Source organism: Glycomyces lechevalierae, assembly GCF_027622945.1.
In the GTDB taxonomy this organism is placed as follows: domain Bacteria; phylum Actinomycetota; class Actinomycetes; order Mycobacteriales; family Micromonosporaceae; genus Glycomyces; species Glycomyces rutgersensis.
This window is the reverse complement of record NZ_JAPZVQ010000001.1, coordinates 338,597-504,926: the sequence shown is the minus strand read 5'-3', so window position 1 is coordinate 504,926 and position 166,330 is coordinate 338,597. Positions and strand designations below refer to the sequence as shown.

The window sequence follows — 166,330 nt, the reverse complement described above, 5'->3', positions numbered from 1 at the left end:
CCCCCCCCCCCGCCCCCCCCGCGCCCCCCCCCGGCCGCCCCCCCCCCCCCCCCCACCCCCCCCCCGCCGCCGCCGCCGCGCACCCCGACGCCCTCCTCGGCGGCGTCGAAGGCCTCACGCTCATGATCGCCGAAGCCATGCCGCAGTGGCTCGTCGCCTCCTACTCCGCCGTCTACGCCGGGGTCGCCCGCGCCGCCGTCGACGCCGCCGCCGAGCACCTTCGCAAGCGCGGCCTCGGCCGCCTCCCCGCCGCCCGCGCCCGCCTCGGCCGCGCCGACAACGCCGTGGCCGCCGCCGAACTCGTCGTCGCCGAGACCGCCGCGCGCATCGACCGCGCCCCCGGCGACCCCGAGACCAACCGGTGGGTCTGGCGCGCCAAGCTCACCGCCGGCGACACCGCCGCCCAGGTCGCCGCCTCAATGCTCGAAGCCGCCGGGGCCTCCGCGTCCCGCCGCGGCCACCCCCTCGAACGCCTCTACCGCGACGCCCGCTGCGGCGCACTGCAACCGGCCACCTCGGACGTGTGCGCCGACTGGCTCGGCGTCGCCGCCCTCGGCGAGGACCCCGACCACGACGCGGAGGTACCGCGATGGTGACCGCCCGCCTCGCCGGCATCGGCGCCGCCCTCCCGCCCGCCTACGAGCAGGACCGGCTCTGGGAGGACGTGTTCCGCTGGCACTTCTCCCGCAGCCGCGTCGCCCAGCGCATCTTCACCGGCTCCGACGTGCGCCGCCGCCACTCCGCCACGGACCCGGCCGAGTTCAAGGCCGTCGCCGACTGGTCCACCGCCGAACGCATGCGCCGCTACAGCGAGATCGCGCCGCCGCTCGGCCTCGAAGCCGTCCGGAACGCGCTCGAAGACGCCGGCACCGACCCCGACGAGATCGGCCTGCTCGCCGTCGCCACCTGCACCGGCTACCGCACGCCCGGCCTCGACATCGAGATCGCGCGGATGCTCCCGCTGCCCGCGGACACCCGCAGGCTCCTCATCGGACACACCGGCTGCCACGCGGCGCTCCCGGCCCTCGCCACGGTCGCCGACTACGTGGCCGCCCACGACCGCCCGGCCGCCCTGCTCTGCCTCGAACTCACGTCGCTGCACCTGCAGCCCGCCACGATCGACCCCGAGCAGATGGTCTCCCACGCGCTCTTCGCGGACGCCGCCGCCGCGGTCGTCCTGCGCCCGGAGACCGCCGCGGGCCTGCGCGTCATCGACGTGGACGCCCGCACCGACACCGCCCGCCGCCACCAGATGACCTGGGACGTCACCGATCTCGGCTTCCGCATGGGGCTCTCGCCGGAGGTCCCGGACTCGCTCGCCGAACACGTCGGCCCGCTCGTCAAGGACCTCCTCGGCCGCCACGGCCACGACGTGCAGGACGTCGCGGCCTGGGCCGTCCACCCGGGCGGCCCGCGCATCCTCGACGCCATCGAGGACGGCCTCGGCCTCGACCCGTCCGCGCTCGCGACCTCCCGCAAGGTCCTCGCCGAGCACGGCAACTGCTCGTCGGCCACGGTCCTCCTCGTCCTGCAGGAGATCCTGGCGGCCGGGCCGCCGCCCGGACCGGTCGTGGCGCTCGCCTTCGGGCCGGGCCTCACCCTCTACGGGGCCCTCCTCGAGTAACGCGGTGCGGGTCGCGAGGGCGTCCCATTCCCGGTCGGGCAGTTCGCGGCGCAGCTCCAGGAGCTTGTCCGCGAGGTGCCCGACCGCGTAGCGGGTGCGCGGCAGCTCGGCCTCGATCGCCTCGCGCACGACCGCGGCGACCACAGCCGGGTCGGAGCCGTCCGTGAGGCCCTCTTCCGCCTTGCGCGCCATGCCTTCGGCCATCGCCCGGTAGGGGCCGTCGCCGGAGTACTCGCGGAGCTGCGCGGCCGTCTGGTCCTCGAACCCGGTCTCGATGATGCCGGGCTGGACCACGACCACGTCGATCCCGAACTGGTCGACCTCCATGCGCAGCGTGTCCGAGAACGCCTCCAGGGCGTGCTTGGACGCGTAGTACCAGGCGCCGAGCGGCAGGGCGATCACGCCGCCGACCGAGGAGACGTTCACGATCGTGCCCCCGCCCTGCTTTCTCATGTGCGGCAGGACGAGCTGCACGAGCCGGGCCGGGGCGATCACGTTCACCTCGAACAGGTCGCGGGCCTCGGTCAGCGGCACCTCCTCGACCGAGCCGTGGATCACCGTGCCCGCGTTGTTGACCAGCACGTCGATGCGCCCCTGCTCTTCGACGACGGTGGCGACGGCGCGGTCGAGCCGGTCGCCGTCCCGGGCGTCCATCGCGAGCGCGTGCCCGCCGGCGGCGACGAGGCCGCCCATCTTGTGCACGCGCCGCGCGGCGCCGTAGACGACGTGCCCGGCGCGCAGCAGGTCGAGGGCGACGGCGTGGCCGATGCCGGTCGAGGCGCCCGTGACGAGGCAGACCTTCGCGTCCATATCGCTCACTCCTTCCAGGCGACGGGCAGTGCGTGCACGCCGTAGACGACCATGTCCGTGCGCATCGCGATGTCCTCCGGCGCGGCGGCGAGCCGCAGTCCGGGGAACCGCTCGAACAGCGCGGGAATCGCGACCTGCAGTTCGACGCGCGCGAGCTGCTGGCCGAGGCACTGGTGGATGCCGTGGCCGAGTCCCATGTGCCCTGTCGCGGGGCGCAGGAGGTCGAGCACGTCGGGGTCGGCGAACTTCATCGGATCGTGGTTGGCGGCGGGCAGGGAGAGCGTGACGGTCTCCCCGGCCCTGACCGTCTCGCCTTCGATCTCGGCGTCCTCCAAGGCGGTGCGCACCAGGAACGGCACCACGCTCAGATACCTGAACAGCTCTTCGACAGCACGCTCGGCCAGCCCCGGGTCCGCGCGGAGGGCCGCGAGCTGCGCGGGGTGGCTCAGCAGCGCGTACACGCCGGTGGCCAGCATGTTCGAGGTCGTGTCGAGCCCGGCGGCGAGCAGCAGGAACGCGATGTTGACCAGTTCCTCGTCGGTGAGGTCGCTCGAGACCAGGTCGCTGAGGAGGTCGTCGGTGGGCGCGGACCGCTTGGCCGCCACCAGTTCCGCGAGGTAGCCGAGGATCGCCGCGAACGCCGCGCCCAGCTCTTCGGGCGTGGCGTCGAGCCGCGACATCGAGAGCGCCTGCTCCTGGAAACGCGCCCGCGCCTCGTACGGGATGCCGAGCAGTTCGCAGATCATCTGCGCCGGGAGCGGCGCGGCGAACGCCGCCACCAGGTCGACCGGGCCGCCGTCGCGCTCCATCGCGTCGAGGTGCTCGTCGGTGATCTCGCGGACCCGCTCGGCCAGCAGCCGCATCCGCCGCACCGTGAACTGACCGGTGAGCAGCCGCCGGTACCGGCCGTGCTCGGGCGCGTCCATCGCGATGAACATGCCCGGCTCGGGCGCGCGGCCGAGGGTCCCGCCCGGGATCGGCATGTGCTGCAACTCGGTCCGGGCGCTGAACCGGGCGTCGCCCAGGACGGCCCGCACGGTCGCGTGGCCGGTCGCGAGCCACCCCTCGTGCCCGTCCGGGTAGGTCATGCGGCTCAGCGGCCGCTCCTCGCGGAGCGCCGCGAGGCCCTCGGGCGGATCGAACGGTCGGCCGGCCGGACGCTCCGTCGGCATCGTCGGATGCATGTCGGTCTCCTTGCAGTGGTTCAGGTGTCGATGAGCGGAATGCTAAGTTCGAGTTTCGAACCGAAGCAACACGAGAACGCCGCGATTGCAGGTCAGAGGCCTCGAATCTTTGCAATGACCTTGCAGCTGAACGCACAGGGAGGCGCCATGCCGGGAGGCCGGCTCACCTACGAGGAACGCGGGCGCATCGCCGCGGGCCTGGCCCAGGGTCTCGGCCACGCCGAGATCGCCCGCCGCCTCGGCCGCCCCGCGTCCACCGTCAGCCGCGAGGTCGCCCGCAACGGCGGCGACCGCCGCTACCGCGCCAACCTCGCCCAGCAGGCCGCCCAGTGGCGCTCACGCCGCCGCCCTGCGCCGCCCCGGCCCGAGACCCCGGCCGACGACCTGCCCGAGCTCCACGAGTTCGAGGAGCGCTTCACGCGGACGATGATCGCCACCGGCGTCCCCGCCATGCCCGCCCGCGTCCTCACCTGCCTCTACACGAGCGCGGCCGGCAGCCTCACCCCGACCGACCTCGTCGCCGCCCTCCACGTCAGCCCCGCCTCGGTCTCCAAGGCCGCCGCGTGGCTCGCTGACCGGGGCTTCCTCTGGCGCGAGACCGAAGGCCGCCGCCTCCGCTACCGCCTCGACGACCAGGCGTTCTACCACGCTTGGCGGGCCAGCATCGCGGGCATGGACGCCTGGGCCGACCTCACCCGCCAGGGCGCCGACCTCCTCGGCGACGACACCCCCGCCGGGGCCCGCCTGCGCGACTCCAGCCGCTTCTTCGCCTACCTTCGCCGCGACATGGCCGACGCCGCCGAACACTGGCGCCGCATCACCGGATCAGGCGGGGCCCAAGACGCTCCCCGGGAAACATGAGCCCGAGGCACGCCGAAAGGGGGCCCACAGGCCCCCGGACTCACCGGGACCGGCGCGTCCAGCCCGGCCACACCCGTTCGGCGTCCGACCGCTTCAGCCGCCCGCCCAGGTGCATCGACCGCCACACGCCCCGGTACCCGGGCAGCACTCCGGAGGCGATCACGATGTGGCCCAACAGGAGCGGGGTGATCAAGTACGTCGACCAGCGGTGGATCATGACGCACCAGACGAACACCGGCCCGCCCGAGACGACCGCCAGCCCGACCCCGCTCGCGATCAGCAGCGCCAGCAGCACCAGGATCGCGAGGTTCGCGATCCGCTGCCCCGGGTCGTACCGCCCCTCGTGATGCGCGAACCGGCCAGTGAACACCGCCGCGGGCCAGCGCCGGAACCACGCCGCGTCGCTCTTCGCGAACCGCAGCGAATCCGCCACCAGGGCCCCCAGGCCGTGCCTGCCGATCACCGCGCCGACGACCGCGACGGCCGCGAGCGCCCAGCCCGCGGCCGTGTGGATCTCGGCGTCGGACCAGCCGGTCGCCGCGGACAGCGGGCTCGGCCGGCCCTCCTGGCCCAGCGTCAGCCACCACCCGGTCGCGAGCAGCACCAGCGTCGTCGCGTAGACGCCCGCGTGGAGCCACCGGGCCCGGGCGCTGTGGCGCCGGACCCGCTCAGTAGCCACCGCCGCCGCCGTTGTCGGAGCCGCCGCCCGAGCCGTCGCCGATGGTCACGGTGACCTCGTCTTCAGCTCCGGCCGCAGAGTGGTCGGCGTTGCGCAGCGAGACGTGCAGTGTGTGCTCGCCGGGGTCGATCCCGTCGAGCGCGGGCGAATCGGCGGCGACCTCGAAGGCCTCGCCGTTCCCTGAATCGATCACCGCGTACGCGCTGTCGTTGTCGTCGAAGTACAGGTGCACGTGGTCGTTCCCCGAATCGGTGGGCCCCAGGTCCTCGCTCGAATCGACGACGACCTTGAACGGCGTGTCGAGCGTGTCGCCGTCGGACGGCGTCTCGATCGTCACGGTCGGTCCGTCTCCCGAACCGCCGCCTGAACCGCCCCCGTCGCCGTACCCGCCCCCGCCGCAGGCGGCAAGGAACAGCGCGCCCAACGCGAACGGCACCATCAGTCCCTTCGACATCAGCCTCTTCAACATGATCCCGACTCCCTCCCATGCGTGGTGCAGAGGTAATACGGGCCGCCGCGCCGAAAGGATGGGGACTTTCCGCAATCCCCTCGCCCGCGGTGGTCGTATATACGGTGTGGAACTGTCCGACGAGGCGCTGCTGGCCGGTGTGGCCGGAGGGGACGCCGACGCCATGGCCGCCTTCGTGCGCCGCCACCAGGCGCGCGTGTTCGGCCTCGCCCTCTCGATCGTCGGGGTGCGCGCCGTGGCCGAGGAGGTCGCCCAGGAGGCGTTCGTGCGCGTCTGGCGCCACGCGGGCGGTTTCGACGCCCGCCGCGCGGCCGCCTCGACCTGGCTGCTGACGATCACCCGGAACGTCGCGATCGACGTGCTCCGCGTCCGCCGCGACCTCGCCACCGACCCCATCGCGATGGCCCAGTGGCTCATCGCCCCGAGCAACGACGGCGACCGCGTCCCCGACAGCATCGGCATCACCGAGGCCCTGCGGGAACTGCCCGCCGAGCAGGCCGTCGCCGTCGTCCTCTCCGTGCACTTCGGTCTCACGGCCCGTGAGATCGCCGAACGCGAGGGCATCCCGCTCGGGACCGCCAAGACCCGCGTTCGCACCGGCCTGCTGCGCCTGCGCGCACTCCTGGAGGTGAACCGTGACTGAGCACGACGCACACGACGAGCTGTCGGACGCGCTGGCGGAGTTCGCCACCGGTGCCGCCAGCGGCGCCGACCGCGCCCGGGTGCTGCGGCAGGTGGGCGGGTGCGCCGACTGCCGCGAGGAGCTGGCGTCGCTGTCCGCGGTCGCGGACGAGGTGCTGCTCATCGCGCCCGAGCGCCAGCCGGCCGCGGGGTTCGAGAGCGCGGTGCTCGACCGCATCGCCGCCCTCGAGCCCGCGAAGCCCGCGCCCGCGCGCCGGCCGAAGCGCCGCCGGGTCTACCGGGCGCTCGCGGCCGCGACCGCCGCCGTGCTCATCGCCGCCGGTGCGGCCCTTGGCGTCTGGTGGGCGACCGCCCCCGACCGCGAGCTCGCGGCCTCGTACCGCGAGACCCTCGGGGTCGCCGACGGCCGCTACTTCACGGCCGCTCCCGTGGTCGACGCCGAGGGCGGCCAGGTCGGGCACGTCTTCGCCTACCAGGGCGACCCGTCGTGGGTCTTCGCCGTCCTGGACGGCGCCCCCGAGGACGGCACCTGGGACGTCGTGGCGGTGACCGGTGAAGGGACCGACGCCATCGCCACCTGCGAGGTCGCCGACGCCTCCTGCGGCGCGGGCGCGACCGTCGACGCGGACATCTACGACCTCCATGAGGTCGAGCTCGTCGCGCCTGACGGCACGGTCCTGACTGCGACCTTCACGCACTGAAGACACGAACGAGGGGCCGAAGGCGAACTCGCCTTCGGCCCCTGACCCGCTACGCGGGCAACGGTTTCGACTCCTAGTCGGCCTTGACCCCCGCCGCTTCCGCGCCCGCGGTCTGGCGGGTGCGGACCTTGCGGAGGAGCGGCACGATGACGACCGTGAGGACGAGGATCGCGACGAGCGTCCCGGAGACGGGCTGCTTGACGTACTCGGTGACGTCGCCGCCGAAGATCCGCATCGAGCGGCGGAACGAGGCCTCCAGGAGCGAGCCGAGCACGAACGCGAGCACGAACGGCCCCGGCTCGAACCCGAGCTTGCGCATCCCGTAGCCGAGCAGGCCCAGCCCGATCACGAGCAGCATGTCGAAGGCGTTGTTGCGGATCGAGTAGGTGCCGATCATCGTGATCACCACGGTGATCGGCGCCAGGATCCCCGGCCGCACCTTCAGCATCCGCACGAACAGGCCGATGAGCGGGATGCTCAGGATCAGCAGCAGGATGTTGCCCAGGTACATCGAGTTGACGACGCCCCAGAACACGTCCGGGTGGTCGCTCATGAGCTGCGGGCCAGGTGTGATGCCCTGCAGCATGAGCGCGCCGAACAGCACCGCCATGGTCGCGTTCGCCGGGATGCCCAGCGTCAGCAGCGGGATGAACGACGAGGTCGCCGCCGCGTTGTTCGCCGACTCGGGCCCGGCGACGCCTTCGATGGCGCCCTTGCCGAACCGGGACGGGTCCTTCGCGGTGCGCTTCTCGACCGCGTACGCCACGAGCGAGGACATGGTCGCGCCGCCGCCCGGCAGGATGCCGAGGATGAAGCCGGTGACCGAGCCGCGCAGGATCGCCAGCCGCGACTGCAGCCAGTGCAGGCGGCTCGGGATGGCCCGCCCGAACGACGGGACCCCCGTCTGCGGCCGGTCGCGGTGCTCGAGGTTGTACAGGATCTCGCCGACACCGAAGAGCCCCATGGCGACGATGGTGAAGTCGATGCCGTCGGCGAGCTGGTCGGTGCCGAACGTGAACCGGGGCGTGCCCAGCAGTGGGTCGAGGCCCACGGTCGCGAGCAGCAGACCCGCCGCCGCGGCGGCGGCGCTCTTGATGACCGACCCGTTCCCGAGCGTGCCGACCAGGAAGATGCCGATGAGCGCCAGGACCGTGTACTCGGCCGGGCCGAACGCGAGCGCGACGCCGGCCAGGGCCGGGGCGATGAACGTGAGCAGGATGATCGAGGCGGTGCCGCCGATGAAGGAGGCGATCGCGGCGATCCCGAGGGCCGGCCCGGCCTGGCCGCGCCGGGCGAGCGCGTGCCCGTCGAGCGCGGTGACCACTGTGGACGCTTCGCCGGGCAGCTTCAGCAGCACCGAGGTGATGGTGCCGCCGTACTGCGCGCCGTAGAAGATCCCGGCGAGCATGATGACGGCGGCCGTCGGTTCCAGGTTGTAGGTGACGGGCAGCAGGATCGCGATCGTCGCGGCCGGGCCGAGGCCCGGCAGCACGCCGATGAGCATCCCGACGGTGACGCCGAGCAGGCAGAACAGGATGTTCTGCCACTCGAACGCCACCGTGAACCCGGAGAGCACTGAGGAGAAGTCCACGATGAGTACTCCAGTGGGGACGGACTAGAAGACGATGACGTGCGGCAGCGGCACGTTGAGCCCGATGATGAACAGGGCGTAGGCGGCCGCAGTCACGGCGACCGCCAGGATCGCGCTCATGAGCCACGACTCGCGGCTCAGGAACCGCAGCCACGCGAACATCAGGAGCACGGTCGGCACCTCGAAGCCCACGATCTCGTACAGCGACGCGTACACCGCCAGGCCGCCCGCGGCGGCCAGCACCGCGATCGTCCCGCGCGTGAACGCCTCAGTGTCCCGGCGGGACCTGGCGGTCACGGCGATGATCCCGATCCCGGAGGCGACGAGCAGCCCGGCCACGATCAGCGGCCAGAGCCCGGGCCCCGGTTCGGTCAGGCTCCCGATGTTCAATCCGAAGCTCAACCAGGCCGCGACGCCGCCGAGCACCACGGGCACGGCGCCCGCGGCGATCGACTGGACGCGCCCGCCCGCGCGCGGCTCGTCCGCTTCCTCTTGGGCCGCCTCGAGTTCGGTATCGGCCATGACCGCCTCGCTCACTCCGCGGTGCCCAGCTCGACGCCGGATTCGGCGATCTGCGCGGCGAACTGCTCGGTGGCCTCGGCCAGGTGCAGCTGCGCCTCGATGCCGTCGACCTCCCAGCGCTCCATGTAGTTGTCCTGGAGGAACTGGCCGTACTCGCCGCCCTCGCGGGCGTCCTCGAACGCCAGGGTCAGCACGCCCACCACGTCGTCCGGGGTGTCCGCCGGGACGACGATGAACCGGCGCTGGTCGACGAGAATGTTGAGGTCCTTCTCGAGCGCGGTCGGCACCTCGTTGAGGTACACGCTGCGCTCCTCGGAGAACACGCACAGGGCCCGCATGTCGCCGGCCTGGATGTGCGGCATGGTCTCCGCGAGCGAGAGCGACGCCGCGTCGATGTCCTTGCCCAGCAGTGCGGTGACGGTGGGGCCGCCGCCGTCGAACGGGACGTCCGTGGCCTCGACGCCGGCGATGCCGAACAGCAGGCCCGCCGAGAGCTGCGAGCCGGTGCCCACGCCCGTCGTACCGTAGTTCACGTGGGTGGCCGCGAGCAGGTCCTCGAGCGTCTGATAGGGAGAGTCGGCGTGCACGACGAGCACGTAGCCCTCGTTGGTCAGTGTGGTGATGATCCGGAGCTGGTCGATGGTGACCGCGTCGGGGTCGTCGACCACGAGCGGGCCGATGGCGAAGAGCGACTTCACCGCCAGGCAGATCGTGTAACCGTCGGCCTTGCCGGCCAGTAGCTCCTTGAGGCCGACGGCGCCGTTGGCGCCGGGCTTGTTCGTGACGGGCAGGGATTCGCCCAGCGGCTCCTCGGCGGCCTTGGCCACCGCGCGGCTGATGAGGTCGCCGGACCCGCCGGCGTCGAAGGGGACCCAGAAGTCGACCGCGCGGGTCGGGAAGGACGCGTTCGCCTCGTCAGCGCCGCCCTGGACCTGGCAGGCCGACAGTGCGGCGAGCGGGGGCAATGCGGCGAGACCGGCGAGCAGTCCGCGTCGGGGGAGGGGGTGTTGCATTTTGTTCGGCTCCTCTAAGTGATCGAATAGCCACGAGATTCACCCCAGGGAGGGGCGTTTCGGGTTGAACATCCATCCGGGGACAAGGTATTGCATAGCGGCCGCGTCATCGCGCGCGCCCAGGCTGTTTCTCGAATACCGCTCATATGCAGCGTCCACTTGCGCCATATCCAGTTCCACGCCGAGGCCCGGCGCGGTGGGCACCGCGATCGCGCCGTTCTCGATGCGGGGCGGGGCGACCGTGAGGCGCTGGCCGTCCTGCCAGATCCAGTGCGTGTCGATTGCCGTGATCTCGCCGGGCGCGGCGGCGGCCACATGCGTGAACATCGCCAGCGACACGTCGAAGTGGTTGTTGGAGTGGGAACCCCAGGTGAGGCCGAAGGCCTCGCAGGCCTGCGCGACGCGCACAGAGCCGGCCATCGTCCAGAAATGCGGGTCCGCCAGGGGGATGTCGACGGCGTCGGTGCGCACCGCGTGCGCGAACTCCCGCCAGTCGCAGGCGATCATGTTCGTCGCCGTGCGCATCCCGGTGGCGCGCTTGAACTCCGCGAGCACTTCGCGCCCGGAGTAGCCGTTCTCGGCCCCGCACGGGTCCTCGGCGTAGGCGAGCACCCCGTCCAGGCCCCGGCACAGCTCGACCGCCTCCTTGAGCGACCAGGCCCCGTTGGGGTCCAAGGTGATCCGCGCGTCGGGGAACCGCTCGGCCAGCGCCGTCACGGCCTTGGCCTCCTCGGGCCCGGGCAGCACGCCGCCCTTGAGCTTGAAGTCCCGGAACCCGTACCGCGCCTCGGCCGCCTCCGCCAGGGCCACGACGGCCTCCGGCGTCAGCGCCTCCTGGTCGCGCAGCCGCAGCCACGCGTCGTCCTCATCGGACCCGTCGCGGTACGGCAGGTCCGTGCGGTTCCGGTCGCCCACGAAGAACAGGTAGCCCAGGACCGGCACGCTCGAGCGCTGCGGCCCGTCCCCGAGGAGTTCCGCCACGGGCACGCCGAGGTGCTTGCCCAGCAGGTCGAGCAGGGCCGCTTCGAGAGCGGTCCGGACGTGGACGGTGACCCTCTGGTCGAAGGTCTGCCGTCCACGCCCGGCCGCGTCCCGGTCCGCGAAGCGATGGCGCACCGCCTCGAGGACCGTCCGGTACGCGCCGATCGACGACCCCAGTACGAGATCGGCGGCGTCCCGGAGCGTCTGCGCGATGGCCTCGCCGCCGGGCACTTCGCCCACGCCGGTGTTCCCGGCTTCGTCGGTGAGGATCACGAGGTTGCGGGTGAAGTACGGCCCGTGGGCCCCGGACAGGTTGAGCAGCATCGAGTCCTGCCCGGCGACGGGCACGACCCGCATTGCGGTCACGGTGGGGGTGGTCGCCTGTTCCGCCTTGCCGGCGGCCGGTTCGAGAGCGGTCATGAGGCCGACGTCTCGATCAATGCCTTGAGCGCGGCCAGCTCGGCTCCGCTCAGATCGGTGAGCGGCGGGCGCACGGGCCCGGCCGGGCGGCCCACGGCCGTCATCCCGGCCTTGACGATCGACACCGCGTATCCCTTGCCCGCGTTGCGGATGTCGAGGTACGGCAGCACGAACTCGCGCAGCCGCCGGTACACCTCGTCGCGGTCCCCGGCGCGCACGGCGTCGTAGAACGCGAGCGCGAACTCGGGCACGAAGTTGAAGATCGCGGACGAGTAGGTGGTCACGCCGAGCTGCAGGTAGGGGAGTGCGAACGTCTCGGCGGTCGGCAGGCCCCCGATGTACAGCAGCCGCTCGCCGAGAGTCGCGTACAGGCGGGTCATGAACTCGATGTCGCCCACGCCGTCCTTGAACCCCACGAAGTTCGGGCAATCCGCCGCGAGCTTCTCCACCGTGCCGACGCCGTACTCCGCATTGGACCGGTGGTAGACGATCACGCCGAGCGAGGTCGCCTCGCACACCGCGCGCACATGCGCGGCCAGGCCGTCCTGCCCGGCCTCGGTGAGGTACGGCGGGAACAGCAGCACCGCGTCGGCCCCGGCCGCCTCGGCGTCCCGCGCGAACGCGACCGCCTGCGCCGTGCCCTGGCCCGCGGGCGCGATGATCGGGACCGCGCCGGCCGACTCCTCGACGGCCACGCGCACGACCCGGCCGACCTCCTCGGCGGTCAGCGAGAAGAACTCGCCCGTACCGCCCGCCGCGAACAGGCCCGCCGCAGGGAAGGAAGCCAAGTGCCCCAAGTGCTCCCGGTACCCGGCCTCATCGAAGGCGAGATCGCTCCGGAAGTGGGTGACGGGGAAGGACAGCAGCCCCTCGCCCAGCGCACGCTGGATCTCTGCGGGGGTGTATCGCGACATATGCGGAAGTCTCCTGTTCCGTGGGATTCGGCCCGTACCGTAACCCCCACCCCTCATACCGGTCCAACACTCATTGGACATCGACTGATACCTTCAGGGCATGGCCACAGGCGACATCGGGTACACACTCGACCAACTCAGAGGATTCGTGGCGGTAGCCGAGGAATCGCACTTCGGCCGCGCCGCCGAACGGCTCCGCATGACCCAGCCGCCGCTCAGCCGCCAGATCCAGCGCCTCGAACGCGCCGTCGGCTTCGACCTGTTCCTGCGCACCCAGCGCGGCGCCGAAGTCACCCCCGCCGGCCGCATCTTCCTCGAAGAGGCCCGCCGCCTGCTCTCCTCCGCGGACACCGCCCCGCTCCGCGCCCGCCGCGTCGCCGCCGGCACCGCGGGCACCATCCGCATCGGCTTCACCGCCGTCTCGGCCCTCACCGTCCTGGGCCGTTGGATCGCCGTCGCCGCAACAGCACTCCCCGGCGTCGACCTCGTCCTCAACGAGATGGTCACCCACGCCCAGCTCGACGCCCTCCTCGCCGGAGAGATCGAGATCGGCCTCGTCCGCTCGGTCCCTCGCTCCGACCTGCTCGACTCCCGGCTGGTGGCGACGGACTCGCTCATCCTCGCCGCGCCCCGCGACCACCCGCTGACCCGCCTGCCGCGAACGCCCACAATGGAGGACATCGCGGAGCACGACGTCGTCACGTACTCGCCCTCAGAGGCCTGGTACTTCTACGAACTCGTCGTCGCCGCATTCCAGCAGGCGCACCTGAAACCCCGGTACGTGCAGCACATCAGCCAGGTCCACACCGTGCTGTCCGTCGTCAACGCCGGCCTCGGGGTCGCGCTCGTGCCCTCCTCGGCCAGCGCGTTCAACCTCTCGAACCTGGTCTTCCTCGACATCGAGGACCTGCCCCGCGACATCGTCGAGCTCCACGGCGTCTGGCGCCACCGCCACGGGAACCCCGCGCTCGACGCCCTCCTGCGCAGCGTCTAGGCGGCGCCGCTAGACGCCGACCGGCCCGATCGACTCGCGGCCCACGAACTTCGTCGGCAGCGCCGCGTCGTCCTCCGAAGCGCCGCCGTCGATCTCGGCCAGCAGCCGCCGGATCCCGTTCTCCCCGAGTGCGGCCAGCGGCATCCGGATCGTGCTCAGCGCGGGCGTCGGCAGATCGGCCCCGAAGATGTCGTCGAACCCGACGATGCTCAACTGCCCCGGCACGTCGAGGCCGTGGTCGCGGCACTCCCGCAGCAGGCCCAAGGCGACCAGGTCGTTGTACGCGAGCACCGCGCTCACGTCCGCGGCCTTCACGCGCCCGAACGCCTCAGCGCCGCCCTCGCGGGTCGGCGCGTTCGACTTGATCTCCACAATGGACATGTCCCATTCCACCGCGATCTCGAACGCGTGCTGCCAGCGCTGGCCGTTCATCCACGAGGCCTCGGGCCCGGCGAGGTAGGCGATCCGGCGGTGCCCGGCCTCGCGCAGCAGCTCCAGGGCGGTGGTGATGCCCGGGCGCACGTCGGGGAAGACGGCCGGGATGCCGTCGACGAGGCGGTTGACGATCACGAGCGGCTTGACCGAGGACAGCTCCTGGATCTGCTGGTCCTCCAGGCGCGAGCCCACGAGCAGCAGTCCGTCCACCGAGGTCTGGAGCCGTTCGGCCGTGGACCGCTCGAGCTCGGGGGACTCCTGCGAGTCCGCGAAGACGATGGTCATGCCGGTCTCGGAGGCCACCCGCTCCGCGCCGCGCACGAGGTCGAAGTACGCGGGGTTCGTGATGTCCGAGACGAGCAGGCCGAGCGTGCCGGTCTTGCCGGTCGGCAGGGCCCGGGCCATGGGGTTGATGCGGTAGCCGAGCTCGGAGGCGGCGTCGCGGATGCGCCGCTCGGTTTGGGCGTTGAGGCGGCCGGGCTTGTTGAGCGCGCGGGACACGGTCGACGGACTCACGCCGGTCAACCGGGCGATGTCGTAGATCGTCGGGGGCGCCTTGCGATCGCCGTTGCGGGTTCGGGTGGCGGCGTCGGACTGGTCCATGCCTCCCCTTTCGCGCTTGTTGCCGGGGGTTGTCATCCGGCAATCGATTGGTGCCGCTCTGCCGGTTTCCGCGACAGGGCTTTCCGAGCATACCGGAGGCCCGCTACAGTCGACGAGCCGAGGGTTTCTCGAAAAATCGCTCGGCAACCGATTGTCGAATGTCGGTTCCATCGATCTGCACAGGCTTGACGCCGGGATGAATGCCGTGTTCACTCGCGAACGCAAGCCCGAGTCGGCGGCCTTCCCCCTGGAGCGCTGCCGTCCCTCGGTCAACCGTCTTAGGAGCGTCACGTGATCATCGACCGCGCTGAAGTCATCGTCACCAGCCCCGACCGGAACTTCGTCACCCTCAAACTCACCACCGACGACGGCCTCACCGGCCTGGGGGACGCGACGTTGAACGGCCGTGAAATGGCCGTCGTCGCCTACCTCGCCGAGCATGTCGTCCCGCTCCTGCTGGGCCGCGACGCCCACCGCATCGAGGACACCTGGCAGTTCCTCTACCGCTCCGCCTACTGGCGCCGCGGACCGGTCACCATGGCCGCGATCGCCGCGGTCGACATGGCCCTGTGGGACATCAAGGGCAAAGCCGCCGGCATGCCCGTCTACCAGCTCCTCGGCGGCGCCTCGCGGACCGGGCTCCTCGCCTACGGGCACGCCTCGGGCAAGGACACCGAGGAACTGTTCGATTCGATTCGCGCCCACCAGGAGCAGGGCTACCGGGCCATCCGGGTCCAGACCGGCGTCCCGGGCCTGAAGTCGATCTACGGCATCGCCTCCAACGCCACCTTCGAAGCGATGGAGGGTGTCCGCTACGACCACGAGCCGGCCCAGCGCGGTGCGCTGCCGAACGAGGAGGACTGGGACACCCGCTCCTACCTGCGTCACGTCCCCACGGTGTTCGAAGCCGTCCGCAGCGAGTTCGGCCCCGAGCTGCCGCTGCTGCACGACGCCCACCACCGGCTCACCCCGATCCAGGCCGCCCGACTCGGCAAGTCCCTCGAGCCCTTTGACCTGTTCTGGCTCGAGGACGTCACCCCCGCCGAGAACCAGGAGGCGCTGCGGCTCGTCCGCCAGCACACGACGACACCCCTGGCGATCGGGGAGATCTTCAATACCGTGTGGGACTACCAGCAGATCATCCGCGAGCAGCTCATCGACTACGTCCGCTCCGCCGTCACCCACACCGGCGGCATCACGCATTTGAAGAAGGTCCTGGACTACGCCGCGCAGTACCAGATCAAGTCCGGCATGCACGGCCCCACGGACATCTCCCCGGTCGGCATGGCCGCCGCCATGCACCTGGGATTGTCGATCCACAACTTCGGGATCCAGGAGTACATGCGGCACGGCGCGAAGACCGACCAGGTCTTCCAGCAGTCCTTCACCTGGACCGACGGGCTCCTCCACCCCGGCGACCAACCCGGCCTCGGCGTCGAGCTGGACACCGACGAGGCCGGGAAGTACCCGTACGTCCAGGCCTACCTGCCTTACAACCGCCTCGCCGACGGCACCGTCCACGACTGGTGACCCGCGCTCCGCAGGGCCGGCGCGGCGACCCTCGCCGGCCCTGCGGCCGGACCGCTTAAGGTGGCGGGGTGAGCAGCCTCCACGACCGCGCCGTCGACTACCTGAACCCCGCCAAGCCGACCGGGCCGATGCCGGAGATCGAGGCGGTGCTCTTCGACTTCAGCAACACCCTGTTCCGCCTGATCGACCTCGAGGACTGGCTGCGCCGATTCGCAACGGCCGCAGGCCGAACCGGCGAACTCGAAGCCGCCGGGACCGAGGCGACCGCTCGGAATCTGACCGAGACGTACCGGCTCCCGGAGGTCAAGGCCGCGCAGGAGGGCCGTGACCTGTCCGCCGAGCAGCACCGGGCGGCGATGTACGCGTGGTGGCGGCACGTCGAACTGATCCGGGGCGCCGAGGACACGGCCTACGCGACCTTGCAGGCCCCGGACTCGTGGGTCCCGTTCCCCGACACCGAGCCTGTGCTGAAGGCATTGCGCGGCAAGGGAGTCCGAGTCGGCATCGTCAGCGACTTCGCCTGGGACCTGAAGATCCACCTCGACCGTCACGGCCTGGGCGACCTGGTCGACGCCTATGTCATCTCCTACCGACTGGGCAAGGAGAAGCCCGCTGCGGAGCTGTTCCAGACCGCCTGCGAGCAGTTGGGTGCCGACCCGAAGGCCACGCTCATGGTGGGCGACAATGCAACGAGAGACGGCGGCGCGGCGGCGATCGGTCTGCGCGCCTACGTCGTCCCGGCCAGGCCGGGCACCGGAGAACGCGGGCTCGCCCACGTCCTCGACTTCCTGCCCTAAGGGGGATGCCATGCCGCGCTTCACCGGAGCCGACGACCTGCGCGGGGCGGAGTTCGTCCGCGCCGACCTGCGGGGCGCCCGGTTCGTCGCCGCGGACCTGTCCGGGGTCGTGATGCGCGGGGTGGAGATCCCGGGGGCGGACATCGACTCGCCGTGGTTGTTCGACGGGGAGGCGCTGCACGTCAACGGGGTCGACGTGGTCCCGTTCGTCGAAGCCGAACTGAACCGCCGCTTCCCCGGCCGCGCGGAGCGGCGTGCCACGGACCCGGACGGCCTGCGTTCGGCCTGGGCCGCCATCGAACGCACCTGGGAGGCCACGCTCGAACGGGTCGCGGGGATGCCGCCCGGCGCGGTCGACGTGTCCGTGGGCGGCGAGTGGTCGTTCGCGAAGACGCTGCGGCACTTGGTCTTCGCCACGGACATGTGGTTGGGTCGGGCGATCCTCCAAGCCGAGCAGCCCTTCCACCCGATCGGACCGCTCGACAATCCCTTCGACAGCGTTCCCGACAGCGTTCCCGACAGCGCCCCCAGCAGTGCTCCCGCCGGCGACACCGAACGCGACGGCCCCGACCAGTCGGCCGCTTCGGCAGCCGCGCCGTCGTACGACGAAGTGCTTGAGGTGCGGGCCGGCCGCATCGCGATGGTCCGCGACTTCCTCGCGACCGTGACTCCCGAACTCCTGGCGTCGCCCCGCCCGAACCCGCATGACGCCGAGCACCAGGAGACCGTGCTTTCCTGTCTGCACACCATCCTCGACGAGGAATGGGAGCACCACCGCTACGCCGTCCGCGACCTCGAAGCCGTCACCGGTTCGCCCTCGGAATAACCCGCCCGCGAGCATCCGCCCCAGCGCAGCGGCGTCTTCCGCGAGCCGGTCAGCCGGCATCTCGTGCAACGGCCCGTTCGGCAGCGGCCCGCCCGGGGCGGGGTCGTCCAGGTAGCGGGCGGTCACGTGCGTGTGGAGGTGCGGGGTGCCATTGCCGAGGGTCATGTAGTTGACCTTGAGCGGCCGGAAGTAGCGCTCGACGGCGGCGCCGACCCGCAGGACTTCGCCGTTGTACTGGGCCGCTTCGGCTTCGGTGAGATGGTGCGGCTCGATCACGTGGCGGCCGCGCCAGACGACCACCGCGTACCCGCGCACCAGAGCGCGCCGGGCCAGGTACGCGTCGGAGACGGTCCCGGCCTGGATGCGAAGCCCGATGCGATTCTCAACGGGCCGCCCCTCATCGCAGAAGCGGCAGACAGCGCCGGCCACGCGCTCTCGCCAGTTCTCCGGCCAGGTCACGATGCCTTGAGCGCCTTCCGGAGGCGTTCAGATTCCGCCGCGTTCGTGTTCGGGTCGGCGAAGCGGTAGGCGACGGCGGTCTCCAGCGCCGGGGGAGCGGCCCGCTCGCGGAACGCGGCCAGCAGTTCGGCGCGGGCCGTTTCGAACCAGGCCAGCTGTGACGCGAGTTCGGGGCCGAGTTCGCCCGGGTCCACCCCGGCGATGATCGCCCACGAGACGGCGAAGTCGTACTCCGGCGCGCCCGCGATCGCGTTGGTCCAGTCGATGAGGAACGCCCCGGCATCCGTGACCACCACGTTCTCCGGGTGGAGATCGAGGTGGAGCACCTTCCGGATCCCGTTCGCGTCCATGGCAAGGCCGCGCGTCGAACCCCGCAGTTCCGCGGGGGCGTCGATCTCGTGGAGGCGGTCATGGAGGTCGAGGAGGATCTCGGCCGCCTCGGGGACGCCGATCGCCCCGGCATTGACCTCGGCCCCGAGGGTGCGGCCGTGCAGGCGCTCCATGGTCATGTCCGCGCCCTCGGCGGCGAACACCTCCGGGACCGGGAAGCCGAGGCCGTGCAGGTACCGCATCAAGCGCGCCTCCGCCGCGGCGTCGAAGGCACCGCGCCGCAGGACCCGCCGGTCGTCGAGCGCGAACACCTGGGAGGCGCGTCCCCCGCCGATCTGTTCCATGAGCGGAAGCCTATCGGCGCTGCGGTTCGGGATCCCCGACCCCGGACCCGTCGAACGAACCCGCAGCGGGAGGCGGGCGTGTTCGATGAATTACGGCGGTCGCCAGCGCAGGCGCGCGGCGGCGTGCGAGGCTCGTTCAGCGGCGGAGGTGGTCCTCCGCGGACGGGAGTATCGGGATGGGGGAGTCCGGAGCGGACCTCACTGCGCCGAGCGGCGCCGAGGCGCTGTACCGCTGGTCGCCCGGGTACGCGGGGGAGGCCGCGCCGGTCGTGCTGCTGCTCGGCGCCACCGGGTACATCGGCGGCCGCCTGCTTCCGCGCCTGCTGAACGCCGGCTACCGGGTGCGGGTCCTCACGCGGCGGCCGGACCGGGCGCGCGGGTTCGCCGCGTCCGACGCCGTGGAGATCGTCAAGGGCGACGCCATGGACGCCGCCGCCGTGCGCCGGGCGATGGACGGCGTCCGGTACGTCTACCACCTGGTCCACTCCATGACCGGCAACCGCGACTTCCGGCGGTTCGACCGCGTCATCGCGCGCAACGTCGCCGCCGGCGCGGCGGCGGCCGGGGTGCGGCGCCTGGTGTACCTCGGCGGTCTCGCACCGCGCTCGGGCCGGCTCTCGGCGCATTTGGCGTCGCGCCGTGAAGTGGGCGCGATCCTCCAGCGATCCGGGGTACCGGTGCTGGTGCTGCAGGCGGGCGTGGTCATCGGGTCGGGGTCGGCGTCGTTCGAGATGATCCGGCATCTGACCGAGGTGCTGCCGGTCATGCCCGCGCCTCGCTGGGTCCGCAACCGCATCCAGCCCATAGCGATCCGCGACGTGCTGCACTACCTGCTGCGGGCGCTGCAGCTCGGCGACGACGCGGTGGGCGTCTTCGACGTCGGCGGTCCCGACGTGCTGCGCTACGACCAGATGATGAACGGCTACGCGCGGCTCGCGCGGCTGCCGCGCCGCCGCATCTGGGCGCTGCCGGTACTCACGCCCCGCCTCGCCTCGCACTGGGTCGGTCTCGTGACCCCGGTGCCGAGCAGTCTCGCGCGGCCGCTCGTCGAATCCCTCCAGCACGACTGCGTCATGCGCGACCACCGCATCGACGGGATCATCCCGCCGCCGCCCGGCGGCCTCACCTCCTACGACGAGGCGCTGGCCCTCGCCTTGGGCCGCATCGAGATCGACCGGGTCGAGACGAGCTGGGTCGACGCCACGGTGGCTCGCGCGCCGAGCGACCCGCTGCCCAGCGATCCACAGTGGGCCGGACGGGTGGTCTACACCGACGTGCGCACGGTCGAGACCACCGCGAGCCGGGAGGACCTGTGGCGGGTCATCACCGGCATCGGGGGCGAGAACGGCTGGTACTCGACGCCTCTGCTGTGGGCGCTGCGAGGCTGGGGCGACCGCCTGTACGGCGGCGTGGGCCTCCAGCGCGGCCGCCGGAGCCGAACGGTGCTGCGGGTGGGCGACGCGATCGACTTCTGGCGCGTCGAGGTCTGCGAGCCCGAACGGCTGCTGCGGCTCCGCGCGGAGATGCGCCTGCCCGGCCTCGCGTGGCTCGACCTGGCATGTGAGAACGGGGCCCGCACCCGGTACCGCCAGCGCGCCGTCTTCTTTCCGCGCGGCCTCTCCGGACGCCTCTACTGGCTCGCGGTCACGCCCTTTCACGGCCTGGTCTTCTCCGGCATGGCCCGCCGCATCGTGGCGCTGGCCGAGGGGGAGCAAGGCCGTTCAGCGGCTCGGACGCGCCGCAGTGGCCGATAGCCCATGCCGTTGCGCAGCAAGGGCATCCGCTACAGCCGGACGATGGTCAGTGAGATGTCGTCGTTCGTGCCGCCCGCCACGCCGAGGTCGTCCAGGACCGCGTCCGCGATCTGCCGCGGACTCTCGGTGGAGTGGCGTGCCAGGCTCTCGCGCAGGCGATGCAGGCCCGCGTCGATGTCCTCGCCCCGCCGCTCGATCAGCCCGTCCGTGTAGAGCACCAGCGTGTCACCTGACTGGTAGGGATGCCCGGCCTGCGAGCAGGGGACGTGCTGCGGGCGGGCGCCCAGCGGCGGGTCGAGGGCCTGGTCCAGCAGTTCGGAACTGCCGTGGCGGTCGACCAGGACCGGCGGCGGGTGTCCGGAGTTGCTGTAGATGATCAATCCGCTGCTGGGGTCCACCATGGCCTGGGCGGCGGTGGTGTTCAGCGCGCCCTCCATCGAGCGCGCGTAGAGTCCCAGGACCTCGAGGGCGTGGGAGGGCCGCTCCAAGGCCCTGATGGCGGCGTTCAGGACGCTGCGGAGCATGCCCATCACCGCCGCGGCCTCCAGGCCGTGCCCGACGACGTCGCCGACGCCCACGGTGAACCGGTCGCCCGACAGGTCGATCACGTCGTACCAGTCGCCGCAGACGTTCATGTCCTCGATGGCGGGCAGGTACCGCACCGCGATGTCGGAGTGCTTCTCCAGGTCCGGCGTCAGCAGCATGGCCCGCTGCAGGGCGACGGCGATCTCGCGTTCGCGAGTGTTGGCCTCTGACAGTTCCACGTTGAGCCGCTGCAGCTCGCGGGCGCGTTCGAAGACCTCCGCCTCCAGCGCCTGCGCCGCGATGGGCTCCTCGTCCGAGGGGCGGCCGCCGTCGCCGTAGCGTCGGACGAACTCGGTCACATCCGCGGCTCGGATGAGCACCCACTCGATCTCGCCGCCCGGACCGGAGATCGGCGAGTTGATCAGCGCCCACCAGCGTTCTTCGAATGAACCGGGTTCGTCGTCGAGCGGAACGTCGTACCGCTGGAGCGCCATGGTGTGCGGCTGCCCGGTCTCGAAGACCCGGCGCAGTGAGGCGCTGACGTTCTTCTCCCCGTGGACGTCGGGATCTTGATCCGGGAAGACTTCGAAGAGCTGCTTCCCGATCAGGTCGTCGGGCTGCTTTCCGGTGGCCTCCGAGTAAGCGGGATTGACCGCGACGATCTCGAAGTCCTTTGAGACCACGACGCACGGGTTCGGCATCGCCACGAACACCGCTGCGTAATCCGGTTCGTCCATTGCCCCCGGTCCCTTAGCTCCTCGGGATGGTCGTTTCGCCTGCTCAAACCATCGTTTCATGCTCCAGCGCGGTGCGGAGGCGAACGGTGGTGCGCGTGTGCCGGGCGGGAAGCGCGGCGCACGTCGAGGCGAGAGACCTTCGCGTCGCGGGACGACCGAGACCTATCGATCGAAACCCGGCTCGGTGTCGTTCAGGGGATGATCGAGTCGACATACCCGCCGTCCACCCGGACGGCCGCGCCGGTCGTGGCCGAGGCCAGCGGGGAACTCAAGTAGGCGACCAGGTTGGCGATTTCCTCGGGTTCGATGAGCCGGTGCAGGAGCGACTGGGGCCGGTGGCGGCGCATGAACTCGCGCTGCGCCTCGTCCCACGGCAGGTCCTTGTCGACGAGCTGGTAGACGAAGTCCTCGACGCCGCCGGTGTGCGTCGGCCCGGCGATCACCGCGTTCACCGTGACCCCGGTCCCGGCCGAGGCCTTGGCGAAGCCGCGCGAGACGGCGAGGAGCGCGGTCTTGGTGGTGCCGTAGTGGATCATCTCCTCCGGGATGACGACGGCCGAATCGCTCGCGATGTTCAGCACGCGGCCCCAGCGCTGCGCCGTCATGCCCGGCAGGTACGCGCGGATGAGGCGCACCGCCGAGAGGACGTTCACCTCGAAGTAGCGGCGCCACTCGTCGTCCTCGATCGCCAGGGCCGGTTCGGCGCCGAAGATGCCGAGGTTGTTGACGAGGATGTCGACCTGGGGCAGGGCCTCGACGAGGGCGGTGGCGCCGTCCCCTGTGGCGAGGTCGCCCGGGGCGGCGAAGCAGCGGTCGGTGAAGGTCGACTCGTTGAGGCGGGCGACGGTGGCGTCGACGGTCTCGGGTTTGCGGCCGTTGACGCCGACGCGCGCGCCGGCGAGGGCGAGTTTCGCGGCGACGGCCTCGCCGATGCCCTGGGTGGAGCCGGTGACGAGCGCGGTCCTGCCTTCGAGGTCGATCGAGATCATGGGGCCCACCCTAGCGCCGGCCGCGGCGGGGCCGCGCCGGTTCGCCTGGGCCGGGCCGAAGGTCCGACCGTCCAGAATCGCCGTTGCGAAGCGCTTGCCAGCGGGACGAGAGGTTATGTAAATTGATGAAAATAAATGTGAGGGTCATCGATATCCCGACCGTCGCCCCCTCCGAACGAAAGGCACCGCCATGTCCACCACTCCGCCCGCGAGCGCCCCGCCGCGGGCACCCGCGGCCCGCGCGAAGCGCCTGGCGCCGGCCCTCGCGGTCCTCGTCAGCGCCGTGCTCGCCGCGACCGGCATCAGCGTCTGGCACACCCCGAAGGCCGAGGCCTTCGAGGTCGGCACCTGGTACAACCTCCAGTCCCGGCACTCCGGCCTCGTCCTCGGCATCCGCGCGGCCTCGCCCGACAACGGCGCCGAAGCCGTCCAATGGGCCTCCAACGGCTCCTACGACCAGCAGTTCCGCTTCGTCGACTCCGGCAGCGGCTACTACCGTATTCAAGCCCGGCACTCGAATAAGGTCCTCGACGTCGAGAGCGGCTCCACCGCAGACGGCGCGAAAGTGCAGCAGTGGGGCGACGCGAACTCCGCGAACCAGCAGTGGAAGATCACCGAGAGCGGCGGCTACGCCACCTTCGTGAACCGCGCCTCCGGCAAGGCACTCGACGTCTGGGAGTGGTCGACCGCCCAGGGCGGCAGGGTCTCCCAGTACACGGCGACCGGCGCGGTCAACCAGCAGTGGAAGCTCGTCCCGGCCGACGGCTCGGGCCGCCCCGCGCACGTCGACGACCTCGAGGGATTCGGCAACGGCACCACCGGCGGCCAGGGCGGCACCACGGTCACCGTTACGACCCAGGCCGAGTTGGAGCAGTACGCGGCGGCCTCCGGCTCGCACATCATCAAGGTCGCGGGCACGATCGACATCAGCCCCAAAGGCAAGGAGATCAAGGTCGGCTCGAACAAGACGATCATCGGCGTCGGCACCGCCGGCCAGATCGTGGGCGGCGGGTTCTTCCTCGGCACCGGCGTGAACAACGTGATCATCCGGAACCTGACGATCCGCGACACGCTCATGGCCGACGACGACCCCGACGACAAGCTCTACGACTACGACGGCATCCAGATGGACACCGCCTCGAACGTCTGGATCGACCACAACCGCATATACAACATGAACGACGGGATCATCGACTCCCGCAAGGACACCACGAACCTCACGGTCTCCTGGAACGATCTCGGCCCGGGCAACAAGGCCTTCGGCATCGGCTGGACCGAGAACGTCACCGCCCGGATGACCATCCACCACAACTGGATCCACGGCACCAACCAGCGCAACCCCAGCACCGACAACGTCGCCTACGCGCACCTGTACAACAACTACCTGCAGGACGTCACCGGCTACGGCAATTACGCCCGCGGCGCCACGAAGATGGTCCTCGAGAACTCCTACTTCGACAACGTCGACAACCCGTTCTACCCCGACTCGACGGCGCAGCTCCGCCAGAGCGGCAGCATCCTCGTCGACTGCACGGGCGACCGCATCACCAACGGCGCGGCCTTCGATCCGTCTGGTTTCTACAGCTACACCCTCGACGCCGCGAGCGCGGTGCCGGGCCTTCTCGACACCTATGCCGGACCCCAGTCCTGGCTCGGGGTCTAGCAAAAAAGAGCGCCCCTGGCGGCGCCGGGATCCCGGCCGCCAGGGGCGCACCGCTCAGCGGGGGACGAGCCGCCGCAACTGGGTCACATGCCCCGGCTCCAGCTCCTCGAGGGACGCGACGCCGAGGAGCCGCATCGTCCGCTCGACCTCCTCCTTGAGGATCGCGATCGTGCGGTCCACCCCGTCGCGGCCGCCCGCCATGAGCCCGTACAGGTACGCCCGGCCGATCATCGTGAACCGCGCGCCCAGCGCGATCGACGCGACGACGTCCGCGCCGGACATGATGCCCGTGTCCACGTGCACCTCGGTGTCCTTGCCGACCTCCCGCACGACCTCCGGCAGCAGGTGGAACGGGATCGGGGCCCGGTCGAGCTGGCGACCGCCGTGGTTCGAGAGCGTGATGCCGTCGACGCCCATGTCCGCCAAGCGCTTCGCGTCCGCGACGGTCTGGACGCCCTTGACCACGAGCTTCCCGGACCACTGCTCCTTGATCCAGGCCAGGTCCTCGTAGTCCACCGTGGGGTCGAACATCGTGTTGAGCAGGTCGGCCACCGTCCCCGACCAGCGGCTCAACGACGCGAACGACAGCGGCTCGGTCGTGAGCATGTCGAACCACCAGTTCGGGTGCCGCGCCATGTCGAAGAACGTCTTCGCGGTGAGCTCCGGCGGGATCGCGAACCCGTTCCGCTTGTCCCGCAGCCGCGCGCCCGCCACCGGCACGTCCACTGTGACCAGCAGCGTGTCGAACCCGGCCGCGGCCGCCCGGTCGACCAGGGCCATCGACCGGTCCCGGTCCTTCCACATGTACAGCTGGAACCAGTTGCGGCCGTTCGCACCCCCGGCCTCGGCCACGTCCTCGATCGGCGTGGTGCCCATCGTGGACAGCGCGAACGGAATCCCCGCGGCGGCCGCCGCGCCGGCGCCCGCGCGCTCGCCCTCGGTGTGCATCATCCGCGTGAACCCGGTGGGCGCGATGCCGAACGGCAGCTCGGAGCGGCGTCCGAGCACGTCCCAGCCCGTGTCGAGCTGCGAGACGTCGCGCAGGATCGCCGGATGGAACTCGATGTCCTTGAACGCCTGCCGCGCCCGCGCCAAGGACAGCTCGGCCTCGGCCGCGCCCTCCGTGTAGTCGAACGCGGCGCGCGGCGTGCGACGCTTCGCGATGAGGCGCAGGTCCTCGATCGTGAGCGCGGCGCGCAACCGCCGCCGCTTCGCGTTGAAGTCGGGCTTCTTGAACCGCACCAGCGGAAGGAGATCCTTGGGGCGCGGGAACTGTCGCTTGGTCATATTCGGGCCTATCGAATCGTTGAATCGATTCATTACGATGATCGAGCGTGAGCGTACCCCACCGACCGCCCCGGCGCCAGGCCTCGCCTCCGGCGCGCGGAGCCCGCGCGCCGGAGGCGGTCATGGTCAGTTCCGGAGCCAGACCGTGGTCTCGCCCGGCAGCTCGCCGTTCAGCGGACCGCTCGACAGCAGCACCTCCCCGGCAGGCAGCGGCACGGCATTCGGGCCGAAGTTCGCCACGGCCTCCCAGCCGTTCGCCCGCCGCAGGTGCAGCACCTGCGGTTCCGAAGGCACCCATGTCAGGGTCTCCTCGGTCTGGAGCGTGCGGCGCAGCGCGAGGGCCTCGCGGTACAGGTTGAGCGTCGAGCCCGGGTCGTCCGACTGCGCCTCGACCGAGGCCGCGCCGAACCACTCCGGTTGCGGCAGATGCGCTCCGGCGTCGCCGAAGCCGTACGAGCCGCCGTCCTCGGTCCACGGGATCGGCACGCGGCAGCCGTCGCGGCCCACGTCCACGCCGGGGCTGCGGAAGAACGTCGGGTCCTGCCGCGCCTCGTCCGGGATCGCCGCGACCTCGCCCAGGCCGAGTTCCTCGCCCTGGTAGAGGTACGCGCTGCCCGGCAGCGCGAGCATGAGCAGCGTCGCCGCCCGCGCCCGGCGCAGCCCGGCCGCCGTGTCCACCACCGGGTCGGTCCCGCCCGAGAGCAGCCACTTGCGGTTGTAGTGGCGCGGCCGGTCCCCGTTGGGCGGCAAGCCGTACCGGGTCGCGTGGCGCACCACGTCATGGTTGGAGAACACCCAGGTCGTCGAGGAGCCCGAGGCCCCGGCCTGGTCGAGGTTGTCGACGATGATCCGGCGGTACGCCTCGGGGTCGAAGTCCGCTTCGAGCAGGTCGAAGTTGAACGCCTGCCCGAGCCCGGCGGCGCTGGCGTAGCGGGCGCGGCGCGAGGGCGGGTTGACCCAGGCCTCGGCGACGGCGATGCGCGGCGGGTCGTATTCGTTGAAGACCTCGCGCCAGCCGGCGTAGATGTCGTGCACCTCGTCGCGGTCCCACAGCAGGTGGGTGCCCGTGGCGGTGTCCATCGCGGCGAGCTCGGCCTCCGAGGGCAGGTCCTCGGGGAGGTGCTTGGCGAGGGCGTGCGCGACGTCGACGCGGAAGCCGTCCACGCCCCGATCGGACCAGAACCGCAGCGTCTTCAGGAAGTCGGCGCGCACTTCCTCGTTGTGCCAGTTGAAGTCCGGCTGTTCGGGCGCGAACAGGTGGAGGTACCACTGGCCGTCGCCCACCGGGTCCCAGGCGGGCCCGCCGAACATGCACTTCCAGTCGGCGGGCGGCAGTTCGCCGTTCTCGCCGAGGCCGTCGCGGAAGACGTACCGGTCGCGTTCAGGCGAGCCCTTCGGGGAGGCGAGCGCCTGCTTGAACCACTCGTGCTGGTCGGAGGAGTGGTTGGGGACGATGTCGACGATGAGCTTGATGCCGGCCTCGTGGAGGGCGGCGACCATGGCGTCGAAGTCCGCGAGGGTCCCGAGGCGCGGGTCGACGTCGCGGTAGTCGGCGACGTCGTAGCCGCCGTCGGCCAGCTCGGACGGGTAGAACGGGCTGAGCCACACGGCGTCCACACCGAGGCGCGCGAGGTAGTCGACGCGGGAGGTGATGCCGGGGAGGTCGCCGATGCCGTCGCCGTTCGCGTCGGCGAAGCTGCGCGGGTAGATCTGGTAGACGGTGGCCTGGCGCCACCAGTCGGCGTCGAGACGCTGGGGCGGCGTGGAGCCGGTCGTGCTGGTGAGCAGTTCGGTCATTGAACTGGAGCCCTTCGAACTTTGATACGGTGATTAAATCTAATTTCAAAATCTAATCGCTCCTGCCATACTGGGGCACCGAGAGCCGAGGTGTCAAGAGCATTGCCCGAACCAGACGAGAAGACCGCGTTCTCGCAGAAGCGCGCGAACGCCGCCGCCGTGCTCGACTACGCCTGGGGCACAACGGCGTTCACCGCCAGCGACGCCATCGCCGCGACCGGCCTGACCCGCTCCACCGTCATCGCCCTGTGCGACGAGCTGGTCGAGCGCGGCTGGCTCCGTGAGCTCCCCAACGCCCGCGCCGCGGGGGAGTACCGCAAGGGCCGCCCCGCCCGCCGCTACGAGCTGCGCGCGAGCGCCGGCGCGGTCGTGGGCGTGGACGCCGGCCAGCACTGCATCACCGCCACCGTCGCCGACCTTCGCGGCAATGCCTTGGGCCGCACCTACACCGAGATCGACCCGGACGGCCGCGCCGACGCGGAGCGCGTCCAGACCGCCGACGCGACGATCGCCAAGGCCCTCGAACTCGCGGGCGTCCCCAAGGACTCGGTCCTGTGCGTCGCCGTCGGCGTGCCCGCCCCCACCGACCTCGACGGCAACTCGCCCGAAGGCGAGTACGAGTACTGGAGCCGCATGAACCCCGGCTACGCGGCCCATTTCCGCGAGCACGGGCTCCTCACCGAGATCGAGAACGACGCCAATCTCGCGGCCCTCGCCGAAGGCGCCCTCGGCGCGGGCGTCGGCGTCTCCTCCTACATCGCGCTCATGGCCGGCGAGCGGTTCGGCGCCGGCTACGTCGTGGACGGCCACCTCGTGCGCGGCAAACGCGGCGCCGCAGGCGAACTGCGGCTCCTCTCGCTCGTCGAGGGCGTCGGCTCCACCCACGGCATCGGCGCCCTCCTGCGTCAATGGGCGCTCGAACTCCGCGCCTCCGGCACAGTAGACACTGAGAGTCCGATCATGAAGGCCCCCAAAGCGAGGCTCGGGGCCGAAGTCGTCCTCAACGCCGCCGCCGACGGCGATCGGGCCGCGCTGGCCCTCGTCGACCGCATGGCCGAACGCCTCGCCCGCATCTGCGCGGTCCTCGCCGGCCTCCTCGACGTCGAGCGCATCATCGTCTCCGGCGCCGTCGCCCCCTCCCTCGACCTGCTGCTGCCGCGCACCGCCGCCCGCCTCGACGACCTCACCCACCCGCCCGCCCCCGAACTCGTGGCCTCCCCCTTCGACGGCGGCGTGGTCAGCATCGGCGCGGTCGTCCGGGCCCTCGAGATCGTGCGCACCAACGCGAGCACCCTCGGACCCGCCCCAATACGGGAACAAACTATTCCGTTCTGATATGCTGGACTCGCATCGCCCACGAGACGAAAGCGAGACCGCCATGACCGCCACACCCGCACCGATCCCCGAGGGCTACGGCACGGTCACCCCGTGGATCATCACGAGCGACACCGCCCGCGTCATCGCGTTCATCGAGGACGCCTTCGACGGCGAAGAGCTCGGCCGCGTCGAAGGCCCCGTGCCCGGCAGGATCGGCCACGCCGAAGTCCGCATCGGCACCTCGATCGTGATGCTCTTCGACAGCCCGTTCACCGTCGACACCCCGGCGATGCTGCGCCTCTACACCGAGGACGCCGAGGCGCAGCTCGAACGCGCCGTCAAGGCCGGCGCCACCGTGGTGACCCCCGTGACCGACGTCCAGGCCTGGGGTGACCGCGTGGCACGCCTCCGCGACCCGCTCGGCAACCTCTGGTGGCTCCAGGAGCGCGTGGAGGACCCGAGCCCCGAGGAGGCCATGCGCCGCATGGGAGAACCGCGGTACCTCAAGGCCATGGAGCAGACCCAGATCATGGACGCGCCCGGCCTGGTCTTACCGGCGGCTCCGCCTGGCCGGACCGAGGCCGGAGGGCGCCCCTCCGGCCTCGGCCCCTCGCTCACTCCGCCCGGATGTCGTCCACGTACACCGTGCCCGTCGCTGTCGTCCCGCCGTAGCCGAGGTACAGGTTGAACGCCGAGACCTCGGCGAGGTGCGCCGCGTCGAGCAGCTCGCCCGCGTGGCCCGTGTCCCAAGGCGCGGGCTTGAACTCGCTGAACGGGGCCGCCACTTCGGCTCCGGCCGTGTTCGACAGGCCGGTGTTGTACTCGAAGTACGCGCCCTTCGCCACGACCTGGATCGTCGCGCCGTTCGTGGAGCCGTCGCCCTTGAGCCACAGCTTCAACGCGCTGAACGCCGTCCAGTCCGCTCCCACCGACTTCCCGATCCCCGTGTACCCGGCGCCCGCGAAGTCGTACGAGTACGCCAGACCGTAAGCGCCCGAAGTCCTGTGCTCCGCCGAGAGCGTCGTGGTGTTGGCGTTGACGTGGCTGTACGCCTCGCTCAGCGTCAGGTCGTCCCCGGCGTACCCCTCGAAGTCGTCGATCCACCCGGCCGGCAGCGGCTCGACCTCGCCGAGGAACACCAGCGCCGAGTCCGTGTACGTCTTCGTGCCCGCCTTGGCGCTCACCGCCACCGTCACCGTCCGGTTGTCCAACCAGGACGGGTCGATGGCCCACGTGCCCGAGTAGAACCCGGCCGAGTCCCGCGTCAGCGTCACGGGCGCGCCGCCGTTGATCGAGTACGTCGCCTTCCGCGAGGTCGCGCCGGTGAGGCGCATCCGGATCGTCGTCTCGGCGGTCGTGATGCGCTGGCGGTCGGTGGGGGTCACGAGGTGCAGGAAGGGCGCGCTCGGCACGGCGGCGGTGCTCGCGTCGAGCACGCCGTCGAGGTCGGAGGCGAAGAGCGAGTACGGGTCCTCGTAGTAGGCCACGAAGTCCGGTTCCATCGCGTGGCCGGGGAACGGCACGTACGCGCGGTTGTTCCCGCCGAAGTTCGCCCAGGTCAGCATGTGCGAGACGCGGCTCGCGGCGGGATCGGCCTTGAGCGCGCCGAGCAGGTCGCTGAACCAGTTCAGGTTCCGGCCCTCGTCCCCGGACTCGCCGAACTCGGTGAACGCGGGCACCTTGCCGCGCTCGTCGGCGAGGCCGACGACCATCGCGAGGTCCTTCATCGTGCCGGACAGCCACTCCGCCGAGCCGGCCGAGTTGTCGTAGGCGTCGTAGCCGAGGATGTCCACGAACTCGTCGCCCGGGTAGGTCTTCATGTAGTTCGTGGGGTCGCCGCCGAAGCCCGAGTTGGGGGAGTACGAGTACAGGAGGTTGTGCACCTTCTTGGTGTCCCGCAAGTACTCCACGGTGTAGCGGAAGATCTCGATGAACTCCGCGGAGGTGCAGTGCCCGGCGCCCCACCAGAACCAGCCGCCGGTGTTCTCGTGGAAGGGGCGGAACACGACCGGGACGAGGCTGCCGTCGGATCGCTTGGCGCCCTTGACGGCCGCCGCGATCCGGTCGAGGAATCCGTTGAAGTCGGCGTGCTTCGGGCCGCCGGGGAGGATCTGGCCGACGACGCGACCGGCCGTGTCCCAGAAGTTCCCGCCGGTCACGAAGTTGTACATGTGCGCGCTGAGCACGTTGATCCCGCCGAGCGCGTCGGACTTCTCCAAGGCCCAGGTGAGCGCTTCGATGTTCTCCTCGACGGTGCCGCCGTACACGCCGGGCTTCTGGAACCCGTCGAGGATCAGTGTGTCCCAGCCGAACACGGCCGGGTAGTCGCCGGTGACGGCCTCCACATCCGAGGTCGTCTCGGTGAACTCGGTGAAGGTGAAGCCGTCGGTGAGGGTGTGCTCGTGGCCGAAGAGGATGCCCCGGCCCTGCTGGTCGCGCATGTACTGGAACAGCGCGCGTGTCTCGCGGGTGGCGCAGTCGTCGACGATCTTGACGCGGGTGCGCGCGGTCGTCGCGGCGCCGGCGGCGAGCGGCATGCTGGCGGCCGCGACGGCGGCGGCGCCCAGGGTGATCACGGCGCGGCGGGGCGCGCGGAATGCGGAGAAAGGCACTTGCGTCTCCTTTGGAACGAAGGGCCCTCGCGGGAGGGGGTTGGATCCGGTGTATGGCTTGACCTGGGGTTTCGGATGCTGAATCGGTTAAGCCGACCACAGGATATCCATTGGGGTTCATCGATGTCAACGGCTCGGACGCGGCTGCATCGGTTCGGGCGGAGGGCGTCCGAGGACTGAAGCGGCGCCGCACGGTTTCCCGTGCGGCGCCCGGTCCCTCACGACAGGAAGCTCCCGTAAGGGCCGTTGCGGATGCCGTTCTTCTGCTGGGTGTTGAAGTGGCAGTTCGGGTACGAGTAGAACGACGCCGACATCGGGGTGCCGTCCGTGAAGGTGGAGTCGGGCAGGCCGAGCGCGTGGCCCATCTCGTGGACCATGCCGCCGTACCAGCGGTTCATGTCCCCGCCGAGCTCGGCCGCGCCGTCCGCGTCGTGGCCGGACAGGATCGCCCAGCCGCCGCCACCGCCCCCGCCGGAGACGCCCTCCTTCTCGGCGCTGATCTCGCCGATGTTGATCCAGCGGCTGTCGGGCGCGTTCAGGCCGAGGCGGCGCATCAGCTCCTGCTGCATGTTGAACACCACCCACCAGTACTCCTCGCCTCCGTTGGGGGTGTTCTCGTACCAGGCGGCGTCGTGTTCGCCCGCAACGACTTCCACGACCGGGTCGTTGAGTCTGAAGGTGACGCCCAGCTCCTGCCGGTAGTAGCGCTGGGTCTCGCGCATGACGTTCGCGATCCCGTCCGGGTACCGCTGGTCGAACGGCACGTCCGTGGGGCGCAGCCAGTAGACGCGGACGGTCCCGGTGGGCGGCGCGGCGCTCGCGCCCTCGGCGAACGCGAGGGAGCCGAGCGCCCCGACCGCCGGTGCGGCGACGGCGCCGAGCAGCGCGGCGCGGCGTGAGAACCGCGAGTTCGGTTGCTGGTCTTGCATTGCATACCTCCGGTGTCGCAGGTAAGGCCGGTCATCGCCCGAAACATTCCGAAAAGGTTTTCGGGCGACTTTTCGTCATACTATGGCGCACACCGAATCCGGTCAATGCATAGATAGCCGTCTATGGTTTCTGAAACCTCAGAGGCCGGGCCTCCGGCTCGGGAACCCGTGCGCCCGCGCGCCGACGATCACGATCAGCACCGGCACCATCAATGCCAGTACGCCCCAAGGGAACGAGCCCGCCCCGAACGCGCCCAGCATGATCCCGCCGAGCGCCCCGCCTCCGGCCATCGACGTGTTCCAGGTGGTCACGAGGAGCGCCTGCGCGCGATCGCCGCCCGCGTCGTTGCCCGCCGTCTGCATCACCGTGGGCACCCCGCCCCAGCCGAGCCCCCACAGGACGACCGCCAGGAACAGCATGACCGGGTTCGACGCGAACACCGTCAGCATCCCGGCCGCGACCAGGAACAGGACCGCACCGCCGATCGTGAGCACCCGCAGCCGCCGGTCCACCAGCGCCCCGGTGACCACGATGCTCACCACCGAGGCGATCCCGAACACCAGCAGCACCGCCTCGCGCCGCCCGTCCATCCCGTTGGCGTTCAGGAACGGCGCGATGTACGTGTACAGGATGTTGTGCGCGAGGATGTACGCGGCCACACTGAACAGCACCGCGATCACGCCCGGCAGCCGCAGCGCCCCGAGGATCGACTCCCGCTCGCCGCGGGCCTGGCCGGGGAACTCCGGCACCGCCGCGCGGATCCAGACCATGAGCAGCGCCGAGACGCCCGCCATGAGCCCGAACGTCATCCGCCACCCGAACAGGTCGCCTAGGAAGGCGCCCAACGGGATCCCGAGCGAGAGCGCGAGCGGCACGCCCGCCATCGTCAGGGCGATCGCCCGCCCCTGCAGGCGCGGCGGCGCGAGCCTGCGGGCGTACCCGACCAGCTCGGCCCACACGACCGCCGCCGCCACGCCCGCCGCGAGCCGGAAGCCCATCGTCAGCAGGTACGAGGACGAGAGGGCGGTGACCGCGTTCGCGACCGCGAACAGCGCGACCGCGGCGAGCATGAGCCGCCGCCGGGGCCAGGCCGCGGTGGCCATCACGACCGGGATCGCGGAGAGGCCGGTCGCGAGCGCGTACACGGTGAGGGTCTGCCCGGCGGCGGACTCGCTCACGGACATCCCGGCCGCCATCTCGGGCAGGACCCCGGCGGGCAGCGCCTCGGTCAGGATCGCCATGAACGCGGCCGTGGTCAGCGCCAGCAGCGGCCAGAGCGGGAGTCGTTCCCGCGCAACAGGTGTCGTCTGATCGGGAATACGATCGGCATGCGTTGTGGTCATACTCTGTACCCTCCGACCTTCACACCTATGTGAGGGTCAAGCCACGACTGAGTGAGGTGCGACATATGCGGATCGGCGAGCTGTCCGAGCGGACCGGGATCTCGCGGCGGATGCTGCGCTACTACGAGGAGACGGGGATGCTCATCCCCGACCGCTGCGCCAACGGCTACCGCAACTACGGCGAAGGCAGCGTCGACAAGGCCCTCCAGATCCGGGGCCTCCTCGAGACCGGCATGCCCACGCGGGTCGTCAAGCAGGTGCTGCCGTGCCTCAAGCAGCTCGGGGCCATCCACGACTTCGACGCCACCCCCGAGACCCTCCACCTCCTCGAACGCGAACTCGACGGCATGTCCGAGCGCATCGCGATCATGTCCCGCAACCGGGACGCCATCGCCCGCTACCTCGCCGCCGTGCACTCCGCGCAGGCGCGCGAGCCGCAGGGCGCGAACGCCTGAGGCCCGCTCCGCGCCTGACGGGGATCACTGGATCGGCCGACTCGGCGACCCGCCCGCGCGGCTTGTGTCAGGCTTCGCATGGGCGGGTACACCGCCCCACTGATCCCGACCGTGGAGGCACCAGCAGCATGAGCGTCGTCGTCATCGGAAGCGCGAACCTCGACCTCGTCTACGAGGTCGAGCGCATCCCCGTGCCGGGCGAGACGGTGCTCTCGCGCGGCCTCGCCTCCTTCCCCGGCGGCAAGGGCAACAACCAGGCGATCGCCGCCGCCCGCGCCGGGGCCGAGACCCGCTTCATCGCCGCGCTCGGCCGTGACGAGGCGGCGGACGCGCTGGCCGCGCAGGTCCGGGACGCGGGGATCACGCTGCTCGACCGCCGCGTGGACGACCCGACCGGGACGGCCCTGATCTTCGTGGACCGCAAGGGCGAGAACTCGATCGTGGTGAACTCGGGCGCGAACGCGGCGCTCGTGGACCTCACCGAGGCCGAGCTCGCCGAGATCGCCGAGGCCGACGTCATGGTGGTGCAGTTGGAGACGCCGCTGCCGACGGTCACGGCCGCGATCCGGGCCGCACGGGCCGCGGACACGGTCGTGGTGCTCAACGCCGCGCCGAGCGGGGCGTTCCCCGTGGAGCTGCTGGGCGAGGTGGACATCCTCATCGTGAACGAGCACGAGGCGGCGGAGCTCGCGGGCGAGCCGGCGGGGACGGGCGAGCGGTCGCTGATGTCGGTCCTCACCTCGCACGGCTGCGACGTGGTCATCACCCTCGGCTCCGACGGAGCGTTCGTGGGCGGCCACGGCACCCAGCCGGTGAAGGTCGCGGCGTTCCCGGTCGAGGTCAAGGACACCACCGGCGCGGGGGACGTGTTCGTGGGCGCGTTCGCGGCTTCACTGGACCGCACGCACGACGAGCGCTCGCTTGTGGAGGCGACCGAGTTCGCGACGGCCGCTTCGGCGATCGCGGTGCAGCGCAAGGGCGCAGGACCGTCGATTCCGACGCTCAAGGAGATCAAGCACCTCCTGGCATCCTGATTTCGGGCCGTTCGGCGGCGGCTTCGGCCATGATGGAAGGAGCAATCGGCATCGGAGGCTCACCATGATCGGATTCATCGTCGCAGGGCTCATCATCGGCGCGCTCGCGCGCCTCATCAAGCCCGGCAAGCAGAACCTCGGCATCTTCGCCACCCTCCTGCTCGGCCTGGTCGGTTCGGTGATCGGCGGGACGATCGCGAACCTGCTCGGCACGGGCGACATCTTCGAGCTGAACGTCATCGGCTTCATCGTGGCCGTGATCGTCTCGGTCCTCCTCGTCGGCGTGGCCGAGACCCTGGTGGGACGCAGGAAGTCCGCTTGACCCGCGCAGAGGGCCCCGCACGCGTCCGCGTGCGGGGCCTTTCGTTGTGCCGGGCGATGCGGCAATGTCGAGAGGTGACTTGAAATCGATTTCAGGATTGGGTTAGGGTTCGGACCGTTGACGACATCGCGGCTGCCTCGCCGCCGCGCTCCCGACGCACGGAAAAGGGTTATCGTGGCCGAACAGTTCTCCTGGGGCAGTGGACGTCTCGAGTTCGCATTCGCGTGGGACGCCGACTCGCCGGTGCGCGTCGTCGGCCTCACCCGCGGCGGGACCGCGATCCCGGTCCACGCCGTGCCCCTCGTCGAGATCACGACCGCCGGGACCGGCAACAGCCCTGGCGCGGACCGCATCTCGCACACCCAGCTCGGCCTGGCCCTCCGCTACGCCTCCCACACCGAGGCCCGCGACGGCGCCGTGCGCACGCTCGCGATCCGCCAGACCGCGCCCGGCGTCGAAGCCGTCATCACCCTGGAGCTCTTCGACGCCGCCGAATCAGCGGTCCGCTCCCGCGTCGAAGTGCGCGCCACCGAGGACCAGACCCTCGTCCTCCGCTCCGTCGCCTCCTGGAACGCCGGGTTCACCCGGCCCGGCACCGTCGACGAGGACAACCTCGCCGGCTGGCACCGCGTCCAAGGCGTGAGCGACTGGTTCGGCGAAGGCCGCTGGTCCCGCACTCCCTTGCGCGGCATCGACTTCCCGCGCCTCTCGACCCAGTTCGCCCACAGCACTCACGACCCGCGCGGCTACTACTCGATCACCTCGGACGGCACCTGGTCCACCGGCCGCCACCTGCCCGTGGCGGGCCTCGAGGCCGACGATCTCGCCTTCGCCTGGCAGATCGAGCACAACGGCGCCTGGCGCTGGGAGCTCGGCGAAGACCTCCACGGCGGCTACTTCGCCCTCTCCGGCCCGACCGACATGGACTCGTCCTGGACCCGCGTCCTGCGCCCCGGCGAGGCCTTCGCCAGCGTCCCCGCCACAGTTGCCCTGGGGCGCGACTTCACCGAGGCGATCGCGGCCCTCACCGACTTCCGCCGCGCCGCGCGCCGCCCCCACCCCGACAACGCCGCGATGCCCGTCGTCTTCAACGACTACATGAACACCCTCCTCGGCGACCCCACCACCGAGAAACTCCTGCCGCTCATCACGACCGCCGCCGAAGTGGGCGCCGAGATCTTCTGCATCGACGCCGGCTGGTACGACGACGGCGGCGACTGGTGGCCCAGCGTGGGGGAGTGGCAGCCCTCCACCACCCGCTTCCCCGGCGGCCTCGGTGAAGTCATCGACGCCATCCGCGACGCCGGCATGGTCCCCGGCCTCTGGGTCGAACCCGAGGTCGTCGGGGTCCTCAGCCCCATGGCCCACAAGCTCCCGGACGAGGCGTTCCTCCAGCGCCACGGCCAGCGCCTCGTCGAGCACCACCGCTACCACCTCGACCTGCGCCACCCGGCCGCGATCGCCCACCTCGACGGCGTCGTCGACCGCCTCGTGAACGACTTCGGCGTCGGCTTCTTCAAGTTCGACTACAACGTCAACCCCGGCCCGGGCACGGACCTTGACGCGGACAGCGTGGGCGACGGCCTCCTCGGCCACAACCGCGCCCACCTCGCCTGGCTCGACGGCGTCCTCGACCGCCACCCCGGCCTCGTGATCGAGAACTGCTCCTCCGGCGCGATGCGCATGGACTTCGCCGTCCTCTCCCGCCTCGCCATGCAGTCCACTTCGGACCAGCAGGAGTTCACGAAGTACCCGCCGATCGCCGCCGCCGCGCCGATCTCGCTCCTGCCCGAGCAGGCCGCGAGTTGGGCCTACCCCCAACCCGAGATGAACGCCGAGGAAGTCGCGTTCTGCCTCGTCACCGGCCTCCTCGGCCGCTTCTACGTCTCCGGCCACCTCAACCGCATGACGCCCGAGCAGCGCGCCACCGTCGCCGAAGCCGTCGCCACCGCCAAGACCCTCCGCGGCGACATCGCCTCCGGTCACCCCTACTGGCCCAACGGACTCCCCGACTGGACCCAGCCCTGGGTCGCCCTCGGCCTCCGCGGCCCGAGCGACGACCTCCTCTCCGTATGGCGCCGAGGCGAACCCGCCTCCACCGAACTCCGCCTCCCGCACCTCGCCGGCCGCGACCTCACCGTCACCACCGTCTTCCCGACCGGCCTCCCCGAATGGAAGACCGACTGGGACAAGCAGACCGGCACCCTCACCGTGCAGGCCGGGGACGCCGAGACCGCCGCCCGAACCCTGCGACTGCGGTACTGAGCCCTCACTCCGCAAGGGAGCGATGCGATGATGAGCGCGAGCAGCGCGGCCGAGTAGTTGAGGAGAGCGGTGGGCAAGGCGGGGAGGAACCCGACGATCTCGGACGTCGCCGAACTGGCGGGCGTCTCGGTCCCGACGGTCTCCCGCGTGCTCACCGGCGCCGTGAAGGTGAGCCCGGCGAAGCGCGCGCTCGTCGAGGCCGCCATCGCGGAGCTCAACTACCGGCCGAGCGCCGCCGCCCGCGTCCTCGTCTCGCGCAAGTCCCGGACGATCGCCGTCATCGCGGGCAACACCTCGCGGTACGGCTATGCGGAGACCATCCGCGGCATCGAGATCGCGGCCCGCGCCGAGGGCTACACCGTCATGATCGCCGTCGTCGAGAGCGCCGACGACGAGGAGGTGGACCGCGCGGTGTCCGCGGTCCAGACGCAGACCCTCGCCGGGATCGTCGTCCTCAAGTTCGACCCGCCCGGGGCCGCCGCGCTCCGCAAGCTGGGCGCGGACGTGCCCCGCGTCGCGCTCTCGGGCACCCGCGAAACCGGTGTGCCCCAAGCGGTCCTGGACGAGGCGGCCGCCGCCGAAGAGCTCACCGAATACCTCCTCGGCCTCGGCCACCGCACCGTCCACCACGTCCGCGTCCCGCCCTCGCGCCGCGTCGACGGCCGCACCAGCGGCTGGAGACGCGCGCTCCGCAAGGCCGACGCCCCGGTCCCGCCCGTCCACGACGCCACCTGGGAGCCGCTGAGCGGCGTCCCGATCGGCCGCGCGCTGGCCGCCGACCCCGAAGTGACGGCCGTGTTCTGCGGCAACGACGAGATCGCCATGGGCGTCATGCGCGGCATCGTCGAAGCGGGACGCCGCGTCCCCGAGGACATCTCGGTCGCCGGCTTCGACGACCACCCGTTGGCCGAACTCTGGAGCCCGCCGCTCACGACAGTCGCGCAGGACTTCGCCGCCCTCGGCACCCGCGGCTTCCAACTGCTCCTCGAGTCGATGAACGACGAAGGCGCCGGCCGCTACTCGTCGGAGCGCCCGAAGATCGTCTACCGCGCGAGCACCGCCGCACCCGGGCGCTGACCCTTCTTCAACCAATCGGTTGACAACGATCCGGCCGCGGTCTATCGTTGTATTCAACCAACTAGTTGAGGACGATTCGTGGGCGACACGCAACTGCTCGACCGGGCCTTCGCCGCACTCGCCGACCCGACCCGCCGCGACCTCGTCGCGCGCCTGGCCGTCGCGGACGCCACGGTGGGCGAACTCGCCGAGCCCTACGACGTGAGCTTCCAGGCGATCTCCAAGCACGTCAAAGTGCTCGAAGAAGCCGGACTCGTGACCCGCAGCAGAGACGCCCAGCGGCGGCCCGTCCACCTGAACGCGGAGGCATTGGACCTCATGACCGGATGGATCGAGCGGTACCGCCGCGAAGTCGAAGCACGCTACCGCCGCCTCGACGACCTCCTGGCCCGCGCGGCCGGGGACGACGAGGACCGGCGACCCGACAAGGAGCAGGCATCATGACCAAGCACGAAACCGAGATCGCCGCGGACGACAAGGTTCCGACGATCGAGATCGTCCGCGAGTTCGACGCGACGCCCGACCGGGTGTTCCAGGCCCACGTCGATCCCGACCTGTACGCCCAGTGGACCGGGCCGCGTTCCGCCGATACGAGGATCACCCGCTGGGACGCCCGCACGGGCGGCGAATGGGCCTTCACCGGCGAGAGCGACGGCGGCTCCTTCGCGTTCTTTGGGAGCTTCCATGAAGTCCGCGAGAACGAGCGGATCGTCTGGACCTTCACCTACGAGGGGGCGCCCGACGACGTCTACCTCGAGACGATGACCTTCGAACCGCTCGAAGGCGGCCGCACCCGGCTGCGATCGCTGAGCCTGGTCCAGGACTTCGAGACCCGCGACGACATGCTCAAGAGCATGGACATCGGTGTCGTCGAGGGCTACCAGAAACTGGACGAACTGCTCGCGACGCGGGAAGCGGCGTAACGCGATGGGGGAGAACGAAACGCACGTGCTTGACGACCCCGCCGGGCGGCACGCCCGCGACGCCGCCCGCTTCACCGCCCTGGTCGAGTCCGCGAGCGCGCGCGACTGGTCGCGGCCGAGCCCGGTCCCGGCCTGGACCGCGCTCGACGTCGTCAAGCACCTCATCGAATGGCCCCGCGACTTCCTCAAAGGCGCCGGCGTCGAACTCGACCCGCTCGACATCGACACCGACCCGGCCGCCGCCTGGAAACGCCACGTCGCCGACGTTCAAGCGATCGTGGATGATCCCGCCGGGCGCGTCCTCAGCAACCCCAACACCGGCGACAAGCCCGTGGACGAGGCGATCGACCAGTTCTACACCGTGGACATCTGGGCGCACTCCTGGGACCTCGCGAAGGCTCTCGGCCGCGTACCCGACCTCGGCGAGGAACGCTGCCGCGCCGCAGTTGAGGCGATGGCGCCGATCGAGCGGATACTCCGCGACAGCGGCCAGTTCGGCCCGGCCGTGCCGGTCGCCGCCGACGCCTCCGCACAGGACCGGTTCGCGGCCTTCATCGGCCGCGATCCCGCGTGGCGGCCCGAGGGCTGACCAGCAGGCGGGGAGCGACCGTGGCCGCTGCCGGCCGGGCGGCGGGGCCCGTCGGAGCGGTGGCGGTCAGGCGGGCGGGATCGCGTTGAGGCCCTTGCGGGTGAGGAAGTCGCGGATGAGCGCGGCGATCTCGTCGAGGTTCGTCTCCAGCGCCCAGTGGCCGCCGTCGAGGAGATGGAACTCGGCGTCGGGGAGGTCGCGGAGGTACGCACGCGCCGAGGCCTCGGGCATGTAGCCGTCCTGCGGGCCCCAGGCGATCAGCGTCGGCGGCCGGTGTTCGCGGAGGTAGGCCTGGTAACGCGGGAACCATTCGAGGTTGTCGCGCAGCCCTTCCATGAGGCCGACCATGATCGCCCGCCGCTCTGGAGTGCGCAGTTGCGTCCAGGCGAGGGTCCAGAGGTCGGGTGGTATCAGTTCCGTGAGTTCCTTCCGCACGTCGTTCAGGAACTCCTCCCGGAAGCCCGCCTCGCTCACCGCGTCTTCCAGCGCGGCGCGGCCCCCCGGCGTCGGGCGCTCCCAGTATTCGCGCAGCCCTTGGTATTTCGGCCCGAGCGCGTCCTCGTAGACGTCCCCGTTCTGGATGATGAGCGCGGCGACCCGCTGCGGCTCGGCGATCGCGGCGCGCAGCCCGATCTGGGAGCCGTAGTCGTGCAGGTAGAGCGCGTACCGATCGAGGCCGAGCCGATCCGCGAACCGCAGCAGGAACTCGGCGTAACCGTCGAAGGTGCACTGTTCGAGTGCCGGCGTGCCGCTGTAGCCGAACCCGGGGAAGTCGGGCGCGACCGTGCGCCACCGGTCGGCCAAGGCGGGCATCAGGTTGCGGTACTGGTACGAGGAGCACGGGTAGCCGTGGGGGAGGAGGACGACCGGGGCGTCCGGCGGCCCGGCCTCCCGGTAGAAGATCTCCAGGTCGCCCAGGTCGAGGCGCTGATGCCGCACACTGCTGTCCGCCAGCCCGTTCGGGGCGGTTCGTCCGGTTTCGATGGCCGTCTCCTTCACGTCTCGGCGGGCGCCGGCGGACCCGGCCCACCAGGGCTTACCGGGTCGGGGCCCGCCTAAACCCGTCGCGGTTGCGAGGCTCGGCCGGCCCCACTCTGCCGAAGCGGCCCTGACTCCGGTGATCTACCGCGCTGGCCCCGGTCAGCGAATCGCCTCCCCTGACTCGGCAAGCCTCTCAAGAACCTCTGCCACCGGCCCGAGGCTCACCATCCCGCTCCCCGCCCCGGCCAGCTCGCCCGCCGCCGGGCGGAGCGCCTCCTCGACCTTCGCCTGCATCGCTTTGTCGCCCAGCGCAACCGCGGCCCGGCCCGTGAGCGCCCACATCGCTTCCATCATCAAGTCACCCGGAGGCTCAGGCGCACCCCGCAACGCCGCCGCCGCTTCGGACACTCGACCGGTCTCCACAAACAGCACCGGCTGCACCCACGGCCGGTAAGGGCCCCAATCAATGTCGCCCTCGAACCGCACCGCCGCCCCGCGCTCCAACCGCAGACACAGCAACGCCAACGGCAGCAAGCCCCGCCGCACCCCGGGCATCCCCGCCCCCTCCAACCGCGCATCCGCAGCCACGTACGCCGCCTCCACCACCTCGATCGGCGTGCCGTGCACCGCCGACCGCATGGCCCGGTACCAGTCCGTGAACACCCCCGTCAGCGGCCGCTCATGCCGCTCGGCCAGCGCGTCCGCGGCCGCCGCGTGCTCGTCCGCACCCGCGAAGTCCCCCAACGCACTCCGTGCCTGCATTCGCACCAGATGCCCGAGAATCCCATACGCGGGCAAGCGATGCCGCGTCGCGACCTCCACCAGCTCGGCCCCGACCCGATCGCGTTCCGACGCGAGTCCCGCCCGCCCGAACGACTGCATGAAGACCCCGTTGAGCGCGAACGCCAGCAGCGCCGGATCGCCCAGCCCGCGCGCCAACCGCTCCGCCTCGGCCGCAGCCTCCGCCGGACGCGGACCCCTCGCGCCCCGCGATTCGACCGCGATCACCGACAGCAGCCGGGCCCGGTCGACCTCGTGCGCGTCGGCACCCAACCGCGCCAACGCATGTTCGGCCGCCGCCACGATCCGCGCCGACCGCGCCGGATCGTCCGAACGCGTCCAGATCGCGGGCACGTCGTACCCGCCGATCACCCGGGCAGCGAGCTCCGGGTCGTCCAGCCGCTCGGCCGCTGCCACGGTCGCAGCCCGCTGCTCCTGCGCCGTCCCGAGACCCGCGCCGCCCGTCAGCGCGAGGCTGCGCAGCAGCCCGACCGTCGACTCCAAGCGCTCCGCGGACTGCGGCCCCACGCTCTGGTCGTACGCCGCCGCCGTCGCGGCCCAAACCCGTTCGGCGCCTTCGACACCAGGATCGGCCTGACGCAGCAGGTCCGTCTCCAGCCGCCGCAATCGCACGTTCGGTTCCACGCCGTGCCGCTCGTCCAGCAGCGACCGCGCCCGCCGCAGCACCGCGAGCGCGTCGGCCTGCCGCCCGGACCGGTACAGGCCCAATGCGAGCAGCCGCCACGCCTCCTCCCGCCACGGATGCTCGGCCACCAGCGCGTCCAGGTCCGGCACCGCCTCACCCGGCCGCCCCAGCTCCAGCAGCGCCTCGGCCCGCCGCTCGACCGCGTCCAGCCGCAACTGCTCCAGCCGCGAACGCTCCGCGCCCGCCCAAGCCTCGTCGAAGTCCGCGAACGCCGGACCCCGCCACTCCCCAAGGGCCCCATCGAGAAGCGCCAGCGCCCGATGCGCCGACACCGAGGCCGCCTCGCCCACCGCGGCCTCGAACCGCCACGCGTCCACCGCCTCCGGCCCGACCCGCAGCGCATACCCCGGGCCCTCGGTCACCAGCACCCGCGCGGCCGAACGCGGCCGCCGTTCCGGCTCAAGCGCCCGCCGCAGGGCCGCCACGAACGTGCGCACCGCGCCCACCGCACCCGCGGGCGGCTCCGCCCACAGGTCGTCCACGAGCCGGTCCACCGGCACGACCCGCCCGCGCGCGACCACCAGCCGCGCCAGCACCGCCCGGTGCCGCGGCCCCCTGAGATCCAGCTCAGACCCGGCATCGTCCCAGGCCAGCACCGGTCCGAGCACCCCGATTCGCACGCGCAAGCGCACCTCCAATCCCGTGCCAAACTATCGCGCTCATCCAACGCTCATCGGCGACTCGCAGACTCGACGAGACCCACCGAACCAGAAGGAGCGGCCATGAACCTCGCGATACCGGGCTTCGACTACCAGCGGATCACCGTCGACGGCGACATCGCGCTCAACACCGCCGTCGGCGGCGAGGGCGACCCGATCGTCCTCCTGCACGGCTTCCCGCAGACCCACCTCATGTGGCGCCACGTCGCGGCCGACCTCGCCGCCGACCACACCGTGATCGTCCCGGACCTGCGCGGCTACGGCGCGAGCGACAAGCCCGCCGCGAGCGGACCCGACACGTACTCCAAGCGCACCATGGCCGCTGACATCGTGGCTCTCGCCGAACGCCTCGGCCACAGCCGCTTCGCGCTGGCCGGGCACGACCGCGGCGCGCTCGTCGGGGTCCGCGCGGGGCTCGACCACCCGGACAGGGTCTCGCATCTGGCGATCCTGGACGTGTTGCCGACGCTCGACACGTGGGCGGTCCTGCACGGGGCCGACGCGGCGGTGGCGTTCCACCTCTACCTGATGGCCCAGCCGCCCGGGCTGCCCGAGCGGATGATCGCTGCGAGCGCGGACGAGTTCTTCGGGTTCTTCCTCGACGCCTGGACGAAGGACGCGGCGGCCATCCCGGGCCCGGTGCGCGCGGAGTACCTGCGGGCCTCGCGCGAGGCCGTGGCCTCGATCGTCGCCGACTGCCGGGCAACGGCGGGCATCGACATCGAGCACGACAAGGCCGACCGGGCGAACGGCGTGCGGCTGCGGATGCCGGTCACGGTCGTTCAGCAGGACTGGGGTGCCGCCCTCGGCTACGACGCCGCCGCGGTCTGGCGGGCCTGGGCCCCCGACCTCGACCACCGGCTCACGAATGCGGGCCACTTCATGGCCGAGGAGGACCCGGCCATGGTCGGCAAGGCCCTGCGGGACCTCATAGTGCGCTAGCACGAGGAGGACCCGGCCATGATCGACACGCCCGGGGGCCCCCCCTCCGCCCCCCCCCAACCCGGGGGGGCCCCCCCCCCGGCCCCCCCCCCCCCTTCAGCGTCCCGCCGGGACCGGAACGGCAAGGCGCGCCGGAAGACCCGGTGCGCCCCTCCGTCTTGCAATGCAACGCTGTTCGAGGCACGCGCAGCACAAGCGGGCCGTGCCTTCTCCCGCCCGCTTCGGCGTGCCGGTCACCCGCGAACCGGACGCGCCTCTCGATCACGTTCTGAGACAACGGCATTACGTCATCGATATGCAACTGTGATGTTCCTCGGTCGCGTCTCCCAAGTCGAGTGGGTCATTCGATCCACGGCATGCGAGCCAAGAGGAGTCAAGATGCGGAAACGACACGCCATCGGGGCGGCGGTGACGGCGACTGCGGTCGCCGTCGCAGTCGTCACCGGCGGGCTGATCGCCAACGCCGAGACGAACACGACGCCCACGCCCAGCACCGCGGCCGATGAGGCCGGCATCACGACCCCGACCGTCGTGCTCCCCACTGGGGACGCCGTGACCGTCTTCGGCGACGGCACGATGGGCGTGAACCCGGCCCCCGGCCGCGAGGACATCGGGTTCGTCTCGATGTATGAGCCCGGAGCCGGCAATGAGCGGCTGGTCATCCCGCGCGACATGGTCGACGAGATCGAAGCGGGACAAGAGGACCCGCGCCGGTACAACATCACGGCGCTCGCCGCTGCGGGCCACCGCGACGCCGCCGCCGTCCCGGAGTCCGAACTCGACTCCTTCGCCGGCCTCCCCCCGGCCCCTGCCGCACCAGACGGCGCGCGGCAGGAGACGCAGACGCTCACCGTCACCCTCAAAGACCGCTCCGGCAAAGCACCGCAGAACGACTGGGTCATTTGGATCGACCTGAAGGACCCCGAGCACTGGGACCGACTCGAATTCGACGAGAACGGCGTCGGCACCGTCGAACTCGAGCCCGGGGAATACGCCCTGCAGCACTCGATGTGGAACGAGGCCACGGACACCGAACGCGGCGAGGTCGTCGCCGGACTCAGCACGGTGACCGTGGGCAAGGAACCCGCCGCGCTCGACATCGACGCCGCGGCGGCGATACCGCTGACCATCGAGGTCGAACAGGACGACGCCGCGTTCAACCGCGGCATCCTCTCCCTCAACGCCTCCGGCAAGGAGAACTCGATCGGCACCGGCGACTTCATCGGCGCGAACGACGACGTGTACGTGATGCCGGAACCGGACCTGCCGGGACACGAACTCGGGTTCATCTACCAGGCAGTGCTCACCAGTCCCGACGACGCCGCGGACCCGTACCAGTACAACCTCGTCTTCCACGAGAACGGCTCGTTCCCCGACGAAGGCGAGTTCAAGCCCTCCGAAGACGACCTGGCCGCCGAGGAGACGACGTTCAACTCGCTCGGCGTCGACCTCCAAGGCTTCACGTGCGACTACGGCGACACCGACCCGCAGCTCGGACCGGGCCTGTGCGCCATGATGCCGACGGCCTTCCCCTCGGCGCGGACGGTCTACTACACCGCCGACAACGCGATCGAGTGGACCGGCTTCCAGGAGGCCGGCGTGTACGTCGATGACGTCCAACTGGTCGACGGCTTCTACGACGCGAAGGACCTGGGCTCGCTGGAGCCCGGCGAGGCCGAGCGCACTGTCGCGCACGGCCCGTTCGCGGCCGGCCCCGCCCGCTCGATCCTCTACTCCTATGAGGGCACTCCGTACCTGTACGCGGCCACCAGGCCCGCCTACAGCGGCAATGCCGAAGACCTGACGCTCGTCGGCCACAGCGCCCGCGCCGTCCTGAGCACCGACGACCAGAAGGTCGGCGTGCTCGAGGGCATCGACCCGTGGGGCGGCTACGAGTTCGACTTCACCGGCTTCGATGAGGGCCGGTACACGCTCGAGGTCGACTCGACCAAGAGCACTGACACCGCGCTGGTCGGCACGGCCGCGACGCAGACCTGGAACTTCGACCTCGACCCCGCCGAAGCGGTCGAGGGCGGCGCGGCGCTGGCCCTTCCCGTCGTGCTCATGCGCGCCGAAGGCGTCGAAGGCGGTTTCGCCGAGTGCGGGGACGATCTGGACGTGACGCTCGACCTGGTGGTCGACGAGGACGCTCCGAAGGTCACCGCGGAGGAGATGACGTTGGAGGTCTCGTTCGACGACGGTAAGACCTGGGAGGCCGTCGCGATCGACCGTGAAGGCAACACCGCCACCGCCACGATCGAGCACCCGGACGACGCCGAGTACGTCTCGGTGCGCATGACCGCCGTGGACGACGCGGGCACAGAGGTCACCCACACGACGATCCGCTCCTACGGACTCCGGTAGGGACACAAGTCGAGCCGGGACTGCGCCGGTCCCGGCTCGCCTTCGGCCGCCAGGGCGACCAGTCGATCCGGTCGTTCGGGAACGCCGATACGGCCGCGTCGGCGGCGCTCCGCGATCAACGTTCCCGCCGTCCCTCACCGAGTCGCGCGCCGGTCTTGCACGGTCCGTATATCGTCACGCTCGTCCCCGAACGCCCTGAACCGGGAGCGACCGCATGTCGAATCCGCCTCCGCCCGCGCCGCAATCGATCCCCTTGTGGGCCAAGCTGCTCATCGGCCTCGTGGCCGTCACCAGCGCAGCCCTGCTCCTGTTCGCCGCCATCGAGTTCATCTGGATCCACAACCGGCTCAACGACTTCTTCACCGCGGGTGAGTCCGACGACGCCACGACCGGACCCCCGCCGGACGTCGCGGCCGACTTCTCGAAGCAGACCTGCGAGGACTTCGATCTCACCACGTTCGACGCCTTCGCGGGCGGCAGCGGGGAGCTCGCAAGCTCGAGCGCCTACCCCGACGAGGACACGAAGGCCCTGTACTGCCATTTCGAGACGCCGGCCGGGCAGAAACTGGACATCGGGATCGCCGCGGGCTCTGACGAGGGCTACGCCGCCGACGCCCTCGTACCCCGCCGCGAGCGGTTCGAAGAGGACCCCGCGTGGACCGTCGCGGACCTCAGCATGGGCAGCATGACCGGGTTCAGCTCGGTCTATCCAGGCGACGCTTGGGAGACCTATGGCGCCGAGGTCGGATACGAGCGCGTCATGATCAGCGTGTCCGTCGTCTACGCGCCCGGAGCCGGGCGGCGGGAGACGGCAGCCGCCATCGCCGACGCCGCCGCGAGCCGAGCGCTCGACCGGTTCATGGACTACGCGTAAGGTCTCGTTGCACGCGGCGAGGCGCGCCTCCCGAAGCGGAAGGCGCGCCTCGCCGTGGTCAGGCGGAGCAGGTGATCGGTGTCGGCACGGCGTTCGTGCCTGAAACCGTGCCCTGCACGCCGAAGGTGACGCTCTGTCCAGGTTGGAGGCTCCCGTTGGAGCTCGTGTTCACGGCGGTCACCGTCTTGGCGGACTGGGTGACCGTGGCGCTCCACGAGTTGAAGATCTTCTGGTCGCCCGCGTAGGTCCAGCCGGTCTTCCAACTGCTCATGGCCGTTGTGCCGGTGTTGGTCACCTTGACATCCGCTTGGAAGTTGCCGGGCCATCCGCCGGTGATCGTGTACGTCGCCGTGCACGCCCCCGGCGGATTCGTTGTGGGCGTTGAGGTCGGCGTGACCGGCGGCGTGGAGGACGGGGTGCCGTTCGAGCCGCCGCTCCCGTCGGGCGGGTTCAGGTGCGGCTCGAGGATGTTGTACTTCTCCTGTTCGACCGTCCACCAGTCGTTCTGCACGAGGCCGCCGGTGTCGCCCGAGTTCGGGTTCCACGCCCAGAAGGTGAACGACATCCCGTTGTCGGTCATGTAGTCCATCAGCGCTTCGAGCCACTGCTTGTCGAGGGGGTTCGCGAGGGTCGAGCCGAACTCGCCCACGAGTACCGGCGCGATGTTCTGCCGGTCGAGGTAGCCCCAGAAGTGGTCCCAGACCTCGGGGAGGTTCGCCGGGAAGTCGGGGTCTTTGAACCACTCCTGCCGGTCGTACACCGAGATCGCGTAGTCGTGCGCGGAGTAGACCAGCTTGTGCGGCACGTTCAGCCGCACCGGGTACTGGGCCGCGGCGCTGAGGTTGCCGCCCCACCAGGTGCCTTCGGTGTCGGTGGCCGGGTCGTTGTCCCACTGGTTCGTGAGGCCGCCGGGGATGGTGCTCACGCCTTCGACGAGGATCAGCCAGTCCGGGTTCGCCGCCAGCACCGCGTTGCCGATCCGCTCGGCCGCGAGTCGCCAGTCCCGGGCGAGAACGCCGCAGCCCCAGCAGGAACCGGTGGCGTTGGGCAGCGTGCCCTCGGCGTGGGGCTCGTTGAACAGGTCCGCGCCGATGACGGTGTCGTTGCCCGCGTAGCGTTCGGCCAGCATCACCCAGTCGTCGATCATGCTCTGCTCGGACACCTGCGGGGTGTACCAGAGCGCGGTCTGGCCCGCGGCGCTCGGACGGTGCCGGTCGAGGATGACCCGCATGCCCTTCTCGCCGGCGTGCTCGATCACCTTGTCGAGGATCTCCAACGGCGACAGGCCGGCCAGGTCCGGGTTCGAGTAGTCGTTGACGCTGGTGGCCTTGGCATCCGGGCGCAGCGAGTCCCCTGTGTACGGAATCCGGAGGGTGTTGAAGCCGAGCTCGGCCATCCGGTCGATCTGGCCCTTCCAGGTCGCGGGCGCGTTGGCCCACAGGCCGTGGAAGGTGTGGTTGTCGGTCTCCATGCCGAACCAGTTGATGCCGGTGAGCCGGACTTCGGCGCCGCTGGCGTCGACGATGCGGCTGCCGTCGGTGCTGAGGAAGCCGCTGCCGGTGCCCTGCGTCTCGGCGTTTGCCGGGGCCGCCGAGAGCGCGATGGAGAAGAGGCCACTGGCGACGACGAGGGCGACCGCGGCGGCGACCGCACCGATCGCCGCCCGCCGGGATCTCAGGGCCCCTTGGGGTCTTGGCACTGGGGACATGTCGAGCTCCTGACGATCGAGGGATTGGGACCGCTCCCAAAGATGTACCCCTACATATTGATCCCTCTAAATGTATTTGTCAATCGCGGACTGCGACGACCGGTCGAGATGATATCGAAGAGTGCAGATTGTCCTATTGACAAAGTTTGGTCGTCAAACTTACTCTTGTGGCGCACCAGGATCGACCCCCTTCCTGCGGCCAGTGCCGCGCCCTCTCGGAATTCACCTTCCCCCAAGGAGAGCCGTGAAGAGCACCATCCATAGAAGACGACTGCGCCTCGGCGTGATCGCAGCAGCAGCAGTCACCGCCCTCACCGCGGGACTGATCGGAGCAGTGAGTGCCCAAGCGGCCCAAGGCTGCGAGGTCGACTACAAGGTCACGGGCCAGTGGGCCGGCGGCTTCAACGCCAACGTCGAGGTCACCAACCTCGGCGAGCCCGTCAACAGCTGGGACCTCGAGTGGACCTGGGCGGGCGGTCAGCGCGTCACCCACATGTGGAACGCCGAGAACAAGAGCGAATCCGCATCCGCCAAGGCCTCCAGCCTGGGCTACAACGCCGCGCTCGCGACCGGTGGTGCGACCTCTTTCGGGTTCACCGGTTCCTGGTCCGGTGCGAACACCGATCCGACCGAGTTCCGCCTCAACGGCCGTCTCTGCGACGGCTCCGTGGGCGAGCCGACGACCCCGCCGCCAGGCCCGGCCAATGCCATGGAGCAGGTCGCCGCCATGCAGCCGGGCTGGAACGTCGGCAACACCCTTGACGCGCTGGGCGGTGAGACCGGCTGGGGCAACCCGCTGATCACCGAGGAGCTCCTCCAGACCGTCAAGGCCGAGGGCTACAACTCGCTTCGCCTGCCCGTCACCTGGGACGAGAACCTCGGCCCCGCACCGGACTACACGATCGACCCGACCTGGCTCGACCGCGTTGCCGAGGTCGCCGACATGGCCCTCGCGAACGACCTGCAGGTGCTGCTCAACATCCACCACGACTCGTGGATGTGGATGAGCGCCATGCCTACCGACCACGACGGCGTGCTCACCAAGTACGAGGCGATCTGGACCCAGATCGCCGAGCGGTTCAAGGACTACCCGGCCGAGCTGTCCTTCGAGAGCATCAACGAGCCGCAGTTCACCGACACCGAACCCGCAGCGGGGGACGTGCTGGTCGACGAGCTCAACGTCGCCTTCCATGAGATCGTTCGCGGTTCCGGCGGGAACAACGAGGACCGGCTCCTGGTGATGCCCACGCTGGTCACCAGCGCGGACCAGCCGCAACTGGACGCGCTCAAGGCCACCATCGACTCCCTTGAGGACCCGATGGTCGCCGCGACCGTCCACATGTACGGGCCCTGGCCGTTCAGTGTCAACATCGCCGGGGGCACCACCTACAGCGAGCAGGTCGAGCAGGAAATCACCTCCACCTTCGAGCGCGTGCACGACACCTTCGTCGCCGACGGCATCCCGGTCATCATCGGAGAGTGGGGCGTCCTCGGCTACGACTGGACACGCCCCATCGTCCCCTCGCAGCAGTACGGGGAGCTCCTGAAGTTCTTCGAGGGCATGACGTTCCAGGCCCGGGACAAGCAGATGACCTTGATGCTGTGGGACGCCGGCTCGTACCTCAACCGCGACACCCTCGAATGGCGCGACCCGCTCGTGCAGTCGTACATGGACACTGGCGTGACGACGCGTTCGGGCACGGCCTCGTTCGACTCGATCTACGTCGAGAAGGCCGGGACCATCGCGGACGAGTCGGTCACCCTGAACCGCAACGGCCTTGAGTTCGAGGGTCTGTGGCAGGGAGACACGGCTCTGGCCGAGGGCGCCGACTACACCGTCACCGGTGACACGCTGACCCTCACCGCCGCCGCGCTGACCCGTCTCGCGGGCGACCGGGAGTACGGGACCAACGCGACGATCGAGGCGCGCTTCTCGGACGGCCTGCCGTGGCGGATCCACATCATCAGCTACGACACGCCGGAGTTCTCGGACGCGTCCGGGGCCACGAGCTCCTTCGCGATCCCGACCGAGTTCAACGGCGACCAGATCGCCACGATGGAGGCCAAGTACGCCGACGGCACCTTTGCCGGGCCCCACGACTGGACGTCCTACAAGGAGTTCTGGGCGACCTACCGGCCCGACTATCCTGCGGGCTCGATCGGCCTGACCGCTGACTTCTTCAACGCGGTCAGGGAAGGCGAGGCGGTCATCCTCACGTTCCACTTCTGGGGCGGCGGGACGGTCGACTACACGGTCACCAAGACCGGTACGACTGTGACAGGCACTTCCGCTTAGGCGGCGAACTGAAAGGCGGCGGGGGGCCCGGGGGGCCCCCCCCCGGGGGGCGGGTGATAAGATCCCCCCCCCCGGGGGGCTGTTGTCGCCGGCCCCCCCGCGGCCCCTGCGGCCCAGCCCCCGGGGGTGGGGCCGCCCACCGCCGGGGGGGGGGGCCCCGGGGCCCCCCCCCCCCGCTTCAGCGGATGATCAGATCCCGCCCCCGGTGGCGATGATGACGCCGTCGCCCAGCTGGCGCTTCGCCGCGGCGAGGGCGAAGCGGAAGACGGCACCACGGCGTTGCATCTGGTCATCGCCGGTCGATACCGATCTCGACACGGGATTGCAGGCGAGCGAGCCGGATCCGGAGGACTGGGAGATCTTGACGACGCGACTCGCCGCCGCCGGCCACGAGTGGCCCCATGCGCTGCGGCGAGCCGCGGAGCCGTGGGGCGGCCGCCCAGATCAGTTGTGGTGGGCCAGGACTCGGTGGGCTTCGGGCTGGTCGGCCGGGTCGGTGTGGATGCTCGCTCGCACCAGGCGCGGGACCGCGTGGATGAGGCGATGTTCGGCATCGACCGCGATCGCGTGAGCTTCAATCACCGTCAACGACGGGTCCACCGCGATCTCGATTTCACCGTGGAGCTGGTGGCCGACCCAACGCAGTCGCAAGGTCCCGACGCTCTTCACACCGGTCGTCTCGGCCAAGACCGCCTCGACTTTGTCGACCGTCTCCGGGTCCACCGCGTCCATCAGGCGCCGGTAGATCTGGCGCGCGGCGTCCTTGAGCACCAACGCGATCGCGACCGTGATCGCCAGCCCCACGATCGGGTCCGCCCAGGTCCAGCCCAGCGCCACCCCGCCCGCGCCGAGCAGGACCGCCAGGGACGTGAAGCCGTCGGTGCGGGCATGGAGGCCGTCGGCCACCAGGGCCGCCGAGCCGATCCGCCGCCCGACCCGGATGCGGTACTGCGCGACGAGTTCGTTGCCGCAGAACCCGATCAGGCCCGCCGCCGCGACCGCCCAGAGGTGGTCCACATCGGCCGGATGGCGCAGCCGGTCGATCGCCGCCGCACCGGCGGCCACCGCCGAAGCGGCGATGACCAGCACGATCACGATCCCCGCCAGATCCTCGGCCCGCCCGAAGCCGTACGTGTAGCGGCGTGTCGCCGCCCGCCGCGCGAGCAGGAACGCGATGCCCAGCGGGATCGCCGTCAGCGCGTCGGCGACGTTGTGGAGCGTGTCGCCCAGCAGCGCGACCGAACCGGTGAACGCGACCACAACCGCCTGGGCCGCAGCGGTCGCACCCAAGGCCGCCAAGGAGATCCATAGCGCCCGAAGCCCGTCGCGGCTCGCCTCCAGGGCGCTGTCGACCTTGTCGGCGGTGTCGTGCGAGTGCGGCGCGAGCATGTGCTTCAGCCGATGAAGCAGGTCGCCGCCCCGGTGCTCGTGACCGTGGTCGTGCCCGTGGCCGTCGTGGTGATGGCCGTGGTCATGGCCTTCGTGCGGGCCGTGGACGTGCTCGTGACCGTGCTCATGGCCGTGTCCCTCGTGCGGGCCGTGGTCACGACCGTCATGCGAGAGGTGGCCTTCGTCCGAGCCGTGCTCGTGGCCGTGCTGGTGGTCGCCGCCGTGGGCGTGGTGGTGGCGGTCGTGACCGGCCATGCGAGTCTCCCTGGATTCAGAGGTGCAAACGCGAACCCCTTATTATATGCCGATCTACCAGGCAAAACGCTCGCAGATGCCTAACCTTGGCAACAGCCCGAACCTTTCGCCGGATCAGGTCGCGAAGGAGTCCGCGATCAGCCTACGATTCCGAACGGTCAATCTGCGGATCATGATCACGACCGCGAGTTGCGCGAGCCCCGACACGAGGAACGCGACCGGCACACTGGTCCAATCGGCGAGCGCACCCCCGGCCAGCGCCCCCAGCGGGATCCCACCCCACATCACGACCCGGTTGGCACTGAGCACCCGGCCGAGCAGATCCGCGGGGATCATCGCCTGCCGCAACGACATCGACAGCACATTCCACATGGTCACCCCCGCTGCGAGGCCGAAGAACCACACGCCGGCCGCCCACAGGTTCGTGACCGTGCCCAGCAGCACGCACATCACAGGCGCCACCGCAGCGGCGACGGTGAGCATCAGCGCCCTCCCGAAGCGCGCGGCCAGCGGCCCGACCACAGCCGACCCGGCGAGACCGCCGAGCCCCAGGACCGTGAACAGCAGCCCGTAGACCGACGGGCTGAGGTGCAGCGTGTCCACCGCGTAGAGGACGTTCAGCGAGGTCGCCATCGACAAGAACCCGGCGAACAGCCCGCTGAGGATCGTCAGGCCCCTCAGCAACGGGTGCCGCCACAGCCACCGCAGCCCCTCGCCGATGTCCGCCCGCAGCGTCGTGGGCTCGACCCGCTCGGCCCGGAACCGTCCCGGCACGGCGAGGACGAGCACAGCGGCGAGTGCGAAGCCGACCGCGCTGCCGATGAACGGCACGGCGCGGAACCAGCCGAACAGCGCCGCACCCAGCGTCGGCCCGACAAAGCCTTGTCCCACGGTTTCTTCGACGGTCAGCCAACTGTTGGCCTTGTCGAGGTTCCGGCGATCGACGACCTGCGGCAGGATGGCGCGGGCCGCCGAGTCGTACACGACCTGGCACAGGCCGAGCGCGAACGCGGCGGCATAGAGCACCGGCACGCTGCCGAGGCCGGTCGCGATGAGCAGCACGAGCACGCCGAGAAGGGCGGCCCGCAGGAGATTGGCCGACGACATGGCCCAGCGGCGGTCCACGCGGTCCACCAGAGCCCCGCCGGGAAGGCCGAACAGCAGCCACGGCAGGAACGAGAACGCGGTGAGACCTGAAATGAGGACGGGATCGCTGGTCAGCGACACGGCGAGCAACGGAAGGGCGACTTTGGTGATGCCGTCGGCGCTAGTGGCGGTGGCCGAGGCGGCGAAGAGTTTCCAGAACGAGCGGTCGAGCTTGGAGGACGGCATTTCGGCCGCAGTGGTCCCATGGGACAAGGTGGTTTCCTACCTGAGTTGAAGCGTCGCTTCCGCTCAGATGAGGGTCGTCCTCCTGATGGTGCGGAAGCGCAGGGCGAGAGTCATGTCCACTGGTACCGCCTCCAATCAGATGCTCGCGCGGGCAATGCCGGTGAGCGTAACAGCTCAGAACCGAGTGCGCCAGGCCGATCTTCCGGCCGCTACGGACGCGCGAGGTAGGCCGTCTTGGCGTCGGCGCTGAAGCCGCACGCCTTGTAGAACTCGTGCGTGGCTGGGTTTCGCGACCCGGTCAGCAGCATCGCCTTGTAGCAGCCCGCGTCCCAGGCGGCTTGAAGGGTGTCGGCCATGATCTGCTTCCCGAGCCCGGTGCCGCGCAGGTCCTCAGCGACGACGACGTTCTCGATGACGGCATACGGTGCGGCGGAACGGGTCAGGTTGGGAATCACGTTCAGATAGGTCGTCGCGATGATGTCGCCGTCGGCCTCGAGCACGAACAGGTGCAGGCCCGGCGTGTCGAGGATTCGCTTGAAGGCCAGTGCATCAGAGCCGTCCTGCAGCACGGGGTCCGTCGGGTTCAGTTGGCGGTAAAGGCGAAGGATCGCATCGAAGTCTTCGGGACCGGCTTCGCGGAACAGCGTCATGGGGCCGAGGCTAGCGGTGCCGGTGGGACTGAGGCAATGTCGATTTGACGCTGGACGCGCTGAGGGCCGGGAATCGCTCTGCGGTTCCCGGCCCTTGCTCGTACGTTTTGGGGTGTTCAGCCTGCGGCGTTGATCAGGGCACCGAAGTCCTTGGGGGACAGGTCGAACACGGGGGAGTCCGTGTCGAGCTTCGAGTCTCGGAGGTGGAAGCCATCGTCGCTGGAGCAGACGGCGACCTCGACGCAGTCGGAGTTGTTGCCGCTTCCGCTCCGAGAACTCTTGCGCCATGCACGGCGAATCTCGACGCAGCTCGAGTTGTTCCCAGAGCCGCTTCGCGTGCTCTTACGCCAAACGGAAACGCCTGTCGTCATCGTGGTAGACCTCGATCCGGATCGCCTTCTTCCAAAGCATCTTGCGGACCACATCGTAACTCGCGATGCGGGTGGGATCGTCGATGAGCCAGCTCGAGTCGAGCCCTTCGGTATAGACGAACATCGGACCGGCTAGCCTGCCGCCATCCTTGGAATAGATCTCGAAGCTGCTTCGCTGCGCGAGCACGGGACCTGGCAGGATGCGAATCTTCACCCCCGGTCGCCGGGCACACCGGCGCAGGTGAGTCATCTGATCCTGGTAAAGCTCTTCTGAAACCTGCCAGAGTTGAAGGAGCGCGGTCTCCCCGATGAGGAAGTGGATCTCGGGCCGGTCGATGCGGCTCTCGATGACGCGCTGGCGGCCCTCTTTGAAGTCCCAGCCGTTGTCGACCCACTGATCGGATGCCGGTTCCGCAAGCCGCGCAACAATGTAGTGGTACTCCTGAAGCTGGAGGATTCCCGGGATCATGAGCGCATCGAACTTGAAGAACGATCCGTAATGCTCCTCTGCGAGTGCTATGAACAGCGCATTGAAACGCTGGTCGGCCTCGAGGGCCTCTTCCTTCTTGCTGGCGACCTGCACCATGTACGCCGCGATTTCCGCGCCGATGCCACAGGCGGCCGCAAGTGCCTTGACATGCTTGGCCGGTGGCGTAGTACGGCCTGCTTCGTAAGCGCGATACGAGTCGACCGAAAGCAGGACTTCATCGGCGACCTCGCGCTGAGTTCGGCCCCGCGCACGCCGACCCTTGATGAGCATCATTCGGTTGAACCAAGCTGCGAGTTCCGTTGTCGCCATACCTGCCCCCCAGGCTTCTCGTTGCCGCATGTGATCACTCACTATTGCACAGTCCACGTCTCCGAGGTCGCTGTGAGAAACGCGGCGTGAGTGAAGGAGAGTGTGTGATTCACGGTCAGAGACTCACGGTTTGATTATCACGGTCTACTTGACACGCAGCGATTCTCATCTTGTGACCTGCGGTTTTGTCGCTTAGATTCGTGGATGTCGCGTGATCCGTCATGCGGTTCGCGATGCGGCGGGAAGCCCGGGGACGCTTTGCGCCTCCCGCGGCCAGCGGTTCCGGGCGCTCGCACTGTCGGAAATCCGATACTCAGAAGGGGGATAAGCGATGACCGCGAATCATGAAGGGGTTGAACGAGGTTCGTTCAGCGACGACTATCGGACCTACCGGGTCCGAGTCTCATGCGCTGATGCGCCGGACTCGTTCCAAGTTCTCACCGGCAACGGTGACGACATCGTGCTGATCGTCTCCGGACTCAACTCCGGTGACCTGAAAGAAACTTGGGGTCCGTTCTGGCGGTCCTTCAAGCCCCAGTGGAAGATCTGGGTAGAAGAATCCGCGTTCCGCGCCTTCTACCGTGGCCGCCAGCCCATCGCGTCCGCGCCCTCCTCGATCCGCTTCTGCAATGGCTAAGACCATGGCAGCCTCCGATGAAGGCCCTTACAACCTCCGCTCCGACGGAGAGCCCGGCATCCACGGCCACCTCGGCTGGTTCCGCAGGGGGCCAGCCGTATTCAGCGTCTACGAGATCCCGCCCGACCGTGGCCGCTACCCGAACGGGCCGACCATCTACCTGATCGACGTGAACGACGGAGCCGGCGCCCGCGAATGCTGCCGCTTCACCGACGACCCGGAAGACCCACCGATCTGGAACGGCGCGTGGAACAACGACGAGTGGTGCCCGTGGATTCTGAAGCGCACCCGCGCCCTCATCGCCAACCCTGACAAAGACTGAACACCAGGCCGCCCTGCGACCGGTCGACCTCCCAGGAGGTCGCAGGGCGCCACAAGGGCCGGTCGAGGCAGGTGGGGCCTCGACCGGCCCGCTCCCTGGAACTCCATCCGTCCAGGTGCGCCGCGAGGTCAGCACAGTCCGTAGGAGCGGATGGTGGTGTGGGTGACCTCGGTGCCCGCGCTGTCGGTGGCGGTCAGGCGGAGCGAGACGAACTCGGCTCCGGCTGGGTGTTCGAGCACGGCGGTGTCGCCTTCGAGTTCGGCTTCGGTCCAGGTCTCGCCGTCGTCGTAGGAGACCTCCAGACCCATGGACTCGACGGTGGTCTCCATGCTGTCGAGCGCCAGGCTGATCGTTTGCGGCTCGTCCCGCTCGGCCAGGCCGTGCTGCACGGCTTCGGATTCCACAAGGACCACCGGGAGGTCCAGTACCGCTTCCTCGGCGGTCGCGGAGTCGAACGACCACTCCATAATGGATTCAATGCCGTACAGTGCCGTCTCGGTGCCGCGGGTCGCCTCCACCGTCAGGGTGTATCGGCCCTGGTCGCCTTCGGGAAGGTCGATCGAGAAGTTCTCCGGGTTCTTCGCGGTGCCGAGCACCTCGCCGTCGCGGCTGACGGTGACGCCACCGCTCTCGTATCCGACCAGCCGCACGATGTCGCCGCTGTGGCTGGCGACCGGCCAGGTGAGGCCCGAGATCGTGTCCCCGTTGCGCACTACGTGCGGGCTGCCCGCGGCCAGCGGGCCGTCGCCGATGACCCGCTCGGCCGGGCCGGCCGGCATCGCGACGTCGGGCGCGAGGCTCGTGTAGCCGTCAGTGAGGTCCGAGTTCTCGTCGAAGACGCCCGCTTCGACCGTCTGGTCCCACAGGATCGGTGCGGCGCTGTAGAGGTTGGTCGCCTCAGACGGGAACGCGCGTTCCGCACACTGCCCGAACAGGAAGAACTGGCCCTTCCAGGCCCTCGGGTAGTCGCATTGGCGCCCTTGGAGTTCGACGCCGAGGTCCTGGTACTCGGTCTGCTCGACCGCGAGGTCGGCGTCAGCGACCTCGTAGAACGGATCGGCGGGGATCGGACCGGCTCCGCCGAACGCGAGCGTGTAGGTGTAGGGGTCGGCGGCGTCCGCCGGACCCGCCAGCACCGGTTGGTAGAGGAAGTTGAACGCGTAGCCGGACGCTTCGGGCTGCGGCAGCACGTACGCGTCGGTGCCGGCGTCCATGAACTCGAAGGTGGCGACGGAGTCGGACTCGGTGCCGGCTTCCACATAGAGCAGATGTTTTTCGAGTTCGGCGTCGTCGCGCTCGACCTCGACGCCGACGGGCGCGGCCGCCGCGGCGTCGACGACCAGTTCGGCGGGGCCCTTCCCGACGGTGACCGGGGTGAAGCCGTAGACGGCTTCGCCGCGTTCGGTTGCGGTGGTGGCGTTGACGGTGAGCGTGGAGATCAGGTACTCGCCGGGTTCGAGTGCGGTCGTGCCGGTGCCGTCTTCGCCGATCTCGATGCCACCGGTTTCGCCCTCCCTGATCCAGGAGACGACGGCCCCCTCCGGGGCGTCGCCCGAGCGGTCGAGGAGCCGGACCGTGAGCTGCTGCGCCGCATCGGAGGCCTCGGCCGGTTCGGGGGCCGGGACGAGCCCGGTGTAGGCGCGGTCGTCGAGTTCGGCTTCGGTGACGGCCGCCGCATCGGAGTGTCCGGCGGCGAGTAGCCGCGAGACGTTGTAGCGGCGCGGGTCCTCGGCTCCGGACCGGACGGCGTCGAGCATGTCGGCGGGGACGACGACCACATCGCCCGATCCGTCCTTCGCCGTCTGGCCGACGAAGCCGACATCCTCGCGGCCCGCGGCCGGCTCCACATCGATGCGGCCGCCCGGCGACAGCCGCACCACGTCGCCGGTGGGCAGCATGAGCGCCCCTTCGGAAGCGGCTTCGGTCGCAGTCTGGACGGGTTCGTACCGGGATTCGTTCTCGGCCGCGCCGGCGGTGAGGACGCCCGCGACGGAGGCCCCTCCCAACGCGGTGACCGCTAGAGCTGCACCGACAATGGTTCGATTTCGCATCATCTCTCCTTCACGGAAGCGCCCGGCCCGGGACGGACCGGACGGGGCATGACAATGCGAAGCATACTAGGTATCTACATATTGAGTATGCTTGCCTCTGCTGGTCGACGCACGTGCGGTTCGCGTTGCAGCGGAATGGCTCTCGACCTGGGCGGGCTTCTCGCGGCGCGTCGCAAGGTGGAGCGGCACGGGCCGCCGCCGCGGCGGCCCGTGCGGCGGTGCCTACATGGCGGGGGCCGGTGTCGCCGACGCGACATGGGGCCGGTTGCGGCGTCCGCCGCTCCGCTTGGTCATGGCGGAGGGGATGGGCGACTTGGAGCGGTAGAACTTGAAGGGGCTGGAGCTGACGGCCTCCTTGTAGGCGATGGCGGCTTTGCCTTTGAGGTACCAGCGGCTCGGGGTGTCGTCGGGGTTGGTGAACTGGATGACGGCGTCCTTGCGGCCGAGCGACACCGGCTGGTGGATGTACCCGAACCGGAACGCCTTGGGCTCCTTGCCGTGCAGGATGCGGGTGATCGACTCGGCGGCGTGCGCGGCCGTGGGGATGCCGCTCTGGCAGGTCCCGTGGATCACTCCGTACGCCTGGCGGACCGCCGCCGCGTCGCCGATCGCGAACACGTCGGGGTGCGAGACCGAGCGGAGCGCGGCGTCGACGGCGACGCGGCCGGCCTCGTCGACGGTGATCCCCGCTTCGGCGGCGAGGCGGGCGTGGGCGACACCCGTGGTCCACAGTGTCACATCGGTCGGGATGCGGTCGCCGCCTGCGAGTTCGACCGCCTCGGGGAGGACACGGGCCACGGTCGCCCCGGTGCGGACCTCGATGCGAAGCCGGTACAGGGCGTTCATGAGGTAGGCGCGGGCCGCCGGGCCCATCATCGAGCCGGGTTCGCCGCGGCTGAGCAGGCGCACTCGCATCTCGGGGTAGGTCTCGGCGGCTTCGGTGGCCGCCTCGATGCCGGTGAGGCCCGCGCCGCACACGGTCAGCGTGCCGTCGGCGTTGTCCCGCAGGGCTGCTGCGAATGCCGGGTCGTCGATGGTGAAGGCGTGCTCGACGCGGGGAGTGGCGCTGCCGATCGCGTAGACCAGGTGGTCGTACGCGAGGTCGCGGCCGTCGTCGAGGACGACGCTGCGGCGGTCGGTCGCGATGCGGGCCGCGCGGCCCTGGACGAAGGTGACGCCCGCGGGCCCGACGAGGTCGGGGATGCGGTGGGCGCCGAGGTCCTGCCCGACTGCGGCTTGGTGCTGGCGGAGACGCTCGTTGAAGACGTCGGTCGGGTTGACGAGGGTGACCTCGGCGGTCTTGTTGCGCAGGGCGAGGCCGTGGGCGGCCATCATGCCGGTGTAGCCGGCGCCGAGGATCAGGATGCGGTGCTTCATTGTTGTGTCCGTTCGTTCTTGCTGAGGATCAGGGGGATTCGGTCGATCTGCGCATCAGGCCCGAATGGAGGCGATGCCTTCACGGAATGTCGGCATCGACGGGGCCCAGCCGAGTTCGGCCCTGGCCTTGGCGTTCGACAGGCGGTAGGAGCCGGTCATGATGGCATGCATGATCGGGATCGGCCGGAGCATCCAGCCGGGCAGCGGTTTCGGCGCCGGGGCGCCGAGATGCGCAGCGGTGGTGCGGAAGAAGTCGCGCCACGGGGCGGGCTCGTCGTCGACGACGTTGTACGCCTCACCGCCGCGGCCGCGCTCGAGGGCCGCGACCGTGGCGGCGGCGACGTCTTCGACGTGGATGAAGGAGATGGGGCCGCCCTTCACTGCCGGCAGTTGTCCCCGCTTGAGCATCTCGACGACGGGGTCGCCCGGGGCGCCGTAGAAGGCGCCGTAGCGCAGCGCGATCCCTTCGACGCCTTCGGTGTTGAACGCCTGCTGCTCGGTCGAATGCAGCGCGGCGATGTGCTGGTCGAAGTGGCCGTACCCGCCCTTCCCGAACGCGTCCCGCTCGGTGTGGAAGTGCTCGCCGAGGTTCCCGTACCCGTAGCCGAAGAGGTTCGACTGGGTGACGAACCGCCGGGCGCCCACCGCGCGAGCGGCGGCGAGGAGGTTCGCGGTGCCCTCCGTGCGGAGGCGGTTGGTCGCCTCCAGGTCCCGGTGCCGCATCGGGGCCTTCTTCAAGGCGGTCAACTGGTGCATGACCGCGTCGGCTCGCAGGCCGCGGACGGCCGCCAAGAGGCCGTCGCGGTCGAGCGCGTCGCCCACCAGCTCGGTCGTGCCCGCGGGTGCGCCGCCGCGACGGCGGGTCAGGGCCACGACCTCGTGCCCGGAGGCGAGGAGCGCCCGGGTGATCGGGGCGCCGACGGCGCCGGAGGCGCCGGCCAGGAGGACTCTCATGCGCGCTTCCTTCGCATCAGGAGGACGACCGCGACGATGCCCAGCAGTGTCGTGGCGCCCAGCAGCGGCACGTCGGAGCCGTGCCCGCCGAGGTGGCGGTCGGCGAAGTGCGACCAGGTGTGCAGGCCGCTGCCGGCTACGAAGCCGATCAGTGCCGCGCCCAGCGCGTCGTTCCAGAGCAGCGCGGCGATCAGGCCGAAGCCGATGCCGACCTGGAAGGCGCCCGCGTCATGCGTCAGGTGCTCGTTGTAAGGCGCGTAGTTGACGTATTCGATGAAGCTGACGGGCGCGAAGAAGGCCCAGACGCCGAAGACCAGCACGCTGGCGGCGCACAGCAAGGTGATGACGACGACCGGGATCGACCTCGGCGGTCCCGTGTCGGTTCGCCCAGTGCTCAATGTGACTCCTCATGGGACGAGTGATGCCGATGGAAGCCGACCCGGCAGCCGCGGCTGCCGGGCAGGCGTGATCCACTGTGCGGCCCATGGAGAAGGGGAGACAACGGCGAAGCGTTCAACACACCTTCAGCGCGGATGAAGACCCTGATGGACAGCGCTGGGTCTTCAGCGGGGTTCAAGAGTCGTTTCGCAGGTCCGCAATACCGCTGCGGCCTGCGGGACTCCTAAGCGGTGGCCGGAGGCCAGTCGACGGCGACCGGCCCGTGGTCCTCGGCGAGCCGCGCGAAGTCCCGGATGAGCGCGGTCTCGCGCGCGGCCGACCAGGCCAGCGCCGAGGCGACAACGGGTCCGTTCTCGATCGGCACATAGGTGATGCCGGGATGCTGGTTGTACTGCGCGAACTGTGCGATGATCGGGCCGATGCCCTTGCCCGCCATGACGAGCGCGATGCCTGCCTGGAGGCTCTCGACGCGGTGCGTGCGCTCGATCGGTCGCCCCGACGGCGTCCGGGGCGGCACGAAGTAGTCGATCCAGTAGTCATCCGGGTCGCCCGAGGAGACGATGACCGGGTTGTCGGCGAGGTCTTCGAAGGTGGCGTGGCCCCGAATCGCGATCGGGTGCCCTTCGGGCACCGCCATCAGCAGGCGCTCGCGCAGGACCACCGGCCCGAGGGCGATGCCTTGCTCGCGGACGGGCAGGGGCACGGCCAGGAGGTCGACCCGGTCCTCCCGCAGCGGCCGCAGATGATCGCCGATCTCGGCCTCGAGCACGAGGCGCACGGTGGCGCCGGGCCGGTGGGCTTCGAACAGGCGGGCGAGCTCGACCAGGTGCCGGCCGTTCGCGGTGCCGAGGAAACCCAGCCGCAGTTCACCCTCGATCCCCTTCGCGGCCTGGATGGTGCGTAGGACGATCTCCTCGACGGCCTCGTGCGCGGGCGCGAGGTCGCGCTGGAACCTGCGTCCCAGGTCGGTGAGGGTCACCCCGCGCGTGTTCCGCTCGAACAGGGTCGCGCCGATCCGGCGCTCGACCTTCTGGACGAGCTGGGTGACGCGTGCCGGGGAGATGCGCAGGCGCTTGGCGGTACGGCCGAAGTGCAGCTCTTCGCACAGCACGAGGAACGTCTCGATCTCCTGGCGCTCCAAAGCAGCTCACCTCTATTGTTCAACCACACCGAACAATCGCTCAGCCTTCCTGAACACTGAGTATGAAGGATCTTCAGGCCGTCCGTCGAATCGGGGCCGCGCGCGCATGCACGAGAACGGCGGTATCACCTGGACCCGCGCAGCAGGCCGGCGCGCGAGGCAGTGTTCACGAACTGGGGTTTCCGGCCGAGGGCGAAGGCGCCTGCAACGGTCGCCTCGTCCGTCGACCGATCAGGACTGGGCTGCGGCGACCATCGCGAGCAGGTAGCTGATGTCGTGGTCGAAGGTGAGCTCCCGCAGGATCGTGGCGGGGCGTCCGTCGGCGAGCCGCCAGACGAACGCGTACTGGCTCGGCTCGTCGTTCTCGACCCGGCGCATGACGATGAGGGCGTGGTCGCCGAACACGTTGGAGGCCGGGAAGGTGGCGTCGTCGACCGATTCGCCGACGGTCTCGCCTTGGGCCTTGAGCGCCCGGAAGCGGGCCATGAACTGGTCCTTGCTCAAGGTGATCGAGCGCCCGGCCCGGTCGACGCGCAGGTTCTCGAACTCGTCGTCGTAGATCGCGTCGAGCCGGTCGAGGTCCATGGTCATGCCGGCGTCGAAGTAGTCGTGCATGGCGTCCACGAGTGCCTGGTGCATGTCGGCACCCCTTTCTCTATAACAACGTTACAGGAACTGTAGCACTGTTATAGAATGAGTGCCATGGACACCGAAACAGTCGTTGCCGAAGCGCTCAGCCTGCTGGAGGAAGGCGGTTTGGCGAACGTGACCATCCGCCGCCTCGCGACTCGTCTTGATGTGAAGGCGCCCTCGATCTACTGGCGGTTCGCGGACAAGCAGGCCCTTCTCGACGCGATGGCGGAGGCGATCATCGCGGAGCGCATCGGTGAGCCGGTGCCGCCGCTGCCCGAACACTCTTGGCGCCCTTGGTTGTTCGAACGTCTCCACACATTGCGGGCGGCGATGCTGGCGTACCCTGACGGCGCCAGGGTCGTCGCCGGCGCCAGGCCCACCGGGACCCCGACCCTCGCCGCGTTGACCGAGTCGAGCCTGCGCGCGCTCGAGGACCGGGGAATCGACCTCGCCGAAGCGGCGACCCTGGTGTTCACCGCCTTCCACTACACGTTCGGCCATGTCATCGAGGAGCAGGACTCCACCGGGCCCACCACTATGGACGAACCGGCGAAGGCGGCGTTCGCCGAGGCGTACCCGACCATCGCGCGGGCCATGGCATACGCGCAGGAGCACCGGCTCACGGGCGAAGACCTCTTCAATGCGGGCCTTGAGCTGATCATCGGCACCGACTGAGCTTGCGGCGCGGTGACTCGGCGCCGGGCCCGGCGATCGCACTCGCTGTCACGGGCGGTCGGGGGCCGGATCTACTGGATGAGGCCGCGCGCGAGGAGCCCCCGGACGAAGCCGAGTCGCTCAGGGTCGCGACCGCGACTTGCTAACGTACCGAAGACGTTTCGTAGAGGCGGTGCGCATATGGACGGACGATCCGCCGGAGCCGCGATCGGTCCCGATCGGACGAGTTTCCGGGTCCTCGGTCCGGTCGAGATCCTGCGCGACGGCGCCGTGCAGGGCCCCACCACCGCCCAGTCGCGGTGCGTCCTCGCCTTGCTGCTGCTCGACCTGGGCCGCACGGTCACGGCCGAACGCCTGATCGCCGCGCTCTGGCCCGCCGGGCCGCCCGCCTCCGCGCTGAACACCGTGCGCGTCTACGTGACGCGCCTGCGCCGACTCCTCGCCGGCGACCCCACGGTCACCCTCGCGACCGTGGGCCGAGGCTGGCGGCTTGACTGCGACCCCGACCGAGTGGACCTCTACCGCTTCCGCGACCTCGTCTCCCGTGCGCGCCACGACGGACCGGGCAAGGCCGCGCTTCTGGAAGAGGCGCTGCGGCTGTGGCGCGGCCCGGCGCTGGCCGACATCGCCGGAGACGAATGGCGCGAGAGCCTGCGAACCGGACTCGAAGAGGAACGGCTTGCGGCCCAAGAAGACCGGATCGAACAGGACATCCGCACCGGCGCGGCCCGGGACGTGATCCCCGAAGCGGCCGCCCTCGTCGCCGACCATCCCGTGCGCGAACGCCCCGCGCAACTCCTGATGGCGGCGCTCGACGCCTCCGGTCGCACCGGCGAGGCCCTGGCCGTGTACCGACGCACCCGGCGGTACCTCGTCGACGAACTCGGCGTCGAGCCCGGCCCCGGACTCCAACGGGAGCACCGCCGCCTCCTCGGCCGGGGACAGGACGCCGCGCCGTTCGATCGCCCTGTGCCGCAACAGCTCCCCGGCGACATCACGGGCTTCACCGGCCGCACCGAGGCGCTGGCGCGACTCGAGCAGACCGCGGGCAGTCCGGTCGCGGTCGTCACCGGCATTCCCGGTTCCGGAAAGACGACCCTCGCCGTCCACTGGGCCCACCGCGCTGCCGTCGCCTACCCCGACGGGCAGCTCTGGGCCGACCTGCGCGGCTTCGACCCGGCCGGACGCGCCATCGACCCCGGCGCGGTGCTCGGCGTCTTCCTCGACGCCCTCGGCGTCCCACCCGCCCAGGTCCCCGCCCCCACCGAGGCCCGCTCGGCCCTGTTCCGGACCCTGCTCGCCAAGCGGCGCATGCTGATCGTCCTCGACAACGCCCGCGACGAGGACCAGGTGCGCCCGCTCCTGCCGGGCACGAACGCCTGCCGCGTCCTCATCACCGCGCGCACCGTCCTCACCGGACTCGTCGCCCGGCACGGCGTCCAGATGATCTCCCTGGACGCGCTCGACCACGGCGAAGCCCGCGACCTGCTGGCCGAGCGGATCGGGGCGCACCGGGCCGACTCGGAGCCCGAAGCGGTGGCCCGCATCATCGACCGGTGCGCGCGGCTGCCGCTGGCGCTGGCCGTCGTGGCCGCAAGGGCCGCAGGCATTCCCGGTGCGCCGTTGGGCGCGCTCGCGGACGAGTTGGAGGCCGGGGCCGCGCCGCTCGACGGCTTCGCCTTCGCCGACGACGGCATGGATCTGCGGGCGGCGTTCGCCTGCTCGTTCCGGGCGTTGAGTCCCGCCGCGGCGCGGACCTTCCGGCTGCTCGGACTCCACTGGGGACCGGACTTCACCGCCGACGCCGTTGCGGCCCTGCTGGGCGAACCGCTCGCCGCGGCCCGCCGGTCCCTCAGCGAGCTCGTGCATCTCGGACTGGTGGGCGAGTTCCGGACCGGGCGGTACCGCCTCCACGACCTGTTGGCGGCGTACGCCGCCGAGCTGGCCGCGGCCGAGGAAGAGGCGACCGCCCGCCGCGACGCCGTGGCGCGGCTGCTCGACTGGCTGCTGCGCTCCGCCGACGCGGCGGCAGCGGCGATCACGCCGTTCTCGGTCGTCACGGACGATCAGATCCCCGGTGCCGCATTCGCCTCGCCCGAACAGCGTGAGCGGTCCGCGGCGTGGTTCGAATCCGAGCGCGCCGTGCTGCTCGGCGCGGTCGACGAGGCGTTCAGGCAGCGGTTCGACACGTACGCATGGCAACTGGCGCGCAGCCTGGAGGCCTATCTCCGCCGCCAGAATGCGGCCGCCGAGCGGGAGGTCATGCACCGCACCGCAGTGCGTGCCGCCGAGCGCGCGCACAGCGCTGAGGGCCTGGCCTCCGCGCACCTCCGACTCGGGATCGTCCAGTCCAACCACGGCGACAAAGACGAAGCCCGCGAACACCTGCAGGCGGCGCTGGAGCACTTCGAGGCGGCCGGAGACCGCAACGGCCAGGCCGACACCTGCCTGGTCCTCTGCATCCTGGACGCGGGCGCCGGCGACTTCGCCGCGACTTTGGCCCACGCCGTCCGCGCACTGGACCTGTATGTCCGCGCGGGGAACACCGCGGGCCGGGTGCGGGCGTTGAACAACATCGGGTTCTGCCACGCCCACCTCGGCGACCCCGCCCGCGCCCGCGAGCACTGCCTCGCCGCGCTGGACCTCGCGGCGGGCATCGGCGACACGATCGGCGAGGCGAACGTCCTGTCCAGCCTCGGAACCATCGAGGCCCAGTTCGGCGAGCACGCCCGCTCCGTGGAGTACCTCCGGCGCGCCGTCGCGCTCGGAGCGGAGTCCGGGGAGCGGAACTTCACGGCCGCGGCGCTGACCAGCCTCGGCGAGACGTACGCCGCCACCGGTCGGACGGCCGAGGCCCGGGACGCCTGGCAGCGGGCGGTGGCGATCCTCGACGAACTCGGCCGCCCCAACGCCGCCGCCGTGCGGGCTCGCATCGCCGCGCTCGTCGACTGAGGACGGTGTCCGCTCAAGTCGCATCGGCCCCGCCACCAGCCGATTAATCGACGGTCAAACCCGCGTTAAGGAGCCGGACCGAGACTGGGCGGACACTCAGCCCCAACCTCACCGGGGGAGTGCCCCAACCTCTAGGAGCACAGATGATCAAACGCATTGCAGCAGTTCTGGCGACGCTCGCGATGGCCTTCGGGCTCGTCGCGGCGGTCGTCTCGCCGGCCTCGGCGGAGGTCTCGGCGGCCGCGTTCGAGACGGACTACGCGGTCGACGCGGACTGGAGCGACAGCCTCTCGACGGACTGCGCCTGGGACGACCGCGGCGCCTGGTACATCGACGGCGACGCCTGCATCCAGCCCAACGGCGACGACATCTGGGTGCGGGACCAGAACAGGGACGGCTACGGCGTGGCGGTCTGGTGGTCCGACTCGGCCTCGGGCCGCGAGGGCATGTGCATCGACGCCCTCGGCGTCGACAAGGCCTGGGTCAGGTGCAACAAGGACTGGACCGACGGCCACACCATCTCCTGGTCCTTCATGTACGACACGGCCAACGGCTGGCAGTACGAGGCCGAGACCTTCAAGACCAAGATCTGACGGCACCACGACGACTACGAGAGGGAACCTTCTGATGCGCAACCGCATTGCGGCACTCCTCGCCGCGTTCGCCATCCCCCTGTTCGGCATGCTCGGCCTCGCCACCCCGGCCGCCGCCGCCGAGCTCGAGATCAACTATGTGAAGGACGTCGACTGGTACGCCGACAGCTCGAGAGAGTGCTGGAGCGCCCCCGCCGCCGCAGCCTGCATCCAGAGGAACGGCGACGACATCTGGATCAGGGACAACACCAACGAGGGAGCCTGGGTCCACGTCCATTGGTGGGATCTCGACGGCTCGCGCCACGGCACCTGCACCGACAACCTCGGCTCCTCCAAGGTCTGGACCATGTGCAACAAGGACTGGACCGACGGCCACGAGATCGCCTGGTACCTCGAGTACTACGACGACGGCCAATGGTGGTCCGGGTTCACCCAGACCACTGTGGTCTAGAACCGCACCGAACGCCTCTGGCGGTCCTTGCCGCGGCAAGGACCGCCAGAGGCGTTCGGCCGTCGGATAACGCGATCGGGCGGCGGCCGCGGGGCCGGAGCCGGCCTCCCGGGAGCGGGGGCGCGGGGATGCGCCGGCCGTCATGGCCTTCGACGTGTCCGAAGCGGGTCTGGTCCGGGGCCTCCCAGGCGTCGCGCGCGGCGACGATGTCCTCATGGGAGCGGCCGACGAAATTCCACCACATGACCAGCTCCTCGGCGAACGGCTCGCCGCCGAGGAGGAACACCGTGGCGCCCTCCTCCGAGGCCAGCGGGAGTTCGTCGCGGCCGGTGCCGAGGTACAGGAGCGGGCCGCGCTCGTGGGGCGTGCCGTCCACACGGAGTGCTCCGGCGAGGACGAGGACCGCGTGCTCGAAGTCGGGGCGCAGCGGCAGGACCGGGGACGCGCCGGGCGCGATCGTGATCTGGGCGCCGACGATCGGCGTGAAGACGGTCGCGGGCGAGGCCGCGCCGGCCAGCTCGCCGAGGGCCACGATGCCTTGCGCGCCTTCGATCGCGAACTCCGGGAGCTTGACGTGCTGCTCGAAGGACGGGGTGATGCCGTTGCCGCCGTCGGGGAGAGCGACCCACAACTGCAGGCCCTCGATGAGCGGCGCCTCGCCCAGGGAGAACTCGGAGTGCGCGATGCCGGGGCCGCTCGTCATGAGGTTGAGCTGGCCGGGCCGCAGCACGACGTCCGAGCCGAGGCTGTCGCGGTGGCGGATCTCGCCCCGGATCGGCCAGGTGACGGTCTGGAGGCCGGAGTGCGGGTGGGGGAGGACCTGCATGTCGGTGTGCTCGGGCCCGAACTGGTCGAGGAAGCACCAGGCGCCGACCGTGGGGATCTCGCGCTGCGGCAGGGTGCGGCTGACGTGCATCGCGCGGACGCCGCCGAGCGGCACGTCCCGCGCCTCGAGGAGTGTGGACTCCGGCCCTGCGGGGTCGGAGGACCGGCAGGGCGCTTCCGCGGGGCGGACCTCGAGATTGCTCACGCGGTCACCTTAGCGCGGGCGGCGGGCGCCGGGCCCGCTCCGCGCTCACGCTCGTGGCGAAGGAATATATATCGGCAACGAGGCATGCCGCCTCGGTCAGCCGGCGTCGCTCGGCGCCTTGGCGGGAACGGCGGCGACGCCGTTGAGGAACAGCTCCAGCCAGCGTTCGCGGGCCTTGGGCGGCTGGTCGACCGGGACGGTGGCGAAGAGCAGGAAGAAGTCCTCGACGTTCAGATCGTCCCGCAAAGCGCCGGACCGTTTGCCCGCCTTGATGATCCGCTCCATGGCGGCCGTGCCGCGCTCGATGGGGCGGGCGATGTCGTACTGCGCGCCGAGTGCCCGCGCGGCTGCTTTGGCGGCCTGGTCGCTGGCGCCGAGCTCGACGGTGCTGAGGAGGAAGTGCCGGAACTCGTGCAGGGCGTCCGCGCCGGCCTCCATGCGGTCGGCCGTGGCCTCGACCTCGGTCATGATCCACTCGACGTGCGCTTCGACGACCGCCGCGACCAGGGCGTCCTTGGTGGGGAAGTGGCGGTAGAGGGTGCCGACGGCGACCCCGGCCTCCTCGGCGATGGCCTCCATGCGGACCTCGGGGCCGTGGGCGATGATCTGCCGGTCCGCGGCCTCAAGGATCTTGGAGCGGTTGCGCGCGGCGTCGGCGCGCAGGGGGCGTTCCGCATACATCCCGTCTCCTCTCGTTCGGACCGCATCGTATGGCATCGCGGCCCGAGACGCGCGCCGAGAAGTTTGCAATAACCTGAATCATGGTTCATGATGAAGGTGAACCGGAATTCAGCTTATCTCGCGGACGGGCCCCTCGGCCCGGCGCGGAACAGGAGACACCGATGAGCAGCAGGCAGTGGACCGTCGCCGACATCCCTGACCAGACCGGCCGCACCGTCGTCGTCACCGGCGCCAACAGCGGCCTCGGCATCGAGACCGCCCGCGCGCTGGCCGGGAAGGGCGCGCACGTGATCATGACCTCCCGCTCGGAGGCCAAGGGCCGCAAGGCGATAGAGGACATCAAGGCCGGCTTCCCGCGCGCCGGTCTGGAGCTGCGGACGCTGGATCTGGAGGACCTCGACTCGGTGACCGAGTTCGCGGACCGGCTCATCGCCGACCGCGACCGGCTCGACCTGCTGATCAACAATGCCGGCGTCATGGCCCCGCCGCGCTCGCTGAGCCCGCAGGGCCACGAGCGCCAGTTCGCCACGAACCACCTCGGGCACTTCGCCCTCACCGGGCGGCTCCTGGGCCTGCTCGAGGCCGGGCGCGACCCGCGCGTCGTCACCGTCTCCTCGCTGGCCCACCGGACAGGGAAGATCTATTTCGACGACCTGGACGGCGCCAAGAACTACCGAGCGGTCTACTTCTACTCCCAGTCGAAGTTCGCCAACGCGCTCTTCGGCATCGAGCTCGACCGGCGCCTCCGCGCGGCCGGCAGCCCGGTCCGGAGTCTGCTGGCGCACCCGGGCTTCTCCGCGACCCGGCTCGTGGCGAACGGCATGAACGCCCCGCTGCGGCTCGTCACGAACCTGATCATGCCGTTCGTGACCCAGTCGCAGGCGGACGGCGCGCTGCCGCAGCTCCGCGCGGCCACGGACCCGAACGCCCAGAGCGGCGAGTACTACGGCCCCGCCGGGAAGCGCGAGCGCAAGGGCCCGCCGGTCGTCGTGGACACGATCCCCGAAGCGAAGGACCCGGCCCTCGCGGCCCGGCTCTGGACACTCTCGGAGGAGCTGACCGGAGTGAAGTTCGCCCTCGCGGCGGCGTAGCGGCTTAAGGGGCGGTCTCGTCGAGGTGCTTGATGATGCGCTCGGCGAGGTCGCCGAGGGTGTCGAACTCCTCGGGGGAGACCGCGTCGAGGACGAGGCGGCGGACGGCGGCCACGTGCTTGGGGGCGGCCGCCTCGATCGTCTCGCGGCCCTGGGCGGTGATCGTGACGAAGGCGCCGCGGCCGTCCTCGGCGCACTCCTCGCGGGCGACGAGGCCGCGCTTGATCATGCGGCCGATCTGGTGCGAGAGGCGGCTCTGCTCGAACTCGATGGCCTTGGCCAGCTCCTGGAAGCGCAGGCGGCCGGCGGGCTCGTCGGTGAGGGCCACGAGGATCGCGAAGTCGGGGCCGGAAAGCTTCGCGTTCGATTGCAGCTCGCTGCCGAGGCGGGCGGTGAGCTTCTGGTTCAGCCGGATGAAGGCGCGCCAGGAACGCTGCTCGCGCGGGCTCAGCCACTGGGTCTCGTCGTTCATGATGCCTTCATCCTACCTGGTCCTTGACACATCATCTATCATGTGCCGCGGACTCGGGTCCTCACGAGGCGAGGGCCCGGAAGTGCCATCCGGGCACAATCAGACCACTATGGACGACCGGGAGCGAGTCTGATCCCGGCGCTCAGGGGTGCTTGAGCGAACGGCCCTCGACGACCAGATCCTGGTACTCGGGGTGCCGCTCGATCCAGCCCGCGTAGAACGGGCAGAGCGGCCGCACCCGCTCGCCGCGCGCCCGCGCCTCGTCCAGCGAGTGCCGCGCCAGCACCGAGGCCGCGCCAGTGCCCTTCGCCGCGTGGAACACCTCGGTGTGGGTGAAGGTGATGATCCCCTCGCGGCGCACGTAATCGGCGAAGCCGATGAGCACCCCGTCCCGGTGGACCTCGTAGCGGCTCCGGTCCGGTGCGTCGGTCACGTCCACGTCCCTGCCTCCTTCTGCCTCCCGCCAAGCATGGCCCGCCCGGCCGCCAGCGTCCACCGAACCTGGAGTCTTAGCGGTGCCGCCGGAATCGTGGAATCCTGGGGCGAAACGGGATCGAGAGCGGGAGGCCCCCACGATGGCGAACGAGCAGTACCGGATCCGCGCCCTGCCGGTGGGCACCGGCGCGACCGGGACGCGGATCGAGACCGACTCGATGGGCTCCGTCGAAGTCCCCGCCGAGCACTACTGGGGCGCGCAGACCCAACGCTCCCTCCACCACTTCGCGATCGGCGAGGACCGGATGCCGACGGCCGTGTACCGGGCGTTCGGCCGGGTCAAGGAGGCGGCGGCGCTCGTGAACGCCTCGCACGGCCTGCTCGACCCGTCGCTGGCCGAGGCGATCGTCGTCGCGGCGGGCGAGGTCGTCTCGGGCGACCTCGACGCGGAGTTCCCGCTCTCGGTGTGGCAGACCGGGTCCGGCACGCAGACGAACATGAACGTCAACGAGGTCATCGCCAACCGCGCCAACCAGCTCCTCGGCGGCGAGATCGGCTCGAAGGCCCCGGTGCACCCCAACGACCACGTGAACCTCAGCCAGTCCTCCAACGACACCTTCCCCACGGCGATGCACCTCGCGACGCTGCTGGCCCTGCGCGACCGCACGCTGCCGCAGCTCGACGCCCTGACCGCCGCGATCCGCTTCAAGGCCGAGCAGTGGGTCGACGTGGTGAAGATCGGCCGCACCCACCTCCAGGACGCCACGCCGCTGACGGTGGGCCAGGAATGGTCCGGCTGGGCCGCGCAGCTCCGCGATGCCCGTGTGCGCCTTGAGGACTCGCTCTCGAGCATCTGCGGCCTCGCCGCGGGCGGCACCGCGGTCGGCACGGGCATCAACGCCCCGGAGGACTTCGGCGAGGCCATCGCGGCGAAGCTCGCGGAACTGACCGGCCTGCCGCTGGTGACCGCGCCGAACAAGTTCGCGGCCCAGGCGTCGCTGGACGGGATGGTCGCGGTGAGCGCGGGCCTGCGCGGCGTCGCGGTCGCATTGATGAAGGTGGCCAACGACATGCGCTGGCTGGCCTCTGGCCCGCGCGCGGGCCTCGCGGAGCTGCGCCTGCCCGCGAACGAGCCGGGCTCCTCGATCATGCCGGGCAAGGTGAACCCGACGCAGCAGGAGGCGACGCTCATGGTGTGCCTGCAGGTGATCGGCGAGGACTCCATTGTGGCCGCCGCCGGGGCGCAGGGGCATTTCGAGCTGAACACCATGCGGCCGGTCGTGATCGCGAACGTCCTCCACTCCGCCCGCATCCTCGGCGACGCCGCCGAGAAGCTCAAGGACTTCAGTGTCGAAGGGACGCAACTCGATCGGGCGAAGATCGCCGAGCACGTGGACCGCTCGCTCATGCTGGTGACCGCTCTGAGCCCGCACATCGGCTACGACAAGGCGACCGCGATCGCCCACAAGGCCGACGAGGAGGGCTCCACCTTGCGTGAGGCCGCGCTGGCCCTGGGCGTGAGCGCGGCGGACTTCGACCGCATCGTCGACCCCGCGACGATGGTCGGCGACCCGCGGAAGGACCTCGGCCTCGAACCGGGCCGGTGAGACCGGGCACGATCGGCGCGGATCGTGAAACATCCGCGGCCGCGCGGGCGTTGCGCGGCATATGAGGACTCCGCACCGCCTCCGGCTCTCGCTGCTCGACCGCGCCGTCATCGCCGAGGGCGAGACGCCGGCCGAGACGCTGCGTGACGTCGTGGGCAACGCCAAGCAGGCCGAGGACCTGGGCTTCCACCGCTACTGGGTGGCCGAGCACCACAGCGTGCCCGGCATCGCCGGTTCGGCGCCCACCGTCCTGGCGGCGGCGGTCGCGGCGGCGACCTCGCGGATCAGGGTCGGCACGGGGGGCGTGATGCTCCCCAACCACCGGCCGCTCGTGGTCGCCGAGCAGTTCGGGGTCCTGGAGTCGCTGTTCGAAGGCCGCATCGACATGGGCCTGGGGCGCACCCTCGGGTTCGTCCCGGCCGTCCGGGAAGCGCTGGGCCACGACCTGGACGAGGCCGACGACTTCGACGCGCTCCTGACCGAACTCCTCGGCTACTTCACCGGCGAGCAGCGGACCCACCCCGGCGTGCACGCGCGGCCCGGCGAAGGCCTGCGGCCCGAGCCGTTCGTCCTGGCGGTCGGCTCCGGCGGCGAGTACGCCGCCAAGCACGGCGTCGGCCTGGTCATCGCCCCGTCCAAGGGGCTCAAGGCGACACGCGCCAAGATCGACGACTACCGGCGCGACTTCCGGCCTTCGGCGTGGCGGTCCGAACCGTACGTCGTCGTGGCCCAGACCGTCGCGGTCGCCGAGACCCGCGAAGCGGCCGAGGACCTGCTGCTCCCCGAATTCTGGTCGACGGCGTTGTCCCGCACCAGAGGCGAATTCCGCCCCCTGCGGCCCCCGGCCGAGATCAGGGCGGCCGCGAAGACCAGCCGCGAATCCAAGCACCTCGAACAAGGGCTCACGGGCGCGATCTACGGCACTGCGGACGAGGTGGCCCCGCGTCTGGCCGACCTCGTCGAGGCCACCGGCGCGGACGAACTCCTCATCGGCACCTCGTCCTACGACCGCAGGGCCCTCTTCGACTCCCAACGCCGCCTCGCCGACCTCGCCGGCCTCTGACAGCGCCGAGGGTCCTACCTGGGCCCGCTTGGCAGAATGAGCGCCATGGACATAACTGAAGCAACGGCTCAGGCGAATCGGCTTGCGGACCTCTTCGACCAGCTCAACGAGGCGGACGGCCAGCGGCCCTGGTCGGGCCTGGACATCGCGCTCGGGTTCGTCGGCGACGTAGGCGATCTCATGCGGCAAGTCCAGGTCGCCGAGGGCATCCGCTCCTACCCCGGCGGGCGGGCAGCGCTCGAGCACGAGCTCGCCGACTGCCTATGGTCGGTGCTGATGCTCGCCGACCGCTACGGCGTCGACCTCGAGTCGGCGTTCGCGAACACCATGGCCCAGATGGAGACTCGGATCGTGGCTCGAATCGCCGCGAAGACCGAAGCGGCGTAAGCGCAAGAGCGGTCCGAGTCGGATCGACTCGGGCCTGCTCCGGCTCCCTGCGCTCAGACGCTGCCGCAGGTCCGGCATTCGCCTTGCCTGCGTTGGTGGTAGGCCATCGCCGCGACGAACAGGGCCGCGCCCCACACCACCCACAGCGTCTCCGGCAGCTCCAGCGGCCAGGTCTCGGCCGTCACGCCGCCTCGCGCCAGCACCACCCGGATGTACATCCCGCCCGCCGAGGCGACCAGGACCGAGACCAGCGTCGCGGGGACGACCGCGAGCATCGGCGGGACCCGCTTGCCGCGCAGGCCGATCATCCACCTGGGGAAGACTTCGCCCCACCGCTGGATCAGCCCCAGCGTGAGCACCGCCCCGATCCCGCCCAGCGTCGCCAGCGCCGCCCCGGCCAGCCATAGCCCTTCTTCCTTGCCCTCGGCGTAGAACTCGGGGTCGATGCCGAGGCTCAGTCCGAGCGCCCAGGCCCAGCGGGTGACGGCGTAGACGAACGGGATCGCGAAGGCCGTCCACGTGGCCGGGCGGGCCCAGCGCTGGAGCGCCGAGGGGCGCTCGTCCTCGGTGCGGCCGCAGTCGCCGCAGGCGCCGGTCGTCTTGCGGCGGTAGGCGGTCGCGGTGAGGCCCCAGACGATTCCGGCGAGCAGGAGCAGCAGCAGGTTCAGGCGTTCGGGGTGGTAGAGGTCGCCGAACCCGGCGTTCTCGGGCCATCCGAAGAACGTCTTGGCGATGAGGAAGACCGGCGTGTACGCGACGACCACGAGGGTCCGGTAGTCCTGGACGACGACCGCCAGGCCGACGGCCGTCGTCCAGGCGAAGGCCGGGAGGAGCCACCGGGCGATCCCCGCGCGGTAGGCGCGGGCCATGAGGGCGCCCGCCGCCGCGCCGAGCGCGCTCAGTGCGGCGATGATCGGGCCCGCGACGGCCGGGGTCGCGTGGGCCAGCAGTGAGACCTTGAAGGCGAAGTCGGGCTCGGCCATGAGTTCTTCGTCGCCGACGCCGAACGGGAAGCCCGCGCCGCCGAGGGCCCAGAAGAGTCCGAGCGCACCGTACAGGAGCGAGAAGGCGGCGGCCGCGTAGCCGATCCAGTGGTGCCAGTTCCGCTGGCGCCGTTGCGTTCGCATGAGTTCCGTGGTCATGCCCTCAATCGTCGGGGCGGGGCGGCGCCGCGCCCATGTGCCGAATCGGCCTTTCCCGCGGGATCCGCGGGCGCGAATGTGCCGAATGGCCTATCGGCCGCACGGAGGCGGCCCGCTGCGCGGAATAATGGGCGGCGGACATGACGGACCGAGAGGGAGGAGCACCGGAGATGATTCGCAGGTTGCAGGCGGTCGCGTTGGACTGCCCGGACCCGGTACGGCTCGCCGAGTTCTACGCGGCACTGCTCGGCGGGAAGGTCGAGACGGACCCGGACGACCTGGAGTGGGTGGAGGTGAAGGGGTTCGAGGGGACGCCGCTGGCCTTCCAGCGGGTGGAGGACTACCGGCCGCCGGAGTGGCCCGGGCAGCGTTCGCCGCAGCAGGTGCACCTGGACTTCGACGTGGACGATCTGGAGGCGGACGAGCAGCGGGTGCTGGAGCTCGGCGCGACCGTGCTGGAGCGCACCGACCAGTTGCGCCCGGGGGCGAACTGGCGCGTCTACGCCGACCCGGCCGGGCACCCCTTCTGTCTCTGCCTCCACTGAGGCACCCGGCGTGAGCGACTCCGCCGCGGGCGGCGCATAGGCTTTCGTTCATGAACAGCGTGCGCGTCCCCGTGGCGGTGCTCGGTGCGCTCGCGCTCGGGTACGGGCTGCTGTGGCTGCGTCCTTCGCCTGCGGCCCAAGCCATCGGGGTGGGCACCGCCTGCCTGCTGCTCGTGGCGCTCGCCTGCTGGTGGCCGGTGCTGCGCCGCTTCGTGCCCGCCGTCGCACTGCTCGCGGCGGCCGGGTCGCTCGCCTCCACGGTGCTCGTGCGGTTCGAGTTCCCGGGCGGTCAGCCCGAACCCGTTGGGGCGACCGGGGTCTGGATGCTCGTCGAGTCGGCGGCGCTGACGCTCTTGGTCTACGTGACGGTGCGCTGGTCGGAGCGGACGGCCGGCACGTTCGCCGCGTTCGCTCCCGCGCTCGCGACCGCCCTGGTGTGGCAGCGGTTCGCACTGGAGGGCTCGCCGATCGGCGTCGCCGCGGTGAGCGGGGCCTGGCTGCTCCCCGCTGCGGGTGCGGCATTCGTTGCGGCGTATCTGCGTCGGCTCGCGTCCGGACGTCGCCGCGCGGTCCAGGACGCCCGGCGCGAGCAGCGCCTGGACCTGGCGAACGACCTCCACGACTTCGTCGCGCACGACATCAGCGAGATCGTCGCCCAGGCCCAGGCGGGCCGTATCGTGTTCGGTGCGGACCGGCCGGAGCTCGCGAAGCTGCTGGAGCGCATCGAGACCGCCGGAGTGCGCGCCCTCGGCTCGATGGACCGGACACTCGCGCTCCTGCGCGACCCCGGGGAGGCGGCCCGCACTCCCGTGGGCGGCGTGGACGACCTCGCGGCGCTCGTGGAGCGGTTCAACGAGGGCGGCGGTCCGCGGGCCGTGCTCGACCTGCGTTGCGCCGCAGCGGTGCCGCGCGAGACCGGTGCGGTCGCGCACCGGGCGGTGACCGAAGCGCTCACGAACGTGCGCCGCCATGCGCCCACGGCCGCAACGGTGTCGATCGAACTCACCGAAGTGGACGGATCGCTGCTCCTGCGCATCGAGGACGACGGCCGAGGCGCTCCGAAGCCTTCCTCCCGCGACTCCTCGGGCCTCGGCCTCGCCGGGATGGCCGAGCGGGCCGAAAGCCTCGGCGGGCACTTCGAGGCCGGCCCCCGCGAACCCGAAGGCTGGCGCATCACGCTGCGACTGCCGTTGCACGACAATCAGATCGAAGGAGCGTCGCCGTGACCATCCGGGTCCTCGTCGCCGACGACCAGGAGGGCATCCGCGAGGCCTTCCGCATGGTGATCGACGCGCAGCCCGACATGCGCGTGGTCGCCGAGGCCGCCGACGGCAAGAGCGCCCTCGCGCAGGCAGAGCTGCTGCGCCCGGACGTGGTCCTCGCCGACATCCGCATGCCCGTGATGGACGGCCTCGAACTGACCCGCCGCCTCGCCGGGCCGGCGGCCGCCGACCCGCTGAAGGTGGTCGTCGTGACCACGTTCGACCTCGACGAGTACGTGTACCCCGCCCTGCGCGACGGCGCGTGCGGCTACCTCCTCAAGCGCTCAGGCCCGAACCTCGTCATCGAGGCGATCCGCGCGGCCGTCTCCGGCGAGACCCTGATCAGCCCGCAGATCACGGTCAAGCTGCTGCGCAAGATGATCCCGCCCCAGGCCCCGACCGGGACGGGGGAGGCGCTGAGCGAGCGGGAGCTCGAGCTCGTGCGCCTCGTCGCCCGCGGGCGCACCAACGCCGAGATCGCGGAGGAGCTGTTCATCAGCGCGGGCACCGTCAAGAACCACCTCGCGAACGTGCAGCGGCGCCTCGGCGTGCGCAACCGGGTCGAGATCGCCGCGTGGGCCTGGTCGACCGGGCAGGTCTCGGCCTGAGACCGGTGCGGGCGCACTCCTCAAAACCGCGACCTCGTTCCCCACTGGATCCCGAATTGGCTTACGCTGTCGGCATTTACCCGGAGGAGGGCCGATGGCGCGAGCGTCACGGACGCAAGAAGTGGTCGAACAGGTCCTCGACGCCATCATCGACGGCAAGCTGCGGCCCGGCGAACCGCTGCCGCCAGAGGGGGTGCTCGCCGAGGAGCTCCACGTCTCGCGGCTCACCCTGCGCGAGGCCGTGCGGCTGCTGCAGGCGCAGGGCGTCATCGTCCAGGTGCCCGGCCGCCGCCACCGGGTCGCACCCGTCGCGCAGTGGACCGGCCTCGAGGCCGTCGTGCGGCACGCCCGGAGCGCGGGGGAGCGGAAACGGTCCTCGCTCGAACTGCTCGAAGTGCGCATGATGATCGAGACCGGCGCCGCCCAGCTCGCCGCCGAGCGCCGCACCGAAACCGACCTCGACGCGATGCGCGACCTGATCGAGCGCATGAAGACCGCCCACGCGAAGACCGACGTGGCCGCGTTCGTGGCCGCCGACCTCGAGTTCCACGACGTGATCCTCCGCGCCGCCGACAACCGCATCCTCGTGGCGGCCCTCCTGCCGCTCACCGCGATGCTCGCCGAGACCCGCAGCGAGACCAGCGCGGTGTCCGAGATCCGCGAGCACGCCATCGCCGAGCACACCGCGATCGTGGCCGCGCTGGCCTCCGGCGACCGCCTCGCCGCCCGGGACGCCATGGCCAGCCACATGGACCAGACCCGCGGTGACCTGCTGGAATACGTGCACTCCCGCCGTTAGCGGCCCGCTCCCGAACACCGCGATTTGACGATCGCGAATTTCCGAGGCAGGATATCTGATATCTGATACCTCGGGTTTCCGAGAGCGAACGAAGGAGTTCACGTGGACGTCGAGACGCTGCTCGCCTCCGTGCCGGCACCCGCCGCGGCCACCGCCGCCGACGTGCGCGCCGCCTACGATCACGCCTCCGTCCTCGTGGTCCTCGACGACGACCCCACCGGCACCCAGTCCGTCGCCGGCCTCCCGGTCCTCACCCGCTGGGAACCCGCCGACCTCGACTGGGCTCTTGCCACCGGCGCCGCGGCCGTCTACGTCCTCACCAACACCCGCTCCCTCGACCCCGACACCGCCGCGCAGCGCAACCGCGAGGTCGCCGCCGCCGCGCTGGCCGCCGCCGAGCGCGCGGGCAAGCGCCTCACCTTCGTCTCCCGCTCCGACTCGACCCTCCGCGGGCACTTCCCGCTGGAGACCGACGTCCTCGCCGAGGCCATCGCCGCCCACGGCGGCACCCGCCCCGCGCTCACCCTCCTAATCCCCGCCTTCCCCGACGCCGGGCGCATCACCCTCGACTCGGTCCACTACTGGGTCGTCGACGGCGAGGCCACCCCCGTCGGCGTGACCCCGTTCGCGCAGGACGCCACCTTCGGCTTCACCTCCTCCGACCTGCGCGGCTGGGTCGAGGAGAAGACCGGCGGCACGATCCCCGCGAGCGAGGTCGCCGCGCTGACCGTGTCGATCATCCGCCGCGGCGCCGCCGCCGTCACTGATTTCCTTCGCGCCCTTGGCAAAGGCACCGTCGTCGCCGTCGACGTCCTGGACGAGACCGACATGCGCATCGTCGCCCTCGCCCTCCACCGCCTCGAACGCGAAGGCGTCCAGGCCCTCCTGCGCGTCGGCCCGCCCTACGTGCGCGCCCACATCGGACAGGACATCGCCGCCCCGGTCACCAAGGACCGCATCGACTTCGCCAACGAACGCGGCGGCCTCGTCGTCGTCGGCAGCCACGTGCCGCTCACGACCGCGCAACTCGCCGCACTCCGCGAAGCCAGGCCCGGCACCGCCACGATCGAACTCGACGTGCGGCAGCTGATCGACGACCGCCGCGACGCCCACCTCGCGGCCCAGGCCGCCGCCGTCGCCGCGGCCCTCGCGGACGGCACCGTCATCGTCCACACCACCCGCGAACTCGTGACCGGCCGCGACGGCGACGAAAGCCTCGCCATCGCCCGCCAGGTCTCCAGCGGCGTCGTCGAACTCGTCGCCCGCGTCCTCGAACTCGCCCCGCCCCGCTTCGTGATCGCCAAGGGCGGCATCACCTCCAGCGACACCGCCTCCGAAGCGCTCCGCATCCGGCGCGCCCGCGTCATCGGCCCCATGCTCCCGGGCATCGTCTCCCTGTGGCAGCCCGAGGACGGCCCGGCGCGCGGCATCCCCTACATCGTCTTCGCGGGGAACGTCGGGTCCACCGACTCCCTCGCGCAAGTGGTCGACGTGCTCGGCGAGGCTTCCGAGCCGAGCCTGCACGACTGACCAACCGTCCCCGATCGATTGGAACAACAATGAACAGCAACGTCGCTGTCATCGGCCTCGGCGCGATGGGCCTGCCCATGGCCGCGCGCCTGGCCGAGCGCTTCGAAGTCCGCGGCTTCGACATCGCGGCCGAACGCCTCGCGCTCGCCGCCGACCAAGGGGTCGCGCCCGCCGTCACGGCCGCCGAGGCCGTGACCGGCGCCGGGACCGTGCTCGTCGCCGTCCGCACCGGCGAGCAGCTCGACACCCTCCTCTACGGCTCCGGCAACGGCCTCAACGACAGCGCCCTCAACGACAGCGCCCTGAACGACACCGGCATCGCCGTCCACCTCGAACCCGGCGCCGTCGTCGTCCTCACCAGCACCGTCGGCACCGACGGTATCGCCGAGACCGCCGAACGCCTCGCCGAGCAGGACGTCCACCTCGTCGACGCCCCGCTCTCCGGCGGGCCCGTGCGCGCCCGCGAAGGCGACCTCCTCATCGTCGTCGGCGCCGCACCCGCCGCCGTCGAGAAGGTCAAGCCGGTCCTCACACAGCTGTCCTCCACACTGTCCATCGTGGGCGACCGCCCCGGGGACGGCCAGGCGCTCAAGACCGTCAACCAGCTCCTGTGCGGCGTCCACATCGCCGCAGCCGCCGAAGCGCTCGCCCTCGCCGACGCCCTCGGGCTCGACCGCGAACGTACCCTCGGAGCGCTCACCGCCGGAGCCGCGAACTCGTTCATGCTCGGCAACCGCGGCCCCCGCGCGCTCCAGGCCTACGACGAAGGCGGCGCCGAAGTCCTCAGCCGCCTCGACATCTTCGTCAAGGACCTCGGCATCGTCGGCAAGGCCGCCCGCAACGCGCACCTCGCCGCGCCCGTCGCGGCCGCCGCTGAGCAGCTGTTCCTCCTCGGCGAAGCCCAAGGCCTCGGCGCCCTCGACGACTCCGCGGTCATCCGCGTCGTCGCTCCGCAGCTCCGCGCCAAGGAGCAGTAACCATGGGATTCACACTGCCGCTCCCCGCCCTCATCCTCGTCGGACTCGCGGGCGTCGTGCTCCTGCTCGTACTCGTCATCAAATGCAAGATGCAGGCGTTCTACGCCCTCATCATCACCTCGATCGCCGTCGGCATCGGCGCGGGCCTCCCGCTCACCACGATCCCGGCGCAAGGCGACGAACCCGAGAAACTCGGCGTCATCCAGGCGATCATCGCCGGCGTCGGCGGCACCCTCGGATCCGTCGCCGTCCTCGTCGCCCTCGGCTCGATGCTCGGAAAGATCATCGAGATCTCCGGCGGCGCCGACGCGCTCGCCGGGAAGTTCACGAGCTGGCTGGGCCCCAAGCGGGTCGGCGTCGCGCTCACCGCGGCCGCCGCGATCCTCGCCATCCCCGTGTTCTTCGACGCCGGGTTCATCATCCTGATCCCGATCATCTACGCCTTCTCCAAGGCCGCCGGGCTCAACCCGATCAAGTTCGGGCTGCCCGTCGCCGGCGTCATGCTCGCCGTGCACGTGGCCGTGCCGCCGCACCCGGGCATCGTCGGCGGCGCGGCCGTCCTCGGCGCCGACGTCGGCTGGATCACGATCCTCTCGCTCGCCGTCTCGGTCCCGCTCGCGATCGCCGCGTACTTCCTCGGCAAGCTCTTCAACCGCCGCGAGTACTCGATGATCGCCGCCACCAAGGCCATGTTCGACGGCTTCGGCCAAGACGACGGCCCCAAGAACGGCACCCTCGGCGACGGCGAGAAGGCCCCCGGCGCCGGGACCATCATCGGGATCATCGTGCTCCCGCTGGCGCTCATCATGGTCGGCACCACCATCGCCCCCGAGTTCGCCGAAGGCACCTTCTGGAACGGCCTCCTCTCGATGATCGGCCAGCCGATCTTCGCGCTGGCCGTCGCCATCGGCGCCGCGATGTTCGCCCTCGGCGTGCGCCGCGGCTGGTCCGCCGCGAAGCTCGGCGAGGTCATGGAGTCCGCGCTGCCCGCGGCGGCCGTCATCATCCTGGTGACCGGTGCCGGCGGCGGTTTCGGCAAGGTGCTCACCGAATCCGGCATCGGCGCGGCGGTCGCCGAGAGCCTCGCGGACGCCGGGATCCCGGTCCTGCTCGCGGTCTTCCTCATCTCGCTGATCCTGCGCGCCGCGCAGGGCTCGGCGACGGTGGCGATCACGACCGCCGCCGGGCTCATGCTCCCGGCCGTGCAGGCGCTCGGCCTCGACGCCGTGCACCTCGCGCTCGTCGCGCTCGCGATCGGCTACGGCGCCTTGGGCCTCAGCCACGTGAACGACTCGGGATTCTGGATCGTGACCCGCTATCTCGGGCTCTCGGTCAAGGACGGCCTCAGGGTCTGGACGCCGCTGACCACGGCGCTCGGCCTCCTCGGGTTCCTGATCACGGCGGGTCTGTACGTGCTCATCCCGTCGGGCTGATCAGGCGCGAGCCTCCCGGCCCGATCGGGTCAAGACAGGGCCGGGAGGCTCGCGATCACCGCCGCGGTGACCTCGTCCGGGGTCGCCTTCCCGCCGACGTCGCGGGTCCGGATCCCTTGGGCCGCGGCCGCTTCGATCGCGGCCTCGTCCTCTGCCCCCGTATGCATCGCCTATGGACGAAGGACCGCCGGGCCCGGTGCGGGGCCCGGCGGTCCTTCCGCTCGCTACGACCAGACCGAGTAGCTGTTGGTGGTGAAGTTGTAGCCTCCGGCCGACGAGGTGATCTCGAAGCCGAACGCGATCTCGCCGATGGTGACGCGGGGCATGCGGCCCTGGGCGACCAGCCACTGGGCGTGCGCGGTGATGTCGACCCAGGAGTTGGTCGACTGCGAGCGGGCCAGGAAGCTGTAGACGGCGTTCGATCCGTTGCTGCCCTGGTAGAACGCCCAGTTCTGGCTGCCGAGGTTGACGTCGGTGACGTAGGAGCCGATCGGGCCCACGGCGCCGTAGTACTGCGTCCAGATCATGATCTCGTAGTCGTGATCGTTGCCCCACACGTCGTAGGTGGTGCAGTAGGCCAGGTTGTTGCCGCTGGGGACGGTGACGTTGGCGTTGCTGGAGACGTTGCCCATGTTCCACACGTCGCGGCCGAGCTGGTAGGCGACGTGGGGGTAGGACTTGACGCCGCCGGTGTTGGGGTGGTCGGCATAGACGCCCCAGTTGGAGTAGGAGTTCGCCCAGGCGGACTGGAAGCCGGCGCCGCTGCCCCAGACGTGGTTGTTGACGGTGTACGCGCCGTCGGTCCACTTGCCCCAGTCGTCTTCGGTGTACCAGGTGGCGGCCTGTGCAGGGGACTGGAGGGCGCCGACGGCGCCGGCGGTGGCGAGGGGTGCGGCCAGTGCCGCGGTGAGGAGCGATCTGCGTCGCATGGAGGTCTCGACTTTCCCGAAGGCCCGGCCGGGCGGCTCAGACATTCGTAGATTTACGAAGTTCTATGTTTGATTAGATCATGCAACAAACCCGAAGTCCATACCCCCTCATGTCCGGCAAATCTGCGACCCGTGGGGATCCGATGCCGTGTGCGAGTCGGTGGCGCGCGTCTCGTCTGGCGACCTGATGCCATGGCCGCGAACGGGATCGGGGCACAGCCGACCGGCCCGTGCTTGATTCCATCGGTGAACAAAGGGGGCGGCCCGGGGTGCGACGATCTTTAGAAACATCGAAGGAATTGACTACATCGATGGGGGTTGTTACCCTTCACATCAGCATTTCCACTGGAAGAACTCTTGGAGCGTCAATGTCGACACCACCCTCACGGCTCACCCGCCGCGGCCTCATCGCGGCCGCGGCGGCCCTCCCGGCCGCCGCGCTGCTCCCGGCATCGCCCGCGGCGGCCCAGACCGCCTACACCGGCTACCTCATGGCCCACTTCATCGGCGAGGGCACCGGCGGCGAGCAGATCTACCTCGCCCACTCCGACAACGGCCTCAACTGGACCGACCTCAACCGCGGCCAGATCGTGCTGCGCACCCCGATCGGCACCAAGGGCGTCCGCGACCCCGTCATCGTCCGCAACCCGGCGGGCAACCGCTACTGGATCGTCGCCACCGACCTCCACATCGGATCGGGCACGTCCTGGGCCGACGCCGCCAACAACGGCAGCCGCAACCTCGTCGTCTGGGAGTCCACCGACCTCGTCAACTGGTCGATCCCGTGGCTGCTGCCCGTCGCCGCGTCCATCGGCGACGCCGGGGACGCCTGGGCCCCCGAGGCCATCTGGGACGCCGCCGCCGGGAACTTCCTCGTCTACTGGGCCACCAACTCGACCCTCAACGGCGTCAAGAAGCACCGCATCTGGAGCGTCCGCACCACCGACTTCCGCAGCATCACCGCCCCGCAGACCTACATCAACCTCGCCGGCTCCGAAGGGCTCATCGACACCCAGATCATCGAGGCCAACACCGGCGGCTACCGCTACTACCGCGCCTCCAAGACCACCCAGATCGTCATCGAGGGCAGCAACTCCCTGACCGGCACCTGGACGCGCCTCGGCGACCTCTCGGGCCTCACCGGCGGCGGCGTCGAAGGCCCCATGTGGGCGAAGTTCAACGACCGCAGCGAATGGGCGCTGTGGCTCGACCAGTACGCCACCGGCCGCGGCTACATGCCCGTCCTCACCACCAACCCCGCCGCGGTCTCCGGCTACCGCACCACCTCGGGCTACAGCCTCGGCTCCAACCTGAAGCGGCACGGGTCGATCCTCAACCTCACCCAGGCCGAGGAGACGCGGGTCCTCGCCCGCTACCAGAACCCCGTGTTCAACCGGCTGCAGTCCTACAACTACCAGGACCGCTATGTGCGCCACTACAACTTCGACGTGCGCATCGACCCGGGCGTGAGCCCCGTCCAGGACTCCCAGTTCCGGCTCGTCCCCGGCCTGGCCTCCTCGAGCGCCGTCTCCTTCGAGTCCGTGAACTACCCCGGGCGCTTCCTGCGGCACGTCGACTACGACTTCGTGCTGGCCCCGAGGGAATCGGGCGGCACGTTCAACGCCGACGCCACCTTCAACCGCGTCGCCGGGCTCGCCGACTCCTCCTGGAGCTCGTTCACCTCCTACAACTACCCGACCCGCTACATCCGCCACTACGCGTACGCGCTGCGCCTCGACCCCGTCAGCACCACCCAGGAACGGGCCGACGCCACCTTCCGCGTCACCACCTGACCGATCCGCACTTGACCGAGCCGCCCGGCGCGGGCCCCACCCCCGCGCCGGGCCCCCTTCCCCTTTGGAGACCCGCATGTCCCTCGTCAGTCGCCGCCGCCTCATCCAAGCCGCGGGCGCCGCGGCCGTGGCCACCGCCGCCCCCGGCATCGGCGGTGCCCCCGCGCACGCGGCGCTCGCTCCCGCCCGGCCCGACATCGGCGCCGCCGCCAGCGAATTCGCCCTCGGCCAAGTCACCCTGAACGCGGGCCGCTGGCTCGACAACCAGAACCGCACCCTCGCCTACCTGCGCTTCATCGACGTCAACCGCCTGCTCTACAACTTCCGCGCCACCCACAAGCTCTCCACCGCCGGCGCGGCCCCGAACGGCGGCTGGGACGCCCCCGACTTCCCGTTCCGCACCCACATGCAGGGCCACTTCCTCACCGCCTGGGCCCAGGCCTGGGCCGTGCTCGGCGACACCGCCTGCCGCGACAAGGCCAACACCATGGTCGCCGAACTCGCCAAGTGCCAGAACAACAACGGCGCCGCCGGATTCGCCGCCGGATACCTCAGCGGCTTCCCCGAGTCCAACTTCGACGCTCTCGAGAACGGCACCAATGGAGACGTCCTCTACTACGTCATCCACAAGACCCTCGCCGGACTCCTCGACGTGTGGCGGCTCATGGGCTCCACGCAGGCCCGCGACGTGCTCCTCGGCCTCGCCGGATGGGTGGACGCCCGCACCGCGCGACTCTCCACCGCCCAGATGCAGAACGTGCTGCGCATCGAGTTCGGCGGTATGAACACCGTCCTCGCCGACCTCTACCAGCAGACGGGCACCGAGCGCTGGCTCACGGCGGCGAAGCGGTTCGACCACGCGGCGGTCTTCGACCCGCTCGCGAACAACCAGGACCAGTTGAACGGCCTGCATGCGAACACCCAGGTGCCCAAGATGATCGGCGCCGCCCGCGAGTACAAGGCCACCGGCACCACCCGCTACCGCGACATCGCCCGGAACTTCTGGAACATCGTGGTCGGCGCCCACACCTACGTGATCGGCGGCAACAGCGAAGCCGAGCACTTCCGTGCCCCGAACGCCATCGCCAGGTACCTGGACACCGACACGTGCGAGGGCTGCAACACCTACAACATGCTCCGCCTCACCCGCGAGCTGTGGCTCCTCGACCCGAACAACGCCGCCTACTTCGACTACTACGAGCGGGCCCTGCTCAACCACCTCATCGGCTGGCAGAACCCGGCTGATCCGCACGGGCACATCACCTACTTCACGTCGCTGAACCCCGGCGGCCGCCGCGGCGTCGGCCCGGCCTGGGGCGGCGGCACCTGGAGCACGGACTACAACTCGTTCTGGTGCTGCCAGGGCACGGGCCTCGAGACGTTCACGAAGCTCATGGACTCGGTGTACTTCCGGTCCGACACGACCCTGTACGTCAACCTGTTCACGCCCTCCCGCCTGGACTGGACCGAGCGCGGCATCACCGTCGTCCAGTCCACGTCGTACCCGGTGAGCGACACGACCACGCTCACCGTCACCGGCAGCGCGAGCGGTTCGTGGACGATGCGCATCCGCATCCCCGCATGGACCGAAGGGGCCGTGATCAGCGTCAACGGCCAAGCCCAGTCCATCGCCGCGACCCCTGGCACCTACGCGGTCCTGACCCGCTCGTGGACCTCGGGCGACACCGTCACCGTGAAACTCCCGATGAGCGTGCGGATGCGGGCGGCCAACGACGACGAGAACGTCGCCGCGGCGGTCTACGGGCCCACGGTCCTCTCCGGGAACTACGGCAACACGACCCTCGGCACCCTGCCCTCCCTCGACGTGGACTCGATCCAGCGGACCAGTGCCTCCGCGCTCGCGTTCACCGCCACCGCCGACGGCGCGACGGTGAACCTCGGCCCGTTCTACGACGCCCACGGCCACAACTACACCGTCTACTGGAACGCCGGCGGCGAAGGCGGATCGACCTCGGCACCCTCGTTCAAGCTCTACAACGCCAATTCGAACCTCGTGCTCGGCGTGCAGGACATGTCCACGGCGGCAGGCGGTTTCGCGCTGCAGTGGAACGACACGGGCACCGCCGACCACCAGTGGGAGATCGTGGCCTCAGGCTCGAACGTGAAGCTCCGCAACCGCAACTCGGGCCTGGTGCTCGGCGTGCAGGACATGTCGACCGCCGACAACGCCCGCGTGCTGCAATGGGGCGACAGCGGCACCGCCGACCACCTCTGGACCATCGTCGACAACGGCGACGGCCGGCACAGGATCCGCAACGCGCACACTGCGAAGCTCCTGGCGATCCTCAACGCCTCGACCGCCGCCGGGGGCCAGGCCGTGCAGGACTCCGACAACGGGACCGCCGACAACCTCTGGCGCTTCGTGCCCGACGGGGCCCGCCGCATCCAGAACGTCAACAGCGGCCTGGTCATCGGCGTACAGAACATGTCCACCGCCAACGGCGGCCTCGCCGTCCAGTGGGGGAGCACCGGCACGGCCGACCACTTCTGGACCGCGATCCGCGACGGCGACCACTTCAAACTGCGCAACGGCAACAGCGGCAAGGTCCTCGGCGTCGAGAACGCCTCCACCGCCGCGGGCGCCCGCGTCCTGCAGTGGGACGACAACGGCACGAACGATCACCGCTGGCGCCTGCGCTACGCCTCGAACGACGCCTTCCGCATCCAGTGCGCCAACGGGGGCAAGGTCCTCGGCGTGCAGAACGCCTCGAAGTCCCAAGGCGCCCAGATCGTGACCTGGGACGACAACGGCACCGCCGACCACCTCTGGAGGTTCGTCTAGGACGTCTTCGGCCTGCGGGCCGCGGGGGAGCACAGCAGCGCCACCGCGACGAGCACGAGCACGACGTAGAACGCGTTCCGCAGGCCCACGTTCTCGCCCAGCAGGCCGATGAGCGGCGGCCCGATCAGGAAGGCGCAGTAGCCGACCGTGGCGACCACGGCGACGTTCGCGGTGGCCTTCTCCGGGTCGTCCGCCGCGGCGGACATGCCCACCGGGAAGCCGAGCGACGCGCCCACGCCCCACAGGACCGTGCCGACGATCGCCACGGGCGCGGTCGGGCCGAGGATCACCAGCAGCAGGCCCACCAGGGCCAGCAGCGCCGACCCGGCCAGGACCGGCACGCGCCCGAACCGGTCGAGGAACACGCCGCCGGAGAAGCGGCCCACGGTCATCGCGGTGACGAATACGGCGAAGACCGCCGCGCCGCCCGGGTTGGTGAGGCCGTAGCCGTCGACCATGGCGAGGCCGAGCCAGTCGTTCGCGGTCCCCTCGGTGAACGCCATGCCCAGGATGATGAGGCCGATGAGCAGCACGCGAACATCGGTCCACGCCGCCAGGCGGGTGCGCCACCCGGCGCGCTCGCCCGGCACGGCCTCGCGCGGCTCCTCCGCCGGCTGCAGGAACCGCACCACGTACACCGAGGCGAGGAGGACCGCGACGCCCACCGCGGTCAAGTGCACCCCGGCGGCGACCCCGAGCTGCTCGGTGAGGGCACCCAGGCCAGCGCCGAGCATCGTGCCGACGCTGAAGCCCGCGTGGAACGCCGGCATCAGGGTCTTCCCGATGCGCCGCTCGTTGGCCGCGCCGGAGAGGTTCATCGCCACGTCGAGCACCGAGTTGCCCGCGCCGAGGACCATCAGGGCCGCGAACAGCGCCCAGTAGGACGGCGCGAACCCGGCGATGAGCCCGATCGCGACCAGCCCCACGGCCGTCAACCCGAGGAACCAGCGGATCGCCGCCGTCGCCCCCAGATGTGCGACCACATGCCCCGAGGCGATGAGCCCGAGCATCGCCCCGGCCGAGAGCCCGAGGATGAGCACGCCCATCTCCTGCGTGGTCGCGCCGAGGAGGTCGCGCATGTTCGGGACGCGCGCGGCCCAGTTGGCGAACACGAACCCGGAGAGCGCGAAGACCGCGAACACGGCGTTGCGCCAGTGCACGAGCGCGGGATCGGTGCGGGCGGGCAGGGCGGTGCTGGTCACGGCGTTCCAATCGGGCGACGGCGCGGACCCGCCTCCGGTGGCGGGCCCCGGCCACCAGTCTGCAGCGAGGTTTAGCGTTCGACAAACGAATTCGACGATCGCTCGCACAAGCCCGCCGCGCCGAGGTGCGGCCTACACCGACGACGGGTACGGCGTGAAGCCGCTGCGGTGGTCGCTCACGTCGAGCGGCCTGCCGATCGCCGGGAACGCCCGCTGCGGGCAGCCCGAGCGGTCGCACACCTTGCAGCCCGGCCCGATCGGCGTCAGCGCCGCCGGGTTCGCCAGGTCCAGCCCGTCGGCGTACACCAGGCGGTGCGCATGGTGCAGGTCGCAGCCGAGCCCGATCGCGAACGTCTTCGCCGGCGTCCCGTACCCGCCGTACCGGCGCGTCACCGTGCGCGCCACCCACAGGTACGCCCGCCCGTCCGGCATCTGCGCGAGCTGCGTGCGAATCTCCCCGGGGTGCGCGAACGCCTCGTACACATTCCACAGGGGACAACTGCCGCCCACCCGCGAGAAGTGGAAGTCCGTGGCCGACTGCCGCTTCGAGATGTTCCCCGCCCGGTCCACCCGCACGAAGAAGAACGGCACGCCCCGCGCCCCCGGCCGCTGCAGGGTGCTCAACCGGTGCGCCACCGTCTCGAACCCGACCCGGAACCGCCGCTGCAGCAGGTCCAGGTCGTACCGCAGTTCCTCTGCGGCGCTGCGGAACACGCCGTACGGCAGGATCACCGCGCCCGCGAAGTAGTTCGCCAGCCCGATCCGCGCCAGCGCCCGCGCCTCCGGCCCCGAGAGGTCCGCGGCGGCCACCAAGCCGTCGATGAGCTCGGCGTGCTCGACGAGCGCGAGGTGCGTGGCGAGCTGGAACGCGCGCTGGCCGGGCGTGAGCAGCGGCGAGACGCGCAGGATGCGCCCGTCCGGGTCGAAGCGGCGCTTGGCCCCCGCCTCCTCGTCGATGCCGAGCTGGGTCACCGTGGTGCGGTGGCGGCGGGCGAGGAGCCGGGTGAGCTCGGCGGCCAGGTCCGCGGGGTCGAGTTCGGCGGCGATCCGCTCGGCCGAGGAGTCGAGCTCGTAGACGTAGTTCCGCTTGGCGTAGAACAGGTCCCGCACCTCCTCGTACGCCGTCGGCGCGGTTCCGCTCCCGTGGAAGGCACTGTCGAGTTCGACGCTCATGGCGGTGTTCCGCTCGACGGCGTGGCGGTAGCGGCGGTGCAGGTCGACGACGTAGCGTGCGAGTTCGGGCATGCCCTCGGCGAGTTCGCGGGTCTGGCCGGGGGAGACCTGCTCGGCGTGCGCGGTGTCGGCGAGGGCGTCCCGCAGCTGCGCGTCGAGCCGGTCGCTTTCGGCGGCCGAGAAGCGCTGCACGTCCACATCGAAGACCTCGGCGAGGCGCAGCAGCACCGGCCCGGTGATGGGCCGCTGGTTGGACTCCATCTGGTTCACGTAGCTCGTGGAGATGCCGAGCGCGGTGGCGAGCGAGGCCTGCGTGAGGCCCTGCTCTTCACGGAAGCGGCGCAGCCGCAGGCCGACCTTGGCCGTCTTCAATGCCATGCCCTGGTCCTTTCACAAGATTCACAAAACGCGGCCGATATTTCCACAAGAAACCACATGTTCAGTGCTTTCAACGGGATCGGTGCCTGTACATACTGTGAAGATACCCAGAAGGAGCCGCCGTATGATCGAGCACCCCGTCCGCACCCACGCCTCCCGTGAGGACCTGCCGCGCGAGGAGCAGCTGGCCTGGCGACTCGCCGAGGTCGCCACGGACTCCGTCCCGGTCGAGCCCGAGGTGGCCGAGATGATCGGCAACCGGGTCATCGACAACGCCGCCGTCGCGGCCGCGTCGCTCGCCCGCCGCCCGGTCGCCAACGCCCGCGCCCAGGCCCTCGCGCACCCCTACCGGCCCGGCGCGGCCGTGTTCGGCGCCGGGCCCGAGGTGCGCAGCTCGCCCGAGTGGGCCGCGTGGGCCAACGGGGTCGCGGTGCGCGAACTCGACTTCCACGACACGTTCCTCGCCGCCGACTACTCCCACCCCGGCGACAACATCCCGCCGATCCTCGCCGTCGCCCAGCACCGCGGCCTGGACGGCGCGGCGCTCGTGCGCGGCATCGCCACCGGCTACGAGGTGCAGATCGACCTGGTGCGCGGGATCTGCCTGCACGAGCACCGCATCGACCACATCGCCCACCTCGGCCCCTCCGCCGCGGCCGGGATCGGCACCCTCATGGGCCTCGACACCGAGGTCATCTACCAGGCCATCGGCCAGGCGCTGCACACGACCACGGCCACAAGGCAGTCCCGCAAGGGCGCGATCTCCTCCTGGAAGGCGTACGCCCCCGCGTTCGCGGGCAAGGCCGCCGTCGAGGCCGTCGACCGGGCCATGCGCGGCGAGGGCGCGCCCTCCCCGATCTGGGAAGGCGAGGACGGCGTCATCGCCCGCCTCCTCAGCGGACCCCACGCGCGCTACACCGTGCCCCTGCCCGCGCCCGGCGAACCCAAGCGAGCCATCCTCGACTCCTACACGAAAGAGCACTCCGCGGAGTACCAGAGCCAGGCCCTCATCGACCTCGCCCGCCGCCTCGCCCCGCGCATCGGCGACCTCTCCCGCGTGGCCGAGATCGTGATCCGCACGAGCCACCACACCCACAACGTGATCGGCACCGGCGCGAACGACCCGCAGAAGACCGACCCGGACGCGAGCCGCGAGACCCTCGACCACTCCATCATGTACATCTTCGCCGTCGCCCTCGAAGACCGCGACTGGCACCACGAGCGCTCCTACACTCCCGAACGCGCCCACCGGGAGTCCACCGTGCGCTTGTGGCGCAAGGTCCGCACCCTCGAAGACCAGGAGTGGACCCGCCGCTACCACGACCCGGACCCCGACAAGCGCGCCTTCGGCGGGCACGTCACCGTCGTCTTCGACGACGGCACCCACATCGACGACGAGCTCGCCGTCGCCGACGCCCACCCCCGCGGGGCCCGGCCCTTCGCCCGCGAGCAGTACCTCGCGAAGTTCCGCACCCTCGCGGACGGCGTCATCGCACCGTCCGAACAGGACCGCTTCCTCGACCTCGCGTGCCGCCTCGACACCCTCGACGCCGCCGAGGTCCGCGCCCTCAACCTCACCGCCCCGCCCGGCGCGCTCGGCACACCGCGCGGTGCTTCTGAAAACCGTGGAGGACTCTTCCAGTGACGCACCGCATCTCGCCCAACCAGAAACGCAAGGCACTGCGCGCCGGACTCGCCTCCGGCCGGCTCCAGCGCCTCCCCGGCGCGTTCTCGCCGCTCGTCGCGCGCGCCGTCGCCGACCGCGGCTTCGAAGGCGTCTACGTCTCCGGCGCCGCGCTCGCCGCCGACCTCGCCCTCCCCGACATCGGCCTCACCACCCTCACCGAGGTCGCCGGGCGCGGCGGTCAGATCGCCCGCGCCACCGACCTCCCCACCCTCATCGACGCCGACACCGGCTTCGGCGAGGCCGCCAACGTCGCCCGCACCATCGCCGCCCTCGAAGACGCCGGACTCGCCGGCTGCCACCTCGAAGACCAGGTCAACCCCAAACGCTGCGGCCACCTCGACGGCAAAGAAGTCGTGCCCACTCCCGTTATGCTGCAACGGGTGCGCGCCGCCGTCCAGGCCCGCACCGACCCCGACTTCGTCATCTGCGCCCGCACCGACGCCCGCGCGATCGAAGGCCTCGACGCCGCGATCGACCGCGCCAAAGGCTATGTGGACGCCGGGGCCGACATGGTCTTCCCCGAGGCCCTGCGAACCGAAGCCGAGTTCGCCGCCTTCCGCCAAGCGGTCGACATGCCGCTCCTGGCCAACATGACCGAGTTCGGCACCTCGCCCGCCCTCACCGCCCGGCGGCTCGAAGACCTCGGCTACAACCTCGTCATCTGGCCCGTCTCCAGCCTCCGCGCCGCCATGGGCGCCGTCGAAGACCTCTTCGACACCCTCGAGACCGAGGGCACCCAGGCCTCCCACGTGGACCGCATGCAGACCCGCGCCCGCCTCTACGAACTCGTCGACTACGCCTCCTACACCGCGTTCGACAAGCAGCTCTTCGACTTCAAAATCCCCGGGAGGGACGCATGAGCACCGACATCCGCAAAGGCCTCGCCGGAGTCGTCGCCGACACCACCGCCATCAGCGAGGTCGTCCCCGAGACCAACTCCCTCACCTACCGCGGCTACCCCGTGCAGGAACTCGCCCGCAGCTGCTCCTTCGAAGCCGTCGCCCACCTCATCTGGTACGGCGACCTGCCCGCCGCCGACGCCCTCGCCGGCTTCATCGAACGCGAAGGCGCCCAACGCGAGGTCACCCGCTCCACCATCGCCGTCGTCGACCGCCTCCCCGACAACTGCCACCCGATGGACCTGCTGCGCACCGCCGTCTCCTGCCTCGGCGCCGAAGACCCCGCCGAGGACGACAACAGCCCGGCCGCCAACCGCGCCAAGGCCGAAGCCATGTTCGCCAAACTCCCCACGATCTGCGCCCACGACTTCCGCCGCCGCAGAGGCCTCGACCGCATCGCCCCCGACCCGTCCCTGGGCTTCGCCGAGAACTTCTTCCACATGTGCTTCGGCACCGTCCCGGCCCCGGAAGTGCTGCGCTGCTTCGAGATCTCGATGATCCTCTACGCCGAGCACTCCTTCAACGCCTCCACGTTCACCGCCCGCACCGTCGCCTCCACGCTCTCGGACATCTACTCAGCCGTCACCGCCGCCATCGGCGCGCTGAAGGGCCCGCTCCACGGCGGCGCCAACGAGGCCGTCATGCGCATGATGCTCGAGATCGAGGACCCCGCGCTGGCCCGGAGCTGGCTCCTGGAACGCCTGGCCTCCAAGCAGAAGGTGATGGGGTTCGGGCACCGCGTCTACAAGGACGCCGACTCGCGCGTGCCGACCATGAAGGCTGCATTCTGCGAGATGGCCGAGCTCACGGGCGGCCAGCGCTGGGTCGCGATGTACGAGGAGCTGGAGGCGGCCATGCTGGAGGCCAAGGGCATCCACCCGAACCTCGACTTCCCGGCCGGGCCCGCCTACTACCTCATGGGCTTCGACATCCCGATGTTCACGCCGCTGTTCGTCATGTCCCGCATCACCGGCTGGACCGCGCACGTGATCGAGCAACTGGAGTCGAACGCCCTGATCCGGCCCCTGAGCGCCTACACCGGCCCCGCCCAGCGGGCGATCCCGTTGGCGGCCTGAGGCTCACGGCGCCAGGGCGCCGTGCGATCCGGCGCCGGCCAGCAGCCGGTGCGTCCCGTCGCCCAGCTCGGTGGCGGTGTAGAGGCGGATCGACGCCTCGTTGTACCACCCGTAGGCCCCGACGCCGACGGTCGCGAAACCGACCGGGACCGCGGCGACCAGGACCGCGCCGAGCGCGGTCGAGAGCGGGATCGGCGCGCCCGCGTACTCCGAGACGAGCCCGATCGCGATGGCCAGCACCGTGACCGCCAGCCCCACGAGCGCCGTGATGAGCGACCGCTTGCGCATCAGCCGAGACAGGGCGATGCTGCGCACGCGCAGCAGGAGCTCCTTCTCGCAGGTGGCGCACTGGATCTCGATGACCGTCTCGCCCGAGGCGGGCCGGCGGACGAGGTGGGCGGCGGTCCGGTAGCGCGTCTCCGTGCCGATCCAGAGGAAGCCGAACGCGGGGCTGCTGTCGTACTGGTGGCCGACGTAGACGGTCGACTCGTCGCGCAGCGGCAGGGTGGGCATGGCGTGGCCTCCTCGTCTGATGCGTCCAGAGTAGGCGGCGCCTGCCGGGACCGGTCCCTCAGCGGGCCTTGCGGCGTCGCAGGGCCCGCTCGCTGAACTTGCGGGCCACGATCGAGGCCGATCCGGCGAGCGCGGTGATGTTGAACGCCATCTGGAAGCAGAGGACGATCCGCGCGGTCTGGCCCTGCGCCGAGACGTCCCCGAACCCGACCGTCAGGAGGGTGCTCACCGCGAAGTAGAGGGCGTCGACACGGGTGTGCAGGTCGTTGAACTCTCCGGGCTGGTGCACGGCGAGCCCGTAGTCGAGGAGCGCGAACAGCAGCAGCCCGGCGAGGATGCCCACGACGAGCGCGCCCAGGGGCGCGTCGGGCTCACGGAGCTGCCGCAGCGCCTGCCAGCGGATGACGGTCGCGAGTGCGATGAGCATGAGGACGGTGATGCCCCAGCGCAGGGCGAGGACGCCGTGGTCGGGTTCGCTGTCGATGGGCACGACCGCGTAGAGCGCCATGAGCGCGACGCAGGCGAGTATCCAGCGGATCGGGTGCGCGCGCGGTTCGGGGCGTTCGTTGTCATTGTCCTGCAAGGCGACTCCTCACTCCGCGGGGACGGGTTCGCGCCCGGCCCGATCGATGAGCTGTTCGGTCACGAACGCGATGACGACGGCGATGAGCACGATCGGCGTTATCCCGGTGGCGCCTGAGCCGAGGAGCAGCGTGATGAGCACGGCCGCCGATACCGGCAGCGGGAGGATCGCGGCGGTGGCGGCGGCCATGCCGGCGGCCATCGCCGGGACGATGCCGAAGCCGGGCAGGCCGCTGAGGAGGGCGCCCGCGGCCGCGCCGAGGAACAGGGCGGGGAAGATCGGCCCGCCGCGCAGCGTCGCGAGCGACACGGCGTAGGCCAGGCCCTTCAACGCCAGGAGCGCGATGAGCGCCCAGACGCCCGGCGCGTCGTGGCCGCTGGTGAGGACGCCGAGCTCGTCCTGTCCGGAGAGCAGCACTTCGACCGGGGACCGTCCCGTGAGGAGCGAGTAGGCCGCCGCGGCGATCGCGGTGACGGCGACGGCGGTCATCGCCATGAGCGCGGGTCGCCGGGTCGCGTGGGGGAGGAGGAGCCGCCCGAGGCCGTGGATCTGGCGGACGCCGAACGCGATGAGGAGCGCCAGCGGGATCGTCCACAGCAGATCGGCCAGGTCGGGGCGCTCGGGCGGGTCGAGCCCGGGCAGCCGGAGCGAGGCGACCGCCAGGCCGGTCCAGTCGCCGAGGCCGGTGAACACGAGCGCGCCGACGCCGGCCGAGAGCAGGCACGGCAGCACGACCTTGGTCGGGCGGAGCCCTGCCCGGCCCACGGATTCGAGGATGAACACGGCCGCGACGAGCGGGCTGCCGAAGATCACGGCGACGGCCGCCGCTGAACCGGACGCGCCGAGGAGCCCGGTCTCGGGCCCGCGCGCGACCCAGCGCGAGCTCAGGATGACCGCGACCGCGCCGCCGACGGCCATGAGCGGCGCTTCGGGGCCGAGGACGACGCCGAGCGGCAGGCCGCCGAGCGCGGCGAGCAGCACCCCGGGCAGGTGCGATGGCGGGACGAGGTCGGCGGAGAGGCCGTCGATCGGGACGTGCCCGCCGTGCCCAGGCAGCTTGGTGATCGCGAGGGCGACGAGCGCGCCGCCGAGGAGCAGCCACGGGGCGGGCCACCACCAGGGCACGGGGTCGAGGTTCCAGTGGTCGGGCAGGTCCTCCCAGACGAACGCGGTGAGCCAGTGGAGGAGGGCGAGGAACGCGAAGGCGGCCACGGAGACCGGGATGCCGATGAGTCCTGCGAGGGCGAGCAGCCGAAGGTACAGGCGGCCCTGCGCGCCCTGATCGGGGGCTCGACCGTCCGAAGTCGCCGCCATGCAGCCCCCTTCCGTTCCCTGCACAGTGGATCTTCCTACGGGTCGCGCGGCGGCGCAGGACATTGCCCATCCCGCAACGTGAACCTCACTTGCAACATACCCAGTGGGGGTATATGATCATCCGGCCGCGGCCGCCCCGGGCCGCCGAACCTCGAGGAGCACCCCAGTGGACCGCGCCCATGAACACCACACCGCCCACGAACACCACGACCACGAAGGACACGCAGGCCACGCCGGTCATGCAGAGCGCAACCCCAATGACCACGCCGCGCACGAAGGCCACGACCACGCCGCCCACGCGGGTCACGTCGCCACCGACCACAGCGCCCACGCCGGTCACGAGCACCACGCCGCACATGGCGCCCAGCCGAACCCCGCGAGCTGGGGCATGGCCGCCTCCGCGACCCTCCACTGCCTCACCGGCTGCGCCATCGGCGAAGTGCTCGGCGTCGTCATCGGCACCGCCCTCGGCTGGCACGGCGCGGCCACGATCGTCCTCGCGATCGCGCTGGCGTTCCTCTTCGGCTACGCCCTGACCATGCGTGGTGTCATGCGCGCCGGACTGTCCCTCAAGGACGCGTTCAAGGTCGCGCTCGCGGCCGACACCATCTCGATCGCGGTCATGGAGATCGTCGACAACGGCTTCATCCTCGCGATCCCCGGCGCGATGGAGATGGGCCTGGCCGACGTCTGGTTCTGGGTCACGCTCGCCGCCGCGCTCGCGATCGCCTTCGTCGTCACCGTCCCGATCAACCGCTGGCTGATCTCGCGCGGCAAGGGCCACGCGGTCGTGCACCGGCACCACCACTAAGCGGCGGCGGGGCGCATCGCCTCCATGGTCCGGTCGAGGCAGTGCCCGAAATCGTCCGGCCGGGCCACCGCGTGCACCATCGCCGCGTGCAGGCACGCGAACGCCCCGCCCACGACCGCGCGCAGCACCACCGTGTCCGGCGCGCCCCCGCACCGCCGCACCGCCCGCGCCAGCAGCAGCTCCGAGAGCTCGCGCTGCAAGCCGTCCAGCCGCCCGAGGTAGGCCGCGAACAGGCGCGGGCTCGCGTCCACGATCTTCTGCAGCGCAGCGTCGTGCTCGCGCATCTCCGGATCGGCCAGCCGCTCCACGACCGGCTCGAACGCGTGCCGCAGCGAGTCCCACTCGGACTCCTCCAGCGGCCGCGCCTCCAGCCGGGTCACCAGGTCCAGGCCCAGGCGCTCGAGGCTGTCGAGCACCACCTCGTCCTTCGAAGCGAAATACCGGAAGAAACTGCGCTGGGACATGCCGACGGCGGCGGCGATCTCATCGACCGTCGTCTCCTCGAATCCCTTTGCCACGAACAGTGATTCGGCGGTCCGCGCGATCCTCGACTGCACGGCCCTACGTGACACTTCTCGCAGACTCCCACCGGCGCCCATGAGCCGGATGTTAGCAACTGCAATGATTGACAGTCACTGACACTTTCCGGTGCGCGCGCTCCGTCACCCTCCGACACCCCGGAGGATGCAGGTGCGGGTCCGTAGGCACCGGGCAGGAACACCACCGAAGGAAACGTCCCCCATGACCGTTGACCAGCGACCGGCCGAAACACCAGAGGCCGATCCAGCCCCAGCACCAGCGCCTGAACCGGGCATGTCGAGCCAGATCAAGATCGTGCTGGGCGTGCTCCTCGTGGCCACGTTCGTCATGATCCTCAACGAGACCGTGATGGGCGTCGCCCTGCCGCGCCTCATGGAGGAGTTCGAGATCACCGCGGCCACCGTCCAGTGGCTGACCACGGGCTTCATGCTCACCATGGCCGTCGTGATCCCCATGACCGGCCTCATCCTGCAGCGCTTCACGACCCGCACGGTGTTCATCGCCGCGATCGGGCTCTTCACCGCCGGCACCGTGCTCGCCGCCTCCTCCACGGTCTTCCCGATGCTCGTGGCCGCCCGCGTCATCCAGGCCAGCGGCACCGCCGTCATGCTGCCGCTGCTCATGACCACCATCATGACCTTCGTCCCGGCCGAGCGCCGCGGCCGCACGATGGGCTTCATCACGATCGTCATCGCCGTCGCCCCCGCGATCGGCCCGACCTTCTCCGGGTTCATCCTCAACAACCTCACCTGGCGCTGGATGTTCATCGCCGTGGCGCCGATCGCCGTCCTGGCGCTCGTCCTCGGCGGTGTCCTCATCAAGAACCTCGGCGAGACTCGACCGGTCAAGCTCGACCTGCTCTCCGCGCTGCTCTCCGCGGTCGCCTTCGGCGGCCTCATCTACGGCCTCAGCAGCATCGGCGAGTCCGCCGCGGGCAACCACACGCCGCTGCCGCCGTACGTGCCGATCGCGATCGGCGCCGTCTCGCTCGGCCTGTTCGTCTTCCGCCAGCTCCGGCTCCAGCGCGAAGGCGCGGCCCTGATGGACCTGCGGCCCTTCAAGAACCGCCCGTTCACGGTCGGCATCATCATGCTGCTCATCTCGATGGCGACCCTGTTCGGCTCGCTCATCCTGCTGCCGATCTACCTGCAGAACGTGCTGGACCTCACCACGCTCCAGACCGGCCTGGTGGTCCTCCCCGGCGGCCTCGCGATGGGCCTCTCCGGCCCGTTCATCGGCCGCATCTTCGACCGCGTCGGCCCCCGGCCGCTCGTCATCCCCGGCTCGGCCGTCCTCGCGGGCGCCCTGGGCCTCATGACGATGCTGGACAAGGACAGTGCGGTCTGGTTCGTCGTGGTCATCCACGTCATGCTCAGCCTCGGACTGAGCAGCCTCATGACCCCGCTCATGACCTCCTCGCTCGGCGCCGTGCCCATGGAGCTGTACTCCCACGGCAGCGCCATCATGAGCACCCTCCAGCAGGTCGCGGGCGCGGTCGGCACCGCCGTGTTCATCACCCTGATGACCACCGGCGCCGCCGCGAGCCTCGAGTCCGGCTCGAACCCCGTGGTCGCCCAGGCCGACGGCATCCACCTCGCCTTCCTGTGCGGCACCGGCATGGCCATCGTGGCCGTCGCCGCCGCCTTCCTCGTGAAGAAGGTCGAGAGCCCGAACGGCGACGCCGTCCCGGCCCACTAGAACACCGCAGCGAAGGCCCGGTCCCTCATGGGGCCGGGCCTTTTCGCATCCCCGCGTCGGCACCGGATGCTACGGTCCGAAGATGCCGCGAACCGATCGAGCCAGCAGGGACATCCCCGCCTCCGCCGAACGCGTCTACGCCGCGCTCGTCGACCCCGAAGCCCTCGTCGCCTGGCTCCCGCCCGCCGGCATGACCGGCCGCTTCGAGCACTACGACCCGCGCCCCGGCGGCTCCTACCGCATGGTCCTCACCTACCACGACCCCGCCGGCTCGCCCGGCAAGACCACCGCCGACGCCGACGTCGTCGAAGCCCGCTTCATCGAACTCGTCCCCGACACCCGCATCGTCACCGAAGTGGACTTCGTCTCCGACGACCCCGCCTTCGCCGGCACCATGACCGGCGCCTGGACCCTCGAACCGATCCCCGAGGGCACCCGCGTGACCATCACCGCGAACAACGTCCCGGACGGCATCTCCGCCGAAGACCACGCCGAAGGCCTCGGCTCCTCGCTCCTCAACCTCGAGGCGTACCTCGAACGCTGAAGGCCGGACCCCGAAAGGGGGCCCGGCCTCGTTCACAACGTTCGAGCGGGGGGCGGCCCGCTACTCCGTGATCTCCTCGAAGACGCAGTCGTTCGCCTCAGGGTCGTTCGCGCCGTCGACGGAGCAGACCTCCATCACGTACTGCTGACCGGAGAGGACGTTCCACTCGAAGGTGGTGAACTCCCCGGAGCCGAGTCCGTTGTAGACGCTTTCGAGCAGCACCCGCTCGCCGTCCTCGACGAGGTAGAGGCTGCCGCGCACGCCGTGCCCGTCCCGGTACCAGTCGTGCACGGTGAAGACGTCGTCAGCGTCGTGGTGGATGATCTCCGCGATCAGGCGCCCGCCCGGGTCGGTGAGCTGAGCGCTGACGTCCGCGGCCTGCGCGGGGGCGGCGATGCCCGCGGCGAGGGCGATGCCGGCGCCGAGTGCCAGACCGGCGCGCGCAATCCAGGTCTTGTTCATTGTGGAGGCTCCAATTCGCTTGGGGCGCACCATTATCGGTGCTCCGTTACCCATCAAGACGTGAATCCGGGACGGCTTCCGTACCCCTGGTGACGCGCATCTCAACGGGCGCTTTCAACAGCGCCCTTTTCAGCCCTGGCTAACGGAAGTCCCGCGACGGCGCGCTCGGACCGTTCAGATCCAGCAGCGTCAGCTTGTCCGCCACGATCATCGGCATCGTCTCCGGCACCGCGTCGAGCGGCTTCTCCACCGCGCCCCTGATCACCAGCGCCCGCGCGACCGAGGCCACGCTCTGCCAGCGCTTCCAGAGCCCTTGGGAGCACACGATGTTCGCGATGCCCGTCTCGTCCTCCAGGCTCAGGAACGTGACGCCCTTCGCCGTCGACGGGCGCTGGCGGTGGGTGACGATCCCGGCGACCTCGATCCGCTCGCCGTCCTCCACGAACGGCAGCCGCGCGGCGGGCAGGATTCCGGCGGCGTCGAGCGAGGTGCGGACCAGCTCCATCGGGTGGGTCTGGACCGAGAGGCCCAGGCCGGTGTAGTCGGCGCGGGCGAGCTCGGCGCCGCTCATGCCGGGCAGGGTGGGCGGCGGCGCGGACGGGCCGGTGCCGGGGATCGTGCCGGGGCGCTCGTCCACGGTCCCGGCCGACCACAGCGCCTTGCGGCGGTCGGGTTCGAGGCTTTCGAGGGCGCCGGCGACGGCCAGCTTCTCCATGCGCTCCTTGCCGATGCCGGCCCGGCGGGCGAGGTCGGCGAGGCTCTGGAACGGGCCGTCCTGCTCGCGTTCGGCCACGATGCGCAGCGCGGCCGGCTCGCCGAGGCCCTTCACGTTGTCGAGCCCCAGGCGCAGGTCCGCCTCGCCGAGGATCGGCGCGCGGCGCTCGCGTTCGGAGGGGATGAGGGCGGCGACCTCGTTGCTGGCGTTCACGTCCGGGGCGAGCACGGTGAGGCCGTGGCGCTGGGCGTCGGCGATGAGCGAGGCGGGGGAGTAGAAGCCCATGGGCTGGCTGGCGAGGAGCCCGGCGTAGAACGCGGCCGGGTAGTGGCATTTGAGCCAGGCGGAGGAATAGACGAGGTGGGCGAAGGAGGCGGCGTGGGATTCGGGGAAGCCGAAGTCCGCGAAGGACTTCAACTGCTCGTAGACCTGGTCGGCCTGGGCGCCGGTGATCTCGTTCTCGGCCATGCCCCGGTAGAGGCGGTCCTTGAGCTCCTGCATGCGCTCGGCGGAGCGCTTGGCGCCCATGGCCCGGCGCAGCCGGTCGGCCTCGCCGCCGTCGAACCCGGCGGCGTCGATGGCGATCTGCATGAGCTGCTCCTGGAACAGCGGTACGCCGAGGGTCTTCTTCAACGCGGGCATGAGCTTCGCGGGCACCAGGTGCTCCCAGGGTTCGCCGTGCCGGCGGCGCAGGTAGGGGTGGACCGAGCCGCCCTGGATGGGGCCGGGCCGGATGAGGGCGACCTCGACGACGAGGTCGTAGAACACCCGGGGCTGCAGGCGGGGGAGGGTCGCCATCTGGGCGCGGGACTCGACCTGGAAGACGCCCACGGTGTCGGCGCGGCAGAGCATGTCGTAGACGACGGGCTCGTTGAGGTCGAGTTTGGCGAGGTCGATCGGGTCGTCGTGGAAGTCGGCGATGAGGTCGACCATGCGGTGCAGGGCCTCGAGCATGCCCAGGCCGAGGAGGTCGAACTTGACGAGGTGCGCGTCCGCGCAGTCCTCTTTGTCCCATTGCAGGACGGTGCGGTCCTTCATGCGGGCCGGTTCGACCGGCACGATCTCGCTGACGGGCTGCTCGGTGAGGACCATGCCGCCGGGGTGGATGCCCAGGTGCTGCGGCATGTTGACGAGGTCGGCGGCGAGCGCCTGGACGTCCGCGGGGATGCCCTCGGCCTCGGCGGGGTCCACCTTGCTCCAGCGGTGGAGGCGCTTGGACCAGGCCAGGGCCTGGTCGTGGCCGTATCCGAGGGCCTTGGCGGCGTCGCGGACGGCCGAGCGCGGGCGGTAGGTGACCACGTTGGCCACCAAGGCGGCCCGGTCGCGGCCGTACTTCTCGTAGACGTACTGGATGACCTCTTCGCGGCGGCCGGACTCGATGTCGAGGTCGATGTCCGGCGGGCCGTCGCGGTCGGAGGAGAGGAACCGCTCGAACAGCATCCCGTACGCCACGGCGTCCACATTGGTGATGCCGAGGGCGTAGCAGACGGCGCTGTTGGCGGCCGATCCCCTGCCCTGGCAGTAGATGTTGTTCGCGTTGCAGAACTCGACGATGTCCGCGACGATGAGGAAGTAGCCGCTGAACCCCAGCTCGCCGATGATCCGCAGTTCGCGTTCGATCTGCTTCCAGGCGCCCGGGACGCGGGGGTGCTCGGGCGGGCCGTACCGCCCGGTGCCGCCCTCGGCGGTGAGCGCCCGCAGGTAGGAGTGGTCGTCGTGGCCGTCCGGGACGGGGAAGTGCGGCAGCCTGGGGGCCAGCAGTTTGAGCTGGAACGCGCACTCGGCGGCGATCCGCACCGATTCGGCAAGTGCCTCAGGGAAATCGGCGAAGCGCTGCGCCATCTCAGCGCCGCTGCGCAGGTGCGCCCCGGCGTTCGCGGGCAGGTACGGGTCGGTCGCCTCGAGTGTGCTGCGGGCCCGGATCGCGGCGAGCGCGGCGGCGGTCCGGGCGCGGTGCGGGGCCGCGTAGTGGACGTTGTTGGTGGCCACCGTCGGCAGGCCGAAGCGGCGGGCCAGGTCCGCGAGCGCTTCGATCCGCTCGGTGTCGCCGGGCAGGTCGTGGCAGGTGAGTTCGACGGCGAGGTGTTCGGGGCCGAAGGCGTCGGCGAGTTCGCGCAGCGCGTCCTCGGCGGCCTCGGTGCCGCCGGAGTCCAAGGCCGCGTTGAGGAAGCCCTTGCGGCAGCCGGTGAGGACCTGCCAGCCGCCGTTCGCCTGGTCGGCGAGGTCGGCGAGGTGGTAGCGGGGGTGGTCCTTCTCGCCGCCGACGAGTTTCGCGGCGGTGATCGCGCGGGAGAGGGCGCGGTAGCCGTCGGGGTCGCGGGCGAGGACCACGAGGTGGCGTCCGGCGGGGTCGACCTGGCCGCGGCGGGCCCGGGGCAGGTCGAGGTTCAGCTCGGCCCCGAAGACCGTCGGGAGGCCGAGTTCGATGGCGGCCGAGTCGAACTGCGGGACGGCGTACAGGCCGTCGTGGTCGGTGATCGCGAGCCCTTTGAGGCCGAGCCGGTGGGCCTCGGCGGCGAGCGCGGCGGGGGTGTCCGCGCCGTCGGCGAAGGAGTAGTGCGAATGGCAGTGCAGCTCCGCGTAGTCAGTCATACCAGCCCACCGCCTTCCAGCGCCCGCCCTCGCAGACGAGGAGGGCCGCGCGGCCGTCGGCCAGCTCGACCTGGAGGCGCGCGTAGCGGCGGGCCGCCGGACTCCACCAGCGCTCGGACACCGGCCACGGCCCGGCCCAGGCGACGATCGGGATCTTCTTGCCGCCCAACGCGATCAGGGCCGGGGCGGCGGAGAGGTCGCCGCGGGCGAGGGCCTGGACCGGCGCGCCCGCGGCGTCGAGGACCGCGACGTGGTCGTCCGTGCCGATGAGGCTGGGCAGCGGATCGGGCAGCGTCCCGGGCCACGGCCCCGAGGGCGGCGGCGGGGCGTCCTCGACCTCCCATGCGGTGGAACCGAAACGCTCATCGAGGTCGCGGCCGTCGGTGGCGGCGGCGATCTGCACGGCGTCGGGGCCGTACCGGCTCTGGGCGTGCCGCAGGGCGGCCTCGGCCTTCACGTCCTGGGCGCCCTTGTCGCCCCACAGGCCGCGCCCGGCGGCGACGAGGCCGATGAGCCCGCCGGGGGCGAGTTCGAGCACGGTGATGGCGTGCGCTGTCTCATCGGTCGTTTCGCTTGCGGCGCTGGTGGAGAGCCAGCCTTCGAGCTGCCAGCGCACCCGTCGGGCGAGTTCGGCGGCGCCGATGGCGGGGTCGAGCTGCCAGGTGCGGCGGCGCTCCATGCCGCTGCCGGTGCGGGCGGTGACGGTGACGCGGGTGCAGGCGAGGTTGCGTTCGTCCAGTAGGGCCAGCAGGCGTTCGGCGAGGGGGCGGGCGGCGAAGACGGCCTGCTCGACCGTGGCGTACGGGGTCTCGGGCGTGTCGGTCACGGTCAGCTCGGGCGCGGCGGGGCGGGGGGCGAGCGGGCGGACGAGGTGCCCGGCGGCGAGCAGCTGGGCCCGCCGCGCGGCCGCGCCGAACCGCTCCGCGACGGCCTGGCCGGGCAGTTCCCGGAACGTGCCGAGGGTGGTGATGCCCAAGTGGCGCAGCGTCTCGCAGGTCTCGGCGTCGATCAGGCCGGTGGCCTGGAGGTCGTCGATGTCGCGCCCGGCGAGGAAGGCGGCGTCGCGCCCGGGGGGCACGATCCCGCCCTCGCGGGCGGCGAGCACGGCGGCGAACAGGCCGTCGGCGACCCCGGTCAGGCAGTCCTCGTCGACGAGCCCCGAGACGGTGTCGATGAGGGTCTCGCAGAACACGGCCTCGTCGCCGGCCCCGCGCCGCAGCGGCACGGCGACGACCCCGGGCTCGAGCACTTCGACGTAGGGCGTGAGCAGGTCGAGCGCGTCGAGCACCGGCTCGAACCCGGCCGAGTCCTCGGCGTCCCAGTCCACGAGTCGCATCACGAGCACCCGGCTCCCGGCCCGCCGCACCCGCACGCTCACTGCCGATCGCCCCCGCCCCGCCGCAGGCGGACCACCTCGCCGCTGGCATCCGCGTCGAGCTCGACGAAGCGATCCCGAACACCGCCCGCCCGAGAAGGCGCCTCGCCTTGGGCGGCGACACGGAGATTCGCAGGTTCGCGGGCATGCTGGGCATCGCTGCGGTCCGCGACTGCGCCGCGCTCGCCGAAGCGCCCGCGCGGAGTTCCGCTTCGATCGGCGGCCTGGCGATTCGCGGTCTCGCTGTGTTCAAGGCGGCCCGTTCGGCGCAGCGCGGTGTTCGGCTCGGCGGTTTCGAAACCCGCGAGTTCGCTCCGCTCGCCGAAGCGCCCGCGCTGGGCGCTGTCGGGCGCATCGCCTTGTGAGCCTTGGCGAACCGCGAGTTGACGCTCGCGCTGGACGCTGCCGGTCTCGCCGAGGCGCGCGCCGTTCCGTTCGGCGGTGTCGCCTTCTGCGGGGGCGCGGAGGGTCGTGAATTCGCGTTGCACGCCGCGGACCGGGGCCGGGGCGGCGTTCCGCTCGGCGCCGCCCGCTCGATCCGCCGCGCCGTTCCGGTCCATGGCGGACCTCGAGCGCAGGTCGATGACGTTCCCGTGGGTGCGCGGGGCGGTCTCTCCGCCGTAGGGCCAGATCCTTGCTTCGTGCGTGCCGCCGGTGCGCCAGTGGGCGGCGACCTCCAGTTCGCAGGCGTCGAGGCGGCCGGCCCCCCAGCGGCGTCCGGCGTTGGGGCGCAGGCCCTTCCACCGCGCCCGGGCGACTTCGAGGCGGGCGTCCGCGCCGGCCACCGGGCGGGTCTCCCACCAGATGATCGCCGTCCCGCTCTTGCGGGCGCGGGCGGCGAGCCGCCGCGTCTGCGTCGGCGTGAGCCCCTCGCTCGGCACGACCACCGCGGCGACGCCCTCGGCGAGCGTCCCCGCCGCCTCGACCACGAGCGGCCCCGGATCGACCAGCGCCACCCGCCCGAGGTCCACCCCGGCGGCCGTCGCCGCCAGCGGGTACACCCGCGGCATCCCGACCAGCGCGCACCACGCCCCCGACCTGGTCGGGCCGGCCAGCAGCCGCCACAGCAGCGAGGTCGCCCCGCGCCGCGAGGCCATGATTGCGGTCACAGTCGCGAGTCCGCCGTGGGGAAGCAGCGCGGAAATGTCAGGGGTGACGGGCAGGATGACACGCGACGCCCGCATCGGGTCGATGGCCTCGCCCGAGGGCGCGACGGGCCGCGGTTCGGCTACGGCGGCACCGTGAACGACAGGCTCGGCGGGCGACTCGGAAGCGTTCCGGGCCGCGTCCGCGGCGGGCGGTTCGCCCGCGCGGCGGGCCTCGCGCCCGGGCCGCGCTGCGGGGCGCAGCTCTGCGGCGGTGCGCAGGCCGAGCTCAGCGGCCAGCGCGGCCGCGACGGATGTCGCCACCAGTTCCCCCGTATCTGTCGAACATGTGTATCAAGATCAACATACCGAACTGCGGACGGCGCGCAACCTCAAACAGGTGTTTGATAAATCTCCTGGCGGACTCCCACAACCCGGCCCAGGTCGCATGGCATGTAATGGCCACGAAAACGTCGTTCCGCGATGATCGGGCCATCCCGGCCCGGCGCGATCGCGTCGCGTGGAAAGCGCCCGAACGACCGGGCCGTCAGCGGCGGTAGCGCAGCGACGGCGCTGCCGCGCGCGGCTCCTCGGCTCCGGGAACGCGAAAGGGGCCTTCCGGCCCCTGTGGTGCTGCTGCTGTGCCGGCCTCTTGGGGCCCTGGCGATGCTGCTGGCGGTGCTGCCCTGGAAATGCGAAAGGGAAGGGCCTGCGCCTCTTCCCACTTCAGAATATATCGCGGGGGTGCCGGGCAAGGGTGCACCGGGGTGAGTTTTTGCAGGTCAGAGGGGTGCACAATCGTCTCTCAAGCCGGAATCCACGTGGGAGTCAGCATGCGTGCAACGCCGTCCAGTGCCTTCCAACTGCCCGACCGCCTCGCGGCGAAGGCCGACCCGAAGCTCATCGCCGATGACGAGCGCCATTTCGCCGCGATCGCGGCGAGCCTGGAGGAGTCGATCGCCGAGATCACCGACCGCCTCGACGCCGCCCGGAAGGCCCCGGGCGGGACGGGGCAGGCCGCCGCCGACCGGGACCGGGAGATCCACCGGTTGACCGGGCGGCTCGGCGCACTCCGCCGCTTCGGTCTGGACCTGTGCCTCGGCCGGACCGTCACCACCGAGGGCGAGACCGTCTACATCGGGCGTCTCGGGCTCACCGACGGCGATGGCCGCCGGCTGCTGCTCGACTGGCGCTCGCCCGCCGCCGAGCCGTTCTTCGGTGCGACCCACGCCGACCCGATGGGGCTGGCGAGCCGCCGCCGCTACCGCTGGACCCGCGGCCGCGTCAGCGACTACTGGGAGGAGGTCTTCACCGCGGAAGGCCTCGAGAACCATGCGGCCCTTGACGACCAGTCGGCGTTCATCGCGAGCCTCGGCGCCGGCCGCTCGGAGCGGATGCGCGACGTGCTCGGCACCATCCAGACCGACCAGGACGCCGTCATCCGCGCCGGGGCGAGCGGCACGCTCGTGGTCGACGGCGGCCCCGGCACCGGCAAGACCGTCGTCGCCCTGCACCGCGCCGCCTACCTGCTGTACTCCGACCCGCGCGTGGGCCACCACAAGGGCGGCGTCCTCTTCGTCGGCCCCCACCAGCCGTACCTGGCGTACGTCGCCGACGTCCTGCCCAGCCTCGGCGAGGAGGGCGTGCAGACCTGCACCGTCCGCGATCTCCAGCCGGAGGGCGAGGACGCGCCGGACGAGGCGGACCCCGCCGTCGCCGCCCTGAAGCTCGGCGCGGACATGGTGAAGGCGATCGAGCCGGCCGTGCGCCGCTACGAGCGCCCGCCCGTCGCGGAGCTGGCCGTCGAAACCCACTGGGGCGAGGTCGAGATCGGCGCCGACGACTGGGCCGACGCGTTCGACGCGGCGGGCCTCGGCACGCCGCACAACGAAGCGCGCGAACAGATCTGGGACGAACTGGTGGCGATCATCGCAGAGAAGCACGACGAGGACGAGATCGACGAGGACCTGCTGCGCCGCTCGCTCGCGCGCGACCGGGACCTCGTCAAGGCCTTCGACAAGGCCTGGCCTGTCATCGAGCCCACCGACCTCGTGGCGGCCCTGTGGGCCGTCCCCGACTTCCTGCGCATGTGCGCCCCCTGGCTCGACGAGGACCAGATCGCGCTGCTCTACCGCGAGGACCCGAAGGCCTGGACCACCGCGGACCTGCCGCTCCTCGACGCCGCCCGGCACCGCCTCGGCGACCCCGAGGCCTCGCGGCTCGCCCGCCGCCGGGAGGCCGAGATCGCCTCCGAACGCGAGACCATCGGGCGCGTCGTGGGCGACCTCCTCGAAGCGGAGGACGACAACGAGGGCGCGATGATCATGCTCAAGGGTGCGGACCTGCAGGACGCCCTCGTCCACTACGAGGACCTGGAGGCCGCCGAGGCCGACCCGCTCGCCGGGCCGTTCGCGCACGTCATCGTCGATGAAGCCCAAGAGCTGACCGACGCCGAATGGCAGATGCTGCTGCGCCGCTGCCCCTCCCGGAGCTTCACGATCGTCGGCGACCGCGCCCAGGCCCGGCACGGCTTCACCGAGTCCTGGAACGAGCGGCTGGAGCGCATCGGCCTCAACCACGTGCGCCTGGCCGCCTTGAGCATCAACTACCGCACGCCCGAGGAGGTCATGGCCGAGGCCGAGCAGGTCATCCGCACCGCGATCCCGGACGCCAACGTGCCCGTCTCGATCCGCAGCAGCGGCGTCCCCGTCCAGTACGGCTCCACGTGGGAGCTCGACGCGATCCTCGACGGCTGGCTCGCCGAGCACGCCGAAGGGACCGCCTGCGTCATCAGCGCGGACCCCTTGGAGGACGACGAATCCGCCCGCGTCCGCACGCTCACCCCGGTGCTCGCGAAGGGCCTCGAGTTCGACCTCGTCGTGCTCCTCGACCCGCAGCACTTCGGCGGCGGCATCGAAGGCGCCGTCGACCGCTACGTGGCGATGACCCGCGCGACCCAGAAGCTCGTGATCCTCACGGGCGCTTGACGAACGAGGACCGGTCGGCGCAGACGGGATCGGCAGGACGCTGCTGTCGGCTTCCTGACAGTTCGCATTTCGCGGACTCCGTCCATACCGGGGCCGATTCCGCCAGACTTCTTTGCGAGCGGCGCTCATATCAATGAGCGTCATCGAACGGGGGAAGAAGAGATGACACAGGCACAGCAGCGGCCCGAACTCGACGAGGCCTACCCGGCGCCGGACATCAGCGAGGCGTCGCCGGAGTCGGGCCGAGAAGGTGACACGATCACCGTCAGGGGCCGCCACCTGGCATCGGTGGACAAGTGCAACTTCCAGGTCGGCCAGGAGATCCGCCGCGGCGAGATCGTCCAGCGCGGCGCGGACGACCAGGTGAAGGTGCGGGTCCCGCGCGGGCTGCCGGCCGGGGGCGGGCAGATCCTGGTCTCGAACCGGACCGGTGAGAGCAACCGGATCAAGTTCAGCGTCCGTTCCTGACGGCGGGACGCGAACGGTCGTTGCCGCCCAGCCTCAATCGAGGCTGGGCGGTATCGTCGTGCCCGCCGTCCTTTCGAGCCTGGCCGGAAACTCTGCGCCTCCGAGTGGCCATGGACGAGTCGCCCTGCGGTATGTTCGCAAAAGTTACTCACGTCACGCTCGGAGGTGCCAGTGGCCGCAACGCCGCGTCTGCCCGACTTCGCTTGGGGGGTGGCCACTTCGGCCTTCCAGATCGAAGGCGCCACGACCGAGGACGGCCGCGGGCCGTCCGTCTGGGACACCTACGCCGGCACGCCCGGGAAGATCCGCGACGGCCACACCGCCGCCACCGCCTGCGACCACTACCGCCGCTACCCCGAGGACATCGCCCTCATGCGCGACCTCGGCATCGACGTCTACCGCTTCTCCATCGCCTGGCCCCGCGTGCGCCCCGGCGGCACCGGCCCGGCCAACTCGGCCGGGCTCGACTTCTACGACCGCCTCGTCGACGGCCTCCTCGCCGCCGGGATCGCCCCCATGGCGACCCTCTACCACTGGGACCTCCCGCAGCCCCTCGAGGACAGCGCTTCTGGAAACCCCGGAGGCTGGCTCGACCGCGACACCGCGCACCGCTTCGCCGAGTACGCCGCGATCTGCGCCGAGCGCCTCGGCGACCGCGTGCGTCACTGGATCACCCTGAACGAGCCCTTCGAGCACATGGCCCTCGGCTACGCGCTCGGCCAGCACGCCCCCGGGCACACCCTCCTGCTCGACGCGCTCCCCGCCGCCCACCACCAGCTCCTCGGCCACGGCCTCGCCACGAGCGCCCTGCGCGCGGCGGGCGCGCCGTTCGTCATGCTCACCAACAGCTACACGCCCGCGATCCCCGCCTCCGACGACGAGGACGACGAGCGCGCGGCCGCGGCCTACGACCTGCTCCACCGCCGCCTGTTCACCGACCCCGTGGTGCACGGCCGCTACCCGGACCTCTCCGCCTTCGGGATCGACGCCCTGCCGTTCGTGAAGGACGGCGACCTCGACGCCATCGGGCAGCCCCTCGACGGCCTCGGCGTCAACTACTACAACCCGACCCGCCTCACCGCCGCCCCGCCCGGCGCGCCCCTGCCCTTCGACATCGTCGAGTTCGACGACGTCAAGACCACCGACTTCGACTGGCCCGTCATCCCTTCGGGCCTCACCCAGACTCTCGTGGAGCTCACCCACGACTACGGCACCGCCCTGCCTCCCTTGTGGGTCACCGAGAACGGCTGCTCCTACACCGTGCCGCCCGCCGCCGACGGCTCGATCCCCGACCAGGACCGTATCGACTACCTTGCGGCGCATGTGGAAGCGCTCGACGCCGCGATCGCCCTCGGCGCGGACGTGCGCGGCTACCTCGTGTGGACCCTCCTCGACAACTTCGAATGGGCCGAGGGCTACCACCAGCGCTTCGGCCTCGTGCACGTCGACCCCGAGACCCAGGACCGCACCCCGAAGGCCTCCTTCGACTGGTACCGCGGGCACATCGCGCAGCGAAGCGGAGCGATGCAGGGGCAGAGCGCGGAGCGCAGCGGAGCGATGCAGAAGCAGAGCGAGCAGCGCAGCGAAGCGACGCAAGAGCCGAGCGACGGCAGACGCCCGTGACCACCGCGCCCGCAGCCCCTCCGCCCGCCGCCCTCGCCGAACCCGAGCGCAATGTGGGCAAAGCCTGGATCGGCGGCATCACCACCGGGATGCTCGGCCTCTACATGGCCTTCTTCACCCCGATCCAGGTGCTCCTGCCGCTCCAGCTCGCCGAGATCGACCCCGACGGCAAGGTCGCCGCGTTCGGCCTCGTCACCGGCTTCGGCGCGCTCGTCGCCGTCGTCGCCAACCCCCTCGCCGGGGCGCTCTCCGACCGCACCACCGGCCGCTTCGGCCGCCGCCACCCCTGGACGCTCGGCGGCATCGCGGTCGGCGCGGCCGGCCTCTACCTCCTCGGCCTCCAGACCACCGTCCTCGGCGTGCTCCTGTGCTGGTGCCTCGCCCAAGCCGCCCTCAACGCCGGGTATGCCAGCCTCAACGCCGGCATCCCCGACCACGTGCCCGTGCGCCAGCGCGCCGTCGTCTCCGGCTGGATCGGCTTCCCCCAGGCTCTCGGACTCGTCGTGGGCGCGGTCATCGTGACCATGCTCGTCACCGACATCCCCACCGGCTACCTCGTGATCGGCCTGGCCGCCTTGGCGATGGCCCTCCCGTTCACACTCTCCACACCGGACCCGCCGCTGCCGCGCGCCGCGCGCCCGCCCTTCGACTGGCGGGCCCTCCTCGCCACGTTCTGGGTCTCGCCCCGCGCCCACCCCGACTTCGCGTGGGCCTGGTCCACGCGCTTCCTCGTCATGCTCGGCAACGCCACCGGCACGCTCTACCTGCTGTTCTTCCTGCAGGACGCCGTGCACTACGAGACGCTGTTCCCCGGGCACACCGCCGACGAAGGCGTCCTGATCCTCACCCTGCTCTACACCGGCGGGGTCATCGCGACCGCCGTCGCGGGCGGCGTGCTCTCCGATCGCATCGGCCGCCGCAAACCGCTCGTGGTCGCCTCCTCTGCGGTCATGACCGTGGCCGCGCTGCTCCTGACGTTCTGGCACACCTGGCCTGCCGCGATCGCCGCCGCCGCGATCATGGGCGCCGGGTTCGGCATCTACCTCTCCGTCGATCAGGCCCTCATCACCCAGGTCCTCCCGGCCGCCGCCGACCGCGCCAAGGACCTCGGCATCATCAACATCGCCTCCACCGCACCGCAGGTCCTCGGCCCGGCCCTCGCCGCCCCGATCGTGGCCGGGTTCGGCGGCTACACCGCGCTCTACGCGCTGAGCGCGGTCGCGACGCTCCTCGGCGGGATCCTGGTCTGGCCCATCAAGTCCGTGCGCTGAACCTCGTACCCCGCGCGCGGCGGGGCACCGGTAGCGTCGAGGGGCACGCCGCGCACCGCAGGAGGAACGATGCAGCGAACCCTCACCACGCGCTGGGCCGCACTGGCCGGCGCCGCGGTCCTCGCCTTCACCGGCGCGGCCCTGACCGCCGCCCCCGCCCAGGCCGAAACCCGGGCGTGGAGCTGCACCAAGGGCAAGAACCCCGACAGCGGCGACAGCGGCGGCGTGGACGTCTACGCCACTTGCTCGGCCTCGGGCAACCGCGTCTCGGCCCGCTTCAACGCCGACGGCGAGCACTTCCTCGTCTGCGACCACTACCCGAACGGGTACAGCACGTACGCGCGACTCACCGTGGCGGGCAACGGCACCGCGACCTATTACAGCTCCGGCAGCGGCCGGTGCACCGACTTCAACCTGAGCTTCGACGAGGGCCTGGCGGTGAGCGTGGAGGTCTGCACGGCGGACACCTCGACGGCGGTCTGCAGCGGCCGCTCCTCCGGCGGCGTCACCTGACGGCATGCGGCCGTTAGCATGCCGGTGTGACCGCCGTCCTGTATTGCGCCGACATGCTCGCGCCGCGCCGCCCCGACGAGCACTTCGCCGCCGAAGCGGCCCTTGTGGTCGGGCTCGGCGCGCGGACCGCGCTCGTCGACCACGACGCCCTCACCGGCGGCGCGCCCGGACGGGCCGCCGCCCGCGTCCCGGCCGACCTCGGCCCGGCCTGGTACCGCGGCTGGATGACCACCGGCGAACAGTACGCGGCCCTGCACCGCGCCCTCGCCGACCGCGGCGTCCACTTGGAGACCTCGCCCGAGCAGTACCGCACGGCGCACGAGCTCCCCGGCTGGTACCGCGCCTTCGCTGCCCTGACCCCGGCGACCCGCTGGATGCCCTTGGCGCCGAACGAGGTCCCCGACAGGGACGCGCTGGCGGCCATGGCGGGGGAGCTGCCGGGCGGGCCCGGGATGGTCAAGGACTACGTGAAGTCCCGCAAGGGCGAGCTGGAGGCGTTCTTCGTCGCGGACCTGGCTGATGCCGACGCTTTGCGAAGCACCGCAGCGTGCTTCATCGAACGCCAGGGCGCGGACCTCGCGGGCGGGCTCGTGGTCCGCGCCTTCGAGGAGTTCATCGGGACCGGCGGGCGGGCGGCGGAGGCGCGCGTATGGTGGGTCCGGGGCGAGCCGGTCGTGATCGGCCCGCATCCGGACCAGCCCGGCACGGTGGTCGAACCCGACCTGGCGGGCGTGGCGGAAGCCGTTGCGGCCCTTGGGTGCCCGTTCGTCACCACCGACCTCGCCCAACGCGCGGACGGCACCTGGCGCGTCGTCGAAGCGGGCGACGGCCAGGTCAGCGACTTCCCGAGGGGCGTCGATCCCGAGCCCCTGCTCCGCGCGCTGACCGAACGATAGGAGCGCCATGGCCCCGCCTCCCGAGATCCACGGCCATGCCGACGCCGGCTTCGGCCCGTTGGCCGACGCCTTCAGAGCGAACTTCGCGGAGCGCGGCGAGATCGGCGCGGCCTGCGCGGTCTACCTCGGTGGGCGCCAGGTGGTGGACCTCTGGGGCGGTTCCGCCGGGGCGGGCCGGTCCTGGCAGGCCGACACGCCCGCACCCGTCTTCTCGGTCACCAAGGCGCTCTTGTCGATCAGCGCCTACATGCTCCGAGAACGCGGCCTCCTCGATCTCGACGCCCCCGTGGCCGCGTACTGGCCGGAGTTCGCACAGCGGGGCAAGGAACGGATCACGCTGCGTCAGGCGCTCAGCCACAGGGCGGGCCTGCCTCGCCTCGACGAGGACCTCACGCCGGCCGACGCCGCCGCCTGGCATCCGGTCATCAGAGCGATCGAACGGCAAGCGCCCCTTTGGGAACCCGGCACGGCGTACCGCTACCACCCGCTGACGTTCGGCTGGCTCATCGGCGAGCCGATCCGGCGCGTCACCGGCCTGACGCCGGGACAGTTCCTCGCCGCCGAGATCGCCGGGCCGCTGCGGGCCGACGCGTGGCTGGGCCTCCCGGCCGGGCACCGCGACTGCGTCGCCCGGATCCAGACCGTCCATCCCGCGCCCTCCCCGGACGCGCCGATCGATCGCGCCATCTCGCTCGGCCGGGTCTTCCCTGGGGGCGTCTTCGCCGAGCACGGTGGCGTGAACGACTTGGTCCTGCGGCCTTTGGAGATCCCCGGCGGCGGCGCCGTCGCGACCGCCGCCGGGATCGCCCGCATGCTCGCCGCCACGGTCGGCGAGGTCGACGGCGTGCGCCTCCTCGGCGACGACTCGGTGCGCGACGCGCTGACCGTCCGGTCCGAGGGCCTGGACTGGGAAGGGAACCCCGCCAACCGGTTCTCGACGGGGTTCATGGTCAACGGCGCTCCCTGGCGGCCGCTGCTCTCCGACGCCTCGTTCGGCCACGACGGCGCGTGCGGCCAACTGGCCTTCGCGGACGCCGACGCGAACCTCGGCTTCGGCTACGTCAACGGCTCGTGGCTCGCCGAGGACATGAGAGCGGAACGCCTGGTCCTCGCTCTGCGGGAGTGCCTGGGCTAGCCGATCCGGTCTTCGGCCGGGCTGCCGAGGTCCTCCGGTCGGAGGCTCAGTGCCTGGGTGATGGCGAGGAGGTTCTGGTACTCGCGCCAGAGCACGATCCTGCCATTGTGGACTCGCAGGACGGCGATGAAGGTCGCCGATCCGGGGGCGCCGGTCGTGGTCACGGTGCCCACGAGTTCGTATTCGACGACGAGGACTTCGGGGTCGGCGGTGACGATGGTGCTCAGCTCGCGGAACTCGGTGAAGCGGAACGGCAGCGGGCGGCTCGCGTAGAACTCGAGCCAGGCTTCGCGGCCCTCGATGCGCCGCATCCCCGGCGGGGAGAACGGGGTCTCGACGACGAGGTCGTCGGCCAGCAGCTCGGCGGGGAGCAGTGTCGCGCCCTCTTCGCGGAGCACCGCTTGCTGCATCTGCCGGTAGATCGCGAGCGGGGTGGTGTCGGGCATGATGATGCCTTCCGAAGTAAGATGAGTGGGACTCGATTTCAATATAGTGAGTGGGACTCACTTTGGCAAGGGGGATATCCGCATGACCCGAGACGGCTTGCCGCCCAACGGGGAACGCCCGGTCCGCGCCGACGCGCGGCGCAACCGCGCGCGCATCCTGGAAGCGGCCGAAGCGGTGTTCGCCGAACAGGGCGCCTCGGCCGCGACCGACGTCGTCGCCGCGCGCGCCGGGGTCGCCATCGGCACGGTCTTCCGGCACTTCCCGACCAAGCCCGACCTGCTCAAAGCCGTGGTCATGAACCTCCTCGACCGGCTCGTGGCCAAGGCCGACGCGATGGTCCGCGACCCCGACGTGCACGCGCTGTTCGAGTTCTGCGGCCTCGTCATGTCCGCGAGCGCCGCCCACCGCGCCGTCTTCGACCGGCTGGCCGAGACCGGCGTCCAAGTCCGCGTCGCCGACGCCCTCGAACGCCTGCGGCCCTCCATAGAGGTCCTGCTCGCCCGCGCCCGGGACGGCGGCGCCGTGCGCGCCGACCTCCAAGCCGACGAACTGATCCCGCTCCTCGCCGCCATCTGCCAGGAGGCGATCGCCGCCGACTGGAGCGAGGAGTTCCGCGCCCGCGCTCTCGAACTGTTCTTCGACGGCCTGCGGCCCAAGGGGAACGGCTAAGCGCTCGTCGCGGCGACCGTGCGGTACTGCGACGGCGCGATGCCGTACTCGCGCGTGAAGGCCTGGCGCAGCGCCTCGGCCGAGGCGAACCCGCAGCGGGTCGCCACCCGTGCCACCGGCAGGTCCGTCGTCGTGAGCAGCTGCGCCGCCGCCGTCACCCGCGCCTGCCTGACGAACCGCCCCGGCGTCTGCCGCAGGTGCGCTCGGAACAGCCGCGTCAGATGCCGCGGGCTCACTCGCGCGACGTCCGCCAGCGCCTCTGTGGACAGATCGCCGTCGAGGCGTTCGCTCACATGGTCGGTGACCTTGCGGACCAGGTCGTGGTCCACCGCCGGCGCGGCCGTGAACATGCTCATCTGCGCCTGGTTGCCGGGCCGGTGCAGGTAGGTGACCATCGCGCGCGAGACCCAGCGGGCCATGTCCGACCCGTGGTCGGCCTCGATGAACGACAGCGCGAGGTCGAGCGCGCTCGTGACCCCCGCTGCGGTGTAGACGTTCCCGTCCCGGATCCAGATCGGGCGAGGGTCCACTTGGACCTGCTCGTACTGGTCCGCGAGGCGCTTCGCGAAGTGCCAGTGGGTGGTCGCCCGCTTCCCGTCCAGCAGCCCGGCGGCCGCGAGGACGCTCGCGCCCGTGCACAGGGACGCGACGCGCTCGCTCTCGCGGGCGAGGCGCCGCACGTGGCCCACGAACCGCTCGTCGCCCGCCGCGTGCTCGTGCCCGAGGCCGCCGGAGACGACGAGCGTCCCGATCGGACCGCGCAGGCGCTCGAGCGCCGCCTGCCCGTTGAGGACCAGCCCCGACGAGCAGGTGATCGGCCGCCCGCCGGGGGTGGCGAGCACGAGTTCGTAGCCGAGCGCCGGGTCGATCACCCGGACCGAGTCCAGGGTGGTCGTGACGCAGGCGATGTCGAGGAGTTCGGCGTCGTCGTAGCCGACGACCACCACGCGATGCGGTCCCATGCCCTCCACCTTAGGTCTGGAAGACCAGGATGCCAAGATTTCGGACCTGCCTCGTCCGAGGCGTTGCCCTGCCGGGCGCGGCACGGGATGGTGGAGAGGAACAGATACCCCCGCTAGGTATGAGGAGCCCGCTATGACCGCCGCGACCCCCGAAGCCGTGCCGTCCGAAACCGTGCCGTCCGAAACCGTGCCGCGCACCGGCAATCCCTTCCACGCCGCCCTGCGGCGCTGGCCCACGGTGGCCGGCGTCGTGATGGCCGCCTTCGTGGCCTGGGGTGTGACCTCCGGGGCGGACATCGCCCCGGTCCTCGCCGCCTCCGGATTCGTCTATATCGGATCGGCGGCGTTCCGGCGCCGGGGCGCAGCGTGGCCGGTGTTCTTCCTGTCCTTCGTCGTGATCGGCGCCGCCGGGTTCACGGCCTCTGAAGCGGCCCTTGGTGTCTGGGCGCTCATCGGCATCGCCGTGCTGTTCGCCGCGTACGGCCTGGTGCGCGGGGCCGCCCGGCCCGCCGAGGGCCTGCCGCTGCAGGGCCTGGCGATGGCCGGCTTCGGCGCGGTCGCCGTGGCGGTCCTGCTCCTGGGTGGCGACCTCGGCCTCTATCTCGTGGCGGCCGGCCTGCTCGGCCACGCGGCCTGGGACGTGTGGCACCACCGCACGGAGCGGGTGGTCTCCCGCTCGCTCGCCGAGTTCTGCTTCGTCCTGGACACCCTGGTCGCCGCGGCGATGATCGTGGTGGCGCTGCAGAGTTGAGCGTTGGATCCCGTGGGAAGCCGTTGACATCCGTGCGCGCGATGTGCACCATATATTGAATATGTTCGATGTGATCGCTTTCCTCCCGCGATCACATCGGCACGCGACGACGCGAAGGCGGTCACCATGACGAACCCACCAGGCAGCTCCCGCCGCACGGCGCTCAAGAGGATCGCGGCCACCGCCGCGGCGGCCGTCACCGCGCCGCTCCTCGTCCCCGACCCCGCCCGGGCCGCCGACGACGCGACCCGCCGGATCGGCGCGGCCGCATGGGAGACCCTCATCGACGGCAACTCGTTCGCGAGCCGCGCCGCCCTCGAATCCGAGTGGAACTACCTGTACCCCTGGGGTTCCGACCACAACGGGACCGCGCGAATGTACGCCTCCTCAACGGACTCGAACCACTGCTTCATCTCGCCCGCCGGGGTCCTCAACCTCAAGGCCACCCGCATCACCTGGGACGAGGGCAACAGCAGCAAGGACCCGTACCTGCCCATCCACTACCACTCGGCGGCGATCCACGCCAAGAACCAGGTGCTCGTCAACGACCGGTTCCCGAACTGGGAGATCCGCGGCGAGTTCCAGGCGCCCTCCGCGCCCGGCACGTGGCCGGCGTTCTGGGTCACCGGCGCGAACTCCTGGCCGCCCGAGAGCGACATCCTGGAGTTCAAGGGCGACAACCGGAACTGGTTCAACACCTACGACGGGGCCTGGGACAACACCCTGGTCGCCGTGTCCTCGCCCGGGAACTGGCACGAGTACCGGATCTGGATGACCAAGACCTCGGGCACGGACGTGCAGATCCACTACTACCTCGACGGCGCCTGGAAGGCCGCCCACACCGGCTCGAACTTCGTGGGCAAGCCGATGAACGTCATCATCAACCTCCAGATGGAGGGCTCCTCCGGCTCGAGCGGCCCCGCCGGCGACACGTACTACAAGGCCCGCAACGTCTACGTGGGACGCACCAACAACGGCTGACCCCGTTCAAGGGCCCGGTCCGCGGACCGGGCCCTTGCGGGTCTTGGCTGTGGGAAGCGATTGCCCTACACTCACATTGACAAACATAAATGCCCGGATGCTGAGGAAACCCCGGCATGTCTCAGCGCCCGGCCCTCCGATGGAGTCGACATGTCAACGAAAACCGCAGAACGCCTGCGCCGCAGGCGGCCCCTGGCGGCGATGCTCGCCGTCGTCCTGGGCGGCGTCATCGCCGCGGCCGGGAGCCTCATCGCCGCCACCGGCGCGCAAGCGGTGGAAACCGGCGTCTGGTACAACCTCGAATCCCGCCACTCCGGCCTCGTGATGGGCATCCGCGCGGCCTCGACCGCGAGCGGCGCCGAACTCGTCCAGTGGGCCTCCAACGGCTCGCAGGACCAGCAGTTCCGCTTCGTCGACGCGGGCGGCGGCTACTACAAGATCCAGGTGCGCCACTCCGGTCTCGTGCTCGACGTGGCGGGCGCGAGCAGGGACGACGGCGCGACCGTCCAGCAGTGGGGCGACGGCGGCACCACCAACCAGCAGTGGAAGATCACCGAGAGCGGCGGCTACGCGACCATCGTGAACCGCGCCTCCGGCAAGGCCCTCGACGTGTGGGAGTGGTCCACCGCCCAAGGCGCCCGCATCTCGCAGTACGCGCCCACCGGCGCGGTCAACCAGCAATGGGAGCTGGTCCCGGCCGAAGGCGCGATCGAGGCCGACTTCGTGGTCGCGCCCGACGGCTCGGGCACGCACACCACCGTGCAGGCTGCGGTCAACGCCGCGCCCTCCGGCTCGACCATCCTCGTCAAGAAGGGCACCTACAAGGGCAACGTCACCGTGCCCTCCTCCAAGACCGGCATCACCCTCGTGGGCGAGACCGGGAACGCCGCCGACGTCGTGATCCACGACAACCGCTGCGCCAGCTGCAGCAACGGCAACGGCGGCACGTGGGGGACCAGCGGCAGTGCCAGCGTCCTGCTGCAGGGCGCGAACTTCACCGCCGAGGACCTGACCTTCGCCAACACCTACGACGAGGCCGCGAACGGCAACAGCCAGGCCGTGGCCGTCAAGGTGCAGGGCGACCGCATGGTCTTCGACAACGTGCGGTTCCTCGGCAACCAGGACACGCTCCTGACCGACTCCGCCTCGGCCACAACGGTCTCGCGCCAGTACTACCACGACTGCTATGTGGAGGGCGACGTCGACTTCATCTTCGGGCGCGGCACGGCCGTGTTCGACGGCTGCCGGATCCACTCGCTCAACCGCGGCTCCACCACGAACAACGGCTACATCGTGGCGCCGAGCACCGAGATCACCAACCCGTACGGGATGCTGTTCTACCAGTGCGAGCTGACGAGCAACGCCCCGTCCAACTCCGTCTACCTCGGACGGCCCTGGCCCGCAGGGGGATCGACCACCGCGCGCGGCCAGGTCCTGTACCGCCAGACCGTGATGGGCGCGCACATCCGCACGGCCGAGCCGTGGTCGGACATGTCCGGCCTGGCCTGGGAGGACGCGCGCCTGCGCGAGTACCAGAACACCGGCCCGGGCGCGACGGTGAACGCCAACCGCCCGCAGATGTCCTCGGGCGACGCGGCCAACTACGAACCCGTCGACTACCTGCGCGGCAGCGACGGCTGGAACCCGATCCGCTAAGGAGAGCGCAGCGACGCCGCCGGGGCCTCGCCCCGGCGGCGTCGCGTTCGTCTGCGGACGGCCGTCGTCGAGGAGGAGGCCGCCGAGCAGCGGCCGCGCGCCGCGTTCCCGAACCGGGTTACCGGCCGGTTCGCCACCGGGCCGGGGCGTCCGGTGGTTGTCTGGAGGCACCGCCAGGAGACCAGGAGCCGGGGCGCACGCGCCCGGCCGACGAGGGAGGCACCGCCATGGCGAAAGTGAAACCGATTCCCGACGAATACCCGCGCGTCACGCCGTACCTGCGCATCAAGGGCGCGGCCGACGCCATCGAGTTCTACAAGTCCGTGCTGGGCGCGACCGAGCGGGGCCGCATGGCCGGGCCGAACGGCACCGTCGGGCACGCCGAGCTCGAGATCGGCGCATCGCTGATCATGCTGGCCGAAGAGGAGCCTGACATGGGCGCATACGCTCCCGGGCACTTCGGCGGTTCACCGGTGTCGATCCACGTGTACGTCAAGGACGTCGATGCGGCCTTCGCCGCGGCGAAGGCCTCCGGTGCGAAGACGCTCCGCGACGTCGCCGACCAGTTCTTCGGTGACCGCGTCGGGTCCTTCGAAGACCCGTGGGGACACCATTGGACCGTGGCCACCCACGTCGAGGACGTGCCGCCCGAGGAGATGGAGCAGCGGGCCGCCGCCGCACTGCGGCAGCAGGCTTGAGCCCGCCCACGGCACGCGAAGGCGGCCCGCCCGGAAACCGGACGGGCCGCCGTCCGCGTCTCAGCCCTGGGCCTCCAGCGAGAGCCCCTGCCAGTCCTCCCAGGTCTGCAGCCGCGCGGCGTACGCCTTCTGGATCATCGGGTAGAACCCGGTGCCGAAGAGGATGCGCACGGGCGGCTCGTCCATGTCCGCGAGCTTGAGCAGCGCCGCGGCCGCCGCGGCCGGGTTCCCGGCGGGCTGGCCGACGGCGAACTTCGACAGCCGCTCGCGCAGGCCGTCGTAGGCCGGGTGGCGCTCGGCCATGTGGCCGTTGTTCATCGGGTCGGGGTTCTTGCCGTCCCGGGTCGCGTACCCGCCGGGCTCGATGATCGTGACCTTGATGCCGAACTCGGCCACCTCCTGGGCCAGCGCCTCGTTGAGGCCTTCGAGGGCCCACTTGGAGAGGTTGTACGCGCCGCCGAGCGGCACGGCGATGAGGCCCGCGGCCGAGGAGAGCTGGAAGATGTGCCCGCCGCCCTGCTCGCGCAGGTGGGGGAGGACCGCCTGGAGCACCCAGACCGCGCCGAAGACGTTGGTCTCCACCTGGTCGCGCAGCTCCTGCTCGCTCAGTTCCTCCACCGCGCCGATCATGGCGTAGCCGGCGTTGTTGACGACCACGTCGATCCGTCCGAAGTGCTCCTTCGCCCGTGCGACGGCGGCGAAGACGGCGTCCTTGTCCGTCACGTCCATCTCGAGAGGGAGCACCGCGTCGCCGTACGCGTCGATCAGGTCGGCGAAGCCCTTGGAGCCGCGGGCGGTGGCGGCGACGCGGTCGCCGCGGAGGAGGGCGGCCTCGACGAATTCGCGTCCGAGGCCGCGGGACGAACCGGTGACGAACCAGACCTTGCTCATGATGTCCTTCTTTCCGCCTTGCGGGGGTGACCGATCCGGCAGGATCGGCACGGCACGGTTCGTGCCGTTCTGGAATCAGTATGCACCCGCCCCCGGGTTCTGTCAACACGGCACGTGCCGTGCCGTTATGATGGTCACATGACCGCGCATCGCACCCGTTCCGCCGACCGCACCGACGCCATCATGCGCGCCACCATCGAAGTGGCCCAAGAGATCGGCTACGCCAAACTCAGCATCGAAGCGGTCGCCGCCCGCGCCGGCGTCGGCAAGCACACGATCTACCGCCGCTGGCCCTCCAAGGGCATGCTCTTCCACGACTCGCTGCTGAGCACGCTGGAACCGGCCGCCGACCTCCCCGAGACCGACGACGTCAAAGCCGACCTCCGGCAGCGCCTCCACGCCACGGTGGACCTCATGGCCGGCGAGCCCTGGGGCGCGCTCTTCCAGGCCCTCGCCGGCGAGATCCAGCACGACCCGGTCGTCGCCGCCAGCCTCAACGAGCGCTTCTTCGGCCCCCTCGAAGCCCGCTCGGTCGCCCGCATCGAGCGCGCCAAGGCCACCGGCCAGATCGCCCCCGACTTCGATTCGTCACTCGCCCAGGCGATGCTGGCCGGCCCCGTCTACTACCGCTTCCTCATCACCCAGGAGCCCGTCACCTACGAGTTCGTGGACGGCCTCGTCGAAGCGCTCTTCGCCGGCATGGGGCCCCGCCCCTGAGACGGCGAACGGCGGCCCGTCCGGAAGGACGGGCCGCCGCTGCGTGACGGTCAGGTCAGAGCGTCACCATCCTGCCGCCCAAGGTCACCACGAGCTTCCCGGTCGAGTCGAAGGACCAGCCCAGCGCGCCCGAGTAGTTCGCGCAGCGCGAACCGTTCGAGCCCGACCAGAACTGGTTCGAGCTGTCCGCGTTGCCCGAGACGCTGTCGTTCGTGCCGCCGCTGAAGAAGCACGAGGTGTTGTTGCGGAACACGTGCGAGCCCGCGCTGAACTGGAAGTTCCGCTCCTCGCTGTCGATGCTCAGGTTGTTCGAGATCGTCATCGAGCCGGGGTTCGAGTTGTACGTGAACCCGTGCTGGCCGTTGTCGAACGCGATGCTCCGCAGCACCGTGTGGTTGATCGGCACGCTCTCGCCGCCCAGCTTGTAGCCGTTGCGGTCGCCGTTGGAGAAGACCGTGCCGTTGGAGAGGGTGCCGTTGCGGTACGACAGCGAGTCCTCGATCCGCACCGTCCCGATCGGGTCGTAGTCGGAGTAGGTGTACAGGTCCCAGCCGTCGTCGGCGTTGTTGTGCGCCACCGCGTACCGGAACACGTTGCCCGAGCCCACCGTGAGCTTCGCGGCGAAGCCGTCCGCGTCCTCGCCGTCGGCGTCCGCGTTGTCGTGCGACTCGGCGCTGATGATCAGGTTGTTCGCCGGCCACGACGCCGTCGTGCTCGTCGAGGACTGGCGCGAGAGCTGCAGGCCCGAGTCGCGGTTGTAGCGCGTGATCGTGCGCTCGATGATGTTGTTGCTGCCGCTCACGAAGATGCCGTTGTCACCGGCCCGCTCCACGATGAGCCCCTTGAGGTGCCAGTAGTTCGCGTACAGCGCCAGGCCGCGGTTCGCCGAGGCCTCGGCCTGCGCCGAGAAGTTCAGCACCGGCTTCTCGCCCGGGTACGCCGCGAGCGTCGTGCGGGCGCTCGAGGAGCCGCTGTCCTGGTCGATGACGATCGTCGAGGAGTAGTTGTAGGTGCCGCCCCGCATGTAGATGGTGCCGCCCGCGTTCACCCGGCTCAGCGCCGAGGCCAGGGTGGTCGGGGCCGCCTCGGTGCCCGCGGCCGAGTCCGAGCCGCCCGGCGCGACGTAGATCGCGTTGCCGGTCGGCGGCGGGGTCGTGGTGCCGCCGCCGGTGATCTCGAAGTCCAGGTAGTCGATGTTGGCGAGGCCGTCAGCGCTGGTGGAGGTCAGACGGATCGTGTTGCTGCCGGCGTTCACCGGCACGGTCAGGGTCTTCGTGGACCAAGTGGTCCACGCGCCCGTGCCGCCGAAGGCACTGGCGGACTGGGCGACCGAGCCGTTGACGGTGATGTCGGCGGGGCGGGTGGCGGTGGTGCCGTTGGCGTACCGGATGCCAAGGGTGGCGGTGCCCGCGCTGGCGGCGTTCACCGTGAACTGGGCCGTCGCGCCGACGGCGTTGGGAGTGTTGCAGAAACCGGTGCCGGAGAACCCGGCGTTGTTGGAGTCGATGGTGCCGGAGCACGTGGCGGGCGAGGTCTCGGCCTCGTACCGTATGGGCGCGGCGGAGGCGGAGTGCATCGCGACCAGGGTGGCCGCGGTGGCGATGATGCCGGCGAAACCGGCCACGAGCGCGGTGCGCACGCTTCTTCGACGAGACATGTTGCTTCCCTTCGCAACTTCGTTGTCGCACTGGAGGCGAGGGCCCCAGGGTGCCGACCGATGAACACATTGAAATGTTTCAATCAACCGGTTGCCACGAGCGTAAGGAAAAGGCTTTCCGCTGTCAAGGGTGCAAATCGGACAACCCCCGTCCTCTTCGGAGCGGTCCGGTTTGAAACCGGTTCGCGGGAGCGCTTGTCAAAGTTGCGTCGATAAACTTATTCTTGTATCGAGGAGTATCGATTCGCTTCCTCGTTCGACCCCCGGCAAGTCAACGCGGACTTAAGGAGCGCCATGCAAGGCCTCAATCGACGTACCCGCAGATGGATCACCCTGGTGGTGATGGCGGTCGCCACCATGGCGGCCGGTCTCGGCATACTCGTGCCCTCGGTCGCCTACGCGGCCGAAGGCTGCAAAGTGGAGTACAAGGTCGCCAACCAATGGCCCGGCGGCTTCACCGGCAACGTCGCGATCACCAACCTCGGCCAGGCCGTGAACAGCTGGAACCTGGTCTGGACCTTCCCCAACGGCCAGCGCGTCACCCAGGCGTGGGGCGCGACCACCACCAACTCCGGTGACACCTACACCGCGAAGAACGTGGACTACAACGCCGCGATCGCCACCAACGGCTCGGTCTCCTTCGGCTTCAACGGCTCCTGGTCCGGCACCAACGGCCTGCCGACCCAGTTCAAGCTCAACGGCGTCCTCTGCGACGGCTCGACCGGCACCCCCACGAGCAACCCGCCCACCACGACGCCGCCGCCCACCGGCGGGGCCAGCGCCATGGAGACCGTCGCGGCCATGCAGCCGGGCTGGAACCTCGGCAACTCCCTCGACGCCGTGGGCGCCGACGAGACCGCCTGGGGCAACCCGCGCATCACCCAGTCGCTCATCCAGAACGTGGCCGCCCAGGGCTACAAGAGCATCCGCATCCCCGTCACCTGGGACAACCACCAGTCCAAGACGGCGCCCTACGCCGTCGAGACCGCCTACCTCGACCGGGTCGAGGAGGTCGTGAACTGGGCCCTCGACGCGGACCTGTACGTCCTCATCAACATCCACCACGACTCGTGGATCTGGGCGGCGGACATGAACACCAACCGCACGGTGGTCGAGGACCGCTACGAGGCGATCTGGAACGCGCTGGCGACCCGCTTCCGGGACGCGCCGCAGGAGCTCCTGTTCGAGAGCATCAACGAGCCGCAGTTCAACAATGTGGACGACGCGACCGCCTACGCCCTCCTGGACGACCTCAACACCTCGTTCCACGAGATCGTGCGCGGCACCGGCGGGAACAACGCCACCCGCGTCCTGGTCCTGCCGACCCTGCACACCAACGCCGAGCAGGGCCGCCTCGACGCGCTCAGCGACACCATCGCGGCCCTGAACGACGACAACATCGCCGCGACCATCCACTACTACGGCTTCTGGCCGTTCAGCGTGAACGTCGCCGGCTACACCAAGTTCAACGCGGAGGTGCAGGCCGACCTCGAGGGCTACTTCGACCGCGCCTACAACGAGTTCGTCGCGAACGGCATCCCGGTCATCGTCGGCGAGTGGGGCCTCCTGGGCTTCGACGCCCACACCGGCACGGTCGAGCAGGGCGAGAAGCTGAAGTTCTTCGAGTACATGGGCTACTACGCGCGGCAGAAGGGCCTCACGCTCCAGCTGTGGGACAACGGCCAGCACTTCGACCGGACCGGCTTCACCTGGAAGGACCCGGAGCTCTTCAACATGATGAAGGCCAGCTGGACCACCCGCTCGGGCACCGCCTCCACGGACCAGGTGTACGTGGCGAAGTCCGGCACGGTCTCGGACGTGTCGCTGACGCTGAACCCGAACGGCACCACGTTCCAGGCGCTGCGCCTCGGCACCCAGAACCTGGTGCAGGGCACCGATTACACGATCTCGGGCACCACCCTCACGATCAAGGCGAGCAGGCTCACCAGCCTCCTGGGCGATCGCAACTACGGGGTCAAGGCCAACCTGAGCGCGGTGTTCTCGCAGGGGGCGCCGTGGCGGATCAGCGTCATCTCCTACGACCAGCCGACGATGTCGGCCGCGTCGGGAACGACCGGATCGTTCGCGATCCCCACCCAGTTCAAGGGCGACCAGTTGGCGACCATGGAGGCGAAGTACGCGGACGGCACGCCCGCCGGCCCGCAGAACTGGACCCCCTACAAGGAGTTCGCGCGCGCCTTCAGCCCGGACTACACGGCCGGCACGATCAGCCTCCCGCAGGCGTTCTGGACCGACGTGAACGACGGCCAGAAGGTGACCTTGACGTTCCACTTCTGGAGCGGCAAGACCGTGACCTACTACGTGACCGAATCCGGCGGCAACGTCACCGGCTCGCTCACCTGACCTGAATGAGGGAACGGCCCCGGCGCGATGCGCCGGGGCCGCTTCCGCTTCAGCGAGTGGACTCGCGGATCTTGAGCTCGAACGGCGCCGTGTAGTCCTCCGGCGGGCGCTTCGGGTCCTCGAGGCGCGCGACGATGAGCTCCACGGCCTTCTCGGCCATCCAGCGGTGACCGGGGTTGATCGTGGACAGCGAGGGTGTCATGAACTCTGCCACCGTGATGTCGTCGAAGCCGACCACGCGCACGTCCTCGGGGCAGCGCAGACCCAGGTCGGCCAGGCCCCGCAGCACCCCCTGGGCCACCGTGTCCGTGACCGCGACGACGCCGTCGAACTCGACGCCCGCCTCGTGCAGGTCGTGCACGGCGCGGCGACCGGTCTCCAAACCCATGCCGGACAAGCACACCAGCGCCGGGTCCACCGGGATCCCCGCGGCCTTCAGCGCTTCCTTGTAGCCGTGATAGCGGCGCGAACCCACGTGCACGCCTTCGAGACTCCAGCCGGTGACGTTCGCGATCCGCGTGCAGCCGCGCTCGATGAGGTGCTCGGTGGCCGCGCGCGAACCGGCCTCGTTGTCCATGCCCACGTGGTCGATCGTGTGCCCGAAGTCGCGCTCGCCGAGCATCACGATCGGGAAGTCCGCCCAGGTGTGCGCCTGCTCTCGCGGGTCCAGGATCACGGCGCTGATGATGAGCCCGTCGAACTGCAGCCGGTGCGACTGGGCGATCGCGTTCGCCTCGCCCTCCTCCGCCGCGTCGGTCTGCTCGACGGCCACGTGGAAGCCCTTGGCGCGGGCCGCCTGGATCACGTTCACGCTCAGCGTCCCGAAGTACGGCTGGTCGATGCCGGGCACCGCGAGGCCGATCACCCCGGTGCGCCCGGCCTTCAGCGTGCGGGCGTTGACGTTGAGGCGGTAACCGGACTGCTGGACGGCTTCGAGCACGCGCCGGCGCACGGGGTCGCTCACCCCGGGCCGGTTGTTGACCACATTGGATACCGTCATCTTCGACACCCCGGCCAGCCGCGCCACGTCGCTCATCGTCACCATGTCAGTTACCGCCTCTCCATCTGCCGACCATCCTCCCATCATCCGACGGGCGGTCATTCCACTGCGTGTACTTCAACCGCCGGTGCGGATGACGCCCGTCGCGAAGGACCACGGAGGAAGATCCAGGTCGATGCCGTCATCGCCCTTCGCGGTCACGTCCACAAGGGTCGCGGGCGAGGCCTCGCCCGGCACGCCCGCGTCGGGCCCGGCACCCGACATGAGCGTCATCGACGCCGCGACCGGGCCTGCCTCCGGCAGCTCGATCGCCGCCGTCCGCGCCGTGTCCGTGGCGTTGACCAGCCGCACCACGTACTCGGTGCCGCGCTCGCCCGCGCGCGAGAGCGCCCCGGCGACGACCCGCTGCTCGGGCCGCAGGTCCTGCTCGTAGTCGTGCCGCAGCTCGTCGTCGACCCATACGCGCACGCGCGGCCCGTCGAGCTTCACGCGGATCTTCAGCGGCTCGCCGGTGCGCACGCCGCGCCACGGCAGCGGCCCGTGGTCGTTCTCGCCGATGCCGTCGTCGCTGCGGGTCACCGAGGTCGACTTGTTCTGCCAGGCCCCGATCTGCAGCTCCAGGAAGCTCTGGGGCGCTTCGGGTCCCAGCCGCACCACGAAGCCCTCCTCGCCGTCCCGGCGCTCGGCCGTGAACGACAGCTCGGCGGCGGCCGGGTCGATCGGGCCGAGGAGCACGCCCTCGCCCTCCGGCCCGGTGACCACCTCGGGCATCCGGTTGCCGTCGAGGACCACATCAGTGAACGCCACCGTCGCCCCGCGCGACCGCAGCAGCGCCGTGCCCGCGCGCGGCAGCGCCACCGGAACGGCCTGCACCCCTTCGAGTTCGACCGCGTGGACGCGCTCGCCGCGCTCCTCGGCGAACCCGCGCTGCACGAAATACGAGGCGCTCGGGCGCACCTCGTCGGCGGTGAAGTAGATGAGGTCCGGCTCCCACTGCGTGTGCCCCATGCGCGCCAGCAGCGGCGCGTACGAGGCCAGGCGCACCACCTCGGGGCGGCGTTCGAGCCCGATCATGTACGCCGCCTCGGCCAGCGCCGAGCGGATCTTGTTCGACCGGGCCGCGTACTCGCCGATGTAGACCTTCGCCTCGGCCGGGTCGTACGCCTGGTACCGGTCGATGTTCTGGTGGAACCAGCGCGGGATCTGGTAGCCGTGCTCGTCCACGATCGGCGTGCCGCGCTCGCGCACGTACGCCCACCCGGCCTCGTAGTCGGGCCCGGCCGGCTGGGGGCCGCTCGTGCCGATGACCGCGATCTCCGGGTGCGCGGCGACGAGGGCGTCCTCGATGCGCGCGTACCGGTCTCGGAACGCGTCGGTGATCTGGTCCTCGTTGCCCACGCCGAGGTAGCGGAGGCCGAACGGCTCGGGGTGCCCGAGCTCGGCCCGTCTTGCACCCCAAGGCGTCTCGGTGTCGCCGTTGGCGAACTCGACCAGGTCGAGCACGTCCTGCACGTACGCGTCCATCTCGGACTCGGGGATCGGGGCGCCGCCGCCCGGCGTGTTCTGGCAGCACACGCCCGCCGCGACGATCGGGATCGGCGTCGCGCCCGTGGCCTCGCACAGCTCGAAGTACTCCATGTACCCGATCTGTCGCGACTGGTGGTATCCCCACAGGTTGCGGATCTGCTCGCGCTCGTGGCGCGGCCCGATCGTGCGCTTCCAGTGGTACAGGTTCTCAAGGCCGAGCCCGTGCGCCACGCACCCACCAGGGAAGCGGATGAAGCTCGGCTTCAAATCCTGCAGCGCCTGCAGCAGATCGGGACGGAAGGTCAGCGGCTCGCCGTCGGACCCGATGGGCCGCACCGAGACGCAGTCGAGGTCCACCACCGCGCCAGCGGGCACCGCGAGCCGCAGCTCGCCGCGCCCGGTCGCGACGGCGGTGAAGTCCACCTCCACCCGCTGCCAGCCGCCCGGGTCCGCCACGAACGCGGCCCGCGCGAGCCCCTCGCCCACCTCGGCCTCGATCCGCACCGGCTCTCCTTGCGCGCGAACGAAGCACGCGAGCCGGTACCGGCCGCCCTCGGCGACGCCGACGCCGTCCCAGCCCTCATTCGCGAGCACGGCCGGGCCGGTGACGCGCACGTGATGCGCGTTGTTCGCGTGCACCGGGTCCTCCCGGCGCACCTCGACCTCACCGACGACGCTCCAACCGGTCAGAGCGTTCCAGCCCTCCCGGTCGGACTCGTCGAACTCGAAGTCGCCGTTGCGGACCGACTCGGCGTTGAGTCCGCCGTCGAGGGCATCGTTCAGGTCCTCGATGAACAGGCCCCACAGGTCGGGGGCCGCGTCGGCGCCAGCGGCGCCGACGCGGACGGTGAACCGCTCGCTCACGCGATGGCACCCGAGACGGTCACGAACGAGTGCGCGGGCAGGTGCACGCGGAGCTTCGAGCCCTCGAGCTTCACGCCGTCGTGCTTCTGCGGCGCAACGGCCTCCAGCTGCTCAGGCGTGTTGTGGCTTTGGAGCGTGTCGGCGGTGAGGACCAGCGACTCGAACTCGCCCAGGCCGCCGCCGCGCAGGTCGATCTCGACGTCCTGGCCGGCCTCGGCGTCCAGGTTCGACAGCGAGACGAGCAGGCGGCCGTCCTTGCGGGAGGCCGAGACCGACACGGTCGCCAGCTCCTTGCCGTCGACCTCGCGGGTCGGGACGCCCGCCGGGGTGTCCACGCGAAGCGACGCCGCGTCCTGGTGGCCCTTGTTCATCTGGAACACGTGGTAGGTCGGCGTCAGCACCAGCGCGCCCGAGTCGGGGTCGGTGAGGATCATCGCCTGGAGCACGTTCACCGTCTGCGCGATGTTCGCCATGAACAGGCGGTCGGCGTGCTTGTGGAAGATGTCGAAGTGGAGGCTCGCCACAAGGGCGTCGCGCATCGTGTTCTGCTGGTACAGGAACCCGGGGTTGGTACCGGGCTCGACGTTCCACCAGGTGCCCCACTCGTCCATGACGATCCCGATCTCCTTCTTCGGGTCGTACAGGTCCATGACGTTGGCGTGGCCGGTCAGCAGCTCGTCGGTGCGGTTGGCCTTGAGCATCGTCGTGTAGTACTCGTCGTCGGTGAAGACGGTCGCGTCGCCCTTGTCGGCCCAGTCGCCGGCGATCGTGTAGTAGTGAATGGAGAGGGCCTGGTAGAGCGGGCGCTCGACGCGCTGGCAGCCGAGGTGGCTCAACTGCTTCATGAGGGTCTCGGTCCAGCCGTAGTCGGAGTCGGCGGCACCGGCGGCGATGCGGTAGAGCTTGTTGTCGCCGTAGTTGCGGCAGTAGGTCGCGTACTTGCGGGCGTCCATCGCATACTGCTCGGCGGTCATGTTGCCGCCGCAGCCCCAGGTCTCGTTGCCCAGGCCCCAGAACTTGACCTTCCAGGGCTCCTCGCGGCCGTTCTGCTTGCGCAGGCGGGCCATCGGCGAGTCGCCGTCGCGGGTGATGTACTCGACCCACTCGCTCATCTCGCGGACGGTGCCGGAGCCGACGTTGCCGGAGATGTACGGCTCGGTCCCGAGCAGCTCGCACAGGTCCATGAACTCGTGGGTGCCGAAGTGGTTGTTCTCCTCGACGCCGCCCCAGTGGGTGTTGACCATGACGGCGCGGTCCTCCTTGGGGCCGATGCCGTCCATCCAGTGGTACTCGTCGGCGAAGCAGCCGCCGGGCCAGCGCAGGTTGGGGATGTCGAGGGCGCGGAGGGCCTCGACGACGTCGAGGCGGATGCCGCGCACGTTGGGGATGTCGGAGTCCTCGCCCACGTAGAAGCCGCCGTAGATGCAGCGGCCCAGGTGCTCGGCGAAGTGGCCGTACACGTGCTTGCTGATCGTGGGGCCTTCGATGTCGACGTTGATGACGGCGGAGACGGCGTCGTTGCTCATGGGAGCCTTCCTGGCGGTTGGGCGGTGGTGTTGCGCGGACGATATTTATCGGTAAAGCGCGGTTCACTCTACCTGGTCGCACACCCGCCGTGTCAAGCCCGCAGCGCCACGGAATGCGGAACGGCCCGGGCGCAGCGCGCCCGGGCCGTTCTCTCAGGGGTTGGCGGGTCAGACCTCGATGTGGGAGCCGACGATGATCGTGCGGTCGCGGGGGAGCTGGAAGTGCTCGGCCGCATCGGAGGTGATGTGCGAGGTGGCGATGAACAGGTGCTTGCGCCAGGCCGCCATGGTCCGCGCCTTGCCGGCCCGGAGCTGGATCGTCGACAGGAAGTAGGTGGCCTTGTCGAGGCGCAGCTTCCGCCCTTCGGACTGCTCGAGGCTCACGAGGCCGAGCGCGCGGGGCACGTCGGGGGTCTCCGCGTAGCCGAAGCGGACGGTCACGTGGATGACCGAGTCCTGGCAGTTGCCGAGGTCGTCGACGATGATGCGCTCGTCGTCGTGGACGCGCGGCACGGGCTCGGTCTGGACCGAGAGGATCACGGTCTGCGCGTAGCGGGCGTGGTTGAGCTCCAGGGCGGCCCGCAGCGCCAGGGGCGCGGAGTCCTTGCCCCGGCCGAGGTACACGCCGGTGCCGGGCACCTGGGCGGCCTTGGGCTCGCCGCGGCGCATCTTGTCCACGAACTCGCGCAGCGGGCCCTCGCGGCGCTCGCGCTCGGCCGAGACGACCTCGCGGCCGCGCTGCCACGTGATCATGACGGTGAACGCCGTCAGGCCGATGAGCAGGGGCAGCCAGGCGCCGTGGATGATCTTGGTGCTGCTCGCGGCCAGGAAGGTCACGTTGAGCGCCAGCAGCAGCCCGCCGCCGGTCCACAGCACCCACCTCGGCGTGCCCCAGCGGACGCGCGCGAAGTACAGGAACAGCACGGTGACGATGACGATCGTGCCGATCACGGCCATGCCGTAGGCGAACGCCAGCGCCTCCGAGGTGCGGAACGCGAACACCAGGGTCAGCACCGAGACCATGAGCAGCCAGTTGATCCACGGCACGTAGATCTGGCCGTAGTGGTGCTCGGAGGTGTGCGCGATGCGCAGGCGCGGCAGGTAGCCCAGTTCGGAGGCCTGCGAGGCGACGGAGTACGCGCCGCTGATGACGGCCTGCGCCGCGATCACCGTGGCCGTGCCGGTCAGGACCAGCAGCGGGATGCGCGCCCATTCGGGGGCGAGCAGGAAGAACGAGCCCTGGACGTTCCCGGTGTCCTCGAGGATGAGCGCGCCCTGGCCCATGTAGTTGAGCAGCAGCGCGGGGAAGACCATGAACAGCCAGGCGCGGGAGATCGGCTTGCGGCCGAAGTGCCCCATGTCCGCGTACAGCGCCTCGGCGCCGGTGAAGGTCAGGATGATCGCGGCGAGCGCGAAGAACGCGACGCCGAAGTGGCCGAAGAGGAAGTCGACCGCGTACGTGGGGGAGAGGGCCCGGAGGATCTCGGGGTTGCGGGAGATGCCGCCGAGGCCGAGCACGGCGAGGACGGTGAACCACACGATCATGATCGGGCCGAACCAGCGGCCGATGACCGCGGTGCCCTTGCGCTGGAACGCGAACAGCCCCACGATGATGACCACCGTGGCGGGGATGATGAAGGTCTCGAGGTCGGGGTTGACGGTCTTGACGCCCTCGACGGCCGAGAGCACCGAGATCGCGGGGGTGATCATGCTGTCGCCCAGGAAGAGGGCGGCGCCGAAGATGCCGAGGCCCGCGAGGAAGAGGCCGGCCTTGCGGCCGCGGCCCTGGCTGTGGCGGCGGATCAGCGTGATGAGGGCCATGATGCCGCCCTCGCCCTCGTTGTGGAGGCGCATCACGAGGCCGACGTAGAACACCGTCACGATGAGCACGAGCGACCAGAAGATGAGCGAGATGACGCCGTAGACGTTGTCCACGCTGGTCGGCACCGGGTGCGGGTCGCCGGGGTTGAAGATGGTCTGGAGGGCGTAGATCGGGCTGGTGCCGATGTCGCCGTACACGACGCCGAGGGCGCCCACGAGGAGTGCGAGTCGCGTCGCGCCCCTGGCGGAGGTGCTGCGGGAGCCGTCGGGGGGAGGCGCCAGGGAGGGGTCGGCGGGGTCTGCACTGGTCTGAGCGGTCACGGGTTATTGCTCCTTTCGCTGCCGGATCGTAGTCCGACAGGCACGCCGAAACCCGAATCGCGACCCGTATTCACGATTCTTGACGTTTTCTTGACGATCCATTGCGGCGTGTCGCGGGGCGCTGACGCGACCTCTGGGTTATTTGAAGATCGACATGCATCAATGCTTGACCGGGTGTTCGGCGCACTGTCATAATTTGGGCGGATGTTAGCGCGCCCATCCCTCTGCTCCCTCGCACGTGCGCCCGCCGCACGAGATAGGCCGGCCCTATGAACGCCGCATCCGCCGCCCACCCCAGGCGGTCCCTGCTTCGACTCCTGCTCACCGCACTCGCCACGCTGGTCCTGGTGCCCGCGTTCGCGCTCGCCGACGCGGCCCCCGCCGCCGCGAACACGAACGCCTTCCGGGGCTTCAACTGGGCCATGCTCGGCGACAACTTCAACACCGGGCCGCTCGTCCTCGACGGCCTGAGCCAGACCGACAGCTACGCCACCGTCCACGCCAAGGCCGACGCGGTGTACAGCGACATGGAAACCCTCATGGGCGCCAACACGATCCGGCTTCCCGTCAACACCCACACCGTGGGCACCGCCTGGTGGAACAACTACGCCGCCGCCATCGACGCCGCCACCGAGCGCGGCTTCAAGGTCATCCTCGCGTACTGGGAGGACGGCGCCGCCTCGGGCGGGCGCATCACCAACATGGGCGCGTTCAACGCGATGTGGGACACCGTGGTCGCCAAGTACGGCTCCAACAGCCTCGTTCACTTCGAACCGATGAACGAGCCGCACGGCTACAGCGCGAGCGAATGGGCGAACGTGGCCGCCGCCTGGGTCAACGCCCGCCCCTCGGTCCCCAAGGGTCGCATCCTCATCGACGGCGCCGGCTTCGCCCAGGACGTCAAGCCGCTGTGCGCGGACAGCCGCCTCAGCGGCACGCTCCTCTCCTACCACCACTACGCGTTCTTCTACGGCGAGCACGACTACGCCTGGTGGGTCCAGAGCTTCAAGGACGGCCTCGGCAGCTGCGCCTCCCGCGCCGTGCTCACCGAATACGGCGCGCCGATGGACAACGGCCTCAACTACGCGGACCCGGCCAGCACCCAGAACTTCGTCCGCTACCTGCGCGCCGTGACCGACGCCCAGCGCGAACTCGGCATGGGCTCGACCTACTGGCCCGCCCTCGGCGGCAAGATCAGCAACAACTCCGGCCACGACTGGTACTCGATGTTCGCCAAGAGCGGCAGCGGCACCGCCATCGACCTCGCCATCCGCAACCGCTCCGGCGCCGACCGGATCCTGCACGGCTGGGGCCAGGGAGGCGGCGGGGTCCAGGCCACGGACATCGTCAGCCGCGTCTCCGGCAAATGCATCGACGTCGTGAGCGGGTCCACCGCCGACGGCGCCGAGATCATCCAGTACGACTGCCACGGCGGCGCCAACCAGCAGTGGATCCTGCGCGACGCGGGCGGCGGCTACGTCCAGATCGTCTCCCAGGCGTCCGGCAAGTGCATCGACATCAGCGGCGCCTCGACCGCCGACAACGCCAAGGCGATCCAGTGGACCTGCGGCACCGGCGCCAACCAGCAGTGGCAGGTGCGCGACGCCGGCGGCGGCTACGTCTCCTTCGTCGCCCGCCACTCCGGCAAATGCCTCGACGTGATCAGCTCCGGCACCGCCAACGGCACCCGCCTCCAGCAGTACGACTGCACCGGCGCCGCCAACCAGCAGTGGACTCTCTGAGCACTGACCTTCTGAGCAATGCCACCAAGACGGCCCCGCCCCGCGGCGGGGCCGTCCGCGCCGACGTCCTGACCATGCGAACGGCCGGACCCGCCCGGGGGCCCGGCCGTTCGGCGTCTCCACGGTGTGAGCAGTGCCTCCGTCGATTCGGAATAGTCCTCGCCCCCGGAGGGTTAAGGTAGATGCAAACGCATGAAGATTGGACCGCTGCGGCGGGGAGAGCAGGGAATACGATGCAGTTCGGCATCTTCTCAGTCAGTGACATCACGCGCGACCCGGTCTCGGGGGAGACCCCGAGCGAGGCCGAGCGGATCGACGGCATCCTCAAGATCGCCGTCAAGGCCGAAGAGGTCGGCCTCGACGTGTTCGCCATCGGCGAGCACCACAACCCGCCCTTCTTCTCCTCCTCGCCCACCACGCTGCTGTCGCACATCGCGGCGCTCACCGAGCGGCTGATCGTCACCACGGCGACCACCCTGATCACCACCAACGACCCGGTGCGGATCGCCGAGGAGTACGCGATGCTTCAGCACCTCTCCAAGGGCCGCATGGACCTCATGCTCGGCCGCGGCAACACCGCCCCGGTGTACCCCTGGTTCGGCCAGGACATCCGCCAGGGCCTGCCGCTCGCGCTCGAACACTACAACCTGCTGCACCGGCTGTGGCGCGAGGACGTCGTGGACTGGGAGGGCGAGTTCCGCACCCCGCTGCAGGGCTTCACCTCCACGCCGCGCCCGCTCGACGACGTGCCGCCGTTCGTGTGGCACGGCTCGATCCGCACGCCCGAGATCGCCGAGCAGGCCGCGTTCTACGGCAACGGCTACTTCGCCAACCACATCTTCTGGCCCACCTCGCACTCCAAGCGCCTCGTGGACTTCTACCGCCAGCGCTTCGAGCACTACGGCCACGGCACGCGCAAGCAGGCCATCGTGGGGCTCGGCGGCCACGCCTACATCGCGAAGCGCTCGCAGGACGCGGTGAGCGAGTTCCGCCCGTACTTCAACGAGGCCCCGGTCTACGGCCACGGCCCGTCCCTGGAGGAGTTCACGCAGGGCACGCCGCTCTCGGTGGGCAGCCCGCAGGAGGTCATCGACAAGACCCTGACCTTCCACGACGCCTTCGGCGACTACCAGCGCCAGATGTTCCTCATCGACCACGCCGGGATGCCGCTGAAGATGGTGCTCAACCAGCTCGACCTCCTCGGTGAAGAGGTCGTCCCGGTGCTGCGCAAGGAGCTCGCCGCCCGGCGCGACCCCGAGTCGGCCGACGCGCCCACGCACGCGAGCCTCGTCAAGGCCAAGTACGGCGACGGCCCGGCCCGCCAGCCGCGCCCGAACGCCAACCGCGGCGACAACGTCACCGGCGCCTCGCCGTACCAGGACAGCGACGCCGCCGCCGAGTACCCGGAAATCTAGGGAGACCCGATGTCCCGCAGCAGAAGCCGCCGCGCCAACGAGGCGTGGGAGTCGCTGCTCACCGCGCACGCCTCGCTCATGAAGCGGTTCGCCGCCGAACCGATCTGGGGCGAGCTCTCGATGCGCGAGTACGACGTGCTCTACACGCTGTCCAAGCACGACGGACCGCTGCGCCTGTTCGAACTGGGACGGGCGGTGCTGCTCAGCCAGCCCGCCCTGTCCCGGCTCGTCGAGCGCCTGGCCGACCGCGGCCTGGTCGAGCGCGCCGCCGATCCCGAGGACGGGCGCGGCGTCAGGCTCGCGCTCACCGAGGCCGGCCGCGAACGACAGCGCCAGGTCGGCGGCCGCCACGCCGTCGAGGTGGCCCGCGCGGTCACCGCCGCGCTCACCGACGAGGAGATGGCCCAGCTCGAGGCCATCGGCCGCAAGCTCGCCGCCCAAGGGACGGCGACACCCACCCAACGCAACCGGCAGGAGGCCGTCCTGTGACCGTCCAGCAGCGCCGACCCGAAGGCGCCCAACCGTTCCACCTCGTCGTCGTCAGCGGCGGCACGAGCGACCCGTCCTCGACGCGGATGCTCGCCGACCGCATCGCCGACCGCGTGCGGACCCTCGCCGAGGAGCGCGACGAGAAGGTCGCGACCGACGTGATCGACCTGCGCGAGCTCGCCACCGAGATCGGGACGGCGCTCGTCTCGCAGCTCATGGGCCCCAAGATGACCCGCGCGATCGAGCTGCTCGGCCGCGCCGACGCGGTCGTCGCGAGCGCCCCGGTCTACAAGGCCGCGCCGAGCGGCCTGTTCAGCTCGTTCTTCCACGTGCTCGACAACGACCTGCTCATCGCCAAGCCGGTGGTGCTCGCGGCCACCGCCGGCACGTCGCGGCACGCGCTGGTCGTGGACCACGAGATGCGCTCGCTGTTCGCGTACCTGCGCACGATGACGGTGCCGACCTCGGTCTTCGCGGCCACTGAGGACTGGAACTCGAAGGAGCTCGGCGAGCGGATCTCGCGCGCCGCGATCGAGGTCCTGCTGCTCATGGAGTCCGGGTTCGCCGAGAAGATCCGCACCGAGTCCTGGAAGAGCTACCAGCACGAGTACGGCAGCGCGGGCGGCACGGAGCTCGACATCGACCTGAGCTCCGACCTGATGCGTTTGGCCACAGGCGGTTCGGCGAAGCCGAGCGGCAAGCCGCGCCCCTAGGAACGCGATCGCCTCGATGCGTCGGCACCGCAACCCTCGGCTTCGTCGGGAGTCGGAGCCGCCATCGGGGACGATCGCGCGGGGCCGGCCCGCCCGCCGGGCCCGCGTCCGTCATTCACGGGCGCGGGATCAGGCCCTGGAAGACCAGGTCGAGCAGGGCGGCCGCCTGCCCGGACGCGTCCGGCTCCGTCTCGGTCACCAGCGCGATGGCGTTCACCAGCTTGAACAACTGCTCGACCGATACCCCGGCCTGGACCTCGCCCGTCTCCTGGGCCCGCTCCAGCAGCCCTCGTGCCGCCCCGAACACCGCTGCGCGGCACGACGGGCCGTCTTCGCCCAGCGTCGCCAGCAGTGACGCGGCCAGTCCGCGTTCCGTGCTTCCCTGCGCGATCACCGCGCCCATCCACTCCCGCAGCGCCGAACCCGGCTCGGGCGCCGACATCAGTTCCTCGGCTCGGTGGCACAGCGCGTCGATGTGGTCGCGGAAGACCGCCTCGAGCAGGGCCTGCCGGGTGGGGAAGTGCCGGTAGAGCGTCGCGTTGCCGACTCCCGCGCGCACGGCGATGTCGTCCAGCGGCGCGTCGGCCCCCAGTTCGGCGAAGGCCGTCCTGGCAGCGGCCACCAGCCGGTCGTAGTTGCGTCGGGCGTCCGCCCGCATCCCGCCTCCCAGCGCTTGCATAAACGGGGACTGTCCCTGTATCGTAGCCGACGATAAACGGGGAGACTCCCTGTTTAGGAGGCGCCATGAACTCCCAGCCACCGAACTACGCCGCCCGGTACGCCGAGCATTTCGCGATGGAACGCCGCGACGGCGTGCTCCTGCTGCGCATGCACACCGGCGGCGGTCCGGCCGTCATGTCACTCGCGCTGCACCGCGCCTGGGGCGACGTGCTTCGCGAGGTCGGCGCGGATCCGGACAACGAGGTGCTGGTCCTCACCGGCACCGGCGACGCGTGGACCGGCGGGCTCGACCCCGCCCTGCGCGACCGGTCGCCGGCGCAGCGGAGCGAGGACCGCTACGACCTCTACCGCGAGGGCATCGCACTCCTGCGAAGCCTCGTCTTCTCCGTGGACGTGCCGACCATCGGCGCGCTCAACGGCCCCGGCTACCACCAGGAACTGGCCCTGGCCTGCGATCTGACACTGTGCACCCCCGGCACCGCCTTCGACGACACCCACTTCCGATCCGGCGCCGTGCCCGGCGACGGCCAGCACCTGGTCTTTCAGGAGCTCCTCGGCCTCAAGCGGGCCGCGCGGCTGCTCTACAGCGGAGCCGGCGTCACCGCCGCCGAGGCGCTGGAGCTGGGCCTGGTCAACGAGGTCGTCCCGGGCGAGCGGCTGCTGCCTCGCGCCTGGGAGCTGGCCGCCGAGATCATGGCCGCGCCGCGATCCACCCGGCGGCTCACTCATGCCGTCGTCCAGCGCCCGTGGCAGCGCCGCCTGGTCGACGACCTGGCCTTCGGCCGCACCCACCACCTGCTCAACACCTGACCCGTACTCGACACCACTGGGAGACAAGATGACCACCGTTCTCGTAACCGGCGCCACCGGCACTCAAGGCGGCGCCACGGCGCGCGCACTGCTGGCCGCCGGGCAGCGGGTCCGCGCCTTCGTCCGCGACCCCGCCGCCTCCGCCGCGCAGGCGCTCGCCGTCGCCGGCGCCGAACTCGTCCGCGGCGACATGGGCGACCGCACCTCGCTCGACGCGGCCATGCACGGCGTCGACGGCGTCTTCAGCGTCCAACCCACCATCGGCTACCCGGGCACGCCAACCGGTTTCACCATCGACGACGAGCTCCGCGCGGGCCGCAACGTCGCCGACGCCGCCGCCGCGGCGGGCGTCCGCAGCTTCGTCTACGCCTCCGTCGGCGCGGCCGACGCGGCTCACGGCATCACGCGCTGGCACACCAAGGACGTCCTCGAGCGGTACGCCCGCGACCTGGACCTGCCGCTGACCGCGCTGCGGCCGGTCCGCTTCATGGAGAACCAGGTCCATCCGCAGATGGGCGTCCGCGACGGCGTCCTCACCGACGTCGTCCTTCCGGACGTGCCGCTGCAGCTCATCGCGGCGACCGACATCGGCGCCTTCGCCGCGCTGGCCTTCACCCGTCCCGCCGAGTACGTCGGCCGGACCGTCGAACTCGCGGGCGACGAGCTGACCATGCCGCAGATCGTCCGAGCCATGGAGCGGGCACTGCGGCAACCCGTCGCCTACCGCAATATTCCGCGCGAGGCCCTGGGCGACAGGGGCGCCGACGCCATCGCCGGCTACGACTTCGCCAACAACGGCGGCTGGCACGCCGACATCGACGCGCTGCGCAAGGAGCATCCGGACCTGATGGACTTCGCCACCTGGCTCGACCGCGAGGGCGCCGCCGCCTTTGCGGCGGCCCGCGCGTGACGGCCGCAGGCAGCACCCGAACTCGACATCGGTTCCTGGCGGACCCCGCGTGTGGCGGACTCCCGCGACAATGGAGGGGACGTCAGGCGACACGAGGAGGCACGCGATGGGTGACGGCGGCGACGGCGGGTTCGGCGGCGAGGCGATCGACTACGCGGCGGCCGACCTGCCGGTGGAGATCGGCACGGAGACCGTGGTGTCCGCGGCCGACGGCGGTGACGATGACTTCGAGGACCTGGGCTTCGGCGGCGGCGGAGGCTCCACGGGGAACGAGGAGCGCCGCGCCGACGAAGAGGTCATCGAGATGATCTGGCGGAACGCCCCCACAGGGCATTAGCGGACCCAGGGGAGTAGGAGACACGTTGGAGGGCCGGGACACTGTCCCGGCCCTGCAACGTCTCCCGCCTACCTGGCGCGGTACGCGGCCACGGCCGCTGCCGTGTCGTCGTTGACGAGGTCCATGTTGATCTGCGCCCCGGCCATCGCGCCCGCCGCGGCCGCGGCGCCGACCTGGGCCATGAGGTCGGTGACGTTGCCGGCGACCCAGACACCCGGGATCTCGGTGCGGCCGAACGGGTCGGCGGGGACGTGCTCGCCCGCGCCAGACGGGTGCTCGACCGTGTTCAGCCCCAGGTCCTGCAGGAATCCGGCCCGTGCCTCCATGCGCGAAGCGGTGGCGAGCACGGTCCGCGGCACGAACTCGCCGCCGGCCATCCGCACACCGCTGATGCGCCCGTTCTCCGACTCGATCCGCTCGATCGCGCCGTCGACGATCCGTGTGCCCCGCGCCTTCAGCTTCTCGGCCTCCTCGGGCGGCAGCGCCAGACGCTCATTGGTGAACACCACCAGGTCCGAGGTCCACTGCCGGAACAGGAGCGCGCCGTGCATCGACATCGGTCCGGTCGCGACGATCCCGATCGCCTCGTCCTTGACCTCCCAGCCGTGGCAGTACGGGCAGTGGACCAGGTCCCTGCCCCAATGCTCGGCCAGTCCGGGGATCTCCGGCAGCCGGTCGACCAGGCCGGTCGTGACGAGGAGCTTGCGGGCCTTGACCTCCCGGCCGTCCGCCAGCGCGACGGTGAAGCCGCCTTCGCCCGCTTTCGCGCCCGTGACAGCGCCGTCGACGACGTGCCCGCCGTACTGGCGCACTTCGCCGCGGCCGATCGACAGCAGCTCCGCGGGCGGCATGCCTTCGCGTCCGAGCAGGCCGTGGACCCCGTGCGCGGGGGCGTTGCGGGGCTCGCCCGCGTCGATCACGGCCACGGACCGGCGGGCGCGGGCGAGCATGAGCGCCCCGTTCAGGCCCGCGGCGCCGCCGCCGATCACCACGACGTCGTACTGTTCCCTCAGTTCATCGGTCACTGCGACCACCTCCGGGCACGACCGTAAACGAGACCCTGCGGAACTGGCAAAGATTGTTGCCGATCTGGCAAACTCGGATCATGGACGAAGCGATGGACCAGGCCCTCGGCGCGGTCGGCCCGCGCCTGCGCGCGCTGCGCAAGGAGCGGGAGGCGACCCTCGCGGACCTCTCGGAGCAGACCGGGATCTCGGTGAGCACCCTCTCGCGGCTCGAGTCCGGCGCCCGCAAGCCGACGCTGGAACTCCTGCTGCCCTTGGCGAAAGCGCACGGCGTGACCCTCGACGACCTCGTGGACGCCCCGCCTCTGGGCGACCCGCGCATCCACATGCGACCGGTCACCCGGGGCGGCATGATCTACCTGCCGCTCACCCGCCGCCCCGGCGGGATCCAGGCGTACAAGCTCATCATCCCCGGCGGCGAGAGGAGCGAGCCGACTCCGCAGGTCCACGAGGGGTACGAGTGGATGTACATCCTCAACGGGAACCTGCGGGTCGTCCTGGGCGAGCACGACTTCGTGATGAAGCCGGGCGAGGCCGCCGAGTTCGACACCCGCACCCCGCACTGGTTCGGCAACGCCGACGGGCGCTCCGTTGAGTTCCTGAGCCTCTTCGGAAGCCAGGGCGAACGCGCCCATCTGCGCGCCAAACCGAAAGCCAAGGGCGCCTAGGCGAACGCGTTCACACCGGTGAGCTCGGCCGAGTACGCCCAGAGCCGCCGGGCCTCATCGGGGTCGATCGCGTGCGGGCGCACGCCCGGTCCCGGACCGAGGTCGGGGTTCACCGCCGCGACCTCGCAGTCCTCCAGGAACACGCCGCCGAGGCCGTCCAGCTTCGGCGAGGCGGCCGCCCAAGTCTGGGTGGCCGCGCCCTGCTCGGCGGTCTTGAAGTGCTCCGGCGGGTTGCCGTGCTCGTCGATCCAGCCCATGTCGCGCTGCTCGGACTCCGGGACGTGCCGCATCAGCGGGGTCAGGATCGCGCCCGGGTGCAGGGCGAACGCGCGGATTCCGGCCGGGGCCGCGAGCCGGTCGAGTTCGACCGCGAAGAGCGCATTGGCGGTCTTCGACTGCCCGTACGCCTCCGAACGGTCGTATCCGCGCTCGAAGCGCGTGTCGTTCCAGCGCATCGGGGAGAGGCGGTGCCCGCTGGAGGAGACGGACACGACGCGGGCCTCGCGGAGCAGGGGGAGCAGCCGGTTCACGAGCGCGAAGTGCCCGAGGTGGTTGACCGCGAACTGGAGTTCCCAGCCCTGCGGTGTGCGGGTCTCGGGGCAGGCCATGATGCCCGCGCTGTTCACCATGAGGTCGATGGTCCGGCCGTCCGCGAGGCGCCGTTCGGCGAAAGCCCGCACGCTGTCGAGGTCGGCGAGGTCGAGTTCGTCCACCTCGGTGCCGGGGATGCCGTCGAGGTGCTGCGAGGCGAGGTCGGGCCGCCGCGCGGGGACGACCACGCGGGCCCCGGCGTTCGCGAGGGCCCGCGTGGTCTCGAGGCCGATGCCCGAGTAGCCGCCGGTCACGACGGCGGTCGTCCCGGCGAGGTCGATGCCGTCGAGGACGTCGGCGGCGGTCGAGCGGGCGTGGTAGCCCGATCCGATCGGTTGCTGCTTGTGGCTCATGCCCCGAAGCTACGACTTGGAGTGCACTCCAAGGCAAACCGCGAGGTCAGGCGAAGGCGTTCACACCGGTGAGCCCGGCCGAGTACGCCCAGAGCCGCCGGGCCTCATCGGGGTCGATCGCGTGCGGGCGCACTCCGGCACCTTCGGCGCTCACCTCGGCGACCTCGCAGTCCTCGAGGTACACGCCGCCGAGCGCGTCGAGCTGCGGCGAGGTGGCCGCCCAGGTCTGCGTGGCCGCGCCCTGCTCGGTGTTCTTGAAGTACTCCGGCGGGTTGCCCTCGGCGTCCATCCAGCCCATCTCGCGCTGTTCCTCGACCGGGATGTGCCGCTGCAGGGGCGTGAGGATCGCGCCCGGGTGCAGCGCGAACGCCTTGACCCCGAGCCGGTCGAGCTCGACGGCGAAGAGCACGTTCGCGGTCTTGGACTGGCCGTACGCCAGCCAGCGGTCGTAGCCGCCCTCGAAGTGCGGGTCGTCCCAGCGAATCGCGGACAGGCCGTGGCCGCCCGAGGAGACGGACACGACTCGGGCGCCGTCGAGCAGCGGCAGGAGCCGGTTCACGAGCGCGTAGTGGCCGAGATGGTTGGTCGCGAACTGGAGCTCCCAGCCGCCCGGCGTGCGCGTCTCGGGGCAGGCCATGACGCCCGCGCCGTTGATGAGGAGGTCGATGTGCCGGCCGTCCGCGAGCCGCCGCTCGGCGAAGGCGCGCACGCTGTCGAGGTCGGCGAGGTCGAGTTCGTCGACCTCGGTGCCCTTCAGGCCGTCGAGGTTCGCGGCGGCCGTCTCGGGGCGGCGCGCCGGGACGATCACGCTCGCCCCGGCGTTCGCCAAGGCCCGCGTGGTCTCGAGGCCGATCCCGGAGTAGCCGCCGGTCACGACGGCGGTCGTGCCGGTCAGGTCGATGCCCGCGAGGACTTCGCTCGCGGTGGAACGGGCGCCGAAGCCCGAGCCGATCGGGTGCTGTTGTTCGCTCATGCCCCGAGGCTAGAAGCTGGAGTGCACTCCAGCGCAAACCCGCAGGTCGATGAGGACCGTCCTCAAGGGATGCCGTGCTACGGCAGGAAACCGAGGACGTGCGCGAGGCCGCGCTCGCCGGTGCGGACCTCGCCCGGGAGGATGTACGCGCGCAGGCCGCTCGCGGCCGCGCCGCCGTCCTTGGCCGGGTTGTCGCCCACCATGAGGGCGCGGCGCGGGTCGACGCCGAGGCGCTCGCAGGCGGCGCGGAACAGCACGGGGTCGGGCTTCTCGGTGCCGTACTGGTACGAGACGACGCGCACGTCGATGAGGTCGTCGAGACCGAAGTGCTCCATGTGCACGCCCACGTCCCAAGGGAAGTCGGAGACGATGCCGGTCTTGATCCCGCGGCGGCGCAGCTCGCGCAGCAGCGGCTCGGTGTCCGGGTAGGGCACCCACGCGTCAGGCGCGGCGATCGCGGCGTACGCCTCGGCCTCGATGCCCTGCAGGAAGTCGACGTGGGCGAACCAGCCGAGGAGGGCCTCGCGGTGCTTCTCGGCGGACTCGTCGCGGCCGATCTGCAGGGCGGCGACCTCGGGGATCCGGTAGGTCTCGCCGAGCTGCGCGGCGGTCTTCTCGATGAGGTCGTCGTCGATCGCCCGGCCGGTCTCGGCGGCGACGCGGCGCAGCCAGGTGCCCGCGTCGATGAGCTTGAAGATCGTGTTGGAGAAGTCGAACAGGACCGCCTCGATCGGCGGCACCGGCTCGGACTGCTCGGCCTCGGTCGGCCGGTATGCGGCGGCGGAGTCGAAGAGGCTGTAGATCACGGCGGGCCTTCCGTCCTGGACTGCGGCGGTCGCCGCAACCGTAACCGAGCGCGGGCGGCCGAGCCACCGTCACGGCCGCAGCTCACACGCCGCACCGTGTATTCGACCGGCGTTAAACCGCTGGCCCGCCGCGGTACCGCTGCCGCATACTCGGCGGATGCGCCGACTCCCGCACGGCTACACGAACCGGACCCACGGCGACGGGACCACCGTCGTCAAGCGCTACGAAGGGCCCGACGCGGCCGGGCGCCGCGAACGCGAAGGGCGGCTGCTCGCCGATCTCGCCGACGTCGTCCCGGTCCCGCCGGTGCTCGGCGCGGACGGGGACGCCCTGACCCTCGGTTTCGTCCCGGGCATGCCGGGCCAGGAACTCCTGGAGACCGGCGACGCCGCCGAGGTGCTGCGCGTCTGCGGCGCGATCCTGCGGAGCATCCACGCGGTCCCGCCCCAGTCCCTCAGCGCGCCGCTGCCGGGCCGCGGGCCCGTGCTGGTCCACGGCGACTTCGGCCCGAACAACCTCCTGCTCGGCTTCACCTCGAACCTCAGCACGTACGCCGTGACGGGCGTGGTCGACTGGGAGTTCGCGCACCTCGGCGAGGCGATCGAGGACCTCGCCTGGTGCGAGTGGATCGTGCGGACGCACCACCCCGACCGCGTCGACGCCCTCGATGCGTTCTTCGCGGGCTACGGCGGGCCCGTCCCGGACTGGGCCGATCGCCAGGACGCCATGGTCGCGCGCTGCGTCGAGCTGCGCGAGTTCTGCCGCCGCTGGGACCCGGACGGCCCCGCCGTCGACATGTGGGACGGCCGGATCGCGACCACCGCGGGCTGGTGACTCAGCTCCGGTAGAGCGGGTTCGCGCCCGGCGGGCGCTCCTCGGCCGTCATGGGGCCGGGCGCGGTGCCGTCGCCGAAGGGCTTGCCGCCCAAGGCTTCCCGTCTGTGCTCGGAGAGCCAGTTCGCCAGGTCCGGGCCGGCGGGCACGACCTGCGTCGGGTTGATGTCCTCGTGCACCACGTAGTAGTGCCGCTTGATCTGGTCGAAGTCCACAGTGTCCCCGAACCCGGGGGTCTGGAAGAGGTCGCGCGCATACGCCCACAGGACCGGCATCTCGGTGAGCTTGTTGCGGTTGCACTTGAAGTGGCCGTGGTAGACCGGGTCGAAGCGCACGAGGGTGGTGAAGAGCCGCACGTCGGCCTCGGTGATGTGGTCGCCCATGAGGTAGCGACGCTCGGTGAGGCGCTCCTCGAGCCAGTCGAGGGCGGTGAACAGGCGCTCGTGCGCCCGCTCGTAGGCGCGCTGCGACCCGGCGAAGCCCGCGCGGTACACCCCGTTGTTGACCTCGGTGAAGATCCGCTCGATCACCGGGATCATCTCGTCGACCAGCCCGGCCGGGACGAGGTCCGGAGCGCCCTCGCGGTGGTACGCGGTCCACTGGGTCGAGAGGTCGAACGTGAGCTGCGGGTAGTTGTTGGTGACGAGCTCGCCGGAGGGCACGTCGACGATCGCGGGCACGGTGATGCCGCGTGGGTACCCGGGGAAGCGCTTGAAGTAGTGCTCTTGCAGCCGTTCGGTTCCCAGCACCGGATCGCGGCCGTCGGGGTTGAGGTCGAAGGTCCACGAGCGCACGTCGTGCGTCGGCCCCGGCGTCGCGAGGGACAGCACGTCCTCGAGGCCGAGCAGACGCCGGATGATGATCGACCGGTGCGCCCACGGGCAGGCCCGCGCGGCCACGAGCCGGTACCGGCCCGGCTCGACCGGCCAGGCCTGCGCGCCCTCGGTGAGCCCGGCCATGCGCGGGTCGCCGACCTTGGCGTGCGGCTCGATCGGCGCGGCCCGCACGGCCGCCGGATCCGCGACGATGCGGTCCTCGATGTAGTTCGTGTCCCTGGTGAACTCGCCGCCGGTCACGTACGCGCCTTTGGTCGAGTGCTCGGTGCCGTCGGTCCGGTTCGGTTCGCTCTGTGCCACGGGCCCAGCCTACGCGGCTCCGGCCGCCTCCCGGCGGCGTCGGCGACGCGCTTCGGGCGCATTTTTCCAATGGATGTAAAAAGTACTGGACAAGGCGCCGTGCGGCGGCGAATACTTGACCGCCATGGCCACCTCCAAACGCCGCCGCATGTTCGCACTCGGGGCACTCGCCTTGGGCGCGTTCGGGATCGGTCTCACCGAATTCGTCGTCGTGGGCCTCCTCGGCCCCCTCGGCGACGACCTCGACGTCTCGATCTCCACGGCCGGGCTCCTCGTCACCGGCTACGCCGCGTCCGTCGCGATCGGCGCGCCGATCATGACCGCCGCGGGGACCCGCCTGCCGCGCAAGACCATGCTCATCGTCCTCATGAGCCTCTTCATCGCCGGGAACGTGCTCGCCGCGAAGGCCCCCGACTACGGCGTGCTCATGACCGGCCGCGTCGTCTCCGCGCTCTGCCACGGCGCGTTCATGGGCATCGGCCCGGTCATGGCCGCCGGCCTCGTCGCCCCCGAGCGGCGCTCGCGCGCCATCGCGCTCATGATGACCGGCCTGACCCTCTCGAACGTCGTGGGCGTGCCCTTCGGCACCGCCCTCGGCCAGCAGCTCGGCTGGCGCGCGGCGTTCTGGGGCATCGCGGTCATCGGCGCGGTCTCGCTCGCCGCGATCATCGCGTTCGTGCCCTCCCGCCCCGGCGACACCGGCGGCTCGCTCCGCACCGAGTTCGCGGTCTTCCGCCGGCCCCAGGTCTGGCAGGTCCTCACGATCACGATGCTCGGCTGGGGCGCGGCCTACGCCGCGATCACCTTCCTCGAGCCGATCCTCACCCGCGTCTCCGGCTTCGACACCGGGGCCGTGCCCTGGCTGCTCATCCTCTTCGGCGTCGGCCTGACCGGCGGCAACCTCCTCGGCGGCCGCCTCGCCGACCGCGCGCTCATGCCGACCCTCTACGGCACCATCGCCGCCGCCACGGCCGCACTGGTCGTCTTCGCCCTTGTTGCCCCGTACGCGGTCCCGGCCGCGATCATGGTGTTCGTCCTGGGCGCGGCCGGGTTCGCGATGGTCCCGGTCTTCCAGACCCGCGTCATGGACGTGGCGAAGGAGGCGCCCTCGCTGGCCTCCTCGGTGAACGCGGCGGCGTTCAACGTCGGCATCGCCCTCTCCGCCTGGTTCGGCGGCCTCGCCATCGACGGCGGCTTCGGACTCCTCGCCCCGGTCTGGATCGGCGTGGCGCTGGGCCTCACCGCCCTCGCGGTCGCCGCAACCACAGGCGCGGCCGAACGCCGCACCGAGACCCCGGACCTGGTCGCCTCGTAACCCGCTGATTCGTCAAGCCCGCCTTGACAGGAGCGCGAAGCCGCCCGCCGCCAGGACCGCGAGCGCCGTGCACGCCAGCAGGGCGCCGTCGGTGCCGATGCCGTCCACCAGCGTCGCCACGACGGGGATGCCCGCCGCGGTGCCGATGTACCGCATCGTGTTGTTCACCCCCGAGCCCATGCCGCCCCGGTCGGCCGGGACGCTGTCGATGCTGAGCCGCGTCAGCGCCGGGTTCGCGGCCCCGTAGCCCGCCCCGGCGACGACGAGCGCCGGCACCGCGTGCCACCACGACCAGCCGTCGGCCAGGCCGATCAGCAGCACCGAGCCGATCCCGGCCACGACCAGCGCCGCCACCAGGAGCGTCCCGGACCCGATAGCGAAACGCTTGACCTGCAAGGAGACCGCGAACGCCACGGCCGACCAGACGGCGACGACCACCGCCGTCGCCACCGGCCCCAGACCCGTCTCGTCCTGGTACACCGTGGGCAGGTAGCTCATCATGCTGATGACCGCGATCCCGGTGACCAGGGCGCCGAGCGAGGCGACCAGGAACGCCGGCCGGGCGAACAGGGCCAGGTCGAGCATCGGCTCCCGGACCCGCAGTTCGACGGCGATGAACACCGCCGTGAACACCGCGGCGGCGACCAGCAGGACGATGACGGCCGGGTCGGACCAGCCCTGGCGGCCGAGGGTCAGTCCCGACATGAGCGCGGCGACGGCGAGACCGAGCGTGACCGTCCCCGCGAGGTCGGCCCGCCGGGCCCGTTCGGCCCGCGACTCCGGCAGCACGGCGCGGCCCGCCAGCGCCAGGCCCGCCGCGGCCGCCGCGTACAGCCAGTACGGCCCGTTCCACCCCAAGGCCGCATTGAGGAGCGCGGCGAGCACCGCCCCGGCGCCCACGCCGAGGCCCATCATCGCGCCGTAAGCGGCGGTGGCCCGGCGCCGGTCGTCGGCCTCCGTGAAGACCGCGCCCATGATGCCCAGGCTCGAGGTGAGCAGGGCGGCGCTGGCGGCGCCTTGGACGATGCGGGCGATGACGAACACGATCGTGTTCGGGGCGAGCGCGGCGAGGAGGATCGCGGCGGCGAACAGCCAGGCGCCGCCGACGAGGACGCTGCGGCGGCCGCGGTTGTCCGCGAGGCTGCCGGAGGTGAGCAGCGGGACGGCCAGGCCGAGGGAGATGGCGTTGATGATCCAGGTGTGGCCGGTGGCGCCGGCGTGGAGGTGCGCGCTGGTCTGGGGCGCGAGGATCAGCGGCGTCGAGTAGTTGAGGATGACCAGCAGCGGGGCGGCGCAGAGCAGGGCCAGGACCGCACCGGTCCTGGTGGCGGGCCGGGGCTCGGCGAGTGTCGTCATGGCGGACTCCTAGGTTCGTTCAATGAACCTAGGGAGCGTAGCAGTGTGGGTTCATTCATTGAACCGGGGTAGGATGCCGTCATGGCACTCGGCAAGGACTACCTCGGACAGGACTGCTCGCTTTCCCGGGCGCTCGAACTGCTCGGCGAACGCTGGACGCTGCTCGTGGTGCAGAACGCCCTTTACGGCGTGCGGCGGTTCAACGACTTCCAGGTCCGGCTCGACATCCCGAAGGCGGTCCTCTCCGATCGCCTCGTGCGCCTGACCGAGGGCGGCGTCCTGGAGAAGCGGCAGTACCAGGCGTCGCCTCCGAGGTTCGAGTACCTGCTCACCGACGCTGGCGTCGAGCTGTGGCCGGTCGTCTACGCCCTCTCGGTATGGAGTCACCGCCACATCGGCGGCGAACCGCCGCGACTGTTCCGGCATGCCGACTGCCGGACCAAGCTGCTGCCGACCGGCGACTGCCCCGAGTGCGGTCCGGTGGCGGCGGGCGACGTCGAGATGTACCCCGGGCCGGGCCCGAAACGCGACGACCCGGTCAGTCGCGCCATGAACCGACCGCGCCGGCTCCTCGAACCGGTCGTCCCCGAACCGGCCTGACGCCGGCCCGGGACCGGGTCAGCTCAGCGCCAGGAGGGTGACCGCGGCGGCCGCCGTGCCGAGGCCGATGAGCTGGCCGCGGTGGAGGCGCTCGCCGAGGACCTTGCGGGCCAGGAGGACCGTCCCGGCCGGGTAGAGCGCGACGATCACCGCGACCACCGCGAGGTCCCCGCTGCGGGCGGCCAAGAGGAACAGCAGATTCGCGACCGAGTCGAGCGCTCCGGCGGCGGCCGACATCGCGTACGCCGGTTTCTCGAGGCCGAGCCTGCGCCGCAACAGGAACGCCGCGCCCAACGTGACCGCCGAGGAGACCGCGCGGCCGACGATGAGCGGCCCGACCCCGCTCTCGGCGGGCGCCTGGTGCAGGAACACGAGCTGCAGCGCGATCGCCGCGCCCGCGCCGAACGCCAGCAGCAGCGCCGTCCGCGACGGCCGCGGCCCGCGCACCCCCGGCCCGGCGCTCACGAGTACCACCGCGACCAGCGCGAGCGGCAGCCCGATCATCCCGGCCGCGGCAAGGTGCTCGCCCTGAAGCAGGCCCACCCCTACCGGCAGCGCCGCCGAGACGAGCGCGGTGATCGGCGAGAGCACGTTCATCGGGCCGATCGCGAGCGTGCGGTACAGCAGCACGAACGCGCCCGCCGAAGCGACGCCCGAGGCCGCGCCCCAGGCCAGGGTCGCCGCGTCGAACGAGGCCCCGAGCAGCGGCCACAGCAGCAGCTCGACCACGAGGCTCGCCGGGGCCGCGACCATCACCGTGCGCAGCACGTGCGCCCTGCGGGCCCCGAGCCCGCCGAGGAAATCGCCGCAGCCGTAGGCGAGCGAACTGCCCAGTGCCAGCGCCAGCGCGATCACGGCATCCCACCATCCTCCATCGAAACGACCGGATAGCATCGTAGAACGACCGAAGCGGTTCAGTCAAACGACCGTGCAGACCATTCGAGTGACCTCGGTTTCAGGAAGGCGGCCCCATTGAGCGAAGCAGAGGCGGCCCTGCGCACTGTCGCGGCCAACGTCAAGGCCGCCCGCGTCCGCGCGGGCCTCTCCCTCGACGAACTCGGCCGCCGCGCCCGCGTCAGCAAAGGCGCCCTCGTAGGCCTCGAGAAAGCCCAGGGCAACCCCAACCTCGCCACGCTCGTCCGGCTCGCCGACACCCTCGGCGTCTCGGTCTCGGCGCTCATGGAGGGCGCCCCCGACGACCGCGTCCGCATCGCCACCGCCGAAGCGATCACACCGCTGTGGACAGGCGAGCGCGGCGGCGAGGCCCGGCTCATGCTCACCACCCCCGGCCCGGCCCCGGTCGAGGTCTGGCGCTGGCGGCTCGAACCCGGCGAGGCGTACACCAGCCACCCCCACCAGGCGGGCGTGCGCGAGACCGTCAACGTCATGACCGGGCGGATGACCCTGGTCGTGGACGGCACGGAGCACGCGCTCGAAGCAGGGCAGACCGCGGCCTTCGGCGGCGACGTCCCGCACGCCTACTTCGGGGCGGGCACGGGGACCTGCACGCTCGTCATGACCGTCCAGCTTCCGCCCGGGGCATGAAAAAGCGTCGGCGACCGGATTCCCGCGAGCTGATCGGGAATCCGGGCCCCCCCCGGCCCAGGCCCCGCCGCGCGGCGGGGCGGGCAACCAAAACGCGCCGCCCCCGGGTTCCCCGCCGGGTGCGGGGCACCCCCCCCGCCGACCGTCCAAGACCCCGCGGAGCGGAGGTGCGGCCGCTCCGCGGGGGCGTCACTAGCGGGAGTGGGCGAGGACGCCCCTCACCGCCGTCTCGAGCGCCTCGCGACGCCGCGGGTTCTCCGGGCGCGGGAGGCCGTAGTGCTCGCGCAGCGTGGTGCCGGTGTACTCGGTGCGGAACCGGCCGCGCTCCTGGAGGATCGGCACCACCTTGTCCACGAAGGCCTCCAGGCCCGAGGGCATCACGGCGGGCATGATGTTGAACCCGTCCGCCGCGCCGTTGTCGGCCCAGTCGACGATGGCGTCCGCGACCTGCTCGGGCGTGCCGCTGAAGGTGCGGTGCCCGCGCCCGCCGCCGAGGCGGCCGATCAGCTGCCGCACGGTCAGCCGCTCGCGCCGCGCCAGCTCGACGACCAGCGTGTAGCGGCTCTTCATACCCTCGATCTCGGACTCGGGCCGCAGGTTCGCCGGCAGTTCCGCGTCGAGGTCCAGTTCCTCGGGCGCGACGCCGAGGAGCCCGGCGAGGTTGTCGCGGGCGTACTCGGCGACGATGAGCCGGTCGAGCTCGGCCTCCAGTTCGCGCGCTTCGGCCTCGGTGTCGCCGAGGACCGGCACGATGCCCGGCAGCACCAGCACCTGGCCGGGGTCGCGCCCGAATGCGGCGGCCCGGCGCTTGAGGTCGGCGTAGAACGCCTGGGCCTCTTCGAGGGTCTGCTGGGCGGTGAACACCGCCTCGGCGTGCGCGGCGGCGAAGGCCCGGCCGCTCTCGGAGGACCCGGCCTGCACGAGCAGCGGGTGCCCTTGCGGGGAGCGGGGCACGTTGAGCGCGCCGGCGACCTGGAAGTGCTCGCCCGCGTGCTCGGCGGGGTAGACCAGGCGCTGGTCGCCCCAGAGTCCGGTCTCCTTGTCGCCCAAGATGGCCGAGTCGTCCCAGGAGTCCCAGAGCCGCTTCGCGACCCGCAGGAACTCCTCGGCCCGCTCGTACCGCGCGGCGTGGGTCGGCAGCGCGTCGAGGTTGAAGTTGCGGGCCGCGTCGAGCGTCGCGGTGGTGACGATGTTCCACCCCGCCCGGCCGCCGGAGAGGTGGTCGATCGAGGCGAAGCGCCGCGCCAGGTTGTACGGCTCGTTGTACGTCGTGGACGCGGTCGCGATGAGTCCGATGTGCTCGGTCACGGCCGCCAGGGCCGCAAGGACCACCGTCGGCTCGAGCGATCCCGAAGGGCGCCTGCCGATGTCGCCCCACAGCGACGGCGAGTCCGCGAAGAACACCGAGTCGAGCTTCCCTCGCTCGGCGATCTGCGCGAGGTTCGCGTAGTGCCCGATCTTCGTGGAGGAGAGCGGGTCGGACTCGGGGAGCCGCCAGGAGGCCTCGTGGTGGCCGGTGTTCATCAGGAACGCGTTGAGGTGCAAGGGCTTGGGGCTCATGCGGTCTCCTTGAGGTCGGCGCCCAGGCCGAGCGCGGCGAGCAGTTCGGTGCGGATCCGGGCGAAGCGCGGGTCGGACGGGTCGCGGTGGCCGTCGAGGTCGATGCGCCGCTCGGTCCGCACGTTCCCCGAGTCCAGGACGAGCACCCGGTCCGCGAGGACTATCGCCTCGTCCACGTCGTGCGTCACGAGCAGGACGGCGGGCTGGTGCCGCTCGTAGAGGGCCCGCAGGAGCCCGTGCATCTTGATGCGGGTCAAGGCGTCCAGGGCCCCGAAGGGCTCGTCTGCGAGGAGCAGTTCGGGTTCGCGTACCAGCGAGCGGGCGAGCGCCACGCGCTGCTGCTCGCCGCCGGAGAGCTCGCGGGGCCAGGCCCGTTCGCGCCCGGCGAGCCCCACCTCGGCCAGGGCCTCGCGGCCCCGGGCCTTGGCGTCCGGACCTTTGAGGCCGATCACCACGTTGCTGAGCACCCGCTGCCACGGCAGCAGCCGCGAGTCCTGGAACACCACCGAGACCTGTTCGGGCACTTCGATGTCGCCGGTGCCCCGGGCATCCTGGTCCAGACCCGCGAGGGCCCGCAGGAGCGTCGACTTGCCCGAGCCGGAGCGGCCCAGGAGGGCGACGAACTCGCCGGGTTCGATGGCGAGGTCGAGCCCGGAGAGCACGGGCCGGTCGTCGGTGAAGGAGCGGTGCAGGTCGCGGATGCGGACCGTGGTCGCGGCGGTCAGTCCTCGAGCGTTCGTCGCCATGACAGGACCCTCCTCTGTGCGATGCGGACGATGGCGTCGGAGCCGAGGCCCAAGAGGCCGTAGAGGACGAGGCCGACGATGATGACGTCGGTCTGCCCGTACGTGCCGGCCAGCAGCATCATGTAGCCGATGCCGCTGGTGGCGTTGACCTGCTCGACCACGACGAGGGACAGCCACGAGGCCGTGACGGCGAAGCGCAGCCCCAGGAAGAACCCGGGGAGCGCGCCGGGCAGGACCACGCGGCCGATGAAGGCCGCCGGGCCGAGCCGCAGCGTCTCGGCGAGCTCGGCGTAGCGGCCGTCGATCGAGCGCAGGCCGTTGTGGGTGTGGAGGTAGATCGGGATGAGCACGCCGAGCGCGATCGTGATGATCTTCATCCGCTCGTCGATGCCGAACCACAAGAGCAGCAACGGGAGCAGTGCGAGGTTCGGGATGGAGCGCTTGAGCTGCACCGGCCCGTCCACGACGGCCTCGCCCCAGCGGCTCAGCCCGGAGACCAGCGCCAGGGCGAGCCCGGCGGCGACGCCGAAGGCGAGGCCGAGCGCGAACCGCCGGGCCGAGACGAGCAGGTCCGGGCCGAGCCGCCCGGACTCCCACAGGTCCCACGCGGCGGTCGCCACCGTCCACGGGGCGGTGAGCACGCGCGGGTCGATCCAGCCCGCCGCCGAGCCCCAGATCCAGACGCCCAGGAGCAGGAGCGGGCCGATGAGGTACCCGAGCGGGATCGCCTTGCCGGGCCCGAGGCGGCGCTTGCCGCGCGGGCGCGAGGCCCGCCCGCCGGCCGCGTCGTCGTGGCCCGAGAGGTCGGTCTCGGCGGGTTTGACGTCGACGGCGGTCACGGCGCACCTGCCTCTCCGTACTCCGCGATGCCCTCGGCCACCAGCGGTTCGAACCGCCGGTCGTACAGGTCCTCCGCGTCGAGCACTTCGTTGCCGGTGCCTTCGGCGAGGATCTCGATGGTCTCCTGGTGGCGCTCGATGCCCTCGGTCCAGTCGGCGGGGAAGTCCGGCTCGCCTTGCCTGTCGAACAGATACTCGCCGTCCTCGTAGGACAGTCCTTCGTGCTCGACGAACCAGGCGTTGATCCACGCGTCCTTGTTCGCGCGGGTCCACAGCCGGGCCGCGCCCCAGAGCTTGACGTACGCGGCGATCGCGGCGGCCTTGTCCGCGTTCTCCAGCACCTCGACGGGCGCGTACAGCAGCCACGGGTCGTCGCGGATGCCGTGCGGGATCGTCGTGCCGCCGTCGGGGCCGTACTTGTTGAGGTACGACTTGACCTGCGAGTCGCCGATCGGCGCGACGTCGACCTCACCGCCGGCCAGCGCGTTCGAGTACGTGTCGCCGGTGCTCGGCAGCTCCACGAGCTCCACGTCGTCCTGGGTCAGCCCGGCGGCGTCGAGCACCCGCAGGATCAACGCGCCCTGCGCCTGCCCGGGGGAGTAGGCGATCCGCTTGCCCGCCAGGTCTTCCAGGCTCTTGACGTCCGCGCCCGGGGCGATGCCGAGGTCGTAGATCGGGTGCGCCAGCGGGTCGACCCGGTAGGAGGCCGCGACGATCTTCGTCGGCAGGCCCGTCCAGTTGGTGTGGATCGGCGGGATGTCCGCCACGGAGCCGATGTCGAGGGACTTGGCGCGGAACGCCTCGGCGGTCTTGGGGCCGCCGGAGATGTTGGCCCACTCGACCTCGAACGGCAGCTCCTTGCTCAGCCCGGAGAGCTCGTACGCGATCTGGTTCTGCGGGTCCCCGACGACGAGGACCGTCCCTTCCGGGACTTCGGCGGGGATCGCCGCGTCCGCCGCGAGCACGGGCCCGGACGGTTCTTCGGAGCAGGCCGCGAGCGCGAGCGCCGCGACGGCGGGCGTGCCGGCTATGAGGGTCCTGCGGGTCACGTTGGATGGCATGGGGATTGGCCTTTCAAGAAAGTCTGGAGGGAGTCGGGTCAGTCGAGCGGCGCGGCGGCGCAGTAGCCGCCCGCGTGGTAGACCAGCGGTTCATGGTCGTCGCCGGTCTCGGCGCCCACCACCAGGGCCAGGACCACGTGGTGGTCCCCGGCCTCGATGCGGTCGGTGACGACGGCCCGCAGGTACGACGGGGCGTTGTCGAGCACCGGCTCGCCGCTCTCGAGGCGCGACCACAGGGTCGGCCCGCCGAAGCGGTCGATGCCGCTGGTGGCGAAGCGGGTCGCGATCTCGTGCTGCCCGGAGGACAGGAAGTTCACGGTGAGGCTCGCGGCGTCCCGCACCGCCGGCCAGGCCGAGGACCCGGTGGCGATGGCGAACGACACGAGCGGCGGGTCGATGGACACCGAGGTGAGCGAGGTGGCCGTGAACCCGGCCGGGCCGTCCCCGGCGTCCGCGCACACCACGGTCACACCCGCGGGGTGGGCGCGGAACAGGGTCCGGAACGCCTCGGGCGCCACCCCGGCGCGGGCTTCGAGTCGCGCGCTCATGCCAGCGCCCCGATCGGCTTGCGGCCCAAGGCGAGCGCGGCTTCGATGGCCGGAATGTGCGCCTCGGTCCACGCGCCGACGTGCTCGGGCAGCTCGGCGAGTTCGCTCTCCCGCAGGGTCAGCGACGGCACGGGCAGGCTCGCGCCGAGTTCGGCGAGGACCGGCCGCAGCTGGAGGTCGGCGAGCAGCCGGTGCTCGGCCGAGGCGGCGATGGTGACCGGCACGGCCAGGACCCCTTCGAGGGCCCGGGGCGGGAGCTGGTCGAGGAAGAGCTTGAGCAGGCCGGTGTAGCTGGCCTTGTAGACGGGTGTGCCCACGATGAGCACCCGGCCCTTGGCGATCCGCGTGACGGCGTGCTCGAACCCGTCGTGCGGGGGCTCGATGCCGTCCAGGTACAGCTCGGCGAGGTCGATCGAGGCCGGGTGCGGCTCGGCCCCGAGTTCGGCGCCGATGGCGGCGGTGAGCGCTTCGGCGGTGGACAGGGTGCGGGAGAGGCGTTTCGGATTGCCGACCACAGTGGTCAGCGCGATGTCGACGGTCACGTCGGAGTCCTTACGGTGGGAGGTCTGGGCGGGCGCACCGGTCGAGGGCGCGCGCCGGGGACGGACCCTTTGGGCCCGTTGGGGAATCGCAGATGGGAGTTGAGATCGAGCGCAGCCGTGGTGCTGCCCGCGACGGGGCTGCGCTCTAGCGCATTCGCGGCTGACACAGGGCGCTGGCGGCGCGCATCTGGTCGATCTCGCGCCGCCGCGTGAGGACGCTGGCGGACTTCATGCGATGAACGATAGCAGTAGTCCTATCGAAATACTAGGAATTCTTGGATGGTGGGAATTCGATCCCGAGGAGCCGGTCCGCCGCAGGGGAGGCCGTCCCGGTGCGGTACTCCACCTCGCGGCTGCGCGCGAACCGGTAGCCGACCCCGCGCACGGTGCCCACCAGCTCGTCGAACTCCCCGAGCTTGGACCGCAGGCGCCGCACGTGGACGTCGACGGTGCGTCCGGCGAGCCCGGTGTCCGGTGTCTCCCAGACGTACTGGAGCAGCTCGGCCCGCGTGTGGACCATCCCGGGGTAGCGCGCGAGGAAGGCCAGGAGCTCGAACTCCAAGCGGGTCAAGGCGACCGGCGCACCGCGCAGGAGCACCTCGCGGCCGGGCACGTCGATGACGAGCGCGGGCGCGGCCTTCGGCCCGGCGGGCGGGGCCGCTTCCGGCTGGGCCGCTTCCAGGGCGGGGACATCCGGGGCGACGGTGATGCGGCTCTGGCCGATGCCGGCGAGGGCGGCGGTGAGGCGGCGGACGAGCCGCGGGTCGTCGGCGGGGATCTCGATGGTGACGGTGACCGTGGGAGCGCCCGTGCGGCGGTGCGGCTGCGGGCGGGTGCGGGTCGGGACGGGAGTCATGGCGGCGCCTTCGGTTTCGGTCGTGCGGAACGGATTCGGAGCGGGCGGCACCGCAGCGAGCATATCCTACTGATCAAATGGGAATCAAGCGGTCACTTGCGCGAAGTGTTCTCGGCCTCTAAAATCTAGATATCCTAGCGAATAGATAGGATAAAGATCACCGCTCGGAGGTCACCCATGTCCGACGCCTCGCTCTTCGTCGCCGCCCCGCCCCTCACCGTGGAAGCGGCCTTCGACCACATCGCGGCCCAGAGCTTCCGCCCCACCGTCCCGGCCCGCATCGGCGCCGAGGTCGAATCGCTCGTGACCAGCGCGGCCGACCGCCGCCGCCGTCTCGATCCCGAATCCCTCAAAGCCGTGCTCGCCGTTCGGGACGCGCTGCCCCGCCGCAGCCGCCTCAGCTTCGAGCCCGGCGGCGCCCTCGAGCTCAGCTCCAGGCCCGCCGCCTCGGCGGGGGAGTGCTTCGCCGAGCTCGAACCCGACCGCCGCCGCGTTGCCTCGGCCCTCGCCGCCGAAGGCTACGAGCTCCTCGGGCTCGGCCTCGACCCGATCCGCCTGCCCCGCAGAGTCCTCCGCACGCCGCGCTACCAGGCGATGGAGGAGCTGTTCGACCAGGACGGCCGCGCCGGCCGCTGGATGATGTCCAACACCGCGTCCGTCCAGGTCTGCGTCGACATCGGGCTCGACGTCGACGGCCCCCAGGGGATCGCCGACCGCTGGGACCTGGCGCACCGCCTCGCGCCCGTCCTCATCGCCGCGTTCGCCAACTCGCCGCTGCGCCGGGGCGAGCCCAGCATGTGGCGCTCGACCCGCCAGCACGTGTGGGCCGCGATCGACCGCACCCGCTCCCGCCCTGTCGTTGCAGGCCATGGCGCCCAAGGCGACCCGCGCGAGTCCTGGGCCCGCTACGCCCTCGACGCCCGCGTGATGGCCGTGCGCGGCCCCGGCCGCTGGACCGTCCCGCGCGGCCTCACCTTCCGCGACTGGATCAACGGCGACTACCACCAGGCGCCCACCTTGGACGACCTCGACTACCACCTCTCGACCCTGTTCCCGCCCGTGCGGCCCCGCGGCTCCTATCTGGAACTGCGCATGATCGACGCCCAGCCCGGACCCGACTGGATCGCGCCCGTCGCCTTCGCCGCCGCGCTCTTCGACGACCCGCTCGCGGCCCAGCGCGCCCGCGCCGCCCTCGAACCGCTCTGGCACCGCGCCACCGCCGCGGACCTCTACCTCCGCGCCGCCACCGCCGCCCTCCACGACGACGCCCTCCACCGCGCCGCCACCGCCTGCTTCACCGCCGCCCTTGCGGCCCAACCGGACCCGGCCCTCGCCGCCGTCCTCGAACGCTTCACCGACGCCTACGTCGCCCGCGGCCGCACCCGCGCCGACGACCTCGTCGCCCAAGCGGCATAAGGCGAACGCCCGTCGCCTTTGCGTGCGGGACGGGTGTGCGAGGCGGCTAGTATGGGCGCGACTTTGCCGCCGCTCGGAGTTGGAACCGCATGCCGCCTTTGGATCGACGAGTGCTCCTCGGAGGGGCCCTCGGCCTCGTCGGCGTCGGCGCCGCGGCCGCCGCCGTGATGCTGCGCGAACCCGACCTGGGCGTCATCTCGGCGCTCCCCGAGGAGCCCGAGCCCTGGGCCGGCTCCGGCCCGCTCGACGTCGCCGCCCTCCGCGAGCGGGCGAAGTCCCTCCTCACCGGCGGCGTCACCGCGAACGACGGCATCGACTACGGGCGGCCGCTGCGCGTGCTCGACCGCGAATCCGCCGAGGAGTGGGAGGTGATGGACCGCGGCGCGGACCGCACCGGGCTCTGGCCCGACCTCGGCCCCGCCGCCGATCCCCTGGGCTTCACCAACTCCTACGTCCGCCTGCGCCGCATCGCCCTGGCCTGGGCCACGCCCGGCACCGAGCTGTTCGACCGCGACGACGTCGCGGAGGACGTGGTCGGGGCGCTCGACCTCCTCTACCGCCTGGGCTACAACGAGGACGCCGAGCCGGCGGGCAACTGGTACTGGTGGGAGATCGGCGCGCCTTCCGCGCTCATGCAGATCTGCACCCTCATGCGCGACCGCATCCCGCGCGACCACCTCGGCCGCTACGTCGCCGTCGTGGACCGCTTCTGCCCCAATGCCGACGAGCGCACCTCCGCGTCCGAGACGCGCGAGACCGGCGCCAACCGCGCGGACAAGGCCGCGATCGTGGCCCTGCGCGGCCTCGTGGGGGAGGACTTCGCCAAGCTCGAACTCGCCCGCGACGGCCTCTCCGACACCGCCGAGGACGGCGAGAACAGCCTGTTCCGGCTCGTGGACGAAGGCGACGGCTTCCACCGCGACGGCTCGTTCATCCAGCACGGGCACGTGCCGAGCACCGGCAGCTACGGGCTCGTCCTGCTCAACTCGCTCACCTTCGCGCTCGCGCTCCTGCAGGGCTCGGTCTGGGAGGTCACCGACCCCGAGCTGGCCGGGCTGTACGACGCGGTCGACCGCTCCATCACCCCGTTCGCCGAGGACGGCCTGTTCATGGACTGCCTGCGCGGCAGGGCGATCGCCCGCCCGACCCAGCGCGACAGCCACACCGGGCCCGAGATCACCGCCGCGCTGCTCGCCCTCGCCGAGTTCGCCCCCGCCGAGTACCGCGACCGGTGGCGGGCCCAGGCGCGCGGCTGGATCGAGCGCTCGGCCGTCCCGTTCTTCGAGTCCATGGAGCCGCGCGGCATCAGGCAGACCCGGGAACTCCTGGCGGACAACGCGATCGAGGCCGCGCCCCGCCCCGAGCTGACCCGCGTCTACCCGAACATGGCCCGCCTCGTCGTGCGCCGCCCGCAGTGGTCGTGGGCGCTGTCCATGTCCTCCCGCCGCGTCGCCGGGTACGAGATGGTCGGCGGCGAGAACCTGCGCGGCTGGTACCTCGGCGACGGCACGTCCTACCTGTACACCGTGGACGACCCGCTCCAGTTCGGCGACGAGTTCTGGCCCACCGCCAACCCCTACCGGCTCCCCGGCATCACCGTCGACTCGCGCGAGCGCGAGGTCATCGGGCACGGCCACGACCTCGTCGTCCACCTGCCCGAGAACGAAGTGGCGGGCGGCGCGGCACTCGACGACCGGTACGCGGCCACCGCGATGGACCTCGCCGCCGAAGGCTCCTCCCTGCGCGCCAAGAAGGCCTGGTTCGTGGTCGACGACGTCATCTGCGCGCTCGGCGCGGGCATCACCGCCTCGGACGGCCGCGCCGTCTGGACCACCGTGGAGCACCGCAACCGCCACGCCGACGGCGACCGCCGCATGGCGGTCGACGGCGTCTTCCCCCAGGAGGACACCGACCTCAAGACCGCCGTCGACGGCGCCGCCTGGCTCCACCTGCCCGGCGTCGCCGGCTACGTCTTCCCCGGCGAGAACCCCGGACTGCGCGTCGGACGCGAGACGCGCCGGGGCGCCTGGAACGACATCGAGCAGGGCGGCACCACCGGCGGCGGCGACACCGACGTGCACACCCGCAAGTACGCCACCCTCTGGTACGACCACGGCGTCTCGCCCACCGACGCCTCGTACGCCTACATGCTGCTGCCTACCGCCACCGCCGCCGAGACCGCGGTCTGGGCCGCCAACCCCACCCTCGAGGTCCTCGCCAACACCACGACCGTGCAGGCCGTCGCCTCAGACAGCGTGCTCGCCGCCCACTTCTGGCAGGCCGGCGAGACCGGCGGCCTCGCCTGCGACGGCCCCGCCACCGTGATCGTCACCCGAAGCGAGGACGGCATCGCCGTCGCCGTGGCCGACCCCGGCCGCACTTCCGAGACGATCACCGTCGAACTGCCTTACGCCGCCAGCGAAGTCCTCGACACGGACGACACGATCGAAGCCGAACTCGGCGACCAGGCGAAGCTCACCGTCCACACCGGAGGCACGCTGGGCCGGACCCACACCGTCCGACTGCGCTAGCGCCGCTTGAGGAACGCCCGCACCTCCGGGCGCGACAGCAGCCACGCCGCCGTCGCCACCCCGACGACCACGAGCACCTGCACCACCGTGGACATCGTCTCCACCCACGCCGGGAACGTCTCGTGAAGCCGGTCGGCCACCAGGCTGTCGGCCTGGTTCGCGCCGATCGCGCCGAGGGCCCGGCCCAGGTCCAGCAGACCGGGGACGGCCAGCAGCACGACCGCCGCGACGCCGGTCCACAGCGCGAACCCGCGCGCCCGCGGATGCGACCGGCCGGTGAGGACCGCCGCGACCAGGAACAGCGCCGCGAAGACCAGACAGCCGGCCACCGAGCCCCAGTACGGCAGGTACCAGGCCATGGGCCCCAACTGCTCGCAAGGGAACGACGCGTCGCTCCAGCCGCCCGGCGGCTCCAGGTCCGCCACCTCGGAGCAGGCCCGGCCCGAGTCCTCCTGGAACCGGCCGTACATCGCGATCATCACCACCGCGGCCGCCACGAGGAGCCCGGTCAGGACCCACAGCACACCGCTCGCGAATCCGAGCCCGCGCGGCCTCGCGCCAGTCCCGTCCATGACGCCTCCAAACGATCGACCGGTCCACATCGTACGAACCGGGCGCCAGGCGTCAGGGCCGGAAGCGGTAGCCCATGCCCGGCTCCGTGAGGAGGTGGACCGGCCGGGCCGGGTCGGCTTCGAGTTTGCGGCGCAGCTGCGCCATGTACTGGCGCAGGTAGTTCGTCTCGCGGTCGTAGTTCGGGCCCCAGACGCGGTGCAGCAGCTCGCGCTGGCCCACGAGCTTGCCCGGATTGCGCAGCAGCACCTCGAGGAGCTGCCACTCGGTCTTCGTGAGCCGCACTTCCTTGCCGTCGCGCTTGACCTCGCGGACGGCGAGGTTGACGGTCGCGCCGCCGATCTCGGTGACCGGCGAGTCGCCGGCCGCGTTGCCGCGGCGGGTGGCGGCCCGGACGCGGGCGAGGAGTTCGCCGATGTCGAAGGGCTTGGTCACGTAGTCGTCCGCGCCGGCGTCGAGCGCGGCGATCTTCTCGGCGCTGGCGGCCCGGCCCGAGAGCACCAGGATCGGCACGCTCGTCCAGCCGCGCAGGCCCGTGATGACCTCGGTGCCGTCCATGTCGGGCAGGCCGAGGTCGAGCACCACCAGGTCGGGCACGACCCCGGCGGCGGCGCGCAGCGCCTGCGCCCCGTCGGGCGCGGTGGTCACCTCGTACCCGTGCGCGCTCAGATTGATCCGCAGTGCCCGCGCGATCTGCGGTTCGTCGTCCACGACCAGGATCTTGATCACTCCGTGCCCTTCTCATGCACTTGCGGCAGCGCCAGCACCATCGTCAGTCCGCCGCCCGGGGTCGCCTCGGCGACCAGCGAGCCGCCCATGGCCTCGGCGAGGCCGCGCGAGAGCGCGAGCCCGAGGCCCACGCCGCTCGTGTTGTTGCGGTCGCCGAGCCGCTGGAACGGCGTGAACATCATCTCGCGGCTCTCGTCCGGCACGCCCGGGCCGCGGTCGACGACGCGCAGCTCCACGAGGTCGCCCTGCTTCCCGGCGATCACCAGCGGCGGCTCGCCCGCCGGGCTGAACCGCAGCGCGTTCGCCACGATGTTCACCAGGATCCGCTGCAGCAGACCGGGATCGGCCCGCACCTCCGGCAGGTCCGGGGCCACGTCGAGCCGCACGGCCGCCGCGGGGTCGCCGAGCTCGTCGAGCGCCCACGGCACCGCGTCGTCCAAGGCCACCGGCACCGGGTTCGCGCCGAGCACCCCGGCCTGGAGGCGGCTCATGTCGAGCAGGTTGTCCACCAGGCTCGTGAGCCGCGAGAGCGAGGTCTCGGCGGACTCCAGCAGCTCGTCCCGCTCCTCCGGCGTGAACAGGTCCCCAGTGGACCGCAGGCTCGACACCGAGACCCGCGCGGACGCGAGCGGGGTGCGCAGGTCGTGCGAGACGGCCGCGAGCAGCGCCGTGCGCAGCTTGTCCGTGTCGGTGAGCCGCTGCACGGCCGCCGCCTGCCGCTCCAGCCGCTCGTGTTCGAGCGCGGCGGCCGCGTGCATCGCGAAGGCCTGCGCGATCCGCCGGTCGGCCGCGTCGAGCGTGTGCCCTCGCAGCGCCAGCGCGAGGTCGTCGTTGATCGGCAGGTCGTTCTCGGCCCTGCCCGGGCTCGTGCAGCCCTCGCCCGCGCACGCGACGACCCGCCACAGCCGCGGGTCCTGCCGCTCGGCCGGCCCGGCCCCGGCCTCGGTGCGCTCCAGCAGCGTCACCGAATCGAGCGAGAACGTCTCGCGCAGCCGTTCGAGGAGGTCCTCGACCC

151 protein-coding genes and 3 pseudogenes (1 of these 154 only partly in view) are annotated in these 166,330 nt (G+C 71.0%); 78 read left to right on the top strand and 76 right to left on the bottom strand.

Annotation, left to right across the window (positions count from 1 at the left end; all coding sequences use genetic code 11):
• Positions 1 to 83: 83 nt before the first annotated feature.
• Positions 84 to 596, top strand: a pseudogene (locus O2L01_RS02345) (acyl-CoA dehydrogenase family protein); the annotation flags it as partial.
• Positions 590 to 1,624, top strand: a complete 1,035-nt coding sequence (locus O2L01_RS02340) for a type III polyketide synthase (RefSeq protein ID WP_270120081.1) — start codon at positions 590 to 592, stop codon at positions 1,622 to 1,624. The pseudogene O2L01_RS02345 and the gene O2L01_RS02340, both read left to right, overlap by 7 nt.
• Positions 1,625 to 1,630: 6 nt before the next feature.
• On the opposite strand, the pseudogene O2L01_RS25550 reads toward O2L01_RS02340, so the two are convergent.
• A pseudogene (locus tag O2L01_RS25550) lies at positions 1,631 to 2,434 on the bottom strand (oxidoreductase); the annotation flags it as partial.
• Positions 2,435 to 2,439: 5 nt separating this feature from the next.
• Positions 2,440 to 3,618, bottom strand: coding sequence for a cytochrome P450 (locus O2L01_RS02330; protein WP_270120078.1), 1,179 nt, complete (start codon positions 3,616 to 3,618; stop codon positions 2,440 to 2,442).
• Positions 3,619 to 3,765: 147 nt separating this feature from the next.
• On the opposite strand from O2L01_RS02330, the gene O2L01_RS02325 reads away from it, so the two are divergent.
• Complete coding sequence (locus O2L01_RS02325; RefSeq protein ID WP_425555124.1) at positions 3,766 to 4,479, top strand: helix-turn-helix domain-containing protein; 714 nt, start codon at positions 3,766 to 3,768, stop codon at positions 4,477 to 4,479.
• Positions 4,480 to 4,519: 40 nt separating this feature from the next.
• Here the strand turns inward: O2L01_RS02325 and O2L01_RS02320 are convergent, their stop codons facing one another.
• A complete protein-coding gene (locus O2L01_RS02320; RefSeq protein WP_270120075.1) occupies positions 4,520 to 5,158 on the bottom strand; it encodes a cytochrome b/b6 domain-containing protein in 639 nt (212 codons plus the stop codon).
• The gene (locus tag O2L01_RS02315; protein WP_270120074.1) at positions 5,148 to 5,627 is read right to left on the bottom strand and encodes a hypothetical protein; all 480 of its coding nucleotides are present in this window, start codon (positions 5,625 to 5,627) and stop codon (positions 5,148 to 5,150) included. The genes O2L01_RS02320 and O2L01_RS02315 overlap by 11 nt, the downstream gene beginning before the upstream one ends.
• A gap of 106 nt (positions 5,628 to 5,733) precedes the next feature.
• On the opposite strand from O2L01_RS02315, the gene O2L01_RS02310 reads away from it, so the two are divergent.
• Positions 5,734 to 6,270 (top strand): RNA polymerase sigma factor, encoded by a 537-nt coding sequence (locus tag O2L01_RS02310; RefSeq protein ID WP_270120073.1) that lies wholly within the window; start codon positions 5,734 to 5,736, stop codon positions 6,268 to 6,270.
• Positions 6,263 to 6,970: a hypothetical protein gene (locus O2L01_RS02305; protein ID WP_270120072.1), complete on the top strand. Its 708-nt coding sequence runs from the start codon at positions 6,263 to 6,265 to the stop codon at positions 6,968 to 6,970. Before O2L01_RS02310 ends, O2L01_RS02305 begins: the two co-directional genes overlap by 8 nt.
• 73 nt (positions 6,971 to 7,043) lie before the next feature.
• Here O2L01_RS02305 and O2L01_RS02300 read toward each other — a convergent pair whose 3' ends face one another.
• The 5 genes from O2L01_RS02300 to kdgD are packed head-to-tail and all read right to left on the bottom strand — an operon-like array spanning position 7,044 to position 12,411.
• A complete protein-coding gene (locus O2L01_RS02300; protein ID WP_270120070.1) occupies positions 7,044 to 8,561 on the bottom strand; it encodes a tripartite tricarboxylate transporter permease in 1,518 nt (505 codons plus the stop codon).
• A 24-nt stretch (positions 8,562 to 8,585) separates the two neighbouring features.
• A complete protein-coding gene (locus tag O2L01_RS02295; protein WP_270120069.1) occupies positions 8,586 to 9,083 on the bottom strand; it encodes a tripartite tricarboxylate transporter TctB family protein in 498 nt (165 codons plus the stop codon).
• A gap of 11 nt (positions 9,084 to 9,094) precedes the next feature.
• A complete protein-coding gene (locus tag O2L01_RS02290) occupies positions 9,095 to 10,096 on the bottom strand; it encodes a Bug family tripartite tricarboxylate transporter substrate binding protein (protein ID WP_270120068.1) in 1,002 nt (333 codons plus the stop codon).
• 39 nt (positions 10,097 to 10,135) lie between these two features.
• Positions 10,136 to 11,434: an enolase C-terminal domain-like protein gene (locus O2L01_RS02285; protein ID WP_374727696.1), complete on the bottom strand. Its 1,299-nt coding sequence runs from the start codon at positions 11,432 to 11,434 to the stop codon at positions 10,136 to 10,138.
• A gap of 59 nt (positions 11,435 to 11,493) precedes the next feature.
• A complete protein-coding gene (gene kdgD, locus O2L01_RS02280) occupies positions 11,494 to 12,411 on the bottom strand; it encodes a 5-dehydro-4-deoxyglucarate dehydratase (protein ID WP_270120065.1) in 918 nt (305 codons plus the stop codon).
• A gap of 100 nt (positions 12,412 to 12,511) precedes the next feature.
• On the opposite strand from kdgD, the gene O2L01_RS02275 reads away from it, so the two are divergent.
• Entirely contained in the window at positions 12,512 to 13,405 is an 894-nt protein-coding gene (locus O2L01_RS02275; RefSeq protein WP_270120064.1) for a LysR family transcriptional regulator, read from the top strand.
• A 9-nt stretch (positions 13,406 to 13,414) separates the two neighbouring features.
• Here the strand turns inward: O2L01_RS02275 and O2L01_RS02270 are convergent, their stop codons facing one another.
• The gene (locus O2L01_RS02270) at positions 13,415 to 14,443 is read right to left on the bottom strand and encodes a LacI family DNA-binding transcriptional regulator (RefSeq protein ID WP_270120062.1); all 1,029 of its coding nucleotides are present in this window, start codon (positions 14,441 to 14,443) and stop codon (positions 13,415 to 13,417) included.
• Between the two features lie 291 nt (positions 14,444 to 14,734).
• On the opposite strand from O2L01_RS02270, the gene manD reads away from it, so the two are divergent.
• The 3 genes from manD to O2L01_RS02255 all read left to right on the top strand — a co-directional run bounded on the left by manD (position 14,735) and on the right by O2L01_RS02255 (position 17,596).
• On the top strand, positions 14,735 to 15,973 hold the full coding sequence (gene manD / locus O2L01_RS02265) for a D-mannonate dehydratase ManD (protein WP_270120060.1): 1,239 nt from the start codon (positions 14,735 to 14,737) through the stop codon (positions 15,971 to 15,973).
• Positions 15,974 to 16,041: 68 nt separating this feature from the next.
• On the top strand, positions 16,042 to 16,770 hold the full coding sequence (locus tag O2L01_RS02260) for an HAD family hydrolase (protein ID WP_270120059.1): 729 nt from the start codon (positions 16,042 to 16,044) through the stop codon (positions 16,768 to 16,770).
• 10 nt (positions 16,771 to 16,780) lie between these two features.
• A complete protein-coding gene (locus O2L01_RS02255; protein WP_270120058.1) occupies positions 16,781 to 17,596 on the top strand; it encodes a DinB family protein in 816 nt (271 codons plus the stop codon).
• Positions 17,597 to 17,719: 123 nt separating this feature from the next.
• Here the strand turns inward: O2L01_RS02255 and O2L01_RS25605 are convergent.
• Together O2L01_RS25605 and O2L01_RS02250 are read right to left on the bottom strand one after the other, a co-directional pair.
• Positions 17,720 to 18,025, bottom strand: a pseudogene (locus O2L01_RS25605) (HIT family protein); the annotation flags it as partial.
• A gap of 26 nt (positions 18,026 to 18,051) precedes the next feature.
• Positions 18,052 to 18,729, bottom strand: a complete 678-nt coding sequence (locus tag O2L01_RS02250; RefSeq protein WP_270120056.1) for a phosphotransferase — start codon at positions 18,727 to 18,729, stop codon at positions 18,052 to 18,054.
• Between the two features lie 176 nt (positions 18,730 to 18,905).
• Between O2L01_RS02250 and O2L01_RS02245 the strand changes: the two genes are divergently transcribed.
• The gene (locus tag O2L01_RS02245) at positions 18,906 to 20,483 is read left to right on the top strand and encodes an SDR family oxidoreductase (RefSeq protein ID WP_270120054.1); all 1,578 of its coding nucleotides are present in this window, start codon (positions 18,906 to 18,908) and stop codon (positions 20,481 to 20,483) included.
• A gap of 29 nt (positions 20,484 to 20,512) precedes the next feature.
• Here the strand turns inward: O2L01_RS02245 and O2L01_RS02240 are convergent, their stop codons facing one another.
• Positions 20,513 to 21,745 (bottom strand): SpoIIE family protein phosphatase, encoded by a 1,233-nt coding sequence (locus O2L01_RS02240; RefSeq protein ID WP_270120051.1) that lies wholly within the window; start codon positions 21,743 to 21,745, stop codon positions 20,513 to 20,515.
• A 191-nt stretch (positions 21,746 to 21,936) separates the two neighbouring features.
• Positions 21,937 to 22,731: an SDR family NAD(P)-dependent oxidoreductase gene (locus tag O2L01_RS02235; protein ID WP_344468971.1), complete on the bottom strand. Its 795-nt coding sequence runs from the start codon at positions 22,729 to 22,731 to the stop codon at positions 21,937 to 21,939.
• A 193-nt stretch (positions 22,732 to 22,924) separates the two neighbouring features.
• Here O2L01_RS02235 and O2L01_RS02230 point away from each other — a divergent pair, with 193 nt between their 5' ends.
• On the top strand, positions 22,925 to 24,397 hold the full coding sequence (locus O2L01_RS02230) for an RICIN domain-containing protein (RefSeq protein WP_270120046.1): 1,473 nt from the start codon (positions 22,925 to 22,927) through the stop codon (positions 24,395 to 24,397).
• Positions 24,398 to 24,451: 54 nt separating this feature from the next.
• On the opposite strand, the gene O2L01_RS02225 is transcribed toward O2L01_RS02230, so the two are convergent.
• Together O2L01_RS02225 and O2L01_RS02220 are read right to left on the bottom strand one after the other, a co-directional pair.
• Positions 24,452 to 25,684: an alpha-hydroxy acid oxidase gene (locus O2L01_RS02225; protein ID WP_270120044.1), complete on the bottom strand. Its 1,233-nt coding sequence runs from the start codon at positions 25,682 to 25,684 to the stop codon at positions 24,452 to 24,454.
• A 126-nt stretch (positions 25,685 to 25,810) separates the two neighbouring features.
• Positions 25,811 to 27,481 (bottom strand): glycoside hydrolase family 13 protein, encoded by a 1,671-nt coding sequence (locus tag O2L01_RS02220; RefSeq protein ID WP_270120043.1) that lies wholly within the window; start codon positions 27,479 to 27,481, stop codon positions 25,811 to 25,813.
• A gap of 102 nt (positions 27,482 to 27,583) precedes the next feature.
• Between O2L01_RS02220 and O2L01_RS02215 the strand changes: the two genes are divergently transcribed.
• A complete protein-coding gene (locus O2L01_RS02215; RefSeq protein ID WP_270120041.1) occupies positions 27,584 to 28,816 on the top strand; it encodes an ROK family protein in 1,233 nt (410 codons plus the stop codon).
• A gap of 43 nt (positions 28,817 to 28,859) precedes the next feature.
• The gene (locus O2L01_RS02210; RefSeq protein WP_270120039.1) at positions 28,860 to 29,486 is read left to right on the top strand and encodes a VOC family protein; all 627 of its coding nucleotides are present in this window, start codon (positions 28,860 to 28,862) and stop codon (positions 29,484 to 29,486) included.
• Here the strand turns inward: O2L01_RS02210 and O2L01_RS02205 are convergent.
• The 3 genes from O2L01_RS02205 to O2L01_RS02195 form a co-directional block, all read right to left on the bottom strand.
• Positions 29,413 to 31,410: a glycosyl hydrolase gene (locus O2L01_RS02205; RefSeq protein WP_270120038.1), complete on the bottom strand. Its 1,998-nt coding sequence runs from the start codon at positions 31,408 to 31,410 to the stop codon at positions 29,413 to 29,415. The genes O2L01_RS02210 and O2L01_RS02205 overlap by 74 nt on opposite strands.
• 218 nt (positions 31,411 to 31,628) lie before the next feature.
• On the bottom strand, positions 31,629 to 32,339 hold the full coding sequence (locus O2L01_RS02200) for a hypothetical protein (protein WP_270120036.1): 711 nt from the start codon (positions 32,337 to 32,339) through the stop codon (positions 31,629 to 31,631).
• Between the two features lie 138 nt (positions 32,340 to 32,477).
• A complete protein-coding gene (locus O2L01_RS02195) occupies positions 32,478 to 33,683 on the bottom strand; it encodes an MFS transporter (protein ID WP_270120034.1) in 1,206 nt (401 codons plus the stop codon).
• Between the two features lie 65 nt (positions 33,684 to 33,748).
• On the opposite strand from O2L01_RS02195, the gene O2L01_RS02190 reads away from it, so the two are divergent.
• The 8 genes from O2L01_RS02190 (at position 33,749) to O2L01_RS02155 (ending at position 40,348) form a co-directional block, all read left to right on the top strand.
• On the top strand, positions 33,749 to 34,138 hold the full coding sequence (locus O2L01_RS02190; RefSeq protein WP_270120032.1) for a MerR family transcriptional regulator: 390 nt from the start codon (positions 33,749 to 33,751) through the stop codon (positions 34,136 to 34,138).
• A 128-nt stretch (positions 34,139 to 34,266) separates the two neighbouring features.
• The gene (locus O2L01_RS02185; RefSeq protein ID WP_270120029.1) at positions 34,267 to 35,172 is read left to right on the top strand and encodes a ribokinase; all 906 of its coding nucleotides are present in this window, start codon (positions 34,267 to 34,269) and stop codon (positions 35,170 to 35,172) included.
• A 64-nt stretch (positions 35,173 to 35,236) separates the two neighbouring features.
• On the top strand, positions 35,237 to 35,494 hold the full coding sequence (locus tag O2L01_RS02180) for a GlsB/YeaQ/YmgE family stress response membrane protein (RefSeq protein WP_270120027.1): 258 nt from the start codon (positions 35,237 to 35,239) through the stop codon (positions 35,492 to 35,494).
• A 174-nt stretch (positions 35,495 to 35,668) separates the two neighbouring features.
• On the top strand, positions 35,669 to 37,759 hold the full coding sequence (locus O2L01_RS02175; protein WP_270120025.1) for a glycoside hydrolase family 36 protein: 2,091 nt from the start codon (positions 35,669 to 35,671) through the stop codon (positions 37,757 to 37,759).
• Between the two features lie 69 nt (positions 37,760 to 37,828).
• Positions 37,829 to 38,836 (top strand): LacI family DNA-binding transcriptional regulator, encoded by a 1,008-nt coding sequence (locus O2L01_RS02170; RefSeq protein ID WP_270120024.1) that lies wholly within the window; start codon positions 37,829 to 37,831, stop codon positions 38,834 to 38,836.
• Positions 38,837 to 38,914: 78 nt separating this feature from the next.
• Positions 38,915 to 39,280, top strand: coding sequence for an ArsR/SmtB family transcription factor (locus O2L01_RS02165; protein ID WP_270120023.1), 366 nt, complete (start codon positions 38,915 to 38,917; stop codon positions 39,278 to 39,280).
• Positions 39,277 to 39,759, top strand: coding sequence for an SRPBCC domain-containing protein (locus O2L01_RS02160; RefSeq protein WP_270120021.1), 483 nt, complete (start codon positions 39,277 to 39,279; stop codon positions 39,757 to 39,759). Before O2L01_RS02165 ends, O2L01_RS02160 begins: the two co-directional genes overlap by 4 nt.
• A 4-nt stretch (positions 39,760 to 39,763) precedes the next feature.
• Positions 39,764 to 40,348: a maleylpyruvate isomerase family mycothiol-dependent enzyme gene (locus tag O2L01_RS02155; RefSeq protein WP_344468919.1), complete on the top strand. Its 585-nt coding sequence runs from the start codon at positions 39,764 to 39,766 to the stop codon at positions 40,346 to 40,348.
• Positions 40,349 to 40,414: 66 nt separating this feature from the next.
• Here the strand turns inward: O2L01_RS02155 and O2L01_RS02150 are convergent, their stop codons facing one another.
• Positions 40,415 to 41,287 carry an alpha/beta fold hydrolase gene (locus O2L01_RS02150; RefSeq protein WP_270120018.1) on the bottom strand — a complete coding sequence of 291 codons (873 nt, stop codon included), beginning with the start codon at positions 41,285 to 41,287 and terminating at the stop codon, positions 40,415 to 40,417.
• A gap of 201 nt (positions 41,288 to 41,488) precedes the next feature.
• Positions 41,489 to 43,441, bottom strand: coding sequence for an AfsR/SARP family transcriptional regulator (locus O2L01_RS02145; RefSeq protein WP_344468917.1), 1,953 nt, complete (start codon positions 43,439 to 43,441; stop codon positions 41,489 to 41,491).
• Positions 43,442 to 43,537: 96 nt separating this feature from the next.
• Here O2L01_RS02145 and O2L01_RS02140 point away from each other — a divergent pair, with 96 nt between their 5' ends.
• From O2L01_RS02140 to O2L01_RS02130, 3 genes are all read left to right on the top strand, one after another.
• Positions 43,538 to 44,416: an alpha/beta fold hydrolase gene (locus tag O2L01_RS02140; RefSeq protein ID WP_270120016.1), complete on the top strand. Its 879-nt coding sequence runs from the start codon at positions 43,538 to 43,540 to the stop codon at positions 44,414 to 44,416.
• Positions 44,417 to 44,794: 378 nt separating this feature from the next.
• Complete coding sequence (locus tag O2L01_RS02135) at positions 44,795 to 46,780, top strand: hypothetical protein (RefSeq protein ID WP_270120013.1); 1,986 nt, start codon at positions 44,795 to 44,797, stop codon at positions 46,778 to 46,780.
• 214 nt (positions 46,781 to 46,994) lie between these two features.
• Positions 46,995 to 47,654 carry a hypothetical protein gene (locus tag O2L01_RS02130; protein ID WP_270120011.1) on the top strand — a complete coding sequence of 220 codons (660 nt, stop codon included), beginning with the start codon at positions 46,995 to 46,997 and terminating at the stop codon, positions 47,652 to 47,654.
• Positions 47,655 to 47,712: 58 nt separating this feature from the next.
• Here the strand turns inward: O2L01_RS02130 and O2L01_RS02125 are convergent, their stop codons facing one another.
• Positions 47,713 to 49,362 carry a cellulase family glycosylhydrolase gene (locus O2L01_RS02125; RefSeq protein ID WP_270120008.1) on the bottom strand — a complete coding sequence of 550 codons (1,650 nt, stop codon included), beginning with the start codon at positions 49,360 to 49,362 and terminating at the stop codon, positions 47,713 to 47,715.
• A gap of 244 nt (positions 49,363 to 49,606) precedes the next feature.
• Between O2L01_RS02125 and O2L01_RS02120 the strand changes: the two genes are divergently transcribed.
• Positions 49,607 to 51,658 carry a cellulase family glycosylhydrolase gene (locus O2L01_RS02120; protein WP_270120005.1) on the top strand — a complete coding sequence of 684 codons (2,052 nt, stop codon included), beginning with the start codon at positions 49,607 to 49,609 and terminating at the stop codon, positions 51,656 to 51,658.
• A gap of 444 nt (positions 51,659 to 52,102) precedes the next feature.
• Here the strand turns inward: O2L01_RS02120 and O2L01_RS02115 are convergent, their stop codons facing one another.
• From O2L01_RS02115 to O2L01_RS02095, 5 genes are all read right to left on the bottom strand, one after another.
• On the bottom strand, positions 52,103 to 53,302 hold the full coding sequence (locus O2L01_RS02115) for a cation diffusion facilitator family transporter (RefSeq protein WP_344468915.1): 1,200 nt from the start codon (positions 53,300 to 53,302) through the stop codon (positions 52,103 to 52,105).
• A 114-nt stretch (positions 53,303 to 53,416) separates the two neighbouring features.
• Positions 53,417 to 54,661 (bottom strand): MFS transporter, encoded by a 1,245-nt coding sequence (locus tag O2L01_RS02105; RefSeq protein ID WP_270119995.1) that lies wholly within the window; start codon positions 54,659 to 54,661, stop codon positions 53,417 to 53,419.
• A 182-nt stretch (positions 54,662 to 54,843) separates the two neighbouring features.
• Complete coding sequence (locus O2L01_RS02100) at positions 54,844 to 55,284, bottom strand: GNAT family N-acetyltransferase (RefSeq protein ID WP_270119991.1); 441 nt, start codon at positions 55,282 to 55,284, stop codon at positions 54,844 to 54,846.
• A 116-nt stretch (positions 55,285 to 55,400) separates the two neighbouring features.
• Complete coding sequence (locus O2L01_RS25600) at positions 55,401 to 55,655, bottom strand: DUF397 domain-containing protein (protein ID WP_344468913.1); 255 nt, start codon at positions 55,653 to 55,655, stop codon at positions 55,401 to 55,403.
• Complete coding sequence (locus O2L01_RS02095; RefSeq protein WP_270119989.1) at positions 55,627 to 56,418, bottom strand: Scr1 family TA system antitoxin-like transcriptional regulator; 792 nt, start codon at positions 56,416 to 56,418, stop codon at positions 55,627 to 55,629. Before O2L01_RS02095 ends, O2L01_RS25600 begins: the two co-directional genes overlap by 29 nt.
• A gap of 367 nt (positions 56,419 to 56,785) precedes the next feature.
• Here O2L01_RS02095 and O2L01_RS02090 point away from each other — a divergent pair, with 367 nt between their 5' ends.
• Both O2L01_RS02090 and O2L01_RS02085 read left to right on the top strand, forming a co-directional pair.
• Positions 56,786 to 57,091 carry a hypothetical protein gene (locus O2L01_RS02090; RefSeq protein ID WP_270119986.1) on the top strand — a complete coding sequence of 102 codons (306 nt, stop codon included), beginning with the start codon at positions 56,786 to 56,788 and terminating at the stop codon, positions 57,089 to 57,091.
• Positions 57,084 to 57,413 carry a hypothetical protein gene (locus O2L01_RS02085; RefSeq protein WP_270119984.1) on the top strand — a complete coding sequence of 110 codons (330 nt, stop codon included), beginning with the start codon at positions 57,084 to 57,086 and terminating at the stop codon, positions 57,411 to 57,413. The genes O2L01_RS02090 and O2L01_RS02085 overlap by 8 nt, the downstream gene beginning before the upstream one ends.
• A gap of 128 nt (positions 57,414 to 57,541) precedes the next feature.
• Here the strand turns inward: O2L01_RS02085 and O2L01_RS02080 are convergent, their stop codons facing one another.
• The 6 genes from O2L01_RS02080 to O2L01_RS02055 form a co-directional block, all read right to left on the bottom strand.
• The gene (locus O2L01_RS02080) at positions 57,542 to 59,464 is read right to left on the bottom strand and encodes a hypothetical protein (protein ID WP_270119981.1); all 1,923 of its coding nucleotides are present in this window, start codon (positions 59,462 to 59,464) and stop codon (positions 57,542 to 57,544) included.
• 222 nt (positions 59,465 to 59,686) lie between these two features.
• The gene (locus tag O2L01_RS02075; RefSeq protein WP_270119978.1) at positions 59,687 to 60,841 is read right to left on the bottom strand and encodes an NAD(P)/FAD-dependent oxidoreductase; all 1,155 of its coding nucleotides are present in this window, start codon (positions 60,839 to 60,841) and stop codon (positions 59,687 to 59,689) included.
• A gap of 54 nt (positions 60,842 to 60,895) precedes the next feature.
• Positions 60,896 to 61,795: an NAD-dependent epimerase/dehydratase family protein gene (locus O2L01_RS02070; RefSeq protein ID WP_270119975.1), complete on the bottom strand. Its 900-nt coding sequence runs from the start codon at positions 61,793 to 61,795 to the stop codon at positions 60,896 to 60,898.
• Positions 61,792 to 62,193, bottom strand: a complete 402-nt coding sequence (locus O2L01_RS02065; RefSeq protein WP_270119973.1) for a hypothetical protein — start codon at positions 62,191 to 62,193, stop codon at positions 61,792 to 61,794. The genes O2L01_RS02070 and O2L01_RS02065 overlap by 4 nt, the downstream gene beginning before the upstream one ends.
• A 224-nt stretch (positions 62,194 to 62,417) precedes the next feature.
• Positions 62,418 to 63,335 carry a LysR family transcriptional regulator gene (locus tag O2L01_RS02060; RefSeq protein ID WP_270119970.1) on the bottom strand — a complete coding sequence of 306 codons (918 nt, stop codon included), beginning with the start codon at positions 63,333 to 63,335 and terminating at the stop codon, positions 62,418 to 62,420.
• 231 nt (positions 63,336 to 63,566) lie between these two features.
• A complete protein-coding gene (locus tag O2L01_RS02055) occupies positions 63,567 to 63,974 on the bottom strand; it encodes a hypothetical protein (RefSeq protein WP_270119967.1) in 408 nt (135 codons plus the stop codon).
• 63 nt (positions 63,975 to 64,037) lie between these two features.
• Between O2L01_RS02055 and O2L01_RS02050 the strand changes: the two genes are divergently transcribed.
• The 4 genes from O2L01_RS02050 (at position 64,038) to O2L01_RS02035 (ending at position 68,639) form a co-directional block, all read left to right on the top strand.
• Positions 64,038 to 64,643, top strand: coding sequence for a TetR/AcrR family transcriptional regulator C-terminal domain-containing protein (locus tag O2L01_RS02050; RefSeq protein WP_270119964.1), 606 nt, complete (start codon positions 64,038 to 64,040; stop codon positions 64,641 to 64,643).
• A gap of 180 nt (positions 64,644 to 64,823) precedes the next feature.
• Positions 64,824 to 67,595 (top strand): AfsR/SARP family transcriptional regulator, encoded by a 2,772-nt coding sequence (locus O2L01_RS02045; RefSeq protein WP_270119961.1) that lies wholly within the window; start codon positions 64,824 to 64,826, stop codon positions 67,593 to 67,595.
• A 143-nt stretch (positions 67,596 to 67,738) separates the two neighbouring features.
• Positions 67,739 to 68,188, top strand: a complete 450-nt coding sequence (locus tag O2L01_RS02040; protein WP_270119958.1) for a hypothetical protein — start codon at positions 67,739 to 67,741, stop codon at positions 68,186 to 68,188.
• A 34-nt stretch (positions 68,189 to 68,222) separates the two neighbouring features.
• Positions 68,223 to 68,639, top strand: a complete 417-nt coding sequence (locus O2L01_RS02035; RefSeq protein ID WP_270119956.1) for a hypothetical protein — start codon at positions 68,223 to 68,225, stop codon at positions 68,637 to 68,639.
• Here the strand turns inward: O2L01_RS02035 and O2L01_RS02030 are convergent.
• Positions 68,617 to 69,669 (bottom strand): pirin family protein, encoded by a 1,053-nt coding sequence (locus O2L01_RS02030; RefSeq protein WP_270119955.1) that lies wholly within the window; start codon positions 69,667 to 69,669, stop codon positions 68,617 to 68,619. The genes O2L01_RS02035 and O2L01_RS02030 overlap by 23 nt on opposite strands.
• A 96-nt stretch (positions 69,670 to 69,765) precedes the next feature.
• Positions 69,766 to 70,350 (bottom strand): TetR/AcrR family transcriptional regulator, encoded by a 585-nt coding sequence (locus O2L01_RS02025; protein WP_270119954.1) that lies wholly within the window; start codon positions 70,348 to 70,350, stop codon positions 69,766 to 69,768.
• A 161-nt stretch (positions 70,351 to 70,511) separates the two neighbouring features.
• Between O2L01_RS02025 and O2L01_RS02020 the strand changes: the two genes are divergently transcribed.
• On the top strand, positions 70,512 to 71,441 hold the full coding sequence (locus O2L01_RS02020; RefSeq protein WP_270119952.1) for an oxidoreductase: 930 nt from the start codon (positions 70,512 to 70,514) through the stop codon (positions 71,439 to 71,441).
• Positions 71,442 to 71,445: 4 nt separating this feature from the next.
• Here the strand turns inward: O2L01_RS02020 and O2L01_RS02015 are convergent, their stop codons facing one another.
• The gene (locus O2L01_RS02015) at positions 71,446 to 71,913 is read right to left on the bottom strand and encodes a MarR family winged helix-turn-helix transcriptional regulator (RefSeq protein WP_270119948.1); all 468 of its coding nucleotides are present in this window, start codon (positions 71,911 to 71,913) and stop codon (positions 71,446 to 71,448) included.
• 142 nt (positions 71,914 to 72,055) lie between these two features.
• A complete protein-coding gene (locus O2L01_RS02010) occupies positions 72,056 to 72,352 on the bottom strand; it encodes a GNAT family N-acetyltransferase (RefSeq protein ID WP_270119946.1) in 297 nt (98 codons plus the stop codon).
• Between the two features lie 136 nt (positions 72,353 to 72,488).
• Between O2L01_RS02010 and O2L01_RS02005 the strand changes: the two genes are divergently transcribed.
• The 3 genes from O2L01_RS02005 (at position 72,489) to O2L01_RS01995 (ending at position 75,405) form a co-directional block, all read left to right on the top strand.
• Entirely contained in the window at positions 72,489 to 73,955 is a 1,467-nt protein-coding gene (locus tag O2L01_RS02005; protein WP_270119944.1) for a class II fumarate hydratase, read from the top strand.
• Between the two features lie 61 nt (positions 73,956 to 74,016).
• Positions 74,017 to 75,018, top strand: a complete 1,002-nt coding sequence (locus O2L01_RS02000; RefSeq protein WP_270119942.1) for an MsnO8 family LLM class oxidoreductase — start codon at positions 74,017 to 74,019, stop codon at positions 75,016 to 75,018.
• Between the two features lie 45 nt (positions 75,019 to 75,063).
• Positions 75,064 to 75,405 (top strand): MazG nucleotide pyrophosphohydrolase domain-containing protein, encoded by a 342-nt coding sequence (locus O2L01_RS01995; protein WP_270119941.1) that lies wholly within the window; start codon positions 75,064 to 75,066, stop codon positions 75,403 to 75,405.
• Between the two features lie 53 nt (positions 75,406 to 75,458).
• Here O2L01_RS01995 and O2L01_RS01990 read toward each other — a convergent pair whose 3' ends face one another.
• Entirely contained in the window at positions 75,459 to 76,547 is a 1,089-nt protein-coding gene (locus tag O2L01_RS01990; RefSeq protein WP_270119940.1) for a hypothetical protein, read from the bottom strand.
• Between the two features lie 170 nt (positions 76,548 to 76,717).
• On the opposite strand from O2L01_RS01990, the gene O2L01_RS01985 reads away from it, so the two are divergent.
• The 7 genes from O2L01_RS01985 (at position 76,718) to O2L01_RS01955 (ending at position 83,701) form a co-directional block, all read left to right on the top strand.
• Positions 76,718 to 77,092, top strand: coding sequence for a VOC family protein (locus tag O2L01_RS01985; RefSeq protein ID WP_270119938.1), 375 nt, complete (start codon positions 76,718 to 76,720; stop codon positions 77,090 to 77,092).
• 50 nt (positions 77,093 to 77,142) lie between these two features.
• Positions 77,143 to 78,318, top strand: a complete 1,176-nt coding sequence (locus tag O2L01_RS01980) for a sensor histidine kinase (protein WP_270119936.1) — start codon at positions 77,143 to 77,145, stop codon at positions 78,316 to 78,318.
• 53 nt (positions 78,319 to 78,371) lie between these two features.
• Entirely contained in the window at positions 78,372 to 78,962 is a 591-nt protein-coding gene (locus tag O2L01_RS01975) for a LuxR C-terminal-related transcriptional regulator (protein ID WP_374727697.1), read from the top strand.
• Between the two features lie 94 nt (positions 78,963 to 79,056).
• Entirely contained in the window at positions 79,057 to 79,761 is a 705-nt protein-coding gene (locus O2L01_RS01970) for a FadR/GntR family transcriptional regulator (protein ID WP_270119931.1), read from the top strand.
• Between the two features lie 102 nt (positions 79,762 to 79,863).
• A complete protein-coding gene (locus O2L01_RS01965; protein WP_270119927.1) occupies positions 79,864 to 81,291 on the top strand; it encodes a four-carbon acid sugar kinase family protein in 1,428 nt (475 codons plus the stop codon).
• Positions 81,292 to 81,320: 29 nt separating this feature from the next.
• The gene (locus O2L01_RS01960; protein WP_270119925.1) at positions 81,321 to 82,268 is read left to right on the top strand and encodes an NAD(P)-dependent oxidoreductase; all 948 of its coding nucleotides are present in this window, start codon (positions 81,321 to 81,323) and stop codon (positions 82,266 to 82,268) included.
• 2 nt (positions 82,269 to 82,270) lie between these two features.
• Positions 82,271 to 83,701 (top strand): GntP family transporter, encoded by a 1,431-nt coding sequence (locus O2L01_RS01955; RefSeq protein ID WP_270119923.1) that lies wholly within the window; start codon positions 82,271 to 82,273, stop codon positions 83,699 to 83,701.
• Positions 83,702 to 83,730: 29 nt separating this feature from the next.
• On the opposite strand, the gene O2L01_RS01950 is transcribed toward O2L01_RS01955, so the two are convergent.
• The gene (locus tag O2L01_RS01950) at positions 83,731 to 83,868 is read right to left on the bottom strand and encodes a hypothetical protein (RefSeq protein WP_270119921.1); all 138 of its coding nucleotides are present in this window, start codon (positions 83,866 to 83,868) and stop codon (positions 83,731 to 83,733) included.
• Positions 83,869 to 83,925: 57 nt separating this feature from the next.
• Entirely contained in the window at positions 83,926 to 84,630 is a 705-nt protein-coding gene (locus tag O2L01_RS01945; RefSeq protein WP_270119919.1) for a GH12 family glycosyl hydrolase domain-containing protein, read from the bottom strand.
• 368 nt (positions 84,631 to 84,998) lie between these two features.
• Between O2L01_RS01945 and O2L01_RS01940 the strand changes: the two genes are divergently transcribed.
• Both O2L01_RS01940 and O2L01_RS01935 read left to right on the top strand, forming a co-directional pair.
• Entirely contained in the window at positions 84,999 to 86,423 is a 1,425-nt protein-coding gene (locus O2L01_RS01940; protein ID WP_270119917.1) for a glycoside hydrolase family 43 protein, read from the top strand.
• Positions 86,424 to 86,499: 76 nt separating this feature from the next.
• Positions 86,500 to 89,226 carry a beta-L-arabinofuranosidase domain-containing protein gene (locus O2L01_RS01935; RefSeq protein ID WP_270119915.1) on the top strand — a complete coding sequence of 909 codons (2,727 nt, stop codon included), beginning with the start codon at positions 86,500 to 86,502 and terminating at the stop codon, positions 89,224 to 89,226.
• On the opposite strand, the gene O2L01_RS01930 is transcribed toward O2L01_RS01935, so the two are convergent.
• Both O2L01_RS01930 and O2L01_RS01925 read right to left on the bottom strand, forming a co-directional pair.
• Positions 89,223 to 90,428: an MFS transporter gene (locus tag O2L01_RS01930; protein ID WP_270119914.1), complete on the bottom strand. Its 1,206-nt coding sequence runs from the start codon at positions 90,426 to 90,428 to the stop codon at positions 89,223 to 89,225. The genes O2L01_RS01935 and O2L01_RS01930 overlap by 4 nt on opposite strands.
• Positions 90,429 to 90,560: 132 nt before the next feature.
• Positions 90,561 to 91,973, bottom strand: coding sequence for a short-chain fatty acyl-CoA regulator family protein (locus O2L01_RS01925; protein ID WP_344468967.1), 1,413 nt, complete (start codon positions 91,971 to 91,973; stop codon positions 90,561 to 90,563).
• A gap of 130 nt (positions 91,974 to 92,103) precedes the next feature.
• Here O2L01_RS01925 and O2L01_RS01920 point away from each other — a divergent pair, with 130 nt between their 5' ends.
• The 3 genes from O2L01_RS01920 to O2L01_RS01910 are packed head-to-tail and all read left to right on the top strand — an operon-like array spanning position 92,104 to position 95,641.
• Positions 92,104 to 93,624, top strand: coding sequence for an MmgE/PrpD family protein (locus O2L01_RS01920; RefSeq protein ID WP_270119910.1), 1,521 nt, complete (start codon positions 92,104 to 92,106; stop codon positions 93,622 to 93,624).
• A complete protein-coding gene (gene prpB, locus O2L01_RS01915) occupies positions 93,621 to 94,526 on the top strand; it encodes a methylisocitrate lyase (RefSeq protein ID WP_270119909.1) in 906 nt (301 codons plus the stop codon). Before O2L01_RS01920 ends, prpB begins: the two co-directional genes overlap by 4 nt.
• Positions 94,523 to 95,641, top strand: a complete 1,119-nt coding sequence (locus O2L01_RS01910; protein ID WP_270119908.1) for a bifunctional 2-methylcitrate synthase/citrate synthase — start codon at positions 94,523 to 94,525, stop codon at positions 95,639 to 95,641. The genes prpB and O2L01_RS01910 overlap by 4 nt, the downstream gene beginning before the upstream one ends.
• A gap of 3 nt (positions 95,642 to 95,644) precedes the next feature.
• Here O2L01_RS01910 and O2L01_RS01905 read toward each other — a convergent pair whose 3' ends face one another.
• From O2L01_RS01905 to O2L01_RS01895, 3 genes are read right to left on the bottom strand one after another with little or no spacing between them, the layout of a single operon-like run.
• Entirely contained in the window at positions 95,645 to 96,154 is a 510-nt protein-coding gene (locus O2L01_RS01905) for a hypothetical protein (RefSeq protein WP_270119907.1), read from the bottom strand.
• A 58-nt stretch (positions 96,155 to 96,212) separates the two neighbouring features.
• Positions 96,213 to 96,737 carry a potassium channel family protein gene (locus O2L01_RS01900; RefSeq protein WP_270119905.1) on the bottom strand — a complete coding sequence of 175 codons (525 nt, stop codon included), beginning with the start codon at positions 96,735 to 96,737 and terminating at the stop codon, positions 96,213 to 96,215.
• A gap of 9 nt (positions 96,738 to 96,746) precedes the next feature.
• Positions 96,747 to 98,051: a chloride channel protein gene (locus tag O2L01_RS01895; protein ID WP_270119903.1), complete on the bottom strand. Its 1,305-nt coding sequence runs from the start codon at positions 98,049 to 98,051 to the stop codon at positions 96,747 to 96,749.
• Between the two features lie 166 nt (positions 98,052 to 98,217).
• Here O2L01_RS01895 and O2L01_RS01890 point away from each other — a divergent pair, with 166 nt between their 5' ends.
• Positions 98,218 to 98,862 (top strand): DUF4396 domain-containing protein, encoded by a 645-nt coding sequence (locus tag O2L01_RS01890; RefSeq protein ID WP_270119902.1) that lies wholly within the window; start codon positions 98,218 to 98,220, stop codon positions 98,860 to 98,862.
• Here O2L01_RS01890 and O2L01_RS01885 read toward each other — a convergent pair.
• Positions 98,859 to 99,434 carry a TetR/AcrR family transcriptional regulator gene (locus O2L01_RS01885; protein ID WP_270119901.1) on the bottom strand — a complete coding sequence of 192 codons (576 nt, stop codon included), beginning with the start codon at positions 99,432 to 99,434 and terminating at the stop codon, positions 98,859 to 98,861. The two genes, O2L01_RS01890 and O2L01_RS01885, sit on opposite strands and share 4 nt — an antisense overlap.
• A 241-nt stretch (positions 99,435 to 99,675) precedes the next feature.
• Here O2L01_RS01885 and O2L01_RS01880 point away from each other — a divergent pair, with 241 nt between their 5' ends.
• Together O2L01_RS01880 and O2L01_RS01875 are read left to right on the top strand one after the other, a co-directional pair.
• On the top strand, positions 99,676 to 101,100 hold the full coding sequence (locus O2L01_RS01880) for an MDR family MFS transporter (RefSeq protein ID WP_270119900.1): 1,425 nt from the start codon (positions 99,676 to 99,678) through the stop codon (positions 101,098 to 101,100).
• Positions 101,101 to 101,182: 82 nt separating this feature from the next.
• Positions 101,183 to 101,644, top strand: coding sequence for an SRPBCC family protein (locus O2L01_RS01875; protein WP_270119899.1), 462 nt, complete (start codon positions 101,183 to 101,185; stop codon positions 101,642 to 101,644).
• Between the two features lie 60 nt (positions 101,645 to 101,704).
• Here the strand turns inward: O2L01_RS01875 and O2L01_RS01870 are convergent, their stop codons facing one another.
• The 4 genes from O2L01_RS01870 to O2L01_RS01855 all read right to left on the bottom strand — a co-directional run bounded on the left by O2L01_RS01870 (position 101,705) and on the right by O2L01_RS01855 (position 108,197).
• On the bottom strand, positions 101,705 to 102,106 hold the full coding sequence (locus O2L01_RS01870) for a hypothetical protein (protein WP_270119896.1): 402 nt from the start codon (positions 102,104 to 102,106) through the stop codon (positions 101,705 to 101,707).
• A gap of 139 nt (positions 102,107 to 102,245) precedes the next feature.
• Positions 102,246 to 105,413 carry an error-prone DNA polymerase gene (locus O2L01_RS01865; protein WP_270119894.1) on the bottom strand — a complete coding sequence of 1,056 codons (3,168 nt, stop codon included), beginning with the start codon at positions 105,411 to 105,413 and terminating at the stop codon, positions 102,246 to 102,248.
• Positions 105,406 to 106,749, bottom strand: a complete 1,344-nt coding sequence (locus tag O2L01_RS01860) for a hypothetical protein (RefSeq protein ID WP_270119891.1) — start codon at positions 106,747 to 106,749, stop codon at positions 105,406 to 105,408. Before O2L01_RS01860 ends, O2L01_RS01865 begins: the two co-directional genes overlap by 8 nt.
• 38 nt (positions 106,750 to 106,787) lie before the next feature.
• Positions 106,788 to 108,197, bottom strand: coding sequence for a hypothetical protein (locus O2L01_RS01855; RefSeq protein ID WP_270119889.1), 1,410 nt, complete (start codon positions 108,195 to 108,197; stop codon positions 106,788 to 106,790).
• A gap of 509 nt (positions 108,198 to 108,706) precedes the next feature.
• Between O2L01_RS01855 and helR the strand changes: the two genes are divergently transcribed.
• The 7 genes from helR (at position 108,707) to O2L01_RS01820 (ending at position 116,766) form a co-directional block, all read left to right on the top strand.
• A complete protein-coding gene (gene helR, locus O2L01_RS01850) occupies positions 108,707 to 110,860 on the top strand; it encodes an RNA polymerase recycling motor ATPase HelR (RefSeq protein ID WP_270119886.1) in 2,154 nt (717 codons plus the stop codon).
• A 162-nt stretch (positions 110,861 to 111,022) separates the two neighbouring features.
• Complete coding sequence (locus tag O2L01_RS01845) at positions 111,023 to 111,328, top strand: IPT/TIG domain-containing protein (RefSeq protein ID WP_270119882.1); 306 nt, start codon at positions 111,023 to 111,025, stop codon at positions 111,326 to 111,328.
• Positions 111,329 to 111,499: 171 nt separating this feature from the next.
• Complete coding sequence (locus O2L01_RS01840; protein WP_270119879.1) at positions 111,500 to 112,951, top strand: GH1 family beta-glucosidase; 1,452 nt, start codon at positions 111,500 to 111,502, stop codon at positions 112,949 to 112,951.
• Positions 112,948 to 114,222, top strand: a complete 1,275-nt coding sequence (locus O2L01_RS01835; RefSeq protein ID WP_270119877.1) for an MFS transporter — start codon at positions 112,948 to 112,950, stop codon at positions 114,220 to 114,222. The genes O2L01_RS01840 and O2L01_RS01835 overlap by 4 nt, the downstream gene beginning before the upstream one ends.
• Before the next feature lie 69 nt (positions 114,223 to 114,291).
• A complete protein-coding gene (locus tag O2L01_RS01830) occupies positions 114,292 to 114,735 on the top strand; it encodes a hypothetical protein (protein WP_270119875.1) in 444 nt (147 codons plus the stop codon).
• Between the two features lie 26 nt (positions 114,736 to 114,761).
• Complete coding sequence (locus tag O2L01_RS01825; RefSeq protein ID WP_270119872.1) at positions 114,762 to 115,631, top strand: ATP-grasp domain-containing protein; 870 nt, start codon at positions 114,762 to 114,764, stop codon at positions 115,629 to 115,631.
• Between the two features lie 7 nt (positions 115,632 to 115,638).
• Positions 115,639 to 116,766, top strand: a complete 1,128-nt coding sequence (locus O2L01_RS01820; RefSeq protein WP_270119870.1) for a serine hydrolase domain-containing protein — start codon at positions 115,639 to 115,641, stop codon at positions 116,764 to 116,766.
• Here the strand turns inward: O2L01_RS01820 and O2L01_RS01815 are convergent.
• The gene (locus tag O2L01_RS01815; RefSeq protein ID WP_270119867.1) at positions 116,763 to 117,212 is read right to left on the bottom strand and encodes a nuclear transport factor 2 family protein; all 450 of its coding nucleotides are present in this window, start codon (positions 117,210 to 117,212) and stop codon (positions 116,763 to 116,765) included. The two genes, O2L01_RS01820 and O2L01_RS01815, sit on opposite strands and share 4 nt — an antisense overlap.
• An 82-nt stretch (positions 117,213 to 117,294) precedes the next feature.
• Here O2L01_RS01815 and O2L01_RS01810 point away from each other — a divergent pair, with 82 nt between their 5' ends.
• Positions 117,295 to 117,882, top strand: coding sequence for a TetR/AcrR family transcriptional regulator (locus O2L01_RS01810; protein WP_270119864.1), 588 nt, complete (start codon positions 117,295 to 117,297; stop codon positions 117,880 to 117,882).
• Here the strand turns inward: O2L01_RS01810 and O2L01_RS01805 are convergent.
• On the bottom strand, positions 117,879 to 118,844 hold the full coding sequence (locus O2L01_RS01805) for a GlxA family transcriptional regulator (protein ID WP_270119862.1): 966 nt from the start codon (positions 118,842 to 118,844) through the stop codon (positions 117,879 to 117,881). The two genes, O2L01_RS01810 and O2L01_RS01805, sit on opposite strands and share 4 nt — an antisense overlap.
• A 133-nt stretch (positions 118,845 to 118,977) precedes the next feature.
• Between O2L01_RS01805 and O2L01_RS01800 the strand changes: the two genes are divergently transcribed.
• The 4 genes from O2L01_RS01800 (at position 118,978) to O2L01_RS01785 (ending at position 122,930) form a co-directional block, all read left to right on the top strand.
• Positions 118,978 to 119,595, top strand: coding sequence for a hypothetical protein (locus tag O2L01_RS01800; RefSeq protein ID WP_270119860.1), 618 nt, complete (start codon positions 118,978 to 118,980; stop codon positions 119,593 to 119,595).
• Between the two features lie 126 nt (positions 119,596 to 119,721).
• On the top strand, positions 119,722 to 120,576 hold the full coding sequence (locus O2L01_RS01795) for a twin-arginine translocation signal domain-containing protein (RefSeq protein WP_270119858.1): 855 nt from the start codon (positions 119,722 to 119,724) through the stop codon (positions 120,574 to 120,576).
• 150 nt (positions 120,577 to 120,726) lie between these two features.
• The gene (locus tag O2L01_RS01790; protein WP_270119856.1) at positions 120,727 to 122,232 is read left to right on the top strand and encodes a pectinesterase family protein; all 1,506 of its coding nucleotides are present in this window, start codon (positions 120,727 to 120,729) and stop codon (positions 122,230 to 122,232) included.
• 227 nt (positions 122,233 to 122,459) lie between these two features.
• Positions 122,460 to 122,930, top strand: a complete 471-nt coding sequence (locus tag O2L01_RS01785; RefSeq protein ID WP_270119853.1) for a VOC family protein — start codon at positions 122,460 to 122,462, stop codon at positions 122,928 to 122,930.
• 60 nt (positions 122,931 to 122,990) lie between these two features.
• On the opposite strand, the gene O2L01_RS01780 is transcribed toward O2L01_RS01785, so the two are convergent.
• On the bottom strand, positions 122,991 to 123,821 hold the full coding sequence (locus tag O2L01_RS01780; RefSeq protein ID WP_270119852.1) for an SDR family NAD(P)-dependent oxidoreductase: 831 nt from the start codon (positions 123,819 to 123,821) through the stop codon (positions 122,991 to 122,993).
• A gap of 138 nt (positions 123,822 to 123,959) precedes the next feature.
• Between O2L01_RS01780 and O2L01_RS01775 the strand changes: the two genes are divergently transcribed.
• On the top strand, positions 123,960 to 124,538 hold the full coding sequence (locus O2L01_RS01775) for a TetR/AcrR family transcriptional regulator (protein WP_270119851.1): 579 nt from the start codon (positions 123,960 to 123,962) through the stop codon (positions 124,536 to 124,538).
• Between the two features lie 55 nt (positions 124,539 to 124,593).
• Here O2L01_RS01775 and O2L01_RS01770 read toward each other — a convergent pair whose 3' ends face one another.
• Positions 124,594 to 126,195, bottom strand: a complete 1,602-nt coding sequence (locus O2L01_RS01770) for a carbohydrate-binding protein (protein ID WP_270119849.1) — start codon at positions 126,193 to 126,195, stop codon at positions 124,594 to 124,596.
• 294 nt (positions 126,196 to 126,489) lie between these two features.
• Between O2L01_RS01770 and O2L01_RS01765 the strand changes: the two genes are divergently transcribed.
• Positions 126,490 to 128,559, top strand: a complete 2,070-nt coding sequence (locus O2L01_RS01765) for a cellulase family glycosylhydrolase (RefSeq protein WP_270119848.1) — start codon at positions 126,490 to 126,492, stop codon at positions 128,557 to 128,559.
• A gap of 49 nt (positions 128,560 to 128,608) precedes the next feature.
• Here the strand turns inward: O2L01_RS01765 and O2L01_RS01760 are convergent, their stop codons facing one another.
• The 4 genes from O2L01_RS01760 to O2L01_RS01745 all read right to left on the bottom strand — a co-directional run bounded on the left by O2L01_RS01760 (position 128,609) and on the right by O2L01_RS01745 (position 135,618).
• On the bottom strand, positions 128,609 to 129,604 hold the full coding sequence (locus O2L01_RS01760) for a LacI family DNA-binding transcriptional regulator (protein ID WP_270119846.1): 996 nt from the start codon (positions 129,602 to 129,604) through the stop codon (positions 128,609 to 128,611).
• A 72-nt stretch (positions 129,605 to 129,676) separates the two neighbouring features.
• On the bottom strand, positions 129,677 to 131,950 hold the full coding sequence (locus O2L01_RS01755) for an alpha-L-arabinofuranosidase C-terminal domain-containing protein (protein WP_270119844.1): 2,274 nt from the start codon (positions 131,948 to 131,950) through the stop codon (positions 129,677 to 129,679).
• Complete coding sequence (locus tag O2L01_RS01750; protein ID WP_270119841.1) at positions 131,947 to 133,476, bottom strand: alpha-N-arabinofuranosidase; 1,530 nt, start codon at positions 133,474 to 133,476, stop codon at positions 131,947 to 131,949. Before O2L01_RS01750 ends, O2L01_RS01755 begins: the two co-directional genes overlap by 4 nt.
• A gap of 168 nt (positions 133,477 to 133,644) precedes the next feature.
• Positions 133,645 to 135,618 carry a potassium transporter Kup gene (locus O2L01_RS01745; RefSeq protein WP_270119837.1) on the bottom strand — a complete coding sequence of 658 codons (1,974 nt, stop codon included), beginning with the start codon at positions 135,616 to 135,618 and terminating at the stop codon, positions 133,645 to 133,647.
• A gap of 269 nt (positions 135,619 to 135,887) precedes the next feature.
• Between O2L01_RS01745 and O2L01_RS01740 the strand changes: the two genes are divergently transcribed.
• The 4 genes from O2L01_RS01740 to O2L01_RS01725 all read left to right on the top strand — a co-directional run bounded on the left by O2L01_RS01740 (position 135,888) and on the right by O2L01_RS01725 (position 139,977).
• Complete coding sequence (locus O2L01_RS01740) at positions 135,888 to 137,360, top strand: RICIN domain-containing protein (RefSeq protein ID WP_270119836.1); 1,473 nt, start codon at positions 135,888 to 135,890, stop codon at positions 137,358 to 137,360.
• Between the two features lie 233 nt (positions 137,361 to 137,593).
• Positions 137,594 to 138,775 (top strand): LLM class flavin-dependent oxidoreductase, encoded by a 1,182-nt coding sequence (locus O2L01_RS01735; RefSeq protein ID WP_270119834.1) that lies wholly within the window; start codon positions 137,594 to 137,596, stop codon positions 138,773 to 138,775.
• A gap of 9 nt (positions 138,776 to 138,784) precedes the next feature.
• Positions 138,785 to 139,264, top strand: coding sequence for a MarR family winged helix-turn-helix transcriptional regulator (locus O2L01_RS01730; protein WP_270119832.1), 480 nt, complete (start codon positions 138,785 to 138,787; stop codon positions 139,262 to 139,264).
• Positions 139,261 to 139,977, top strand: a complete 717-nt coding sequence (locus O2L01_RS01725) for a CE1759 family FMN reductase (protein WP_270119830.1) — start codon at positions 139,261 to 139,263, stop codon at positions 139,975 to 139,977. The genes O2L01_RS01730 and O2L01_RS01725 overlap by 4 nt, the downstream gene beginning before the upstream one ends.
• A gap of 115 nt (positions 139,978 to 140,092) precedes the next feature.
• Here the strand turns inward: O2L01_RS01725 and O2L01_RS01720 are convergent, their stop codons facing one another.
• A complete protein-coding gene (locus O2L01_RS01720) occupies positions 140,093 to 140,635 on the bottom strand; it encodes a TetR/AcrR family transcriptional regulator (protein ID WP_270119828.1) in 543 nt (180 codons plus the stop codon).
• An 86-nt stretch (positions 140,636 to 140,721) separates the two neighbouring features.
• On the opposite strand from O2L01_RS01720, the gene O2L01_RS01715 reads away from it, so the two are divergent.
• The 3 genes from O2L01_RS01715 to O2L01_RS01705 all read left to right on the top strand — a co-directional run bounded on the left by O2L01_RS01715 (position 140,722) and on the right by O2L01_RS01705 (position 142,715).
• Positions 140,722 to 141,468, top strand: a complete 747-nt coding sequence (locus O2L01_RS01715) for an enoyl-CoA hydratase/isomerase family protein (protein WP_270119827.1) — start codon at positions 140,722 to 140,724, stop codon at positions 141,466 to 141,468.
• Between the two features lie 28 nt (positions 141,469 to 141,496).
• Positions 141,497 to 142,378 (top strand): NmrA family NAD(P)-binding protein, encoded by an 882-nt coding sequence (locus O2L01_RS01710; protein ID WP_270119825.1) that lies wholly within the window; start codon positions 141,497 to 141,499, stop codon positions 142,376 to 142,378.
• Positions 142,379 to 142,484: 106 nt separating this feature from the next.
• Positions 142,485 to 142,715 (top strand): hypothetical protein, encoded by a 231-nt coding sequence (locus O2L01_RS01705; RefSeq protein WP_270119824.1) that lies wholly within the window; start codon positions 142,485 to 142,487, stop codon positions 142,713 to 142,715.
• A gap of 68 nt (positions 142,716 to 142,783) precedes the next feature.
• Here the strand turns inward: O2L01_RS01705 and O2L01_RS01700 are convergent, their stop codons facing one another.
• The gene (locus O2L01_RS01700) at positions 142,784 to 143,740 is read right to left on the bottom strand and encodes an NAD(P)/FAD-dependent oxidoreductase (protein ID WP_270119823.1); all 957 of its coding nucleotides are present in this window, start codon (positions 143,738 to 143,740) and stop codon (positions 142,784 to 142,786) included.
• Positions 143,741 to 143,820: 80 nt separating this feature from the next.
• Between O2L01_RS01700 and O2L01_RS01695 the strand changes: the two genes are divergently transcribed.
• On the top strand, positions 143,821 to 144,408 hold the full coding sequence (locus O2L01_RS01695) for a helix-turn-helix domain-containing protein (RefSeq protein WP_270119821.1): 588 nt from the start codon (positions 143,821 to 143,823) through the stop codon (positions 144,406 to 144,408).
• Here the strand turns inward: O2L01_RS01695 and O2L01_RS01690 are convergent.
• The 3 genes from O2L01_RS01690 to O2L01_RS01680 all read right to left on the bottom strand — a co-directional run bounded on the left by O2L01_RS01690 (position 144,405) and on the right by O2L01_RS01680 (position 147,131).
• Positions 144,405 to 145,352, bottom strand: coding sequence for an SDR family NAD(P)-dependent oxidoreductase (locus tag O2L01_RS01690; RefSeq protein ID WP_270119819.1), 948 nt, complete (start codon positions 145,350 to 145,352; stop codon positions 144,405 to 144,407). The genes O2L01_RS01695 and O2L01_RS01690 overlap by 4 nt on opposite strands.
• A gap of 46 nt (positions 145,353 to 145,398) precedes the next feature.
• Positions 145,399 to 146,325 carry an SDR family NAD(P)-dependent oxidoreductase gene (locus tag O2L01_RS01685; protein WP_270119818.1) on the bottom strand — a complete coding sequence of 309 codons (927 nt, stop codon included), beginning with the start codon at positions 146,323 to 146,325 and terminating at the stop codon, positions 145,399 to 145,401.
• A gap of 77 nt (positions 146,326 to 146,402) precedes the next feature.
• Positions 146,403 to 147,131, bottom strand: a complete 729-nt coding sequence (locus tag O2L01_RS01680; protein ID WP_270119817.1) for an HAD family hydrolase — start codon at positions 147,129 to 147,131, stop codon at positions 146,403 to 146,405.
• Positions 147,132 to 147,288: 157 nt separating this feature from the next.
• Between O2L01_RS01680 and O2L01_RS01675 the strand changes: the two genes are divergently transcribed.
• Positions 147,289 to 147,966, top strand: coding sequence for a phosphotransferase family protein (locus tag O2L01_RS01675; RefSeq protein WP_270119815.1), 678 nt, complete (start codon positions 147,289 to 147,291; stop codon positions 147,964 to 147,966).
• Between the two features lies 1 nt (position 147,967).
• On the opposite strand, the gene O2L01_RS01670 is transcribed toward O2L01_RS01675, so the two are convergent.
• Positions 147,968 to 149,101 carry a glutathione S-transferase C-terminal domain-containing protein gene (locus O2L01_RS01670; RefSeq protein WP_270119813.1) on the bottom strand — a complete coding sequence of 378 codons (1,134 nt, stop codon included), beginning with the start codon at positions 149,099 to 149,101 and terminating at the stop codon, positions 147,968 to 147,970.
• Positions 149,102 to 149,225: 124 nt separating this feature from the next.
• Between O2L01_RS01670 and O2L01_RS01665 the strand changes: the two genes are divergently transcribed.
• Positions 149,226 to 150,416: an MFS transporter gene (locus O2L01_RS01665; protein WP_270119811.1), complete on the top strand. Its 1,191-nt coding sequence runs from the start codon at positions 149,226 to 149,228 to the stop codon at positions 150,414 to 150,416.
• Between the two features lie 12 nt (positions 150,417 to 150,428).
• On the opposite strand, the gene O2L01_RS01660 is transcribed toward O2L01_RS01665, so the two are convergent.
• Positions 150,429 to 151,772 carry an MFS transporter gene (locus O2L01_RS01660; protein WP_270119808.1) on the bottom strand — a complete coding sequence of 448 codons (1,344 nt, stop codon included), beginning with the start codon at positions 151,770 to 151,772 and terminating at the stop codon, positions 150,429 to 150,431.
• Between the two features lie 81 nt (positions 151,773 to 151,853).
• Between O2L01_RS01660 and O2L01_RS01655 the strand changes: the two genes are divergently transcribed.
• Positions 151,854 to 152,372 (top strand): winged helix-turn-helix transcriptional regulator, encoded by a 519-nt coding sequence (locus tag O2L01_RS01655; RefSeq protein ID WP_270119806.1) that lies wholly within the window; start codon positions 151,854 to 151,856, stop codon positions 152,370 to 152,372.
• An 18-nt stretch (positions 152,373 to 152,390) separates the two neighbouring features.
• Here the strand turns inward: O2L01_RS01655 and O2L01_RS01650 are convergent, their stop codons facing one another.
• Positions 152,391 to 153,227 (bottom strand): DMT family transporter, encoded by an 837-nt coding sequence (locus O2L01_RS01650; RefSeq protein WP_270119805.1) that lies wholly within the window; start codon positions 153,225 to 153,227, stop codon positions 152,391 to 152,393.
• A 117-nt stretch (positions 153,228 to 153,344) separates the two neighbouring features.
• On the opposite strand from O2L01_RS01650, the gene O2L01_RS01645 reads away from it, so the two are divergent.
• A complete protein-coding gene (locus tag O2L01_RS01645) occupies positions 153,345 to 153,917 on the top strand; it encodes a helix-turn-helix domain-containing protein (protein WP_270119803.1) in 573 nt (190 codons plus the stop codon).
• A 192-nt stretch (positions 153,918 to 154,109) separates the two neighbouring features.
• On the opposite strand, the gene O2L01_RS01640 is transcribed toward O2L01_RS01645, so the two are convergent.
• The 7 genes from O2L01_RS01640 to O2L01_RS01610 form a co-directional block, all read right to left on the bottom strand.
• A complete protein-coding gene (locus O2L01_RS01640) occupies positions 154,110 to 155,477 on the bottom strand; it encodes an LLM class flavin-dependent oxidoreductase (RefSeq protein ID WP_270119801.1) in 1,368 nt (455 codons plus the stop codon).
• Positions 155,474 to 156,223: an ABC transporter ATP-binding protein gene (locus O2L01_RS01635; RefSeq protein ID WP_270119800.1), complete on the bottom strand. Its 750-nt coding sequence runs from the start codon at positions 156,221 to 156,223 to the stop codon at positions 155,474 to 155,476. The genes O2L01_RS01640 and O2L01_RS01635 overlap by 4 nt, the downstream gene beginning before the upstream one ends.
• Positions 156,199 to 157,062 (bottom strand): ABC transporter permease, encoded by an 864-nt coding sequence (locus O2L01_RS01630; protein WP_270119799.1) that lies wholly within the window; start codon positions 157,060 to 157,062, stop codon positions 156,199 to 156,201. Before O2L01_RS01630 ends, O2L01_RS01635 begins: the two co-directional genes overlap by 25 nt.
• Entirely contained in the window at positions 157,059 to 158,123 is a 1,065-nt protein-coding gene (locus O2L01_RS01625; RefSeq protein WP_270119798.1) for an ABC transporter substrate-binding protein, read from the bottom strand. Before O2L01_RS01625 ends, O2L01_RS01630 begins: the two co-directional genes overlap by 4 nt.
• Positions 158,124 to 158,161: 38 nt before the next feature.
• On the bottom strand, positions 158,162 to 158,671 hold the full coding sequence (locus O2L01_RS01620) for a flavin reductase family protein (protein WP_270119797.1): 510 nt from the start codon (positions 158,669 to 158,671) through the stop codon (positions 158,162 to 158,164).
• Entirely contained in the window at positions 158,668 to 159,213 is a 546-nt protein-coding gene (locus O2L01_RS01615) for an NADPH-dependent FMN reductase (RefSeq protein WP_270119795.1), read from the bottom strand. Before O2L01_RS01615 ends, O2L01_RS01620 begins: the two co-directional genes overlap by 4 nt.
• A gap of 265 nt (positions 159,214 to 159,478) precedes the next feature.
• Entirely contained in the window at positions 159,479 to 160,069 is a 591-nt protein-coding gene (locus O2L01_RS01610; protein WP_270119793.1) for a winged helix-turn-helix domain-containing protein, read from the bottom strand.
• 177 nt (positions 160,070 to 160,246) lie between these two features.
• Here O2L01_RS01610 and egtA point away from each other — a divergent pair, with 177 nt between their 5' ends.
• Positions 160,247 to 161,485, top strand: a complete 1,239-nt coding sequence (gene egtA / locus O2L01_RS01605; protein WP_270119791.1) for an ergothioneine biosynthesis glutamate--cysteine ligase EgtA — start codon at positions 160,247 to 160,249, stop codon at positions 161,483 to 161,485.
• A 110-nt stretch (positions 161,486 to 161,595) separates the two neighbouring features.
• Entirely contained in the window at positions 161,596 to 164,016 is a 2,421-nt protein-coding gene (locus O2L01_RS01600; RefSeq protein WP_270119790.1) for a polysaccharide lyase 8 family protein, read from the top strand.
• Here O2L01_RS01600 and O2L01_RS01595 read toward each other — a convergent pair.
• The 3 genes in view from O2L01_RS01595 to O2L01_RS01585 are tightly spaced (at most 52 nt apart) and all read right to left on the bottom strand, a layout consistent with a single transcriptional unit that may run on beyond the window.
• A complete protein-coding gene (locus tag O2L01_RS01595) occupies positions 164,013 to 164,588 on the bottom strand; it encodes a hypothetical protein (protein ID WP_270119789.1) in 576 nt (191 codons plus the stop codon). The genes O2L01_RS01600 and O2L01_RS01595 overlap by 4 nt on opposite strands.
• Positions 164,589 to 164,640: 52 nt before the next feature.
• On the bottom strand, positions 164,641 to 165,315 hold the full coding sequence (locus tag O2L01_RS01590) for a response regulator (protein WP_270119787.1): 675 nt from the start codon (positions 165,313 to 165,315) through the stop codon (positions 164,641 to 164,643).
• A protein-coding gene (locus O2L01_RS01585) for a sensor histidine kinase (protein WP_270119786.1) crosses the window boundary here: on the bottom strand, positions 165,312 to 166,330 show its 3' end. The gene runs 1,510 nt beyond the window's last position; 1,019 of the gene's 2,529 nt are visible here — the last part of the coding sequence; the start codon falls outside the window, past its right edge — the gene reads right to left on this strand; the stop codon is at positions 165,312 to 165,314. The genes O2L01_RS01590 and O2L01_RS01585 overlap by 4 nt, the downstream gene beginning before the upstream one ends.

Bases quoted from the DNA above. Each gene is read 5' to 3' on its own strand.
- O2L01_RS02340 (WP_270120081.1), top strand. From the start codon at position 590: ATGGTGACCGCCCGCCTCGCCGGCATCGGCGCCGCCCTCCCGCCCGCC.
- O2L01_RS02330 (WP_270120078.1), bottom strand. From the start codon at position 3,618: ATGCATCCGACGATGCCGACGGAGCGTCCGGCCGGCCGACCGTTCGAT.
- O2L01_RS02325 (WP_425555124.1), top strand. From the start codon at position 3,766: ATGCCGGGAGGCCGGCTCACCTACGAGGAACGCGGGCGCATCGCCGCG.
- O2L01_RS02315 (WP_270120074.1), bottom strand. From the start codon at position 5,627: ATGTTGAAGAGGCTGATGTCGAAGGGACTGATGGTGCCGTTCGCGTTG.
- O2L01_RS02295 (WP_270120069.1), bottom strand. From the start codon at position 9,083: ATGGCCGATACCGAACTCGAGGCGGCCCAAGAGGAAGCGGACGAGCCG.
- O2L01_RS02290 (WP_270120068.1), bottom strand. From the start codon at position 10,096: ATGCAACACCCCCTCCCCCGACGCGGACTGCTCGCCGGTCTCGCCGCA.
- O2L01_RS02285 (WP_374727696.1), bottom strand. From the start codon at position 11,434: ATGCGGGTCGTGCCCGTCGCCGGGCAGGACTCGATGCTGCTCAACCTG.
- kdgD (WP_270120065.1), bottom strand. From the start codon at position 12,411: ATGTCGCGATACACCCCCGCAGAGATCCAGCGTGCGCTGGGCGAGGGG.
- O2L01_RS02275 (WP_270120064.1), top strand. From the start codon at position 12,512: ATGGCCACAGGCGACATCGGGTACACACTCGACCAACTCAGAGGATTC.
- O2L01_RS02270 (WP_270120062.1), bottom strand. From the start codon at position 14,443: ATGGACCAGTCCGACGCCGCCACCCGAACCCGCAACGGCGATCGCAAG.
- O2L01_RS02255 (WP_270120058.1), top strand. From the start codon at position 16,781: ATGCCGCGCTTCACCGGAGCCGACGACCTGCGCGGGGCGGAGTTCGTC.
- O2L01_RS02250 (WP_270120056.1), bottom strand. From the start codon at position 18,729: ATGGAACAGATCGGCGGGGGACGCGCCTCCCAGGTGTTCGCGCTCGAC.
- O2L01_RS02245 (WP_270120054.1), top strand. From the start codon at position 18,906: ATGGGGGAGTCCGGAGCGGACCTCACTGCGCCGAGCGGCGCCGAGGCG.
- O2L01_RS02240 (WP_270120051.1), bottom strand. From the start codon at position 21,745: ATGGACGAACCGGATTACGCAGCGGTGTTCGTGGCGATGCCGAACCCG.
- O2L01_RS02230 (WP_270120046.1), top strand. From the start codon at position 22,925: ATGTCCACCACTCCGCCCGCGAGCGCCCCGCCGCGGGCACCCGCGGCC.
- O2L01_RS02225 (WP_270120044.1), bottom strand. From the start codon at position 25,684: ATGACCAAGCGACAGTTCCCGCGCCCCAAGGATCTCCTTCCGCTGGTG.
- O2L01_RS02220 (WP_270120043.1), bottom strand. From the start codon at position 27,481: ATGACCGAACTGCTCACCAGCACGACCGGCTCCACGCCGCCCCAGCGT.
- O2L01_RS02210 (WP_270120039.1), top strand. From the start codon at position 28,860: ATGACCGCCACACCCGCACCGATCCCCGAGGGCTACGGCACGGTCACC.
- O2L01_RS02200 (WP_270120036.1), bottom strand. From the start codon at position 32,339: ATGCAAGACCAGCAACCGAACTCGCGGTTCTCACGCCGCGCCGCGCTG.
- O2L01_RS02195 (WP_270120034.1), bottom strand. From the start codon at position 33,683: ATGACCACAACGCATGCCGATCGTATTCCCGATCAGACGACACCTGTT.
- O2L01_RS02190 (WP_270120032.1), top strand. From the start codon at position 33,749: ATGCGGATCGGCGAGCTGTCCGAGCGGACCGGGATCTCGCGGCGGATG.
- O2L01_RS02185 (WP_270120029.1), top strand. From the start codon at position 34,267: ATGAGCGTCGTCGTCATCGGAAGCGCGAACCTCGACCTCGTCTACGAG.
- O2L01_RS02180 (WP_270120027.1), top strand. From the start codon at position 35,237: ATGATCGGATTCATCGTCGCAGGGCTCATCATCGGCGCGCTCGCGCGC.
- O2L01_RS02160 (WP_270120021.1), top strand. From the start codon at position 39,277: ATGACCAAGCACGAAACCGAGATCGCCGCGGACGACAAGGTTCCGACG.
- O2L01_RS02155 (WP_344468919.1), top strand. From the start codon at position 39,764: ATGGGGGAGAACGAAACGCACGTGCTTGACGACCCCGCCGGGCGGCAC.
- O2L01_RS02140 (WP_270120016.1), top strand. From the start codon at position 43,538: ATGAACCTCGCGATACCGGGCTTCGACTACCAGCGGATCACCGTCGAC.
- O2L01_RS02135 (WP_270120013.1), top strand. From the start codon at position 44,795: ATGCGGAAACGACACGCCATCGGGGCGGCGGTGACGGCGACTGCGGTC.
- O2L01_RS02130 (WP_270120011.1), top strand. From the start codon at position 46,995: ATGTCGAATCCGCCTCCGCCCGCGCCGCAATCGATCCCCTTGTGGGCC.
- O2L01_RS02125 (WP_270120008.1), bottom strand. From the start codon at position 49,362: ATGTCCCCAGTGCCAAGACCCCAAGGGGCCCTGAGATCCCGGCGGGCG.
- O2L01_RS02115 (WP_344468915.1), bottom strand. From the start codon at position 53,302: ATGGCCGGTCACGACCGCCACCACCACGCCCACGGCGGCGACCACCAG.
- O2L01_RS02100 (WP_270119991.1), bottom strand. From the start codon at position 55,284: ATGACGCTGTTCCGCGAAGCCGGTCCCGAAGACTTCGATGCGATCCTT.
- O2L01_RS25600 (WP_344468913.1), bottom strand. From the start codon at position 55,655: ATGACGACAGGCGTTTCCGTTTGGCGTAAGAGCACGCGAAGCGGCTCT.
- O2L01_RS02095 (WP_270119989.1), bottom strand. From the start codon at position 56,418: ATGATGCTCATCAAGGGTCGGCGTGCGCGGGGCCGAACTCAGCGCGAG.
- O2L01_RS02090 (WP_270119986.1), top strand. From the start codon at position 56,786: ATGACCGCGAATCATGAAGGGGTTGAACGAGGTTCGTTCAGCGACGAC.
- O2L01_RS02085 (WP_270119984.1), top strand. From the start codon at position 57,084: ATGGCTAAGACCATGGCAGCCTCCGATGAAGGCCCTTACAACCTCCGC.
- O2L01_RS02080 (WP_270119981.1), bottom strand. From the start codon at position 59,464: ATGCGAAATCGAACCATTGTCGGTGCAGCTCTAGCGGTCACCGCGTTG.
- O2L01_RS02075 (WP_270119978.1), bottom strand. From the start codon at position 60,841: ATGAAGCACCGCATCCTGATCCTCGGCGCCGGCTACACCGGCATGATG.
- O2L01_RS02070 (WP_270119975.1), bottom strand. From the start codon at position 61,795: ATGAGAGTCCTCCTGGCCGGCGCCTCCGGCGCCGTCGGCGCCCCGATC.
- O2L01_RS02055 (WP_270119967.1), bottom strand. From the start codon at position 63,974: ATGCACCAGGCACTCGTGGACGCCATGCACGACTACTTCGACGCCGGC.
- O2L01_RS02050 (WP_270119964.1), top strand. From the start codon at position 64,038: ATGGACACCGAAACAGTCGTTGCCGAAGCGCTCAGCCTGCTGGAGGAA.
- O2L01_RS02045 (WP_270119961.1), top strand. From the start codon at position 64,824: ATGGACGGACGATCCGCCGGAGCCGCGATCGGTCCCGATCGGACGAGT.
- O2L01_RS02040 (WP_270119958.1), top strand. From the start codon at position 67,739: ATGATCAAACGCATTGCAGCAGTTCTGGCGACGCTCGCGATGGCCTTC.
- O2L01_RS02035 (WP_270119956.1), top strand. From the start codon at position 68,223: ATGCGCAACCGCATTGCGGCACTCCTCGCCGCGTTCGCCATCCCCCTG.
- O2L01_RS02025 (WP_270119954.1), bottom strand. From the start codon at position 70,350: ATGTATGCGGAACGCCCCCTGCGCGCCGACGCCGCGCGCAACCGCTCC.
- O2L01_RS02020 (WP_270119952.1), top strand. From the start codon at position 70,512: ATGAGCAGCAGGCAGTGGACCGTCGCCGACATCCCTGACCAGACCGGC.
- O2L01_RS02015 (WP_270119948.1), bottom strand. From the start codon at position 71,913: ATGAACGACGAGACCCAGTGGCTGAGCCCGCGCGAGCAGCGTTCCTGG.
- O2L01_RS02005 (WP_270119944.1), top strand. From the start codon at position 72,489: ATGGCGAACGAGCAGTACCGGATCCGCGCCCTGCCGGTGGGCACCGGC.
- O2L01_RS02000 (WP_270119942.1), top strand. From the start codon at position 74,017: ATGAGGACTCCGCACCGCCTCCGGCTCTCGCTGCTCGACCGCGCCGTC.
- O2L01_RS01995 (WP_270119941.1), top strand. From the start codon at position 75,064: ATGGACATAACTGAAGCAACGGCTCAGGCGAATCGGCTTGCGGACCTC.
- O2L01_RS01990 (WP_270119940.1), bottom strand. From the start codon at position 76,547: ATGACCACGGAACTCATGCGAACGCAACGGCGCCAGCGGAACTGGCAC.
- O2L01_RS01985 (WP_270119938.1), top strand. From the start codon at position 76,718: ATGATTCGCAGGTTGCAGGCGGTCGCGTTGGACTGCCCGGACCCGGTA.
- O2L01_RS01980 (WP_270119936.1), top strand. From the start codon at position 77,143: ATGAACAGCGTGCGCGTCCCCGTGGCGGTGCTCGGTGCGCTCGCGCTC.
- O2L01_RS01975 (WP_374727697.1), top strand. From the start codon at position 78,372: ATGGTGATCGACGCGCAGCCCGACATGCGCGTGGTCGCCGAGGCCGCC.
- O2L01_RS01970 (WP_270119931.1), top strand. From the start codon at position 79,057: ATGGCGCGAGCGTCACGGACGCAAGAAGTGGTCGAACAGGTCCTCGAC.
- O2L01_RS01960 (WP_270119925.1), top strand. From the start codon at position 81,321: ATGAACAGCAACGTCGCTGTCATCGGCCTCGGCGCGATGGGCCTGCCC.
- O2L01_RS01955 (WP_270119923.1), top strand. From the start codon at position 82,271: ATGGGATTCACACTGCCGCTCCCCGCCCTCATCCTCGTCGGACTCGCG.
- O2L01_RS01950 (WP_270119921.1), bottom strand. From the start codon at position 83,868: ATGCATACGGGGGCAGAGGACGAGGCCGCGATCGAAGCGGCCGCGGCC.
- O2L01_RS01945 (WP_270119919.1), bottom strand. From the start codon at position 84,630: ATGCGACGCAGATCGCTCCTCACCGCGGCACTGGCCGCACCCCTCGCC.
- O2L01_RS01940 (WP_270119917.1), top strand. From the start codon at position 84,999: ATGTCGACACCACCCTCACGGCTCACCCGCCGCGGCCTCATCGCGGCC.
- O2L01_RS01935 (WP_270119915.1), top strand. From the start codon at position 86,500: ATGTCCCTCGTCAGTCGCCGCCGCCTCATCCAAGCCGCGGGCGCCGCG.
- O2L01_RS01920 (WP_270119910.1), top strand. From the start codon at position 92,104: ATGATCGAGCACCCCGTCCGCACCCACGCCTCCCGTGAGGACCTGCCG.
- O2L01_RS01910 (WP_270119908.1), top strand. From the start codon at position 94,523: ATGAGCACCGACATCCGCAAAGGCCTCGCCGGAGTCGTCGCCGACACC.
- O2L01_RS01905 (WP_270119907.1), bottom strand. From the start codon at position 96,154: ATGCCCACCCTGCCGCTGCGCGACGAGTCGACCGTCTACGTCGGCCAC.
- O2L01_RS01895 (WP_270119903.1), bottom strand. From the start codon at position 98,051: ATGGCGGCGACTTCGGACGGTCGAGCCCCCGATCAGGGCGCGCAGGGC.
- O2L01_RS01880 (WP_270119900.1), top strand. From the start codon at position 99,676: ATGTCGAGCCAGATCAAGATCGTGCTGGGCGTGCTCCTCGTGGCCACG.
- O2L01_RS01875 (WP_270119899.1), top strand. From the start codon at position 101,183: ATGCCGCGAACCGATCGAGCCAGCAGGGACATCCCCGCCTCCGCCGAA.
- O2L01_RS01870 (WP_270119896.1), bottom strand. From the start codon at position 102,106: ATGAACAAGACCTGGATTGCGCGCGCCGGTCTGGCACTCGGCGCCGGC.
- O2L01_RS01865 (WP_270119894.1), bottom strand. From the start codon at position 105,413: ATGACTGACTACGCGGAGCTGCACTGCCATTCGCACTACTCCTTCGCC.
- O2L01_RS01860 (WP_270119891.1), bottom strand. From the start codon at position 106,749: ATGCGACTCGTGGACTGGGACGCCGAGGACTCGGCCGGGTTCGAGCCG.
- helR (WP_270119886.1), top strand. From the start codon at position 108,707: ATGCGTGCAACGCCGTCCAGTGCCTTCCAACTGCCCGACCGCCTCGCG.
- O2L01_RS01845 (WP_270119882.1), top strand. From the start codon at position 111,023: ATGACACAGGCACAGCAGCGGCCCGAACTCGACGAGGCCTACCCGGCG.
- O2L01_RS01830 (WP_270119875.1), top strand. From the start codon at position 114,292: ATGCAGCGAACCCTCACCACGCGCTGGGCCGCACTGGCCGGCGCCGCG.
- O2L01_RS01820 (WP_270119870.1), top strand. From the start codon at position 115,639: ATGGCCCCGCCTCCCGAGATCCACGGCCATGCCGACGCCGGCTTCGGC.
- O2L01_RS01815 (WP_270119867.1), bottom strand. From the start codon at position 117,212: ATGCCCGACACCACCCCGCTCGCGATCTACCGGCAGATGCAGCAAGCG.
- O2L01_RS01810 (WP_270119864.1), top strand. From the start codon at position 117,295: ATGACCCGAGACGGCTTGCCGCCCAACGGGGAACGCCCGGTCCGCGCC.
- O2L01_RS01805 (WP_270119862.1), bottom strand. From the start codon at position 118,844: ATGGGACCGCATCGCGTGGTGGTCGTCGGCTACGACGACGCCGAACTC.
- O2L01_RS01800 (WP_270119860.1), top strand. From the start codon at position 118,978: ATGACCGCCGCGACCCCCGAAGCCGTGCCGTCCGAAACCGTGCCGTCC.
- O2L01_RS01795 (WP_270119858.1), top strand. From the start codon at position 119,722: ATGACGAACCCACCAGGCAGCTCCCGCCGCACGGCGCTCAAGAGGATC.
- O2L01_RS01790 (WP_270119856.1), top strand. From the start codon at position 120,727: ATGTCAACGAAAACCGCAGAACGCCTGCGCCGCAGGCGGCCCCTGGCG.
- O2L01_RS01785 (WP_270119853.1), top strand. From the start codon at position 122,460: ATGGCGAAAGTGAAACCGATTCCCGACGAATACCCGCGCGTCACGCCG.
- O2L01_RS01780 (WP_270119852.1), bottom strand. From the start codon at position 123,821: ATGAGCAAGGTCTGGTTCGTCACCGGTTCGTCCCGCGGCCTCGGACGC.
- O2L01_RS01775 (WP_270119851.1), top strand. From the start codon at position 123,960: ATGACCGCGCATCGCACCCGTTCCGCCGACCGCACCGACGCCATCATG.
- O2L01_RS01770 (WP_270119849.1), bottom strand. From the start codon at position 126,195: ATGTCTCGTCGAAGAAGCGTGCGCACCGCGCTCGTGGCCGGTTTCGCC.
- O2L01_RS01765 (WP_270119848.1), top strand. From the start codon at position 126,490: ATGCAAGGCCTCAATCGACGTACCCGCAGATGGATCACCCTGGTGGTG.
- O2L01_RS01760 (WP_270119846.1), bottom strand. From the start codon at position 129,604: ATGGTGACGATGAGCGACGTGGCGCGGCTGGCCGGGGTGTCGAAGATG.
- O2L01_RS01750 (WP_270119841.1), bottom strand. From the start codon at position 133,476: ATGAGCAACGACGCCGTCTCCGCCGTCATCAACGTCGACATCGAAGGC.
- O2L01_RS01740 (WP_270119836.1), top strand. From the start codon at position 135,888: ATGAACGCCGCATCCGCCGCCCACCCCAGGCGGTCCCTGCTTCGACTC.
- O2L01_RS01735 (WP_270119834.1), top strand. From the start codon at position 137,594: ATGCAGTTCGGCATCTTCTCAGTCAGTGACATCACGCGCGACCCGGTC.
- O2L01_RS01730 (WP_270119832.1), top strand. From the start codon at position 138,785: ATGTCCCGCAGCAGAAGCCGCCGCGCCAACGAGGCGTGGGAGTCGCTG.
- O2L01_RS01720 (WP_270119828.1), bottom strand. From the start codon at position 140,635: ATGCGGGCGGACGCCCGACGCAACTACGACCGGCTGGTGGCCGCTGCC.
- O2L01_RS01715 (WP_270119827.1), top strand. From the start codon at position 140,722: ATGAACTCCCAGCCACCGAACTACGCCGCCCGGTACGCCGAGCATTTC.
- O2L01_RS01710 (WP_270119825.1), top strand. From the start codon at position 141,497: ATGACCACCGTTCTCGTAACCGGCGCCACCGGCACTCAAGGCGGCGCC.
- O2L01_RS01705 (WP_270119824.1), top strand. From the start codon at position 142,485: ATGGGTGACGGCGGCGACGGCGGGTTCGGCGGCGAGGCGATCGACTAC.
- O2L01_RS01695 (WP_270119821.1), top strand. From the start codon at position 143,821: ATGGACGAAGCGATGGACCAGGCCCTCGGCGCGGTCGGCCCGCGCCTG.
- O2L01_RS01690 (WP_270119819.1), bottom strand. From the start codon at position 145,352: ATGAGCCACAAGCAGCAACCGATCGGATCGGGCTACCACGCCCGCTCG.
- O2L01_RS01685 (WP_270119818.1), bottom strand. From the start codon at position 146,325: ATGAGCGAACAACAGCACCCGATCGGCTCGGGCTTCGGCGCCCGTTCC.
- O2L01_RS01675 (WP_270119815.1), top strand. From the start codon at position 147,289: ATGCGCCGACTCCCGCACGGCTACACGAACCGGACCCACGGCGACGGG.
- O2L01_RS01665 (WP_270119811.1), top strand. From the start codon at position 149,226: ATGGCCACCTCCAAACGCCGCCGCATGTTCGCACTCGGGGCACTCGCC.
- O2L01_RS01660 (WP_270119808.1), bottom strand. From the start codon at position 151,772: ATGACGACACTCGCCGAGCCCCGGCCCGCCACCAGGACCGGTGCGGTC.
- O2L01_RS01655 (WP_270119806.1), top strand. From the start codon at position 151,854: ATGGCACTCGGCAAGGACTACCTCGGACAGGACTGCTCGCTTTCCCGG.
- O2L01_RS01640 (WP_270119801.1), bottom strand. From the start codon at position 155,477: ATGAGCCCCAAGCCCTTGCACCTCAACGCGTTCCTGATGAACACCGGC.
- O2L01_RS01635 (WP_270119800.1), bottom strand. From the start codon at position 156,223: ATGGCGACGAACGCTCGAGGACTGACCGCCGCGACCACGGTCCGCATC.
- O2L01_RS01625 (WP_270119798.1), bottom strand. From the start codon at position 158,123: ATGCCATCCAACGTGACCCGCAGGACCCTCATAGCCGGCACGCCCGCC.
- O2L01_RS01620 (WP_270119797.1), bottom strand. From the start codon at position 158,671: ATGAGCGCGCGACTCGAAGCCCGCGCCGGGGTGGCGCCCGAGGCGTTC.
- O2L01_RS01610 (WP_270119793.1), bottom strand. From the start codon at position 160,069: ATGACTCCCGTCCCGACCCGCACCCGCCCGCAGCCGCACCGCCGCACG.
- egtA (WP_270119791.1), top strand. From the start codon at position 160,247: ATGTCCGACGCCTCGCTCTTCGTCGCCGCCCCGCCCCTCACCGTGGAA.
- O2L01_RS01595 (WP_270119789.1), bottom strand. From the start codon at position 164,588: ATGGACGGGACTGGCGCGAGGCCGCGCGGGCTCGGATTCGCGAGCGGT.